The 220,952-nt window shown below is 61.2% G+C and carries 213 protein-coding genes and 9 pseudogenes; 106 read left to right on the forward strand and 116 right to left on the reverse strand.

Features of this window, described 5'->3' with window-relative positions:
- Positions 1-272 precede the first annotated feature (272 nt).
- The 3 genes from repA to repC all read left to right on the forward strand — a co-directional run bounded on the left by repA (position 273) and on the right by repC (position 3,732).
- Positions 273-1,472 (forward strand): plasmid partitioning protein RepA, encoded by a 1,200-nt coding sequence (repA, locus tag PAF12_RS15830; protein ID WP_027264275.1) that lies wholly within the window; start codon positions 273-275, stop codon positions 1,470-1,472.
- Positions 1,472-2,440 (forward strand): plasmid partitioning protein RepB, encoded by a 969-nt coding sequence (gene repB / locus PAF12_RS15835; RefSeq protein WP_271109736.1) that lies wholly within the window; start codon positions 1,472-1,474, stop codon positions 2,438-2,440. Before repA ends, repB begins: the two co-directional genes overlap by 1 nt.
- A gap of 236 nt (positions 2,441-2,676) precedes the next feature.
- Positions 2,677-3,732: a plasmid replication protein RepC gene (gene repC / locus PAF12_RS15840; protein ID WP_027264273.1), complete on the forward strand. Its 1,056-nt coding sequence runs from the start codon at positions 2,677-2,679 to the stop codon at positions 3,730-3,732.
- Positions 3,733-3,906: 174 nt separating this feature from the next.
- Here the strand turns inward: repC and PAF12_RS15845 are convergent, their stop codons facing one another.
- Complete coding sequence (locus tag PAF12_RS15845; protein ID WP_027264272.1) at positions 3,907-4,419, reverse strand: RES family NAD+ phosphorylase; 513 nt, start codon at positions 4,417-4,419, stop codon at positions 3,907-3,909.
- Positions 4,419-4,769 (reverse strand): MbcA/ParS/Xre antitoxin family protein, encoded by a 351-nt coding sequence (locus PAF12_RS15850; RefSeq protein ID WP_027264271.1) that lies wholly within the window; start codon positions 4,767-4,769, stop codon positions 4,419-4,421. Before PAF12_RS15850 ends, PAF12_RS15845 begins: the two co-directional genes overlap by 1 nt.
- A 432-nt stretch (positions 4,770-5,201) precedes the next feature.
- On the opposite strand from PAF12_RS15850, the pseudogene PAF12_RS15855 reads away from it, so the two are divergent.
- From PAF12_RS15855 to PAF12_RS15870, 4 genes and pseudogenes are all read left to right on the forward strand, one after another.
- Positions 5,202-5,429: pseudogene (locus tag PAF12_RS15855) on the forward strand (hypothetical protein); the annotation flags it as partial.
- A 28-nt stretch (positions 5,430-5,457) separates the two neighbouring features.
- A complete protein-coding gene (locus PAF12_RS15860; protein ID WP_100160910.1) occupies positions 5,458-6,216 on the forward strand; it encodes a hypothetical protein in 759 nt (252 codons plus the stop codon).
- Positions 6,217-6,340: 124 nt separating this feature from the next.
- Positions 6,341-6,667 carry a type II toxin-antitoxin system PrlF family antitoxin gene (locus tag PAF12_RS15865; RefSeq protein ID WP_027264269.1) on the forward strand — a complete coding sequence of 109 codons (327 nt, stop codon included), beginning with the start codon at positions 6,341-6,343 and terminating at the stop codon, positions 6,665-6,667.
- The gene (locus PAF12_RS15870) at positions 6,664-7,182 is read left to right on the forward strand and encodes a type II toxin-antitoxin system YhaV family toxin (protein WP_027264268.1); all 519 of its coding nucleotides are present in this window, start codon (positions 6,664-6,666) and stop codon (positions 7,180-7,182) included. The genes PAF12_RS15865 and PAF12_RS15870 overlap by 4 nt, the downstream gene beginning before the upstream one ends.
- Before the next feature lie 33 nt (positions 7,183-7,215).
- Here PAF12_RS15870 and PAF12_RS15875 read toward each other — a convergent pair.
- Positions 7,216-7,632: pseudogene (locus PAF12_RS15875) on the reverse strand (recombinase family protein); the annotation flags it as partial.
- A gap of 58 nt (positions 7,633-7,690) precedes the next feature.
- A complete protein-coding gene (locus PAF12_RS15880) occupies positions 7,691-8,806 on the reverse strand; it encodes a tyrosine-type recombinase/integrase (protein WP_027264267.1) in 1,116 nt (371 codons plus the stop codon).
- 156 nt (positions 8,807-8,962) lie between these two features.
- Between PAF12_RS15880 and PAF12_RS15885 the strand changes: the two genes are divergently transcribed.
- Together PAF12_RS15885 and PAF12_RS15890 are read left to right on the forward strand one after the other, a co-directional pair.
- The gene (locus tag PAF12_RS15885) at positions 8,963-9,916 is read left to right on the forward strand and encodes a DUF1403 family protein (protein WP_271109737.1); all 954 of its coding nucleotides are present in this window, start codon (positions 8,963-8,965) and stop codon (positions 9,914-9,916) included.
- Positions 9,913-10,536 (forward strand): SMC-Scp complex subunit ScpB, encoded by a 624-nt coding sequence (locus PAF12_RS15890; RefSeq protein WP_271109738.1) that lies wholly within the window; start codon positions 9,913-9,915, stop codon positions 10,534-10,536. The genes PAF12_RS15885 and PAF12_RS15890 overlap by 4 nt, the downstream gene beginning before the upstream one ends.
- Before the next feature lie 24 nt (positions 10,537-10,560).
- On the opposite strand, the gene PAF12_RS15895 is transcribed toward PAF12_RS15890, so the two are convergent.
- Genes PAF12_RS15895 through PAF12_RS15905 form a run of 3 tightly spaced genes read right to left on the reverse strand, consistent with a single transcriptional unit; the run spans position 10,561 to position 12,376 of the window.
- Complete coding sequence (locus PAF12_RS15895) at positions 10,561-11,370, reverse strand: ImmA/IrrE family metallo-endopeptidase (RefSeq protein ID WP_271109739.1); 810 nt, start codon at positions 11,368-11,370, stop codon at positions 10,561-10,563.
- Complete coding sequence (locus tag PAF12_RS15900; RefSeq protein WP_271109740.1) at positions 11,367-11,786, reverse strand: hypothetical protein; 420 nt, start codon at positions 11,784-11,786, stop codon at positions 11,367-11,369. The genes PAF12_RS15895 and PAF12_RS15900 overlap by 4 nt, the downstream gene beginning before the upstream one ends.
- Positions 11,783-12,376: a hypothetical protein gene (locus PAF12_RS15905; RefSeq protein WP_271109741.1), complete on the reverse strand. Its 594-nt coding sequence runs from the start codon at positions 12,374-12,376 to the stop codon at positions 11,783-11,785. The genes PAF12_RS15900 and PAF12_RS15905 overlap by 4 nt, the downstream gene beginning before the upstream one ends.
- Positions 12,377-12,499: 123 nt before the next feature.
- Between PAF12_RS15905 and PAF12_RS15910 the strand changes: the two genes are divergently transcribed.
- From PAF12_RS15910 to PAF12_RS19025, 3 genes are all read left to right on the forward strand, one after another.
- Positions 12,500-13,450 carry a multiubiquitin domain-containing protein gene (locus PAF12_RS15910; RefSeq protein WP_271109742.1) on the forward strand — a complete coding sequence of 317 codons (951 nt, stop codon included), beginning with the start codon at positions 12,500-12,502 and terminating at the stop codon, positions 13,448-13,450.
- Entirely contained in the window at positions 13,450-14,841 is a 1,392-nt protein-coding gene (locus PAF12_RS15915; RefSeq protein ID WP_271109743.1) for a ThiF family adenylyltransferase, read from the forward strand. Before PAF12_RS15910 ends, PAF12_RS15915 begins: the two co-directional genes overlap by 1 nt.
- 160 nt (positions 14,842-15,001) lie before the next feature.
- Positions 15,002-15,205, forward strand: coding sequence for a DUF6527 family protein (locus tag PAF12_RS19025; protein WP_368045174.1), 204 nt, complete (start codon positions 15,002-15,004; stop codon positions 15,203-15,205).
- An 87-nt stretch (positions 15,206-15,292) separates the two neighbouring features.
- Here the strand turns inward: PAF12_RS19025 and PAF12_RS15925 are convergent, their stop codons facing one another.
- Positions 15,293-17,905: a S8 family serine peptidase gene (locus tag PAF12_RS15925; RefSeq protein ID WP_271109745.1), complete on the reverse strand. Its 2,613-nt coding sequence runs from the start codon at positions 17,903-17,905 to the stop codon at positions 15,293-15,295.
- Positions 17,874-18,887, reverse strand: a complete 1,014-nt coding sequence (locus PAF12_RS15930) for an AAA family ATPase (protein ID WP_271109746.1) — start codon at positions 18,885-18,887, stop codon at positions 17,874-17,876. Before PAF12_RS15930 ends, PAF12_RS15925 begins: the two co-directional genes overlap by 32 nt.
- 231 nt (positions 18,888-19,118) lie before the next feature.
- Here PAF12_RS15930 and PAF12_RS15935 point away from each other — a divergent pair, with 231 nt between their 5' ends.
- Both PAF12_RS15935 and PAF12_RS15940 read left to right on the forward strand, forming a co-directional pair.
- Positions 19,119-19,781, forward strand: a complete 663-nt coding sequence (locus PAF12_RS15935) for a DUF6088 family protein (RefSeq protein ID WP_271109769.1) — start codon at positions 19,119-19,121, stop codon at positions 19,779-19,781.
- Positions 19,778-20,815, forward strand: coding sequence for a nucleotidyl transferase AbiEii/AbiGii toxin family protein (locus PAF12_RS15940; RefSeq protein WP_271109747.1), 1,038 nt, complete (start codon positions 19,778-19,780; stop codon positions 20,813-20,815). Before PAF12_RS15935 ends, PAF12_RS15940 begins: the two co-directional genes overlap by 4 nt.
- Before the next feature lie 199 nt (positions 20,816-21,014).
- Here PAF12_RS15940 and PAF12_RS15945 read toward each other — a convergent pair whose 3' ends face one another.
- From PAF12_RS15945 to PAF12_RS15955, 3 genes and pseudogenes are all read right to left on the reverse strand, one after another.
- Positions 21,015-22,148, reverse strand: a complete 1,134-nt coding sequence (locus PAF12_RS15945) for a hypothetical protein (protein ID WP_271109748.1) — start codon at positions 22,146-22,148, stop codon at positions 21,015-21,017.
- 80 nt (positions 22,149-22,228) lie between these two features.
- A pseudogene (locus tag PAF12_RS15950) lies at positions 22,229-22,453 on the reverse strand (integrase); the annotation flags it as partial.
- Complete coding sequence (locus tag PAF12_RS15955) at positions 22,450-23,679, reverse strand: site-specific integrase (protein ID WP_088626526.1); 1,230 nt, start codon at positions 23,677-23,679, stop codon at positions 22,450-22,452. The gene PAF12_RS15955 and the pseudogene PAF12_RS15950, both read right to left, overlap by 4 nt.
- A gap of 50 nt (positions 23,680-23,729) precedes the next feature.
- On the opposite strand from PAF12_RS15955, the gene PAF12_RS15960 reads away from it, so the two are divergent.
- Entirely contained in the window at positions 23,730-24,164 is a 435-nt protein-coding gene (locus PAF12_RS15960) for a hypothetical protein (protein ID WP_271109750.1), read from the forward strand.
- Between the two features lie 122 nt (positions 24,165-24,286).
- Positions 24,287-24,910: a hypothetical protein gene (locus PAF12_RS15965; RefSeq protein ID WP_271109751.1), complete on the forward strand. Its 624-nt coding sequence runs from the start codon at positions 24,287-24,289 to the stop codon at positions 24,908-24,910.
- Here PAF12_RS15965 and PAF12_RS15970 read toward each other — a convergent pair.
- Positions 24,900-26,263, reverse strand: a protein-coding gene (locus PAF12_RS15970) for an IS3 family transposase (RefSeq protein ID WP_271106531.1) whose coding sequence is annotated in 2 segments (ribosomal slippage) — positions 24,900-25,913 and positions 25,916-26,263 — 1,362 coding nt in all. Because the reading frame shifts where the segments join, the coding sequence is not laid out codon by codon here. The genes PAF12_RS15965 and PAF12_RS15970 overlap by 11 nt on opposite strands.
- 86 nt (positions 26,264-26,349) lie before the next feature.
- Here PAF12_RS15970 and PAF12_RS15975 point away from each other — a divergent pair.
- From PAF12_RS15975 to PAF12_RS15985, 3 genes are read left to right on the forward strand one after another with little or no spacing between them, the layout of a single operon-like run.
- Positions 26,350-27,339: a tyrosine-type recombinase/integrase gene (locus tag PAF12_RS15975; RefSeq protein ID WP_271109752.1), complete on the forward strand. Its 990-nt coding sequence runs from the start codon at positions 26,350-26,352 to the stop codon at positions 27,337-27,339.
- Complete coding sequence (locus PAF12_RS15980) at positions 27,336-28,247, forward strand: tyrosine-type recombinase/integrase (protein WP_271109753.1); 912 nt, start codon at positions 27,336-27,338, stop codon at positions 28,245-28,247. The genes PAF12_RS15975 and PAF12_RS15980 overlap by 4 nt, the downstream gene beginning before the upstream one ends.
- Entirely contained in the window at positions 28,244-29,248 is a 1,005-nt protein-coding gene (locus tag PAF12_RS15985; RefSeq protein WP_271109754.1) for a tyrosine-type recombinase/integrase, read from the forward strand. The genes PAF12_RS15980 and PAF12_RS15985 overlap by 4 nt, the downstream gene beginning before the upstream one ends.
- A 40-nt stretch (positions 29,249-29,288) precedes the next feature.
- Here the strand turns inward: PAF12_RS15985 and PAF12_RS15990 are convergent, their stop codons facing one another.
- The gene (locus PAF12_RS15990) at positions 29,289-31,730 is read right to left on the reverse strand and encodes a DEAD/DEAH box helicase family protein (RefSeq protein ID WP_271109755.1); all 2,442 of its coding nucleotides are present in this window, start codon (positions 31,728-31,730) and stop codon (positions 29,289-29,291) included.
- The gene (locus tag PAF12_RS15995) at positions 31,708-31,851 is read right to left on the reverse strand and encodes a hypothetical protein (protein WP_271109756.1); all 144 of its coding nucleotides are present in this window, start codon (positions 31,849-31,851) and stop codon (positions 31,708-31,710) included. Before PAF12_RS15995 ends, PAF12_RS15990 begins: the two co-directional genes overlap by 23 nt.
- A 123-nt stretch (positions 31,852-31,974) precedes the next feature.
- Between PAF12_RS15995 and PAF12_RS16000 the strand changes: the two are divergent.
- The 10 genes and pseudogenes from PAF12_RS16000 to PAF12_RS16045 form a co-directional block, all read left to right on the forward strand.
- Positions 31,975-33,759 (forward strand): annotated as a pseudogene (locus PAF12_RS16000) (strawberry notch C-terminal domain-containing protein); the annotation flags it as partial.
- A gap of 125 nt (positions 33,760-33,884) precedes the next feature.
- Entirely contained in the window at positions 33,885-34,271 is a 387-nt protein-coding gene (locus PAF12_RS16005; RefSeq protein ID WP_088653022.1) for a DUF6878 family protein, read from the forward strand.
- A gap of 1 nt (position 34,272) precedes the next feature.
- The gene (locus PAF12_RS16010) at positions 34,273-34,713 is read left to right on the forward strand and encodes a hypothetical protein (protein WP_271109757.1); all 441 of its coding nucleotides are present in this window, start codon (positions 34,273-34,275) and stop codon (positions 34,711-34,713) included.
- A complete protein-coding gene (locus tag PAF12_RS16015) occupies positions 34,713-34,991 on the forward strand; it encodes a hypothetical protein (RefSeq protein ID WP_088653020.1) in 279 nt (92 codons plus the stop codon). Before PAF12_RS16010 ends, PAF12_RS16015 begins: the two co-directional genes overlap by 1 nt.
- An 81-nt stretch (positions 34,992-35,072) precedes the next feature.
- Positions 35,073-35,351 carry a hypothetical protein gene (locus PAF12_RS16020; protein ID WP_088653023.1) on the forward strand — a complete coding sequence of 93 codons (279 nt, stop codon included), beginning with the start codon at positions 35,073-35,075 and terminating at the stop codon, positions 35,349-35,351.
- Between the two features lie 117 nt (positions 35,352-35,468).
- Entirely contained in the window at positions 35,469-36,197 is a 729-nt protein-coding gene (locus tag PAF12_RS16025; RefSeq protein ID WP_271109758.1) for a DUF736 family protein, read from the forward strand.
- A 217-nt stretch (positions 36,198-36,414) separates the two neighbouring features.
- Positions 36,415-36,645 carry a hypothetical protein gene (locus PAF12_RS16030; RefSeq protein WP_088653018.1) on the forward strand — a complete coding sequence of 77 codons (231 nt, stop codon included), beginning with the start codon at positions 36,415-36,417 and terminating at the stop codon, positions 36,643-36,645.
- Between the two features lie 23 nt (positions 36,646-36,668).
- Positions 36,669-37,052, forward strand: a complete 384-nt coding sequence (locus tag PAF12_RS16035) for a hypothetical protein (protein ID WP_088653017.1) — start codon at positions 36,669-36,671, stop codon at positions 37,050-37,052.
- Positions 37,036-37,788, forward strand: a complete 753-nt coding sequence (locus PAF12_RS16040; protein ID WP_088653016.1) for a phosphoadenosine phosphosulfate reductase family protein — start codon at positions 37,036-37,038, stop codon at positions 37,786-37,788. Before PAF12_RS16035 ends, PAF12_RS16040 begins: the two co-directional genes overlap by 17 nt.
- Entirely contained in the window at positions 37,785-38,243 is a 459-nt protein-coding gene (locus PAF12_RS16045) for a RadC family protein (protein WP_271109759.1), read from the forward strand. Before PAF12_RS16040 ends, PAF12_RS16045 begins: the two co-directional genes overlap by 4 nt.
- 35 nt (positions 38,244-38,278) lie before the next feature.
- Here the strand turns inward: PAF12_RS16045 and PAF12_RS16050 are convergent.
- From PAF12_RS16050 to PAF12_RS16060, 3 genes and pseudogenes are all read right to left on the reverse strand, one after another.
- Positions 38,279-39,646, reverse strand: a pseudogene (locus PAF12_RS16050) (IS3 family transposase).
- A 177-nt stretch (positions 39,647-39,823) separates the two neighbouring features.
- Positions 39,824-40,159 carry a type II toxin-antitoxin system RelE/ParE family toxin gene (locus PAF12_RS16055; protein ID WP_027264460.1) on the reverse strand — a complete coding sequence of 112 codons (336 nt, stop codon included), beginning with the start codon at positions 40,157-40,159 and terminating at the stop codon, positions 39,824-39,826.
- A complete protein-coding gene (locus PAF12_RS16060; protein ID WP_027264459.1) occupies positions 40,159-40,434 on the reverse strand; it encodes a hypothetical protein in 276 nt (91 codons plus the stop codon). The genes PAF12_RS16055 and PAF12_RS16060 overlap by 1 nt, the downstream gene beginning before the upstream one ends.
- A gap of 627 nt (positions 40,435-41,061) precedes the next feature.
- Here PAF12_RS16060 and PAF12_RS16065 point away from each other — a divergent pair.
- From PAF12_RS16065 to PAF12_RS16090, 6 genes are all read left to right on the forward strand, one after another.
- Complete coding sequence (locus PAF12_RS16065; protein WP_027264458.1) at positions 41,062-41,991, forward strand: DUF2493 domain-containing protein; 930 nt, start codon at positions 41,062-41,064, stop codon at positions 41,989-41,991.
- A gap of 592 nt (positions 41,992-42,583) precedes the next feature.
- Positions 42,584-42,829 (forward strand): hypothetical protein, encoded by a 246-nt coding sequence (locus tag PAF12_RS16070; RefSeq protein WP_027264457.1) that lies wholly within the window; start codon positions 42,584-42,586, stop codon positions 42,827-42,829.
- An 851-nt stretch (positions 42,830-43,680) separates the two neighbouring features.
- Positions 43,681-43,887 (forward strand): hypothetical protein, encoded by a 207-nt coding sequence (locus tag PAF12_RS16075; protein ID WP_027264456.1) that lies wholly within the window; start codon positions 43,681-43,683, stop codon positions 43,885-43,887.
- Positions 43,888-44,452: 565 nt separating this feature from the next.
- Positions 44,453-45,046, forward strand: a complete 594-nt coding sequence (locus tag PAF12_RS16080; RefSeq protein ID WP_027264455.1) for a helix-turn-helix domain-containing protein — start codon at positions 44,453-44,455, stop codon at positions 45,044-45,046.
- Positions 45,033-47,360: a relaxase/mobilization nuclease domain-containing protein gene (locus PAF12_RS16085; protein ID WP_027264454.1), complete on the forward strand. Its 2,328-nt coding sequence runs from the start codon at positions 45,033-45,035 to the stop codon at positions 47,358-47,360. Before PAF12_RS16080 ends, PAF12_RS16085 begins: the two co-directional genes overlap by 14 nt.
- Positions 47,360-49,384 carry a type IV secretory system conjugative DNA transfer family protein gene (locus PAF12_RS16090; protein WP_027264453.1) on the forward strand — a complete coding sequence of 675 codons (2,025 nt, stop codon included), beginning with the start codon at positions 47,360-47,362 and terminating at the stop codon, positions 49,382-49,384. The genes PAF12_RS16085 and PAF12_RS16090 overlap by 1 nt, the downstream gene beginning before the upstream one ends.
- 70 nt (positions 49,385-49,454) lie before the next feature.
- On the opposite strand, the gene PAF12_RS16095 is transcribed toward PAF12_RS16090, so the two are convergent.
- From PAF12_RS16095 to PAF12_RS16175, 17 genes are all read right to left on the reverse strand, one after another.
- Positions 49,455-50,018, reverse strand: coding sequence for a hypothetical protein (locus PAF12_RS16095; protein WP_017467933.1), 564 nt, complete (start codon positions 50,016-50,018; stop codon positions 49,455-49,457).
- Positions 50,011-50,280, reverse strand: coding sequence for a hypothetical protein (locus PAF12_RS16100; protein WP_036051617.1), 270 nt, complete (start codon positions 50,278-50,280; stop codon positions 50,011-50,013). Before PAF12_RS16100 ends, PAF12_RS16095 begins: the two co-directional genes overlap by 8 nt.
- 331 nt (positions 50,281-50,611) lie before the next feature.
- Entirely contained in the window at positions 50,612-51,691 is a 1,080-nt protein-coding gene (locus PAF12_RS16105; RefSeq protein ID WP_027264452.1) for a type IV secretion system protein, read from the reverse strand.
- 6 nt (positions 51,692-51,697) lie between these two features.
- Positions 51,698-52,102: a hypothetical protein gene (locus tag PAF12_RS16110; protein ID WP_027264451.1), complete on the reverse strand. Its 405-nt coding sequence runs from the start codon at positions 52,100-52,102 to the stop codon at positions 51,698-51,700.
- Positions 52,099-52,290: a hypothetical protein gene (locus PAF12_RS16115; RefSeq protein WP_027264450.1), complete on the reverse strand. Its 192-nt coding sequence runs from the start codon at positions 52,288-52,290 to the stop codon at positions 52,099-52,101. Before PAF12_RS16115 ends, PAF12_RS16110 begins: the two co-directional genes overlap by 4 nt.
- Positions 52,287-53,276 carry an ATPase, T2SS/T4P/T4SS family gene (locus PAF12_RS16120; protein WP_027264449.1) on the reverse strand — a complete coding sequence of 330 codons (990 nt, stop codon included), beginning with the start codon at positions 53,274-53,276 and terminating at the stop codon, positions 52,287-52,289. The genes PAF12_RS16115 and PAF12_RS16120 overlap by 4 nt, the downstream gene beginning before the upstream one ends.
- Position 53,277: 1 nt before the next feature.
- On the reverse strand, positions 53,278-54,660 hold the full coding sequence (locus tag PAF12_RS16125) for a TrbI/VirB10 family protein (protein WP_271109760.1): 1,383 nt from the start codon (positions 54,658-54,660) through the stop codon (positions 53,278-53,280).
- Complete coding sequence (locus PAF12_RS16130; RefSeq protein ID WP_271109770.1) at positions 54,657-55,328, reverse strand: TrbG/VirB9 family P-type conjugative transfer protein; 672 nt, start codon at positions 55,326-55,328, stop codon at positions 54,657-54,659. Before PAF12_RS16130 ends, PAF12_RS16125 begins: the two co-directional genes overlap by 4 nt.
- Positions 55,329-55,448: 120 nt before the next feature.
- Positions 55,449-56,105, reverse strand: a complete 657-nt coding sequence (locus PAF12_RS16135) for a virB8 family protein (RefSeq protein ID WP_088652949.1) — start codon at positions 56,103-56,105, stop codon at positions 55,449-55,451.
- A gap of 10 nt (positions 56,106-56,115) precedes the next feature.
- Entirely contained in the window at positions 56,116-56,931 is an 816-nt protein-coding gene (locus tag PAF12_RS16140; protein WP_271109761.1) for a type IV secretion system protein, read from the reverse strand.
- Positions 56,932-56,942: 11 nt separating this feature from the next.
- Positions 56,943-58,097: a lytic transglycosylase domain-containing protein gene (locus PAF12_RS16145; RefSeq protein ID WP_088652950.1), complete on the reverse strand. Its 1,155-nt coding sequence runs from the start codon at positions 58,095-58,097 to the stop codon at positions 56,943-56,945.
- Positions 58,087-58,254 carry a hypothetical protein gene (locus PAF12_RS16150; RefSeq protein ID WP_169726939.1) on the reverse strand — a complete coding sequence of 56 codons (168 nt, stop codon included), beginning with the start codon at positions 58,252-58,254 and terminating at the stop codon, positions 58,087-58,089. The genes PAF12_RS16145 and PAF12_RS16150 overlap by 11 nt, the downstream gene beginning before the upstream one ends.
- A complete protein-coding gene (locus PAF12_RS16155; RefSeq protein WP_271109762.1) occupies positions 58,251-60,626 on the reverse strand; it encodes a type IV secretion system protein B4 in 2,376 nt (791 codons plus the stop codon). The genes PAF12_RS16150 and PAF12_RS16155 overlap by 4 nt, the downstream gene beginning before the upstream one ends.
- Positions 60,616-60,894: a type IV secretion system protein VirB3 gene (locus PAF12_RS16160; protein WP_088652952.1), complete on the reverse strand. Its 279-nt coding sequence runs from the start codon at positions 60,892-60,894 to the stop codon at positions 60,616-60,618. The genes PAF12_RS16155 and PAF12_RS16160 overlap by 11 nt, the downstream gene beginning before the upstream one ends.
- Positions 60,895-60,906: 12 nt before the next feature.
- Complete coding sequence (locus tag PAF12_RS16165; RefSeq protein ID WP_009803468.1) at positions 60,907-61,197, reverse strand: TrbC/VirB2 family protein; 291 nt, start codon at positions 61,195-61,197, stop codon at positions 60,907-60,909.
- Positions 61,194-61,814 (reverse strand): lytic transglycosylase domain-containing protein, encoded by a 621-nt coding sequence (locus PAF12_RS16170; protein WP_088652953.1) that lies wholly within the window; start codon positions 61,812-61,814, stop codon positions 61,194-61,196. Before PAF12_RS16170 ends, PAF12_RS16165 begins: the two co-directional genes overlap by 4 nt.
- 43 nt (positions 61,815-61,857) lie before the next feature.
- Positions 61,858-62,214, reverse strand: coding sequence for a hypothetical protein (locus PAF12_RS16175; protein ID WP_028093938.1), 357 nt, complete (start codon positions 62,212-62,214; stop codon positions 61,858-61,860).
- Between the two features lie 144 nt (positions 62,215-62,358).
- On the opposite strand from PAF12_RS16175, the gene PAF12_RS16180 reads away from it, so the two are divergent.
- Both PAF12_RS16180 and PAF12_RS16185 read left to right on the forward strand, forming a co-directional pair.
- Positions 62,359-62,679, forward strand: coding sequence for a hypothetical protein (locus PAF12_RS16180; protein WP_223228095.1), 321 nt, complete (start codon positions 62,359-62,361; stop codon positions 62,677-62,679).
- 156 nt (positions 62,680-62,835) lie between these two features.
- Entirely contained in the window at positions 62,836-63,093 is a 258-nt protein-coding gene (locus PAF12_RS16185; RefSeq protein WP_271109763.1) for a helix-turn-helix transcriptional regulator, read from the forward strand.
- Positions 63,094-63,233: 140 nt separating this feature from the next.
- Here the strand turns inward: PAF12_RS16185 and PAF12_RS16190 are convergent, their stop codons facing one another.
- The 11 genes from PAF12_RS16190 to PAF12_RS16240 all read right to left on the reverse strand — a co-directional run bounded on the left by PAF12_RS16190 (position 63,234) and on the right by PAF12_RS16240 (position 74,599).
- Positions 63,234-63,980 (reverse strand): hypothetical protein, encoded by a 747-nt coding sequence (locus tag PAF12_RS16190; protein WP_271109764.1) that lies wholly within the window; start codon positions 63,978-63,980, stop codon positions 63,234-63,236.
- A gap of 125 nt (positions 63,981-64,105) precedes the next feature.
- Positions 64,106-64,342 (reverse strand): hypothetical protein, encoded by a 237-nt coding sequence (locus tag PAF12_RS16195; RefSeq protein ID WP_154664377.1) that lies wholly within the window; start codon positions 64,340-64,342, stop codon positions 64,106-64,108.
- A gap of 202 nt (positions 64,343-64,544) precedes the next feature.
- Entirely contained in the window at positions 64,545-65,363 is an 819-nt protein-coding gene (locus tag PAF12_RS16200; protein WP_028093934.1) for an MBL fold metallo-hydrolase, read from the reverse strand.
- Positions 65,364-65,564: 201 nt separating this feature from the next.
- Entirely contained in the window at positions 65,565-66,131 is a 567-nt protein-coding gene (locus PAF12_RS16205) for a biotin transporter BioY (protein WP_035366645.1), read from the reverse strand.
- A gap of 48 nt (positions 66,132-66,179) precedes the next feature.
- Positions 66,180-67,346 (reverse strand): acyl-CoA dehydrogenase family protein, encoded by a 1,167-nt coding sequence (locus PAF12_RS16210; protein ID WP_035366643.1) that lies wholly within the window; start codon positions 67,344-67,346, stop codon positions 66,180-66,182.
- A complete protein-coding gene (locus tag PAF12_RS16215; protein ID WP_271109765.1) occupies positions 67,343-69,346 on the reverse strand; it encodes a biotin carboxylase N-terminal domain-containing protein in 2,004 nt (667 codons plus the stop codon). Before PAF12_RS16215 ends, PAF12_RS16210 begins: the two co-directional genes overlap by 4 nt.
- Positions 69,343-70,137: a crotonase/enoyl-CoA hydratase family protein gene (locus PAF12_RS16220; protein WP_009803479.1), complete on the reverse strand. Its 795-nt coding sequence runs from the start codon at positions 70,135-70,137 to the stop codon at positions 69,343-69,345. The genes PAF12_RS16215 and PAF12_RS16220 overlap by 4 nt, the downstream gene beginning before the upstream one ends.
- A 9-nt stretch (positions 70,138-70,146) precedes the next feature.
- The gene (locus tag PAF12_RS16225; protein ID WP_027264431.1) at positions 70,147-71,745 is read right to left on the reverse strand and encodes an acyl-CoA carboxylase subunit beta; all 1,599 of its coding nucleotides are present in this window, start codon (positions 71,743-71,745) and stop codon (positions 70,147-70,149) included.
- A 4-nt stretch (positions 71,746-71,749) separates the two neighbouring features.
- The gene (locus tag PAF12_RS16230) at positions 71,750-72,316 is read right to left on the reverse strand and encodes a TetR/AcrR family transcriptional regulator (RefSeq protein WP_245601552.1); all 567 of its coding nucleotides are present in this window, start codon (positions 72,314-72,316) and stop codon (positions 71,750-71,752) included.
- A gap of 243 nt (positions 72,317-72,559) precedes the next feature.
- The gene (locus tag PAF12_RS16235; RefSeq protein WP_027264429.1) at positions 72,560-73,390 is read right to left on the reverse strand and encodes an SDR family NAD(P)-dependent oxidoreductase; all 831 of its coding nucleotides are present in this window, start codon (positions 73,388-73,390) and stop codon (positions 72,560-72,562) included.
- A 24-nt stretch (positions 73,391-73,414) separates the two neighbouring features.
- Positions 73,415-74,599, reverse strand: a complete 1,185-nt coding sequence (locus PAF12_RS16240; RefSeq protein ID WP_027264428.1) for a lipid-transfer protein — start codon at positions 74,597-74,599, stop codon at positions 73,415-73,417.
- Positions 74,600-74,852: 253 nt separating this feature from the next.
- Between PAF12_RS16240 and PAF12_RS16245 the strand changes: the two genes are divergently transcribed.
- Positions 74,853-75,464 (forward strand): transferase hexapeptide repeat family protein, encoded by a 612-nt coding sequence (locus PAF12_RS16245; RefSeq protein WP_027264427.1) that lies wholly within the window; start codon positions 74,853-74,855, stop codon positions 75,462-75,464.
- A gap of 111 nt (positions 75,465-75,575) precedes the next feature.
- Here the strand turns inward: PAF12_RS16245 and PAF12_RS16250 are convergent, their stop codons facing one another.
- Genes PAF12_RS16250 through PAF12_RS16270 form a run of 5 tightly spaced genes read right to left on the reverse strand, consistent with a single transcriptional unit; the run spans position 75,576 to position 81,777 of the window.
- Entirely contained in the window at positions 75,576-77,183 is a 1,608-nt protein-coding gene (locus PAF12_RS16250) for an acyl-CoA carboxylase subunit beta (protein ID WP_027264426.1), read from the reverse strand.
- Between the two features lie 2 nt (positions 77,184-77,185).
- The gene (locus PAF12_RS16255) at positions 77,186-77,701 is read right to left on the reverse strand and encodes an acetyl-CoA carboxylase biotin carboxyl carrier protein subunit (protein ID WP_027264425.1); all 516 of its coding nucleotides are present in this window, start codon (positions 77,699-77,701) and stop codon (positions 77,186-77,188) included.
- Positions 77,689-79,158: an acetyl/propionyl/methylcrotonyl-CoA carboxylase subunit alpha gene (locus PAF12_RS16260; RefSeq protein WP_027264424.1), complete on the reverse strand. Its 1,470-nt coding sequence runs from the start codon at positions 79,156-79,158 to the stop codon at positions 77,689-77,691. The genes PAF12_RS16255 and PAF12_RS16260 overlap by 13 nt, the downstream gene beginning before the upstream one ends.
- A 12-nt stretch (positions 79,159-79,170) precedes the next feature.
- Positions 79,171-80,970, reverse strand: a complete 1,800-nt coding sequence (locus PAF12_RS16265) for an acyclic terpene utilization AtuA family protein (RefSeq protein ID WP_027264423.1) — start codon at positions 80,968-80,970, stop codon at positions 79,171-79,173.
- A 21-nt stretch (positions 80,971-80,991) separates the two neighbouring features.
- Positions 80,992-81,777 carry an enoyl-CoA hydratase-related protein gene (locus PAF12_RS16270; RefSeq protein WP_027264422.1) on the reverse strand — a complete coding sequence of 262 codons (786 nt, stop codon included), beginning with the start codon at positions 81,775-81,777 and terminating at the stop codon, positions 80,992-80,994.
- A 133-nt stretch (positions 81,778-81,910) separates the two neighbouring features.
- Here PAF12_RS16270 and PAF12_RS16275 point away from each other — a divergent pair, with 133 nt between their 5' ends.
- From PAF12_RS16275 to PAF12_RS16300, 6 genes are read left to right on the forward strand one after another with little or no spacing between them, the layout of a single operon-like run.
- Positions 81,911-83,125 (forward strand): acyl-CoA dehydrogenase family protein, encoded by a 1,215-nt coding sequence (locus PAF12_RS16275; RefSeq protein ID WP_051372710.1) that lies wholly within the window; start codon positions 81,911-81,913, stop codon positions 83,123-83,125.
- A 13-nt stretch (positions 83,126-83,138) separates the two neighbouring features.
- The gene (locus PAF12_RS16280; protein ID WP_027264420.1) at positions 83,139-84,338 is read left to right on the forward strand and encodes an acyl-CoA dehydrogenase family protein; all 1,200 of its coding nucleotides are present in this window, start codon (positions 83,139-83,141) and stop codon (positions 84,336-84,338) included.
- An 11-nt stretch (positions 84,339-84,349) separates the two neighbouring features.
- On the forward strand, positions 84,350-85,204 hold the full coding sequence (locus PAF12_RS16285) for an SDR family NAD(P)-dependent oxidoreductase (RefSeq protein ID WP_027264419.1): 855 nt from the start codon (positions 84,350-84,352) through the stop codon (positions 85,202-85,204).
- Positions 85,197-86,000 carry an enoyl-CoA hydratase-related protein gene (locus PAF12_RS16290; protein ID WP_027264418.1) on the forward strand — a complete coding sequence of 268 codons (804 nt, stop codon included), beginning with the start codon at positions 85,197-85,199 and terminating at the stop codon, positions 85,998-86,000. The genes PAF12_RS16285 and PAF12_RS16290 overlap by 8 nt, the downstream gene beginning before the upstream one ends.
- Before the next feature lie 12 nt (positions 86,001-86,012).
- Complete coding sequence (locus tag PAF12_RS16295; RefSeq protein ID WP_027264417.1) at positions 86,013-86,495, forward strand: PaaI family thioesterase; 483 nt, start codon at positions 86,013-86,015, stop codon at positions 86,493-86,495.
- Positions 86,495-86,896, forward strand: a complete 402-nt coding sequence (locus PAF12_RS16300; RefSeq protein WP_028093915.1) for a PaaI family thioesterase — start codon at positions 86,495-86,497, stop codon at positions 86,894-86,896. Before PAF12_RS16295 ends, PAF12_RS16300 begins: the two co-directional genes overlap by 1 nt.
- On the opposite strand, the gene PAF12_RS16305 is transcribed toward PAF12_RS16300, so the two are convergent.
- On the reverse strand, positions 86,878-88,242 hold the full coding sequence (locus PAF12_RS16305; RefSeq protein ID WP_100931405.1) for a TetR/AcrR family transcriptional regulator: 1,365 nt from the start codon (positions 88,240-88,242) through the stop codon (positions 86,878-86,880). The genes PAF12_RS16300 and PAF12_RS16305 overlap by 19 nt on opposite strands.
- A gap of 124 nt (positions 88,243-88,366) precedes the next feature.
- Here PAF12_RS16305 and PAF12_RS16310 point away from each other — a divergent pair, with 124 nt between their 5' ends.
- The 6 genes from PAF12_RS16310 (at position 88,367) to PAF12_RS16335 (ending at position 94,020) form a co-directional block, all read left to right on the forward strand.
- Positions 88,367-89,128 carry a glucose 1-dehydrogenase gene (locus PAF12_RS16310; RefSeq protein WP_088652151.1) on the forward strand — a complete coding sequence of 254 codons (762 nt, stop codon included), beginning with the start codon at positions 88,367-88,369 and terminating at the stop codon, positions 89,126-89,128.
- A gap of 112 nt (positions 89,129-89,240) precedes the next feature.
- Complete coding sequence (locus PAF12_RS16315) at positions 89,241-91,178, forward strand: AMP-binding protein (RefSeq protein ID WP_100931406.1); 1,938 nt, start codon at positions 89,241-89,243, stop codon at positions 91,176-91,178.
- A complete protein-coding gene (locus PAF12_RS16320) occupies positions 91,175-92,029 on the forward strand; it encodes an SDR family oxidoreductase (protein WP_088652153.1) in 855 nt (284 codons plus the stop codon). Before PAF12_RS16315 ends, PAF12_RS16320 begins: the two co-directional genes overlap by 4 nt.
- Positions 92,030-92,033: 4 nt before the next feature.
- Complete coding sequence (locus PAF12_RS16325; protein WP_254698509.1) at positions 92,034-92,738, forward strand: AraC family transcriptional regulator; 705 nt, start codon at positions 92,034-92,036, stop codon at positions 92,736-92,738.
- Between the two features lie 21 nt (positions 92,739-92,759).
- Positions 92,760-93,215: a PaaI family thioesterase gene (locus tag PAF12_RS16330; protein ID WP_088652155.1), complete on the forward strand. Its 456-nt coding sequence runs from the start codon at positions 92,760-92,762 to the stop codon at positions 93,213-93,215.
- A 364-nt stretch (positions 93,216-93,579) separates the two neighbouring features.
- The gene (locus PAF12_RS16335) at positions 93,580-94,020 is read left to right on the forward strand and encodes a DNA-3-methyladenine glycosylase I (RefSeq protein ID WP_368045175.1); all 441 of its coding nucleotides are present in this window, start codon (positions 93,580-93,582) and stop codon (positions 94,018-94,020) included.
- An 87-nt stretch (positions 94,021-94,107) separates the two neighbouring features.
- On the opposite strand, the gene PAF12_RS16340 is transcribed toward PAF12_RS16335, so the two are convergent.
- Positions 94,108-94,536: a MarR family winged helix-turn-helix transcriptional regulator gene (locus tag PAF12_RS16340; RefSeq protein WP_084658444.1), complete on the reverse strand. Its 429-nt coding sequence runs from the start codon at positions 94,534-94,536 to the stop codon at positions 94,108-94,110.
- Between the two features lie 98 nt (positions 94,537-94,634).
- Here PAF12_RS16340 and PAF12_RS16345 point away from each other — a divergent pair, with 98 nt between their 5' ends.
- Positions 94,635-95,069: a DoxX family protein gene (locus tag PAF12_RS16345; protein ID WP_040608736.1), complete on the forward strand. Its 435-nt coding sequence runs from the start codon at positions 94,635-94,637 to the stop codon at positions 95,067-95,069.
- Positions 95,066-95,818, forward strand: a complete 753-nt coding sequence (locus PAF12_RS16350) for a glutathione S-transferase family protein (protein WP_088652156.1) — start codon at positions 95,066-95,068, stop codon at positions 95,816-95,818. The genes PAF12_RS16345 and PAF12_RS16350 overlap by 4 nt, the downstream gene beginning before the upstream one ends.
- 415 nt (positions 95,819-96,233) lie before the next feature.
- Here the strand turns inward: PAF12_RS16350 and PAF12_RS16355 are convergent, their stop codons facing one another.
- Together PAF12_RS16355 and PAF12_RS16360 are read right to left on the reverse strand one after the other, a co-directional pair.
- Positions 96,234-97,754 carry a class I adenylate-forming enzyme family protein gene (locus PAF12_RS16355; protein ID WP_088652157.1) on the reverse strand — a complete coding sequence of 507 codons (1,521 nt, stop codon included), beginning with the start codon at positions 97,752-97,754 and terminating at the stop codon, positions 96,234-96,236.
- Between the two features lie 26 nt (positions 97,755-97,780).
- A complete protein-coding gene (locus PAF12_RS16360) occupies positions 97,781-99,781 on the reverse strand; it encodes an FAD-dependent oxidoreductase (protein WP_271109771.1) in 2,001 nt (666 codons plus the stop codon).
- Positions 99,782-99,909: 128 nt separating this feature from the next.
- Here PAF12_RS16360 and PAF12_RS16365 point away from each other — a divergent pair, with 128 nt between their 5' ends.
- The 18 genes from PAF12_RS16365 to PAF12_RS16450 all read left to right on the forward strand — a co-directional run bounded on the left by PAF12_RS16365 (position 99,910) and on the right by PAF12_RS16450 (position 120,660).
- Positions 99,910-101,091 (forward strand): acyl-CoA dehydrogenase family protein, encoded by a 1,182-nt coding sequence (locus tag PAF12_RS16365; RefSeq protein ID WP_028093906.1) that lies wholly within the window; start codon positions 99,910-99,912, stop codon positions 101,089-101,091.
- Positions 101,088-101,867: an enoyl-CoA hydratase/isomerase family protein gene (locus tag PAF12_RS16370; protein ID WP_271109766.1), complete on the forward strand. Its 780-nt coding sequence runs from the start codon at positions 101,088-101,090 to the stop codon at positions 101,865-101,867. The genes PAF12_RS16365 and PAF12_RS16370 overlap by 4 nt, the downstream gene beginning before the upstream one ends.
- Before the next feature lie 9 nt (positions 101,868-101,876).
- A complete protein-coding gene (locus PAF12_RS16375; protein WP_271109767.1) occupies positions 101,877-103,037 on the forward strand; it encodes an acyl-CoA dehydrogenase family protein in 1,161 nt (386 codons plus the stop codon).
- A 26-nt stretch (positions 103,038-103,063) separates the two neighbouring features.
- On the forward strand, positions 103,064-104,455 hold the full coding sequence (locus PAF12_RS16380) for a phenylacetate--CoA ligase family protein (RefSeq protein WP_271109768.1): 1,392 nt from the start codon (positions 103,064-103,066) through the stop codon (positions 104,453-104,455).
- A complete protein-coding gene (locus tag PAF12_RS16385) occupies positions 104,452-106,059 on the forward strand; it encodes an acyl-CoA carboxylase subunit beta (RefSeq protein ID WP_088652161.1) in 1,608 nt (535 codons plus the stop codon). The genes PAF12_RS16380 and PAF12_RS16385 overlap by 4 nt, the downstream gene beginning before the upstream one ends.
- Positions 106,060-106,069: 10 nt before the next feature.
- Positions 106,070-108,076 carry a biotin carboxylase N-terminal domain-containing protein gene (locus PAF12_RS16390; protein WP_009803515.1) on the forward strand — a complete coding sequence of 669 codons (2,007 nt, stop codon included), beginning with the start codon at positions 106,070-106,072 and terminating at the stop codon, positions 108,074-108,076.
- Between the two features lie 4 nt (positions 108,077-108,080).
- Positions 108,081-109,040 (forward strand): hydroxymethylglutaryl-CoA lyase, encoded by a 960-nt coding sequence (locus tag PAF12_RS16395; RefSeq protein ID WP_027264398.1) that lies wholly within the window; start codon positions 108,081-108,083, stop codon positions 109,038-109,040.
- A gap of 12 nt (positions 109,041-109,052) precedes the next feature.
- Entirely contained in the window at positions 109,053-109,967 is a 915-nt protein-coding gene (locus PAF12_RS16400) for an SDR family NAD(P)-dependent oxidoreductase (RefSeq protein WP_027264397.1), read from the forward strand.
- The gene (locus PAF12_RS16405; RefSeq protein WP_027264396.1) at positions 109,967-110,761 is read left to right on the forward strand and encodes a citryl-CoA lyase; all 795 of its coding nucleotides are present in this window, start codon (positions 109,967-109,969) and stop codon (positions 110,759-110,761) included. Before PAF12_RS16400 ends, PAF12_RS16405 begins: the two co-directional genes overlap by 1 nt.
- A gap of 3 nt (positions 110,762-110,764) precedes the next feature.
- Positions 110,765-111,928: an acyl-CoA dehydrogenase family protein gene (locus PAF12_RS16410; protein WP_027264395.1), complete on the forward strand. Its 1,164-nt coding sequence runs from the start codon at positions 110,765-110,767 to the stop codon at positions 111,926-111,928.
- Between the two features lie 11 nt (positions 111,929-111,939).
- On the forward strand, positions 111,940-112,779 hold the full coding sequence (locus tag PAF12_RS16415) for a MaoC family dehydratase N-terminal domain-containing protein (RefSeq protein ID WP_027264394.1): 840 nt from the start codon (positions 111,940-111,942) through the stop codon (positions 112,777-112,779).
- A gap of 216 nt (positions 112,780-112,995) precedes the next feature.
- Positions 112,996-113,775, forward strand: coding sequence for an ABC transporter ATP-binding protein (locus PAF12_RS16420; protein ID WP_028288584.1), 780 nt, complete (start codon positions 112,996-112,998; stop codon positions 113,773-113,775).
- A gap of 4 nt (positions 113,776-113,779) precedes the next feature.
- Positions 113,780-115,777 carry an AMP-binding protein gene (locus tag PAF12_RS16425; RefSeq protein WP_223228100.1) on the forward strand — a complete coding sequence of 666 codons (1,998 nt, stop codon included), beginning with the start codon at positions 113,780-113,782 and terminating at the stop codon, positions 115,775-115,777.
- Between the two features lie 15 nt (positions 115,778-115,792).
- Positions 115,793-116,677: a branched-chain amino acid ABC transporter permease gene (locus PAF12_RS16430; RefSeq protein WP_027264391.1), complete on the forward strand. Its 885-nt coding sequence runs from the start codon at positions 115,793-115,795 to the stop codon at positions 116,675-116,677.
- A gap of 123 nt (positions 116,678-116,800) precedes the next feature.
- Complete coding sequence (locus tag PAF12_RS16435; RefSeq protein WP_271109724.1) at positions 116,801-117,733, forward strand: branched-chain amino acid ABC transporter permease; 933 nt, start codon at positions 116,801-116,803, stop codon at positions 117,731-117,733.
- 103 nt (positions 117,734-117,836) lie between these two features.
- Positions 117,837-119,006 carry an ABC transporter substrate-binding protein gene (locus PAF12_RS16440; RefSeq protein WP_271109725.1) on the forward strand — a complete coding sequence of 390 codons (1,170 nt, stop codon included), beginning with the start codon at positions 117,837-117,839 and terminating at the stop codon, positions 119,004-119,006.
- A 61-nt stretch (positions 119,007-119,067) separates the two neighbouring features.
- Entirely contained in the window at positions 119,068-119,859 is a 792-nt protein-coding gene (locus PAF12_RS16445) for an ABC transporter ATP-binding protein (RefSeq protein WP_027264388.1), read from the forward strand.
- A 12-nt stretch (positions 119,860-119,871) separates the two neighbouring features.
- The gene (locus PAF12_RS16450) at positions 119,872-120,660 is read left to right on the forward strand and encodes an SDR family NAD(P)-dependent oxidoreductase (protein ID WP_027264387.1); all 789 of its coding nucleotides are present in this window, start codon (positions 119,872-119,874) and stop codon (positions 120,658-120,660) included.
- Between the two features lie 25 nt (positions 120,661-120,685).
- On the opposite strand, the gene PAF12_RS16455 is transcribed toward PAF12_RS16450, so the two are convergent.
- Complete coding sequence (locus tag PAF12_RS16455; RefSeq protein ID WP_036051655.1) at positions 120,686-121,789, reverse strand: CaiB/BaiF CoA-transferase family protein; 1,104 nt, start codon at positions 121,787-121,789, stop codon at positions 120,686-120,688.
- Between the two features lie 113 nt (positions 121,790-121,902).
- On the opposite strand from PAF12_RS16455, the gene PAF12_RS16460 reads away from it, so the two are divergent.
- From PAF12_RS16460 to PAF12_RS16470, 3 genes are read left to right on the forward strand one after another with little or no spacing between them, the layout of a single operon-like run.
- Positions 121,903-122,691, forward strand: coding sequence for an enoyl-CoA hydratase/isomerase family protein (locus PAF12_RS16460; RefSeq protein ID WP_027264385.1), 789 nt, complete (start codon positions 121,903-121,905; stop codon positions 122,689-122,691).
- Between the two features lie 16 nt (positions 122,692-122,707).
- Complete coding sequence (locus tag PAF12_RS16465) at positions 122,708-123,946, forward strand: thiolase family protein (RefSeq protein WP_027264384.1); 1,239 nt, start codon at positions 122,708-122,710, stop codon at positions 123,944-123,946.
- A 16-nt stretch (positions 123,947-123,962) separates the two neighbouring features.
- On the forward strand, positions 123,963-125,129 hold the full coding sequence (locus PAF12_RS16470; protein ID WP_036051588.1) for an acyl-CoA dehydrogenase family protein: 1,167 nt from the start codon (positions 123,963-123,965) through the stop codon (positions 125,127-125,129).
- A gap of 84 nt (positions 125,130-125,213) precedes the next feature.
- Here PAF12_RS16470 and PAF12_RS16475 read toward each other — a convergent pair whose 3' ends face one another.
- The 3 genes from PAF12_RS16475 to PAF12_RS16485 are packed head-to-tail and all read right to left on the reverse strand — an operon-like array spanning position 125,214 to position 128,513.
- Entirely contained in the window at positions 125,214-126,377 is a 1,164-nt protein-coding gene (locus PAF12_RS16475) for an acyl-CoA dehydrogenase family protein (protein ID WP_027264382.1), read from the reverse strand.
- Between the two features lie 4 nt (positions 126,378-126,381).
- Positions 126,382-127,257 (reverse strand): GntR family transcriptional regulator, encoded by an 876-nt coding sequence (locus tag PAF12_RS16480; RefSeq protein ID WP_027264381.1) that lies wholly within the window; start codon positions 127,255-127,257, stop codon positions 126,382-126,384.
- Positions 127,254-128,513 (reverse strand): CaiB/BaiF CoA-transferase family protein, encoded by a 1,260-nt coding sequence (locus tag PAF12_RS16485; protein WP_071974357.1) that lies wholly within the window; start codon positions 128,511-128,513, stop codon positions 127,254-127,256. Before PAF12_RS16485 ends, PAF12_RS16480 begins: the two co-directional genes overlap by 4 nt.
- A 218-nt stretch (positions 128,514-128,731) precedes the next feature.
- On the opposite strand from PAF12_RS16485, the gene PAF12_RS16490 reads away from it, so the two are divergent.
- From PAF12_RS16490 to PAF12_RS16505, 4 genes and pseudogenes are all read left to right on the forward strand, one after another.
- Positions 128,732-129,325 carry a TRAP transporter small permease gene (locus PAF12_RS16490; protein ID WP_083545805.1) on the forward strand — a complete coding sequence of 198 codons (594 nt, stop codon included), beginning with the start codon at positions 128,732-128,734 and terminating at the stop codon, positions 129,323-129,325.
- The gene (locus PAF12_RS16495) at positions 129,322-130,608 is read left to right on the forward strand and encodes a TRAP transporter large permease (protein ID WP_027264380.1); all 1,287 of its coding nucleotides are present in this window, start codon (positions 129,322-129,324) and stop codon (positions 130,606-130,608) included. Before PAF12_RS16490 ends, PAF12_RS16495 begins: the two co-directional genes overlap by 4 nt.
- A gap of 62 nt (positions 130,609-130,670) precedes the next feature.
- Positions 130,671-131,717, forward strand: coding sequence for a TRAP transporter substrate-binding protein DctP (gene dctP / locus PAF12_RS16500; RefSeq protein ID WP_036051585.1), 1,047 nt, complete (start codon positions 130,671-130,673; stop codon positions 131,715-131,717).
- Between the two features lie 410 nt (positions 131,718-132,127).
- Positions 132,128-132,292, forward strand: a pseudogene (locus tag PAF12_RS16505) (SDR family oxidoreductase); the annotation flags it as partial.
- Between the two features lie 96 nt (positions 132,293-132,388).
- On the opposite strand, the pseudogene PAF12_RS16510 reads toward PAF12_RS16505, so the two are convergent.
- A pseudogene (locus PAF12_RS16510) lies at positions 132,389-133,075 on the reverse strand (CoA transferase).
- Positions 133,050-133,574, reverse strand: coding sequence for a CoA transferase (locus PAF12_RS16515; RefSeq protein ID WP_250637868.1), 525 nt, complete (start codon positions 133,572-133,574; stop codon positions 133,050-133,052). The pseudogene PAF12_RS16510 and the gene PAF12_RS16515 overlap by 26 nt, the downstream one beginning before the upstream one ends.
- Positions 133,575-133,823: 249 nt before the next feature.
- On the opposite strand from PAF12_RS16515, the gene PAF12_RS16520 reads away from it, so the two are divergent.
- From PAF12_RS16520 to PAF12_RS19035, 4 genes are all read left to right on the forward strand, one after another.
- Positions 133,824-134,630 (forward strand): ABC transporter substrate-binding protein, encoded by an 807-nt coding sequence (locus PAF12_RS16520; RefSeq protein ID WP_071974356.1) that lies wholly within the window; start codon positions 133,824-133,826, stop codon positions 134,628-134,630.
- A 33-nt stretch (positions 134,631-134,663) separates the two neighbouring features.
- The gene (locus PAF12_RS16525) at positions 134,664-134,939 is read left to right on the forward strand and encodes a hypothetical protein (protein ID WP_027264375.1); all 276 of its coding nucleotides are present in this window, start codon (positions 134,664-134,666) and stop codon (positions 134,937-134,939) included.
- 117 nt (positions 134,940-135,056) lie between these two features.
- Positions 135,057-135,413: an ATP-binding cassette domain-containing protein gene (locus tag PAF12_RS19030; RefSeq protein WP_198952313.1), complete on the forward strand. Its 357-nt coding sequence runs from the start codon at positions 135,057-135,059 to the stop codon at positions 135,411-135,413.
- Positions 135,410-135,652, forward strand: coding sequence for a hypothetical protein (locus PAF12_RS19035; RefSeq protein ID WP_205964847.1), 243 nt, complete (start codon positions 135,410-135,412; stop codon positions 135,650-135,652). The genes PAF12_RS19030 and PAF12_RS19035 overlap by 4 nt, the downstream gene beginning before the upstream one ends.
- 74 nt (positions 135,653-135,726) lie before the next feature.
- Here the strand turns inward: PAF12_RS19035 and PAF12_RS16535 are convergent, their stop codons facing one another.
- The 11 genes from PAF12_RS16535 to dctP (PAF12_RS16585) are packed head-to-tail and all read right to left on the reverse strand — an operon-like array spanning position 135,727 to position 147,848.
- On the reverse strand, positions 135,727-136,881 hold the full coding sequence (locus tag PAF12_RS16535; RefSeq protein ID WP_027264374.1) for an acyl-CoA dehydrogenase family protein: 1,155 nt from the start codon (positions 136,879-136,881) through the stop codon (positions 135,727-135,729).
- A 6-nt stretch (positions 136,882-136,887) separates the two neighbouring features.
- Complete coding sequence (locus tag PAF12_RS16540; RefSeq protein WP_027264373.1) at positions 136,888-138,009, reverse strand: CaiB/BaiF CoA-transferase family protein; 1,122 nt, start codon at positions 138,007-138,009, stop codon at positions 136,888-136,890.
- A complete protein-coding gene (locus PAF12_RS16545) occupies positions 138,006-138,824 on the reverse strand; it encodes a citryl-CoA lyase (RefSeq protein ID WP_036051583.1) in 819 nt (272 codons plus the stop codon). The genes PAF12_RS16540 and PAF12_RS16545 overlap by 4 nt, the downstream gene beginning before the upstream one ends.
- On the reverse strand, positions 138,821-140,932 hold the full coding sequence (locus tag PAF12_RS16550) for an acetate--CoA ligase family protein (RefSeq protein WP_198952314.1): 2,112 nt from the start codon (positions 140,930-140,932) through the stop codon (positions 138,821-138,823). Before PAF12_RS16550 ends, PAF12_RS16545 begins: the two co-directional genes overlap by 4 nt.
- Positions 140,925-141,416 (reverse strand): MaoC/PaaZ C-terminal domain-containing protein, encoded by a 492-nt coding sequence (locus PAF12_RS16555; RefSeq protein WP_027264371.1) that lies wholly within the window; start codon positions 141,414-141,416, stop codon positions 140,925-140,927. The genes PAF12_RS16550 and PAF12_RS16555 overlap by 8 nt, the downstream gene beginning before the upstream one ends.
- On the reverse strand, positions 141,413-142,927 hold the full coding sequence (locus tag PAF12_RS16560; protein WP_027264370.1) for a class I adenylate-forming enzyme family protein: 1,515 nt from the start codon (positions 142,925-142,927) through the stop codon (positions 141,413-141,415). Before PAF12_RS16560 ends, PAF12_RS16555 begins: the two co-directional genes overlap by 4 nt.
- Before the next feature lie 10 nt (positions 142,928-142,937).
- Entirely contained in the window at positions 142,938-144,059 is a 1,122-nt protein-coding gene (locus PAF12_RS16565) for an acyl-CoA dehydrogenase family protein (protein ID WP_027264369.1), read from the reverse strand.
- Positions 144,060-144,102: 43 nt separating this feature from the next.
- Positions 144,103-144,852: an SDR family NAD(P)-dependent oxidoreductase gene (locus PAF12_RS16570; protein WP_027264368.1), complete on the reverse strand. Its 750-nt coding sequence runs from the start codon at positions 144,850-144,852 to the stop codon at positions 144,103-144,105.
- Between the two features lie 19 nt (positions 144,853-144,871).
- Positions 144,872-146,161 (reverse strand): TRAP transporter large permease, encoded by a 1,290-nt coding sequence (locus tag PAF12_RS16575; protein ID WP_027264367.1) that lies wholly within the window; start codon positions 146,159-146,161, stop codon positions 144,872-144,874.
- A gap of 2 nt (positions 146,162-146,163) precedes the next feature.
- Positions 146,164-146,733: a TRAP transporter small permease gene (locus PAF12_RS16580; protein WP_139236335.1), complete on the reverse strand. Its 570-nt coding sequence runs from the start codon at positions 146,731-146,733 to the stop codon at positions 146,164-146,166.
- Between the two features lie 11 nt (positions 146,734-146,744).
- On the reverse strand, positions 146,745-147,848 hold the full coding sequence (dctP, locus tag PAF12_RS16585) for a TRAP transporter substrate-binding protein DctP (RefSeq protein WP_156127914.1): 1,104 nt from the start codon (positions 147,846-147,848) through the stop codon (positions 146,745-146,747).
- A 252-nt stretch (positions 147,849-148,100) separates the two neighbouring features.
- Here dctP (PAF12_RS16585) and PAF12_RS16590 point away from each other — a divergent pair, with 252 nt between their 5' ends.
- The 3 genes from PAF12_RS16590 to PAF12_RS16600 are packed head-to-tail and all read left to right on the forward strand — an operon-like array spanning position 148,101 to position 150,466.
- On the forward strand, positions 148,101-148,508 hold the full coding sequence (locus PAF12_RS16590; protein WP_027264364.1) for a transposase: 408 nt from the start codon (positions 148,101-148,103) through the stop codon (positions 148,506-148,508).
- Positions 148,502-148,855 carry an IS66 family insertion sequence element accessory protein TnpB gene (tnpB, locus tag PAF12_RS16595; protein ID WP_027264363.1) on the forward strand — a complete coding sequence of 118 codons (354 nt, stop codon included), beginning with the start codon at positions 148,502-148,504 and terminating at the stop codon, positions 148,853-148,855. Before PAF12_RS16590 ends, tnpB begins: the two co-directional genes overlap by 7 nt.
- A gap of 54 nt (positions 148,856-148,909) precedes the next feature.
- The gene (locus PAF12_RS16600) at positions 148,910-150,466 is read left to right on the forward strand and encodes an IS66 family transposase (protein ID WP_027264362.1); all 1,557 of its coding nucleotides are present in this window, start codon (positions 148,910-148,912) and stop codon (positions 150,464-150,466) included.
- 331 nt (positions 150,467-150,797) lie between these two features.
- Here the strand turns inward: PAF12_RS16600 and PAF12_RS16605 are convergent, their stop codons facing one another.
- From PAF12_RS16605 to PAF12_RS16620, 4 genes are all read right to left on the reverse strand, one after another.
- Positions 150,798-151,601: an IclR family transcriptional regulator gene (locus tag PAF12_RS16605; RefSeq protein ID WP_027264361.1), complete on the reverse strand. Its 804-nt coding sequence runs from the start codon at positions 151,599-151,601 to the stop codon at positions 150,798-150,800.
- Between the two features lie 144 nt (positions 151,602-151,745).
- Positions 151,746-153,860 carry an acetate--CoA ligase family protein gene (locus tag PAF12_RS16610; protein WP_027264360.1) on the reverse strand — a complete coding sequence of 705 codons (2,115 nt, stop codon included), beginning with the start codon at positions 153,858-153,860 and terminating at the stop codon, positions 151,746-151,748.
- Positions 153,861-153,883: 23 nt separating this feature from the next.
- Complete coding sequence (locus PAF12_RS16615) at positions 153,884-155,050, reverse strand: acyl-CoA dehydrogenase family protein (protein ID WP_027264359.1); 1,167 nt, start codon at positions 155,048-155,050, stop codon at positions 153,884-153,886.
- A 30-nt stretch (positions 155,051-155,080) separates the two neighbouring features.
- Positions 155,081-156,289: a CaiB/BaiF CoA-transferase family protein gene (locus tag PAF12_RS16620; protein ID WP_027264358.1), complete on the reverse strand. Its 1,209-nt coding sequence runs from the start codon at positions 156,287-156,289 to the stop codon at positions 155,081-155,083.
- 162 nt (positions 156,290-156,451) lie between these two features.
- On the opposite strand from PAF12_RS16620, the gene PAF12_RS16625 reads away from it, so the two are divergent.
- The 6 genes from PAF12_RS16625 to PAF12_RS16650 are packed head-to-tail and all read left to right on the forward strand — an operon-like array spanning position 156,452 to position 161,800.
- Positions 156,452-157,867: an acetate--CoA ligase family protein gene (locus PAF12_RS16625; RefSeq protein WP_223228102.1), complete on the forward strand. Its 1,416-nt coding sequence runs from the start codon at positions 156,452-156,454 to the stop codon at positions 157,865-157,867.
- On the forward strand, positions 157,864-158,535 hold the full coding sequence (locus tag PAF12_RS16630) for an acetate--CoA ligase family protein (RefSeq protein ID WP_027264356.1): 672 nt from the start codon (positions 157,864-157,866) through the stop codon (positions 158,533-158,535). Before PAF12_RS16625 ends, PAF12_RS16630 begins: the two co-directional genes overlap by 4 nt.
- A gap of 59 nt (positions 158,536-158,594) precedes the next feature.
- Positions 158,595-159,032 carry a MaoC/PaaZ C-terminal domain-containing protein gene (locus tag PAF12_RS16635; RefSeq protein ID WP_051372686.1) on the forward strand — a complete coding sequence of 146 codons (438 nt, stop codon included), beginning with the start codon at positions 158,595-158,597 and terminating at the stop codon, positions 159,030-159,032.
- On the forward strand, positions 159,029-160,171 hold the full coding sequence (locus PAF12_RS16640) for an acyl-CoA dehydrogenase family protein (RefSeq protein WP_027264354.1): 1,143 nt from the start codon (positions 159,029-159,031) through the stop codon (positions 160,169-160,171). The genes PAF12_RS16635 and PAF12_RS16640 overlap by 4 nt, the downstream gene beginning before the upstream one ends.
- 47 nt (positions 160,172-160,218) lie before the next feature.
- Complete coding sequence (locus PAF12_RS16645; RefSeq protein WP_027264353.1) at positions 160,219-161,391, forward strand: acetyl-CoA acetyltransferase; 1,173 nt, start codon at positions 160,219-160,221, stop codon at positions 161,389-161,391.
- Between the two features lie 4 nt (positions 161,392-161,395).
- Entirely contained in the window at positions 161,396-161,800 is a 405-nt protein-coding gene (locus PAF12_RS16650; RefSeq protein ID WP_027264352.1) for a Zn-ribbon domain-containing OB-fold protein, read from the forward strand.
- Positions 161,801-161,883: 83 nt separating this feature from the next.
- Here the strand turns inward: PAF12_RS16650 and PAF12_RS16655 are convergent, their stop codons facing one another.
- The 5 genes from PAF12_RS16655 to PAF12_RS16675 all read right to left on the reverse strand — a co-directional run bounded on the left by PAF12_RS16655 (position 161,884) and on the right by PAF12_RS16675 (position 168,210).
- On the reverse strand, positions 161,884-163,827 hold the full coding sequence (locus PAF12_RS16655; protein ID WP_223228103.1) for a TRAP transporter fused permease subunit: 1,944 nt from the start codon (positions 163,825-163,827) through the stop codon (positions 161,884-161,886).
- An 89-nt stretch (positions 163,828-163,916) separates the two neighbouring features.
- Entirely contained in the window at positions 163,917-164,888 is a 972-nt protein-coding gene (locus PAF12_RS16660) for a TAXI family TRAP transporter solute-binding subunit (protein ID WP_027264350.1), read from the reverse strand.
- A 45-nt stretch (positions 164,889-164,933) separates the two neighbouring features.
- Entirely contained in the window at positions 164,934-165,662 is a 729-nt protein-coding gene (locus PAF12_RS16665) for a CoA-transferase (RefSeq protein WP_271109726.1), read from the reverse strand.
- A gap of 35 nt (positions 165,663-165,697) precedes the next feature.
- Positions 165,698-166,636 (reverse strand): CoA transferase subunit A, encoded by a 939-nt coding sequence (locus tag PAF12_RS16670; RefSeq protein WP_027264348.1) that lies wholly within the window; start codon positions 166,634-166,636, stop codon positions 165,698-165,700.
- A 146-nt stretch (positions 166,637-166,782) separates the two neighbouring features.
- Complete coding sequence (locus PAF12_RS16675) at positions 166,783-168,210, reverse strand: hypothetical protein (protein WP_027264347.1); 1,428 nt, start codon at positions 168,208-168,210, stop codon at positions 166,783-166,785.
- A 509-nt stretch (positions 168,211-168,719) separates the two neighbouring features.
- Here PAF12_RS16675 and PAF12_RS16680 point away from each other — a divergent pair.
- The 3 genes from PAF12_RS16680 to PAF12_RS16690 are packed head-to-tail and all read left to right on the forward strand — an operon-like array spanning position 168,720 to position 172,353.
- The gene (locus tag PAF12_RS16680; protein ID WP_027264346.1) at positions 168,720-170,150 is read left to right on the forward strand and encodes an MmgE/PrpD family protein; all 1,431 of its coding nucleotides are present in this window, start codon (positions 168,720-168,722) and stop codon (positions 170,148-170,150) included.
- Positions 170,150-171,208 (forward strand): acyl-CoA dehydrogenase family protein, encoded by a 1,059-nt coding sequence (locus tag PAF12_RS16685; protein ID WP_027264345.1) that lies wholly within the window; start codon positions 170,150-170,152, stop codon positions 171,206-171,208. The genes PAF12_RS16680 and PAF12_RS16685 overlap by 1 nt, the downstream gene beginning before the upstream one ends.
- Positions 171,205-172,353: an acyl-CoA dehydrogenase family protein gene (locus tag PAF12_RS16690; RefSeq protein ID WP_027264344.1), complete on the forward strand. Its 1,149-nt coding sequence runs from the start codon at positions 171,205-171,207 to the stop codon at positions 172,351-172,353. Before PAF12_RS16685 ends, PAF12_RS16690 begins: the two co-directional genes overlap by 4 nt.
- Positions 172,354-172,393: 40 nt before the next feature.
- Here PAF12_RS16690 and PAF12_RS16695 read toward each other — a convergent pair whose 3' ends face one another.
- A complete protein-coding gene (locus PAF12_RS16695) occupies positions 172,394-173,212 on the reverse strand; it encodes an IclR family transcriptional regulator (RefSeq protein WP_071974435.1) in 819 nt (272 codons plus the stop codon).
- Positions 173,213-173,246: 34 nt separating this feature from the next.
- Complete coding sequence (locus PAF12_RS16700; protein ID WP_036051571.1) at positions 173,247-173,729, reverse strand: MaoC family dehydratase; 483 nt, start codon at positions 173,727-173,729, stop codon at positions 173,247-173,249.
- A 320-nt stretch (positions 173,730-174,049) separates the two neighbouring features.
- On the opposite strand from PAF12_RS16700, the gene PAF12_RS16705 reads away from it, so the two are divergent.
- From PAF12_RS16705 to PAF12_RS16740, 8 genes are all read left to right on the forward strand, one after another.
- Complete coding sequence (locus PAF12_RS16705; RefSeq protein WP_027264341.1) at positions 174,050-175,162, forward strand: acyl-CoA dehydrogenase family protein; 1,113 nt, start codon at positions 174,050-174,052, stop codon at positions 175,160-175,162.
- Between the two features lie 16 nt (positions 175,163-175,178).
- The gene (locus tag PAF12_RS16710; protein WP_027264340.1) at positions 175,179-176,405 is read left to right on the forward strand and encodes an acyl-CoA dehydrogenase family protein; all 1,227 of its coding nucleotides are present in this window, start codon (positions 175,179-175,181) and stop codon (positions 176,403-176,405) included.
- 49 nt (positions 176,406-176,454) lie between these two features.
- Positions 176,455-177,600, forward strand: coding sequence for a TAXI family TRAP transporter solute-binding subunit (locus tag PAF12_RS16715; protein WP_027264339.1), 1,146 nt, complete (start codon positions 176,455-176,457; stop codon positions 177,598-177,600).
- Between the two features lie 68 nt (positions 177,601-177,668).
- A complete protein-coding gene (locus PAF12_RS16720) occupies positions 177,669-179,636 on the forward strand; it encodes a TRAP transporter fused permease subunit (RefSeq protein WP_027264338.1) in 1,968 nt (655 codons plus the stop codon).
- 1 nt (position 179,637) lies between these two features.
- On the forward strand, positions 179,638-180,051 hold the full coding sequence (locus PAF12_RS16725) for a PaaI family thioesterase (protein WP_036051569.1): 414 nt from the start codon (positions 179,638-179,640) through the stop codon (positions 180,049-180,051).
- 60 nt (positions 180,052-180,111) lie between these two features.
- Positions 180,112-180,888: an SDR family NAD(P)-dependent oxidoreductase gene (locus tag PAF12_RS16730; protein WP_027264336.1), complete on the forward strand. Its 777-nt coding sequence runs from the start codon at positions 180,112-180,114 to the stop codon at positions 180,886-180,888.
- Position 180,889: 1 nt separating this feature from the next.
- Positions 180,890-181,285: a Zn-ribbon domain-containing OB-fold protein gene (locus tag PAF12_RS16735; RefSeq protein WP_027264335.1), complete on the forward strand. Its 396-nt coding sequence runs from the start codon at positions 180,890-180,892 to the stop codon at positions 181,283-181,285.
- Positions 181,282-182,427 carry a thiolase gene (locus PAF12_RS16740; protein WP_271109727.1) on the forward strand — a complete coding sequence of 382 codons (1,146 nt, stop codon included), beginning with the start codon at positions 181,282-181,284 and terminating at the stop codon, positions 182,425-182,427. Before PAF12_RS16735 ends, PAF12_RS16740 begins: the two co-directional genes overlap by 4 nt.
- Positions 182,428-182,495: 68 nt before the next feature.
- Here PAF12_RS16740 and PAF12_RS16745 read toward each other — a convergent pair whose 3' ends face one another.
- The 8 genes from PAF12_RS16745 to PAF12_RS16780 form a co-directional block, all read right to left on the reverse strand.
- Complete coding sequence (locus tag PAF12_RS16745; protein WP_027264333.1) at positions 182,496-183,629, reverse strand: C4-dicarboxylate TRAP transporter substrate-binding protein; 1,134 nt, start codon at positions 183,627-183,629, stop codon at positions 182,496-182,498.
- Between the two features lie 66 nt (positions 183,630-183,695).
- Positions 183,696-185,003 carry a TRAP transporter large permease gene (locus tag PAF12_RS16750; protein ID WP_027264332.1) on the reverse strand — a complete coding sequence of 436 codons (1,308 nt, stop codon included), beginning with the start codon at positions 185,001-185,003 and terminating at the stop codon, positions 183,696-183,698.
- A gap of 10 nt (positions 185,004-185,013) precedes the next feature.
- Positions 185,014-185,580, reverse strand: a complete 567-nt coding sequence (locus tag PAF12_RS16755; RefSeq protein WP_271109728.1) for a TRAP transporter small permease subunit — start codon at positions 185,578-185,580, stop codon at positions 185,014-185,016.
- Entirely contained in the window at positions 185,577-186,353 is a 777-nt protein-coding gene (locus PAF12_RS16760) for an enoyl-CoA hydratase/isomerase family protein (RefSeq protein WP_027264330.1), read from the reverse strand. The genes PAF12_RS16755 and PAF12_RS16760 overlap by 4 nt, the downstream gene beginning before the upstream one ends.
- Before the next feature lie 28 nt (positions 186,354-186,381).
- Positions 186,382-187,536 (reverse strand): acyl-CoA dehydrogenase family protein, encoded by a 1,155-nt coding sequence (locus PAF12_RS16765; RefSeq protein WP_036051565.1) that lies wholly within the window; start codon positions 187,534-187,536, stop codon positions 186,382-186,384.
- Positions 187,537-187,541: 5 nt separating this feature from the next.
- Positions 187,542-188,717: an acyl-CoA dehydrogenase family protein gene (locus PAF12_RS16770; protein ID WP_027264328.1), complete on the reverse strand. Its 1,176-nt coding sequence runs from the start codon at positions 188,715-188,717 to the stop codon at positions 187,542-187,544.
- A gap of 1 nt (position 188,718) precedes the next feature.
- Positions 188,719-189,909, reverse strand: coding sequence for a CaiB/BaiF CoA-transferase family protein (locus PAF12_RS16775; RefSeq protein WP_027264327.1), 1,191 nt, complete (start codon positions 189,907-189,909; stop codon positions 188,719-188,721).
- The gene (locus tag PAF12_RS16780; protein ID WP_036051562.1) at positions 189,906-190,706 is read right to left on the reverse strand and encodes an enoyl-CoA hydratase/isomerase family protein; all 801 of its coding nucleotides are present in this window, start codon (positions 190,704-190,706) and stop codon (positions 189,906-189,908) included. The genes PAF12_RS16775 and PAF12_RS16780 overlap by 4 nt, the downstream gene beginning before the upstream one ends.
- 193 nt (positions 190,707-190,899) lie before the next feature.
- On the opposite strand from PAF12_RS16780, the gene PAF12_RS16785 reads away from it, so the two are divergent.
- On the forward strand, positions 190,900-191,865 hold the full coding sequence (locus PAF12_RS16785) for a nitronate monooxygenase family protein (RefSeq protein ID WP_027264325.1): 966 nt from the start codon (positions 190,900-190,902) through the stop codon (positions 191,863-191,865).
- 71 nt (positions 191,866-191,936) lie between these two features.
- Here PAF12_RS16785 and PAF12_RS16790 read toward each other — a convergent pair whose 3' ends face one another.
- The 10 genes from PAF12_RS16790 to PAF12_RS16835 form a co-directional block, all read right to left on the reverse strand.
- On the reverse strand, positions 191,937-193,133 hold the full coding sequence (locus PAF12_RS16790) for a phenylacetate--CoA ligase family protein (protein ID WP_223228105.1): 1,197 nt from the start codon (positions 193,131-193,133) through the stop codon (positions 191,937-191,939).
- Positions 193,134-193,160: 27 nt separating this feature from the next.
- Complete coding sequence (locus tag PAF12_RS16795; protein ID WP_271109729.1) at positions 193,161-193,970, reverse strand: enoyl-CoA hydratase/isomerase family protein; 810 nt, start codon at positions 193,968-193,970, stop codon at positions 193,161-193,163.
- A gap of 27 nt (positions 193,971-193,997) precedes the next feature.
- Positions 193,998-195,149 (reverse strand): acyl-CoA dehydrogenase family protein, encoded by a 1,152-nt coding sequence (locus PAF12_RS16800; protein ID WP_271109730.1) that lies wholly within the window; start codon positions 195,147-195,149, stop codon positions 193,998-194,000.
- Entirely contained in the window at positions 195,146-196,270 is a 1,125-nt protein-coding gene (locus tag PAF12_RS16805; protein ID WP_271109731.1) for an acyl-CoA dehydrogenase family protein, read from the reverse strand. The genes PAF12_RS16800 and PAF12_RS16805 overlap by 4 nt, the downstream gene beginning before the upstream one ends.
- Positions 196,257-196,706: a MaoC family dehydratase gene (locus PAF12_RS16810; RefSeq protein ID WP_088652416.1), complete on the reverse strand. Its 450-nt coding sequence runs from the start codon at positions 196,704-196,706 to the stop codon at positions 196,257-196,259. Before PAF12_RS16810 ends, PAF12_RS16805 begins: the two co-directional genes overlap by 14 nt.
- On the reverse strand, positions 196,703-197,422 hold the full coding sequence (locus tag PAF12_RS16815) for a transglutaminase family protein (protein ID WP_088652417.1): 720 nt from the start codon (positions 197,420-197,422) through the stop codon (positions 196,703-196,705). Before PAF12_RS16815 ends, PAF12_RS16810 begins: the two co-directional genes overlap by 4 nt.
- A 63-nt stretch (positions 197,423-197,485) precedes the next feature.
- Complete coding sequence (locus PAF12_RS16820) at positions 197,486-198,622, reverse strand: CaiB/BaiF CoA-transferase family protein (protein WP_271109732.1); 1,137 nt, start codon at positions 198,620-198,622, stop codon at positions 197,486-197,488.
- A gap of 10 nt (positions 198,623-198,632) precedes the next feature.
- Complete coding sequence (locus PAF12_RS16825) at positions 198,633-199,490, reverse strand: MaoC/PaaZ C-terminal domain-containing protein (protein ID WP_027264317.1); 858 nt, start codon at positions 199,488-199,490, stop codon at positions 198,633-198,635.
- 23 nt (positions 199,491-199,513) lie between these two features.
- Positions 199,514-200,665, reverse strand: coding sequence for a thiolase (locus PAF12_RS16830; RefSeq protein WP_271109733.1), 1,152 nt, complete (start codon positions 200,663-200,665; stop codon positions 199,514-199,516).
- A 3-nt stretch (positions 200,666-200,668) separates the two neighbouring features.
- On the reverse strand, positions 200,669-201,046 hold the full coding sequence (locus tag PAF12_RS16835; protein ID WP_088652421.1) for a Zn-ribbon domain-containing OB-fold protein: 378 nt from the start codon (positions 201,044-201,046) through the stop codon (positions 200,669-200,671).
- Between the two features lie 104 nt (positions 201,047-201,150).
- Here PAF12_RS16835 and PAF12_RS16840 point away from each other — a divergent pair, with 104 nt between their 5' ends.
- Positions 201,151-202,296 (forward strand): CaiB/BaiF CoA-transferase family protein, encoded by a 1,146-nt coding sequence (locus PAF12_RS16840; RefSeq protein WP_027264314.1) that lies wholly within the window; start codon positions 201,151-201,153, stop codon positions 202,294-202,296.
- A 16-nt stretch (positions 202,297-202,312) separates the two neighbouring features.
- Positions 202,313-203,479: a CaiB/BaiF CoA-transferase family protein gene (locus tag PAF12_RS16845; RefSeq protein WP_027264313.1), complete on the forward strand. Its 1,167-nt coding sequence runs from the start codon at positions 202,313-202,315 to the stop codon at positions 203,477-203,479.
- Between the two features lie 23 nt (positions 203,480-203,502).
- On the opposite strand, the gene PAF12_RS16850 is transcribed toward PAF12_RS16845, so the two are convergent.
- The 14 genes and pseudogenes from PAF12_RS16850 to PAF12_RS16915 all read right to left on the reverse strand — a co-directional run.
- A complete protein-coding gene (locus tag PAF12_RS16850) occupies positions 203,503-204,660 on the reverse strand; it encodes an acyl-CoA dehydrogenase family protein (protein WP_088652424.1) in 1,158 nt (385 codons plus the stop codon).
- Between the two features lie 204 nt (positions 204,661-204,864).
- Positions 204,865-205,791: an electron transfer flavoprotein subunit alpha/FixB family protein gene (locus PAF12_RS16855; protein ID WP_088652425.1), complete on the reverse strand. Its 927-nt coding sequence runs from the start codon at positions 205,789-205,791 to the stop codon at positions 204,865-204,867.
- The gene (locus tag PAF12_RS16860) at positions 205,791-206,549 is read right to left on the reverse strand and encodes an electron transfer flavoprotein subunit beta/FixA family protein (RefSeq protein WP_258095911.1); all 759 of its coding nucleotides are present in this window, start codon (positions 206,547-206,549) and stop codon (positions 205,791-205,793) included. Before PAF12_RS16860 ends, PAF12_RS16855 begins: the two co-directional genes overlap by 1 nt.
- A gap of 42 nt (positions 206,550-206,591) precedes the next feature.
- Positions 206,592-207,374 (reverse strand): enoyl-CoA hydratase/isomerase family protein, encoded by a 783-nt coding sequence (locus PAF12_RS16865; RefSeq protein ID WP_028095212.1) that lies wholly within the window; start codon positions 207,372-207,374, stop codon positions 206,592-206,594.
- Positions 207,375-207,385: 11 nt separating this feature from the next.
- Complete coding sequence (locus PAF12_RS16870) at positions 207,386-208,162, reverse strand: enoyl-CoA hydratase/isomerase family protein (protein WP_088652427.1); 777 nt, start codon at positions 208,160-208,162, stop codon at positions 207,386-207,388.
- 78 nt (positions 208,163-208,240) lie between these two features.
- A complete protein-coding gene (locus tag PAF12_RS16875; RefSeq protein WP_271109734.1) occupies positions 208,241-209,491 on the reverse strand; it encodes an ABC transporter substrate-binding protein in 1,251 nt (416 codons plus the stop codon).
- Positions 209,492-209,588: 97 nt separating this feature from the next.
- A complete protein-coding gene (locus PAF12_RS16880) occupies positions 209,589-210,791 on the reverse strand; it encodes an ABC transporter substrate-binding protein (RefSeq protein ID WP_100931414.1) in 1,203 nt (400 codons plus the stop codon).
- Between the two features lie 69 nt (positions 210,792-210,860).
- Positions 210,861-211,670: an ABC transporter ATP-binding protein gene (locus tag PAF12_RS16885; RefSeq protein WP_100931425.1), complete on the reverse strand. Its 810-nt coding sequence runs from the start codon at positions 211,668-211,670 to the stop codon at positions 210,861-210,863.
- Positions 211,671-211,680: 10 nt separating this feature from the next.
- Positions 211,681-212,754, reverse strand: a complete 1,074-nt coding sequence (locus PAF12_RS16890) for a branched-chain amino acid ABC transporter permease (RefSeq protein WP_100931415.1) — start codon at positions 212,752-212,754, stop codon at positions 211,681-211,683.
- A gap of 3 nt (positions 212,755-212,757) precedes the next feature.
- On the reverse strand, positions 212,758-213,645 hold the full coding sequence (locus tag PAF12_RS16895; protein WP_271109735.1) for a branched-chain amino acid ABC transporter permease: 888 nt from the start codon (positions 213,643-213,645) through the stop codon (positions 212,758-212,760).
- Entirely contained in the window at positions 213,646-215,565 is a 1,920-nt protein-coding gene (locus PAF12_RS16900; protein ID WP_088652431.1) for a long-chain fatty acid--CoA ligase, read from the reverse strand. It lies immediately after the preceding gene.
- Positions 215,558-216,364 (reverse strand): ABC transporter ATP-binding protein, encoded by an 807-nt coding sequence (locus PAF12_RS16905; RefSeq protein ID WP_258095910.1) that lies wholly within the window; start codon positions 216,362-216,364, stop codon positions 215,558-215,560. The genes PAF12_RS16900 and PAF12_RS16905 overlap by 8 nt, the downstream gene beginning before the upstream one ends.
- Positions 216,365-216,401: 37 nt before the next feature.
- On the reverse strand, positions 216,402-217,256 hold the full coding sequence (locus PAF12_RS16910) for an SDR family oxidoreductase (RefSeq protein WP_027264300.1): 855 nt from the start codon (positions 217,254-217,256) through the stop codon (positions 216,402-216,404).
- A gap of 105 nt (positions 217,257-217,361) precedes the next feature.
- Positions 217,362-218,096, reverse strand: a pseudogene (locus PAF12_RS16915) (acyl-CoA dehydrogenase family protein); the annotation flags it as partial.
- A gap of 108 nt (positions 218,097-218,204) precedes the next feature.
- On the opposite strand from PAF12_RS16915, the gene PAF12_RS16920 reads away from it, so the two are divergent.
- Positions 218,205-219,470, forward strand: coding sequence for an IS256 family transposase (locus PAF12_RS16920; protein WP_027264277.1), 1,266 nt, complete (start codon positions 218,205-218,207; stop codon positions 219,468-219,470).
- Between the two features lie 172 nt (positions 219,471-219,642).
- Here PAF12_RS16920 and PAF12_RS16925 read toward each other — a convergent pair whose 3' ends face one another.
- A complete protein-coding gene (locus PAF12_RS16925) occupies positions 219,643-219,888 on the reverse strand; it encodes a type II toxin-antitoxin system ParD family antitoxin (protein ID WP_027264276.1) in 246 nt (81 codons plus the stop codon).
- A gap of 121 nt (positions 219,889-220,009) precedes the next feature.
- Here PAF12_RS16925 and PAF12_RS16930 point away from each other — a divergent pair.
- Positions 220,010-220,883, forward strand: a pseudogene (locus PAF12_RS16930) (recombinase family protein).
- Positions 220,884-220,952: the final 69 nt, after the last annotated feature.

Raw genomic sequence — 220,952 nt, forward strand, 5'->3', positions numbered from 1 at the left:
GCATGGGTTTAGCCAATACCGTCCAAAAAATGCTCATGAGTGGCCTGAAGCACGGTCTTGTGGATTTATTACCATAAAATCAAAAACTTGCGGGTATCTTTATGTGACTTACGTATTGGTGCTGTGGATAACTTTCACACTACATCTAGATTCTTCTTGCCGGACTCACTTGATCGTGGCATTCCCGTTCTGACGGCAAAACGCGTCAGACGCGCTGTACACCGTCAGAATGACCAAGAGCCTCAACAGAGGCCGAGAGTGGGCGGCAGGACATGGATGATCGTAACGTTGGATACGCGCAAGGCATAGGCTCTTCCGACATCGGAGCATTTGCCGACAATCTGGCTGAATCTTTGGATCGCCAGATGAAGATCGCTTTCGAGCCCGAAGAACGAAAGTCCCTGCGCCGTTTCAGTTCAACCGAGGTCGCCAGCCTCCTGCGCGTAAGCACATCTAACCTGCGCAACCGGCACAAGGACGGCAGCTTCCCGGAAGTGCATACAGACAACCGCGGACACCGGTTCTACACAGCCCAAGAGATTGATGAGTTGCGTGATATTCTAGGGCGCACTGGAAAGAACGTAGAAAGTTACCGCCCTGGTCGACGAGAGGGCGATCGTCTCCAGGTAATATCGGTCGTCAATTTCAAAGGCGGATCGTCAAAAACGACAGCAACGATACATCTTGCACAACGGTATGCCTTGCGAGGCTACCGAGTGTTGGTCTTGGATCTCGATCCGCAGGCAAGTTTGACCACCTTTTTCGGCTTTCGGCCTGAGCTCGAGTTCGCCGAAGGCGGCACAATCTATGATGCCCTGAGATATGAGGAGCAAGTTCCGCTCTCAGCCGTCATCCAAAAAACCTACTTCCATAAGCTCGATATGGTCCCAGCGGGCTTGATGCTCTCGGAATACGAAACTGAGACGGCAAATGCCCTCGCCCGCCGGGTGCAGCCCATATTTGCGGAGCGTCTCGCCTTAGCGCTTGAGGAAGTAGAGGCGAATTACGACATCGTTCTGATCGACTGCCCACCTCAACTTGGTTTCTTGACCCTTACGGCGTTGGCAGCCTCAACGGGACTTTTGGTAACCGTGGTACCTGGCATGCTCGACATCGCTTCCATGAGCCAGTTTCTGAAACTTGCTTCGGAAACGGTCAAGGCCGTGGAAGAAGCCATTGGCCGGCGCGTGACCTGGGACTTCGTAAAGTTCTTGATCACGAGATACGAACCGTCGGACGGGCCTCAGACGCAGATGGCGGGCTACCTAAGATCGATCTTGGCCGGACAGGTCATGACTGAACCAATGCTGAAATCTACGGCGATCTCAGACGCTGGTATGACCCAGCAAACCGTCTACGAAGTTGATCCGAGCCAATTCATCAGAAAAACGATTGATCGCGCTCTGACCAGCGTGAACGGCGTTGGAGATGAGTTGGAACAGACAATCCAAATGGCATGGGGGCGCCGCTGATGGCCCGAAACATCTTCAATCAGCCACCAAAGGACGAGAAGGAGAGCGCGGCCCCCTCCCCTACCGCGCCAAAAGCGGCAAAATTGCCAGGATCTGTTGGCGGATTGCGCGACTCTTTGCGCGAGATCACCGCGAATTCCATTCGGGACATCGAGCCCGATCAGATTGAGATGGATGGTCTGCGCGATCGGTTAGTGCTGGAGGATTCCAGTATTGATGAGTTGGCCGAAAGCATTCGCAAGCATGGGCAACAAGTGCCAATTATGGTCCGTCCATCGGCCCAACCGGACAGATACCGTATCATCTACGGCCGACGCAGGCTTGCAGCGATCCGCATGATCGGTGGAACGGTCAAGGCGATCGTCCGAACTTTGGATGACGACGCATCTCTGATCGCACAGGGCCAAGAGAACAATCTCCGACTAGACCCGTCTTTCATTGAGAAATCTCTTTTTATCAAAGAGATGCAGGAATCAGGCTACAAGCCAAACGTCATCCAGGATGCTCTCGGTTTGACACGGCAGGGCGTGTCCAACCATCGCGTCGTCATAGAGCAACTGCCAGAAGGGCTTGTACAGTTGATAGGGCCGGCACATGGCATCGGACGACGGCAATGGGGTGATCTGGCTGCTTTCTCGAAAAAGATAGATCTGGTGAACACGGCCAGAAAAGTGATTGCCGCCCTGCCCGACGACACTCCAAGCGCGGAAAAGTTTCAGGCAGTCTACTCGGCTTGCTCGAACAAGGCACGTAGCGACAAGAAGCAAGCCAACGGCAGCCTAAAGTCCGTCGTCAAAGATGCGGACGGTAGCTCTGTGGGAACGCTGACGGTCGATCAGAAAACGATCGCCATCAAGATCGCCAAGAAGGACAACCCAGAATTCGGCCAATGGCTCGAAGAGCGCGCAGAGGCAGCGCTTTTGCAGATCTTCGAACAGTGGCGGAATGAGAGCGGCTCTGGGTCCTAACCCAAGCCACACAGAGTAACGCGAGCAGAGGAGAAAAGCGAAGACCAGAAGAAAAGAGCCCCCCAAAGTTTCCCCTGGAGAGCCCTCATCATTCGATTAGCACTCATGATGTAGCAACCTCCAACAAACCGGTCAAGAGTCACCGATTCGGTGGACGGTTTTTTTTGCCTTTTCCTGAGCAAAATCTCGGGAAAAGACTGGGAAGCTGTGGGCCGAACGGTCGTCGTGAACAAACCATGGCATTTACAAAACTATCGATCAAAACCGCTGGTGCTGTTGCATCAAGCGGCTCAATTTCTGCGGCTGAAACCGACATTTGGACCATCTTCAGGGCACTGAGAGATGCACGGAGCGTATTCGGTCTGCGTCCTGGCCATATCCAAACACTTCAAGCCATGCTCAGTTTCTTGAAGCCCGGCCACGGCGAAACGGTTTTCGCGTCCAACGACTCGATTTGCCAGCGCGTCGGCGGTATCGACGAACGGACACTCCGCAGACACATCAACCGCTTCGTCGAACTCGGTTTCATCAAACGCAATGATAGCTCGAACCGGAAGCGATACCGCGTTCGCTCGTCCAGCGGGGAATGCATCAGCTATGGACTGTCTCTAACCCCCCTCATCCAACGTGCAAGCGAGCTTATCGCCATCGCACATGAGATGGAAAATAACCGGCGGGATCGGATATTTATCCGCAAACAGATCCTTACAAAGCTCGCCAATTTGGAAAAGCATGATCCCTGCAACACATTCATCACCCACGCACGGAGAGCTCTACGCAGGAAGCTGAGCCTGCCCGAATACCACGCGCTGCTCGCTGACACGGACAAAGAATGCCGGAATTTGAGTACACCAGATGACCCACCAGAAACTGTGGAATTGCCCGCCAATGACGGACAAACTGTCCGGCACCAATCTAAGTCTGAAGAAGAAAAAAAAGATTTAGATAGCAACATAGGCAATGAAGCTCTGAAACCAGACTTGCTAACCTCAGTTTGCGATCAAGCGACGTCGTTCTCCACAGAGAGACTTAGAAACTGGTTGGACATTGAAAACCATGCTCGAACACTTGCACCCATGATGGGGGTTCACCCAGATACATTCGAAAAAGCCAAGAATGCAGTAGGAGCTCAGAAAGCGTCATGCGCCATCTTCATCATGCTACAACTTGGAAGACGCATCAGGGACTTTGGAGCGTATTTTCACAGTATTACCTTGGGCCAACGTCAAGACCAGTTTGATCCAGTGGCTTTGATCAATCGTCTATCCAAAACTGCTATGCAACCCGCCTAGTGTCCACCGCGGTGGACGTCTGACTGGCAACTAGTCCAATTACGCGTGGTCTCTCCACATGCATCAAAGCCACCGAGCCAAATTCCAATAGGGCGATACTGCGCGGTCATTCCATGTTCCTCCGTCCGGTCGATGTCCACCGCGGTGGACAGATCCGGCACCAAGTCTCACACCTCACATTCGTGACAGCCGTTCTTCGTCATCCACGACGTCAAGTGAACCGCCCTTGCCATCCCAAGCCCACAGGACGATGTCGAAGTCCGATGACGACGCACCCTTCGCAAAACTCTTGATCAGGAACCCCGCAAACCCATCCGCTATAAGGGCGCTTGCTAAATCCTGTGTCGGCACAGGTTGACCGTCGAGCATCTTCATGCGCCATGCAGGGTCGGCAAGTATTGACGCTGTCACACCATACCGTTCGAGCCTGTCCTGATCGCGGGTATCGAAAATTGGCCCCAGGTCGGCATTGTACGACACCAGGATCGTGGGTTGCAGGCTGCCTACCTGGTTGGCTTCTCTAAGAGCGGTCGCGGGATCCAGCGAGGTGTAGAGGGCAGGGGTGCCCTTGGCATTAAAGCGCCCTCCATAGAGTTCGGCGCCCCGTCCGGACAAAGGTTCACGCGCATAGACGGCGTTCAGGGCGCGGTAGAGCGGCCCTGAGTAGCGTCCATCTTTCAGCGGCATCAGGCAAAGACGCCCGCATCGACCGCATCGATGTATTCCAGAACTTGCTGAGCTTTGCCTTCCTGCACCAGCTGCATGGCTGTCCGGCCATCAAAGCCGGGCAGGGGCTCTGACCGGTACCATGCATAGGCCATCAGTTCCGAGCCGAAGCGGGGTTCGACTTTGTTCAGCACCTCTACCAATTCGCGCAGGCGGCGCTGCGTCTTGTCCGAACCAATGCGGGCTCGCCTCTGCAACGCGTCTTTGCCCAAGCCGACGGTCAATGCGATCTCTTCTGCTGATGTGCGTAGCACAGCGGCGATCTTGCGCGGTTCGAATTGCCCAGCTTCAGCAAAGTTCGTGATATGCATGATCTATGCTCCTACAGTGATACTGACGGTATATAGCGACAATATTGCTGAATTTCAAGTTGATAGGAGATACTGCGCCTTCGTTTCCCGTGCTAATCCGTAACGCTGCATTGCTCTGAACGAAGCAAATCCTGATTTTTGGGCTTGAGAAGTCGCCGTTAGAGCGCTTTTGCCGATCGAGAACGTCAGATAAGTTATTGATAATATGAGAAAGGCTGCAGCAGTCGGACCGGAGTTGCCGATCTTGGATCGGAACCGCCACTTACTGCATCCAGTCACGGGGGTCCGCGGTGGTGTCGGACCCTCGGCAGTTACCCCGGACCAGTTGGCTAGTGAAAAGGGAAAGTGGACTTCGGGTTTTTGTGACCGACGGATGAGGGCCTTTGGGGTGCCTCTGACGAGTTCGGGCCGGGTTCCGGTCTGCCGTTACGGATGAAGGGCATTCCCATGCAATCAGGTGTCTTGCGCGTGTTACGCGCGACCGCTGCCTCTTGGTGGCGGCATATAGAGCTGCGCCGAGCCGGTCAGACAGGGCTGGCACGGCAGCTCGAGCGGAAGGCCGTTCTCCGCGATCTCGCCTATCTCAGGCAGGCGGCGACGCTGCCGAATGCCCATGTCATCTTCGGAGAAGGCGGAACGTTCCTTCAACTCGGTTGGACCTTCCCACACTCAACCGAAAGACATCCCCATGGCTATTCTCAAGTTCTCCACCTCCGCTGTCGCGGCGCAGATCGCCCACGCGCGTGCCTGCAAGACCTTCCTGCCCAACTGGAACGGACCCGTTGACCGGCCCGCCCTGATCCTCATCGTCGGCAATGGCGTGCATCTGCGCTCGAACGGCATTGATGGCACGACCACCCGGCTCTGCAACTTCGAGAGCGACAGGCGCAGAACCGAACTGGTCAAGGCTTGCAAGGTTGGCTCCACCTGGTATGCGGCGGCAAAGGTCACAAGTCTTGACGGCACCCCTGTCGAGGATGCGACCTATGTGACCGATGCGAATGGCTCGATCACTTTCGGGGCTGTCTTCCTCACCCGATACGATGACGGCTGCTGGGGCTACAAGGATATGGAGGAAAGCGCGGGCCCGAACGCGTCGCGCGCGCCCCTTGCGCTGATCGAACTTCTCTCCGATCTGAAAGACCCGGACAGCTACGCCCGGGACTGGCGCCAGCGCTGCCGGGATTGGGCCGCGATCCCTGACTACGCCGAAGGCGACAAGATCAAGCTCGCAAAACCGGTGACGCTCACCGACGGCAGCACCTGCCAGATCGTCACCGCGACCCACTACAAGCGGGGGCGGCAAAAACGCCGCTGCTACCGGATCGAGGAAACCGGTGGGCTCGTACGCCTCTCGAAGGCCACGCTTGCGGGTTCGGAGCTGCTCAGCTCCGCGAAAGGTGCTGCCAGCCCGGTGCTGGCGGAGTATCTCGCGGGGCGAGAATAGGTGCTGCGCCGGACGGTTCATCGACCTGCGGGCGACAGCAGATCCTGCGGCTTGTCTTGACAAGACAATGCAAGTGCATTACCTATTGCGGTCAGCAAAGCCCCTTTTCTTTCAGGAGACTGCCATGACAGCGCTCGCACAAGACGTCTCGAAACTCACGGACCGGTATCAGACGACCGTGCCGGCGGGTGTGCGCAAGCAGCTCAAGCTGGGCAAGGGCGACCAGATTCGCTACTGCACCGAGCCGAGTGGCAGGGTCTATATCGAGCCCGTGCGCGCCGAAGAGGATGATCCCGCGCTCGGCGCGTTTCTCGATTTTGTCGAGGCCGATATCAAGGCGCATCCGGACCGCATTCGGGCGTTCGATGGGGCTTTGCATGATCGTCTTGCAGCACTGGTCGGAGACGTTGACGTCGATCTCGATGCGCCCCTATCGCTCGAGGATGAATAAGCGGCGATAGCGTGCCCGCCCAAGCGCCCCTTGTCGTAAACGGATGGTCGATTTATGCGCATCCGCTCTTTCTGGACCAGCTCGAAGGGCTGATCGAGGAAGTCGAGGCGCGTAAGGCACGCGATCCAAAGACCTGGCGCAAGAAAAACCCGACGAAACGGCTGGCCGCCATCTTCAAGCTGGTCACCGAGGCCATACCGGCAGATCCGAGTGCCGCAGCCTACCGGCAAGGCAGCACGCTCGGGGATCACCGCAAGCACTGGTTCCGGGCGAAATTCTTCCAGCAGTATCGGTTGTTCTACCGGTTCAACAGCGATGCGAAGGTCATCGTGGTGGCCTGGGTGAACGACGATAAGACCCTGCGCGCCTACGGCAGCAAGACGGATGCCTATGCGACGTTCAAAGGGATGCTGGAAGATGGAAATCCACCTGACGATTTCGACGCGCTCTTGAAAGAAGCGGCGACGGCGGACAAGCGGTTCGAGACGTCTCTTGAAGCGGCGCCCGATCGGTAACCCCTACATCTCCATGCAGATCGATGTCGGCTTGCCACCAACGCGCCCTTTGGCGCGCGCAGAGGCAAGACCCGCCTTGGTACGCTCGCGGATTAGCGCGCGTTCGAACTCGGCCGCGGCACCGAGGACCTGTAGTGTGAACTTGCCTTGCGGCGATGCAGTGTCGATCGGGTCCTGCAGGGACCGGAAGTAGGCACCTTTGGCCTCCAGCCGCTCGATCACCTCCAGCAGGTGCGACAAAGACCGCGCGAGGCGGTCGATCCGGACGACGACCAGCGTGTCGCCCTTGCCGATCCGCTCCAGCACACGTGCAAGCACCGGACGCGCACGATTGCCGCCTGAGGCGTGCTCTTCAAAGATCTCGGCGCATCCCGCCGATTGCAGCGCCTCGGACTGGGGCAGGGGGGTCTGATCCTCTGTGGATACGCGCGCATAGCCTATCAGGGGCATGAAAACGGGCCATTTGCAATTTTAGATAACACTAATAAACGACCGAATGACCGCGCGATCAGAGACCGGCTGCCTTGGTCAGGTTCACCCGGAACCGGTCGCGGCGGCGCTGATAGCGGCGGGTCATCTCGGCCGAGGCGTGTCCGAGCTGCTTCTGGACATAGCGCTCGTCGACCTCGGCCGAACTGGCGAGACCGGCGCGCAGAGAGTGGCCAGAGAAGAGGGCGAGGCGATCCTTTTCGGGCAGCTCTGATCGGATGCCGGCGTCGAGGACCGTGCGCTTGATCAGTCGAGCCACATGTTTGTTGTTGAGCCGCGTTTCGGATGCCCGTGTGCCATCACGCGAGGTTCCGACGAAGACCGGGCCGAAGTCGATCTTCGCGAAGTGCAGCCATTGCTCAAGGGCACGAACAGGGCAGGTCTGATCCTTGGAGCCGCGGCCGATCTCGACTTCGCGCCAACCGGTTTTGGCGTTGAGGGTCAGGAGGGCGCCTTTCTCCAGGATTTCGATCCAGCCGCCGGAATCCGGTGTATCGTCTTTGTGCACGTCCAGGCTGACAATTTCGGATCGGCGGAGGCCTCCGGCGTATCCAAGCAGAAGGATTGCCCGATCGCGTAGCCCGCGCAGGTCATAGGGCAGGGTGGCCACCATCGCGAGGATGTCCTCGGCCAGGATCGCTTCCTTCTGGACTGGCGGCCGCGCGTGCTTGCGCTTGATGCCCGCCAGAACTGTCGCGATGTGCCGGTTCCTGCGATCGAGAATGAACCCGCGCTGCGCGTAGTTCCAGGTGAGACCGGACAGGCGGCGGTCGATCGTGCTGACCGACAGGGGTCGGGACGCCGACTGCGAAGGGGAGGAGCCTGACCCGGAGGCCAGATCGGCGAGGTAAAGCCCGATCATCTCAGGAGAGGGGGGCAATGGCTCCGCGCCCTTCATTCGGCACCATCGCGCGAAATGCGCCCAGTCTTTCGCATAGGCCCTCAGCGTGTTCTCTGAAGCCGCGGCGCGGGCGTAATCTCGGGCGGTGTCCACCAGTCGATCGAGCGTGCCGGAACCCGCGACATGGGAGGGCAGGGCGATGTCATCGTTTTCCTCTTGATCGCTAGCGTCGACGCGATCGTCATCAGGCTCACCAGAGGGCGTTGGCGTCGATTTCTCGGTCTCTGAGGGCATATTTTCACTGAATCCGGCAATGAAATTGAACTGCTTCCCAGCATATCTTTTCACATCCGATAATGCAAACTTATTGGACATAGCGGAGAGCAGTAGAGTGGGGCGGTTTCTACATCATATTGTGGACGAAAGCGCCGCGAGAGTGTAGCTTTGGGCATGACATACCTGCCCGCCACGATCTCGGACGACCTGGCCACCCTATCGCAGCTTCCCGCGTGGGTCACCTCCGGGCGTGCGGAAACCCTTGAAACTGTGGCCTTTCGGTCGGGAGCCGCGCTGACAGTGCTCGACCAGCTGATCAGCGATCCCAGGCATTGTGTGCCTGTGAAACTGCTCGCCAACCGGCTGGCACTGAGTGCGGCGACGGCCACCTCGAAACTGGAAGGACGGATGGCGCGGGAGGCGGACATCCGCGACGCCTACCATCTGACGCCACCGGGCGAGGCGCGGGGCCCGGATGGCGATCTGTTGGCGTTCTGGCGCGAGGCCGTGCGGCTTCGGCTGAACGGACCCGGCGAGATCGCAGACCTGATCGGCGCGCACCTCGCAGGCGAGGAGGGTGTCTGGCTGGACGCCGGACAGGAACGCGCCCGGACCCACGGACCCTTGGCTGGCTGTGTGACCACCCTGCAAGCCGTGCTCAAGGCAGACGACCGGGCGGAACGGATCGCTTGTCTGCTCTCGGACATCGTCCTGGCGCGGGCGCTGAATTGGAAGACCTTGCTGCCGGTGTCGGCGCAGCGGTTGACAAAGGCGGCTCTGCGCGACCTTACCGCAGAAGGGCAGGGGGCCGATCTGGCAGTCGAGATGCGGATCCTTGAGGCCATCGAAGAGTCGATCCGCTTGGCGCGGGATCTGGCCCGTCGGGCGGAAGCGCTTCGCGCCATCGCGCCGAAGCTGCGTGCGAAGGGATCGACAGCGGCAGTGGACCTGTTCCTGACCGAGGATGCCGTGGCGCCGGCGTCGATGCTGTCGCCGCGCATTCGCGGCACCTCGATCCCGATGACCGACCGCGCCGCGCGGCGGTTCTGCGATCGGTTGGTCGAGCTGGGCGTGGCACGGGAACTGACCGGGCGGCCGACCTTCCGGCTCTACGGGATCGCATCATGACGGTCGCGACAAGGAAACGGAAACCGGCGGAGGAGGGCGGCGCCGTCTTCGACCGGGAGCTTGACGATCGGCCACAGGAGCTGCGCTGGCGCGAATGGATGGGGCGGATCGAGGCGGTGCTCTTCGCCAGTGCCGCGCCGGTCGGCCGCGAGGATCTTGCGTGCGTGGTGGGGCAGGGGGCCTCGGTCGAGATGCTCATCGACGACATCCAGGCCGAACTCACCGGCCGTCCCTATGAGCTGGCACAGGTTGCCGGCGGATGGATGTTCCGAACGAAGACCCAGTTCGCGGATGCCATCAAGGCCGCTGCCGATCTGGGCGAGCAGTCGCTTGGCTTCACCGAGATGGAGATGGGGGTGCTCTGCGCCATCGCCTATCATCAGCCGATCGACCGGGCCGGTCTCGCAGACATCTTCGGCAAGGAGGTGAGCCGCGATCTGCTGGCCCGGTTGCGCTACAAAGAACTAATCGCCAGCGGCCCGCGGTCTCCGCGGCCGGGGGCACCGCATACGTTCGTGACGACCGAGACGTTCCTGGTGACGTTCGATCTGCAGAGCCTGCGAGATCTGCCGGAGCTGGAGCTGCCATCCGCAAGGGAGGAAGTCCAAACGACAAGATAGCGTGACTGGCCCACGTCGAAACGCCTACCAGCGTGTCGAAAGGGTGCCTGACGTGAACATGTCGACGGTCTCTGGGATCAAAAGTGTGAGTACTTCCTTGTGTTCCGAATGCGTTCGGGATCCCGATATCACCGAGTGAGCATAGACATTGAACTCCGCGGCCTTGTAGTGACCGAAGAACCCGCTTGCGGGATGTAGATGTGCGCGAGTGGTTTCGTTCTCACCAGCAAACAGCAAGTCCATGACGCCCGTATCGGGATCGTGGTCCTTCCGCGGCATCCAGCTGTCTGGCCAGGACGACGATTTCCGGAACCATTTCCGACCATTTGGCCCATAGCAGATGAGCATCGTTTCCGCCGCGCTCAGGTCAACAAAGCGCAATGCGGTTGCCTTGCGGCTGACATCAAAAGCCTCAGCGAGCTCATCGATTGCGTTGAAGGAGGTCCTTCCAATGCCCCTCATGCGCGGTAGGAACAAAAATCGAGGCATGATCAATTCCGCGGCGTAGCGATCCGCTTCGCGCTCTTTGACCTTGGCCTTACCATTTGCCGAGCCGATATCCTGTTTGGCACAGGCTAAGATCTGATTGCGATGTCTTTTCCAATGGCCGATTTCATGGGCGAGTGAGAACCGTGCGCGCCGGACCCCAAAACGGTCATCCACGGTGATGATCGCCTTGTCCTGGACCCCTGTGATTTTCGCCTCGCAGCTCTCCAATTGGCGGTACCGGACCTTCGCACCCATGGTCCAGGCGATCGTTTCCAGGTCGATTTGGCCGGGCTCGGTGACCCCGTATCGTACGAGATGTTGTTCGGCATCCGATAGCGCTTTCACGGGTCGCCCTCTCCTGGTAATGCGACGCCAAGCTCTCGAAAATCTGCCAAAAGATCGAGAACCTCGCGATCAGACATCGGACCAGCGCAGGCATTTCGTGCGGCCTGTGTCAGGCTTGGCACGTCACGCGCGATCCGTGCAACGATGACGCGCGCATCGTCAGCAGTGACTTTCCAGGACTGAGAAGATGCTAGGCGATCCGCATTCATCTCGGCGCGCGCGCGGGCAAGCGCTTTTCGTCCCGCTTTCATCTGTGCACTGTCAAGCAGACTGTCGAATGCGCGTCCTGCATCTTCAGCAGCGATCCCATCATCTTCGAGATCTGCGAGAATCTCCTCGTCGCTCATGCTGAGAATTGCATCGACGACATTATCCGTCAGATCAAACAGCTCTTCACGCTTGGACTTGGTCGTCATGATTGACTCCGTTCTTTCTTGAAACGATCCATCATTCGGGCAATGCGCCGGTGGATCGTGGCTAGCTCCTCTTTTGTCACGCCAGCGAAGTCACAAAGCTCCTGACCTCGCAGGCCATCAAACCCACCGAGCAAAACAAGGTGGGTTCTTTCACACCCTTTGCACTGCTCTTCGAGAAAGGCATGGAACGCCGCCTCATGTTCGGCATGCAGCAACTCCTGTTCGCCGGTCCGGGTCGTTTCATCTGCGGTAAGGGCAGTCAGAAGATCGTATTCCGGGTGCGATACCTCGGCGGCGAGTGCGTCTTTGCGCCGTTTACGCCATTCGATGCGATTGTCGGCAAGCGAGCGCATGGCATTCGCCAGAAAGGTCACCAGCTCGACTCCCTTGGGACAGCGCCGGCGATATCGGGGGTTCTCTTCAATTGCCTTCATCATGGCTTCATGCAGCAGATCCTCGGGCTCGATGTCGCCGGAGACTGCGGCCCATTTCTTTGCGATCTTCAACAAACGAGCCTTATCGGTGAGGCATAGCGCGCCAAGCTCGTCCCGGAGTTCTTCCGTCTCCTTGATGTCAACAGGCTTAATCACGCCCAACGTTCCGTCCTCCTCATTGATGGTGGGACACTCCTATAGGCGCATGACCAGCGCCGATTCGGACACCTACAGCATATATTTTTGCTGTGTCGGAATCGAATGTGAGCACAAGCCTTTGTGGATGTGAGCGGCAATCGCCACAACATCTTAAGAGGACTTAGACCCATGACTGACGAAAACACTTTTCTTGACCTTGAAGCTTGCGCCCGCGAAGGGCGCCATGATCCCACTGCGACGCGCTTTCGCATCCGCATCGATGACGTGCGCTATCGCATCGACGATCCCAAACCCACCGGTCGTCAGCTCTTGGCGCTGACCGAGCAGAAACCGCTCGATGAGTATCTTATCTTCCTCGTGCTTCGGGGCGGTGGCTTCGAAGAGATCAGGCTGGATGAGACCGTGGATCTGACCCGGCCGGGTGCCGAGCGGTTCCTCACCTTCGAGAGCTCCGCTTCGTATCGGTTTGAGATTGACGGTCAGCGGATCGAATGGGGAACCAAGCTCATCACCGGTCTCAGGCTGAAGGAGATCGCTGGCGTTGATCCCGCAACCTATGCGCTTTGGCGTGAGGTTCGAGGTGGCGAAGACCTTCCGATCTCCAACGACCAGTTGGTGGATTTGAGCGCAGACGGACTTGAGCGGTTCTTCACGGTCATCGAGCAGACCACGGCGGGCGATGCGCAGAGTGGCGGGGCGTTGCCCCGCCGCGACCAGATCTATCTGTCAGCCGCGGCACCGGGATTTCAGGTGATCAACGACAAGCATCAGGTCGGGATCGTCCTGAAGGATTTTGTTCTGCCGGACGGCGGCTTCGATGTCGGACGGACGGACATCCTGATCATTCTGCCCGCCGGTTATCCCGACGCGCCGCCCGACATGTTCTATTGCCACCCCTGGCTCCGTAGGGCTTCCAACGGAGCCTATCCGAAATGCGCCGATATTCCACAGCCCTTTTCCGGCATCACCTGGCAGCGTTGGTCTCGGCACAATTCCCAATGGCGCCCTGGCAAAGACGGCATCTGGACGATGATCAAGCGCGTCGAGCATGCCCTGCGGGAGGCGGTCTAATGGACTATGACGTCATTGTCCCGCAGCGGTTCCTGGAGCCGTTGCGACAGGCCGCATTCAACGGCGCCAAAGAAGGTGGCGCCTGGGCCTTGTTCAGTTCCGCGCGGGTGACCCGGGATCCGGTCAATACCAAGCCGCGTCACCGCTACATCCTCCGGCATATCCAGCCCTTCGCCGTGACAGATACCGTGTCGTCTTCGCCGAAACACATTACGGTGAAGACCGACACCTTCATGCCGATCCTGCGCCAAGCCCAGTGTGAAGGTCTCACACCTGGTTTCCTGCACGGCCATCCGAGCGGGTACTCCGCATTCTCAATGCAAGATGACATGAACGATAAGGCACTAACGCAGGCAACCCGGAACCGGAACGGTCCGGAGGCGGGTTTTGTCAGCCTCTTGGTGTTGCCGGACGACACCCTGAAAGCACGGGTTTGGCACGGGGACTGCATGACTCAAGCCGCGACAGTATTGATCGCCGGATCGCAGGTGCGCATCATGGATCGACACCCCATTGTTGCGGCGCACGGCAGCGATCTCGATCGCCAGGCCCGGGTCTTTGGTGATCTCTTCAACGATCAAATTCGGGCGTTGCGCGTCTTGATCGTTGGAGCAGGAGGGACCGGCTCGCCCTTGGCGGTGATGCTGGCGCGTGCCGGGGTGCGCTGTCCCGTCATTATCGATCCCGATATCGTCGAGGACACCAATCTGCACCGTCTTCACGGTGCACGGGTTTGCGATATAGGCCGGGCCAAGGCCGAGGTTATCGTCGATCACATCAATGGGATGGGGCTTGAAACGGGAGCCATCGGCATTCAGGGAAATATTTTAGATGCCGCACATCGCGATCTTCTAGTCTCTGCTGATCTGATTTTCTGCTGTACGGACGATCACGCTGGACGGCTCCTGCTCAACCGTTTTGCCTATTTCTATGAGATCCCCGTCGTCGATATCGGGCTTGCCATCGAAAGAACCGACATGGGCATTCGTGACATGACCGGACGCGTCACGACGCTCCATCCAGGCGCCGCATGCCTGTTGTGCCGAAACATTGTCGACCCTTCCCGTGCCCGCGCAGAGGAACTCCGGCGCCGTGATCCCGAGGCTTTCCTTCAACAGGCTGACGACGGCTACATTCTGGGCGGCGGCAATCCGGAACCGGCCTTCATTTCGATGACGACTTCGGTGGCGACCATGGCCATGGAAGAGATGCTACAGCTCATGACCGGTTTTCGCGGTGCAGGCGGGTCGGCAACTCAGCGGCTGCGGCGGTTTCAGGTTCCCGAAGACCGGCGCACCGGTGCTAAGATCGATCCGGACTGTCCGATCTGCGGCGAAAGCGAAATCTGGGGGATCGGCGATATCACCCCGTTCCTAGACCGGGTGGCCTAAGATGATCAGAGACATCCTTCGTACCTGTTTGGTCACACTGCGCCTTGTCGATCGACCGGCCGTCCTGCTTAGATATTTGGAACAGCAGCCGTCACCTGAGGAAATTGCGCCTGGCGACGTCATCCTTGTCGGCGACCGAGACAAGCTGAAATGGGCGGTCATGGCCTGCCCTGGTGGGTGTGGTAACATCATGCGCTTGCCACTTGTGTCCAATCGGCGGCCGCACTGGTCCGTCAACCGTGATTGGCTCGGGCGACCTTCCCTCTCCCCTTCGGTGCATCAACGCAACGCCTGCAGGGCGCACTTCTGGATCCGAAAAGGGGCAGTCACTTGGTGCCGGAACAGCGGATGCGGTCACCCATAGTACAGGGGAGGAATATGTAAAAAAAAATCTCAAGACTCAGGTAGGCTCCCGGTCCGCCTGGGTCCCGGTTTGTAGTGAGCACATGCGCTACCCGGCCTCGCGTAGCCGCACCCGGATAAGGTCCTCGATTTCGCTGCGGATATCAAACTGGGTTTCCACTTCCAATTCGAGGGTCACTGCGATCGCGAAGCGTATCTCTTCGTCTGGACTGAGACCTCCGCCGGAGTTGTCCCGGCATTGAACACGTATGGGAAGCACCGCACCCTGACCGTAGTTTGGCACAATCGGACCATCTTGAATCAGGCGTCGAGACCAGACAGTACCCCTCTTGATGATATTCGCGTCCAGTTCGCGGGCCCGCATGTCGAGGTTCCAGCCCTGATCCTCGATCAAATTCCCCAAGAGATCGGTTCCATGCGGCACCGCTTCCAGAAGCGCCAGACGGTATCTAGCTCTGGTTGCAAGGACCGGAGAGAACCAGGCAATCGTTACCCACATGGAACGGCCCAAGCGCTCACCGGCAAGCGAGGGTGGCAGAGGAACATCGAACAAAGCCGCACGGTCTTTGCGAATGGTTGCAGTGCCAATCAACGTGACGCCATAGTCCGGCGCTTCCCGCATGAAGACTTCATTCAGCACCCCGTGACCAAAATGCCGACACACCTCCTCGCGTGCGTTCGAATGGTTGCCATTGAGCCGCGCCCGTTCCGACTCATAGTAGGCAATCGCATTCTCCGGCCATCGAGCTGCGTTCACGGCCAATGCTTTGGTAATCAGGGCAAGATCGCGTCTGCCGAGATTCTGTCCTTCGAAGGGTCCGTCGTCGCCCATGAGTTCGGTAGCGGCATTGACATGTGCGCGTGTTGCCAAAGCATTGCTGCAGCTCGTCCCTCTGACACGATATTGAGAGGCTGCACCCCGCTGCACGGTTGCCGCATAAAGACCCGACCTTTGATACTGGTTGGGGACGGTTAGCCGCAGATGGGCGCCGATCGGAGACATGCGTAGATCGTGCTCGCCACCCGTGTGGACATAGTCGGGTTTGATCGACCGAAAGGCGCCGAGGCCCAGCCCTGACGAGACGGCAGTTAGAACACCCTCACCGCCGTCCAGAGAAATCATGCCTGCCGGCAGCGGCATCGTCGGGTCGGTGAGGTCCCGAGAGGCCGCGCCAACAGTGACCACGTTCACCGCTTCGCCGGGTGCAAGAAGCGTTCGAGTATGTCGCGCGACGCGCAAGGCCGCATCGATATGGGCTTTTTGCGCTTCAAGACCAGCATCCTCGAAGTCAATGGACCTCATATTGGGGACGACCAAGCCGTCCGGAACGTTGCCTGCGGAGACTGTAAAAAGGATACCTTGGTTCTCCGCCCACCAATCAAGTAGCCGTGCAAGCGAACTGATCCGACCTGCAAAATGCGATCCACGCACGCCGATCGAGAAATTGACGATGAATGCTTCCGGTGCCAGTGGATCGTCACCCAAGAACGCGCGCGTTAGTGCGATGTGGACGAGGTCGACAAACAACTGATCGTCTGGCGAGGAGGCGCCATCCGCCCCGTCGACAAGCACTGGTATGGCGAGCAGACGAGCGCCATTTAGAGGGGCGCCATCAGCAACAAGGTCGCCTCTTAGGATCAGCGATGCCATGGAGGTCGCGTGGCGTCGGTGCTGCACCTGCGAGAGGCGTACCAGATCGTGAACGTCCTCGATATCGACGCCACCGTCCAGGGCAGGATGACCGGCGATCGGTGTGCCATCAAGTAGCACGGCTCGTACGGGCGCGTTGGGATCAAAGGGTGTAAGATCGCCGAAATCGGTATCGGGTTCGTCGTCCGAGAGATCGGGAAGAGACTGACCTACGGTCTGGGGGAGCACGAACTGCAGCCCGTCTATGGTCGCAAGACCGTCGGGAGCGAACGGATTTTCAAGCATCGCCCGAACAGCACCTGACGGCATGTCGATGAGCGCCGCTTCATAGATGAACCCATTGAGATTGATCGAGCTGGTTCGCACAACCTCTCCGCCCAGTGCCTCAACCCGCGCCCGCGTATCCGTTTGCCATCTGTTCCGTTGCGCGCGGTTTGCTGTCGGCCAGATCTCCAGCTCGAGACGCATTGGCACAGCGTCATCGTCGGCAAGTTGCTTGAGCAGCTCCGCTTGGGCCTGGGGCGTCAACCGGTCCTGCGGTCCCCAAGGGCGGATGTCCGCGAGCAAATCGAATAGCTGCCACCATGGAGCCAGCCCGTATGGTTTTTCCTCGTCGTTTTGGTAGGCGCGCCAAAGCTGCAGCATGCGTTGAAGGTCTGCTGCTGAGGGCATTGTCGCATAGAGCGTTGGTGCGGCAGCAGCAACATATTCATCAACGAGCTCGTCCGGGATTTCGTAATTATCGTCGAGCCGGTCCTCGATGAGCAACTCGAAGCCGATGCGCGCGGTGGCCTTCTGAAAGTTCTGGATGGGCAGCAGTGTCTCAAAAACAAGCGCTCGTTCTGGCGCAATGCCGGAAGGATCCTGGCGAAGAAGCACATCCGGCGCTTCACCCTGGAAGGCTTCTTCCAGACGCCTGAATGCTTCGCCAAATCGCGCGTCCTGACCTTGGCGACCGGCGCCGCGCGGGCGTCGGCGCCGGTCTGGCGAACCTTTCAGACGAACGGTGAGTTCGGGATTAGGCAGTCGAAGGATCGGTCGATCTGTCATCCCCGGTCACACTTCCATGCTGTGAGGCCCATGCGCCTATACGGTCCTTGACCAAAGTACGGAAGGTGACGTTTCCCTGTGCCAGTGCACGACGCCTGTGAATATCCATAAAAAAGTCTTCGGCCTCGGAAAAGTTCTTTGGGCAAATCGCGGCACGTAGGCGTTTGGCGGTATACCCGAAGTTATCGTGGAACTCCTTCATCCGGAGAGCAAAGTAATCTGTCATCTGATCATCTGTTGGTTTCCCGAGTTCCAGTTTGATTTCGAACCTTCGCCAGGTTGCGCGGTCAAGTAATTCGGGGTGGTTCGTCGCGCCGACAAGGACACAATATGACGGAAGATCATCAAGTTGTAGCAGCAACGTCGTCACAACGCGTTTGATTTCTCCTGTTTCGTGGAGGTCTCCTCTTTCCTTTCCCAAGGCGTCGAACTCGTCGAAAAATAGAATGCATGGTTCCGTGCGTACGAAATCAAACATGCGCCGAAGTCGCGTCGCTGTGTCGCCGAGGTAGCTTGTGATGATTGCATCGTAACGCACCACGAACAGAGGCAAGGCTAACTCGTAAGCAAGACTCTCGGCCAAAGAGGTCTTGCCGTTTCCTGGCGGCCCAACGAGTAGCAACCTGTGCCGTGGTTCCAGCCCATGCGCTCTAAGAACATCGGCCCGATGCTGTTCTTCTATGAGTTCACCGCAGGCAGTTTGAACCTTCTTGTCCAGAAACAAGCTCGACATCGGGCGCTCGGGCTCACGTCGCTGTATTCCGCCAGAACCGTCTCGGAGCCGCATAGCCGGCTGCGATGAGCGCCCGTTAACTCCTGGTTTTGGCGGTACGGTCAGTGCCTTTGAAATCCGATCCGCGACTCCAGTATGCTTCTTCGATCGCTCGTCAGCGGCAATTGCTTCAGCTGTAACGCGAACGGAGTCTGTATCCCCGGACACCCCGGCCTTAACCAAATCGATGATGAGGTCGCTTCTCGCCATGACCCGCCTTAAAAATGTTCAACATGCTTCCCATCTGAATCATAGACGGATCGGGCGGAAAGTCACCCGATACTTAGGTTTTCACGCGGATTCAGAGGAAAAGGCGCTGATAATGAGACACATGCAATTTGCTGAATTCTTCGTACCATGCTGTCAGGCTTTGGATGTCCGAAATATGTAGCAAACTTCGGACTCGCGTATGTCCGAAATATGCGGTAATCTTCGGACATGATGGATGCTAGATCACCTGCTGCTTTGCCCACTCAGATCCTTGATCGGATCAGTGCCGAACCTGCCAAGGTTTGGACGCCGGGAGATTTTGCGGATGCCGGTTCGCGCGAGGCCGTCGACAAGGCCCTCCAACGGCTTGCCAAGTCCGGCGAGCTCCGTCGTATCGAACGCGGCCTCTACGACAAGCCGCGACTCAACAAACTGACCGGGAAACCGTCGGCACCGGACTATCGCGCTGTCATAGAAGCTGTCGCACGGCGGGACAAGGCGCGCTTTGTCGTAGACGGAATGACCGCGGCCAACACTCTCGGACTGACAAACGCCGTTCCAGCCAAGATTGAGGTCCTGGTCGATGCCCGCCTGAAACCCATCGAACTGGGCAACCAAAAGATTGTCTTCAAGCATGCTGCGCCCAGTCGTTTGTATTGGGCGGGACGCCCTGGAATGTATCTTGTTCAGGCACTGCATTGGGTCCACGATACCATGAGGGCTGAGACCGAGCGCTCGAAAGTCGATCGGACCATTCGAAAGCTCCTTACCGATAGTGACGGGGGGCCAAAACTAACCGAGGACCTTCGTATCGGTCTCTCGGCCATGCCGATATGGATGCAGGACATCCTGCGCAAACCGATCATGTCGGCAGGTGCGGAGAGAAACACATGACGACAGAGGCGTTCTTGGAAGTCATCCGCGCGGAGCCCGCTGACCGCGCTGACCTCTTCCTCACGACGGCCCGGCGGCTCGGTTCACCCCTGATCAACATCGAGAAAGACTTCTGGGTGTGCTGGACACTCAACACCCTCTACCATCGGCTGCCGAAGGGCGGCCCGCGCCTTCTCTTCAAAGGCGGCACGTCGCTTTCAAAGGCCTATGGTCTGATCAACCGGTTCTCGGAAGACATTGACGTCACCGTCTTCAGAGATGACCTCGGTCACCCTGGGAGCACTGCTGAGATCGCGGCACTTTCCAACAAGAAGCGGAAGGCTGCTCTTGACGCGATTGCAGCGGATTGCAGCCGCTATATCACCACAGAGCTTCTGGAGGCCGTCGCTGAAATTCTGGTAGCCGACACGGGGGGGACGGGTCGCGTCGAGATCGACGATAGCGATCCAAGTTCTCAAACGCTGCTGGTCTGGTATCCGCGGGTGGATGCATCTGAGACCGGATATGTGCAGGCCGCAGTCAAGATCGAGTCAGGCGCGAAATCCGCACTTGATCCGAACCGTCCCGTTACCATTGGTCCTTATATCGATGCTGATCTCGAAGCACTGGATCTTAGCGTGCCGGATGTCACGACGATTCATGCCGAGCGAACCTTCTGGGACAAGATCGTGATTGTTCACGGCTTGCGCAACTGGTTCGAGCGGCGCGGCGAACTTCGCCAGGACGGGCAGCGGATTTCCCGACATTACTACGATCTGCATTCGCTCCTGCTCTCGGATGTTGGCGCCTCGGCCGTCGCCGATCTGGCTCTCGGTGCGGATTGCATTGAGCATGCCCGAACGTTCTTCAGTAGACCGGATTACGACCTCGCAGCCGCCGCACCCGGTACGTACGCCCTTCGGCCCGTAGGCCACATGATTGATCGATTGGCCCGGGACTACGACAACACTAGGGCGATGATCTTTGGTGACGCCCCCGATTTCGGGGATATCCTATCGTCGATCGACGAGATCGAGGACAGGTTGAACGGCTGATGGTGGACTTGCGTCAGGTTTGACGAGGAGTTGCCTCTGTGTCAGATCGCGTGACATTGATAGGCTGCCTTGGTCCATGTCGGGTTATGTCCGAGGTATCAACGTCTAATTAGGGCTACGCCTCGAAACATATAAGGGACACAATCTCCAAAAAATGGTCTGCATAAAGGGGATGGTGGAGGAAGAATCTCGTTGTAGGTCACGCGCCCTTGGCTCCTCGGCAGCGGGCATCTTGAGCGGGGTCCACCCAGCCCTCGAGCGCTATACCGACGCTGTAGTCCTTCTCGGCTCGCCTGAGCTCGTGGTGGCGCTCGACCGCCGCCAAGCGTTGGACCTCGATCCGATTCTTCATCTCTGCGCTCGCGTTGAATTCCTTCGCAAATCCCCCGATGCGACTCCAAGTTCCGTGCAGCCTCGGCGGGTTTGCAAGAATCTGCTTCATCTCTTCGTCGAATAGCATCGTTAGAGCCAGCGTGACGTTCTCCTCCGCCCTCCTCTCGGCTTGCGGCGCAGTCCTGAACCTCGCCGCAACATCTGCAATTCGGTGGAGCTCAGTAAGCGCGATGATATCGGCGCGCACCAATTCATCAACATGCTTTGCGAAGCGACTCGATGCGAGCCATCGTTTGGAATCGAGAACGTCTTCCAGAATTCCGTCCAGCTTCTGATCGATGCGCACGAACCAATCCTCGAGCAGACCGTCAAGCTCGCCTCGCTCCAACAACGACACCCAAGCCTCGCAATGCCAGTCCCCCACCGTCCGGACTTTGGCCGCCAGCATGTTGGAAAATGCCTGCGGCAGGCCTTCTGACGGCATCCGTCCGACGATCTTTTCGATCGTCGCCTCATCTGCAAACGAAAGAGTATCGTCGAAGGCTGCCTCGAATAGCCGATGTCCCGGGTCAGCTGCGATCGCGTGGATAATCGGTGTCCAGAGTTTCTTGGCGCTGTGGTGCTTGCCATATGCCCATAGTGGTTGCGGCACACCGACGAACATCCGGATGCAAGCCTCAAACCTTCCAGGACCGACAAGTGCCTCCATTTGCGCCGCATCGCGACCCGCAAGATCTTGGCAACCGGTGATCGCTTCGATGATCGCAGGATTGACGTCGCGCCGCGTCAGGAGGGTGGCGTCCACCCAACGACGGTCGCTCCGCGGCTCGCCGACCCAAGCGATGAATCGGTTGTGCTCATCTTGGGTCAGTAGATTCCAATCGTCGGCGATATCGGCCGCTATCACGACCCGGGCGCCGGTGTCGACAAGGCCGTAGAGCTGCTCGAACACCTCGGCGCGCGCCTCTGGTCGCGCTACGCGCAGTAGCGGTTCGATCATCCCGAGTTCATAATCGTCGACGAAATATTCCCGCACTCGCTCGACCAACCGCCGACTCCAAGCGACCACGATCGGCGACTGTCAACGATGCAGACCTGGTTCAATAGCGTCGACAATTTCCAGCGCGGTGCCATTTCGCCCAACCAGTCTTCGATCATCTGGCGATCCACTGCAGGGTGCCGGAGCGCAACATCTTCGAAGCTGCGAAGGAACCAGCGATACGTGGGTCTGCTTCCCGGCCGGAACTGCGACTTCTCCAGAAAGGCGTCGATGATGGTGCGATCGGGATCGTGCCAGGCGCTCATGACAGCACCTCCGATCCGGGCACGTCGAGCGCTACCGCCCGCAAATCTTCGGTGGCAAGTTTGAGATAGGTGTTGGTGGACTCGGTTGATCGGTGCCCGAGCACGTCGCCGATGATCTTTTGCGGAACCGACGCCCGCAGCAGTTCAACCGCACGCGCGTGGCGGAAGATATGCGGTCCACGTTTTCCCACCGGGGTGACGCCCGCTGCCGCCAGACGTCTTTTGACCATGCCGTGCAAGTTCGTCATCCGGGTATAGGGTGCAAGAGAGCGGATGAAGATTTCCCGGCATTCGACCTGCGGGCGCCCGGCACGCAGATAGTCAAGCAGCGCATCGCCGACCGGCGTCAGAAGCGGCATGGTGGAACAGGCATTGGTTTTGGTGTGCCGGATCCGCAGCGAATCCGCGCGCCAGTCGATGTCGTCGAGCCGGAGATTGCAGATCTCGCCTTGCCGCAACCCGTAGGTGGCAAGCATCAGCAAAATGGCATGGTCGCGCAGGCCCCTCGGCGACCTGTCTCTGCCGGTGGCCTCCAGAACCAGATCGATCTGGCTGCGGCTCAGGATCGAGGGAACATCCTCGTAGGCATAGAGCATGGGGCCGATGACCTGTGGGCTCAGATCGGTCGGAACCCGCCCCGACTGATGGAGATAGCGTAGCAGCGAACGGAGCCATGCGGCAGAACCCGAGAGCGATATCCGGCGCAGACCGATGGCGCGCATGTCCATGTAGTGATCGATATCGCGCACGGCCATTGCCGAGAGATCGTCGGCGCCGCTGCGGCAGAAGTACCAATCCAGAAAGCGCCGCGCCTCCCGTGAGCGCGCGTCGATCGTCGCATCTGACAGACCGCGTTCGTCACGCATCCAGTTCCCGTAATCATGGCAAATGGCGTGCCGGAGCATCGCACCCGATTCGATTTCTGTTTCAGGCGGCCACGTGCCTTGGGCGAGGCGGAGCAACCTGCCGATCGCTGTTTGCGGCAGCCTGTGCCAGCGTGAGCTGGGCGGACGACCGTAGCGATCCTGAAAGCAAAGGACTGCGTGGCGGAAATACTGATCGACCTGCGCTGGCGTCACCATCGTCACCGGCATGCCACGCTCAGCCAGGTAGTCCAGGAACCGGCGGGCGTAGAGCCGATGGTTGGTCACGACCACCGGATTGTAGTTCTGCTCCATGAGCGATTTCGCAAGCTCTTCGATCAGCTCGTCGTGCAATTTCAACATGAATGTCTCCTCAGACGGTTGGAAAGCCGCCGAGGTTTGCAATCAAAATAATGCGCAGCAAAGCCCGCGCTGATATCCAGAAGCCAAGGAAAACAAAAATGAATCCCGGACACCTTCGCATTATCGCGTCCTCGCGATTACGGACCATCCATCACAATCTCGAGGCGGCGTTGACCGCGACCGGGGTCAATGATGTCTCCGGTCAGACCAACGCGTCGGCCGCCAAGGCCTCGGCCAAATCCCGGTTCGAGAGCACCAAGCAGCGGTTCTTTAACCACCTGCTGATGGGCATGAAGGCCCGGACCGTCATCCGTGCCATTGAAAATGATTTGGCCGAGGGATTTGCCTGCGTGATCCAGGTGGTCTCCACGGGCGAGAGCTTGTTGAAGCGTCGGCTTGAAGCGATGGACCCCGAAGACGAGCTGGTCGAGGGCGCGTTGACGCCTCGGGATTACGTTTTATCCCAAGCTCGGGATAAGACGTAATATGCCGCGTCACCGTTATGCGGAGTTCTGGATTTCAAGTTGTTGTTCTGGTGATTCATTTTCGGGTTTCCGCTTTGGATAATCATGATGCCTCTGCTCTCAATCGCAGAAGGACATCCCCCATGAACTCCCCCTCGAACTCTCAACGCCGTGCGCGCGATGGCGCCGACAACGTCGCTTTGGTCGCCGCGTACCACGCCGACAATCCCGGGCTTTCCCCGGGCGCGTTGAGCGCTGCCCGTCACTTTCTGAAGTGGGCGCAGGCGCGGAAAGTCCCTGTCCGTGACCTCGACGCGTCGGCTATTGGCAGGTTTCTTCGACACCGCTGCCGCTGCGGTCGCTACAGCCCCAATCAATTGCGAAGCCCGATGTACGCCACCTATACCCGGCGGTTTCTTCGATATCTCGAAGAGACCGGCATGATTGCGATTCCTAGTGACACGGCGCGGTTCGGCGCGCATTTGGAGGCATTTGGGAAGAAGCTCGACATCGCAGGCTACAGCAAGGTGTCATGCACAACACTGCTCAGCCACGCCAGCCACTTTGCCGAATGGGTCCTCCAGCAGCGAGTCCCGGTGACGGCAATCGGTGACGGAACCATCGATCAGTTTGCGCGGCACGAATGCCGATGCGGGGAGATGACCAAGCATGGCGACAGGGTTGTCCGTCGTCAGAACATTTGGCGCAGATTGGGGCGTAGACTAGCGGAGAGCGGGCCTCGTCTGGGATTTGATGTTAGGCTGTGAGCTTGCGGTGCTGCAAGCGCCGATATTCGATGGTTTTTCGTTTGATCCTTTCGCGCTGTTTGATGATGGCCTGTGCCCTGCCGAAGTAGACATCGGCAGGCGTCACGTTGGCCAGGCTCTCGTGGTAACGCTGGTTGTTGTAGTGCTCGACGAAGGCCTCGATCTGGGACTCGAGGTCGCCGGGCAGGAAGTAGTTCTCCAACAGGATGCGGTTCTTCAGGGTCTGGTGCCAGCGCTCGATCTTGCCCTGGGTCTGCGGGTGGCACGGCGCGCCGCGCACATGGCTCATCTTGTTGGACTCGATGTATTCGGCCAGCTCGCCCGCGATGTAGCTGGGGCCATTGTCCGATAGCAGCCTGGGTTTGTGTAGAACGGTGGCGCTGTCGCAGCCCGAGGCGGCGAGCGCGAGGTCCAGCGTGTCGGTCACGTCCTCGGCCCGCATGTTGGTGCATAGCTTCCAGGCGATGATGTAGCGCGAGAAGTCGTCAAGCACCGTCGAGAGGTACATCCAGCCCCACCCGATGATCTTGAAGTAGGTGAAGTCGGTCTGCCACATCTCATTCGGCCGCGTGGTCTTGGTGTGGAACTGATCGGCCGCCTTGATTACCGTATAGGCTGGGCTGGTGATCAGGTCATGGGCCTTGAGCAACCGGTAGACCGTGGCTTCCGACACGAAGTAGTGTTTCTCGTCGGTGAAGCGCACGGCCAGTTCGCGTGGGCTGAGGTCGGTCGCCTCCAACGCCATCTCGACGATCTGGTCCTGGATGTCCTCGCCAATGCGGTTCCACACCCGGTTCGGTGCCGAAGGGCGATCCTCCAGCGCTTCCGGCCCACCTTCCCGGTAGCGGTCATACCAGCGGTAGAAGGTCCGGCGGGCAATGCCGAGCTGGTCCAGCGTCCGCCTGGCCGGCAGGTGCGACTGCTCGACGATACGGATGATCTCCAGCTTCTCGGATGCGGGATACCTCATTCGTCGTCGCCCCCATCCGCGATCATGCTTTTTTTAAGCAAGCGGTTTTCCAGCGTCAGGTCCGCCACGCACTCCTTCAGCGCACGGGCTTCGCGGCGCAAGTCCTGCACGTCACCGGAGGTCGCCGCACGGGCGGTGTCCCCGGCCAGGCGGCGTTTGCCGGCTTCCATGAACTCCTTGGACCAGCTGTAGTACAGACTCTGCGCGATGCCCTCTTTGCGGCACAACTCGGCGATACTGTCGTCACCGCGAAGACCTTCAAGCACGATGCGGATCTTGTCTTCGGCCGAGAAGTGGCGGCGGGTCTGACGCCGGATGTCCTTGACCACCCGATCTGCAGGGGGCTTGGTCGGCGATTTTGAATTGGAGGATTTGGGCTTCATCTTCGTTCCTTCGTCACTACGACGAAGCCCAAATCCTCCTTAAATCACAACCTCAAATCTGTGCCATAGCCGCTGACGGGGGACAGGTGCTGGCGTCTCACTACAAAAACCGCAAGCGAGGTGCCCGTGCGCTTGTTCGACACCTGATTGACGAAGGCCTGATCCCGCCCGAAGCACCTGGCCGCGCCTCTGCAAAAGACCCACGTCTGACCGGCTTTGAGGAGTGGTTACGCCGCGAGCGCGGGGTGACGTCCGAGACCGTACGGCGCTATTTGAACGAAGCTGGTCGCTGGCTGGATCGCCTTGGTGCAACACCAAAAGATTACAATGCGGCGGCCATCCGTTCGATCGTCTTGGACCAGGGCGAAGAACGGTCCCGGTCATCCGTGCGCATGACGGTCACCGTGCTGCGCGCCTATCTACGCTTTACAATCCTCCAGGGTGCATGCGCCCCGTCGCTGCTCCATGCTGTGCCCCCGGCAGTTCGACGCAAACTATCGACCCTCCCGCGCACGATCCCCACGGCGAAGATCGAAGAGATCATTGCTTCTTGTCGTGCCGATAGAACTGTCGAGATCCGCGACCGCGCTATATTGCTCCTCCTCGCTCGGCTGGCCCTGCGTGCGGGAGACATCTGGCAGTTGCGGCTGGCCGATATCGACTGGCGTGCGAGCCGGTTACGATTGCACGGAAAGGGCAGACGTGGCGTGATGATGCCTTTGCCGCAGGATGCCGGTGATGCACTGCTGTCCTATATCGAGGATGCGCGTCCTGTTGTCGCCACAGACCGGGTCTTTCTCCGAACCCAGGCTCCTTTCACCCCGTTGCGATCCTCTGCCGAGATCGCGGGGATCATCGCCCGTATCCTGAACCGTGGAGGTTTTACTGGTTTGCCCACCGGTTCCCATGTTTTTCGCCATTCGCTGGCATCCGCTTGGTTGCGGGGAGGTGCGGATCTTGACCAGATCGGTGTCGCTCTGCGCCACAACTCGCGTGACACCACCGCGATCTATGCCAAGGTCGACATCGAGATGTTGGCAGACGTGGCGCAACCATGGCCGGGGTACGTGTCATGATACATCACCACGTTGATCGCTTCGTCCAATTCAATCGAGCTCTTGGAAAGAAGTTCACTGCGCAGGAGGTATCCTTGCGCGCCTTCGCGGATTTTGCCGCGGAACGATCCATCACGCATCTGACAGTAGCACTGATCCTCGAATGGGCCGGCGGAGCCGCAACGCCGGACGCCGCGCAGGCCCGATTCGATCGCGCCCGCGCACTGGCGGTGTTCCTGCATGCGGAGGATGCGCAGCACGAGATGCCGGCGATAGGGCTTCTGGGTCGATCACGGCGGAGGCGGCCCGCTCCGCATATTCTGACGCGAGATCAGATCAGTCGGATCATGCAGGAAGCGCTTCTGGTGCCCGGCTTGTCGCCAATCAGCCCGCTGACGTACCATAACCTGTTCGGGCTGCTCGCTTCGACGGGCTTGCGGATTTCCGAGGCACTGTCCCTGCAATGCGACGATCTTTCGGCGGAGGGCCTCATGGTCCGGAGCGGCAAATTTGGTAAGAGTCGTCTCGTGCCAATACATACTTCGACACGTGCCGCGTTGGAACGATATCTCGAAGCCCGCGCGGCCGTGCGTAACGCGAACGACGATCTCTTCGTTCTTGGTCATGGTCATGCCCCGACAAAAACACGGGCCCATGTGGTCTTCGTTCGGATCGTCCGGCAGCTTGGGTACCGCAATCCGACAGGGCCCGGACCCCGGCTGCATGATCTGCGCCACACCTTCGCCGTGCGATCCCTGGAGTCCTGCGGGCACAACCCGCAGGCAGTGTTGCGGCACATGAAGGCTCTGAGCACCTATCTCGGACATGCCGATATCGCCAACACCTACTGGTACCTTGAGGCTACGCCGGTTCTTCTGAAGATGATTGCGGCGACCGCCGAGGAGACCTGGATCGGAGGTGCGGCATGACACCGCTCGCCCCCAACCTTTCAGCCTTCCTGCAAACCCATCTTCCCGATGAATGCGGCGCAAGCCGACATACCATCGCGGCCTATGCCCGTGCTTTCACCCTCTTGCTGCGGTTTGTCGCCGGGCGGCTCCGGCGAACCCCATCGGAACTTTTCATCGAAGACCTCGACATTCAGACGATCAGGGCATTCCTCGAACACATCGAAGAAGGACGTGCCAATTCCGTCCGGTCCCGCAATGCGCGACTGGCGGCGATCAAATCGTTTTTCCGTTTCGTCGAACATCGCCATCCGGCCTGCCTTGAACAGGCGATGATGATCCGGGCCATGCCGACCAAGCGAACAGACGCCAAGTTGATCGATTATCTTACCAAGGAAGAAGTCCGCGCCTTGCTTGCCGCGCCAAACTGCCACACTCAGGGCGGATTGCGGGACCGCGCCATGCTGCATCTAGCCTATGCAGCGGGGTTGAGGGCATCCGAATTACTCGCGGTGCGGATGGACGATTTTCCCGACCGGTCGTTTTCCAGCGTGCGGATATTGGGCAAAGGGCGGCGCGAGCGTGTGCTGCCGCTCTGGAAGGAGACCCAAAACGCCATTCGCGCATGGCTGGCTATCCGGCCCGGTCAAGTCGGCCCGGAACTGTTTCTGAACCGCGACGGGCGACGAATGACGCGGGACGGATTTGCGTACCGGCTGAGGCAGCATGTGGCGACGTCCGCACGCTCGACACCGTCGATTGCCGCAAAACATGTGACCCCGCATGTGCTGCGGCACAGCTGCGCGATGCATACTCTGCAGGCCACCGGTGATATCCGCAAGGTCGCGCTCTGGCTTGGCCATGCCAGCATCCAGACGACCGAGATGTATCTGCGTGCGGACCCGACCGAGAAGCTCGCGCTTCTCGAGGCGCATCACGCACCGCTGATTAAGCCCGGCAAGTTCCGCGAGCCTTCGGACAAGCTGATGCAGATCCTGGCCGTCGCTGCGCAACGTTCCTGAACGCTCAGGCAATAAATGGCGTCCCGCTTTCTGCGGGGCGCTATTCCATGACATAGCCGAGAGCCCGGTAACCTGTTCGTCGCTTCGCCGCCATCCTGGCGAGAACCGGGACGGAACTGTCGACATAGTCGACCACCAGCACGTCTTTCTTGTCGTCATGCCGCCGGTGCAATCTGCCGACATACTGCGCCAGCGTGCCCTTCCAGGCGATCGGCATTGTCAGGAACAGGGTGTCGAGCCGCGCATCATCGAAGCCCTCGCCGATATACCGCCCTGTCGCGAGGATCAGCCGTTCTTCATCATCGGCAACGCTCAACGCCGCATGCGCCGCCTTCCGGTCTTTTGCCGACATGCCGCCCCGAAGAACGACGATATTCCTGGCGAACCTGGAGAACCGCTGCTGGAGATAGTCGAGATGGTCCTTCCGTTCGGTCAGAACAATCGGCGAGCGCTTGGCCTCCAGCGATTTCAGCACGTCATCGAAGATCAGATCATTTCGGGCCTCATTCTCCGCCAGGGCCGCATAGATTGCAGGCATGGACGGGCGCTCGGCCATGGCGAGTGCCTCCGGCAATCGGAATCTCGTGTGACGTTCCCGCACCCGATGGCGAAGGCCACTTTCTGCGGCCTGCGATTTGGCACTCACGTGATGACGCACTGGGCCACATTGCATGAAGATGATCGGGTGATGCCCGTCCTTGCGGGCGACAGTCGCCGACAATCCGGTGACATACCGCGCCTTCGATCTGCGCGCGACGAGTTCGAAGCTTGAAGCGGACAGGTGATGGCATTCATCGACGACAAGATGGCCGTAATCGGCAACCACGTCGTCAACTTCACCCTTGCGAACGAGGCTCTGGATTAGTGCCACGTCGATCACACCGGTAGGTTTGCGTTTTCCGGCGCCGATGGTGCCGATCAGCTTGGGATCGATCTGCAAAAACGAGCCAAGCCGTTCGACCCATTGGCTCAGCAATTCCCGACGATGAACCAGAACCAGCGTGTTGCGGGCGCGATGCGCGATCAGCGCCGAGGCCACGACCGTCTTGCCGAAGGCGGTGGTGGCTGCCAGCACGCCGGTATCGTGTTCGGCCAATGCATCAAACGCCCGCGACTGCTGCTGGCGGAGATCACCGCGGAACCGCACAGTCTCCGGTATTGCGGTGCCTTCCTCACGCAAATCCTCCAGGCCGACCTTCGCACCGTGATCGGAGAGGAACCCGGCCACCTCGTCAAAGCAGCCACGCGGCAACGCGACGTGCCGGGGATGCAATTCGGCGCAGGACACGATGCGCGGCTTTCCGAATGTCGGCAGCCGCATCGCTTGTGCCCGGTAAAATTCGGGATTCTGGAACGCGGCCAAACGCACCAGTTGGGCAATCATGGCCGATGGAAGGCCGGACCGGTCGATGTAAATCTGATCAGCAACTGTCACCTTGATGGTCAGCGGGATGGGCACTTCCAGCCGACGCGGCGGGCTGCGGCGTGACGGAGGCATTTTCCACGGTTCATCTGCCTGCTCGTCTTCTACCGGCATGCGCACACCCAGCATTCGCCCGGAAAGCTCCGCCGCTTCAACCAATTCTGTCAGCGCAGCCATCGTCAATCTCGGCAAGGAAGACAAATAGGCCCACTGATCATCATATGGCCGCATTTCCGCATCGACAAAGACGCTGTTGCCCACCTTGCGCGCGGTGTTCTGAAGCGGCAGCGCGATCAGGTTGCCAAAGCCGCCAAGTGGCATGGTGTCCTGGTTCGGAAACAGCCGGTCATAGGAGGCGAAGCCGATCTCTGGCCGCCTTTCCATCGTTTCCGTGATCAGGACCGATCCGAGTTGGCGCGCGAGACGGGCCGAGACCGGTTCGGAGAAGAAGATCCAGACGTGGCCTCCGTTGCCCGACCTCGAACGTTCCAGCGCTGCGGGCACACCTTTCACCCGGCAGGTTTCGAGCAGCGCATTGGCGTCTTCAGCCCAGGACGCCTTGTCAAAATCTGCCGCCAGGAACCAGCATGTATCGCCGGGCAGCAACGGATAGACGCCGGCGACAAAATCCCCGCCCCGACCATCGTCGCCGCGCAGGTGTTTTTCTATGGCGCTTTCGTTCGGCGGGATGAACTTCTGATGGGGGCATTCGCCGCATTTGACCTTCGGCTTGCCGCAGATCCCTTTCACCCATTCGTTGGCGCAGGCGGGCGAATACCCTGAGCGACCAGTCTTTCTGTTTTCCCATCGCACTGGGAACACGTCAGGCCGACCGGCAAACAGCCGTCGGAACAGCTTGACCTTGTCGAGCGATGGCGATGAATTAGTGACAGGGGCGTTCTCGAATGAGGATTGTCTTACTGCTGGCACGTGCTCTGCAGCGAGACGAGCCTCTAGCGCTGCAACGTCGCATTGAAGCTGCGCTCGTTCGACATCCAGATCAGCCAGACGGGCTCGAACCCGCGCCAACTCCGCCTCAATGTTGCTTCTGTCCGCCACCTGCGATTTCCACCCAGACCTTTCCGCCCCGTCCAGCATAAAGCGCGAAAGCGACAGGCGTAAGCAGATCCGGCCGCTCTTCGGCCGGACCGCCGAGCGGAGAGTTCGAGGGGGAGTTCATGGGGGATGTCCTTCTGCGATTGAGAGCAGAGGCATCATGATTATCCAAAGCGGAAACCCGAAAATGAATCACCAGAACAACAACTTGAAATCCAGAACTCCGCATAACGGTGACGCGGCATATTATGTGCTTTCCTATCTCGAACAGGCCTTCCCGATCCATGCCCAGAAGCTCGTGGAAATCGACGGGAATGTCGTGGCCGAACCGCTCCGGGATGCGAATGGCGCCCTGGTCGTCTCGCGCGAGGCGCTGGCCTTGCGCGATGCTGCCATGATGGAACTGATGGCCCTGGCGCCGATCCCCGCCGCGCTCGACCAGATCCTCTGGGCCTTCGGGGATGAGGTCGTGGCCGAGGTGACCGGGCGCTCCGTCCGTCCGCTGAAATCCAGCGACGGTGCCCTCTTCATCGAGAAGCGGTCCGCCAGCAGCAATTCCGCGGAAACCCGCGCCTTTATGGATGGCGAGAAGGACATCCTGATCTTCTCCGATGCCGGCGGAACCGGCCGGTCCTATCACGCCGCTCAGACGGCGAAGAACCAGAAGCGGCGGCGGCACTATCTGCTCGAACCCGGCTGGCGGGCCGATGCCGCGATCCAGGGGCTCGGGCGCACGCATCGCTCCGCCCAGGTCAGCGCGCCCTTCTTCCGGGTCTGCACCTCGGACGTGCATGGCGAGAAACGCTTCACCTCCACCATCGCCCGGCGGCTCGATCAGCTGGGGGCGCTCACCAAGGGGCAGCGCGAGACCGGCTCGCAGGGCATGTTCCGGGAGGAGGACAATCTCGAAAGCCCGATCGCCCGGGGCGCGCTCCGGGGTTATTACGCCGATCTCGCCGCCGGGCGTGCCGGGGCGATGAGCTATGAGCAGTTTACGGATTGGACCGCGCTCCGGCTGATCGATCAGGACGGAGTGCTGCTCGAAGAGCTTCCGCCAATCCAGCGCTTCCTCAACCGGGTGCTGGCCCTGCCGATCCACATGCAGAACGCGCTCTTTGCCGAGTTCATGACCCGGATTGCCGACCAGACCGAGCGGGCGCGGGCCGCAGGCACGCTCGATCTCGGCGTCGAAACGTTGCGTGGCGAGAAGATCGAACAGGTCTCGGGGGAGGATCTCTGGACCTGTCCGCGTTCCGGCGCGGTGACGCGGATCATCGGGCTCGAAGTGACCGACCCCGTCCATGTCCTCCCGGCCGAAGAGGCTTTGGACCGGAACCCCGACAAGCTGCCGATGATCAACCGCGCTTCCGGACGCGCGGCGCTGATCTCGTCGCGTCCGATGCAGATGTATGACGAGGAGATCGTCACGCTCATGCGCAAGGTCACGCGGCCGAGCGGGTCGAATTATGTCGAAGAAGGGAGGTTCGCCAACTCTGCCTGGGAGGAGATCAAGCCGCCGGAGTTCCTGCGCCTCTGGGACGAGGAGGCCGACAGCCTCCCCAAAACCACCACGACGAAGCTCTATCTGCTGACGGGGCTGCTGCTGCCGATCTGGAAGGACATCCCGTCAGGCAATGAGCGCATCTACCGAGTCACGCCCGAGGGGCGGGGGAGCATGATCGGCCGGACCGTCAGCGAGGACGGCGCCGCGGCCTTGCGTGCGCGGTTCATGGTCGGCACACCGAAAACCTCGCAGGACATGCTGACGGCCGCGCTCGGATCCACCGCGCCGGTCGATCTGGGCCGGGGTCTCACGCTCACCCGCCGCCGCGTCGCGGGCGCGGCCCGCCTCGAGATCGACGGGGCCGATAAGGGTGCCATCGAGGGTCTGAAGGCGGTCGGGTGTTTCACCGAGATCATCGCCTTCCAGCTTCGGGTCTTCGTGCCGCACGGGGAGGGCGTCGATACCGTCGCCATCCTCGCTCGGATCGTGGGGGAAGGGTCTCCAACCGCGGCGGAGCGAGCCGCCTGAAAGGGAAAGTGGGCCTTGGGTCGAGGGAACGCGGAAGGGTGCTTTGCCCCGTCGCGTTCCGCCGCCGTGGCGTGTCTCCAGACCCCTCGGCGCCTTCCCCAATCCCAGACAAGAGGACAAAACCCATGACCAACTCCGAGACCACTTTCGCCGAGACGATGGCAAAATGGCATGCCGACCGCGAAGCCGCCAACAAGGCCACCCGAAACGAGCTGCTCCCGCAATTGCGAGGCTTCGGCATCACCGAGGTCACCGCCGAATACGAAGGCTACGGCGATTCCGGCAATATCGAAGACGTAACGGTGCAGCCCGCAGGCATTGCGCTCCCTGACGAACTCTCCACGAAGCTCGGCGACTTCGCCTGGTCCGTCGCCTATCACCAGCATCCGGGGTTCGAGAACAACGAGGGCGGCTATGGCACGCTGACCTGGGATGTCACCGCCGACAGCATCGCGCTGGATCATGCCGACCGATATGTCGAGTGCTCCCACAGCCGTGACGAGGGTCTCTGACATGGCCCATCCCCTCCATCATGCCGAAAGCTCGGCCCGGAAGTTCGGCGGAACGCCATCCGACTATCAGGCCGTTCACGACTGGTTCGATGCCTCCAAGGAGCATCTCGCCATCTTCACTCACCTTGCTCTGCGCCATCACACGCAAGGTATCTTCGAGGCCGAACGGGTCTTCGGGCTTTCGCTCACCAACGAGGCGGGGCGTGAGATTCCCATCCGCTGGATCGGCGAGCAGCATGTCCGCGAAGACTGTCAGGGCCGCATCCCGAGCCTCGCCGACTGGCTCGGACGGATCCAGCCCGAGCCCTGGATGGCCAACGGGCATATCGACCGGCAAGCGCATGAACCCGTCGGCGATCCACGGACGACATGGCTGGGCGAGGTGGCTGGGGGCAAGACGATCCTCGGCCTCAAGGACTGGATGGAGGCGAGGGGATCTTGATGCGCAACGTTCGCAGGTTCTACGATTGCAGCACCGCACATCTGCCTGAACAAACCGTCCAGGCTATCGAGAACGGGCTCTTTGCCAAACCGCCGAGCATGCAGAATGAGTATGGCTGGCTGTTCTCCGTCCCTGAAACCCTCGCCGACATGCCTGAAGGCGTCGACTGCGACGCCTTCAGGGCGGTCATGGCGTTGGCGATGGATGCCGGGTGCGACTACGTCCTGTTCGATCGGGACGTCCCGCCAGCCCCCTATCTCGAGGTCTTCGACTGGTAGGTCAATCGCGGTTGCACAGAGGCCCGATCCACGGATCGGGCCTCTCTTGTTTCCAACACCAATACTGAAATGGAGATCCAGATGAACGTCGCGGAGATCAAGGCCGCCGTGGATGCCGGCAAATCCGTCCACTGGGCGAACGAGGGCTACCGGGTGCATCGGGACGGCCTCGGCCAATACCTCATCACCTTTGTGCCGAACGGCAGCACGATCGGGTTGACCGACCGGAGCGGCCGTAGGCTGAACGGAGCCGAGGCCGACTTCTTCATATCGGAACCGCGCCATGGTGCCGCGGCGGAGAAGGGGAGGGAAGTGCGCGGGGCAACGCCAGACACCTCTTCCAGCGCCGGGCCGTGCTGAGGGTCAGGAGAGAAAGGAAAGAGGGCTTTGTGGTTTTGCGATCCCATGAGGGGTCGAAAAGCAATCCCGCGTGCTCTGGCCAAGTGTCGGGCAGCGGCAAACCCAAGGAGAAGACCCATGTTCGCAGGAACCCTAACCAAGAACGCCGAGACCGCAGCCACCGCCTATTCCGGCATAATCCATTCGACCCGGTTCGATGTTGCCATCCAACTCGAAACCCGGACGAAGATGTCCGAGCGGAGCCCGGACTTTGACGTGACCGCGGTGAACAAGTCGGGCCGCAAGGTGCGCATCGGCACGGCCTGGAACGAGACCGGCAACACCACCGGCAATCCGTACATCTCGATGCAGATCGATGTCGGCCTCGGGCCCTTCCGGGTCAACGCCGTGCAGACCAAGGAGGCCCGCGACGCGCAGAGCGGCGCGTACGAGATCATCCCGCTTGTGTCGAACGGCACAATGAAATCCGGCTCGATCTCGGGCGAACTGACAGCGATGGATGCCGACAACGCGTTCGCAGGCTACATCGCCAACATGATGTTCGACCTCGACTTCATGCTGATCGAGAACGAGTTCAAGACCGAGGAGACCCATCCCGACTACCGGATCGAGGTCAGCTCGCCGCGCGGCCACCCGATCCGTGTGGGTTCGGCCTGGATGGCGAAGAGCAACCGGACCGGGAACGACTATGTCTCGCTCCTCATCAATACGCCCGATGGCGATCTGCGGGTGAACGCCGTGCAGAACGAGGAGCAGCGGGGCGGTCAGACCTTCTCGATCATTCCCTTCGTCGAGAGTGCAGGCCAGGACCGGTCGGACAACGCCGGGCTCGCCCTGGTCGGCTGACAGGCAGCGACTGCTACAGAACCGGCGCTCCGGGCAACCGGGGCGCTTTCGCCCGTGCAGGCCTGATCCTCCTCCCATGAAACAGGCCTGACGGAGCGCTGTCGGCATGTCTCCAGTCGGCCAGCGTCCCCTGTCCGCAAGAGGCAGGTCCCGTGAGGGGAGCCGCGACAGCGCGGCTCCCCTCTTTTCGTATCACCCCATCAGTAGGACTAGACGCATGTTCAATCTCACCCGTCCCAAGCTGGTCACGCTCGCCGAGGCCGAAGGCTATGCCGATGTCGTGGACTTCCTGGAGGACTACGCGCAGTGCAGCGTCGTGCCCGCGATCTGCATTGCGCCCGATTGCGACCACACCGCCGAGCTCGAACCCGACCAGCGCGCGGGCTTTTGCGAGGTCTGCGGCCGCCCTTCCATGAAATCCGGCCTCGTCATCGCTGGCATGATCTGAGTGCCGAAGAAGGAGGGCTTCCCATGACACAGTATAGATACACCACGCCCGGCACGCGCCTTGTCTGGTCCGACGTCAGCCAGTGGGTCGATGCGGTTCACTGGATCGGCAGTCGCCAGTTGAGTGCGGCGCGTAACCGGGCCTACGCCGCCCATGCGGCGGCTCTGCCCCGCGAACTCATCGACCGCGAGACGCATGTCCCATCGCTCGAGACGGCGCTTCACCTCCTCAAATATGGACGTCCCAGTCTCGCCCGGCCGCAGAGAGGCCATCGCGCCGATCACCCGACCACGCCGGTCATCATGGATCTGATGAACCGTCTCGCCGTCCTGAAACGCCAGGACCAGATGCCCGCCGGGGACAACTGGACCGCCATGCTCGGAGGTTCCGATGCGCATTCCGACTGACATCACCGACATGATCGAGCGCGGCGCCCTCGTGGCGATCATCCATTCTGGCGGCAAGGACAGCCAGGCCATGACGATCAGGCTGGTCGAGGCCGGAATCCCGCGCGACCAGCTCCTCATCGTCCATGCCACCCTCGGCGACGTGGAATGGCCGGGAACCATCAGCCATATCAGGAAGACCACCTTCGGCCTGCCGCTGGTGATCGCACGACCCCGCCGGTCGTTCTTCGAGATGGTTCGGGCGCGGGGTATATTCCCCTCCCCGCGATATCGCCAATGTACCTCCGACCAGAAGCGCAGTCCGATCGAGCGCGAGCTGCGCCGCTATCTCGCGGCCAACCCCCGCTTCGCCGGGCGCATCGTCAGTGCGATGGGGATGCGCGGTGAGGAAAGCGCCGCACGCCGAAGCCGTCCTGTCGTCAGCTTGAACGCCCGGGGCAGCGTGGCGGGACGGACCTGGATCGACTGGCTGCCGATCCATGGCCTGACACGGCGGGAGGTGTTCGGCACCATCGCCGCGGCGGGGCAGAAGCCGCATTGGGCCTATGGCCGCGGCATGTCCCGTCTGTCCTGCAGCTTCTGCATCATGTCCTCCCTCGCCGATCTGCAATGCGCCGCGCGACTGAGGTCAGATCTCCTTTCCACCTACATCGCGCTCGAAGAGGAGATCGGCCACACCCTGCGTCCCGATGGGACGAGCCTCCGAGAAACGCTCAACCGATTGGAGGCCGCATGACCGTGCAAGACCCCAAAGAGATCGCCGAACGGACCGCACTCGGCTTTTCCGAAGCCGAGATCGCAACCATCGACGCCGCCCGCGCCATCCTGCGCAGGCACGCGCGCTCGACCGCAGCCTTGCAGTCCTGGACCATGCTGACTGACTTCCTGGCTCTGAACGCCGTCCACGAACGGGTCGAGGTGTTTCGGGTGCTGCTGTTGGACCGGAAGAACAAGCTGATCCGCGACAGGGTCATGACCCGCGGCAGCATCGATCACGTTCCGGTCTATGTCAGCGAGGTGCTCCGCTCGGCTCTCGTTCTTGATGCCTCAGCCATCATCATGTGCCACAACCATCCGTCCGGCGATCCGCATCCGAGCCAGGCCGACATCGATCTCACCCGGAAGATCGTTGAAGCCTGCAAGGTGATGGAGTGTCCGTCGTCAGAACATTTGGCGCAGATTGGGGCGTAGACTAGCGGAGAGCGGGCCTCGTCTGGGATTTGATGTTAGGCTGTGAGCTTGCGGTGCTGCAAGCGCCGATATTCGATGGTTTTTCGTTTGATCCTTTCGCGCTGTTTGATGATGGCCTGTGCCCTGCCGAAGTAGACATCGGCAGGCGTCACGTTGGCCAGGCTCTCGTGGTAACGCTGGTTGTTGTAGTGCTCGACGAAGGCCTCGATCTGGGACTCGAGGTCGCCGGGCAGGAAGTAGTTCTCCAACAGGATGCGGTTCTTCAGGGTCTGGTGCCAGCGCTCGATCTTGCCCTGGGTCTGCGGGTGGCACGGCGCGCCGCGCACATGGCTCATCTTGTTGGACTCGATGTATTCGGCCAGCTCGCCCGCGATGTAGCTGGGGCCATTGTCCGATAGCAGCCTGGGTTTGTGTAGAACGGTGGCGCTGTCGCAGCCCGAGGCGGCGAGCGCGAGGTCCAGCGTGTCGGTCACGTCCTCGGCCCGCATGTTGGTGCATAGCTTCCAGGCGATGATGTAGCGCGAGAAGTCGTCAAGCACCGTCGAGAGGTACATCCAGCCCCACCCGATGATCTTGAAGTAGGTAGGTGAAGTCGGTCTGCCACATCTCATTCGGCCGCGTGGTCTTGGTGTGGAACTGATCGGCCGCCTTGATTACCGTATAGGCTGGGCTGGTGATCAGGTCATGGGCCTTGAGCAACCGGTAGACCGTGGCTTCCGACACGAAGTAGTGTTTCTCGTCGGTGAAGCGCACGGCCAGTTCGCGTGGGCTGAGGTCGGTCGCCTCCAACGCCATCTCGACGATCTGGTCCTGGATGTCCTCGCCAATGCGGTTCCACACCCGGTTCGGTGCCGAAGGGCGATCCTCCAGCGCTTCCGGCCCACCTTCCCGGTAGCGGTCATACCAGCGGTAGAAGGTCCGGCGGGCAATGCCGAGCTGGTCCAGCGTCCGCCTGGCCGGCAGGTGCGACTGCTCGACGATACGGATGATCTCCAGCTTCTCGGATGCGGGATACCTCATTCGTCGTCGCCCCCATCCGCGATCATGCTTTTTTTAAGCAAGCGGTTTTCCAGCGTCAGGTCCGCCACGCACTCCTTCAGCGCACGGGCTTCGCGGCGCAAGTCCTGCACGTCACCGGAGGTCGCCGCACGGGCGGTGTCCCCGGCCAGGCGGCGTTTGCCGGCTTCCATGAACTCCTTGGACCAGCTGTAGTACAGACTCTGCGCGATGCCCTCTTTGCGGCACAACTCGGCGATACTGTCGTCACCGCGAAGACCTTCAAGCACGATGCGGATCTTGTCTTCGGCCGAGAAGTGGCGGCGGGTCTGACGCCGGATGTCCTTGACCACCCGATCTGCAGGGGGCTTGGTCGGCGATTTTGAATTGGAGGATTTGGGCTTCATCTTCGTTCCTTCGTCACTACGACGAAGCCCAAATCCTCCTTAAATCACAACCTCAAATCTGTGCCATAGCCGCTGACGGGGGACAGTGATGGAGATTGTCATCCACGATCACATCATCGTCGGTTTCGGACGGGAGAAGAACGCGTTCAGCATGCGGGCGGCCGGGATGATGGGTGACTAGAAATCCGGGAACATGTGCCGGGTGGACGCCAGCCTCATCCAGTTCCGTCCACCAAAGGCAACAAGTGTGAGGTAGATGATACCCGCCTCGACACCCGGCCTGAAGACGATGGTCAGACGATGGCCGGACCCGCCATGTCGCACGAGCCAGCCTTCGAGCTTTCCTTCAAGCCGCACGCCAGATGTCGGGTTGTCTGCAATGGATCGCAGCAAGGCATCGACCTCATCCAGGCGCCGAAGAGCTGCTCCCGAGTCGCCCTGGGTGACTTCGATGATGTGATCGACGATGCCGATGAGATCCCGCTCGAAGAACGGATGCCGGACGAACTGCATCAGGCCTTGCGGGTCATTGCGGTCAGATGCGCCCGCGCGCCAGCGGTGACGTCGGAGGCGTCGCCGACCGGTTCCCATTGGTCGAGCGGCAGAGCCAGACGCCGTTCAAGTTCTGCTTCTAGCACCGCCCGTTCGCGCTCACGTTCTGCCTTGGCCTTCGCCAGTTCCCCCGAAACCGCCGCGCTCACATTGGGATATTCTCCGGCTTCGACCAGCTCCCTGGCGAACGCGTAGGCGGTATCGGTAAAGCTGACGGATTGCTTTTGAACGCTCATGGCGGACTCCTTGGTGCTCCAATAGAGTACTGAAATCCGCGGCATCTGGCAAGCCGGTCAGCCCCGACCGAGGGAACCGACCCATGCCTGACGGCCTCCCCTGCTCGGCTGCGCGTGTCGCAGGGGAGATATCGGCCGTCGGCCGATCGCGCATTCGGCCATGCGGCCTCACCGCGGCGTTGCACCCAGGCCCCCGGTTTGCCCGTCTCGCGAGCACGTCGCTCCCCGGCCACTCCGCCGGATTGCACTCTGGTCTGTTTCGGCCAGAGGCCAAAACGATCCCGCCGCTCCATCCGTCTCCCGCGTCCGGTCGCGCCGTTTGCCTGCTCGCGTCGGGCAAACCTGCCGTCAAAACACACACACATGAGCGTGGAAGCATATCCTCCGGATGGCCCCCGAATCAGCCCGCCTCAAGGATCGCAAAACTTTTCGGCGAGGCCGGCGGGTGTGGAGAAGGCAGTCCAGTGCTCGATGACGCGCCTGTGGTGAGCGATGCGCCCGGAAAACTTTTGCGCCCGGCGCGCCGGCGGCTTCGCCGTCCCTGACCCGGACAGATTCGGTGAACCAGACGTACGGCCATGCCACCACACTCACGTGGTGGTTCCCCGAACATCTGGAGACACCAACATGACATACGAGAACGCGAATGCCTACGAGACCATCGAACTTTTCGGCCTGACGGAGAAAGACGCGGAGCTGCCCATCCCCGAGGATCACGTCCTGACCGATAGCATCGTCCGCGAGACTTTCGAGGCCCTGCTTGGCCAGCTGCGCGGCACCGGTCTCGAGACCGAGATCGAACCGCTCGCGCACGGGCTCGCCACGATTCTGCAGCGCCGCAAGATCGCTCTGGGCAAGGAGCTTGACCGCACCGCTGACAAGATCGGCGCCCTGGCAAAATCCCATGACGGGTCGGAGATCGCCGAGACCGCGCTCGAAGAGGCGCAGGCCCGCTTCCTGCAGGTCCGCGAGATCGTCGGGGCCATCGAGGTGATGAGCGAGGCGGCGGCGGAATGCTACGAGGTCGAGACCGGCCACGCCTTCATCCCGGCCGCGGGATCGCGCGCCAGTGCTCGCGCTCAGGAGACCGGAGCGGTCTTCGAGGCCCGGCAGCTGCTGGAACAGCACGATCGCGAGACAGCCGCGAAGTCGAAGGTCGAGGGGGTTCCCCTGATCGTCTCGGGGGCGACCGACTGGACCGATATCGACGTCATCTTCACGACACTCGACAAGGTTCGCGAGCGCATCCGGCAGAACCGCAACCAGGAGATCTTCCTCTGCCACAAGGGTGGCAAGCACGGGGCCGAGATGATCGCCGCCCGGTGGGCTCGGGCGCGTGGCGTCGCGCAGGCGCGCTTCGATCCGCGCTGGTCCGCGCATGGGCGGGCAGCACCCTTCAAATGCAACGACGAGATGCTGGACGACAAGTTCGCCGCGACCGGGGTCGTGCTCTTCGGCGGCAACGGGGTCGCACTGAACCTCGGGCAGAAGGCGGAAGCCAAAGGCCTGACGGTGATGCGGGTCGCCGATCCGGCGAAGAAGACGGCAGACGCGTGAATGAGAGAGGGTCGCCTTTGGGCGGCCCTTTCGTCGTTTTCATCTGCCTGCCCGTAAACTGGCGGTCTCCTCCGCACAGTAAGCCAAGTCGCGGTGGAGGTATCGGCCTGAGGCCGATCGCGCATTCGGCCATGCGGCCTCACCACGGCGCAGCACCCGGCGTCCCGGTTTGCCCGTCTCGCGAGCACGTCGCGCCCCGGCCGCTCCACCGGATTACGCTCCGGTCTGTTTTGCGGGGCAAAACGATCCCGCCGCTCCATTCGTGTCCCGCGTCCGGGCAGCACCCTTTGCCTGCTCGCGTCGGGCAAACCTGTCGTTAATCACACACACATGAGTGCGGAAGCATATCCTCCGGATGGCCCCCGAACCCGTCCGCGTCAAGGATCGCAAAACTTTTCGGCTAGGGGGGCCGGGGAGGAGAGGGCGGTCCAGTGTTCGATGACGCCCCCGTGGTGGGCGATGCGCCCGGAAAACTTTTGCGCCCGGCACGCCGGCGGCTGCGCCGTCCCTGACCCGGACAGTTTCGGCAACCAGGCATTCGGCCATGCCACCACACTCACGTGGTGGTCCACGAACATCTGGAGATGAGATCATGACCGACGAGAACAAGACCGAGGACGACCTTTGCCGACACTGCGACCGCACAGGCACGTCGCAGCGCGGAACTTCCACCGGGAAAGACCATCACGATATTGGCGGCCATGTCGTCCCCTGCGTCGCCTGCGGGAAAGACGCGTTGCGGACCGATTGGGAGACTATCGATGGCGGGAGCGTCAATTTCCACTGGCGGGAGGCCTGTGCGCATTGTTCGCACCTCAGCGAGTCTCTCTTCGCCTGAACAGTACCTTTCATCGGGCGGCCCCGTCGCCCGGTGATCCCTCTCTCTAACCCTTCCACGCTCTCGACGACTGCGACACCATCCATAAGTGCAGCCCCGCCCGGCTAAGGCCGGGCGGGGCTGCTGCGCTCCTCAACTGTCTGTGGCCCCTCAGTCAGACGCAAATAACATGAAGGTCGGTGGTGATCGATCGTCGGTCATGCCGGGCCCCTGCCGGCGGTTGCACCGCCGTCACCGCGCTCGCAGGTTCCGGCCGTGCCGGCCTCCACCCGGAACACGAGGCCCCTGGACGTGCTGAGTGGCATACCCCGGCGGCGGTCTCCTGACGGAGCCAGCCGGCGGGGTTGCCCTCATGCGCGCCAGAAACCCCGCGATCCGCCCGTCCGGGTGCAGATCGCTGGGGCGGGCGCAGCGCATCGACCGCGCCGCCCGATGACGGCGACCCGTCCGGGCCGACAACTCTGCTGCCAGACCTGCGGCTGTATCACCGCCCCGGATCGCCACACAGGCGACGGGGAAGCCGAGCTTGAGGCAGACGATCGCGGTCGTGCCGATCGGGCGCACGCGAACCATCGCGCCGACGCGTTGGAAGCGGGGGCGGACCTGGTCACGTCTGACATAACTCGACAGGACCGATGGCGGCTGAGGAGCGGGGTGCACATTTGGGTCTCCCCTCTTTGCTCATAGATGTGGATCGCACGGGGTCGGGCGGTCCGTGCCCTCCGCTCACGCTCCGGCAAACACAAATACGGTTTCCACGCGCGGGGCGCGCGGACCCTCCGCATTTGTGTTTGCGGACCTCCCTTGCCCCCCGTGCCGGGTGATCCCCATCGCAAAAAGGAGAGACCCAAATGACCAACCACTACGTCGCCACCGTTCCCGTCAAGTTCACCGACAACGAAGGTCAGGAGCGCACCCGCTTCCAACGCGTCGGCGCGATGTTCCGCAACACTCGCAACGGGGACGGCTCGGAGTTCTTCAGCCTCAAACTCGACTTCCCCGTCGCGGTCCAGGAGCTGGTGATGTTCCCGCCGAGCGCGAAGGAACCGCAGGAATAGTCCGCCTCAAAGATGGGCCGCCCTAGGGGCGGCCCTTTCCCTGTTTCAGGGAAGGCTGCGCTGTACCCGGGAACCCCTGCCTTCGGCCGGCGTCCCCGGGAAGGCGTCAGGACCGCAAGCGGTCCTGACGGGGGATATCAGAGATCGCCTGGAACAGGTCTGCCGGCCAGCCTCAAGGGGGCCATCCGGAATAACAGTCGGGCTACGCCCGCCGGTTTTTCCGGCAGAGATTTGGGCCGAGCCAAATCTGGCCGCCCTTGACCCTGTCCGTCAGCCCCGTCGGTGGAGGGATGCGCCGCCCCTCGCTTCCGTCCGAACACGGGTCCGTGTTCGGCCAGACCCTCGGGCGCGGGCATGACAACGGGCGGCCGAGGTGCGGTTGGAGATGGTCGGGTTTTCTGGGCCCTTCGGGCCGGGCCTCGCACCTGCGGTGCTCGGCTCGAAGCGGAATTCAAGGTCGCCTGGGGGCAATCTGCAATAATATTGTATTGACCGGTAAATATAGTTTCGTATGATGAAGGCGACCTTGAATGAAGGTGGCAGGAAATAGGGGGGCTTTCTTCGTATGAGCCGGACCAAGAGACTGACACAGACGGAGCGGGCGGAGATTATCCGTGAGGCCGCAGCAGGTGTGGGGACTTCCGCGCTCGCGGAGCGGTTCGGGGTCACGCCGCGGGCCATCCAGTACACGTTGAAGGCGGACGAAGAACGCCAGAAGGATGCGGCCGTGGCGACGGCCGCGGTGACGGTGAAGCTGACACCAGAAGAGCTTGCTGCGCTGGATGAGGTGCTGTCCGCGGCGGGGATCGAGACCCGCACGGAGGGGGTCCGGCGGCTGATCCAGGCGGCGGGGGGAACGTTCGTTCCGGACGCGAATCTGGCGGCTGAGATGGCGCGCTACCGGGCCTCCTTGCACGAGGTCGGCAACGGCGTCGTGCAGGTCGCCAAGCAGATGATGAAAGCCAGCCGGGAGGGGCAGGGGGAAGGCTCCGCGCCGAACGCAGAGTTGTCCGAACTGCGCCTCGTGCAGATGCGTGCGCTGGCGCGGTTCATCCTCGATTCCGCTGACGAGATCGACCTGCTTTTGCGCCGTCGTCGGGATGGGATGCGGCTCTCCGCCACTGCCGCTCTGAGGGAGTTCGCCCATGCGGCTGAATGATGCCGTCCATGACGTCACCGGAGAGATCTTCCGGGATGGCTGGAGCCGGATACGGGGCTCGATGCAAGGGCTGCAGGCGTCCCGGCAGAGGCAGCTCGTGCGCGCCGCTGCGGGGCATCGTGCGGCGGTCTTCAAGGCGATCCGGGGCGGGGGCACGCATTCCAAATCCCAGCTCATGAACCAGCTTGATTACCTCACCACCAAGTCCTCGCATATCGTGGACAGCAGCGGGTTCCTGGATGGGAAGACGAGGCTTGAGGGATCGGAGATCAAGGACCTGACGGAGCGGTTCGCCAAGCGCTGGAGTGCGGGGTTCAAGCCCAAGCTCGGACAGACGACGCATATGCTGATGTCCTATCCGATCGGCACCCGGGGCGAGGACGTGCGCGACATCACCGCCAATGTCGCCGAGCGGTTCTTTCAGTCCGAAGAGGGACATTTCGACTACATCATCGCGGTGCATGAGGATCGCGATCACCCCCACGCACATATAGTTTTGAATCGCCGGTCGCAGGAGGGTGAGTTCTTCTTCCTGGGTCGCGATCACCGGTTCAACTACGACGATTTCCGCCTCGCCATGGTGGAAGAGGCCGAGCGGTTCGGCGTGCGTCTGGAGGCCACGCGGCGGCTCGATCGGGGTGTCGTGCACTACCCGCCGCGCACCCGCGAGGTCTATGCGGCCAAGGTTGAGGGGCGGGCCGCGGAGCCACGGCCACGGGTCGGGGCCGATCTTGATCGCGCCCTCGAAGAGATCGCAAACACCCGGATCATCTATCACTCGCTTGCCGCTGAGGCCTCTGCGGACAACCGCGAGGACATCGCCGATGCCCTGTTCCGCTCGGGAGAGCTTCTGGCCAAGGGCGGCAAGCTGACTTTGGAAGGAGGCGTCTACATGGCAGAGGAGCAATCGTTCGAGGATCTGAGGACCCGTTATGCCGATCAGGTCGCGCGCGTCCAGGGCATGATCGATGCGAAGCCGGAGGCCGAACGGCCGCGGCTCGAGCGCAGCCTCAACGAGATCCAGTCGCGGCTCGCGCATATGCAGCCGCTAGGGCTCAGATCCGTGACATTGACCGAAAAGCCCTCGGAGGGCGGGGTCTATTCCGAGACCAATATCGATGCGGCCCGGCTCGACCGGTTGCGAGACCCCGAGGTGCGGGCGCAGGTCGACACCGCGCTGCGCGGGACCGGGATCAGTTCGTCCGTGGTGGTCGCCCGGATGGAAACCGGCGCGCAGAACGCCGCGCTCGAGCGGCAATGGATCGCTGACGATCTGGCGCGGGTGGCCGAGAGGGACGGTCTCAACCTCGAGCGCCGCGCGGATCTGGAGACGGCGCGCGAGACCCTCAACCGGGCCCATGTCCAGCTCGGCGTCGCGCTGGAGCGGGCAGGGGTCTTGCGTGAGGACGGTGTCGTGGAAGATCGCACCGTGACGGAGAGGGTCCATTATCATCGGGACGCCACTGAGGACATGGAGCGCGCCATCCGCCAGGACATGCGTTCGGAAGGTCTGACCGAAGACCAGATCGAGGCGCGGGAGTGGGAGATCGTCTCCCGCGCGGAGCGGCGTATCGAAGAAGAGCAACGCAGCTACCTCGATGCGCATCCCGAACTGCTCGCGCGCCCGGGCGACGTGATCGACCGGTCCGAGCCCTACCGGGAGCGCATCACCGACGAGGCCCGGGCCCGCGAGATCACCCGCGAAGTCGACCGGATCATGGAAGGTCGCGACGCGCGGACCCCCGTTGCGGATGCCGTCACGGACGAGTTCCGCGCGCGCTATCCCGATATGCCGTCGCATCTCGCCCGCGGGCTTGGCGCGACCTATGCTTCCGTCACCGATCTGCGCGACACCGAGGCCCTCAACCAGGTCCGCCGCGACAACGAGTTGCGGGAGGTGGCGCTCGACCTGCGCGACGGGCGGCTTTCGGACGCGCGCGAGGGGGACGCTGTCGAGGGGGCACCGATCGCCGATCCGGACATCCGGCGGGTCGTCGACCATGAACGGGCCGGCAATCTGCAGTCGCCGTTCCAGGACGACGGTCAGCGACTGACCTACCGCGACGCCGTCGAGCGCGAGCTCGACGCGGCGCAGATCGACCGGCTGCGGGACGGGGATGTCGACGTGCTGAAGACCCAGATCGAAGACCGTCTCGATCGGCTCTACGCCGCGAAGACCTACCTGCAGTCGGACGCGGCCACCGCCAACAGCGAGGCGACCCGCGCCGTGGTCGAGGAGATCGCCGACCGCGAGTTCGAGCTCCACCGCGCCGATCTTGTCGATGGCGAGACCGAGCGCGGGGAGACGCACTGATGGGAGGGGTAGGGAAGGGCCGCCTCGCCCTCGGCGTCGCGCTGGTCACACTGGTCGCTATCGCGATCGGCTATGTCATCGCCTCGGCCGTGATCAGTTTCCGGGACCTGGGTTTCCGGGCCGAGATCGACTTCTTCTATATCGTGCAGAACTACCGCGCCATCGGGGCCGCCCGTCCCGACGACTTCCGCCTGATCAACCTGATCATGGGCGGGGCCGGGGTGGCGGGCCTCATGATGAGCCTTGCGATGTCGGGCTCGGCGCTCACCCGGTTCGGCTATACCCATTGGCAGACCCGCCGCGAGATGAAGCGGAACGGCTTCTTCGGCGCGCCGGGCACGGGCTTTGTGATCGGCAAGCTTGGAAAGCCAAGCTCGCGTGCGCCGTTCCTGTGTTCCAAGACCTTTCCCCATGCGTTGATCGTAGCGCCGACCGGGCGCGGCAAGACCACCGGCTTCGTCATTCCGAACCTCCTGACCTGGCAGGGCTCAGCGGTGGTGCTCGACGTAAAGGGAGAATGCTTCGAGGCCTCGGCCCGCCACCGGGCGGCGCAGGGTGACGAAGTGTTCCGCTTCGCGCCCACGGATTGGGAGGACAGGCGGACGCATCGCTACAACCCACTTCTGCGCATCTATGAGCTCAAAGACCCGGCCCGCCAGCAGATGGAGTTGCAGCTCCTGGCCACACTCTTCCTGCAGAACGACAACGACCGTGTTCAGGGGCTTCTCAAAGGGGGGATCGATCTCTTCGTCGCGGCCGGGCTACTCGCGTTCCAACGCCGCAGGCCGACGCTCGGCGAGATATACCGCATCGCCGCCTCGGGCGGGCAGAAGCAGAAGGAATATCTCGCGCGCGCCCATGAGGTCCAAAACGCCGCGGCGCGGCTGATCTTCACACGGCTGGCGTCCACCAACAACGATACGCTGACATCCTATGTCTCGCTCCTGATGACCTCGGGCCTCGATCAATGGCAGAACCCGGCGATCGACGATGCGACGGCGACCTCGGACTTCGACTTCCGGACGATCCGCAAGAAACCCTTCAGCGTCTACCTCGTCGTCCAGCCCCTCATGGTGAAACCCCTCGCACCTCTGATCCGGCTCTTCTTCTCGGACCTGCTGTCGGCGCTTCAGGACAAGGAACCGGGTCCGGACGAGCCCTGGCCGGTTATGATCATGCTCGACGAGTTCAACCGGCTCGGAAAGATGCCGATCGTGGCCGAGAGCATCGAGGTGCTGCGCGCCTATCGCGGGCATCTCGCGGTGGTGACCCAGACCATCCCGGCCATCGACGAGATCTACGGCGAGAACACGCGGCGCGCCTTGCAGGGCAACGCCGGGATCAAGCTCTACCTGACGCCCTCCGACGAGAAGACCGTCGAGGAGCTGAGCAAGGCGGTCGGCAAGACCACGAAAACCGTCGTCACGCGGTCCCGCGCGGTCGGGAAGAACCCGTTCGAGGGCCGCAGCCAATCGGAGCGGACGGAGGAGGTGTCGCTCCTGCCCGAGGATGAGGCGCGGCGCCTGCCGCTCGACGAGATCGTCGTCGTCGTGGACGCCCAGATGCCGGTCCGGGCCAAGCGCGTGGTGTATTTCGAGGACCCATTCTTCAAGGGCATCCATGCCGCCCAGGAGGGGGAGCTACCCTTCCCGACGGGGCCGGTCCCTCCGATGGGGGAATTGCCCCTGAGCGTCAGGGCGATGCCCACGGCGCCGCGGGGGTCAGGTCTCACGGAACGTGATTTCGAGGCCAGGATGGGGCTAACAGAAGGCGGAGGGATTGCACCCCTTGAGTCCGGTCCGGCTCAAGCGCCTCGGCGCGGCCGCGCCGCTGTTCTTGCGGATGATCAGCGGCAGATGGAGATGGAGTTCGGGCGGCAGGCAGATCTGGAGGTGGAGGCTGCGTCCGAAAACGACGTCGCCCGAGTTCAGGACGCCGTGAGTGATCTCGAGCGGTTGGAGGCGGAGATGTCCGGTTCGGAAGCAAACGTCAGCGAGACGGGCGAGAAATTCGGGCTTGGCTGAGCCGCCATGCGGGCGACACGAAAGAATGTCGCGATGGTGTCTTGTGGCCACGGCCTTGAGCCGACCATTGTCACGGGTGAAGAAAGCCAGGGTCGTCGCGCTCTGGTCGAGGGGCTCGCTCAATCGTCGCAGGGTCGATCTCACGCATCGTCAACTGGGCGTTCACCCTGCGGGCCGCGGGGCCCGCACGAAACCACTTCGCGGCGGAAGCCAGGTTAAAGCGCGGACGACGCTGCCCCTTTGCCGGGTTTGCGGCCTCCATCAGAACCTCGATCATTTCATCGATGCGGTAGAGGCCACCCGCAACGGGGAGGGGCATCTTGCGCTGCTGGAGCGCCTGTCGCTTTATCTCGAGCTTCTCGGCGACATCCGCGAGAGACACCAGGTCGGGACGGACCTCGCGCAGGACTGTGCCTTGCGGCAGCGCCTTGATCAGAGCCCGCGCCGCTTCAAGGATCGCGCTCTCGGCCTCATCCCCTTCAAGTTCCAGTTCTACACCCAGAAGACCGGCGTGACCGGTGCCCACGAGCGCATCTTCAAAACCCGCCTCGAAGATCGCGTCAGAGAGCGAAAACGCATCGTGCTCTCCGTCGGGGAGTGCAAAGACCAGTTCGAATTCGAATTCTTCAGCCATTGGCATTACCTTCGTCGTTCTTCTGAAGCTTCACGCAGGCCAGGGCCTTCTGTCGGATCTTTTTCGCGAACTGCTGTGGATTCTTCGGGGTCGACCAGACAGACATCTGACAAAACTCGCCACAGCGGCAATCCTTATCGTTGGCCGGGCATCGGAGGATCCCCCACGCGTGCCCCTTGCCCTCAATAAGGTCCCATCCCAGCTCTTCGAGCTCCTGGATGACGGCCTCGATTTCCTTTGACGTGTGCTTCTTCCTTGGCACCCTAGATACCCCACTTTCTTAAATTGTCAAGTGACAAGTTAATAGCTCAGCAAAACGTCGCTGCAATTTACTGTCCGCTACCGGCAATTTCCCATAGGAAGCTTGCCGTCAAATGCTTTGATGTGAGAACGGGATACAGGACGGACGTCCCAGACAGAAACACCGGCGCGGATGCCGTTGCGTCTGATCCTGTAGCAGTGTGCCGTCCCCAGACGCGGCACGATGCCACCAACGCAAAACCATTCATGCTGTCTGTCATGATCCCAGCAGGCAGCAAAGGTTTGACCTGCGAACAGCCTGTTCCGGCTAGTCGTGCCACCTCCGGTCAACTCTACCGTCGGCCCAGCCTGTTCAGCCGTGCCAGTTGCGCAAGCATGCGGGCACCGGTGCTAGATGAGTCGCCTGAAGGTGCAGCCGGCGCACCACCCGCGGCATTAGGGCGGGTCGGGAGCGCCTGTACGCCGAGAAACTGCCTGGCCCGAAGCGCGGCATATTCGGCGCCTGTCGCGCCTCCGATGGCGTATCGGTTATAGACTTGCTGACTTCCTGCCAAGCCTCGGGCGAAGGCGTAGCTTCCGCCAAAGCCCGCCGAAAGCGCCGGCATCATGATGTTTCCGGAGACCGACCGGACGATGAAGGGCGTGGCGATGATGAACCCCTTGGCCATGAGGACCATCATGAAGAAGGGCAGGAGGGCGCCGATGTTCGAAGCCCCCTCCGGATCACCAAGTTCGGCGAGCAATGCGCGCGAGACCCCGGTGATGGTCGCGAAAACGCCGGCGATGACGATGGGGTAGATCGCGAAGGAAATCAGCGCCGAGAGCCATCGCGCGAAATAGTCCTTGGTCACCTCGAAGAGGGTCAGGAAGATCATCACCGGCGCGATCCCGATCAACAGCGTGATCATGAGCCTGGAGGCGACGACAATGAAGGCCGCCAGCCCTCCGAGGATCGAGAGCAGGAGAACGCCGAGCGTGTCGAGAAGCGCGCCGGCCATCCAGTTCAACTCGGAGCCTGCTGCGTTCAGGTAATCCCCAAGCGCCGCGATGAGCTGATCGAACTCCTCGGCGAAGGTTCCAGACGGACCTGGCATCCCGCCGCCGACCGACGCGACCAGCGATCCGGCGATGCTGTCTATCCCGTTCAGGATCGCGGATGCGAGTGCGTTGAACTGGACCCAGTTGGTCGCGAATATGCCAATCAGGCCGATCTTCACGGCGAGCCAGAAGGCGGTCCGGCCGTCCATGGAACGGTATTGGTAGATCATGTTGAGACAGACGAGGATGACCACGAGCGTCGTCCCGAGGACCAGCATCGTTCCGACCGTGGCGGCCACGGCCCCGAACTGGGTTTCCGCCGCTGAGTCCAGATAGCCTTCGGCCGTTTCCACGAAATACGCGACGACGCTCATGACCCGCTACCAGTTGCCGGCCGCGTCGCAGATCGGCATGGCCTGCTTTCGGAGATCGTTCGCCCGTCGGCGATAGTCTGACGTCGCCTCGACCACGCTCCAATAGTCAGTTGAGGAATAGAGATCAAAATAGACCGCCTCAGTTGCCTCCCAAGGCGGATACCGGGTGGCGCAGGTGCAGCTCTGCGCGTCGACGATGCGTTCCATGCTCTGAAACCGGTAGATTTGCTGGACCAGGAGCCGCTTGTAGGCGTCGCGCGCCTCTGTGTTTCGCATCCACTCCGGCTCGGGCGGCTGATCGGGGCAGACATCGGGTTGATTGTCGAGCGTCGGGACTAGGTCGCGCTCGGCCGATGCGATACTGCCCGAAAAAAGAAGGAATGAGCAGACGAGAATGGTGACGCGTGTCATGTCGCAGTCTCCGTCAGCCGGTCCGCGACCTCACGCTTGAGGAACGCGGTATAGCCGTAATCGCCCGCCTCGGCCGAGATCACCTCCCAGCCTTCGGCGCCCCGTTCGTTCAGGGCGCGCCGCATCTCTTCATAGTCCTTCTGCTTCTTCACCTTGCAGAACAGGATGTCGTACTCAAACTGCTTCATGCATTGTGCCTTTCCTGCAATTCGGTTCCAGGGAGATAGAATTCGGTGATGCCGCGTTCGCCGTCCTCGCGGCCGGCCTGGATAATCACGTCGATCGAGCTCTCGATGTATTGGATCATGTCCTGGTAGGTCATTGGGATCTCGGTCTTGAGCGCTGCGATGGCCAGCCGCTGGACGGCGAGTTGTGGGGTCTCGGCGTGGAGTGTTGTCATCGAGCCGCCATGGCCGGTGTTGATCGCCTCGAGGAAGGTCATGGCCTCTTTGCCGCGCACCTCGCCGAGGATGATGCGGTCGGGCCGCATGCGCAGCGTCGCGGTCAGGAGCACGTCGGCGGACTGGAACTCCGCGTCGCGGTTGGCGATGAGCGTTACGGCATTGGGCTGGGCGGGCAGCAGTTCCGCCGCCTCTTCGATGGTGACGATACGTTCCTCGTCGGGAACGTAGGAGAGGATCTTGCGCGCCGCGACGGTCTTGCCGGTCGAGGTGCCGCCGGAGACGATCATGTTGAGCTTGTTTTCGACGCAGAAGCGGATGGCCGCGTAGATGTCACCGGAGGCGACGACCTCGCGCAGCGCGCGGTTCTTCTCCTGGCGCAGTTCCTCGAGCTTGCGTTCTTCGCCGTAGAGGAAGCTGAGTTCGATCCGGTCGAGCGGCAGGTTGGAGAAGAATCGCAGCGAGATCGACATGCCCGCGAGGACGGCGGGCGGGGTCACGACCTGGGCACGGATCGGTCGGCCCCGATAGGTGATAGAGACCGAGACGATGGGCTTGTCCTTGCTCATCGTCGTATTGGCCGACGACGCGATCTGGTTGCCGAGATCGCGCAGCTCGGTGACGCTCAGGCGCTGGTCCAGCGCGCGCATGAAGTGATCCCCTTGGAACTCACCCCAGCAAGAGCCGTCGGGGTTGATGCATATCTCGATGACGTCGTCGCGACCGGCGTCCGCGAGCTTGTCGAGTGAGGTCTGCAGATAGGAGAGCGTCATCTCAGAAAATCTCCAGATCCCGGTCGACCATGACGGTGACGCGTGCGCCTTGGTCGACGTAGATGACGGGCCCGATGGCGAGATATTCGCCGATCACGGAATCGGTGGCGTCCGCCAGGTCATCGCCCACATCTTCAAGTACGTCTGCGGTGGTCTCATCCTCGACCTGGGCGGCGGCCACACTCGGGGCGGCCGAAATGATGGAAATCAGCGCGGCGGAGCCGAACCGCTCGTCAAAGCGGGTATCAACAAAACCGGTGACACCCGAACGGCCCAACGCGTCTCCCCCGAAGGAGCTGATCTGGACGGTCTGGTTGTTTGGTAGAATGATCCGGTCCCAGGCGATGGTGACGCGCTTCTGGGCTATCTCGATGCCGGAGCGGTAGCGTCCAATAAGGCGCGAGCCGCGCGGGATCAGGAGCCGTGAGCCGTCATAGCTGAAGACGTCTTCGGAGATGATGGCACGGGTCTGTCCGGGGAGCGAGCTGTCGAGTGCGGTCTCCATCACGGCCTGGATCATCGTGCCCTGGATGACCGTGTTCGAGGGATTTGCGATGACTTCGGCTTGTGTGATGGCGCTCGGCAACGCGCCGTTCAGCACGAAGTCTGTCACCTCGCCGAAGGTGCGTTCGGTGAGTTCTGTCTCGCCCGCATTGGCGCCGCCCGTTCCGCCGAAGGCGATAACGGGGGAGGAAATCCGCCGTTCCTGGAAGGCACGCTCCTCCTCGGCCCGGCGTTGCAGCTCGGCCAGCCGCCGCGCCTCTTCCTCACGTCGCATCCGCTCATCTTCGCGGGCGCGCAACTCTTCGTCGGTGGGTCCGAGCGGGGCGGGTGCCGGCTTGTTGGCCTCCAGCCGCGCGAGGTCCAGGTCCATACGCAGCTGTTGCAGCTCCCGATCTCGTGCGGCGAGTTCGGTCTGGAATTGTTCCTGAGCATTCTCGGAGGCGTCCTGTAGGGCTGCGATCCGTGCGGTCAGGGCATCGATCGCCTCCGCTGCCGCGCTGTCCGCCCCGGCGTCGGTGTCCGGCGCGTCGCGCAGTTCCTCGATCTGGGCCTGGAGTGCGGCGATCTGCGCCAGAAGTTCGGCGTTGGGTTCTGGTTCGACGAGAACGATCTCGGGTTCCGGGGCGGGCGGCGGCACGAAGGGTTCGATCTCTCCGAACCCGTCACCCTCGGTTTGGAACTCGTCCGGGGTGGCCGTCGGCAGGGCGACCTCTTGCCCCGGGCCCGAAAACAGCAAAAGGACCAAGCCGCCCGCCAGGATCAGTCCTGCGAGGAGGAGGGCGAGGAGCGGTGTGCGGCGTTTCGGAGCGGGTCCGTGGCGCGGGTTGCCCCGTTCGAGTGCGGCGAGGCGCTGTTCGAGATCCGGGTTGTTGTCACTCATGAGGCGGCCTCCGCGGGCGGCGTCGCCTCGATACAGACCACGTCCTCGCCCAGACGCAGCACCCATTGGTGCCCCACGCCCGAGACACGGATCACACCGTCTTCGACCGCGCCTGTGTTCACCGTGCGCTCGCGCCCGTTCGTGTAACGGAAGATCGCCGGGACGGGTGCGTTCCGTGGGAAGGCGAAATAGGTGAAGGTGCCGTCGTCCCAGACCCGGGTCGGCGTGAACTCCGTCCGTGCGCTGGCCCCGTAATTGGTGTTTGGCGCGGCGCGTGCGATGGCGTCGGCCGAGCGGCGATTGTCTTGCGGGTAGCGGAATTGCACGACATAGAAGGTTGGGCTCGAGACCTCGTTCACGTTGAAATAGTAACTCCGTCTGTTGGTGTAGACGGTCACGTTGGTATGGACGCCGCGGGCGACAGGTTTGATCGCAAAGGCGCGACCACCTGGGACGCCGTCGATCTCAAATCCTTCCGTGTCGCCGGCGATGATTGAGCGGATGCTCTCGCCTGTCCCGAACTCGATGGTCGTGACATGGGTCAGGGAAACGTTCAGCCTGTAGACCTGGCCTTCCTGGTAGGACGCGACCCGCACGCGGTGGTCGTTGGCTCCCCCGCGCGGGATCGCCTCGGCTGACGCGTGGGACGCAAACAGAGAGACCAGCAAAAAGGCCGCGACGAACGCCCGAGCGTGTCCGGCGTGTTTCGCATTGCCAATACCCTGGCGCGTCTCGCGCTTTTGGGACGCTGGCAAGGCGTTCCCTGATTTCTTGTTCCGGAAGCGCACTTACTGGTTCTCCAATCTGTCCGAGCGGATCGCGTATTCGACAACCGTGAAGCCAAACGGGTTGGTCCAGACCTGGTCGATGGAGCGGCTCTCCTCGGGGCGGAACTCGAAGAGGAGCGTCGCGGTGAAGAGCCCCGCCTGAACCCCCTGAATCGAGGTGAGGCGCTTGCGAAGCCGCACCGTGGCCCGGTTGTTGCCGATCAGGTTGATGCTGAGGATCTCGACGTCCAGACGAGCGTTGGGTCCATAGACGGTCGGGGGATAGTCGGCATTGGCCGAGTTCCAGATCTGGCGCAGTGAGGCCCCTGCTGCACGGTCTGAACGGCGCAACACGCTGCGGATGCGCACGTCATTGTCGAGCTGGTTGTAGACCTCGCGGTCGGTCACGTAGCGGAAGACTTCCGCCTCGATAATGGCGCGGTTCTCGGTGACGGTGGTGGCCCCGACGGTGGCTTCGGGGAGGGCGAAGCCGGTGGCGGGGTCGTAAGGTACCACTACAGGGGGCGGATCGACATCGAGGATGGCCACGGCGGCCGCGCTGAGGCAGCCCAGGATGCCAAAGCCAAGGCCGAAGAGTCCCAGGCGCTGCCAGAGCCGTTCCCGTCTCAGCGCGCCGTAGACCAGTTCCTCCTCGATGATGGCGGTTTCTTCGTCCAACAATCAGCCCTCAATCCGCGCTCAGTTCCGGGAGCGTGAACTCCATGAAGCGTTGTTCTTCGGCGATGGTGGCGGCATCGATCACGCCGCCGGTGCCATCTCCTACGGTCTGGATCGCTTCGAGCTGCCACATGGCGACGAGCGCAATGGCAAGCTCGGCCGTCACTCGCGTGTTGAGATCGACGCTCTCTTTGAGCTCATCCATGTCGTCGATGAGCCCGACGAGCCGGTCGACACGTTCCAGCGATTGCCCGGCATCCTCGTAGCTGTTCTGGGCCGCGGCCGAGACCAGCGCGCCGGTCGTGGCTTGCGTTGCCACGCGCTCGGCACCGGGATTGCCACTGCGGGCCATTTCCGAGAGCGTGTCCTCGTCGAAACCGAGATCGGCCAGCACTCTATCCATCTGGGTTTCGATTTCACTGGCGCCGGAACCGGTGAGCCCGGAAAAATCCCCTGTCTTGATCGCTTGAATCGTGGCGATGATGTCGCCGAACTCCTGGTCCAGCAGACCGTTCAGTTCGTCTTCCATCTGTGTCCGGATGATCTCGGGCAGTTCAGCGAGACGGGTCAGCGCCTCATATGTTCGTTGTAGCTCGGCGAGCTGCTCCGTGAGCGTTGCAAGCTGTTCGCGGAGCTGCACGAGTTGCTCGTTTTGCAGGATCTCGTCCTCGATCATCTGCCGGAGTTGCTGGATGTTTTGGGCGATGTTCTGGGTGTCCACGACCGGCACGCCCTGGGCCAGGACGGGGGCACTGGTCACGAAAGGTGAGCAAAGCGCCAAGACGCTGGCCAGGGTCAACGTGCGAAGTGGTGCTGAAATGAACATTCTGCGGGGCATCAATCCAGATCCTCCAATGTGAACTCCATGAATTCGTTTTCGGCAATGCGGGCCGCGGCCTGGGCCAATTGGGCGGCACTGAGCGGTTGGGTCCGTGCGGCTTTCAGGCGAATGCGCGCGGCCATCAGCCGGACCAGTTCGGCGCGGGCATAGGTGTTGAGTGCCATGCTCTCCTGGAGGTCCTCGGTGCCGCCGATCCGGGTGACGATGTCCTGGATGCGCAAGGCGGCTTGCCGGATGGCGGTGGGGGAATTGCTGCCGTAGAAGGCGGCCCCGAACCCGCTGAGCGAGAGATGGGCGTTGGCGAGAAGCGCGGGGTCGATCGTGCCGAGCGCCTCGATGCCACCGATCCGGGCAAGGTAAAGATTGTAGCGTTCGGGGATGACCGTGACGTAGTGCTGGGTCTCCTTGAAGGGCGGTACGCCGCCATATTCGAACACACGGCCAGGCCCGGCGTTATAGGCCGCTAGCGCGTTGACGACGTTGCCGTCGAAGGTGTTGAGCTGGGCCGCGAGGTAGCGCGCGCCACCCTCGACCTGCAAGTAGGGGCTGTCATAATATTCCGGGTTGATTCCGAGATCGCTCGCGGTGCCCGGCATGATCTGGGTGAGGCCGAAGGCGCCCACGGGCGAGCGTGCGCCGATGGAGAAGCGGCTCTCCTGCCAGATGAGCGCCTGCAGGAGGGCGCGCCATTGCACGACGGAAAGACCGGCCCGCCCGACCCCGGGCCGCCCGTGGGTTTCTTGGGCGACCCGGATGATCAGCTGCTCGATGTTTTCTGCCGCATCCCCGAACATACCCGCGCCGCCCGGATTGGGATCGACATCGCCGGAGCCATAGACCGCCGCCGCGGACCGGTCCGAAGCGCCGCTGCCGCTTTCCAGATCGGCGACCATGCCCGGAAGACCCTGGCCTCCGAAGCTCGTCTGAGCGTCGAGGATGGCGCGCAGCGTGGCGAGCTGTTCCCGTTCGATCTCGGTCAGCAACTCTTCGACGGTGAGTTTCTCACGCTGGACGGCGAGGTCGGCGTCCCGGTCGCCCGTCTCGACGATATCGCGGGCCGTCAGCCCGGAATCGTTGGTGGGAACGCCCTGGGCGAGCGCGGCCGCCGGTAGGAGAGCCGCCAGGAGGATATGTGCGACCCTAGACCTCAACGCCGTCTTCCGGGTTTCCGATGGGTGTGAAGATGCAATCCGGCTCGACCTGATCTAGCGAGGCGCGGAAGGCGAAGCAGTTGGCCTGGGGCTCGCGATATTCGGCGCAGGAAGAGAGAACGCCGAGTGCGGCGAGGAGGATGAGGGGTCGGATCATGAGAGCCTCCAGAAATCAGGTCTGTCGCGGTAGTCGGGGCCGGTGAGGGCCTCGCCCTTCTCCATGCCGCCGAGGATGGTGAGGAGGGGGCCGAGGGCGGAGAAGTCGGCATCGACCACCACGGAGCCGCTGTCGTCGCGGATGAGGGCGAGACGGCTGTCGCTGCCGGTGTTCAGGAGCACGTCGAGCTCTTTCTCGAAGAGGTTCAGCATCGCGTAGTCCGAGGCATGGGCCCGGATGTTGGGGAGCAGGATCTGCGTCGGCACCGCCTCGACGATGGTCTTGCCGGTCCGCGTGCGTTCGAGCTGGCTCGCATATTGCGTCATCATCACCGCGACGGTGTTCTGTTTTCGGGCGGTCACCAGCCAGTTCGAGAGCCGTTCGGCAAAGTATGGGTTGTCGAGCGCCTTCCATGCCTCGTCGATCACGATGATGGTGGGGCGACGGTCCTCGATCTCTCGCTCGATCCGGCGGAAGAGATAGGAGAGTACCGCCATGCGTTCCTTTTCGCTCTCGCTGTCAAGAATACCGGTCAGGTCAAACCCCACGACATCGCCATCAAGGGAGAAGGTGTCCTCGAGGCTCTGGCCGAAGATCCAGCCGTAGCGGCCATCCTCCGTCCATTCGAGGAGCCGTTGGTGCAGGTCGCCATTGTCGTCGGTCGAGACAAAGAGCGAGGCGAAGTCCTTCCAGTTCCGCAAGGCCGGGTTGGTGGCTGTGGCGTTCTGGCGGACCACCTCCTGGATGCGGTTGGTCTGGGCCGGGGTCAGGGGCTTGTCAGAGCGATAGAGGAGCGAGGCGAGCCAATCCGAGAGCCAGGCGGTGCCGCGCTCATCGATTTCGGTCCAGAGCGGGTTGAGACCGGTCGTCTGTCCCGCCTTGATCGAGGCGTAGCGCCCACCATTGGCGCGGACGGCCATCTCCATCCCGAGCCGGTAGTCAAAAACGAAGATGCGGGCGCCGACGCGCCGGGCCTGAGTCATCAGAAAGGCCGAGAGGACCGATTTACCAGAACCGGGACGGCCCAGGATCAGGGTATGCCCGCTGGTCGGTTCTTTCTCTGGCGAGCCCTGTTCGTGATAAGAGAAACGATATGCGCTCTGTTCCGGCGTCGGGAAGAGCGTGATCTCCTGGCCCCAGGGCAGCTGGTGTTTCTCCTTGCCGAGCTGGGTGCGATGAAGTGCTGCGAAATCCGCGAAGTTGCGGTTGGTAACGGCGCTGGCGCGCACCCGCTTCGGCTGGTTGCCCGGATGCTGGCTGAAGTAATGCGATTTCGCGGCCATCCGCTCGCCGATCATCTTCACGCCTTCGGCGGCCGCGGCGTTCACGATCTCGGCCCCGAGGGTTTGCAACTCGTCGAGGCTGTCGCAGAAGACGGTCACCACCATGTGGTGCTCACCGAAGCTCTGGCGTTTGGCCTCAAGATCATCATGCGCGATGTCGAGTGCCTCTAGGAGCGACAGAGCGGCGTCTTGCGAGGCTTGCATCTGGCGCTTCTGGCGTTTGATCCGGCCCGCCATCAGGTTCGAATTGATCGGTGTGAAGGAATGGGTGACGATCATGTCGACCGGCAGGTTCAGCATGTCGAACATGGTGCAGGTGGTACCTTCGGCATATTCGCCGATGGTGAAGCTCTTACCGAAGCGATGGCCGACCACGCCGTCAGAGAGCTCGAAATGATCTTCCAGAAACGTCACGCGAGTATTGGCAACGTTGTAGGCCAGAAACCCGTAGCGGTTTGCGGGATAGAGCGGCAGTTCGCGGCCGGTGTTGAGCGCACCGAGGAACCCGACCAACTCGCCAGAGGTCGCCGTGAGGATGCGGGGCTTGAGTTCCGCCAGGCCGGAGGTGAAGACCCCGACCGCCTCCTTGAGGCGTCTGAGCCGTTTCGCGGTCTCTTCCTTGAATCGCTCCGGTGCGGAACGGTTCACGAAGCCGAGGAAGCTTCTGGGCGGTGGGCGCTGGATGATTGTGAGTGTGAGGGTCTTGTCCCGGAGACCTGCCGAGGCCAGCTTTGCGCGCCAGGCATCATCCACCGCCGCCGCGAAGCCGTCCCCCTTGACCGGGAGCAGGTCCGGGGTGATCGACTTCGAGACCTTGTGCACGTAGTAGCTGAACTCGGGTCCCAGCTGCGCGATGATCCGGGCGAAGAGCGCCGTCACCTTGTCGAGATAGGCATCGTCCGTCGTGTAGCTGTTGACCCCGCTCAGCCGAACGCATTGTAAGAGTTCGTTGACCCGGGTCCGGACCGTATGGTCGTCGACCAGGCTGACATAGGGCAGCATATGCGCGAGGCGTTTCTCGCGGGCATACCAGTCTGGCATGAGGGTGCGTTCATCGACGGTCTCGTCCAGGGCTTCACTATGGCGCATAGCTGTCGCCCCCGTGGATGGACCGGTTCCGCGTCGGCGGCGTCTCCTGCAACGCCGTCATCATCACGTCGATGAAACGCGGATCCCAGTCAGCCGCTTTCCAGAGAACCGGATAGAGCACCGCCGCGATGCCCAGGACAACCAGGTGCTGCACCCAGACGAACAGCAGCACAGAGCCGAAGAGCCAGACCATGGCATACATGATCGGCAGGCCGAGGAGCTTCGGCGGGCGTACGAGGCCCAGAAAGAGCGGCGATCGTTCGGCCACGTTCGCCTCCTCTCACGACCCGAAGACGGCGGCAACGATGGTCGGCGCGGCCGCAACACCCGCGATGCCCACCAGCACCCAGAGGGCTTGGCGCAGATCGATGATGTTGAAGAACCAGCTGAGGAACACGCCGAGGACCGCGAGGGTGGCGATGACGACTCCAAGCGGTCCGGTCAGCGCGTCCACGATGCCCTGAAGCAAGCTCTGAATCGGTGAGAGGTCGATGCTCTGGGCCAGGGCCGGTTCTGCCGCAACGATGAGGAGAGCGGCAAGGGTGATCAGGGATTTCGTCAATGGCTTCATGGGGACGCTCCTTCCAGCCGGTTGAAGACGGCCAGCACCCGCTGGACGTGGTTTTGGGTTTCTCGGTAAGGGGGAATGCCGGAATGCTCGCGCACGGCGTCGGGCCCAGCATTGTAGGCGGCCAGCGCAAGACGAGCATCGCCGAACTCCGTCAACATCAGGGCGAGGTAGCGCGCGGAGCCATCGAGGTTCTGCCGCCAGTTGTTGGGATCAACGCCAAGCGCACGGGCGGTGTCAGGCATCAACTGCCCGAGACCGACCGCCCCGACATGGGAGACGGCGTTCGGATTGTACGCACTCTCGATCTCTATATTGGCGCGATAGAGGTGGAGCCAGTCCGTGACTGTGATATCGGCTGCACGGAGCCCAGGGTGGCTCGCGTAGCGCAGTCCGGTCTCCTCGATCGCGGCGAGGATATCCGGGCGTGGTGTGAGCGCGCGAGGGGCCAAGGCCGCGATGCGCACCCCTTCACGTCCCTCGGAGCGGCTTTCTTCGCCCAAGATGCGCAACCCGTCTGAGGTCGAGCCAACGCCGACCCCGTCATTGTAGTTGCGCGCGAACCGTTCCTGGGGGCGTGACGGCGAAAGAGAGCCGTCCCCCGCCATCACCAGGACCATGTCTGCCGATGCCGGGAAGCCCAGGGAGGAAAAGAAAAGGAGGCTAAGCCCGGCTGGCAGCCATCTCTTCGCTGGAGAGCTTGTGAACCGTCCGCTTGCCCTCTTCCAAGGGCACGTCGGCGTGTGAGAAACCGATTCCTTGCAGGAAGGAGATGACCCCGGTGACGGTCTTGATTTCGCGGATCTTGATGTCGTTGCGCGAGGTCCGGGTCCTGGCCGTAACCAGAAGTTTCTCGATTCCGTCGTCGCTGACGGCGCGCATGATCCAGACCCCATGCCAGTTGGGGCCTTTCTTGAAGGCGTCTTCCTTGCAGACAACTTCGACGCGATAGCCGCTGGCGACCAGATCGCGGAATCTGGGTTCGGTGACCACATTCGGGGCTTCTTTTTCTAGGTCCATCACCCGGATCACGTTCTCCAACAGGGCGAATGACCGGGCTTCAGGTGTTGAAACCAAGTCATACGATGATATATTATTGACGCACAAGATAAACTTTTGATGCGACAAGCGGATTCTTGCTCAATTAACGAATAGACGGTTCCCATGCATTTGATCAAGGAAATAGGGGGCTTGGACGCCCTCAGGTTGTGCACATCGACCGTGGCACAAGCTATACTTCTGGTCACGTGCCTGGTGGGTGAAGCCTCCGCCGCGTCCTGTTTGCCGCCGCCCAGGCCGTTCGTGCCAAGCGATTCCGAAGCCGCGCAAGCCTATGCCGATCTCATCCGCAGCGACTTTGAGCTCTACATCCGGGACATCCAAAGCTACTTTCGGTGCTTGGAGGAGGAGCGTGCCCGGGCGTTCGAAGAGGCGCGCGAGGTGAGCCAGGACTACGGACGCTTCCTGGAATTGATGGACGAGTGAATTGGCCGCGACCTTTTCGAAGGGCCGCCGTCTTGTGACATTCCGCCGTATCGGCGGCGTGCAATTCGGAGTCTCTATCATCATGTAAACGCTCATTATCCACTTTTTAGATAATCTATAAAGTAGATTAGCCCTGTCACAAGAGGTTTGTGACACGTGGCGAAAACGATCAGGAGTTCGGGACATGAAGCACTTCGCGACGCTTTGATTGCGGCGCGGAAGGTGGCTGGTTTAACGCAGGCGGAGCTCGCTTTGCGTCTGAGATGTCACCAGTCTTTTGTCGCCCGTCTGGAGAGCGGCGAGCGTAGGGTCGACGTGGTTGAGTTGATCGTACTCGCGCGTGCTCTGCAGATCGATCCGGTTACGCTATTGGCGGCAGCCGAGGCGGCGACGGATCTCGATCACCGGATTTAGGACGAGGCGATGGGATCGTCGCCTCTTATGGAGTGATGAGCTCAAGCCCCGGTGGGACCGAGGGGCAATGATAACAACGAATTGTTACGGGGCGCTGCGACGCACGGCCTCTGGTACAGGTTTGGTGCAGGGAAAACGTCTTAGTAGTTCACCTGCTCGAACCCGTAATTGCCCTCGTAGTCTCGCCAGTCGACGAAGACCGAGCGGTGATAGATTGAGGGACAATGATCGCCCCAACGTTCCAAGCCGACATGGGCCTCGGGCAACGCCGCGACGGAAGAACGAGACCACGAAAAATCGCCCTGGGTTCCATAGGTTCCGAGACGGATGTGTTCGTACCGGCTGCAATCACTGTCACGGGACTCGACTTGCTGCGCGTAGCGCACATCATAGACACGGATAGAGCGGACGAAATTGAATTCCGGCCCACTGATGTCGATATCGGCGCGGTTCTGGATCAAATGTAATGCGAACCCGTCAGGTTGGGGTAGGGGGTCGACACCTTTCGACCGCAGGACGGCTGGCAAGAGGGCGCCAGCGTTCTCGGGATCAGATTCTGCGAGGCTCTGGGGCAGGTGAGAAGCGTTGGAGAAGAGGATGTCAAAGACACGCGGAGTGCGACCGGGATCGTCTACAGGTTCGAAGGAGGCCCCCATGGGGCAACGCCAGATCTGCAGCGGGGGCTCGACAGGCCAGGGCGTGATCCGACGGATGAACTCTGCACGCGCCCGCGAGCAAGGTTCTGACGCCGGCCAGCCGCCGGAGAGGCAGAGCAGAATGGCGCAATCGATCGGGTAGGTCTGTGCCGAAGCCTTGGTCGAGGCGCCGAAGAGGGAAGCCGTGCTCACAATCGTTGCGAAGGCAAAATGACGAAGAAAACTGCGCATGACGAGGAACTCAGTCGGCTGACGGTCGAATCTGCACCCTGCAATAATATACTATTGTTTGGGGGTCAATTTGTCTGTCGCTATTATTCCGCCGATCGCACATGGAGCGACTATTATGAGATCGTTCACCCGCGCGACAGCTTTTCCAGGAAGCGTGTTACCTCATCCGAAGTAACGGCCTGTGCAGCTGCAAGCATGTCCGGGCGCAGAGGTGGATCGATGTGGTCTGCGGTGCGGGCGGCGCCGATCCAGAGGATCGACAGCTCGGACGTGTTCCACCGATAAACCCAGCCAACCGTCCGGTTGATGCGACTACAGATCAGTCGAGCGACCGGAGCCGCTTCTTCCTTGTTAACACTCACTGGTTCTTGTGTACCTTCATTTTTTCTTAAGGATTGATTGGCTGCAAGAGCGTCTCGCTACGCACCGGCCGTATCCGATCCTAGCCCGGTGAAAGAGGCGGCATCGGCAAAGCCGATGCCGCCAGAGGTTCGCCCACAGGGAGGAGGTAGAGGGCGAAATTCAAATGATTTCAATGTTTTGTTGCTAGTCGCATAACGCGTCTTATGTTAATTTCCAGACTCCGCCATCTTGTACCACCCGCGACTCAGACAACAGCTTCTCCAGATGCGCCGCAACGTTTCGTTCTGCGGCCATTGCGATATGTGGGTCGGTTTTCTGGTAGACGGAAGCGGCGATATTCTGGACCGAACCCGGGGTGTTTGAGAGGTGGGCGAGGATCTCCGCCTCGCGACGCATGCGGTTGGAAAGCAACCGTTTGACGTAAGGTTGCGGATCCCGGAGTATAGGTCCGTGCCCCGGACAGTAGATCCTATCGTCGCGCTCAATCAGCCGCTGTAGCTGCGCGCAGTAGTCGTGCATGTTTCCGTCAGGGGGGCTGACGATCGAACTGTTCCAGCTCATAACGTGGTCGCCCGTGAAGAGCACTCCGTCAGGTCTCGCGAAACAAAGGTGGTCGCTCGCGTGACCAGGTGTGTGCAGGACGGTAAGACCGGCAATGACCTGTCCGTCCTCCAGAAACCGGTCAGGTCGAAATGCATCGTCAGGGAATGCCCGTGAGGCATAAACAGGTGCGTCTGTCCGTGCTCGCAGGGCTGGGACGACTCCAAAATGATCAGAATGGTGGTGTGTGAGCAGAATCCCGGATGGTTTGGCCCCCAAATTTTCGATGATTGCCTCGAAATGTGTACTGTCTTCTGCTGGGCCGGGGTCGATTATGAACCGACCATCAGGCGTATCAATGATGTAGCTATTTGTCCCGTGGTAGGTCATCTTTCCGGGATTGTTCGCGACGATCCTCAGAATTCCAGGGGCCAATTCGACTCCCTTCGCGCGGCAAGGCTCCGGCTCTGAGAAAAACATGCTGCTTCTTTTCATTGTGTGCGACCAGTTATTGATTGCGAACAATCCGGTTCGCACAGTTTTGTGCGTTGCTCTCGCATGGCGCCGGAAACCTCAGGCTGGCGTCCGGTGCCTACCAAATCTGGCATCGGACCATTTCAACTTATATCGGACTAAGACCGTATGAGACTAAAACAGTCTGATACGGTCTTGGGCTGGCAGTCACACAGCGCGGCGATTATGGTAAGCAGAATACAGAACTACAGCAATTGTCGCCTTCGTCAGATCCCCGATCAGGAATGGGTAAAGCCCGGCGTTCAGCAATTCCTCGCCATAACCGACAAAGCCACCCAACCAGAACAGCCCTGCGCAATACATGAGTATCGAGCCCGAAAAGACCGCGACAGATGCTCTGAATGAAGGCCAAAGTCCTTGCAGTGCTTGAACAACCCAACCGGCAGCCGCCGCTGCAAGTGCGAAGCCTACCAGGTATCCGCCTGTGGGACCCGCGATATATGCCAGTCCTGCCGGAGCCGGAGGCGTGCCTGCGAAGACCGGCAGGCCAAGCAGACCTTCAAAAAGGTATGTCACAACAACAAGACTACTACGCACCGGCCCCAGGAAAAGACCCAGACCCAAGACAACCAAGGTCTGTGTAGACATAGGTACGGGGTAGAACGGCACCACGATTTTGGCGGATATTGTCAGAAGAATTGTGCCGACGAGTATTATCGAGATCTCTCGGGTCAGTCTTGCGACTGATCGGCTTTGAGTGGTTTCCAGATTCATCTTTTTCGTCCTTGTTTCTGTAGATTGTTACTTTTTTGGATAGTAAGCTCACATGCGCTTGGCGACTTCTTCCAACATGACTTCGCTCGCCCCGCCGCCGATGGCCTGCACACGGGCATCGCGTGACATGCGTTCCACCGGTGTTTCGCGCATATAGCCCATACCGCCATGAAACTGGACGCAGTCATAGAGCACGCTGTTCACCAGTTCGCCGCAATAGGCTTTGACCATCGAGACCTCTTTCACGCAGTCACGGCCCGCGGCATCCAAACCGGCGGCGTGATAGACCAGCTGACGCCCTGCCACGATCCGCGTCTGACAGTCGGCCAGTCGCTGGCGCACGGCCTGCTTGTCCCAAAGAGCGCCGCCAAAGGCCTTGCGCTGCTTGACGTAATCCACAGTTATGTCCAGCGCGGTTTGCGCCTCGGCACAGGCCATCGCACCCAGCACGATGCGTTCGTTCTGGAAGTTCTTCATTACCGAATAGAAGCCGTGGTTGACCTCGCCCAAAACGTTTTCGGTCGGGATGCGGACTTCTTCGAAGATCAGTTCGGCAGTGTCCGAGCACAGCCAGCCGGTCTTATTCAACGCCCGGCCCACCGAAAAGCCCGGCGTGCCCTTTTCGACCGCGAACATGGTGATCCCGCGCGACCCCTTGGCATCGGGATCGGTCTTGGCACCGACAAAGTAGAGATCGCCATGCACGCCGTTGGTGATGAACATCTTGGTGCCGTTCAGCACCCAGTCCGACCCGTCCCGCACCGCGCGGGTGCGCATGCCGGCCACGTCCGAGCCCGCGCCCGGTTCAGTCACAGCAACGGCGGTGATCATTTCGCCCGAGACGATCGACGGCATCCAGCGCGCCTTCTGTTCGGGCGTGCCGGCGTTTTCCAGATGCGGCGAGGCCATGTCGGTGTGGACCAGAACCGTGGCCGAGAACCCGCCGAAAGTGGATCGCCCGACCTCTTCGGCCAAAACCACGCTGGACATCACGTCCAGCCCCGCGCCGCCATACTGTTCGTCATAGCGCATCCCCAGCACGCCGAGATCACCCATCCGGCGCAGCACGTCGCGGGGTACCTTGCCCTCCTCCTCCCAAGGCTCGGCCTTGGCGATCACCTCGGCTTCAATGAACCGGCGCAACTGGTTGCGGATCAACTCGAGGTCTTCGTTGAACGGGCCGGTGACCTGAGTAATGCTGTCTTGTCTGGTCATGTGTTTTCCTCTGGATCGAGTTTGATAAGTGGGGCGTGCCCGGCGACCGTATCGCCGGGTGCACAATAGATTTCAGTCACCACGCCCGCGACCGGCGCGGGCAGGCTTTGCAACAGCTTCATGGCCTCAAGCACCACCAGGGTGTCACCGGCTTTGACGCGGTCGCCTAGTGCGACGCGCACCTCGGCCACGGCGCCGGGCATGGGTGCGGACAACAGGTCAGCGACGCCAGACCCGCCGGTGGCACGTTGCAGATGCTGGTCTTCCAGCGTACGCAGGTCTGTCGCGGTCATTCCAGCAGGGGTTTGCAGGTGCACTCGCCAGTGACTCGGCGCGCGCACGACGTAAGCGATGCGCGAAAACGGAACCCCATCGATGCGTCCGCTCAGTCGGCATCCTGTTAAAGCGGCACTCTCGACCGTGATGGTCTGGCCGTCCGGCTGAATGGCAGTCAACCCCGACCCGGAGCCGTTCATGCGGATCGGTTCGTCTTTGGTTGTGTCCCAATAGAAGGCCGCGCCGGACTGTCTCGCAGGGGCTGTGAGTCGCCATGACCCCAGGCTTTCCCAGGGCGACGCGCCCGCCGGCACGAGACGCAGATGCAGCGCCATCGCGGCAAAGGCCATGTCCCGGGGATCAGCGGACGGTTCAGTCCAGCCGCCTGGAAACATCTCGGGCAGGCCCGAGGTATGGTGACGGAACGCCTCAAAATCCGGGTGTGTCAGCAACGCGCGCTGATAGGCCAGGTTCAGACCGACGCCACCGACGGCAAAGGCATCCATTGCGACGACCGCCTGACGGATCGCACCGGCCCGGTCCGGCGCGTGGACGATCAGCTTGGCAATCATCGAATCGTAATGGTGGCTGACGACCGAGCCTGCCTCGACCCCGGTATCGAGCCGCACGCCGGCGGGCGGAGCCCAAAGGCTGATCTCGCCCGTTTCGGGGCGGAAATTCTCGGCCGGGTTTTCGGCGGCGATGCGGATTTCAATCGCGTGCCCGTCGAATTTCACATCCGATTGCGCCAGTGTCAGCGGCTCGCCCCGCGCGATGCGCAACTGCCATTCAACAAGGTCGATGCCGGTGATTGCCTCAGTCACGGGGTGTTCGACCTGCAAGCGGGTGTTCATTTCCAGAAAGTAGTATTCACCGCGCCCGGGGTCATAGAGGTATTCCACCGTCCCGGCGGAGCGATAGCCGATCGCCAGCGCCAACCGCACCGCTGCAGCACGCATGCGGTCGCGCACAGCCTCGGGAAGATCGGCGGCGGGGGCTTCTTCGATCAGCTTTTGGTGGTTGCGTTGCAGCGAACAATCGCGGTCGCCCAGATGCAGCACGGTGCCGTGAGTGTCGCCCAGAACCTGCACTTCGACGTGGCGGGCACGGGGCGCATAGCGTTCGAGGAACACCGCCGGATCGCCGAAGGCGCTCTGCGCTTCGGCCCGGGCAGATGCAATCGCTTCGGGTGCGTCGCCCAGATCGGAGACAAGCCGCATCCCGCGTCCGCCGCCGCCGGCGCTGGCCTTGACCAGAAAGGGGGTGCCAAGCGCCTCGGCCTCTTGCAGCAGGCGCGCGTCGGACTGATCCTCGCCGCGATAGCCGGGCAGGACGGGCACGCCTGCGGCTTCGGCGGCAGCCTTGGCCTCGATCTTGGAGCCCATCCGCGCGATAGCGTCGGGTTCCGGCCCGATGAACACAAGGCCCGCCGCCTCGACCGCCGCCGCGAAACCGGCATTCTCAGACAGAAAACCATAGCCCGGGTGTACCGCATCCGCGCCCGTCGCCCGCGCGGCCTCAAGGATGGCCGCGACGTTCAAATAGCTGTCCGACGGGGCGGCCCCGCCGATGCAGACGGCATGATCGGCCTCGGCCACGAAGGGCGCGTCGCGGTCCGCGTCCGAAAACACCGCTACGCTTTCCAGCCCCAGTTTGCGGCACCCGCGCTGGATGCGCCGGGCAATCTCGCCCCGGTTGGCGATCAGAACGCGGGTGAAGCTCATTTCACCCGCCATGACGGAACGCCCTTGTTGATGAAACTGTTGATGCCTTCGATACCTTCCTCCGTCTCCCACGCATCGGCCAGCCGGTCGGCGGTGTAGATCATGTTGGTCTCCAGATCGTGGGACGCGACATAGGCGATCAGCGCCTTGGTATCGGCCACCGCACCCGGCGCGGCCTGAAGGTGATCATGCACCACCCGGTTCACCGTGGCGTCCAGGTCGCCCGGCGCGACAACCTCGGTCAACAGACCGATCCGCTCGGCGCGGGCGGTGTCGAACAACGCCCCCGACAGCATGGTCTCACGCGAATGCACCTTGCCGATGCGGGCCACCACGTAAGGCGATATATTCGCGGGCAGAAGGCCCAGTTTGACCTCGGTCAGACCGAAGCGCGCGCCTTCGGCGCCGATGGTGTAGTCGCAGACGGAGATCATGCCGACACCGCCACCGTAAGCCGGGCCGTTGATCCTCCCGATCAAGGGTTTGGGCAGCGTGTCAAGACGGCGCAACAGCCGCGCCAGCGTGGCGCTTTGTGCGACCCTTTCACTACGGGTTTTCTCGACATTAGAGGCGAACCAGTTGAAATCGCCGCCCGCGCAGAAGCTCTTGCCCGCGCCGGTCAGGACCACAATACGCACATCGTCATCTGCAGCCAGCTTTTCGGCGGCATCGTATAGCTCTGCGATCAATTCGCCATTCAGCGCATTGTGTTTGTCGGGGCGGTTGAGCGTCAGCGTGGCGACGCCGCGCGCATCGGTTTCGACAAGGATCGTGTTGTAGGTATTGGTCAACTTGAAGCCTCACATTCTGAATACAGGCGTATGGCGACCGGCTTCGGGCACCGATGTCACGATGGCCAGGCACAGGCCAAGGATATCGCGGGTTTGCGCGGGTTCGATCAGCCCGTCATCCCAAAGCCGCGAGGTGGCATAATAGGGATCGGACTGTTCACCGTACTGGGCCCGAACCTGCTCCTCGATCAGCTTCATGTCGGCCTCCATCTTGCCCGGGTCGCCCCCTTTCTGGCGGCGCAGTTCCAGCATCACATTTGTGGCGATGTCGGCAGACATGGTGGCCAGTTCCGCAGTGGGCCAGGCAAAGAGAAAATTCGGGGCGAAGCCACGTCCGCACATGCCGTAGTTGCCCGCCCCGTAAGAGCCACCCAGCAGCACCGACAGGCGCGGCACCTTGGCCACCGACATGGCATAGACCAGCTTGGCGCTGTCCTTGGCTATGCCGCCGCGTTCAGCGTCGGTGCCAACCATGAAGCCCGAGATGTTGTGCAGGAACAAAAGCGGGATGTTGCGTTGATCGCACATCGACACGAATTGCGCGCCCTTCAGCGAACTTGCGGACAAAAGCGCACCGTTGTTGGCCAGAATGCCAACCCGGTATCCATGGATGCACGCTGTGCCACAGACCAGCGTCTCACCCCATCCGGGCTTGAATTCGCGGAATTCGCCGGCGTCGATCATGCGCAGCAGAACCTCGCGCATGTCATAGGGCTGTTTGCGATCGGCGCTGATGACGCCAAGCAGTTCCTGGGGATCATGCGCGGGCGGCTGTGGTACCTTGTCGGGCTGCATCGCGCGCGACTGGCCCAGCTCGGCCACGATGTCGCGCATGAGTGCCAATGCGTGGTACTCGTCCTCGGCCAGATGGTCGGACACCCCCGAAACACGCGAATGCATCTCGGCCCCGCCCAGCGTTTCGCCATCGACCTCTTCGTTGATCGCCACCTTGACGATCGACGGCCCGCCCAGATGGATGCGCGCGTTGCCGCGCACCATGATGACCTCGTCCGACAGGGCCGGGATATAGGCCCCACCGGCCGTGCAGCCTCCAAAGACCGCCGAGATCTGCGGCAGACCGCTCGCCGACATGTTGGTCTGGCGATAAAAGGAATTGCCGAAATGCCGGGCATCGGGGAAGACCCTGTCCTGCTCTGGCAGATAGGCACCGCCGCAATCCACCAGATAGAGGCAGGGCAGCCGGTTCTCGGCTGCGATTTCCTGGGCGCGGATGTGTTTCTGCACGGTTTCGTGATAGAAGGAACCACCCTTCACTGTCGCATCGTTGGCGATCACAACGCAGGGCAGCCCGTGGACGATCCCGATACCGGTCACGATCCCCGCACCGGGCACCTCGCCTCCATATTGACCGTAGGCGGCAAGCGACGACAACTCAAGAAATGCAGTGCCCGGATCCACCAGCAGGTCGATCCGTTCGCGGACCAGCAGCTTGCCGCGCTTGCGATGCCGCGCGACCATGTCGGGGCGGCCGCCAGCCGTTGCTTCGGCGATCCGCGCACGCAGCGTTTCGACGCGCTCGCTTTGTGCGGCGTGGTTGCGGGTGTAGGTCTCTGATGCGGTCAGCACCGCTGTTTCAAGACGTGCCATGTAGTCAGGTATCCTGTCTTTGGAGTATCCCGTTGAGGAACACATCGGCATAGGTGCGTGACAACGCATCGGCGCTACCGCGGTCCGGGTCGAACCAATCGAGCGTGGCGTTCAATGTACCGATCAGCATCAGGCGCAGGCGACGGATATCGACGTCTTGCTTCAGCGTGCCATCTTTCTTAAGCTGGGACAGAAGACTGTCCCACTCTGCCTCATAGGCCCTTCGCGTGGGCAAGTTGGCATCCCGGACGGATTGCGGCACCTGCCCGAAAATACGCACATTCGCCGATGTATAATCGCTCACATCAAGAAGCGCGCGCAGATGCGCCCGGATCGCGGCGCGCAGTACCGTTTCGCCGTCGGTATCGGCCCGCAGGTCGGTGATGGCGTCTCTCATGCTCGCGTGAACGACTCGAATCCCTGCATCAAGAACGGCCGCGACGATCTCGTCCTTGGAACCGAAATGATAGTATATGCTACCCGCCTTGATCCCGGCGGCCTCGGCAATTTTTCGGAGCGAAACGGACCCGTAGCCTTGTTCGCGGAAAAGCCGCGCGGCAATGTCCAGCACCCCGTCCCGTCCAACCGCGCTGCGCGATGTCTCGTTGGCTTTGATTGCCGTGTTCTGTGCCATAGACCTTCGTATCGCTCCAACGCCTAACTAACGCCTGTTAGGTTAACAACGCAAGTGAGTCAATCGTCGTGATCGTGCCAGACTAGAGTTTGCGGAAAATTCCGCATTGGCGACCGCCAAGAGGCCGTCCAGACATTAATGTGCTTGCCCGGACCCCGTCATCGGGTCCGGGCAAATGCCTTAGATCACGAAACCGCCACCGCAGATGACGTGCTGGCCTGAAATGAAGTTCGATTCCGGCGCACAGAACAGATAGACGGCACCGGCAGCTTCTTCCGGAGTGCCGACCCGGCCCAGCGGGATCATGCGCTCCATCTGGGACAGGAGATCGGGGTTCACGCCGACCTTGATCTCTTTTTCTTCGACCTTGATCGTGCTGTCGCCATCCGCGCTGCCTTCGGTCAGGCGGGTGCGGATCGGGCCGAAGGCGACGGCGTTGACGTTGACCTTGTAGCGGCCCCATTCCTTGGCCATCGTCCGGGTGACCCCTAGGATACCGGCCTTGGCGGCGGAATAGTTGATCTGGCCAGCATTGCCGCCGGTCCCTGCGATGGACGAGATGTTGACTACCTTGCGGAACACCTCTTGCCCGGCGGCGGCCTCTTCCTTGGCCTTGGCGCTGATCACCGGCTGGGCAGCGCGCAGGATCTTGAAAGGTGCCGTCAGGTGGACGTCGATGATCGCCTGCCACTGTTCGTCGGACATCTTCTGAACGACGCTATCCCAAGTGTAGCCTGCGTTGTTCACGATGATGTCTAACCCGCCAAAGCTGTCCACGCCGGTCTTGATGAACCGTTCGGCAAAACCGTCTTCGGTAACGCTGCCGGCACAGACCACGGCCTCAGCACCCATTGCGCGCACCGCCTCGGCGGTTTCATTGGCCGGATCGGCGTCCAGATCGTTGATCACCAGCCGGGCCCCTTCCGAGGCCAGTTTGAGAGCGATTTCGCGGCCAATGCCCCGGCCCGAGCCCGAGACCAGCGCCACGCGCCCGTCGAGTTTTCCAGTCATATTGATTCCTCCCGAAAGGCGCTATCAGGCTTTTTCATAAAGCGTGGTGACGCAGGCCCCGCCGAGGCCCAGATTGTGCTGAAGCGCCAGACGTGCGCCATCAACCTGGCGCGCATCTGCCTGGCCGCGAAGCTGCTGAACGAGCTCGGTACATTGCGCTAGGCCGGTCGCCCCAAGCGGATGGCCTTTGGACAAAAGACCGCCCGACGGGTTGGTCACGTATTTTCCGCCGTAGGTGTTGTCGCCATCATCAACGAATTTCGCCGCTTCGCCGCGACTGCAAAGGCCAAGCGCCTCATAGGTGATAAGCTCGTTGTGGGCGAAACAGTCGTGCAGTTCGACCACATCCACGTCCTCGGGCCCGATGCCCGCGTCCTCGTAAACCTGATCGGCGGCGCGCTTGGCCATCGAAAAGCCGACCACTTCGCGCATGTCATGGGCTTCGAAAGTTTCCGGGCCGTCCGTCGTCATGGCCTGCGCCGCGATCCGAACCGAACTGTCCAGTCCGTGCTTGTCGGCGAATTCCTTGGAACAAATGATCGCGGCGGCCGCGCCACAGGTTGGCGGACAGGCCATGAGCTTGGTCATGACGCCGGGCCAGACGACCTGGGCGGCCATGACGTCTTCCGCCGTCACCTCCTGCCGGAACAGGGCAACCGGATTCTTCGCAGCATGTCGGCTGGCCTTGGCGCGGATTTTTGCGAAGGTTTCCAGGGGGGTGCCGAACTCGTCCATATGCGCCTTGCCCGCACCGCCGAAGTACCGCAGCGCCAGCGGGATCTCGGCACTGCCAACCAGTTCGTCGGTTTCTCTGTCGAATGCCGCAAACGGGCTGACCCGGTCATGGAACATCGCACCGATTGCGCCGGGCTGCATCTGTTCGAACCCAAGTGCCAGAGCACATTCGACCGCGCCGCTTTCAACTGCCTGCCTGGCCAGGAACAGGGCGGACGATCCGGTCGAGCAGTTGTTGTTCACATTCAGAACCGGGATGCCTGTCATTCCGACATGGTACAGGGCGCGCTGACCGCAGGTGCTGTCGCCATAGACATAGCCAACATAGGCCTGTTGGACTTTATCATAATCCAACCCTGCGTCTGCCAGAGCGGACCGGGTCGCAGCGGTCGCCATCACATCGTAGCTTTCGGATTTTCCCGGCTTCTGGAACGGGACCATCCCAACGCCTGCAACATAGGCTTTGTCTGTCATTTCTCTCTCTCCCAAGTTCGGTCAGGCCACCCTAATCGGTCCGCCAGCCTATTTTCTACCATTTGTTAGATTTTAAATCCCAACCTTGGGAAGTGTCAATATTGCCAAGCTGTGACGTAGGGAGCTTGCGCTATTTTCTAACTTGTGTTTGTTTTCGGGCCACACGCCCTGATCGGCGGCACAATTGAGGGATTCTGGTCCCGGCGCAACCGCTGACAAGCGTTTAGCACTCAGCTTACGAAAGGTGGTCGGAATGGCATACTGTTATGAGTTCAAGGGTTTTATACCCGTCGTGCCCGAGGATACATATGTCCACCCCCAGGCCGTTCTGATCGGAAATGTCATCTTGGGTCATGGATGCTACATCGGCCCCGGAGCAAGCTTGCGGGGCGATTTCGGCAGGATCGTGATCGGGGATGGAGCCAATGTTCAGGACAATTGCATCATCCATTCCTTTCCCGGCCGCGACGCCGTGGTGGAAAGCGACGGCCACATCGGCCATGGCGCGATCCTGCACGGTTGCACAGTGGGCCGGAACGCTCTGGTCGGAATGAATTCCGTCATTATGGATGGTGTAGAGCTTGGGGCGGAATCGATTGTCGGCGCGCAGGCGTTTGTGCGTGGCGAAACCGTGATTCCGCCGCGTTCGATGGTGGTGGGATCGCCGGCAAAGGTGATCCGCGAGGTCAGCGAGAAAGAAGTCGCGTGGAAAACGCGCGGCACCGCGGAATACCAGCAACTTGCGCGCGACTGTCTGGCCGGATTGACGCCGGTCGAACCGCTGAAGGCGGTCGAGGCAGACCGGCCCGGCATGGCGGCCTCTGACGTCGTCTCCATTCAGGAGGCGCGGCGGACATCGTCCTGACCTGTCCGGGAACCGGACCGGTCAGGACTACTTCAGATTCCGAAAGCGCCAGATGGAAGCGCCTTGACGCGGAACGGCACTCCCCGACCCGGTGTGCCGTCCCTCAAGCCTTTACAGACGGAAGATCCCGTAGTGCGGATCGTCGATCGGTGCATTGAGCGAGGCAGAAATCGACATGCCAAGCGCGTTGCGTGTGTCCGCCGGATCGAGGATGCCGTCATCCCACAGTTCCGAGGTGGAGGTATAGGCTTCGACATCGCGCTTGTATTTTTCCAGCACCGGTTCGCGGATCGCGGCGATTTCTTCTTCGGTCAGCTCTTTGCCTTCGCGCTGAAGCTGCCGAATCTTGACGTCCGCCATGGTATTAGCGGCCTGATCCGCCCCCATCACGCCGATCTCGGCTTGCGGCCACATAAACAGCGTGCGCGCATCCCAGGCCCGCCCGCACATGCCGTAATTGCCTGCCCCGTACGAGGCATTGGCGATCACTGTGAACTTCGGCACGACCGAACCGCCCTGCGCCATCAGCATCTTGGCACCGTCCTTGGCGATGCCGCGTTCTTCGTATTCGCGGCCCACCATATAGCCAGTGATGTTCTGAAAGAAGACCAGAGGTGTGCGGTTCTGATTGCAAAGCTGCATGAAATGCGCCGCCTTCAGCGAGCTGTCGTTGAACAACACCCCGTTGTTGGCAAGGATGCCAACCTTGTAACCCCAGATATGGGCAAAGCCGCAAACCATCGTGGTGCCATAGTCGGGCTGGTATTCGTGAAAGCGCGAGCCATCGACGATCCGCGCCAGAACCTCGCGCATATCAAACTGGGTTTTCCGGTCCTTGGGGATGATCCCATAAAGCTCCTTGGGGTCGTAGTATGGCTCTTCAAAAGCGGCGGTTTCGATGATCGTTTTCGGGGTGCGCTTCCATTGGCTGACAATCTCGCGCGCCAGTGAAAAGGCGTGCTGTTCAGTGGCGGCTCGGTAGTCGCCGGTTCCCGAAACCGAGGTATGCATAACCGCCCCACCAAGTTCCTGAACACCGACCTCTTCGCCGGTGGCCGCCTTGACCAGCGGGGGACCGCCAAGGAAAATCGCGCCTGTGCCTTCGATGATGATGTTGTAGTCGCTCAGCGTCGGCACATAGGCACCGCCAGCCGTGCAGTGTCCGCCGACCACGGCAATCTGCGGGATATTGGCCTGGCTCAGCTTGACCTGGTTGCGGAACACCCGCCCGCCCAGATACCGGTCGGGAAACACCCCGTGCTGCAGCGGCAGGAAACCGCCCGCGCTGTCGCAGATATGGATGACCGGCAGGCGGTTTTCCAGCGCGACATCCAGAAGACGCACGACCTTTTTGACCGTATGTGGATACCAAGCCCCGCCCTTGACGCTAGCGTCGTTGGCGTGGATGGCGACCTCGCGACCCTGCACAATACCGATGCCCGTCACCACAGCGGCGCCAGGCACGGTGCCATCGTATTCGCGACAGGCGGCAAGTGTGGAAAACTCCAAAAACGGAGTGCCGGGGTCCAGCAGCAGTTTCAACCGCTCGCGCACGCCCAGTTTGTTCTGGCGGGCAAGGCGGTCGATATCGCGTTGCGGACGTTCGAAACGCGCCGCGTGCTGGCGGGCGTGGAATTCCTTCAGCCGTTCAGACATGGCGGCGAAATTTGCCTTGTAGTCGGCGGCATTGGTGTCGATCTGACTTTCAATCCTGCGCATTGTCACTCCTCCTCCGGGGCCAATTGGGCCAGGATGTCTTTCAGACCAAAACTGTCGCCTTCGGCGAATGGCATTTCGGCAACGACCCCGCCGCGCGGCGCCGTCAGTGTGGTTTCCAACTTCATGCTTTCGATCACCAGAAGCGGCTGGCCTTCTTCAACCGCATCGCCGGGTTTAACCGCAACCGACACCACGACACCCGGCATGGGCGCCACCAATCGGTCGTCGCTCGCGCCACCGTCGCTTCCGGCCAGGCGTTCGGCGGGATCAACCCGCCCGACTTCGTAGGTTCGCCCGTCCATGTGCACAAAAGTTGCTTCCGGCCCCACGGCCAGTCGCAATTCGCGCACAACACCCTTGGCCCGCAGCTTGTAACCGCCCGGCAGACCCGTCGGGTCCAATTGGCAGGTAACAGCGCCAGTGGGGGTATTGAGCACGAACCGGCTGCCATCATGACCCAACCAGCAATCAGTCTCTTCTCCGTCGATCTGAAAAATCCGTTGCATCAGTTTCTCCACCCGCCCATCTTGCGGTACATTTCCGGTATCTGCATTACGTCACTCACCAGGCGCTCGTCCGATAGGGCCGCCGCCGCTATCAGCAAGTCAGAGACATCTTCGCCCGGCGCGGTCAGCGTTTCGGATTGTTCAGCCAGGAAGCCAGTTGAAACGTCACCAGAGGCGAAATCCGGATGTGCAAGGATTGCATCCAGGTAACCAGTGTTGGTCGTTACCCCGAGAATCACATAGCTTTGCACCGCGCTCCGGGCACGGGCGATGGCCTGCGCGCGATCCGGGCCATGTACGATCAGCTTGGACAACATCGGGTCGAAGTCGGTTGTCACCTTGCCGCCATCCAGAATGCCGCTGTCCACGCGGATCCCCTCGCCCTGGGGTTCGTCCAGCAGCAGGATATCGCCGATCGCGGGCCGGAAATCGGCCGTCGCGTCCTCGGCGCAGATGCGCAGTTCGATCGAGTGTCCGGTTTGGGGAATATCCGCCTGCACGGCGCTCAGCCCGTCGCCCGCCGCGACACGCAGCTGCTCGGCAACCAGATCGAAGCCGGTCACCAGTTCGGTCACCGGATGTTCGACCTGAAGGCGGGTGTTCATTTCCAGGAAATAAAAGGCCCCGTCCTGCGCATAGATGAATTCAACGGTCCCTGCCCCGCGGTATTTGACGGCACGGGCAATTCCGGCAGCGGTCTCGCAGATCTCATCCCGTTGCTCGGGGGTCAGCGCCGGTGACGGCGTTTCCTCGATAATCTTCTGGAACCGGCGCTGGATCGAACATTCACGTTCCCAGAAATGGACCACGTTGCCCTGTCCGTCGCCCATCACCTGCACCTCGATATGGCGCGGGCGTTCGATATAGCGTTCGACGAAAAGCCGCCCGTCGCCGAAATATCGTTCGCCTTCGCGGCGCGCGGTTTCGATTTCGGTTTCCAGCGTGCTGTCCTCGCGCACAACGCGCATGCCCTTGCCGCCACCGCCGGCCGAGGGTTTGATCAGCAGCGGATAGCCCACGGCGCGGGCGCGTTCGACAAAGCTCGCCGGATCATCATCCTCGATCGCCGAGGGGGCGACGGGAAACCCGTGTTCCTCGACAAAGGCGCGGGCGCGGACCTTGTCCCCCATCAGGTCGATGACCTCGGACGTCGGGCCGACAAAGGTCACTCCGGCTTTTTCCAGCGCCGCGACAAAACCGGCATTCTCTGACAGAAAGCCATAGCCGGGATGCACCGCATCCGCGCCGATCTTTGTTGCCGCCGCGACGATCTGCGGAATATCGAGATAGGCGGCCACGGGCGTCGGGCCGTCGATCATCACGACCTCATCTGCGATCAGATGCGCCGGCCCCTCTTGCTCGGCGACATGACGCAACACGGCCGTCGCAAGCCCGCGGGCCTTGGCGGTGCGCAACACGCGCGCCGCGATCTCGCCCCGATTGGCGACCAGGAGTTTCGAAATGGTCATGGTGTCGTCCTCTTAGTTCCGGGCCGCGGCATTCAGTCCGTCACGTGCAGCCAGATCGGCTGGCACGGGAATTTCGATATCAAGCAGCATCTGCGCGAACCCTTTGCCCTGCGGGTCTATGCGAACCGAGGCGATGCCGCCACCGCCAAGCGATTCATGCAACAGGAAATTCAGCGAATGGCTTCCAGGCAAGTCGAACCGTTCTACCCTGCCGTCGCAGACATGGGCGAAATAGTCCTTCACCACCTCTTCGCTGAGAGCCGAGCGGATATATGGCAGGTAGTCCGGCTTGCGCGCGAGGATGCCGATATTGGCGATGTCCCCCTTGTCGCCCGAGCGGCCCCAGGCCAGATCGACGAGGCGGACCTTGACAGCGTCCGGGCCGGGCTCGCGGCTATCTGCGGGCGGTGCGGCAGGTGGATCAAGGTGGACTGGCGTAGTGGCCACGCTCACGGGCACATCCTTGCCGTCGACCTCGACCGCGACGGGGGTCTCGGCCTTGCTCTGAAGGAAGGAGAACAGGCGGACCACCGGTTGCACCTTGGGCCGTCCGGCGAAGAACCCGGTCAGACCCTGCGCGGTCGAAATCGCCATCGGTGCTATTTCGCCGGCAAAGATGTTCAGCGCGGCGCGATCGTCATGGACCGCGCCGATCTTGAGCACCACCTCGCGGGTTCGGGCGCGCGCATTTGCGCCATAGGCCGCCTCGGCCCCCAGCACCTCGACGCTGACCTGCCGAAAATCGCCCATGTTGCGGTCGCGGAAAATCCGGCGACAGCGGGTCAGGATCGCCTCGGCCACACGTTCGGCCTTGGCGGGTGCATCAATCGCGGCCAGTGTCAGGGTAGAGACCGCGCGCCAGCCATCGGCATGGGTCGCCGACACCTTGTAGCTGTCGGTGCGCCCAAGCCCCCTGCCGCCCTTGACCAGCACCTGATCGGGTCCGACCTGCTCCAGGGTGACCCCGGACCAGTCGCAGATCACGTCGGGCAACAGGTAGGCGCGCGGATCCCCGATTTCATAGAGCATCTGCTCTCCGACTGACCCGGGCACGACCAGCCCGCCGGTGTCAGGCGTCTTGGTCATGATGAAACTGCCGTCTTCGGACGCCTCGACGATGGGCATGCCCATATTGTCCCAACCCGGCACGTCCTGCCAGTCGGTGAAGTTGCCGCCGGTTCCCTGGGGGCCGCATTCGATCAGGTGGCCGGCCAGCGATCCCTGGCTGAGCTTGTCCCAGTCATCGTCGCCCCAGCCGTATTCATGCATCAGGGGACCAAGCGCGACCGCGCTGTCGGCGCAGCGTCCGGTGATCACGATGTCGGCCCCGGCATCCAGCGCGGCAGCGATGGGGCGGGCACCCAGATAGGCATTCATGCTCCAGATATCATCTGGAAATGCGACACCCGAGAACATTTCCGTCTGACCGTTTTTGCGAATTTCATCGGCCCTGGGCAACAGGTCATCGCCTAGCACGACTCCGATGGACAGATCGATCCCGGCCTGGGCGGCGGCTTTGGCAAGCGCATCGCTGCAGCCACGCGGGTTCACGCCCCCTGCATTGGCAACGACCTTGATCCCTTTTGCCTTGATATCCGGCAACCAGGGTGCCAGCGCCTTGACGAAGTCCGGCGCATAGCCCGTCTCGGGCGCTTTGGCGCGGGCCCGCGCCATCAGCGACATTGTCACCTCTGCCAGATAGTCAAACACCAGATAGTCGATCTCGCCCTTTGAGACCAGTTGACCGATCGCTTCCGGCGTATCGCCCCAGAAGCCCGACGCGCATCCGATGCGCAGCTTGCGTTCCGACATATTCCTCTCCTCCCCGTTTGATCAGCGGCCCGTCCATTCAGGTTTGCGCTTCGAGATGAAGGCATCAAAGCCTTCGCGCGCGTCTTCGGTCTGCGCCACACGCGGTAAAAGTGTTTCTGCAAACCGCATCTGCTGCGGATAGGTCATATCCTCCATCGCGTGACAGGCGTATTTTCCCAGCCGGATCGCGCTCGGCGACTGCGCGGCGATCTGGGCAACCAGTTCTGCAACCTTGTCGTCCAGCCCCGCGGCATCGGTCACATAGTTGACCAGATTGAACTGCAGGGCTTCCTCGGCCGTCAGAGGAACGCCGGTGATGAACATCTCCATCAGCCTCCGCCGGGGCAGCACGCGCATCATGGGTGGCACGATCGTCATGGGAAACAGACCCACCTTCACTTCCGGCGTTCCGACGCGGGCATGATCCGCCATCACAGCCAGATCGCAGGCACAGATGATGCCCGCTCCCGCCCCCATCGCGACGCCATTGATGCGCGCGATCGTTGGCTTTCGGCACGCCTGTATCGTCTCGAACAACCTTCCGGCAAAATGATCCGGGTCCGCCGGATCCTGAACAAACGGGCCGCCATCCGCCCCCGCCTTGATGTCGCCCCCGGCACAGAAGGCGCGCTCGCCCTCGCCGGTCAGAACGATCACGCGGCAATCGCTGTCCCTCTCGGCAGCACATATGGCGGCCATGATCCCGTCTGCGACCTCACGGTTGAGGGCATTTCGATTATCAGGACGTCGAATCGTGATACGCACTTCTTTGCCGAGCACCTGCGATTGAACAACGCTCTCAGTCATTTCCGAAGTTCCCCCCTGCATTCAGGACGCCGCGCTTTCTTACGTCAGGTCGTCAAAAGCTTGGCTTGATCTATTTTCTAACATGTGTTTGATTTTGGTCAACAACGCAAACAACATTTTTCGGGAGGACGATATGACCGCTCAAAGTGAGGCCATCTCGGCTGATCTGGAAGCCATCAGGGCGAACTATTCTTTGACTGATGAGCAACGCCAGATCGTCGATCACGTGGATCGGGTATCGCGCGAGGTGCTGCACCCGCTGCAGGCGCGCATGGATGACGAGGAATGGTGGCCCGATGATCTGTTCAAGCAGATGGGCGAGCTGGGCCTGCTGGGGATTACCGCGCCGGAGGAGCTGGGCGGATCGGGGCAGAACGAGTTCACCCAGGCGCTGGTGTCCGAGGTGATTTCGAAGTGGAATCCGGCTGTGGGCCTCTCGCACGGGGCGCATGACAACCTGTGCCTGAATAACCTGCTGCGCAATGGCTCCGAAGAGCAGGTGAAGAAATACGTGCCGGGCCTTTGCTCGGGCGAGCTCGTCGGTGCTTTGGGCCTGACCGAACCGGGTGCGGGATCCGATGCGCTCGGATCCATGGCCACCACTGCCCGCCGCGACGGTGATGATTATGTCATCAACGGCTCGAAGATTTACATCACCAACGGCCCCATTGCCGATGTGATCCTGCTTTATGCCAAAACCGACAAGTCGAAGGGCGCCAAGGGCATTTCTGCTTTCATCATCGAGACGGACAATCCCGGTTTCAAGGTGGCGCAAAAGCTTGACAAAATGGGCTTTCGCGGCTCGCCAACCGGAGAACTGGTGTTTGAGGATTGCCGCGTACCCGCATCCGCCATGGTTGGACCGGAAAACACCGGCGTTTCGGTGGTAATGAGCGGGTTGGATCTGGAGCGTGCTATGGTTGCCTCAGTCTGCGTTGGCATGGCCGAACGCGCCCTGGAACTGGGGCTGGAATACGCCAAGATTCGCGAACAGTTCGGCAAGCCGATTGCAAGTTTCCAGATGATGCAGTCGAAACTGGCCGAGATCTACACCGAGGTCGAAACCGCGCGCGCCTTCGGTTATCGCGCGCTGGCCGCCTGTACCGGGTTGCCGAAAGGGGCCGGGGGCCGCGGCGAAATCCACAAACTGACGGCGGCGGCCTGTCTTTACGCCGGCGAGGCATTCAACAAGGCGGTGACCGAAGCCTGCCATATTCATGGTGGCTCTGGCTACATGCAGGACACCGAGATCAACCGGCTGTTCCGCGCCAACAAGCTGCTGGAAATCGGCGCGGGTACAAGCGAAGTCCGCAAGATCATCATTGCCGAAGAACTTTTGCGCGCCTGAGGGGGACGAGACAATGAACAAGCAACTGCGCAACGACACCGCTCTGCCAACACATTTCATGACGGACGAACAGCAGGCCCTGGCCGATCAGGCCGGCAAGTTCTTCATGTCCGAATTCCACCATCTGAACGCGGAAATGGACGATACTGATGACCTGCCGCCTTCGGTTTTCCCCAAGCTGGGCGAGATGGGATATCTCGGCCTGAACGTGCCGCCGGAATTCGGCGGGGCCGGGCTCGACTTTACCTCGGCCTGTATCATCACCGAGGAAATGTCTAGGGCCTCGGCGGCCATCGGACTGACCCATGTGGCCCATGACAATTTGTGCGTCAACAACATCTATCGCAACGCCAATGACGAGTTGCGCCGAAAATACCTGCCGGGCCTGTGCAACGGCACGCTGGTGGGTGCTCTGGGCCTGACCGAACCCGGCGCGGGGTCCGATGCGCTTGGCTCGATGCGGACCACGGCCAAAAAGGATGGCGACGACTACATCCTGAACGGCGCCAAGATCTACATCACCAATGGGCCGATTGCCGATCTGGTGCTGGTCTATGCCAAGACATCGCCCGAAAAAGGGGCCAAGGGCATTTCCGCCTTTATCGTGGAAACCGACACGCCCGGTTTCAAGGTGGCGCAGAAGCTCAACAAGATGGGATTCCGCGGCTCGCCGACGGGCGAACTGGTATTCGAAGATTGCCGTGTTCCGGCCAGAAACATGGTCGGCAAGCTGGATGGCGGGGTTGCCGTTACCATGTCCGGACTTGATCTGGAACGTGCCATCGTCTGTTTCAACGCTCTGGGCATTGCGCAGCGGGCGCTGGATATTTCCATCGATTACGCCAAGACACGCCAGCAATTCGGCAAACCGATCGCCAGTTTCCAGATGGTTCAGGCGATGCTGGCCGACATGTATACGCAGATCGAGGCCGCGCGCAGCCTGTCCTTGCGCACCGCTGCCATGTGTGAAGGCCTCGAAGAGGGCGAAGGCGGGCGCGGCGAAATCCACAAGCTCACCGCTGCGGCGATCTACAAGGCCGCTGAGGCGACATCCTTCGTGCTGGACAAAGCTGTCCAGATTCACGGCGGCTCAGGCTACATGCGTGATACCGAAGTGAACCGGCTGTACCGGACCGGTCGCGTGCTTGAGGTCGGCGCGGGCACCCAGGAGGTTCGCAAACTCATCATCTCCGGCGAATTGCTGAAGAACTAAGGGGGCGGAACATGAGCGAAGCGAAATCAAGGCGTTACGCGTCGGATCTCATGGCGGGCCAGGTTGCCCTGGTCACGGGGTCTGGATCTGGAATGGGCCGGGCGACGGCGATCGAAATGGCCGCTTGCGGAGCCAGGCTTGCGCTGTTCGCGCGCCGGGAAGAGCCGCTGGAAGAGACCGCCGAAATGATCCGCGCGGCGGGGGGCGAGGCCTTCGTCGTGCCCGGAGACACCCGCGACGAAGACAGTATTGAAACTGCGATGGGGCGGATCAAGGACCACTATGGGCAGTTGGATGTCTTGGTGAACAATGCCGGCGGCCAGTATATCGCGGCCGCCCGCGATATCACCAACAAGGGCTTCGAAGCCGTGATCCGCAACAACCTGATCGGATCTTGGCAGATGACCCGGGCAGCGGCGGATCACTTCATGTACGACAATGGTGGATCGGTTGTGTTTGTCACCGCCATCTCTGCGCGCACCGCGCTTACCGGCTTTACACACACCGTCGCCGCCCGCGCCGGTGTGACGGGCATGATGAAAACGCTGGCCGCCGAATGGGGCGAGTACGGCATCCGGCTGAACTGTGTCGCGCCGGGCACGATCAAGACCGATGCGCTTGGCCGCTATCCGATTCCGCCGGAACAGTGGAAAAAGCTGAACCGCTCGGTGCTAAACCGGATGGGGGCGGCCGAGGACATCGCAGGCACGATCATTTTCCTGGCCTCGAAACTTGGCGGTTTCATCACCGGAGAAGACATTTATGTAGACGGCGGTGAGACCTTGCATATGGGTCATGACGCGCGGGACATGATCAACCCCGCGATGTTCGAAAAACGCGAACGGGGAGATGGCAAGAATGAATAAACAGCCCGTCCTTCTGGAGATTTCCGACAGGATCGCCACGGTTACGCTGAACGATCCCGAGCGGCGCAACCCGGTCACCGGAAACGACATGATCGCTGCCCTTCTGAAGACCTTCGCCAAGGTGCAGGCCGATCCTCAGGTCAGCGTGATGATCCTGACCGGCGCCGACCCGGCCTTTTGTGCCGGCGGCGACATCAAGGAAATGAACGATCCCGACAGCGTGTTCCGCAAGGAGCCGCTGGCGGCGGCGCAGAGCTATGTTGATGGGGTGCAGCGGCTGCCGCTTGCGCTCTACAACATGGATATTCCGACCATCGCCGCAGTCAACGGCCCGGCGGTGGGCGCGGGGTGCGACCTGACCATGATGTGCGACATGCGCATCGCGTCGGAAAAAGCAAGGTTCGGCGAGGTGTTTCTGAATCTCGGAATCATTCCGGGCGATGCGGGCAGCTGGTTCCTGTTGCGTCGTCTGGGCCACCAGAAGGCCGCCGATCTGACCTTCTCAGGGCGCATGGTCGAGGCCAAGGAAGCGCTGGAGCTTGGTATGGTGCTTGAACTTGTGCCTCATGAAAAATTGATGGAACGTGCCCGCGAACGGGCCGCTGTCATCGCCGCGAAACCGCCGCGTGCGGTGCGGGTCGCCAAGCGTCTGATGCGCAATGCCGAACGGATGGACCTGCCGGATTTCCTGAATTCCGCGGCGGCCTATCAGGCGCTCATGCATCAGACCGAAGACCACCACGAGGCGGTTGCTGCGTTCGTCGAAAAACGAAAACCCAATTTCACGGGGCGTTAAAGGAAAGATCGCATGTCAGACATCACCCAAAAGAAGATGGAGCAAATCGCGCAGATGTGGAATGCGCGCGGCAAGGGTCTGATAACGCATATGGCGCTTGAGATCGAAGAGGTCTCGACGGAAGGTGTTCGGGTTCGGATGCCGTTCAATCCGGACTTTTGCGTCGATGCGGAACAATCGCTGCTCCACGGTGGTATCCTGACGGCACTTCTGGACAGTGTCTTTGGACTGGCGAACTTTGTTGCCATCGAAGGCGTCAGTACCATGGCCACTCTTGACCTCAGAGTTGATTACCTGCGCCCGGCCCGTTCACGCGCGGATGTCATCGTTCAAGCGCATTGTTTTCGCAAGACCCGCCACATCGCCTTCAATTCCGGCAGCGTCTGGTTCGCGGGCCATGAGGATGCTGAAATAGCCAGGGGAACCGCCTCGTTTGCATTGACGCGCGGCGAAACCAGCCTGTTTGACGCAATGACAAAAGGAAAAACCTCGTGATGGACGTGCAAACTGTCAATGCCAATGTATCCCGGGTGCCGTTCTTCCGATTTCTCAACTTTGAGGTCAGAAGTCTAGACAGTCTCCATGCTGAGGCGGAAATGACCTTTGATGACCGCCATATCGGTAACCCGATCATGGAGTACTACCATGGCGGCATAATCGCGAGTTTTATGGAGGCCACTGCCGCCATCGCGGTACAGCCCGATTTCGCCGACGTTCCGGCCAAGCCGATCAACCTGACCGTCGATTACCTCAGACCCGGTGTGAAGGGACCGCTTTTTGCCCGCGCTAACGTCACGCGCAAAGGCAAGCGGATGGCAAGCGTCAGCGTGCTCAGCTGGCAGACGGATCGGGAAAAGGCGGTTGCCGAAGGGCTGTATCACTTCCTTCTGGTCTGACCGGGGCAACCGCTTTCAGGGCTACCTTGTCCTGTGGACGGGGCCGCTTCCCGGTTACAAATGCCTTCCAGTAACAGATTGATGAGCATGCTGGAGAATTCAGGCAGTGATAGATATCCTTCCACTCCTGCCTTGTTCGGGTCGAACCATTCCACCGTCCAGTTTAAGGCACCCAACATCACCTGGCGCAAGGGGACGATCTTGATATCCGACCGTATGGCACCGTCGTCCTGAGCTTCACGGAGTATCCAATCCCAGAGTTTTCCATACTCATGGCGAATACCCCTGTGCCTCTCCCTGAAATGATTGGGGAGCATTCCATAACTTCGGATGTTCGCCGAGGTAAATTCGCTTGCCTTGAAGAGGAAATCCAGGTGCGTCCAGATTGCGGTCGCTATCCTGGCGTGATGATCGTAGGGGGCATCGAATTGCCGAACGGCGGCTTCGACACCTGATAGCAGGTCCTTTAGTCCGGCGTTCAGCACTTCGTCAACGATCGCGTCCTTGGAATTGAAGTGGTAATAGACGCTGCCCGCTTTCAAGCCAGCATTGTCCGCGACCTTTCTCAGAGTCGTCGCCTTGTAGCCATTGTCCCTCAGAACGCGCGCTGCGGCCGTTAGTATTTCTGCACGGGTCTTAGCCGCCTTGCTGCCAGGGTCCGGAGTTTTGACGGGAGTGGCGGGACACAGCTTCAAGCCTTCTGTATCAGCACTGTCATGCAAACACATTCCGTCAAGTATCAGCTTACTCATTCGTTCCGCGAGGATGCGCACCGGATACTTGTCGACATCGTACCATTCCACGGTCCAGTTCATGGCACTCAGGATGAACTGGCGGATCACAGCAGTGGATATGTCACTTCGAAGGTGGCCGGCGCGTTTGGCGTCATTCAGGAATTTGCCCCAGGCACCTGCATATGATGCACGCAATTCGCGATGCGGGGCGCGTGTTTCGTCCGACAACATCGGATAGTTCCGAATATTAGCTGACGTAAAGTCACTGTCGGTCAACAGATAGGTAAGGTGTGTTTCAATCAGGGTTCCGAAAGTCTTGCGAAAATCCTCCGAACTTGTCGGTGCCGGCCGAACGATTTCACTGACCGTCTGATATAGTTGACGGACGCCAATTTCGAGAACTTCGCTCAGAATTTGGTCCTTGGATTGAAAATGGTAATAAATGCTGCCGGCCTCAATGCGGGCTTCCTGCGCGATGTCGCGCATCGTCGTTGCATGATAACCTTGATACCGAAAAAGTCGCGCGGCCGCAGCGAGTATGGCTTCGCGGGTCCTCTCCGACTTGCTTAGATCGTCATACACTATCTTGGTATCTTCACTCTGTCGTGCCATCCATTGTCGATACTTGTTGGCCCTGTGGCTGTCCATTGCAATAAATCTAACAGACGTTAGAATACATCCGAGAGAGTGTCGAATCAACTCTTTTCAAGGTGCAACGGAAGAGGAGGACCTCCACATGCGAGGATTGAGTGGAAAACGGGTCGTCGTGACCGGCGGTGGGAGCGGCATCGGCCGAGCGGTTTGCGAACGGTTCGGCGCAGAGGGCGCCGAAGTTGCCGTTTTCGATCTGAACAAGGATGGGGCGGATGAAACTGTCCGACTGATCATCGACGCGGGTGGAAAGGCCCAGGCCTTCAAAGCGGACATCACCGATCGTTCTCAGGTCGACATGGCAGTGGCCGCGTTCGAGGCCGGAGGCCCGATTGACGTGCTGGTGAACAACGCCGGCTGGGACGTGATCAAACCGTTCCTCGATACCGATGCCGATCTTTGGAAAAAGGTCATCGACATCAATCTTTATGGCCCGCTCAACATGCATCACGCGGTGCTTCCGGGCATGGTCAAGAACGGCAGCGGCCGCGTGGTCAATATCGCGTCCGACGCCGGACGCGTCGGATCATCCGGCGAGGCTGTGTATTCGGCCTGCAAAGGTGGCATCATCTCGTTTACCAAGACCGTGGCGCGCGAACTTGCACGCAATGGCATTCAATTGAACGCGGTCGCCCCCGGACCGACCGACACGCCTCTGTTCGCGCAGGTTGCCGAAGGCGAGGCCGGTCAAAAGATCGCTGAGGGTCTCAAGCGGGCGATTCCGATGAAGCGCCTGGCGCAGCCGTCAGATTACCCGGGCATCATCTGTTTTCTGTCGTCCGACGACGCGGGATTCATCACCGGTCAGGTGATTTCGGTTTCGGGCGGCTTGTCCATGCACGGTTGAAACGCTGACAGCTGCGACGGAGACAAGGCGCTGCTGCCAAACCGTGCCAAGAGTTACTCCTCGACTGGCCGCGCCTTATGTGCGGCCCCTTTTTATTGTAGAAAGGTTGCGAATGTTTCAGCCAAGCTCTGAAATCCAGCGAACAAGCACGCTGACCGCTTTTCTGAATGACTGTGAGATTGACAGCTACGAGGAGCTCGTCGGCCTATCGAACGAAGAGCCCGAATGGTTCTGGGGCCGGATCATCGACCATGCCGGCATGCGGTTCGCGCAGCCTTACACCCGGTTGCGAGATATCTCCACAGGGCCCGAATCGATCAGATGGGCCGTGGGAGGCACGTTGAATCTGACAGAAACCTGTCTTGACGCCCGAATTGCCGATGGCCTGGGCGACAAGACCGCAATCGACTGGGTCGGTGAAGACGGAAGCCGCCGTCGCTGGACCTACTTCGACCTTGCCGCCGAAGCCTCCCGCGTCGCCTCGGCCCTTGCCGCGCGCGGTGTAATGCCGGGTCAGGCGGTGGGCATTTATATGCCGATGATCCCCGAAATCGAGGCCGCGCTTCTGGGTATCGCGCGGCTGGGCGCGGTTGCGGTACCGCTGTTCTCCGGCTTTGCGCCCCATGCCATCGTATCGCGCCTGAGCGATGCGGATGCCGTAGCGGTGTTGACAGCGGATGCCACACCCCGACGAGGCAAGCCGGTCTGGATGGAGGCGACCCTTGCCCAGGCTTTGACCGACGTACCATCGGTTCATACCGTTATCAGCCTGCGACGGTTCGGCGGTGCAGTGGCCGATCCGGTCCGCGATCTGGACTGGAGCGAAACCATAGGCCGCGCCAGTCCGGAGTTTGCCGCCGTTCCGGTCAAGGCCGAAGACACCTTTCTGATCGCCTATACTTCGGGCACCACCGGGCGGCCCAAGGGCGTCGTGCATACCCATTTGGGCGTGCAGGCGAAGGCCACGGCCGATATCCTGCTTTGTCTCGACATGAAACGGGACGACCGGCACCTCTGGATGACCGACATGGGGTGGGTCATGGGACCGCTCACCCTATTGTCGGTGCTCTTGGCCGGTTCGACTCTGGTACTGGCCGAGGGCGCACCATCAATGTCCGGCGATCCCTTCAGGCTGCTGCGTCTTGCGTCCGAAATGGAGGTCACACATCTCGGCGTGGCCCCGACTCTGATACGGCAGTTCATGACGCAGGATACGGAAACTTTGTCGGGCTACGACCTGTCGCCCCTGCGGATTGTCGCCTCGACCGGTGAACCTTGGACCGACGACGCCTGGCTCTGGCAGCTCGATCATATCTGCCGCCGCCGCGCCGTGCCGCTGAACATCTCGGGCGGGACCGAGCTTTTTGGCGCGATCCTGACCTCGACCGTGCTACACGAGATCAAGCCCGGCGGATTTTCGGCCCAGGCACTTGGCGTCGGCGCCAAGGTGCTGCGGGAAAACGGCAGTGAAGCCGCGCCGGGCGAGGTGGGGGAACTGGTGGTGACTCAACCGCCTTTGGGTTTGACCCCGGCCATCCGGGGCGACCGCGAGCGCTACCTTGAAACCTATTGGTCCACCTTCCCGGGCATGTGGCGACACGGAGATTGGGTGCGCTGCGATCCGGACGGGACATGGTATATCCTGGGCCGGTCCGACGACACGCTGAACATCGCCGGCAAACGCATCGGCCCGCCCGAGATTGAGGCGGCCCTGACCGAAACCGGAGAGGTGGTGGACGCCGCTGCCATTGCTGCACCCGACGATATCAAAGGCGTGGCCGTCGTCTGCGTCTGTGTGGCAGCCCAGGGCGTCACGCCTGACGCAGAGCTTGTGGAGCGGCTCAAGGATCGGGTCGGAGAGATCGTCTCGAAACCCTTCCGCCCGCGCGAGATCCACTTTGTCGAGGCCCTGCCCAAGACCCGCAGCATGAAAACCATGCGCCGGATCGTGCGCGCGGCCTTTCTGGGCGAAGATCCGGGCGATCTGTCGTCGATCAGCAACCCGGAAACCATTCAACCCATCGCAGACCTGCAAAAGGAAAAGCCATGATCACTGTTTTCGGAGCCACGGGCACCACCGGCGCCCCTCTTGTCGATACGCTTATGGCAAAAGGCGCGACCGTGCGTGCTGTCACCAGCGACCCTTCCAGGCTCGATGCGCTAAAAGCCAAAGGATGCGAGGCGGTCGTTGCGAATTTCACGGACCCTGCCGCGCTGGCGCGGGCCTGTGACGGGGCAGAAAAGATATACCTGGTCACGCCTGCCCATCTGGACATGCGTCAGTGGAAGGCGAATGTGATCGCGGCGGCCAAGACCGCGGGGGTGCGCCATGTTGTCGTGGCCACCGGGCTTGGCGCCTCGCCCAAGGCGGGGCTGACATTTGGGAAATGGCATTCCGAAACCCAGGAACTGCTGAAGCAAAGCGGCCTTGACTGGACCTTCGTCCAGCCGACCTATTTCATGCAGAACCTGCTCTGGCAGGCCGGCAATATTGCAAAAGATGGGGTCTATTACGACGATCTGGGCGGCCCTGTGGCCTGGGTCGACGCCCGCGACATCGCGGATGTCGCCGCCGAGGCGCTGACCGCTCCGGGGTACGAAGGCAAGGCTCTTGGTCTGACCGGGCCCGAAGCTCTTACCGGAGAAGATATCGCCGCCCTCCTGTCCAGGGTGACCGGGCGCACTGTCACCTGCGCACCCCTGTCGGCCGAAAATGCCAAGGCGGGCATGGTGGCTGGCGGAATGCAGGACGAGGTCGCCAGAGCCATGGTCGAATTGGCTTCCATCGCGCCCAAGGGCTACCTTGCCGGCATCGAGACCACGGTCAGCGATGTGATGGGACGCCCGGCGCGCCGATTTGCCGATTTCGTCGCCGAGAACCGGGATGCTTTCGTCAAGTAACCTGATGGCGCCGCCGCTTTATCTCGAACTGGCGCCGACTGAGGAAGCGGCCAAACAGATCGACCATTTGTTCGTGTTCCGCGATACCGGTGTGCTGAGCGGTGGTGGACGCGGGCGGTTCGCAACCGACCTCTTTACCCTTTCGGTAACGCGCGACGACAGCGGCGGCGGGCGCGTATCGCTGGCAGAACCGCGCCCCTATTTTTCGCCCCGCCCAAGGCCATTCCAGGGTGTCGTGGCCGGGCTGCGACTGTCGTCACGACCGCAGCGATTTCCCGACTCCACAGGGCTGGACATGCTGGCCTCAGAACTGGCCCGGATTCAGACCGGGGACGATGACCTGCCTGCGCTCATCGCGGTGCTTGACGGCCTTGCGAGAGACCTGCGCTTTGCCGCACCAACCGGAGCTTACAGCGACCGGACCAAACGTCGAAAGGTGCGGGCGGAAACCGGCGTGTCGCGGCGGCGGCTTGCGACCTTGCGACGCTTTCGCCGGGCTCTCGGGCAGCTTGCGTCAAAGACCCTGCCGCTGAGCGATCTGGCGCTGGACGCCGGATATTACGATCAATCTCACTTGTCCGCCGCTTGCCGGATCTTCGCCGGCAAACCGCCCGGCGCGTTGCGCGCTCTGTCTATTCCGCGTCGTTTTGACCTTTTGCTACAAGATACGCGCCTCAAAGACCGCCTAAGATTGGTCATTGACGAATGAAATCGAAGAGGAAGACCCGCCATGACACAATTCAAACCGAAAAACCCCGACTATGACGCACGCGTGCGCAACAGTTTCGATCGCCAGAAGGCAATGAACACGTTGGGGATCAGCATTGCCGAGTTGTTACCCGGCCGCATCGTTCTGGAAATGGCACATCAGGTTGCACTGACCCAGCAGCATGGGTTTTTGCATGCCGGAATCGTGTCGACAGCGCTGGACAGCGCCTGCGGATACGCGGCCTTTTCGCTGATGCCAGCGGACGCGGCAGTGTTGACGGCCGAATTCAAGATCAACCTACTCAACCCGGCGGACGGCGCACGGTTTCGCTTCGTCGCTGACGTGGTGAAACCAGGCAGGACGCTGACCATATGCGAGGCGCGTGCCTATGCCGTGAAGGGCCAGGATGAAAAGCTCGTCGCAACGATGACCGGAACGCTCATGGCGCTGATCGGGCGGGCGGGGGTCGCGGACTGAGCGCAACCCGGCCGCAGCACATCCGATCCGGGCGGCCGGGCCGATTATTCAGACAGCTGGATCAGCTGTTCCAGCGGCTCGCGACCTCGGCCAACCGTTTCCCGTAGGCTCGCGCGGTATCCAGATCGCCGCCAGCAGGTTCAGACCTGCCAAGCGGTAATGTTAGCCTTTAGCAGTGCGGTCGCCGATTGTCCGTCGTCAGGGTTTTTCGGAGAGCTGAGACTGTATCGTAACGGAGGATCTGGTTCGGTTTCTGTTCAAGTTTATGCTGCAGCGGCCTGATGCTGCAACCGTAATTGGAACGGATGGACGCCCACGGTGCCGATGGGCTGCCGTCACGCCGGAGTTTCCAGTCAGGGCTGAGCTGGCGCACCATTCTGGCCAAGCGCGAGAATTTTCGTGCTGCCTTCGCCGGGTTCGACTTTCGGGAGTTGCGAACTTTGACGACAACGACATTGAGCGCCTACTTGCCGATGAAGGAATTGTTCGCTATCGAGGCAAGATCGAAGCCGTGATCAACAACGCTCGCCGTACTTTCGAGGTCGTCCAAGAGGAAGGCTCCTTCGCTGCATTCATCTGGCTATATGAACCTGCCAAGGACGACGCACTGCCACAAATGCGGTCCAAATCACCAGCGTCCGAGACCCTGTCCAAAGATCTACGAAAGCTTGGCTTCAAATTCGTGGGACCGACCACCGTATATGCATTCATGCAGGCCATGGGATTTATCAACGATCACGCAGAAGTCTGTTGGATGCGAAAGGACGTCGGAACAGCCCGAAACACCCTTCGCACACCGACATAGGCAACTGTCGGCCAATTAACGTGAAAAAAATCAGGGCCACTTAGCGTGGAAAGTCACAGACAGGTTTCGCGTCAGTCGACCGAGACTTCAGAGCCTTGAGAGTAGCGTGGCCAATTGAGCGGCGTCTTTGGGTTTCAGCTTTGCGCCGATCCTTTCCGACAGAACCCGTTCATAGATCGGCCACATCGCCCTCCTGACAGATTTACCCTTTTCAGAGATAGAAATGTTTTGACCTCGCCCATCTTCCGAGCAGTTCCGTCGGTCCACCAGCCCTGCTTTCACCATGCGGTCCAGCAACCGCGATGTACCGTATTGGGGTAACAAAATCCGGTCTTTGAGTTCGAATGGACGGAGTCCGTCCGGGCCTGCCTTCTCGAGTTCGAGAAGCGCGTCATACCATGCAAGTGGCGGGTATCCTGCCGATTTCAGAGACGATTCGACAGCCTCAAGCAAAACGCGGCTTTTAGTCATGAGGGCTGTCCAGGCGGCCTCAGTAGCATGGTCAATCTCGTTCATATCCAGCACATATCATATACATGTAAGTGCATCAACCTTGACGTCGCATGTGACGCGCTATATATAGATGCAAATGCATCGACATATGGGATCATATCATGTCACAATCGCACCTCACAGAATTTGGGATATTCCTGCTCCGTATAGCACTCGGTATCATGTTCCTGGCGCACAGCCTGTTTCTCAAGCTCTTCATTTTCACACTTCCCGGAACGGCGCAGTTCTTCGTTTCGATCGGGCTGCCCGGCTGGTTTGCCTATATGATCTTTGCAGTCGAGGCGATTGCCGGTGCCCTTTTGGTCCTCGGCGTACAGGCTCGGTGGGTCGCGTCGGCGACCGTGCCCATCTTGGCCGGAGCAACCTGGGCTCACTCAGGAAACGGCTGGATGTTCGGATACGAGAACGGCGGGTGGGAATACCCGGCCTATCTGACGCTGCTTGCCGTCGTGCAAGGACTTCTGGGCGACGGCCGTTTCGCCCTCAGCCCCTCCTTCGCGCCCGGCAACGTGCAGATGGAGGGAGAGACAACATGAGCCTCCACCTCATTAGCCATGCGCTCTGCCCATATGTGCAGCGCGCAGCGATCTCGCTCACTGAGAAAGGTGTCACGTTCGAGAGAACTCACATCGATCTTTCGAACAAGCCCGACTGGTTTCTTGCCATATCTCCGCTGGGCAAGACGCCTGTCCTGGTTGTGAACGGGACGCCGATTTTCGAATCTGCGGTTATCCTCGAATATCTTGAGGATACACAACCCCACGCACTTCATCCGCACGACGCTCTCGATCGCGCCCGCCACCGTGCCTGGATTGAATTTGGATCTGCTGTCTTGAACGACATTGCGGGGTTCTACTCGGCGCCGAACGATAAAGCGTTGGAAGCAAAAGTCGCGGCGCTCCGCGCAAAATTCCTTCGGCTGGACGCGGAGCTTGGGGAGGGACCATGGTTCGACGGCCACCAGTTCAGCCTCGTCGATGTCGTATTCGGCCCGGTCTTCCGCTATTTCGACGTTTTTGACGCCATCGGAGAGTTTGGCGTCTTCACAGGGCTTGCCCGTGTAAGGGCCTGGCGATATGAACTGGAGCGTCGGGTTTCTGTGAAGAGTGCCGTCAGTGAAGACTACCCGACTCTTCTGCGTGACTTCATCAGACGGCGCAATTCTTACCTGTCCCAGATCATGCAGACAGGAGGGCCGAAGAAGACTGTTACACAGGTGCAATCGGCTGATCGCCGATCACTTGATATCGTTCTGTCGGGCCGCAGTGCAGAACCGGACGTTTGAGTTCGCTTGGTGAATACCCGCTCTGTCCCGCACATCGGATAGTCGCCGACTTTCCCTTGAAGGCCCGCAGCAGCCCCAACCGGCACTTGCCGGCATTCCATGCCCGTCCGTGCGAAGCGCCGGGTGACCTGCTGCCCCCACAGCGCAACCGGGAACAAACCACCGATCGCGCTGATGAATGGCTCAGGGATCGAAGAATCCGCCTGAGCTCAAACCCCCGGGAAAACTCCAGCCGTGTGGTCCGACAGAGGGCAGCACGTCAATCGCGGGTCAATCTATCCCGGTTGGTGGACCACTTTCAGGGGGCTACTCCAAAGGGCGGGGATGAGAAGCTCGTCGCAACGATGACAGGAACGCTTATTTCGCTAGTGGGGCGAACGGGCGTGGCGGGGTGACGATCGGGTCGGAGCAAAAATTAATCTGCGAGCCGCGCTTCTAGGACATGCCGCTGGACCTTTCCGCTGGTCGATCTGGGAAAATCCTCGAACGCGATGAAGCGAATTTCGCGCGGCCGTTTGTAGCCTGCGAGGTTGTCGCGGCACAAATTCATCAGCGCTTCGGCATCCGGCCCGTCCTTGCCGCGGGCGACAAAGGCCACCGGACTTTCGCCCCATTTCACGTCAAATGCCCGTACGACTGCGGCATCGACCACCCCGGGATGAGATAGAAGAACACGCTCGATCTCCGCAGGATAGACGTTCTCGCCGCCGGTCTTGATCAAGTATTTGGCCCGGTCCACAAAGTCGATGGTTCCGTCCGCATTGCGCCGGAACAAGTCGCCCATGTGGAAAAAGCCGTTGCGAAAGTCATGGGCATTGGCGTCGTCCGCGTTCCAGTACCCTGAAAACAATGTCGGACCCCGCACAGCCATTTCGCCTGGCGTTCCATCCGTCACTTCTTGGTCGTCGGGATCGACGAGCCGAACCTCGCAAAGTGCGCTGATGCGCTTGGAAAGGCGGTCCGGAGTCACACCTGGCGCAATTAGATCGGCGGACCCCGGCGGCAGGCCGGTTTCGGTTGCGCCGAAGGAATTCAGATAGGGTGTGTGGAGAAGGGCTGTCAGTTCCGCGATCTGATGCGGCGGCACCAGATCGGCCATGGCGCCGCAAACTTTGATACCCTTCAGCGGCAAAGGGTTGGCGCGTCGTTCTGCGATAAAGGCGTCCAGCGCACCGGGCATCATCACGAACCAGCCGATCCGGTGGCGCGACAGAGCCTCGTTGATGACCGCAGGCTGCAAACCGTCAACCATCACCACGGTTCCGCCCCGCAGGACCGTCGCCAACCCATGATCGGTGGACGCCATGTGGAACATTGGCGCCCAGGCGATAAACCCGTCGCCGGGGTCCAGCGCCAGCTGCGCCGCAAAAGCCATGGATCTGGCGATATGCGCGCGGTGGCTGATGAGCGCGCCCTTGGGCAGGCCCGTGGTCCCTGAGGTATAAAGGATCGTCAGACCAGCCTCTGGATCGTCGACCATGGTTCCGATGCGCGGGTCCGGTCCGGCCGCGGCAATGGCCGTTTCCAAATCCGGCCCGATAATCAGACAGGGCGTTGCCGCGACGGCCCGGTAAGCTTCTGAAAGGTCCGGTTCGACGACCGCGAGAACCGGCGCGACCAGATCTATGCAGTGCCGCAGTTCATCGGAAGCAAGCCGCCAGTTCAGACAGGCGACGATCGCGCCGATTCCCGCTGCGGCGAGTTCGACCTCCAGGTATTCAGAGCGGTTGTGCGACAGGATCGCAATCCTGTCGCCCGGCGCAACGCCCCTGGCCAGAAACACGGCAGCCAGACGATCGACCCGCTCCAGCAGCTCGGCATAGGTCAATTTCCTGCTGCCGTCCTCGATGGCCAGGGCGCGGGCGCAGTCTTGCGCGCGGGTTCGAAAGATCGAATACAGATCAGCGCGCCCCGCGCGGATGACGTCGGTCAGCATGGTTTACCCCTTGCCCGGCCTTCGGTTCAGAGACCCTGCGCCAGGCGCACGCCCTCATCAATGGCGCGCAGCGCATCCAGTTCAGCGGCCTCTTTTGCCCCGCCGATCATCGTAACCGGGACGCCGCGCGCGGCAAGCTCTTGGGCCAGGGTCCGTTCCGGTTCCTGACCGGTGCATAGCACAATTGTATCGGCCGCAATGACCTTTGGCATTCCGTCCGCGACGATATGCAGTCCCGCATCGTCGATACGTTCATAGGTCACGCCGCCCATTGCCTCGACCCCATGTTTGCGCAGCGCGTTGCGCAGGATCCACCCTGTCGAAACACCAAGCCCCGCGCCCGGTTTGGCCGTCTTGCGTTGCAGCATAACGACCTTGCGGCGCGACGGTTTCGGTGCCAGAGGGTCGCCCGCCAGGGCACCCGACGATACAAATTCGGGGTCCACACCCCAGGTTTCGCAAAAGACGTCGGAGTTGGCAGTCTTGGCGGGTTCGGTCACCAAGAACTCGGCCACATCATGACCGATGCCCCCTGCCCCCATCACGACGACACGGTCGCCCGCCAGACGGTCGCCGGACAGAATTTCGGCGTAAGTCGCGACGCTGTGATGGTCGATACCCGGCAGGTCGGGAATGCGCGGCATGACCCCGGTGGCGATAACCACATGGTCGAAGCCTTCAAGATCGCTCACGTCAGCACGCTGCCGCAGACGCTGCGTGACCCCGTGTTTTTGCATCTGACCGGCATAATACCGAAGGGTTTCGTCGAATTCGTCCTTGCCCGGTGCGGCGCGGGCCAGATTCAGCTGACCGCCCAGCTTGTCCTGCGCCTCGAACAGCGTGACAGCATGGCCCAGCCGCGCCGCCTCGGCGGCTGTGGCCATGCCCGCGGCACCACCGCCAACGACGGCCACTTTCTTTGGCGTGTCGGCTGGCGTATCCCGGAATTCCGTTTCACGCCCGGCCTTTGGATTGACCAGACATCCGACCGGACGGTCAGAAAAGATGAAATCCAGACAGGCCTGGTTGCAGGCGATGCAGGTGTTGATCTCGTCCGCGCGGCCCTCTCGCGCCTTTTTCACGAAATGCGGATCGGCCAGAAACGGGCGCGCCATCGAGATCATGTCCGCATCGCCAGAGGCAAGTATGTCTTCGGCAAGCTGGGGTGTGTTGATCCGGTTCGAGGCGACCACCGGGATCGACACGGCCGCTTTCACGTTGGCTGCCGCCTTGCGCCAGGCACCGCGCGGCACCGGATAGGCGATCGTCGGCACGCGGGCCTCGTGCCAGCCGATGCCGGTGTTCAGAATATCCGCACCTGCGGCCTCGATCTTGCGGGCCAGTGCGGCAATTTCATCGGCGGGCGCGCCGCCCTCGATCAGATCGGCCGCCGAAATCCGGTAGATGACCAGAAAGTCGGGGCCGCAACGTTCGCGCACCGCGCGCACGATCTCGACCGGGAATCGGTGGCGGTTCGCGGCGCTGCCGCCCCAGTCGTCTTGGCGCTTGTTGGTATGGGTGACGGTGAATTCGTTGATCAGGTATCCCTCGGACCCCATGATCTCGACGCCATCAAAGCCTGCGGCCTGCGCATTGGCGGCCGCCACGGCAAAATCCTCGATGGTACGGAGAATGTCGGCTTCGGTCATTTCACGCGGGATGAAACGGTTGATCGGAGCGCGGATCGGCGACGGGGCGACACAGCCTTCGATCTTGGCATAGCGCCCGGCGTGGAGGAGTTGCGCGCAGATCAGGCTGCCTTCGGCCTGCACCGCCTCGCAGATCGGGCGCAGGTCAAGCGCTTCTTCCGGGTCATCGATTCTCGGACCTTCTGGATCGAATATGCCCTCGGCATTGGGCGAAAACCCGCCGGTGACCAGAATCGCCGCCTCCCCCCGCGCACGCTCGGCGTAAAATGCGATCTGTTTGGCTATGCCGTCGGGCTCGGTTTCCAACCGCGTGTGCATCGACCCCATGATGACACGATTTCGCAACGTATGCTGGCCTGCGCGGATGGGCGAGAGCATGGTTTCAAAGCTTCCATCTGGTCTATTTTTCACTTTGGTTCTCCTCCTCAAAACTGCACTTGATCTACATTCTAACATCTGTTAGATTTTTTTGGAAAGAAGATTTTCGCTCATGGGGAGGAGCACCGATGCAATTCCAGCCTACAGACGATCAGAAGGCGTTTCGCGAGACCGCAAAGCGCTTCGCAACTGAAAGGCTTGCGCCCACATATCAAGAACGCGCCAGCGGCCATACATTCGACCGTGCGCTGATCAAGGAGATGGGCGCACTGGGGCTGATCGGGGCCGATCTGCCCGAGGAATTCGGGGGACTCGGCGAAAGCTCTGTCACGTCAGGGCTGATCGTCGAAGAGATCGCCTATGCTGATTTCAACGCAAGTTACGTGCAGCTTCTGGGCTCTCTCATGGGCGGAATGGTTGCCAAACATGCCTCCAAGGACATCGCGTCGGAATGGGTGCCCAAGGTTGTTTCGGGTGATGCTGTCATTGGCCTGGGCCTGACAGAGCCGCGCGGCGGTTCGGATGCGGCGAACCTGATTCTGAGGGCCGAGAAATCCGGCAACGGCTGGCGGCTGAACGGTGAAAAGACATCCATGAGTTTTGCCAGTCAGGCGGATGCGGCGGTCGTCTTTGCCCGTACCGGCGATCCTGACGGCGGCTCACGCGGGGTCAGCGCCTTTTTCGTCGATCTGAACCAGGAAGGCATCAAGCGCACCCATTTTGACGACATCGGCACCAAGCCTGTCGGGCGCGGCTCGGTTTTCTTTGACGATGTTTTCGTGCCGGCTGAAAACATGATGGCGGAACAGGACCGTGCCTTTGGCACGATCATGGCGGGCTTCGACTATTCCCGCGCACTGATCGGGCTGGAGTGCCTGGGGGCCGCGCAAGCGTCGGTGGATGAAACCTGGGCCTACGTTCAGGAGCGCGAGGCATTCGGGGCCCCAATCGTGCAGTATCAGGGTGTCAGCTTTCCCTTGGCCGAGGCCGAGACCCAACTTACCATGATGCGCCAGCTTTGCTATTACACGCTGGACCTGCGCGACCGTGGCCTGCCCCACACCTCTCAGGCCGCCATGTGCAAATGGTACCTGCCCAAAACCGCCTGCGAGATCCTGCACCAGTGCCTGATCCTGCACGGACATTACGGCTACACCACCGACCTGCCCCACCACCAGCGCTACAACGATGTGCTCGGCTTGCAGATCGGTGACGGGACCGCGCAGATCCAGAAGCTGGTGATCGCCCGCGAGAAGGTCGGTCGCATGGCGCTGCAGTATGACAAGAAGGCGAAGGGAGCCGCCAAATGAGCGGCCCCATCCTCGTCACTTCCGAGGGCAACACCGGCATCATCGAACTGGCCCGCCCCGAGAAATTCAATTGCCTGTCACTTGACGTGCATGAGCGCATTTCTGCTGCGCGGTCGGAATTCGAGGCGAACCCGGATATTCGGGCGATCCTCATCCGGGCGCAAGGCAAGAACTTTTGCACCGGCGCCGATCTGGTGGAAGTGAAAGGTAAATTGAACGATCCCGCCGCGCTGGACCATTTCATCGCCTTTGGCATGAACAACCTGCGTGCGCTTGAAACCTCCTCCCTCCCTGTCGTGGTGGCAGTGCAGGGGTTGTGTCTGGCCGGCGGGATCGAACTGATGCTGGCATGCGATGTGTGTTTCGCGGCCGAAAGCGCCCAGTTTGGCGATCAGCACGCGCAATTCGGGCTGATTCCCGGTTGGGGTGGCTCGCAGCGGTTGACACGGTTGATGGGGCAGCGCAGGGCGCTCGACCTGATGTTCTCGGCCCGCTGGCTCAAGTCGGACGAGGCCAAAGAGGCCGGATTGGTCAACTACATCGTGCCGGATGCGGACCTGCACAAGTCTGCGCTGGAATACTGCGAGAAAATCGCCACCCGTTCACGTCCCGGCATCGCCGAGATGAAGCGGTTGGCGCGCGAAGGCGCGGACCTTGGTATCGACCAGCAGATGCGGCTTGAGCGCGATGCCGCCGTGCGCGCACTGCCCAGCGATGACGTGGCGGAGGGCCTCGATGCATTCGAGAACCGGCGCGCCCCCGAATTCAAGGCTTGAGGACGAAACATGGATTTCATTTTGAACGACGAACAACGCCAGATTTACGACTATGGCGGCCAGCTGGCGCAGACATATGACAATGCTTATTGGCTGGAACACGCGCGCAAGCACGAGTTTCCCCACGATATGTTCAAGCAGGTTGCCGACGACGGTTTTCTCGGCATCATGGTGCCTGAGGAATACGGCGGCGCGGGCCTCGGTATGACCGAAATGGCGCTGTTCATGGAAGGCACCGCCAATCACGGCATTCCGCTTTTGATGATGGTGGTCGGGCCGACCATGTCGCTGGCTCATATCGCCAGCCACGGGAGTGAATTCCACAAGAAAGAGCTGCTGCCGGCGGCCTGCCGCGGTGATATCCAGTTCTGTTTTGCGATCACGGAACCGGGCGCCGGGTCGAACACGATGAAGGCCACTACGCTGGCCAAACGTCGGGGCAACCGGTTCAGCCTGTCGGGCGAAAAGACCTTTATCACTGGCGCCGAGGTCTCGGACTATTGCCTAGTCGTGGCGCGAACCAAGCCGCATACCGAGGTCAGCCGCAAGACCGACGGCTTTACCCTGTTCGCAGTGGATCTGAAGAAAAAGGGCGTCGACAAGCAGCGGGTGAAGATCTCGATCCCCCTGCCCGAGGAACAGTGGACCCTGTTCTTCGACGAGGTGGATCTGGGCCCGGAGGATGTGGTCGGCGAGGTGGACGAAGGGTTCTCGATCCTGTTCGACAGTCTCAACCCCGAACGCATCATCCTGGCCGCCCTGTGCTGCGGCATCGGCCGGTTCGCCCTGAACAAGGGCGTGGCCTATGCCTCCGAACGCAATGTGTTCGGCCAACCCATCGGTGCGCATCAGGGCGTGCAGCACCCGATGGCCAAGGCGCACACAGCGGTCGAGATGGCCAGCCTGATGACCCGTCGCGCGGCCTGGGAGTTTGACAACAAACTGCCGGCAGGGGCGTCGTCAAACATGGCAAAATACGCCGCCGCCGAAGCCGGGATCGAAGCGGTGGACGCCGCGCTGCAGGCGCATGGCGGATCGGGCTTCACCGAGGATACGGGACTATACGAGATGTACCCGCTGGTGCGCTTGTTGCGCACGGCGCCCGTGAACCGCGAGCTGTGCCTCAGCTTCATCGGCGAAAAGGTCATGGGTCTGCCGCGGTCTTATTGATCGCTCTGCCCGACATGGAGAACGACATGCAATTTGGAATGCGCTTCAGGCGGCAGGATGCCGCCGACAAGGTAAATGATCGCTTCTGGCACACGATCGAGGGCACACCGCTCGACGAGGTGCGCCGTATTCAGGAAGAGCGGCTGCGCGATCAGATGGCGTATCTCAAGGCGAACTCGACCTTCTATCAGGAAAAGTTCGCCGAGGCCGGTGTGGACTTCGACGATATCCGCACCATCGCAGACCTGCAAAAACTGCCCTATACCTACAAGACCGAGATCCGCGAAAGCCTCGCTGCCGAGCCGCCCTTTGGCAAGCACCGTGCCGCGCCCATGTCGGACATCATCCAGATGCAGGCCTCGTCGGGCACGACCGGCAGCCCCTCATATGTGGCCCTGACAGAATCCGACGCCGAGATGTGGCACGAGATGACAGCGCGCTGCTTCTTTGCCAATGGCGTGCGCCCCGGCGATATGGTGTTGCACGCGTTTTCGCTGGCCAAGGGCTTTGTCGGCGGCATCCCCGTGATGCAGGGGTTGCAGTACATGGGCGCAATCGACGTGCCTGTGGGGGCGGATGGCGGTGCCGAACGGCTGCTGCGTGCCTGCGCGGATACGCGCCCGCGCTGCATCGTTGGTGCTCCGAATTTCGTTCTGCACCTGGCCGAAAAAGCGCCCGAAGTGCTGGGCTGCAAGGCTAGTGAGTTGGGCGTGGAACAGGTCATCGTCGGTGGCGAACCCGGCGGCGGCATCCCTGCTATCCGCGCCAAGATCGAAGCGGCCTGGGGCGCGAAATGCTGTGAGATGCTGGGCGGAACCGATCTGGGCGTGACTTACTGGGCCGAGTGCGACGAACAGTCGGGAATGCATATGGTCAACATGGACTATATCATCACCGAATTGCTCGATCCCGATAGCGGCAGGATCATTCCCTGGGAAAAGGGCGCCGAGGGCGAGATGATCTATACCGCGATCGGCCGCCAGGCGAGCCCGCTCGTGCGGTTCCGGTCAGGCGACTATATCGAGGTCATCGACACCGAATGCGCCTGCGGGCGCACCGGCCCCAAGATCCGCTGCACCGGTCGCACCGACGACATGCTGATCGTGCGCGGGGCCAATGTATTCCCGTCCGCCATCAACAGCGTAATCACCGAGATGGTGCCAGACACCAATGGCGTCATGCGGATCGTCGCTGATTTCGAGGGCCACACCACGCAGGGCGCGCTGACGGTGATTGTCGAACGCGGCCCCGGTCGTGATCCGGCCGATGACGCCGCCCTCAAGAAGAAGATCGAGCAACGCCTGCGCGACGCGCTTGTCTTCAAGGCCGACGTTCACCTGGTGGCGGCTGACACTTTCGAAAAACCCGGCGCCGCCAAGGTCGCCTTTGTTCTCAGGGAATATCCGAACCTGCCATGACCAAAATGAAATCCCTGCTTGATACCGGGTCCGACGACTTTCGGGCAAATGACGCACACTACCGTGAAAAACTCTCCGATCTGCACGCGCTGCGGCTGCTGCAACGTGTCGGCGGCCCCAAAAAGGCGCGCGACCGGCATGTGGAGAAGGGCAAGATCCTGCCGCGGGAACGGATTGAACGCCTGATCGACCCGGGCACACCATTTCTGGAACTCGGAGAACTTGCCGGGTTGAACAAATACAATGGCGTGCCGCCGGGCGCGGGCATCATCACCGGGATCGGTGTGATCGAGGGCCGTCAATGCATGATCATCGCCAATGATGCCACGGTAAAGGGCGGCACCTATTTCGGCATGACATCGCGCAAACATGTGCGGGCGCAGAAGATCGCATGGAAGAACCGTCTGCCCGTTATCACCCTCGTGGACTCCGGCGGCGCCTTCCTGCCGGATCAGGAAAACATCTTTCCCGACGAAGGCCAGTTCGGGTCCATCTTTCACCAACAGGTTGGCATGTCCGGCGATGGTGTGCCGCAAATCGCCGTGGTCATGGGGCCCTGCACTGCGGGTGGTGCCTATATCCCCGCGCTCTGTGACGAAGTGGTGATCGTGCGCGGTCAGGGCTTTATGTATCTGGGCGGACCGGAATTGACCTTTGCCGCAACCGGCGAAAAGGTCGAAGCCGAAGAACTGGGTGGCGGCAAGATGCATTCGTCCGTCTCCGGCGTGACCGACCATTTGGCTGAAGATGACGCCCATGCTCTGGCCATCACGCGCGAAATTGTCAGCCATCTTGGCGAAAAACCCCAACCCCGCAAGACGCCCGAAGCGCCCCGTGCGCCCGCCTACCCGGTCGAAGAGATTTATGGACTCATCAGCCGCGACCCCAAGGTACCGACCGACAACCGCGAAATCGTGGCTCGGTTGGTCGATGAGAGCGATTTTCACGAATTCAAACCGCTTTATGGCGACACGATCATGACCGGCTGGGGTCGCATCCACGGCCACGAGGTCGGTATTCTCGCCAATACAGGTGTGCTTTTCGTCGAAGCCGCGCTGAAGGCCACGCATTTCATCAATCTCTGCGTGCAGCGTGATATTCCGCTGCTGTTCCTGGCCGATGTGAACGGCTTCATGGTCGGGCGCGAGGTCGAGCAGATGGGCATCGCAAAAGCCGGTGCGAAGATGATCACGGCCATGTCTTCGGCCCGGGTGCCGAAATTCACAATCATCACCGGTGGCTCTTACGGGGCCGGATACCTGGCGATGCTGGGCCGCCCGTTCCAGCCGGACGCAATGTTCGCCTGGCCGACGGGACGGTCGGCGATCATGGGGCCGGAACAGGCCGCCAGCGTGCTAGCTCAGGTCCGCGCGCAGATCAACGAACGCGAAGGCAGAAACTGGACCGCCGAGGAGGAGGAGGCCTTCAAGGCACCGATCCGCGAGGAATACGAAGATTTTCAGGGAGCCTATAATTTTGCTTCCAACCTTTGGATCGACAGCGTGATCGAGCCCTGTGAGACCCGTGACGTCATGGCGCTGATGCTAGATGTGACATCGCGCAGACCCAAGGTCGAGACCAACTTCGGCGTGTTCAGGATGTGAGGAGCGAACCGTGAAAATCAAAACGCTTCTGATCGCCAACCGCGGCGAAATTGCCTGCCGGATCGCGCGCACTGCGCGGGCCAGCGGTATCACACCTGTCGGCATACATTCGCAGGCCGACGCCAATGCCCTGCATGTCCGCGAGATCGGCAAATCTGTCTGTATCGGCGGCGGACCGGCCTCCGAAAGTTACCTGAAGATCGACGCGGTGATTGCCGCCGCGCAATCGGTGGGCGCGGATGCGATCCATCCCGGTTACGGCTTTCTGGCCGAAAACCCCGATTTTGCCCGCGCGGTCGAAGCCGCCGGCATGATATTCATGGGGCCGACGCCGGAAACGCTGGAACGTTTCGGCGACAAGGCCAGCGCCAAAGAGGCCGCCGTGGCGGCCAGCGTCCCGGTGATTTCGGGCGCCGAAGGTGCGCGGTCCGATCCCGAGCAGATTGCCGAGGAGGTGCGCCAAATGGGCCTGCCGGTGCTGCTCAAGGCTGTCGGCGGCGGTGGTGGGCGAGGGCAACGGCTCGTCACCGACGAAACCACGCTGGTCGAGGACATCGAAGGCGCGCTGCGCGAAGCAAAATCCACCTTCGGTTCCGAAGGGCTGCTGTTGGAGCGTTTCCTGCCCGAGGCGCGCCATGTCGAAGTGCAGATCGCAGGTGACGGCAAGGGCCATGTGGTGCACCTGTTCGAACGCGATTGCACGCTTCAGCGCCGTCACCAGAAGGTCATCGAGGAAGCCCCGGCCTGGGGATTGCCGCGCACGCTTCTGGACGACATCGCGCGCGACGCGGTGCGCCTCGGTGAAACGCTGGACTATCGCGGGCTGGGCACGGTCGAATTTCTGGTCGCGGGGGACGAATATTTCTTTCTTGAGGTGAACCCGCGCATTCAGGTGGAACATCCCGTCACCGAAGCGATCACCGGGCTGGACCTTGTCGCGCTTCACCTGCGCATTGCCGAAGGCGCGGGCCTCGGGCTGGTGCAGGAGGATCTGGCGATCAACGGCCATGCGGTCGAGGCACGGCTATACGCCGAAGATCCGGCGATGCAATTCGCCCCGTCGACGGGTACGCTCACCACGCTCAGCCTGCCATCGGGCCTGCGTATCGACAGCGGCGTCGAGGAAGGCGATGCCGTCACGCCCTACTACGACCCGATGATCGCCAAGCTGATCGTGCACGCGCCCGACCGGGAAACCGCATTGGCACGTCTGGCCACGGCGCTTGATCATGTCGCGGTCGAAGGTGTCGAAACCAATCGCGCCTTTTTGACGGCGCTGGCGCGAAACCATGAATTCGAACGGATGCAGGTGCATACCCGCTGGATCGACGGCAGGCTGGATGAGCTGACACAGGCACCCGGCCTGACCCGCCCCGATCTGTGGAAAGCAACCGCTGCCATTCTCTTCGTGACCCAGTCGCGCAGCGACACAAACGCCAATCCCTGGACCAACCGTGATGCCTTTACCGGCTGGCGGCTTGGACTGGGCGGCGATGCGATGGAAGCGGGGCAGCGCGTGACGCTTACCGATTCTGACGAGGTATCCGAGGAATTGCGCGTCAGTCCTGTCAAACCGGGTGCCAGATACACCGTCTATTCGGAAAACGGCGAGGCGCTGACACTGTCGGCACGCGAAATCACGCCGGGCCGTTGGCGCCTGAACGAGGGCGACACTGTCCACCTGATCGAGGCACGTCTGCATGCCGGCGTGATCGAACTGGGCACGCCCGAAGGCCGCCTGGTTTTCCGCCCCGCCGCGCCCCTTGCCTTTGCCGGCGGCGATGCCGCGGCGGATCGCGCCGTGACCTCTCCGCTGACCGGCATGATTGTCGAAATCAAGGTCTCCGATGGTCAGAGCGTGGCCGAAGGCGACGTGGTTGCGGTCATGGAATCCATGAAACTCGAAATCTCGATCCGGGCGGCCGCGGCCGGGATCGCCAGCCACATATCCGTCTCGAATGGAGACATGGTCGACCGGGGCCAGGTCATCGCCGAGATTCTGCCATCCGAGGAGTGATGAAATGAGCGACTTTCCCAAATTCGTAGAATTTCGTGAAGAAGGCCCGCGTGAGGGTTTTCAGATCGAAAAGAAGATTTACCCGATCGAAGAGCGGATCGAACTGATCGACATGCTCAGCGAAACCGGCTTGAAACGCATTCAGGTCGGCAGCTTTGTCAGCCCGAAATACGTTCCTCAGATGGCGGACACCGGCGAGTTGTTCCAGCGTATCAAGCGCAAACCGGGCGTGAACTACACATCGCTGTGGCTGAACGACAAAGGGTTTCGCAAGGCCCTGACCGCGCATGAGGTCGATATCGACCCGCGTCTGCTGTTCTATCCTTCCGAAGCATTCGCCCAATCGAACAACAATTGTTCCTCGGCCGAGATGCGGGAAAAACAACGTGACTGGGTCCGTCTTTACAAGGAAGAGGGATATACCGTCGACGCGGCCTATGTGATGACCGCTTTCGGCTGCAACCTCGAGGGCCCCATCCCCCAAGAACGCATCTTGGACGATTTCCGCTTTATCCTTCAGCTATGCGAAGAAGAGAACATCCCCGTGCCGATCCTCGTGGTCGCCGACACCATGGGTTGGGGAAACCCCGAGGCGGTCAAACGGATGATCGGCGCCCTGCGCGAATTGGCGCCCGAGGCGCGCATCGGTATGCACATCCATGACACACGTGGGCTGGGGATCGCCAACGTTTATGCGGCCCTGTCGATGGGCGTGGACATGTTCGAAAGCTCCGTCGCCGGTCTTGGCGGCTGTCCTTTCGCGGGCCACGGCCACGCGCGCGCCGCAGGAAATGTCTGCACCGAGGATGCAGTGTTCCTGTGTCACGAGCTCGGCATCGAAACCGGCATTGATCTGGACAAGCTGATCGCAGCGGCGGTCAAAGCAGAAGAGATCATCGGTGTGCCGCTCATGGGCCGGGTCATGCACACCGGCGGGTTGGACAAATACCGCAAGTCACGCTGAGGGAGCAAGAAGATGACAAAAGCACTTGACGGAAAGGTCGTTCTGGTCACCGGGGCCGGCGGTGGGATCGGGCGTGATATCGCCTTGATGGCAGCTACCGAAGGCGCCGCCGTGGTGGTCAATGATCTGGGCGCATCCCTGAAAGGCACCGGTCAGACAGAAACTGCGGCGCAGAAAGTCGTCGAAGAGATCAGGGCCGCTGGGGGCGATGCCATTGCCGATGGCGGCTCTGTCACCGATCCCGATGCCGCGCGCGCGATGATCGAAGCCGGGGTCAAGGAATTCGGTCGCATCGACGCGGTGGTAAACAACGCCGGCATTCTGCGCGACGGTTACTTCCACAAGATGACCTATGAGGATTTCGACGCGGTGGTGAAGGTCCATCTTTATGGTGCCTTCAATACCAGCCGCGCGGCCGCCGACTATTTCCGCGAACAGGAAAGCGGCGCGCTCGTGCACATGACCTCGACCTCGGGGCTGATCGGCAATCTGGCGCAGGCGAATTATTCGGCGGCAAAGCTGGGCATCGCGGCCTTCTCGAAATCGGTAGCGCTCGACCTGAAACGCTGGAACGTGCGGTCAAACTGCATCGCGCCCTTCGCCTGGAGCCGGATGATATCGTCGATCAAGACCGACACGGAGGAACAGAAGGCGCGGGTCGAGAAGGTCAAGAAGATGACCCCCGCCAAGGTCGCGCCGATGGCCTGTTACCTGATGAGCGACCGCGCGGCGGATGTGTCGGGGCAAATCTTTGCAGTGCGGATGAACGAGATATTCCTGTTCAACCAGCCCCGCCCGCTCCGGTCCGTCCACTCCGGTGACGGCTGGACCGCCGATGAAATCGCCGAGCGCGCCATTCCCGCGCTCAAATCGCAATTCACACCGCTCGAAGTTTCGGCGGATGTCTTTTCGTGGGATCCGGTCTAATGGGAAAACGCAAAGAAAAAATCAGCTCCGACATTGCCTGGAGCACCCCCGACAAGATCTGCGTGCGCGGGCTCGACTTGCCGAACGAAATCCTCGGCCACATGAACCTGGGCGATCTGGCCTTTCTGCAATTGACGGGCCGCAAGGCCACGCTCGAGGAAAGCCGCGTCTTCAACGCCATCATCATCACCCTTGTCGAACATGGCATCACGCCATCGGCCCTGGCGGCGCGGATGACCTATATGGGGGCGCCGGAATCGCTTCAGGCGGCTGTGGCGGCTGGCTTGTGTGGGCTGGGCACCGTCTTTGTCGGTTCTATGGAAGGTGCCTCGAAAATGCTTTACGAGGCACTGCCACAGGACAAGTTGGGCACCGGTGTCGATCTGGATGCGCTGGCCGTCGAGACGGTGGAAAAATTCCGCGCCCGCAAGATGATCGTGCCGGGGCTCGGACATCCGGTGCACAAGCCGGTCGATCCGCGCACACCTCGCCTGTTCCAGATCGCTGCCGAGAACGGCAAGTCCGGTGAATACATCGAGTTGATCCAGAAAATTCAGGCCGTTGCCGAAGAAAAATCGGGTAAGATGCTGCCGATTAACGCCACCGGGGCGATCGGAGCAATCTGCTGTGAATTTGGCTTCCCCTGGAAGATCGTGCGGGGCTTTGGCGTCATGGCACGCGCCATCGGTCTGGTCGGTCATATCCTCGAAGAGAGCGAAAACCCGATTTCCTATGAGCTTTGGCAGCGTGCCGAGCAGGAAATTCTTGAAACGTCGGGTTCAGGAGCGAAGTAACCGATGCAGACGTCAGCCCCAGACACTCACACCGATCTGCGCGACGCCTTGCGCGCACTTTGCGCGCAGTTTCCGCCAGAATATCATCGCAAGTTCGGCGAGGATGAAACCTACCCCGAGGAATTCGTCGATGCGCTGACCCGCGAGGGCTGGCTCGCCGCGATGATCCCAGAAGAATACGGCGGCTCGGGTCTGGGCCTGACGGAAGCCTCGATCATCATGGAGGAGGTGAACCGCTGCGGCGGCAACGCGGGCCATTGCCACGGGCAGATGTACAATATGGGCACGCTGCTGCGGCATGGTTCGGAGGAGCAGAAACAGAAATATCTGCCCGGCATCGCCAGCGGCGAATTGCGCCTGCAATCCATGGCCGTGACCGAACCGACCACCGGCACCGACACCACCAAACTGAAGACCACGGCGGTGAAAAAGGGCGACCGGTATGAGATCAATGGCCAGAAGGTCTGGATCAGCCGTATCCAGCATTCCGACCTGATGATCCTGCTGGCACGCACCACGCCGCTGGCCGAGGTCAAGAAGAAATCGCAGGGCCTGTCGATCTTCATGGTCGATCTGAAAGAGGCGATCGGCAACGGCATGGAGGTCCGCCCCATCGCCAATATGCCCGGCCACGAAACCAATGAAGTGTTTTTCGACAACCTGGAAATCCCCGCCGAGAACCTGATCGGGACCGAGGGGCGCGGATTTTACCATATTCTTGACGGGCTGAACGCCGAACGTACCCTGATTGCGGCGGAATGTATCGGTGATGGATACTGGTTCGTCGACAAGGCCCGCACCTATGCCGGCGACCGCATGGTCTTTGACCGCCCCATCGGCCAGAACCAGGGCGTGCAATTCCCTATCGCCAGGTCCTATGTGAACATCGAGGCCGCCAATCTGATGCGCTTTGAAGCCTGCAGGCGGTTCGATGCTGGGCTGGATTGCGGAGCACAGGCGAATATGGCCAAGCTGCTGGCTTCGGAGGCCAGCTGGGAAGCGGCCAATGCCTGCATCCAGACCCATGGCGGCTTCGGTTTCGCACGGGAATACGATGTCGAGCGCAAGTTCCGCGAGGCGCGCCTCTATCAGGTCGCCCCGATCTCGACCAACCTGATCCTGTCATATGTCGGAGAACATATCCTCGGCATGCCAAGATCGTTCTGAAGGCCAGGATTATGGGTGAGATCGACCTTGACGCGCTGGCGCCCTGGCTGGGACGCACCGAGACTAAAGAAGACGTTCTGACGGAGGGGCTGATCGACAAATTCCGCGCCACGCTCGGTCCGCATCTTTGGGACGGATCAGGCGATGTCCCGCTGGGAATTCATTGGTGCATTTCCCTTGATACCGTGCCAGCGACCGCCCTGTCAGAAGACGGCCATGCCGCAAGGGGTGGATTCCTACCCCCTGTCCCGCTGCCCGCCCGGATGTGGGCCGGCGGCGATGTTAAACATATCGCGCCGCTGAAAATCGGCGAAACCATCACCCGGCGCTCTTCGATCAGGGATATTGTGGCCAAGCAGGGCCGTAGTGGACCATTGGTGTTTGTGACCGTCGAACATGAGTATCTGAGTGGCAACCGGCTTTGTATCCGGGAGCAGCAAACGATCGTTTATCGTGAGATTTCCACCCCCCGCACGGGCGAGAGCGCAGCTGACGCGGGTGACCCCACCACGCTTAGATCGACGCTGACACCGGATCCTGTTCTTCTGTTTCGCTATTCGGCGCTGACGTTCAATGCCCATCGCATTCACTATGATTACGTCTACGCCACCGAAACCGAAGCCTATTCCGGGCTTGTTGTGCATGGCCCATTGCAGGCCACGCTGCTTCTGAATCTGGCGGCGGATGCGTTGAAAACATCGCCCCACCGGTTTTCGTTCCGCGGCCTCGCGCCACTCACCCTGCCCTGCGAATTGCAACTGCACAATGAAGAGACCGGCACCTCCGGGACAGTCTGGTGTCAGGATCAAAACGGTCTTCGAAGCTTTTCCGCAGAGTACGCGGCTGTCTGATCGGTTTCCTTTGGTAGCGGATTCAGTTGTTGACCACTTTTTTTTTCTAACATCTGTTAGGCTGCGCGGAGAGACTTGGTAAAATAGACCAGGCAAACCTCTGAATTAAGAGGTGGGAGGAGGAACGATGCGAGGAAAACTCGTAACCAACGGAAAACCGTGCGGTCAGGCTATGCGTGCCTCCATGAGGTGTTGGGGAAAAGCACGGGTTGTAACATGACCACGAATAACGGGCACGTATCGTCACCGCTTGCGGTGCGTGGCGCAACTTTGAAATTTGGCGGTGTGACCGCGCTCGACGATGTGAGCATCTCCGTGGCCGACGATGAATTGCTTGCAATTATCGGTCCGAATGGTGCCGGAAAAACATCACTTCTGAACGTGACTGCGGGCTTCTACCGTCCGCAGAAGGGCCGTGTCGAATTGTCCGGGCAGGACGTGACCGGCCTGCGTGTTGACCAGATCGCCCGGCGCGGTCTGGCGCGGACGTTTCAGGGCACCCATCTTTTTGCCGGGCAGACGGTGGTGGAAAACATTATGATCGGCCGCCACATGCTGATGAAATCGAATGTAGTCCAGGCCTTTTTCCAGTTCGGTCCCGTGATGCGCGAGGAATCGGAACATCGTGAAGCCGCAGAGGAGATCATCGATTTTCTCGAGATCGAGGCAATCCGCAACCGGCCCGTGGGCACGTTGGGGTATGGGTTGCGCAAGCGTGTCGATCTGGGCCGTGCATTGGCGCAGGAACCGTCGATCCTGCTGATGGATGAACCGATGGCCGGCATGAACTCGGAGGAAAAAGAAGACCTGGCGCGCTTCATTCTCGATGTGCGCGAGGCGCGCAAGATTCCGGTAGTTCTGGTGGAGCACGACATGGGCGTCGTGATGGACCTTGCCGACCGGATCGTGGTGCTGGATTTCGGGCGGGTCATCGCCGAAGGCACCCCGGAAGAAATCCAGAAGGACCCGGCTGTCATAAAGGCATATCTGGGGTAGCGGCATGGTCAAACAACGGACAGCAATGGTCTTTTCGGACCCAGCAGTGACACATAGCGAAACCCTGCCGCAGGTTTTGCTCGCGCGAGCGACATCCACACCGACCAACCTCGCCGAACGGCACAAGCGCCTGGGCATCTGGCGTGAATTCACCTGGGCCGATGTTCTTGACAGGGTTCGCGCCCTGGCTCTCGGGTTGGAGAACCTGGGCTTGTCGGCTGGCGAATCCGTCATGATGATTGGCGAAAACGAACCCGAACATTTCTGGGCTGAATACGCCGTCCAGTCGTTAGGCGGCAAAGTCCTGTCTGTCTATCCGGATCAAAACGCTGAAGAGATTCTGTATCTGGCCGAAGACTCGCAAACGCGGGTTTTTCTGGCGCAGGATCAGGAGCAGGTCGATAAATGCATCGAGATTGCGGGCAAGTACTCGGGCGCCCTGGCGGTCGTTTACTGGGACGATTCCGGTCTGTGGGGCTATGATCATCCCCTGTTGCATTCGTTTGAAAGTGTGAGCGCGGCAGGGCGTCAGATCCACGCCAAGGAACCCGCCAGATTTGAAGAACACGTAAAACGTGGACGGGCGGACGATACCGCCTTGCTGTCCTATACTTCGGGGACCACGGGAAAACCCAAGGGCGTTGTCATCAGCCATCGCTACCTGTTCGACAATTGCTCGCGGGTGATGGGGGCAATCGAAATCGCGCCGGGCACCGAATACCTGACCTACATTTCGCCTGCCTGGGTCACGGAACAGATTTTCGGCCTGTCGATCGGTTTGATCGCGCCCATGGTCGTCAATTTTCCCGAAGGCCCTGAAGACGTACTGACCAACATTCGCGAACTGGCGGTTGATGCACTGGTGTTCAGTCCGCGCCAGTGGGAAAACCTCGCCTCCATCGTTCAGGCCCGGATGCTGGGCGCGGGCAAGTTCCGCAATGCGATGTACAATTGGGGCATGAAGGTTGGCCGCAACGTTTACGTCGAGCGGCTGGAAGGGCGTAGCCCCAGCCTTGCCGCACGCCTGCAGCTTCCCTTTGCCGAAGCTCTGGTGCTGCATCACCTGCGCGACAATCTTGGCCTTGGTAAGGCCAAAAACGCAATGAGCGGCGGCGCCCTGATGGCACCTGACGTCTTTCGTATGTTCCACGCGATGGGGGTTAAGCTGCGGAACGTGTATGGCGCGACCGAAATCGGCCTTCTGACCGCGCATGTCGGCGAAAGCTATCAGCTGGAAACCAGCGGCAGCTGGATGCAAAGCAACACGAACTACGGCGAACCGCTGGAATACAGGGTCTCGGACGAAGGGGAGCTTCAGGTGCGTGGCGGATCGGGCTTCGGCGGCTATCACGGCAAGCCCGAAAAGACCGCAGAGGTGCTGACCGAAGACGGTTGGTACAAGACCGGTGATGCGGTCTCGATGACCGACGACGGCGAGCTATTGTTCTTTGACCGTGTCAAGGACATGCGCCGCCTGGCAAACGGTCACAGCTATCCGCCGCAGTTCATCGAAACGCGGTTGCGGTATAGCCCCTTCATCAAGGACCTCATGACATTGGGCGACGAACGCCGGAATTTCGTCAGCGCGCTTATCAATATCGATATGGAAGTTCTCGGGCGTTGGGCGGAAGAGAACAAGATCAGCTTTTCGACCTACACCGATCTGTCGCAGAAACCCGAAGTTCTGGACCTTATCAAAGGCGAAGTGGCGCGCATCAATGCGCTCCTGCCCGAAGGCTCGCGCGTGGCACGTTTTGCGAATTTTCCCAAGGAACTCGACCCGGATGAAGGCGAGTTGACCCGCAGCCGAAAGCTTCGCCGGGCCTTTCTGGAGGAACGGTATGCCAAGCTCGTCGAGGCGATCTATGCTGGCGATGACGAGACAGATCTCGAAATCGCTGTGACCTATCAGGACGGTCGTCAAGGCGTTCTCAAGACCACGGTTCGCGTGTCGGATGTTGAAAACGCATCGAAGGCTGCCAAGCGGCAGTCCAAATCTTAAAGGAGGTCGGCGACAATGGTCTATTTCATCAATGACATCATTACCGGGGCTTTGATCGGCCTTCTGTATTCGCTGGTGGCCATGGGCTTTGTTGTGATTTATCGCGCCAGCAAGGTGTTCAACTTCGCGCAGGGCGAGCTTGTGATCATCGGCGGGTTCATCGTCTGGTTCACAACGATGCAAGCGGGGCTTAGCCTTTGGTTGTCGATACCCCTTTCGCTGGTTCTGGCCGGGCTGGTCGGGTACGCAATCGAACGGATTTTCCTGACAAAGCTGATCGGTGAATCGGTTTTCTCGATGGTCATGGTCACCGTCGGTCTTCTGATCCTGCTGCGCGGTCTGGTGCTGCTTGTGTTCGGTCCCGCCGTGCGGCCCTTCCCGATCATTTTCCCGCTGAAACCCTTGTTCCTCGGCGACATGTTGATCCCGATGAACCTCCTGATAGGCGGGATCATCACCATTGTCGCCGCCGTCGGCCTGTCGTGGTTCTTCAACCGGACCCGGTCCGGCCTGCGGATGACCGCCGTGGCGGAAGACCACGTCGTGGCCTCCTCGATGGGCATTTCGGTGAAAGGCTCGATTGCCTTTGCCTGGGTTCTCGGGGCAATCCTGTCCACAATTGGTGCGATGATCTTTCTCAGCGGCAAATCGCTGACCTTCCTGGCCTCGGATATCGGGTTCGCGGCCCTGCCGGTGGCGCTGTTTGCCGGGCTGGAATCCATCGGCGGGCTGATCCTTGCGGGCGTGATTATCGGCATCGTCCAGAGCCTGACAACCAACTATCTTGACCCGCTGATCGGAGGGTCACTGGGCAGCGTTGTCCCCTATATCATCATGCTTGCCATTCTGCTGATCCGACCGACCGGCCTGTTCGGCTGGCGCACAATTGAACGGGTGTAATCCATGGACCCTTCCGGCGTATTCCCGACAAGCTATCGCAGTGACAGACGTTTGATCCGAACGCGCTGGCAGTTTCTGGCCCTCGTCGTATTCATGGCTCTACTGCTGTTGGCGCCTTACCTGGTGAGCAGCCGTATCATCGCTATCCTGAATATGATGATGATCAGCGCCGTCATCGCCGTCGGGCTTCAGATCTGCACCGGCTATGCGGGCCAGATCAACCTGGGTCAGGCGGCTTTCATGGGGGTCGGGGCCTATACGGCCTCGATACTGGCCTCGAAGACCGGCCTTACGTTTCTGCTGACCATTCCTCTGGCCGGGCTCTCGGCTGCGCTGTTCGGCTTTCTCTTTGGCTTGACCGCGGCGCGGATCAAGGGGTTCTATCTGGCACTGACCACGATTGCAGCTCAGTTCCTGTTCCACTTTGCCGTATTGAACCTGCCGTCTACCTGGCTGGGTGGATCGAACGGTATCACCGTGCCCCCGGCCGAGCTTTTCGGGCTGCGATTTGTCAGCGAATCTTCGCAGTTCTATCTGAATTTCGCGGTCACCGCGATCATGGTGGCGGGCGCGTTCGGGATCGTTCGGTCACGCTTCGGCCGTGCCTTCGTGGCGGTCAGGGATGATGACGTGGCCGCGGGTATAATGGGGATCAATGTCGCGGCCACAAAGGCAAATGCCTTCCTGATCGGCGCTTTCTATGCGGGCGTCGGCGGGGCGCTTTGGGCCTATCTGATCCGCTTCGTGGGGGTAGACCAGTTCACCCTGTTTCACTCGATCTTCTTCGTCGCGATGATCATCGTCGGCGGGATGGGTTCAATCGTGGGGGCCCTGATCGGCGTCTTCATTATCCGCATCATCCAGGAAATTATCGCGACGGTCGGCCCCAATATCGCCGACTCGGTATCATTCCTTGGCGGTGACATCGTGTTCGCTGGCATGAATGTCGTTCTTGGCGGCGTGATCGCATTGTTTATGATCCTCGAACCCAAGGGGCTGATGCACCGCTGGAACATCCTGAAGTCGTCATACCGTATCTGGCCGTTTCCTTACTGAGAAATAGAGCGGCTCTAAACCTGGGAGGAAGAATATGACTTACCAATCGAATCGAGGTCTTCGCGGCTTTCTGGCTGCGGCTGCCTTGGCGGCCGCGGCGACCATGCCTTTGAAGGCGCAGGCCGAAGAGACCTATAATCTGGCCCTGCTGTCGGACTTTTCCGGCCCTTATGCTGACATCATGCCCATTCTGGCCGGCGGACGTGAGGCTGTGTTCACCTGGTGGAATGAAACCCGCGGCAAGGAACTTGGCGTCACGCTGAACTACAAAAACTACGAAACCCGCTATGACGCGGCACAGGTGGCAAGTCTCTGGCCCGGGATCAAATCGGAACTGGACCCGATTGCGGTTGTCGGCCTCGGCGGGCCCGACGTCGCGGCCCTTTCCGAACGCCTGCCGGAAGACAAAATCCCGATGTTCATGGCCACAGCGGCCTACGGTTTTGCCTGGCAACCGGATGCCTGGATTTTCAACCCACGCCCGACCTATTCGCACGAAAGTGTCGGCTTTCTGAACTGGATGCGTGAACAGCGCGGCGGAGACGAACCGCTCAAGGTTGCGATCCTCGCCTCAGAAGCATCGCCTGCCTATGTCGACATGGCAAAGGGCATTGAACTCTATGCCGAAGAGCACCCCGAGGAGATCGACCTCGTCGAGGTCATCTATACCGAAGTTCAACCCACCGATCTGACGGGGCAAATGCGCCGCGTTGTACGAGCCGGGGCCGAGGTGCTGGTAATCCAAACGAACACCTCTATCGTGGTTGCCGCGAAACGTGGGCTGCAGGCCAACGGGGCGAACATCCCGATCATGATGAGTTCGCATAACGGGCTTCCAGCCTCGGGTAGCGCGCTTGGCGGGCTTGAGCAAATGGAGGGGGACTTTGAAGCCTACGGCATGGTGATTGCGGCCGATGAGGACACTCCCGCGCGACAATTCTACGAGACATTGGTTGCCGATTACGGACTCGAAGCACCTTGGAACGTCGTGACCGCAATGGGCGTATCTCAGGGTCTCTATACCGTGACCGTGATCGATCACGCGATCGAGGCGAACGGCGCCGAGGGCCTGACCGGAGAGATGGTACGTGAGGCGCTTTTTGCCAAACCGATCACCACCGAAGAAACCCATGGGTTCCTGCCGACCTTGTCCTTTACGCCAGAAGCACCGTTCCCATTGGAAGGCCTCAAAGTGAATGTGGGCACCGTCAAAGATGGGAAAATCACCATCGCGGCAACGGGTGTCGACGTTCCGCAAGTTGAGAAATGGTGAATTAATCCGGGCGCCGCAGTCGCGGCGCCCGTTCTGATCCTTAGCCCCGGGCAATATGACCATGCTGGAACTCAACAACGTAGAGGTGACATATTCCGACGTCATCCTGGCGCTCAAAGGCGTGTCCATGACAGTCCGTGCGGGACAATGTGTTGCTCTGCTCGGTGGCAATGGCGCAGGAAAAAGCACGACGCTTAAAGCCATCTCGGGAACGCTCAAATCCGAGGATGGAACCGTTTCGGCGGGGTCCATCGTTCTGGACGGAACTCCCATTCAGAACATGGAAGCCTCGGAAGTCGTGAAGAACGGTCTCATCCATGTGATGGAAGGGCGGCGCGTTTTGCGGCATCTGACGTCAGAGCAAAACCTGATCGTCGGCGGGCACATGGTGCCCAACTCCGCCGAGCTGAAAAAGCGCCTGGACCATGTTTACACCTTGATGCCCCGGCTTGCGGACCTGCGCAACCGCACCTCTGGCTTCATGTCTGGTGGCGAACAACAACTGCTGCTGATCGGCCGGGCCATGATGGCCAGCCCCAAGATCATCGCGATCGACGAACCGTCGTTGGGATTGGCCCCGATGATGGTCCGGGATGTTTATGAAGTGCTCAAGCAGCTCAAGTCAGAAGGCACGACCTTCTTCCTGGTCGAACAAAACAGCGCCGCGGCGCTATCGATCGCCGACTATGCCTATGTGATGGAGAACGGCCGGATCGTGATGGACGGCCCTGCCGACAAGCTCGCTGACAACGAGGACATCAAGGAATTCTATCTCGGCGTAACCGCATCGGGCGAGCGCAAAAGCTATCGAGATATCAAACACTATCGCCGCCGGAAGAGATGGCTGGGATAGAAAGGAGCGAAGATGAGTAACCTGCTTTCCATCAAAGGTCGTACCGCATTTGTAACCGGAGCGGGGCAAGGCGTTGGTCGGCAAGTCGCGCTTTATCTGGCGGAACACGGAGCCGGTGCCATCGTTGTCAACGATTTTCACGCCGAACGGGCCGAAAGCGTTGCCGCGGAAGTGGAGGCAGCGGGTGCAAAGGCTCTGCCGCTCGCCTTCGACGTCTCGGATTTCGACGCGGTTGGCGCGGCGTTTGCCGAAACGCAGACCACATTTGGCGGCGTGGATATTCTGGTCAACAATGCGGGCAACGCCGGGCCGACATCGCGGCTCGACGATCTGGTCCCTTTTTGGGAATCCGATCCCGATGAATGGCGCCGCTGGATGGCCACCAATTTCGATGGGGTGCTGAACTGCACCCGTCACGCCATGCCGTTGATGGTTAACAGTGGCTATGGGCGCATTGTGACCGTCATTTCCGACGCCGGCCGTGTCGGTGAACCGCATCTGGCGGTTTATTCCGGGGCCAAGGCCGGTGCGGCCGGCTTCATGCGGGCAATTGCAAAGGCCGGCGGCCGGTTCGGGATCACCGCGAATTGCGTCGCCTTGGGGGGCACAAGAACTCCGGCTGTCGCCGACCTGATCCCGGATGCAGAGACCGAGAAGCGGGCATTGTCGCAATACGTGATCCGCCGTCTGGGCGAGCCGGAAGACCCCGCCGGAATGATCCTGTTCCTCTGCTCGGATGCTGCCAGCTGGATCACCGGACAGACCTATCCAGTGAATGGTGGGTATTCGTTTGCCTGCTAGAGTAGACATCGACCAACCGCCGCCTCTAGGTGGCGTCGTCCGAAAAAACGCTGTCATTATCTGCCCCGAGTTCAGGGGGCAGATTCGGTGTTGCGGTTTCGAAGCCATCAAATTTCAACGGCTGGACAATAAAAGTCTCGGCCTTGCCGCCGTCATGCGTAATCTTGCGCAGCAGCTGGCGCGCACGCACATGGGGGTCGTCCAACGTTTCGACCAGGGAATTGACCGGACCCCATGGCACCCCCGCCTTATCCAGAAGGTCGCCCCATTCGGCGCGCGTCTTGCCAACCAGAATCGCCGCGATTTCTTCGCGCAGCGCGGCCTTGCGGGCGACACGGTCGCGGCCTGTCAACGGCGCAAGATCCGCCCTGTCGATCACATCGCAGAACGGTTTCCAGAACCAGTCCTCATGCGCGATGGACAAGGTCAAGAGCTTGCCGTCTTTGCAGGTGAACACGCCATAGCCCGGCTCGGCGATAAATTCGCCCAGCGGTGTTCCATTGGCGGCGGGAACGAGGAATGCGGTCAACATCGAAACCACCGCATCCGACATGGACACGTCCACGTAACGCCCCTGCCCTGTGCGCTGGCTCGACACCACCGCCGACAGGATTGCGATCGCCGCGAACAACGCCGCGCCAACATCCGCAAGGGGGATCGGCGGCACAGGGCCGGGCTGCTTTGCATCGGCCTGATCGGCCAGCAAACCGCCAACCCCTTCATAGCTCAGGTCATGGCCAGCCCTGTCACGATAGGGGCCGTCCTGCCCGTAACCCGAAATCGATACATAAACCAGCCGCGAGTTGACACTACGCATGTCCTCGAAACCGGCACCCAAGGCCGCAAGCTTGCCAGGGCGGAACCCTTCGACGATGACATCCGATTCCTTGGCCAGTTCGCGAAACCGTGCCAGCCCCTCGGCCGATTTCAGATCCAACGCAACGCTGCGCTTGCCTCGGTTCAGTGCCCGGAACAAGGGCGGAAATTGCCGGGCCGGATCACCGATGCCCGGGCGTTCAATCATGATCACCTCGGCTCCCATGTCGGACAACAGCATTGTGGCATAGGGACCGGGAAACTGTTCGGCAAGGCTGAGGATTTTCAGGCCGGCCAGGGGTGCAGTGCTCATATCAATCTCCAGTTCTTTTGTTTTCCACGTGCGGGTCCGCCCGAGTGCAGCGTAAATCGCCGCAAAAGACAAGGCGAAAAACCAATAATATGTATAATTATCAGGAGCTTAGCATGAGTGAGGCAAAGCAGACGCTATTCGTTGAGCGGGTCGCAAAAACTGAATGGATTACCTTCCAGCGCACCGAACAGCTCAACGCAATGTCAACGCAGATGCTGCGCGAGATGGCGGCAGCACTGGAATCGGCGCTGGCCGACGATGGGGTGCGTACAATTGTCCTGACCGGCTCTGGCCGGGCATTCTGCGCCGGTGCCGATCTGAAAGAAGTTGCTGGCGCCAAACATGCACCAGGCGAGCCGGATCTTCTGGATCTTGTCGATCACACGTTTGGGCTTATGCGACATGGCCCGAAACCGGTGATCGCCGCAGTGAACGGGCTGGCGATGGCGGGCGGTTTGGAAATGGTGATGGCCTGCGATCTGGTCTTTGCCGCCGAAAGCGCGCAACTGGGCGACGCACATTCCAACTTTGGCGTCTTTCCCGGGGCCGGCGGTGCGGCGATCCTGCCGCGTAGGATTGGCCTGAACCGCGCGAAATACCTGCTGTTCTCGGGCGAGAACGTTTCGGCACGGGACATGATGGACTGGGGACTGGTGAACAAGGTCGTCGCGGACGAAGACCTGCGACAAGCGGTGCAGGCCTTTACCGACAGGCTGGCAGAAAAAAGCCCGGCGGTCTTACGCCGCATGAAGACGGTTTCCAATCGGTCGCTGGACGTGGACGAAACCGCCGCGCTTTCCGAAGAGATGCTGAACCTGCGCGCGCACATGCGATCCTGGGACATGCACGAGGGTCTGTCGGCGTTCAATGAAAAACGAAAACCGCAGTTTCGCGGATACTAGGTCAGGAGGACAAACGATGCAGGACATTTACATCGTTGGCATCGGGATGACGCCGTTCGGAAAGTTCCGGGACAAAACCATCAAGGACATGACCGGCGAGGCCGTCGCCGCCGCGCTTTCCGATGCCCGAGTGACGGCAGATCGTATCGACGGCGCATTCTTCTCGAACGCGGTGCAGGGCCACATGGAGGGCCAGCACATGATCCGCGGCGAAATCGCGCTGCGTGAAATGGGCATTCAGGGCATTCCGGTGGTGAATGTCGAAAACGCCTGCGCCAGCGCCTCGACCGGGTTCAAACTGGCAGTCGATTTCCTCAAGGCCGGCAATGGCGACTGCTGTCTCGCCGTGGGCGCCGAAAAGATGTATTCTGACGACCGTGCGTTGATGTTTTCGGCCTTCGACAGCGGCTGGGACGTCAGCAACAGCGAAGAGGTCGCGCAACGGCTGGCCGATCTGGGTGCAGGGGTCGAGGAACCCGAAGGATCGAAATCGCCCAAGCCCTACAGCGTGTTCATGGATGTCTACGCAGGCTTCGCCCGGCTGCACATGAAGACCTTTGGCACAACTCAGGAACAGTTCGCCGCCGTCGCCGCCAAGAACCATGCGCATTCCGTGCATAATCCACTGGCGCAATACCGAGAAGCCATGAGCGTCGATCGGGTATTGGCCGCGCCGCCGATCACCTATCCGCTGACCCTGCCGATGTGCGCCCCGATCTCGGACGGGGCCGCTGCGGCCGTTTTATGCACCGGCGAGGGGATAAAACGTCTGGGCCTAGATCCCGCGCGCGCGATCAAGGTCAAGGCCGCGATCCTGCGCTCGGGCACCGATCGTCCGCCGGAAGATTACAAGAACCACCTGACCCGGCTTGCCGCGCTTGAGGCCTATGAACAGGCCGGGATCGGCCCCGAGGATATATCGGTGGCCGAAGTGCATGACGCCACGGCCGTGGGCGAAGTGATCCAGATCGAGAACCTCGGATTTGTCGAATTCGGCGAGGGCGGTCCCGCCAGTCTGCGCGGCGAGACAAAGATCGGTGGACGCATTCCGGTGAACCCCTCGGGCGGGTTGGAATCCAAGGGCCACCCGGTCGGTGCCACAGGGATAGGGCAGGTTTTCGAACTGGTCACGCAACTACGCGGCGAAGCTGGCGCGCGTCAGGTCGAAGGGGCAAAGAACGCCATCGCCGAAAACGGCGGGGGGTTGCACGGGGTAGAAGAAGCGGCCGCCTGCGTCACCATTCTGGGCCGTTGAAACAAGGAGACGAACCATGGAAAACGTGATCGCCGCCGCTCAGGCAATCTATACAGATGAGCAACGCATGTTGCTGGAAAACTTCCGCAAGATGGCCGAGGCAGAGTTCGCGCCGCTGGCCGAGAAATACGAGAACCTCGGCCACCCCCCCGATGCGAAAACCCTGAAGTCCCTGTTCGCCAAGGTCGAGGAATTCGGGCTGATCAGCGGCCTGATCCCCGAAGAGGACGGCGGTGCCGGAATCGACCGCATGACCTATGGCATCCTATACGAGGAACTGGCCCGGATATGGGCCGATCTGGCAATCGCGGTGCTGATTCAGGGTCATGCCGTGTTCGCGGTCAACCTCTTGGGAAATGTGGCGCAGAAAGAGGCCTATCTGAAGCCGCTCCTGCGCAGCGAACGGATCTGTGCCACCTGTATTTCCGAACCAGAGGTCGGTTCGAACGTACGCGAGGTCAAGACACGTGCGGACCGCGAGGGCGATAAGATTTTCGTCACTGGCCAGAAGCTCTGGATTTCCAATGGGGCCCAGTCGGATTTCGCCATCGTTGTCTGCAATCTGGACGACGGTATTTCCATGGTCATCGTCGACCGCGATACCGGCAACTACGAGAGCCGCGAATTGCGCAAGCTGGGGCTTGTCGGTGCATCGACCTGCGAATTGTTTTTCGACCGTGCCGAAACCAGCGCTGACCATGTTCTGGGTAATGCAGGCGGCGGCCTGTTCCAGACATTGAAACTGTTTGAGAGCGCTCGCGTGTTTGTCGGCCTGACGAGCATTGGCATAGCGCAGGCGGCGTTGGAATGTGCCGTCAAATATGCGCAGGATCGCCAACAACATGGTAAGCCGATCGGCGGGCACCAGTTGATTCAAGGCTACCTGGCCGACATGGCCACGCACCTGGATGCCGCGCGCCTGTTGTGCCAGCGCGGGCTGCAACTTCTGGACCTGGGCGTGCGCTGTGACACCCAGACCTCGATGGCGAAATGGTATGCAACCGAAATGGCCGTCGAAATCGCCGGCAAAGCGGTGCAGATCCACGGCGGCAACGGCATCACCAAAGAGTTCCCCGTTGAACGGCACTTCCGCAATGCAAAGGTCATGCCGATTCCCGATGGCACCACCGAAATCCAAAAACTGGTCATCGGGCGCAACCTGACCGGGCTTAACGCGTTCTGAAAAGGGCCTTGGCCGCCCCACCGTCGGCGCTCGTCAGCGTCGAGGGTGGGCACGACCCGGAGTGATCGCGATACGGGCGAAGAGTCAGTAGGACTTGGGCATCCCCAATGCCTTCTCGGCCACGTAGGAGAGGATCAACTCCTCGCTGACCGGCGCGATGAAGTTCAGTACGCTTTCGCGAAAGTAACGCTCGACGTGGTATTCCTGCGCGAAGCCAAAGCCGCCGTGGGTGCGCACCGCGCGGAATGCCGCTTCGTAGGCCGCCGAGCCGGCGAGGTTGCGCGCGGTATTGGCCTCCAGCCCGCAGGGCTTGCCCTGATCGTAAAGCGTGGCGGCTTTGTAGGTCATCAGTTCCGCCGCCTGAAGGCGCATCCACACCGAGGCCAGCGGATGCTGGATCGCCTGGTTCTGGCCGATTGGACGGTCGAAGACGACGCGTTCGCGCGCATAGGCGGCCGCCTTTTCCAGTACGTACATCCCAAACCCGACCGCAGCCGCGGCGACAATGATCCGCTCGGCATTCAGCCCGTGGAGCAGGACCTTGAAACCCTCACCTTCCGCGCCGATGCGGTCCTCTTCGGGCACCTCCAGCCCATCAATGAAGATAGCGTTGGAGTCGACCGCCTTGCGGCCCATCTTGGCAATTTCATGCACGTCGATCTTGCTGCGGTCGAAATCGGTGTAGAACACTGACATGCCGTCGGTCGGTCGCTCGCAGTCCTCGATGGGCGTGGTCCGGGTCACCAGCAGGATGTGATCTGCGCGCTGTGCGGTCGAGGTCCAGACCTTGCGCCCGTTGACCACATACCCACCGTCTTCGCGTCGGCGCGCAAAGGTCGAGATATGCGTGGTATCAAGGCCGGCGTCCGGTTCGGTTACGCCGAAGCAGGAGCGGTGCTCTCCGCGGATCAGAGGCGGCAGCATTCGAGCCTTCTGTTCGTCGGTGCCGAAGCCGACCACCGGTTGCAGCCCAAAGATATTGATATGCACCGCGGAACTGGCCGCCGCGCCGTAACGCCCGATCTCCTGCATGACCAGCGATGCCTCTGTGATACCCAGGCCCGATCCGCCATACTGCTCTTCCATCGTGACGCCATAGAAACCGCCCTTTGCGATCTCGGCCGCAAAATCTTCGGGGAAGGTCCCGGTTCGTTCGCGTTCCAGCCAGTAGGCATCGTCGAAACGCGAGCAGATCCTGGCCACCGCGTCGCGGATGGCCCGTTGCTCTTCGGTGAGATCGAAATCCATGCGATCACTCCTTCTTCTGACGTGGGTGTGGTTCGCCCGAATGCTCGGGCGGGGCGGGTTCCGCCATATGCGGGCGCCAGGAGCCGGGATCTCCTGTGGCGAGATTGCCGAACTGGCGCTCGGCGGAAAAGACGTCGCTGCGGATCTGCACGAGGTGAGCCATGACCGGGCGGCCTTCGGGATCGAACAAGCGCGAGACCACATGGGCCACCGGCTCGCTGAGGGTGATGCCCAACAGGTGCGCGGTGGCGATGTCGGCCCGAACGATGGTGATGATCTGGTCGCCCGACAGATCCGTCATGCCGGTGTGGTCGCGCAGCAGTTGCGAATATAGCTGCGTTTCGTCAGCGCCCTCGGGCAGCATCTCGAAATAGCGTTGCGGCAGCCACAGATCGACCAGCGAATACGGCTGCTGCCCGGCGTGATGGCGCTTGCGCACATGAACCAGCGGCGTTTCCATCCCCGTCAGGTCGCGGCCAAGATCGGGAAGCTCCTTACAGGGCGCACGCGACAATATATCTATACGCACCTGTGCCCCGAGCGTCAGCGGATCGTAGGCGGGCGCACGTGGCTCGCTCTCCTCGGCCGCCGCAGTCACGAAGGTGCCCAGTCCGCGCGTGCTGTCGATCATGCCCTCATTGCGCAGAACCCCAAGAGCCTGGCGGACGGTTTCGCGCGCCAGGCCGTATTCGTCGCGCAGGGCCGGAAGGGTTGGCAACTGGCTGTGTATGGGCCAATCGCCGCAGCGAATCTTTTCGCGAAATAGGCTTGCGAGCTTGAGATACAAGGGGATGCCGTCACGCTGCCGAAGCAGTTCCCTGGCCGAGCCTTCCTCCGGGCGGGGACAGTGGCCGACGCCGGTGGTCCGGGTGCCGCTCAAGGCTGGTCGCCGGACCGAGGCACCGCTCCTGTCAGACCGTCGTTTACCGACGAGTCCTGCTCGGGTTGCACAACGACACCGGCCTTTATCAGTTGAGCAACCCTTTCCGGTGAGAAGCCGAACTCTTCCAGGATCGCCGTGCCCTGTGCGCCAAGGGCAGGTGCCGGAAGATCGGGGCCCATCTCGACGCCGCGCATCGTATAAGGGCTTCGGACCCGGCGCATCGGCCCCTGCTGGGGATGGTCATAATCTTCTATCAGGCCAACGGCGCGGACATGCGGATCGTCGGGCAGGTCCTCCATCGCCATCACTGGGGCATTGGGAATATCGAGGGCATCGAACAGCGCCTGCCACTCTGCGGTGGTCCGCTGCGGCAGGATATGCGTTACAACAAGTTCATAGAGTTCGGGAAAATGCCGCTGTGCGGTCGCCGCGTCGGTCATCATGGGGCCGTCGGCCACGTCGTCGCGACCCACAGCACGCAGAAACCGCTGCCATTGATCGAATTTGTAGATCCCGTGCGCGATGAAACCGTCGCTGGTTTGCGCTGGTTTGCGGAATGGACTCATGACCCGCGCATAGCCGAACCCGCCTTCCGGAGGCCGGAAGGCCGCCCCGTTGAAATGCTGGCTCAACATCACCGATATCATCGTTTCGAACATCGGCGTTTCGATGTAGCACCCTTCGCCGGTGGTGCGCTGCCGGAACAGGCCGGCCAGCATCGCCTGACCCAGCGCCAGCCCGGTGATCTTGTCGGCGGCCACCATCGGCACAAAGGCGGGGGCACCTGCGTTGCGCCCGTTGGCCTCGGCCAGACCCGACCGGGCCTGAATCAGGTCATCGAAGGCGGGCAAGTCGGCATAGGGCCCGTCCTGCCCGAACCCGATCGCGGCGCAGTAGACGATGCGCGGATTGACCTCCCGCACGGCGTCATATCCAAGACCCAGCCGCTCGATCGCAGGCACTCGCATATTGTGAACCACGATGTCCGCCTGACTCAGCATCTCCAGCAGCGCCGCACGCCCTTCGGGGGATTTGAGATCAAGCGCAATGCTGCGTTTGTTCCGGTTCACCGCCATCCACTGAGCGGTCATACCCGGCACGCGCGAGGCGCCGAGGCGCCGATAATAGTCGCCTTCCGGCGCTTCGACCTTGATCACATCAGCGCCGAAATCGCCCAGGAACTGGGTGGCGTAGGGGGCCAGGAGAATATGGCCCAGCTCTACCACGCGCACCCCGTCGAGCATTTGAAACATGATTCCCCCCCCCGGCACCGGATCGGCTGCACCGACCGCACGCTACAAAAGACTAAAAGACTGTATTGCTAGTTTTTTTGCACGGGGAGCGTTGACATGCAAGGGGGCCTTGCTAAGTTTGGCGCCACAATGAGGCTAAGGCGGCTCGTTTCCGGCGTGGAAATCGCCGATGGAAATGGCCCGAAATAGCGCCAAAAAAAAGGGGGGGGGTGGCCGCAATGGAACCGCCGAAGAAAAGGGGGGGCGCGCGCGGCCTGTTGGCCGTTTCGCGGGGGCTGGCCGTGCTAGAGACCGGGTTTGCGGCGCTGGCCTGTGTCGCACTGGCGGTGATCATGCTGATCGTGGTCGTGGATGTTGCGATGCGCTACGCGCTTTCGATGCCACTGGGCTGGTCCTACGACCTGATCGGTCTCTACCTTGTGGTCACGGTATTCTTCCTGATGCTGCCCGACACACTCCATCATCACGGGCACGTGGCAATCGATCTGTTCCAAAACATACTTCCGCGACGGGTTCGCCATCTGGGGCAGGCGGTGGGCTATGCTGCAGGGGCAGTTGTCATGGCGCTGATCGCGTTCGAGGCCTGGGGCCGCTTCCAGAGCGCCTATGCCGGGCAGGACCGGATCGCCGCGCTGGTCCCATGGCTGACCTGGCCGGCCTATCTGGTCGTCCTGATTGGCACCGCGCTGCTGACGCTGCGCCTGATCTACCGGGTGGTCGGGCACGCGTTTTCCATCTTCTCGCGCCACGATCTGGTTGAAATGCCGCCCCCGCCCGAGACCACCGCGCTCCAAGGGGAGGACGTCCTGTGACGGTGGCTCTGGTAATTGCGCTTCTGGCCGGGCTGCTTGTGATCGGGCTGCCGGTGGCCTTGGCAATGGCGATTTCGGGGTCTGTAGGGCTCTATCTGTTCGGCGGCATGGCGGTACTGGGCGGCATCCTGAAGACTGCACCCCTAAGTACCGCGAATTCCTACGAAATCATCACCATCCCGATGTTCATCCTGATGGCCGAATTCGTGATCATCTCGGGCGTGGCGCAAGATCTCTTTCGCGCTGCAACCATTTGGGTCGGCCGTCTCCGCGGCGGCCTGGCCATGGCTACCGCGGTAGCCGGGGCGGGCTTTGGCGCGATCTCGGGGTCGAGCACGGCAGCGGCGGCAACGCTGGCATCCACTTCGATCCCGGCGATGATCGACGAAGGCTACGACCCCAAGCTGGCCAGCGGCGTCGTGGCGATTTCGGGCACACTGGCGATGTTGATTCCGCCATCTGTGGCGCTGATTCTCTATGGGATCATTGCCGATGTCTCGGTCGGACAGCTGCTGGTGGCGGGGGTGATACCGGGGATTCTGGTCGCTCTGACCATCATGGCCACGGTCGCGGTTCTGGTGCGGATTGATCCCTCGGTCGCGCCTGCCGGCCAGCCTTACAGCTTTCGCGATAAATTTGCGTCGCTGTCGCGTGTCGGGCCAATGCTGCTGCTGTTCCTGGCCGTCACCGGCACGATCTACTCGGGCATTGCCACGCCGACCGAGGCATCGGGGATCGGCGCCTTCGGCGCGATGCTGCTGGCGCTGCACGAGCGCAAACTGGGATTCAGCCAAGCCTGGGGTTGCCTGAGACGGGCGGCGCAGACCACCTGCATGATCCTTTTCGTGATCCTCGGCGCGCATATCTTTGGCTATTTCTTCACCCTCACGCGGGTGACCAACGATTTGACCCAATGGATCGGCGGCCTTGGTATTTCGCCGATGGGGGTGATGGTGGTGATCCTGATCATCTACGTCTTTCTGGGTGCCTTCATGGACCAGATCGCCATCCTCATCCTGACGGTGCCGGTGCTTTTGCCGCTGGTCCTGTCGCTGGGCTTCGACCCGATCTGGTTCGGGGTGATCGTCGTGGTGACGGCCGAGGTCGGCATGGTCACTCCGCCGCTGGGCATGAATGTCTTTGTGGTGGCCCGATATACCCGGCGACCCTTGGGCGAAATCTTTCGCGGGACGTTTCCGCATGTTCTGGCGCATTTGCTGGTGATCGCGTTGCTCACTGCATTTCCCGTGCTGGTGCTGTGGCTGCCCTCGACAATGAACTGACGACGTCGGCCTGCGCAATAGCGCCAGTCCATAACCCTAAAAGACAGGAGGAGAATGAAATCATGACCAGAATATCCAAATTCCCATCGCCCTTACGGACAGCGGGCTGGGCCCTGAGCGTTGCCTTGCTACCGCTCGCCGTGCAGCCGGTTGCAGCGCAGGAGATCGAACTGCGCGCGGCCGACAGCCTGCCCACCGGCCATTACATTGCCCAGAGCCTGATCGAACCTTTCATGGAACGGGTGAGCGAGCGGACCGGGAAAACCGAGTTCGCGTACTTCCCGGCTCAGCAACTCGGCAAGGCCAAGGACCTGCTCTCGCTGACCCAGACCGGCGTGACCGATATCGGCTATGTCGGCCCCTCCTATGTCAGCGACAAGATGCCCCTTTCGGCGGTCGGGCAGTTGCCCGAGGCGTTTTCGACGTCGTGTGAGGGCACGATGGCCTATTGGGAGATCGCCAAGCCCGGCGGCGCGCTAGACCAGGCCGAATTCGCGCCGAACGGCGTGCGCCTGCTGATGGCGATGGTGCTGCCGCCCTACAACCTGCTGACGTCGAGCCGTGAGATCACCGGTTTGGACAGCATGGACGGCCTGAAGATCCGCAGCACTGGCGGCGCGCTTGACCTGACCGTCCAGAAAATCGGCGGCGTGCCGGTGCAGATGCCGGCGCCCGAAGTGCGCGAGGCGCTGTCGCGCGGGACGATCGACGCCGGGCTCTTCCCCTATCCCAGTGTCACCCCTTACGGAATGGAAACATTCCTTGACTGGGGTACGCAGGGGATGAACTTTGGTTCCTTTGTCGCGACCTACGTGATCAGGCAGGAAAAGTGGGACAGTCTGCCCGAAGACGTCCAGCAGGCGATCACCGAGATCGGCGAAGATTTGACTAGGGAAGGATGCGAAACTGCCGACCGCCAGAACCTTGAAGTCAAGCAGCAGATCGCCGAGGCGGGCGTGACCTTCGTTGACCTGCCCGCCGGAGATGTCGAAAAGCTGAACCAGATCCTGTCGACGGTTGGGTCCGAATGGGCCGAGCAACTCGATGCCCAAGGCAAGCCCGGAACCGAGATCCTGGAAGCCTTCCGGTCCGCGCTGAAAAGGAACTGATACCAGATCGTGGTCGGCCCGGCTCCTGTGTCGGGCCAGGCCACCAAAAACGCGCAGAAGTCAGCCGGTGGGTGCATCTGAATCCTGCCCTTCGACACTCAGCCTGGTCGTCCGTTATGCAGCTGAAGTCCGGGCGAGCCGTGCATACGTTCGGCCACATTGATCTGGCGTAGATGCGCCTCGCCGGTCCCGATCTCGGCGACGAGTTGATGCGCGAACGGCGCGGGCGAATTGGGTTTCGGCGATATGGCGCAGATGGGCGGCAGCGAGAGTGTCCGACCTTTTGTGTATGACTGATCCGGTCCATGCTTCATCGAAAGGACGCATGAATGACCATCTCGAAAGAAATCCTGGATGGATAACGTACAGGATCTTCCGCACATTTGATTCCGGCGATGGTTCCTTTCAGACTGGCTGACCCGGACGGTCAGAAGGATATACTTGGGACAACGATCATGCAGCGCCCGGCCCAACCGGAAGAAGTAGCCGGGGCGGTGCCGTTTCTGGCGTCCGACGAGGCATCCTATATGACCGGATCCGAAATGGTGGTCGATGGCGGCTATACCGCGCAGTAAAATGGGCGGAGCCGGAAGCTTGGGACAGGCGGGTCCGGTTGGCCGCGAACCGATCCTGGCCAGCCGGGCACCGGCTGCCCGCCTGGCCTGGTTCCGTCAGGCGTCGGCGCGCGGAAGGCGGATTTCGGACAGAACCTCCTCCGTGTGCTCGCCCAGCCGCGGTGGCAGCCGGCGCACCCGGCCGGGGCTGTCCGAGAACTGGACCGGTATCCGGAGCGTCACGACGGCGCCCTCTGTCGGGTGCTCGTGGCGCTCGAAATACCCGGTTTGAACCAGATAGGGATCAACCAGCAGATCCTCCAGGCTGTTGGCCGGTCCATTCGGCACGTCGGCCGCGTCGAACCGGCGGCGCCACTCGGCGGTTGTATTCCCCGCGATTGCCTCGGCGAGGAACCAATATAACTAGTCAATGTGATCGGTGCGCAACTCTGCTGTGGCAAATCGTGGATCGTCGCGCAGCTCGGGCCGGCCTATGGCGTCGAAGAGACGCAGCCACTGGTTGTCCATCGCCGCCATCACACAGATGTGCCCGTCCTGCGTTGGATAAGGCCGATGATGGGGCGAGAATACCCGGCTGTAACCCATGCCCAGATCGGGCCGGTCGAGCGTTGCGCCCCAGAGATGCTCGATCAGATTGAAGTTGACCATCGCATCCATCATCGGCACGTTTACCTGCTGCCCGTGGCCGGTGCGCTCGCGCCAGACGAAGGCCATCGCGATGGACGATGCCTGGATGTAACCGCATAGTTGTCGGCGATTACCGTGGGTAATAGCGCGGCTCATCGGTGGCCCGGGCCATCATCCCGGCTACGCCGCTGGCGCCCTGGATCACATCGTCGAAAGCAAGCCAGTCGCGGCGCTCACCATCCAGCCGGAAGCCAGAAGACGAGGCATGAATGATGCGGGAATTGACCGCGCGGATCGCCTCGTAGTCGACGCCCAGCCGTTCGGCGGCGCCGGGGCGTATCGAATGCACCAGCACGTCCGCGGAACGCACCAGATCAAGGAGCGCGGCCCGCGCGTCGGGTTTCTTCAGGTCGAGCACGACCGAGCGTTTGTTGCGGTTTGTATTGAGGAACAGTGCCCCCATCTTCGGGTTGCGCGACGGTCCCACCTGGCGTGTGTAGTTGCCGTCGGGTGACTCGATCTTGATGACGTCGGCCCCCATGTCGCCGAGGATCTGGATCGCCACCGGTCCAAGCACGTTGACCGAAAGATCAAGCACCCTGTAACCCGCAAGCGGTCCGTCCCCCTCGGCTGGCTGCTGCGGCTGACTGTCCATTTTCTTTTCCCTTTGCGGTATCGCACCCTTCGAGTCAGCAATGCGCGCCGTAGTCTGGCGGTCAGTCGACCCGCGACCCAAGGGCGCAGCGCCGCGAGCGAAGCTTGCGATCGCTGTATTGCTGTTCTGACGGCGTGCGTGGTCGTGGCGCTTCCGTGACGAACTTGTCCCATAGGGCCTCCTTCCATTCCTGCGAAAGGATCACACCATTAAACCGTGGGATCAAACACCTAAGCCGAAGAAATCGTGATGCCGGCGATCGTCGCCATGTCGGGAGCGATCGCCGTGACCGGACAGGATGCGCAAAAGGGGATCGCAGTTGCCCTTGAGCACATCAACGCCGATGGCGGCGTCGCCGGTCGGCCGCTGAAGATCCAACTTTACGACACACAGGGCAATCCCGGGGTGGTGCGCCAGGTGATGGAGCGGTTGACCCGCCTCGAGCGGGCTCCGGTCATCCTTGGCTGCGAGATCAGCGCAGGCACATCGGCTGCGGCGCAGTTCGCCGAGCAGGCGCGGGTTCCTCACCTGAACTCGCCGGCGGTGTCGGCCGAGCTCCTCGAGCGCGGTTACAAATGGTATTTCTCCGATCAGATCACAGCCGATACCGAGGCGGCCACGGTCGTGGAATTCTTCGAACACCTGATGACGCAAGGCGACGTCGTCCCGGCGTTGCTTTATGAAGACAGCCCGCGCGGCGCCGGAACCATCGAGCGGATCGAAGTTCTGCTGGAGGAGCGGGGCATCGAGATCGCCGCTAGCGCGCCGTATTCGCGCAGCGATCGCAACCTTCTGCCGCCGGTCAAGCGGGTGCAGACATCGAGTGCCAACATGGTGATCTGGGCCGGCTACACCGAAGATGTGGTGACCAAGCTCCAGGCAATGCAGCAGCATGACTTCAAGCCCTACATTGTCGGAATCAGTGGCGGTCCGGTTGATGTGCGCACCCCGCAACTGGTGGACAGGGGCTTCGTCGAGGACGTCAATCTCAGCACGGTGGACTACTTAAATCCCGACATGGACCGCGCCCAGCGTTTTGTGAAGGCTTACGAGTAACGGCACGGCATCGTGCCGTCAAGCTATGCGTCGATGTGCAACCGCGGTGTCTACACGCTGAAGGCCGTGCTGGAGAAGACGCTTGAGTCCGGCCAGAAACTGACGACCGAGAACCTTCGCGCCGCCATCCTTAAGATCGACATCCCCGGCGATCAGCTGATCTCGCCGTTCTCGCGGATCAAATTCGACGAACACGGCAGGAACGTCGGATCGCAGAACCTGATCGCGCAATGGAAGAACGGCGGCACGAAAAAGGTCACGATCTGGCCGCCAGAGGTGGCTGTGGAAGAGCCCAATCCTCTGAACTGATGCGAAAACTATAACCGGGGCCCAAGATGAAGCTGTCGATCGAGTCTCTCGTCTCCGGTTACGGTCTGCTCGACGCGCTCCACGGCGTCAGCATCGAGATCGGCCGAGGGCGAGGTCGTGGCTGTGATCGGACCGAACGGCGCGGGCAAATCCACCCTTCTGCGCACGATTTCGGGCCTTGTGGCCGCCCGTTCCAGAGCGATCCGCCACGATGGCAAGGAAATCGGCGGTTTTGCCGCCAGCGAGATTCCGCGCCTCGGCCTCGTCCATGTTCCTGAGGCGCGGCACGTCTTCGGGTCACTCACGGTCGAGCAAAATCTGATCGTGGGTGCGAGCGCCGCACTCGACGCGAAAGACCGAAAGGACGCCCTTTCCGATGCTGAGCCAGAAGGCCCGCGAACTTGCCGGAGGGCTCTCAGGCGGTCAGCAGCAGATGCTGGCGATCGGGCGCGCTTATGGCCCGGCCCAGCATGATCATGCTCGACGAGCCGTCGCTCGGCCCCGCGCCTCTGATGGTCGAGCAGATGTACGAGGCCCTCGACGGTCGGCGCCGCACCGGCCTGAGCATTCTTCTGGTGGAACAGGATGTCTACATGGCGCTGGATTTCGCCAGCCGCGCCTATGTTCTGGAAAACGGGACAATCGCCCTCGCCGCAGCCTCTGACGTCTTGCGCCACGACGATCACGTGCGCCGTTCGTATTTGGGAATCTGACCCGCCCTGTGCCCGCATTCCGCCTGCCATTCAGACCGGCAGCGGCGACAGACCGTGCGCAAACTGCGGACCGATCAGCCCCGTAGCGCCGAGATGCCCAGGGCCCCCTGTGCCAGAAGCAGCGCCTGAAGCTGGTTGGTGCCTTCAGCGATCGTGAGATGTCGCACATCGCGATAATAGCGCTCGACGGGGAAATCACGGGTGTATCCGGCCCCGCCGTGCACTTGCAGGGCAGTCTCGCAAACCCGCAGAGCCGTATCGGAGTTGTGACGCTTGGCCATGGAACAGGCCCGGCCGCGATCCGGTGCCCCGCGATCCAGCGCGTCAGCGGCCCGGCACGCCAGCAACCGCGAGGTTTCCACGCCAGTCAACATATCTGCGATCATCTGCTGGACCAGTTGAAACCCGCCGATCTTGCGTCCGAACTGTTCTCGCGCGCCCGCATATCGCAGCGCCGCCTCATAGGCGGCAATTGACAGGCCCAGGCAGGTGAAAGAAACGAAACAGCGCCCCACGTTCAGATAATGCTTGGCGATGGCGAACGCCTCGCCCTCGGCGCCGATCAGGTGGTCTGCGGGCAGCAATACGTCCTCAAACAGCAGCTCGCCTAGCGGGCATGAATTCATGCCCATGCTGCGGACCTCTCGGGTTGAAAACCCTGCTGTTCCCGCCTCGACCACGAAGGCCGATACCTCCGCGCGTTCGCCGTCGCCCGACCGCGCGAAAACCACCCCGAGATCGGCCCCGGTCCCGTTGGAGATATACAGTTTGCGTCCGTTCAGCCGCCAGCCATCACCGTCGCGCCGGGCCCGTGTTTCCACGTTGCTGGCGTCCGAGCCGACGTTCGGCTCGGTCAGCGCAAAAAAGGCTGTCTTGCGACCCGAAACCAGATCGCCCAGCCACCTTGCCTGTTGCTCCGGCGTTCCATGCTGCGCGACGATCATCAGGACAAGGTTCGACGTGCTGACGATGCTGCGCAGCGACGGCCATACCTGAGACAGCTCGCACAGCAGCGCGCAATATGTCAGATAATCAAGCCCGGCACCGCCTTGCGCCTCTGGCAAAAGACCGCCCAGCAGGCCGAACTCGCCCATCTTCTGCAACACTTCGGGCGGCGGCGGACGGTGGGCATCCTCGTGCGCCTCGACCAGGGGCGCCACCTCGGCGTCAAGGTATTTGCGGAAGCTGCGCCGCGCCGTTTCCTGCCAGTCGTCCAGCTCAAACTGCATCGGTCCTCACTCCAGCTTTTCGGCTTGGTCCAGAATTTCGGCCTGATGCTCGCCCACTGCCGGGACGTGGCCCGCCGGATCACTCATCCCAGCCATCGGCACCGGGAAGGCCATCACCTGGGCCGCGCCGGCTGAGCGCACCATCCCGCGCGCCTTGAGCTGCGGGTCCCGGGCCAGATCCTCCAGCCCGTTGACCGGGGCGAAGGGAACATCCTCGGCCTCGAAGATCTCCGCCCAATGCGCATAGGGACGCGCGGCGATCAGCGGGGTCAGGGCGGCGCGGATATCATCCGTGCGGTCGGTGCGTGCGGCGAAGTCGTCAAGCGCAGGATCGTCGAAGCCCGTCATCCCGGTGGCACGGATCAGGCGGCGGAAGAAATGCGTCTCGATCGCGCCGATGGTGATGTATTTACCGTCGGCGGTCGCGAAGATACCATAGGCGGCGCGGCGCAGGATATCGGCCTTTGTGATCTCGCGCCCGGCCTGGCGTCCGGCGTCCCACACACCGTAGCGCGGGGCGACCCAGCTGGCCAGCGCGTCGGTGATCGCCACGTCCAGATACTGGCCCCGCCCCGTGGCGTCGCGTCCGTGCAACGCAGCAAGAATGGTGATGATGGCATACATGGCTGCCGAGAGATCCCCGATCGGCACGCCCGTCGTGTATTCAGGCGGTCCGTCGGGCGCGCCCGAGATCGCCACCGCGCCCGCCATCGCCGCGTAGTTCAGATCATGCCCCGGCCAGTCGCGCGCCGGCCCGGTCTGACCATAGCCGCTGACCGAACAGTAGACGAGGCCGGGATTGAGCGCCGAAAGCGTCTCATAGTCGATGCCCAGCCGCGCGGTCACGCCCGGGCGATAACCCTCGATCACGACGTCCGCCCGTTTGGCCAGCCGCAGGAAAGCCGCGCGGTCTGTGTCATCCTTTAGGTTCAGGGCGATGCTTTTCTTGCCGCGGTTCACGGCGGCAAAGAGGCCGGGGAACATGGCGCGCGCGGCGTCGCCCGCAGGACGTTCGACCTTGATGACCTCGGCCCCCATCTCGGCCAGTTGCTGCGTTGCATAGGGCCCAGGCAGAAGCTCGGTCAGATCGAGAACGCGAAGCCCCGAAAGCGGTGCAGTGCCGGTCATTTTTGCTCTCCTGTGCTGTCTGCGCGGTCCGGGTCGGCAATCCCGGCGCATTCCGCCGAGTCGTCCTGTTCCAGGATCATGTCCCAGATCTTCTGACCCTGCGGATTTTCGAGCTCTTCCATCAGATGCGCCAGAAGCCCGGCGGATCGGCCAATCAGGGCGAAGGCCCGCGCCCAGATCGGCGCAAGCCCCATGTCCGAAACGGTGGCCCCGACCGCGCCGGCGGCGTTGATGGGCAGCAGACGTCCATATTCCTCGCGGGCGGCGGCCTCGACGGCCGCCATGAAGCGCCAGTGCCGCCCGTCGAACCCATTCTCGCCGGCGATCCGGCGCAGGACCGGCGTGCGGGGGTCGCCGTCGACATGGATCGGATGACCGAGGCCTGGCACGATCCGGCGCGCCGCGCGAAAGGCGCGCACGGCCTCTTGCGCGCGGGCGGCATAGGCTGCGTCGTCGTCGCTGTCGGACAGCTCGCCGATCTCGTCGCGGGTAAAGGCCGCGGCGTTCTGCATGGTGCCGAGAAAATGGTTCCCCGCGCCCAGCAAGCCCGCGGCCACCGCACCCTGAAGCGATTCCGGCGCGCCGAGAATGGTCATCCGCGCGGCGATGGCGCTGGGGGTAAGGCCGTGATCGGTGGCGGTGACGATGATCGCGTTGGTCATCGCGCGGGTGCGGGCATCCGGCTCTTTCCCCGTGGCGGTGAAATAGATCATGTCGACGAAATCCATCTTGCCCAGGATCTCATCGGCCAGATCGCGCCCGCGCACATAGATGCGGTCGCGGGTGGTGAAACCGATGTCCGTCTTTACCGTCATTGCCTTGCCTTTCCTTCTATCTCGGTCGGAGCGCGCAGGATCACCGCGTCAAGCACCGTCGCACCCGCCGGACCGGCGCGCACCGGATTGAGATCCATCTCCGCGATGTCGCCGCGCGCACCCAGGGCGGCCAGGATCACGAGAAGATCGGCCAGCGCGCCCAGATCGGCGCCGGGGCGGCCGCGCAGCGGACCCAGCAGTGCGCGTCCGCGGATCTCGTCGATCATCGCCAGCGCCTCGTCCCGCCCAAAGGGCGCGGCGCGGTGCGTGACGTCAGAAAGCGCCTCGACCATCACGCCGCCGAGGCCGAAGCTCACCACCGGGCCGAACACCGGATCGCGGTGCAGTCCCGCCATCACCTCGACGCCCGGCCCCTGTTCCATGCGCTCAACCAGAGCGCGCTCCAGCCTGTGCCCCTGTGCTGAAAGCGATGTCATCATCGCGCCCCAGGCCGCCGCCAGCGCCTGCTCATCCATCAGCCCGACGGCCACGGCCCCGGCTTCGGTCTTGTGCAGAAGACCGGGCACCAGCGCCTTGAGCACCACCGGAAAGCCGATCCCGCGCGCCGCCTCGCCTGCCTGTCTGGCACTGGTCACGACCCGTCCTTCGGGCACGGTCAGACCCAGGTCGGCCAGCACCGCCTTGGCGGCAGCCTCGTCAAGCTCGCCGGGCGGAAATGCGGGTAGAGCAAGCGTGGAGGTCCCCGAGGGGCTCCAGTCGCCGCGCCAGATCAGCCGCTTCAACGCCGTCACTGCCTTGCCGAGGCTGCGAAAAGGCGCCAGCCCTGCCGCGTTCAGCGTGGCATAGCCAGCGGCGCGATGCCCGCTCATCCAGACCGGCAGGAGCAGAGCCGGGCTGTCCGGCGCCAGCGCGACCATGTCGTCGGCGGACCGGTCGGTGATCGGGCCGTAGTCGGCGGGAATCGGCAGAAGCACAACATCGGTGGCCGGGTCCCGCGCCACCAGCGACAGGCAATCGCGGTTGAGCTTGTCTTGGGTGAAGACCTGGGTGGTCAGGTCCACCGGGTTATCGACCGCCGCATAAGACGGGGCCAGCGCACGCAACCCCGCGCGGGTGCCGGGGGCCAGTTCGGACAGGATCAGCCCGGCGCTGCCCACCATATCGGCGGCCAGCGCCGCTGTGCCACCCGAGAAGGAATAGACGCAGATCCCCCGCCGCGGGGCGATGCCGACGCGCTCGAACAGCGCCACCGTATCGATCAATTCGTCCAGATCCTCCACCTCGACGATGCCATGCTGGCGAAACAGTGCCGAGGTGACCGCCGCCGATCCGGCAAGCGCGGCGGTGTGCGAACGGGTGGCAGCAACGCCATAGTCCGACTTGCCCACCTTCATCGCCACCACCGGCTTGCCGGCGCGAGCAGCGGCGCGGGCAGCTGCCAGAAAGCGCGGCCCGTCGCGGAAGCCTTCGGCGAGAAGGGCGATTACCTTTATGTCGGGATCGCCCACCATGTGGTACACGACATCGGCCATGGTCAGGTCGGCTTCGTTGCCGGTAGAGCACCACAGGCCAACGCCGATACCCCGTTCGCTTGCCTGGATGAAGGCGCGGCCAAGTCCGCCGCCCTGGGTGACAAGCCCAATGCCGCCGCCCAGCGTGTCGTTCTTGAATACCGGTGAAAAGGTCAGCCCAAGGCGGCGGTTGATGTTGCTCAGCCCTGGCGAGTTCGGCCCGTAGATGCGCATCCCGCTTTGCCGGGCGATTTCAGCCATCTCGGCTTCGACGGCACGGCCCTCATCCCCGGTTTCGCCAAAGCCAGAGGTGAAGACCACCGCAAACCCCGTTCCTGCTGCCGCGCAATCGCGCAAGGCGCCCACCACCGCATCGGCTGGAAGGCACACCACCGCCACATCGACGGGGCCAGGCAAGGCCGACATTGCAGAATAGGCGCGCAAACCATGCACCCTTTCACGCCCGGGGTTGACCGGAAAGATCTGCCCATCGAAGTCGGAATGCTCGGCAAGGTTCAGCAAGGTGTCGCTGCCCACGCTACGGGGCCTTTCACTGGCGCCCAGGATCGCCACGCTGCGTGGCGACAAGAGCCGCGAAAGATCGGGAAAGTCGCGGGCGACCACCGGCTCAGCCACCTTGCGGCGCCCGCCGGACGAGCAGTTTCCAGACCCCTTCCACCACGGTTTCGCCACGCTGGTTGATGACCTCGCGCCGGAACGACAGGATGCCGCGTTCGGGTTTCGAAGTCTCGCGCTTCTCGGCTACGGTAACGCGCACGCCAATCGTGTCGCCGATGAAGGTGGGGTTGGGAAAGCTGCACTGCATGTCGAGCAACCCCAGAAGCGAGGGTTCCAGGAACGTGTTCATCAGCATCCGCGTGGTCAGCCCGGACATCACCGACACCACCAGAAGCCCGTGCGCGATACGCTGGCCAAAGGCCGAATCGGCGGCATATTCGGCATCGACGTGCAGCCGGTTGAAGTCGCCTGACAGGCAGGCGAAATTAGCCACGTCGGCCTCGGTGATGGTACGGGTGGGGCTATCGAACTGGTCGCCTTCGTTCAGGTCCTCCCAGTAGAGTTGCTGGCCCTTGAGGGCCGAAAGATCGGGCCGTGTCATTGGGTTTCCTCCTCTGGCAGCGCTAGCACTGCCTCTTTCAGTTCAGCCTTGAGAACGCGGCCGGTCAGGTTGCGCGGCACCGCCGTCATAAAGACCACGCGCCGCGGGCGCTTGTATCGGTCAAGCCGGGTTTCGGCATGGGCGATCACATCGGCCGCTGTCAGCTGCGCGCCCGGCGCGGGCACGATCACTGCGCAGATCGCCTCGGTCCAGTGCGGATCGGGCAGGCCGATGCAATGCGCCTCGGCAATCGCCGGGTGGCCGGCCAGCGCCTCCTCGATCTCGGGGGCGTAGACATTGATGCCGCCGCTCTTGATGATGTCGCGCTTGCGACCCGTGAACCAGAGCAGCCCTTCGTCGTCGATCCGGCCCAGATCGCCCACGGTCAGATAGTCGCCGCGCCGGGTTTCAGCGGTCAGCGCCTCATCCTTGTAATACCCGTCGTAGCGGCTTTCGCTGCGGGTGCAGATCTCGCCGACCTCGCCCTGCGGCACCTCGTTTCCATCGTCGTCCAGCAGTTTGAGTTCCACCCCGAAGAAGGGGCGGCCGACGCAGTTGCCCGCAAGGTTGCGGCGCAGATCCCGAGCGGTCAGGTTGGCATAGGGTCCTGCTTCGCTGGAGGCGGCATAGATCATCAGCGCATCGCCGAACTTGTCGAGCGCGGCACGCTTGAGGTCGAGATACATCTCGCCGCCGCCAGATTGCAAAGTCCCCAGCGACGACAGATCGGCGCTCGCGAACCCCTCGGCCTCGACCATCCGCTGGAGCATGGCGGGCAGCAGCATGGTGGCGGTCAGCCGCTCGTCTTCGATCAGCCGTAGCGCGGCGGCCCCGTCGAAGCGGCGCATCAGATAGACGCTGGCACCCAGATAAAGCGGCAGCAGCGTATAGGTGCAGCCGGCCGACAGGCAGATCGGCAGCGCCGACAGCGCCCGGTCGTCGGGGCGGAAACGCTGCTCGATGGCGCGTTCCTCCATGCCGAAGAGACTGCGCAGCGCGCCCTTGGGCTTGCCGGTGGTCCCCGACGTGTGCAGCATGATCGTGGTGCCGTCCTGCCCTTGCGGCGGATCGGGCGGTGTGTCTGCCAGAAGGTCCGACAGGCGCGGCAGTCCTTGCGGGGCCCCGTCGCCGATGGTGACGATGTCGTCCACCACGGTCCGGAACAGATCGGCATGATCCAGCGCCGCATCGCCCAGCAGCAGGGTTTTGCTGTCCGAGCGGGCAACCACATCGGCCATGACTTCGGGCGCGATGCGATAGTTGATCGGTGCGGGAATTGCGCCTAGCCCCGTCACCGCCACATAGGCGGCAAGGAAATCGGGATGATTTTCCGAGATCACCGCCACCTTGTCGCCCGGTCCGATGCCGCGCCGCGCCAGCACCGTCATCATCCGTTCCACCCGGTCAAGGAAATCCGTATAGGTCTGGCTCCTCCCCTCGAACACCACCGAGGGTTTCGTGGGGAACCGCCGCGCGTTCAACCTCAGGGCCTGGAGAAAGGTCATCGGCATGGCCGCCTCCTCAGGTGAAGGCCGAGATCCCGAGAACCTCGCGCCCTATGATCAATGTCTGGATTTCCGATGTGCCTTCGGGGATCAGCCCGCCGCGCGTGTCGCGGAACAACCGTTCGACGGGGTAGTCGGTCGAATAGCCCAGCCCGCCGTGCGCCTGCAGCGCCATCGAGGCCACCTCATGCGCCGCCTCGCTGGCATAGAGCTTGGCAATCGAGCATTCCTTGCGCCCAGGCAGACCCGCGTCCAGCGCTTGGGCGGCACGGTCAGTCAACGCGCGCGCCGCTTCGGTGCGGATGGTCATGTCGACGATCAGCTTCTGCACCAGCTGATAGCTTCCGATCACGTTGCCGAACTGCTTGCGCGTCTTGACGTAATCGGTGGACAGGTCCAACGACCGCTGCGCCGCGCCCACCGCGCCCGCCGCCACGTTGAGCCGGCCATAATTCAACCCCGTAAGGATCGCCTTGAGGCCCTTTCCCGCAGGACCCAACAGGTTTTCCTTTGGCACCTTTGCGTCTTGAAAGGCCAGCTGCGATGTCGCGGTGGCCTTGATGAACATCGTGCCCACCCGCGAAGCTTCGAAATCGGTCTCCTCGAGGTCCACGATGAACAGACTCAGATCGCCATCACAGCCTTCCGTGAATGTCCGTGCCACCAGGATTCCGACCCGGCCGTTGACGCCGTTCGTCGTCCACAGCTTGCCGCCATTGATCAGCCAGTGGTCGCCCTTGTCCTCGGCGCGGGTCTGCACCGAGGCAACATCAGAGCCGTGGTCGGGTTCGGTGATCCCCACCCAGACCGGCATCTGGCCAGCCATGACGGGTTTCAGCCACTTTTCCTTCTGGCGCGCATCGCCCAGGTGGTGGAACAGTGCGATCACGATGTTCACGGTGTTGAGCAGAACCCGGAGTGAAAGCCAGCGGTATCCTGCTTCCTCCATCATCATCGCCCAGGTGCGATAGCTGAGGCCGTAGCCACCGGCCTCTTCCGAGAGAAGCCCGCCAAGATAGCCGAACTGGCGTAGCTCGCCCATTATCGCCCAGGGCAGATCGCCCGTCGCCTCGCATTGCGAGATGCGCTCTTCGGTCAGCTCGCGCGCCATGAAGCCCCGGATGCTGTCTCGCAGCATCCGCGTCTCTTGATCCTCGACACAGGCGGAGGCCGGGACATGTTTAGCCATATCGCCCCCCGGTGATGTGAAGCGTCTCGCCCGAGATGTATTCCGCCGCATCCGAGGCGAGGAACACCACGCCGTTGGCGATGTCGCGTTCGTTGCCAAGGCGCTGCACGGTATTCATTGCCAGAGCGCGCGACTTTATCCGGTCGTAGTTTGGAAGCGCCTCGATCATCTCGGTGGCGATGAACCCCGGCGCGATGGCATTTACGGTGACATTGAAGCGCCCCTGTTCCATCCCCAGCGCCCGGGTGAAGCCGATGATGCCGGCCTTGGCGGCGGCATAGTTGGTCTGTCCCGGATTGCCGAGATAGGCGCGAGAGGAGATGTTGATCACCCGGCCCCACTTCTGTTCCATGAAGTACGGCACCACGGCGCGCGAGCAGGTATAGGCACCCTTCAGGATCACGCCCACAACAGCGTCCCAGTCCTGTTCGGGCATCTTGGTGATGTAGTTGTCGCGCGGAAATCCGGCATTGTTGACCAGGATGTGGACGGCGCCAAATGCTTCGATCGTGCGCGAGACGAGGGCTTCGACCTGTGCCTCGTTCGTGACATCGCAGACCACGCCGATCGCGTCGTATCCGTCGGCCTCAAGAGCGGCGCGGGTGGCTTCTGTGGTTTCGGGGTCGATATCGGTGATCACCACCTTCGCCCCCTCTTCGGCCAGCGCGCGGGCGGTCACTGCGCCGATCCCGCGACCCGATCCGGTGACGATAGCCACCTTGTCCTTTAGTCCCAGTTCCAAGTTACGCTCCTTCAGGTTGTCAGTATTCGCCCGAGAACACGGTTACGATCTCGGGAAAGAATGCGATCAGGGCCAAGACCGCGAACTCGGCCAGCACGAAAGGCAGCACCCCGACAAAGACCCGTTTAAGAGGTACGCCGGTGATCGAGCTGGCGACGAAAACGTTCATTCCGATTGGGGGGGTAATCAGCCCGATTTCGACCGTTTTGGTCACCAGGATGCCGAACCAGATCGGCGAATAGCCAAGCTCCATGACCATTGGAAAGACGATCGGCATGGTCAGGATCAGGATCGCCAGCTGATCCATCACGCAGCCCAGCAGGATGTAGATCAGGATCAGGATTAAAATCACCACGCCCGGCCCGATCTCAAGCCCTTGCACGTACGAAACCAGCGCCTGCGGTGCCATGGTCAGGGTGACAAAATAGCCGAAAATGTGCGCCCCGATAATAATGGTGAAGATCATTGCAGTCGGGCGCGTTGTACGTTCGAGCGCCCCCATGAATTCGCGCCAGCCCATACGTCTGAGCAACACGGCGGCAATCATGATCGCGCCAAAGCAGCCGACCGCGGCGGCTTCGGTCACGGTGACAGCGCCAGAATAAATCCCGGCCACGACAAAGACGAACAGCAGAACCACCGGCCAGATGTCGCGCAGTGACGCGAAGCGCTCACGCCACCCATGGCTTTGCACTGGTGGCGCCAGATCGCGGTTCAGCGTCGCCCAGACCATCGTGATCCCGGCAAAGCTGAGCGCGGTAATGAGACCCGGCAGAATGCCGGCAATGAACAGCCCGCCGATCGAGGTTTCGGTGATGATACCGTAAACCATCAGCACAACCGAAGGCGGGATCATGATCGACAACGTCCCGGCGGCCGCAACCGTGCCTACGATCATGCCGCGGTCATAGCCATATTTCTCAGCCTCGGGCGCGACGGTGCGCGCCATCGTGGCCGTCGCCGCGGTGGACGAGCCCGAAACCGCCCCGAAGCCTGCGCTGGTAAAGACCGTGGCCACGGCCAGTCCGCCGGGCAAATGGCCCACCCACCTGTTGGCGGCGCGGAACATGTCCGACGAAATCCGACTGGCCGACAGGATCTCGGCCATCAAGATGAACAAGGGAATGGCGGTCAACAGCCAAGAGGCGGTGTTGCGATACGGGGCCACCGACAGGATGCCGAGCGCCAGATTGAGCCCGCCGATCAGATACAGGCCGACGGTGCCGGCGATGCCCATCGCGAAGCCTATCGGCATCCCGACGACGAGAAGCCCCGCCAGCAATAGCGACACAGGTGCAAGAAATTCCATACTCAGCCAATCCGATCCGAAGCGCCGCGAAGGTGCTGAACGTCACCCGCCGCATTTACGAGAAGGCGCAGAACGATCAGCACGCAGCCAATCGGCGCAATCACAAGCGTGGTGACGAGAGGCGCGTCGATGTCGCCGGATGTGCGATATCCGAAGTCCCACGCCTTAAGCGCCTCGCGCGAGGCACCGTAACAGATCAGCGCAAAAAACGCGGCCGCTGCCAATCGCAAGACGACATTGAAACCGGCCCGCAGCCCTTCGGGCAGAGCATCAAACACTATCCCCACTCGCACGTGGCCATCATACATTTCCAGATAGCTCAGGCTTCCGAACACGATGATGGGCATCAGATATAGCTCTGTAGCGCCAATGACCCCTTCGATCGGGTCATTCAGGATATAGCGCGTAAAGACCTGTATGAGGATCAGCACCAGCATGACCATCATCGCAGCGCGCGACAGCCAGTTCATCCCGGTATCCACCCGGTCCATCGCTCGGCCCAGAGGACCGTGCAATCCAACTCTCGGCGACGGCACGGCGTCCTCTCGGGGATCAAGATCGTGACGGGACACGGTTGCGCGCCTTACTGCGTCTGGTGCTTTTCGATGTTCGCACGAAACATCTCCAGCACTTCGCCCGCAGGCAGTCCGCGCTCTTGCAGACCAGAGACCCAGGCATCGAACACCGGCGCTGTGGCCGATTTGACCTTTTCGCGCTGCGCTTCATCCAGAACGATGACCTCGATACCGCTGTCCCGCATCTTGTCCTCAAGCTCGGCGGCCGATCGGTCGGTTTCTTCGGCAACTCGCTGCATCGCCTCCTGCGACGCCTGTTGAATGGCCTGTTGATGCTCTGGCGACAGATCCTGCCAGACCTCCTCGCGGATCGCGTAGGGCGCCCAATACACAAAAACATCCAGACCCAGAACGGCGGTATCGATTACCTCGTCCAGCTTGTAGGAATAGATGCTGGTGGTGGGAAAGATCGTGCCGTCGACGGTGCCGGTGCGGATGGCCTGATAGGTTTCCGGGCTGGGAATATCAACCGGCGCGCCCCCTAGGGCCTTGACCGACTCCGCCATGTTCCCGGCAATGGTTTTCAGTTTCAGCCCTTTGATGTCATCAATGCCGCTAACATCCTGGTCGCGGGTGAACAGGTTGTAGGTCGAGGTCATTACACCCCAGACTGGGCGCATCCCGTTGGCCAGGAAGTCGTTTTGCAGGATCGGATCCGACGTCACCGTTTCAAAAAAAGCGGGCGTCCCGACAACGCTCTGCGAGAAAAGGCCAGGAAGCGTGTGCACGCCCGCCAGCGGCATCGTGCCCCCGTTATAGGCCGGCGGAACATAGCCGATGTCCACCACGCCTGTCTGCACCATCGAGAACATATCGCGCAGCGAACCCAACTGACCGGCACCGAAATACTGAAACTTGACCTCGCCATCGGTCAGCTCGGTTACGCGGTCCATCCAGTAGGTGGTGCCGGTCTCGACGATGTAGTGGCCGGGCGGAAAGGTATCTGCAACCTTGAGTGTCACTTCGGCCGCCGCAATTTGCGGCATCGTTCCGACCGCGATCACCAGCGCCGCCCCTGCGGCAAACCGATCGAGTTTTGTGTTTCTTGTCATGGCAGTCTTCCTCCCTGTGGCGTTGTCGATCAGCGCACCATGGTGCGGTGAACCGGTCAATGTTTATGGGTGGCCGGGAGCGCAACTGTCGCGAGATCACACATATATGCGAATACGCGAACTGAATCCGCGGCGACGCAACAGAGAAGATCGAACGCCAATCGTGGGTGGGAATCTCCAGCGCTTTCACGGCCGAAAGAAAGGATTCCGTGGCCTGCCGATCAACAGTAAGCGGCGGCTGCGCCCCACGTTGTAGATGAGCTCCGGCACTGCGAGGTGATATCCATCTCATGATGGGGAGTGTGTTTCGCAATGTGCGCGACAAATTCGTTTCTCAGATCTCTGGGCGTCGAGATCTACGGGTCAGGTCATCGGCGCTGGCCGGACGACGTGAAGGCTCGCGCTGTGGCAGAGACTTTGGAGCCGGGAGCGACCGTGAATGCGATTGCCGAGCGATATGACATCCGCCCAAACCAGCTCTCGGCTTGGCGGCGTCTGGCAAAGCAGGGCCAGCTGGTTCTTCCTCCGGCGGAACTCGGAGAGCCGGTCTTCGCGCCTCTGGTCATTTGCGATCCGACTGAGACGCCCGAGCTTTCCGACGCGAAGCCCCAGCAGGTGATCCGGATCGTCAAGGGAACAACCCGGATCGAGCTGTCTTCTGACACGTCGGCAGGTCAGATCGCCGCGATCGTGCGCACTCTGGAAGCGCCTGCATGCTGATGCCGTCTCAAGGGGTCCGCATCCTGGTGGCGACGAAGCCGGTAGACTTCCGCAAGGGGCATGATGGACTGGCAGCCTTGGTGCAGTCGACCTTGACCGAAGATCCGTTCACCGGGACGGTCTTTATCTTTCGGGCGAAGCGCGCAGACCGGATGAAGATCCTGTTCTGGGACGGCAGCGGTCTCGTCATGGCCTACAAACGGCTGGAGGAGAGCACCTTCACCTGGCCCGCGATCCGGGATGGTGCGATGACCCTGAATCGCGCCCAGTTCGAGGCGCTGTTCGCCGGGCTGGACTGGCGGCGGGTGCGGTCTCTGGAGACGCGCGCCCCCGCTGTGGCAGAGTGACTCAGGGCGGGGAAAGCCGGCCTGACAAACGCAGGAGCGGGATATGATGCCGCCATGTCCAGCGCCCTATCCCTCGACCTGTCGGCCATTCCGGAAGACCAGCGTGACGCTGTTCTGGCCGTCCTGCGCGAGCGTGATGCACTCAGGGAAGCCAACAAGCGCCTCGAGCACCTCGTCGCCGAACTGAACCAGGTCGTGCATGGCAAAAGGTCCGAGAAACTGAGTGAGGACGAGCGGCAGCTGGCCTTCGAAGATCTGGAAACTGCCGTCGTCGAGGCAGAGGCCCAGCAGGATGAAGACGCCACGGCCTCGTCCGGTCCGCGGCGATCCAAGGTCGCCCGCCGCAATCGGGGCAATCTGCCTGAGAGCCTCCCCCGGATCGAGCAGATGATCGAGCCGGCCAGCCTGGAGTGTCCCTGCGGCTGCGGCACGATGCACCGGATCGGCGAGGACCGCAGCGAGCGGCTGGACATCGTGCCGGCCCAGCTCCGCGTCATCGTGACGGTTCGACCCAAGTATGCCTGCCGTGCCTACGCCGAAGGGGTCACCCAGGCGCCAGCCCCTGCCTTCCTGATCGAGGGCGGGCTGCCGACCGAGGGCGCCATTGCGTATGTGCTCGTCGCCAAGTTCGCCGACCATTTGCCTCTCTATCGCCAGAGCCAGATCCTCGCGCGTTCCGGGATCGACCTTCGGCGCAGCACGCCCGCCGATTGGGTCGGCACCGCGGCCTTCCACCTTGCCCCGGTGGTCGACCGGCTCGCCGAGCACCTGAAGGGCTCGGGCAAACTCTTCATGGACGAAACGACGGCGCCGGTTCTGGAGCCCGGGCGAGGCAGGACGAAGACTGGCTTCCTCTGGGCGCTGGCCCGAGATGATCGGGGCTGGGGCGGCGATGACCCGCCCGGCGTGGTCTTCACTTACCGCCCGAGCCGCGCCGGCGTGAACGCGGAGCAGATCCTGCAGGGCTTCGACGGCATCCTGCAGCTGGACGGCTATCCCGGCTACGATCGGCTGACGCGCCCCTCGCGCAAGGGCGGCGCGCCGATCACGGTTGCGCACTGCTGGGCACATGCCCGCCGGAAGCTGAAGGAAGTCTTCGACCGTGATGGATCGGAGATCGCCGCCGAGGGGCTGCGCCGGATCGCCGAGTTCTACCGGATCGAAACCGAGATCCGCGGCATGGGACCGGGACAGCGCCTGTCGGCGAGACAGACACGCACCGCGCCGCTGGTGGCCCAGTTCGGCGAATGGTTGCAGAGCCAGCGCCGCCGGATCTCCGCCAAGTCCCGCCTCGGAGAGAAACTCGCCTATATCCACCGGCAGTGGGACGGGCTACAGACCTTCCTGCAGGACGGACGCGTCGAGATCGACTCCAATGCCGTGGAGAATCTCATCAGGCCGATCGCCCTGACGCGGAAGAACGCACTCTTCGCCGGCCACGACGAAGGTGGTCGGACCTGGGGCCGCATCGCCTCGCTCATCGCCACAGCAAAGATCAACGAAATCGTACCCTTTGTCTATCTCAAGGCGACGCTCGAGGCGATCGCGGCAGGGCATCCCGCGAACCGGATCGACGAGTTGCTACCCTGGAACTTCAAGCCGTCGAGCTGAACTCCGGTGGGGCGTAGACGCCGCTTACGATCAACACGATGATGGTCGGCCTCTTTCGCGGCGCCTCTCTTCAAGCCGGTATTCTTGGGGCGGGCCGAAACCGTGGTCGCACTGCTCTGGGCAGCGCATCCTACACCGCCCGGCCTTCGGGGATGCCGGTGCTAACGACGCCCCGCCGGTCAGGCTCAACCTTGAGCCTGACGCGAAGAGGCTATTTCCGCCGCCTGAAAACGGACCCTGACATTGGCAAGTGGCGCGTTTCGTCCGCGCCCCCCAAGTCCCGTCTTCGTCAAGCCGGGCCATTTTTTACGGCGCTGGCTGATCCAGGCGGTCAGGCGGTCAGGGACTGTTGACCCATCTTCTTCAGATTTCGAACGATTTCTTCGTGCATGATCCCTACGATCTCTTTTTCGGATCTCAAGATAACATCAGTTGGAGCGCCAACCCCGACAGCGAAAAGCCGCGAGTTCAGATGGTTAGGAAACGGCATGGAAATCAAGCCGCTCCCTTGAACCACCTGATCGGTTGAGAGGTAATAGCCCTTGGCACGGGTTTCTGCCAACGAGGCCACGAAAGCTTTCACATCCACTGCCGGTTTGTCGGGCGCGCGATAGGCGTTGATCCTGCGGAACAGACTGCGCACTTCGTCGTCACTGAAACGACTCATCAGAACGCGCCCGACACCTGAGTTACCCAGCGGACGACGTGTCCCGAGCGATATGTGGTGGATCGGCGAATCTTTCGGGCGGACAACTTGCACGTACTCGGCTTCGTCCCCATTCTTGGTTGCCAGAACCACCACATGCCGTGTGCGTTCCGAAATTGCCTTGAGCAGCCGGTGGATGGTGCCTTCGCCGAACAGATCTGGATTCATCCACGACCCTAAAAGCGGAACGCGCTCGGTGGGAAAATAACTCTTCTTTCGGGCATCGTGGGTCAGAAATCCAAGCTTCACCAAGCTTTTGAGCAGCGCCGAGGTACTTGACTGCGGGTACCCCAGTTCCTTGGACACTTCCACGACCGAAAGCGGTCGCTGAACTTCATCGAAATACACCAAAGTCTGACAGGTGCGCGCCACCGATTTCACAATTTGATCGCCGCCTGTTCTTGCTGAAGTCTGATGCGCGGTTTCCATGATCTCCTCCCTTCGTGTGCAGTTATATGCACAGCGTTCCATACGGAAGGATGGCCGCGCTTGTAAATTCTGTCAACTGTTAGAAAACTGCCGGGGGCACGCCGCAAGCGGCTTGGGGATCAGGAAAGATTTCGGGTTCGGTTGTCAGTGGCCTCCTCGATTGGCGGGTATGATCACACCGTCAGCGGCGACGGCTCCCTGCCCGCTTGCTCCGACGATCAATGGATTGACATCAATGGTCTCAAGCGCGGCCCCGTGATGGGCGGCAAAAGCAGACAGTCGGGCAAGGGCGCCGGCGAGGGCGTCGATGTCGCGTTCGGGCGCGCCCCGGAATGCGTCCAGCAGTTTGCGGCTGCGGATTTCGTCAATCATACGGCGCGCTTCGACAGGTCCGAATGGTGCGACGCGGAAAGACACGTCTTCGAGGGCCTCGACAAACACCCCGCCCAGACCGAACATGACCACCGGGCCGAAAGCCGGGTCCTGGGTCACGCCGAGTATAGCCTCCAGTCCAGGTGCTGCCTGTTCCGCCACGACCAGCCCGTCGATCCGCGCACCGGGCATCTTCTCGGACGCCAATTCCAAGATTCGTGCCCCGGCAGAGCGGACATCTTCGGCCGAACGCAGATCAAGCGCGACGCCCCCGATGTCGGATTTGTGCAAGATGTCGGGCGAGGCAATCTTCAGCACGACCGGGAATCCCATTTCTTGCGCTGCCTGAGCTGCCGCTTCGGGGGTGGTGGCCAGGGTTTCGCGCACGATCCCGATTCCGGCCTCTGCAAGCAGGGCCTTGGCCTCGATCTCGTTCACAATTCCGTCCGGCAACGGCGACAGGTTGGAGAGTTCGGGTATCGGGTCCTTTTCGCCTGCCCGCGCGAAGGAACGGGCAAAATAGCGCAATGCGGCCATCGCCCGGACTGCACGGGTCGGTTCCTCGAACACGATGAACCCCGACTTTTCGTACGCGGCGCGCCCCTCTGGCTCTGTCAGCGAACAGAACAGCATTGGCCGATCGGGATATTTCTCGCGAATGCGCTCCAGTCCGCGCCGAATGGCTTCGTTCAGGTCGGCGACAAGTCCGACCGTCGACATGAAGATGATGGCCCCATCGATCTCGCCGTCACCAAACAACACATCCATGTTGGTTTCCAGAAGATCGATCTGGTTGACCAGCTGCGCCGTCACATCGACCGGGTTTCGGACACCGGCAAATGGCAGCACCTCTTTCAGCTTTTTCTGTGCATGATCGGGAAGCGCAGGCACGTCCAGTTTCAGCTTTTCGGCTTCGTCGGCCATCAGCACCCCGACCCCGCCCGAGACTGTCACAAGGCCCAGCCGGTCGCCCTGCATCATCGACGCGGATTCGGCACAGGCATAAGTCACATCGAACATTTCATCGACCGATTGCGCCCGGTAAACGCCGTACTGCCGGAACGCCGCGTCATAAACCGCGTCTGCCCCAGCCAATGAGGCGGTATGCGACTGCGCGGCCTCTGCTCCGACCGCGCTGCGCCCGACCTTCATCATGACCACCGGCTTTCCCCGGGCCCGCGCCAGCTCAAGTGCCTCGACCAGCCTGTCGCGATCGGTTGCCCCTTCGAGATATCCCATGATGACGCGGGTATCGTCATCCTGCGCGCAATAGGCCACGGCATCGGCAAAATCGACATCGCAGGAATTGCCCGTCGTCGCCCAGATATTGACCCCAAGTCCGCGCATTCGAACGAGCGTCATGCAATACGAGCCGAACGCGCCGCTTTGACTGACGATCGACACGCCGCCGGGTTTTGGCAGGTGTTTTTCGACCCCGGGCGTGAATGTCGCATAGAGGTTGTGGCGCACATTCGCGATGCCAAGGCAGTTCGGCCCCACAAGCCGCATGCCGCCCTCGCGCGCGATGTCGACCATGCGCGCCTGAAGGGCGGCCCCGTCGGCATCGACCTCCGAGAACCCCGAACTGAAGATCACCGCCCCCCGCACACCTTGGGCCGCGCACTGTTCGACCGCCTGAACGGCCAGCGGCGCGGGCAGCGCGATCACGGCCAGGTCCGGTGTCGTGGGTGCCTCCGAGATCGACGGATACGCCGTCAGGCCCTGCACCTCTGGCGATTTCGGGTTGATAGGCAGGATCGGGCCGTCGAAACCGTGCCGCTTGAGAAAATCCACCGGCCTTCCGCCGATGCGCTTGGGATCGCTTGAGGCGCCAATCACCGCTACCGAGCGAGGGTTGAAAATGGCATCCATTCCATGAATTCGCATGGGACTTCCTTTGATGTTCGTAACTAGTAGGATTTTGGCAGGCCGAGGGCATGTTCCGCGATAAACGAAAGCACCAGCTGCGGGGTGACCGGCGCGATGCGGAACAGGATGGCCTCGCGAACAAGACGCTCGACATGGTATTCCTTGGCGTATCCGAACCCCCCGAAGGTCAGCTGCGCGGTCTGTGTCGCCTTCACCGCCGCTTCGGCGGCCAGATATTTTCCTGCGTTGGCTTCATTTCCGCAGGGCTTGCCCGCGTCGTAGAGCGCGCCGGCGTGCATCGCCATCAGGTTGGCCGCCTCCAGTTCCGCCCAGCTGGCGGCCAGGGGGTGCTGTACACCCTGATTCTGACCGATTGGTCTGCCAAAAACGACGCGCTCATTGGCGTAATCCGCGGCGCGCCGAAGCGCATTCCGCCCGATTCCGACTGCTTCAGCGGCAATTAGAACCCGTTCGGGGTTCAGCCCGTGCAGGATCTGACGAAAGCCCTGGCCTTCTTCGCCGATCAGATCCCCGGCGGGGATCGGAAGCCCGTCGATGAACAGTTCGTTCGAGTCGACACATTTGCGGCCCATCTTTTCGATCTCGCGCACGGTGACGAAAGATCGGTCCAGATCGGTGTAAAAAAGGCTTAATCCTTCTGTCGGTTTCTTGACGTCCTCAAGCGGGGTCGTGCGCGCCAGCAACAGGATCTTGTCGGCCTCCTGGGCGGTTGAAATCCAGACCTTCTGGCCGTGCACCACATATCGGTCACCCTGTCGCACGGCGCGTGTTTTCAGTTTGGTGGTGTCCAGACCGGTTGTCGGCTCGGTCACCCCGAAACACGCACGTTCATCGCCTGCCACCAAAGGCGGAAGGTATTTCTTTTTCTGGTCATCGGTGCCGAATTTCACGACTGGGTTCAGACCGAAGATATTCATGTGAATCGCCGATGCGGCGCTGTTGCCGCCGCCGGATTCCGCAATGGCCTGCATCATGATCGCGGCATCGACGATGCCAAGACCGGCACCTCCGTACTCTTCGGGGATTGCAATCCCCAGCCAGCCATCGCGGGCCAGCTTTTGATGCAGCTCTCGCGGGAAACCGCCTACGCGATCGCGTGTCAGCCAGAATTCGTCGTCGAATTCTTCGCAGATCCGCAGGATCGCATCGCGGATTCCCTGCTGTTCGGATGTCATCTGATAGGTCATGATTTTCTCCTCACGTCTTGCAGACCCGGCTCAGCGGCCCGGTTCGGCCACAGTGCCTTGTTCGATTAGGGTGTCGATTTGCCCGGTGTCGTACGCGAGCTCTTGTAAAATCGCCCGGGTGTCAGCACCCAGTTCGCGGCGCCCAAGCCAGCGCAGCCGTCCCGGCGTCTTGTCCAGCTTTGGCACGGGTCCGACGACCTTGGTGTCGTCGCCCTCCACCCCAACAATGTCCCTTCGCGCGGCGATCTGCGGATCGGCCAGGATGTCATCGACGTCATAGACCATCGCAGCCACGGCATCGTGGGCCTGGAAGATGTCAATCGCCTTCTGCGCGTCATGCTGTGCCACAAATGCGCCGAGACGGTCCACAATCTCGTCCATGTGCTCCGCGAAGCCATCGAGGCTTTGGAATTGCGGCTGTTCCGCCCATTCCTTTCCGCCCGCGGCTTCCAGAAGCCGCCGCCCGGTCGCGGCACTGCCTGCGCTGATTGTGACCCATTTCCCGTCGCGGGCGCGAAACACCCCCGCCGGGGCGTAGGAATTGGGCGCCTGGAGCCCGTTTCGGTCAACCGGCAGCCCCGCGCCGGTTCGCGTCGGAACGTGATAGTCGATCAGGCGCAACAGCGGCTCGAAAATAGCCAGGTCCACCACTTGCCCCCGGGCGCGGCCGTTCTGCACCGCATGCAGCGCCATCATCGCGCCGTAGGCCGCCATCAGGCCTGTGGTCGAATCCGCAGCGGGAAAGCCGGGGTGCATCGGCGCGTTGTCGGCAAAGCCGGTGATGTGCGCCAGTCCGCTCATGGCCTCGCCGGCCCGACCGAAACCCGGCCACGAGGCGCGCGGCCCCGTCTGGCCATAGCCCGAGATCCGCACGATCACCAGATCGGGGTTCCACTCATGCAGGACCTCTGGGGCCAACCCTGCCCGTTCCAGAACACCGGGTCGAAAGTTCTCGATAAGCACATGGGCGTTTTCGACCAGCCGGCGCAGAATGGCGCGGCCGTCTTCACTCTTCCAATCCAGCGCCATCAGACGCTTGTTTCGTGCCAGGGTCTTCCACCAGGCGCCAACGCCATCACTGGCCCGCGCGCTCAGTACCCGCAGCATGTCACCCTGCCCCGGACGCTCGATCTTGACCACGTCGGCGCCAAAATCGGACAGCAATGCGCCGCACATCGGTGCTGCGATCACATGCCCCAGTTCAATCACCCTGACATCGCTCAGTGGCCCATTTTCCATTTTCACGTGTCTGCCTCGTTCTGCGAATTTTCCGACGTCAAGCCCTAGTTTGCGGCTCTGAAAGCCTCATTCTGCTCGGAACTAGAATCCATTGCGAGAACAATCGAACAACCGTTAGATCGCCGAAACGAGCCGATGTTTTTTCACTTGACGGAGGAAAGAATGGCAGAGCCAAACACGAATCGAATGACGGCATGCCGGCCCACGGTAGCCGACGCACTGGACGGGTTGTTCGACCCTCGCACCATTGCGGTGGTCGGCGCGTCCCGCACCAAGGGCAAGTTGGGGCAGGCCGTCATGGCCCTGCTGAAGAGCAACGGTTACAGCGGCACGATTATCCCCGTGAACCCTTCGGGCGGCGAGATCGAAGGCCTTCCGGCTGTGCGCAGTCTGGACGAGATTGACAGCCCGATCGACGTGGTTGTGCTGGCAACGCCGGTCGGGGTCGCGCTGGACGCTCTGGAGACCTGCACCAGGCTCGATGTAAAGGTCGTGGTCGGGGTCACCTCGGGCTTTTCCGAAGCCGGGGAAGAAGGGCATGACAACGAAGAGCGCTTGCGCCGGATCATGCAAGACGCGCCCTTCAGACTGGTCGGACCGAACTGCGAAGGCGTGGTGCGCCCCGCGGCGGACCTGCAACTGACCTTCAGCCCGATGTTCAACGATCTTCGGCCTGGTCCCGTGGCCATGATTTCCCAGTCCGGCGCGCTTGCGGGCCTTATGGCGTTGCGCCTGGGCGAACGCGGCGTGGGCATCAACGCCATCGTTTCCAGCGGCAACGAAACCGACCTGACCGCAGCGGACCTGCTGGATTATCTGGGCAACGACCCCCAGACGCGGGTGGTTCTTTGCTACGTCGAGGAACTGCGCGACGGACGCCGTTTTTCCGAAGCGGCCCAGCGGCTGACACAGGCGGGGAAGCATATTGTCGCGGTCAAGGGTGGGCGCAGCCGCGCCGGGTCACGCGCGGTCCAGTCGCATACCGGCGCCATGGCCGGGGACGACCGGGTGATCAGCGCGGTCTTTCGCGAAACCGGTGTCATCCGCGCCCGTGAATCCGTCGCCGCCGTCGATGCCGTGACGGCGCTCGCCGCGGGTCGACGACCTGCCGGAAACAGGGTCGGGATCATTTCTGTCACCGGCGGGCTTGGCGTCGAAATGACCGACTTGGCCGAAAGCGCCGGCTTCGAGGTTCCGGTGCTGGATGAAACGACGCAGACGGCGCTGTCGCGCTATGTGCCCTTTTATGGGTCGGTGACAAACCCGGTCGATCTGACCGGTGTGGTTTTGGCGAATCCCACATATGTCGGACGCTGTCTGGAGGCCGTTGCCGCCGATCCGGGCGTGGATATTGCCATCGCAATTATCACATTTGTGCCAGATCAGCAGTTCATCGAGGCCTTGGCCGAGGCGTTCGACAGCACAGACAAGCCGATTCTGATCGTCTGGACCGGTTCGGCACGCAGCAATGCCTCGGGCGAGGCGCTGCGCGAACGAGCCGTTCCTGTCTATGATTCGCCCGCTCGGGCGGCATCGGGCCTCGCCGCACTCGCGGTCGCGACAGGAGAAGTGGCATGACCCAAAGAGAAACGCTGGAAAACTGGCAGCGTGCCGGGCGCACGGTTATCCACGAGGCCGATGCGAAGGATCTGCTGCAACGGATTGGAATCCCGGTGCCCCGACGTGACCCCGACCACGGGCGCTGTGTCGCCAAGCTGTGTCACGATGACTATCCGCATAAGTCCGATCACGGGCTCGTCCGTTTGGGTCTTTCCCCCGACGAGGCGAAACAGGCCGCCGCGGAAATGGCGGAACGTTTTGCGGGCGGCACGGCGCTGATCGAGGAAATGGAAGAAGGGTCCGTGGCCGAATGGATTATCGGCTGCAAACGCGACGACACCTTTGGTCCGATCGTTCTGGCCGGTCCTGGCGGCATCCTTGTAGAACTGATTGATGCCGCCGAAATCAGGCTTGCGCCCGCCACCCCGCAAACTGCCGCGGCCATGCTGCGATCGGGTCCGGGGGCGCGGTTGCTGACTGGACTACGCGGCGCAGAACCGGCCGACAAAGATGCCCTGGCAGACCTGATTTCACGCATATCTGTTTTCTTTGCCGAGAACGCCGATCTGATCTCGGAAATTGAAATCAACCCTGTGATGGTTCGGGCCGACGGGAAGGGATTGGTCGCCGCCGATGCCTTGATCGTTTTGTCATCAAAGGCGGACGGACAGGAGAAATCAACGTGATACGTCACCCTTTTGGAGAGTTGTCACTTGGCCAGACCGGCATTTCGAGCGGTCGGACGATGACCGAAACCGATGTCGTCAATTTCTGCATGTTGACCGGGAACTGGCTGGAACTTCACTCCAACGTCGAGCACGCCAAATCGTCTCTGTATGGCCAGCGCCTCGTGCAGGGCAGCCTCGTGTTCTCGATCGTCAATGCGATGATCCCCTTCGACAGTTCCGTGCTGGCCGCTTTCTATGGCTGTGACAAGCTACGCTTTTTGCGGCCCACTTTTATCAACGACACCCTTTGGGCCCGCACCGAAATCATCGACCTGAAGGACCATGACGAAAGGCACGGCGTCGTGACCAGCAAACTGGAAGGCATCAACCAGCGGGACGAAACGGTCCTGCGCTGCGAGTTCAGCCTGCTGATCCGCAAGTCGCGTCTGGATCGCCCCGGAGAACCGGCCAAAATCCGTGCGGCGCACGACAAGACACAAGGACAGAGCGCATGAACTTTCTGACACCCGAGCAAGAGATGTGGCGCGCCACCGTCGAGCGTTTCGTCGACGAAGAGATCGGCCGCGATTATATCCGCAATTGCGACCGCGAGCGCAAATACCCCTACGAAGCCTATGAAAAAGTGGCCAAGCAGGGCTGGCTCGGCATCCTGTTTTCAGAAGAGAGCGGCGGTCTTGGCGGTGACATCATGGATTATGCCCTGATGTGCGAAGGGTTGGCCAAATACGGCTTTGACTTCTCGACCGGGTTGATGGTGGCGACGTTCACCGCGATGAATGTCGAGAAATTCGGCACGCCCGAGCAAAAAGAGCGGTACATCCAGCCCTTCCTCAATGGCGACATCCGCTTTTCGATCTCGATTTCCGAACCGGGCGCGGGGTCGGATGCGGCATCGACAAAGACCCGCGCGCGGCGCGACGGCAACGGCTGGGTCGTCAACGGGCAGAAACTGTGGTGCTCGGGCGCTGCGGCCGATAACGCAATCCTTGCAATGCTGACCCGGACCGACCCCGACGCGCCCAAACACAAGGGGCTGTCGGTTTTCCTGATCCCCAATGACACCGAAGGTCTGGACATCCGCAAGCTGCCGACCATGGCGCGCCGCGCAACCGGCACCACCGAGATTTTCGTGGACGACGTGAAACTGCCGGCCGATGCGCTGCTGGGCACGGAAAACGATGGCTGGAAGATCATCACCGACCATCTGGAACTGGAACGCGTGGCCGTGGCCGCCGCCTATGTGGGCAATGCCCAGACAGCCGTAGACGATGCTCTGCGCTACGCCCACGAACGGATTCAGTTCGACAAGCCGATCTTCGACTTTCAGGTGATCCGCCACATGCTGGCCGACATGCAGACCCAGGTCGATGCCGCCCGGCTGTTGGTTTATCGCGCCGCCAGCCTGGCCGCAGCCAAGACGCCCTGCACGCGAGAGGTCTCGATGGCAAAGCTCTATGCCTCCGAGACGCTGCAGACGGTGACGCGCAACGGAATGCAGATCCTGGGTGGCCACTCGATGCTGCCCGAAGCAGATATGGAGCGGTATTTCCGCGAAGGGATGCAAAGCACCATCGGCGGCGGAACCTCGCAGATTCAGCGTACGCTCATCGCCAAGACCATGCGCCCGGGCTAACAGTTCGGGGCGCACCGGGACAGCCCGACAAGAAGGAGAAAGAGCATATGAAGAACGGACGAGAACCGGTGGTCGTCGGCATCGCCGACGCGCCGCTGAAGGACGGCAAGTTCGTCACCAAGGCTTCGGTCCTTGGTCATGCCGCATTTGTGGCAAAAGCCGCCGTCGAAGAAGCAGGACTGAAGTTGAGCGATGTCGACGGTCTTCTGACGGCCGGCATGTGGGGGGTCCCCGGCCCCGGCCAACTGGCCACGGTGACGCTGGGCGAATATCTGGGCATCATGCCGACATTCGTCGATGGCACGAATATTGGCGGTTCGGCATTCGAGGCCCATATCGCACATGCCGCCATGGCTCTTCGCGAAGGCTATTGCGAGGTTGCGCTGATTGTCTACAGCTCGGACCAGAAATCCCTGCGCAGCCGCAATCTAGGGGGTCGGCCTTCAGTCCTGTCCATGCAGCATGAAACGCCTTACGGAATGCCCACGCCTGTGGGCGGCTATGCGATGGCCGCACAGCGCCATATGCATGAATTTGGCACCACGTCCGAGAATCTGGCCGAAATCGCCGTCGCGACGCGGAAATGGGCACAGTTGAACCCCGAGGCGACGCGTCGCGATCCGCTGTCCATTGACGACGTGCTGTCCAGCACGATGATCTCGGAGCCGCTGCATCTGCTCGATTGCTGTCTCGTCACCGACGGGGCCGGCGCCCTCGTCATGACCACCGCCGAGCGGGCCAAGGACCTCAACACCCGTCCCGTCGCGGTCAAGGGCTATGGCGAGGCGCATACCCACTGGGCCATCGGCGAAATGCCGGACCTCGCCCGCCTGCTTCCCGCGCAAAAGGCCGGGGAACGCGCAATAAAAATGGCCGGGGTGAGCCATTCGGATATCGACCTGGTCGAGATCTATGACAGCTTTACCATCACCGTGCTGCTCTCGCTCGAGGCTCTCGGCTTCTGCAAGATCGGCGAAGGCGGGGATTTCGTGTCGGGCCAGCGCACGGCACCAGGCGGGGCGTTCCCAATGAACACCAGCGGCGGCGGCCTCTCGGCGCTGCATCCGGGCATGTTCGGAATGTTCCTGCTGATCGAGGCCGTCCGGCAGCTTCGCGGCGAAGGCGGCGAGCGCCAGGTCAAGGGCGCCGAGACCGCTCTGGTGCATGGTACCGGGGGTACGCTTTCCTCAGGTGCGACCGTGATTTTGCAGAAGGGCTAAGACGATGAGCATTGAAAAACCGCTTCCGGTGATCGACCATGACAGTGCCCCCTATTGGGAGGCCACGCGCGAGGGCCGCCTCGACATCCCGCTTTGCGGCGATTGCGGCAAACATCATTTCTATCCCCGCTCTATTTGCCCGTATTGCCATTCCGACAATCTGCGCTTCAACACCGTGAGCGGACGCGGCAAGGTGCATACCTTCACCATCGCGCGCCGTCCGGCAGGGCCGACTTTCGCGGATGACGTGCCATATGTCGTGGCATTGATCGAGCTGGAGGAAGGCCCCCGGATGATGAGCCGGATCCAGACCGGCGACCCCGAGAAGGTTCATATCGGGGCCAAGGTGGAAGTGACGTTCGTCAAGGCAACCGACGAAGTGACTTTTCCCTACTTCAAAATGACCTGAGGCCAGAGGCACCGCCACTTCGGGGCCGAATGTGGAAGAGCCGTCGCAGAGGTTGTCTGCGGTGGCTCTTCGCTTTTCGGAGGTCACCCGGCGCGGCCGGGCTGCGGTGCTCCGCGCAAAAACCGCCACGCCAAGAGCCCGGCCAGCGCCAGCCCACCAACGATGTCGGCCGCAGGCGCGGCGTAAAACAGCAAGCCGGCAGCCGACAGGAACAGCAACCGGCCGATGACCGGCACCTTTCCACGAAACCAGCCGCTTGTGCCGACGCTGACGGCAAAAACCGCGGCGCAGGCCACGCCCATATCCAGTAGGATTTGCACCGTGCCGCCCTGGGCCAGTATGCCCGGCCGGAACACAAAGAGAAACGGCACCACATAGATCGCTCCGGCCAACATCAGCGCGCGACCCGCCACCCGCCAGAAATTGGCCCCTGCCAGGGCGGCGGCGGCATAGACACTGGCGCAGACCGGTGGCGTGATGGCCGACAGGATCGCATAGTAGAAGACAAAAAGATGAGCCGTCAGTTCGGGTAGGCCAAGCCGCACGAGACTGGGCGCGGCGATTGCCGCCGCCAGCACATAGGAGGCCGTCGTCGGCACGTCCATACCCAGCAAGATCGCCAGCACCGCCGCCAGCAACAGGGCCACGATCAACCCCTGACCGGACACAGAGAACAACAGGTTCGAGACTTTGACCCCGGCACCCGTCGCCGTCAGAACCTTGACGACGATGGCGGCGCAGGCTAGCAGCGCGGCGATCATCACCAACGCCCGCCCTGCTTCGATCATCCCCTCATAGAGGTCGCGCGCCAGCTTGGCCCAAGAGGCCAGCACGCCCTGCTCTCTTCCGTCACGCGCGAACGGGCGCACCACCACACAGGCCAAAACCAGTATGATAACAGCACCGGCACCTGCAAAGCTCGGCGTGTAGCCGTTGAACAGGAAGTAGACCATCGCCGCGATGGGAAGAAACAAGGGAATTGACTTGTCCGGTGCGAGGAATTCCGCCGGTTCGGGCATTTCGCTCCTCGGTGTCGGTTGCAACCCTGTGCGACGCGCATAGAGATCCACCCCGAGCCATACCGCCAGGTAGTAGAGAAATGCCGGACCGATCGCCGCAACGACAATGTCGGTATAGGGAATGTTCAGGAACTCAGCCATGATGAAGGCCGCTGCCCCCATCACCGGCGGCGTAAGCTGGCCGGCGGAGGAGGCAACGGCCTCGACCGCCCCGGCAAAGGCCGGTGGATAGCGCAGCCGCTTCATCGTGGGAATGGTGATCGAGCCGGTCGCCATGACGTTGGCCACTGCCGAACCGGTCACCGTCCCGAACATCGCCGAAGACAGGGCACAGACCTTTGCCGGGCCGCCATACGTTCGACCGGCGATCCACGTTGCCATTTTCATGAAAGCATCCGTTGCCCCGGTCGACAGCAGGAGCGCCCCCAGAAGCACATAGATCACGATGACCCGTGCCCCGATATCCGCAAGGTAGCCGAACAGGCCGGTGGTCGAGCTGTAAAATGTCTCGACAGCGGTACGTGCCGAAACGCGCGGCGGGCGCCAGGCGCCGTCGATCAGGTCATAGCCGAAATAGAAATAGATCACGGTGCAAAGGGCCAGCAGCGGCAGGAACCATCCGATCACCCGGCGCGCGGCCTCGAGGGTCAGCAGAACAGCTATCAGACCTGCCGCCTTGTCGATCGGCCCATAGCGCACCATGATATCCGAAAAGCGATCCCGGTTCAGGATCACGTAGAGGCAAACCGCGAACGCCAGTAGTCCCAGCATGATGTCCACAGCCCGTTCAATCCCGCTTCGCGCACCGGTCCGCGAGGCGCGTGCCGCATAAAGAAAGAACGCGCCGCCGATACCGAAACCGATAAAGATCGGCCGCTGAACCAGCGGTTCGAACTGCCCGAATAAGGCATTGTAGAAATGCAGAGCGACGAATGCCGCCAACAATACTCCAAGCGCCTGCCCTCCGCGCCGTTCCCAATTGGGTATTGCGGTCGATGTCTGCGTCATGTTCTCTCCGAGAGCGGTAACGGCGGGGTGCCCGCAGCACCCCGTCTGGATCAGCCTATGGCCGCCGTCGTGACGGCCCGCGATTCCGGTCAGCTTCCGGCCGCCTCTCTCCAGTAACGTTCCGCACCTGGATGATAGGGTATACCGGTCTCGATTGTGGCGACGGCATCGGCGGCGATGTCGTAATCCGCAAGCTGCGGCCAGGCTTCGACCAGCAGGTCCATGTTCTGGTGGATGCTGCGAGCGATGTCATAGGCGCTCTGGTCATCCATGACGCCGGTGCGGGTCAGGAAGAAGACGTTGAGCTTGGGTACCCGCATTTCCTCGGATCCCGGAATAAGCCCTGCGGGAAGAGTCGTGAAACCGACGCCCTCCATGGCTTCTGTCGCCGCTTTCTCCTGCTCTTCGGTGAAGCCGATCAACCGCATCTTGGTGCTTGTCATCAACTCTTGCAGGGTTGCATCGACAGAGTTTGCGGCCCCGTATTTGCTATAACCGATGATCTGGCGGTTCTTGATGCCTTCCACCGCGTCGCCAACGGCGCCATGCACCAGGTCCGCGTTGATATCGAACATGGACAGGACACCGGTCGTCAACGTCTCGGCCGCCGATCCGCGGATGCCGGGATTGAACTTCTTTCCGTCCAGTTCGTCCAGCGTCGTCACACCAGACTCTTCGGTGACCGCGATCAGCAGGATCGAGGCGCTGTAAGGATAAAGCGCAACCGTATCTGGGATTGCGTTACCTTCGAACTTGCCGGTCCCGTTTCTGGCGGAGATCAGAATGTCGGTGGTGGCAAGCCCAAGGTCGATCTCGTCGCGCGCCAGCCGCAGCACATTGTCCACGCTGGCCCCGGTTTCGATCACGCTGACATTGGTGCCTTCCATGCCGGTCTCGATCGCCTTGCTCATCGCAACCGAAATGGTGAAATGGCTCGACGTCGGGCTGGTCGTGCCCATCGTGAGATCCTTGGCAGATGCCGCGCCGCCAAGGGCTATCGCGCCCATGGCCGCGATAGCACCCACCGCCGCCCGGTATCCGGTCAACTTGCGTTGGATCATTTTATCCTCCCGTTTTTGCCTTTAAAGTAACGTCAGCCCGGTCGCTTAAGCACGCAGGGCCCCCGATGTATCGATCCGCTCTCTCAGAACGCGCAATTCTTCCTCCGTTGGTGGCCGCGTTTGCGGCACCTCGCCTCTGATCGCCAGATCGAACCCCGTATGACGCTGGACCTCTTCGGGCGTATTTCCCGCATGCACCGATTTCAGTCGCATTCGCAGCGTCGTCTTGTCGAAATCCATAACCGCTCGCGGTGTCACCACCAGGCGCGGTCCTTCATTGACCAGCCCGGCGTCGCGTTTCGCGGCAGGCCCGGACAGATGTCCGGGTATTGTGATGAAATCGACCGTTTCCACAAAGTTTCGCGCCGTATGCACGGTGGGGCAAATGTAATACCGCGACGAGGTGTGGCAGTATGACAGGTTTGCTGCCCCCGGCCCGCGCATCTTTGGTGCGTGCAGCGTGCCGCCGACGTGGTGCAGGTTGATGTTGCCGTACACATCGTGCTGCAAGCCACTGTGAAAGAAAAAATCCAGCCCGTGATGGCTGTGGCCGAACAACTCGATAAAGGTCTCGGCGGCCTCGCAGCGGCCGAGCGCACGATCGTCCAGCATCGACGGATACAAACGCCCCGGCTCGGGGTTGAAGAACATCTCGCCGCCGACCGTCAGGTTCGGTGCATGCAGCTCGCGGGCTAGCGCAATGGCCGCCATCGGCACCAACGCGGCTGCACCCGCCGCACCCAGTTCTCCGTCGGCCAGATCGCGGGCCAACACGACGACCATCTGTTCAATTGGGGAAACCGCTGCACTCATTCGTTCCGTGCCTCGGCTTCGAGCACGGCGAAATACCCGGCTCCCCCGACCGCTTCGATGTAGTCGCTCTGGTTTTTCGGTCCGGTCACATGGCGGGCGATATAGGTGTCCAGCCCCGTGCTGTCGCCGGTCCGGGCGGCATCCCCCAGATCGGCGTAGGCGTCGATATGGTCCTCGTCCATCGCATAGTTGGGAAAGCTCGCGGTTGGGTGCGCGCCATAGGGCACCTCGACCACGGCATCGACATAATAAGACGGCACGGTAACCCGCGAGGGATCGTCCAGAACGACCTCGTCCGGCACGATCCGGTCCACGCTGGCAATGACCATGTCAGACGCGCGTGCCATCAGCTGATCGGCGTAGACCATCGTGCTGAGATGGCGCAGGTTTCCCCAACGGTCGGCTTCCTGCGCGTGCAAGAACGTCACTCTGGGGCGGATCGGCCCGACGGCGTGAATACGGCGGCCGGAGAACGGGCAGTCGATTTCGTGCAAAAGCGGGTTGTGCTTCAGAACGTCCGATCCGCGCAGCGCGTCGATTGGCTGGAACGGCACGCCATGAGCCGACGCCATCAGCCCGCCCACCACGGTCAGCGCATCCAGCGCGTGCGCGGTCACCTGCCCTGCCTCGACCGCGCGGCGGAAATTGGGGCAAAGCCGGTTTTCCAGCGTAACGCCGGGAATAAAGACCTGTGCGACCGCGCCTGCCGCAATCATCAGGTCGACATCATACCCCGCGCCCGGCGAGGAATACACATGCAGACCATCTGCGCCCGCGGCCAGCAACGCGCGCACCAGTGCGACAGGGCGGCTTTGCTTGAACAGACCACCGAGACAAAGCTCGGGGCGTTCTTCCAAAGCGCCTCGTGCCAGCCGGGCTGCGTCTTGCAGGCCTGTGACCTTGCTGCGACGTGTGGGTTTCGCTTGGCCTTCCATCGTTGGGCGTGCCACTCCGATAGTGATTGCGCTGACCCATCCTAGTTGACGCTATGGGGTCCATCACCTTCCGACTAGCGCAAAGCCTGATCGAACACATATGTGGAAATGCTTGCGCCCGGTTCCTGACAGGCAATTGAGACCGGTCAGAACCACCCTGCCGCGACACCGCCGCCAACGATGAGCGTGATGAGGAGGATGCTCGCAACACCGAAGATCCCGTTCCACCGCAAGCCGATGGTCAGCGGCCGCTCGCCCACGATGGAGGAGGCGTAGACCACCGCCGTGATGGCCGGTCCCATGCAGATGATGCTGCTCCAGCCACCAGCCAGTGCAAGGCCCAGAGCAAGCGGCGACAAACCTTCCACGCCGACGCGGTTGACCACCTCTGCCAGCAGGACCACCGAGATCATCGGATGCACGCCCAGCAGCCCCGTCAGAAACACCGTCATGATCAACAGCACGACGGTCAGCACAGGCCGCGTTGCGATCCAGCCAAGATGGTCGGCAATCCATTCGACCGGAACGACCTCCAGCGCGACGAGGCCGATGAACCCCGCCGACGCGATGACGCTCATTTCGGTCGCGAAACCCGGTGCCTGGGTCACAAACCGGCGCGATATACCGGCAAGGCTGCCACTGCCGCTGCGCATAACCGACCAGAGCAGCGCATAGATCGGCACGATGGTGATCAGGACGGTCTGGAAACTGTACTGGGTCAACCGGTCCAGCGTGACCACGGCGGCGCCCAAAAAAAGCACATGCCCGGACACGATCAGGACGGCCCAGGGGCTCCAGTCCGGCAAGTCACCGCTCAGGGCCGGTGCCCGGCCGCGCGCCGAGGGCGGGCGCCACCATTCCACCGTGTCGAACAGCCATCCCAGAAGAAACAGAATCCCGGCCAGAGCAATCCCGTAAGGCGCCAGGGTCGTCCATTCGAGCCCCGGTATTGTGAGAATCATCAGATTGAGAGCGATTCCGAACGGCGTCCAGAACGCGATCGAGGAAAACCCCCGCATACAGGCGCTCACCATCCTGCGCTTGCGAGCCTGGAACACGAATTCGTCCATCTCGTGCCGATGCGCCGCCAGCCCTTTCATTATGATCTCCAGCATCACCCCAAGCCCGCCGAGATTTAGAAGCACCCCGAACAGATGCCCGCCCGCACCCAGAGAGGCGTAGCGACGGGTCGGCGGCTGCAGTGTCAGGAATTCACCGGCAACCTCGACAATCGGGTCTTGGGTGGCCGCGATGCGCAGGAAGGCGACAGCCGTCAGCAGAGCGGACAGGAACACGACGCGCCCCGCCGCCTGGACGAAGATGCCGGGGTCGATTCCATTGGCCAGCGCCAGAAGGGCGATCGCGAGCGAGAAGAAAAGCAGCACCCATCCGACACGGGCGATGTAGCGGGACGAAATGGCAAGATAGATGCAGAAAAACGGCGCGGCAGCGATGGACGCGACGGCGGAGGGCAAGACACCCTGAATGATGGCAGCGCCAAGACAAATCAGCAGACAAATGGCCGTAAACCTGTTGCGCTTGCCGGAACGTTTCAGGCGCTCGACAGGCGACATCTGCCCCCCCTTTTCCGAAGGCGCTCGTTGTGTCTGTGACGCAACGGCAGATGCGGTCTTTCATGGCACGACGGCGGAAATGCGATGCCGACAATTTCCCATTCACAGGCAAGGACACACAAGGTGCTCATCTTGTCGGCGCAGGGCGGACTAGCCCGGATTTGTGGTGGCACTGACCGCCTTGGTTCCGGGCCTCCGAGGATACATCGTCTGGCGGTCAATGACACAACGATGCCTCGAAATGTCTCTCCGCACATGCGTGCTTGTCTGCCCGACTTTTCACGCCGATACCCTCAACCACGTCTGTTCTTCTTTCCGAAGTTCTACGGTCACGTCCAACGCCCGATCCTGCACGGAAACAGAGGAAGGATGAGCACCCAGAATATCCAACGGCAGCAAGGATCACAACGCAAGCATCCCGCTCCAACACATATGTGCGAAAGAGTGGGGCCGAGAGTTGATAGCGCCCGCCTTGATGAGGCAATATGCAGTGTCAGAGAAAGAAGTGGATGATCAGCGATTTCACCATCCGTTTGTCGCGGTTCGTCGCCGCGCCGCACCGGCTGAGCGTTGCAGACGCCGAGCAGGCCGCGCTTTGCGTTGAGGATACCATAGCCGCCATCTATGGCGGGTGGCATGAACCGGTGGTTCGCCGGCTGGCGGCGCTTGACGCGGGCGGACCGGCAGTCCCGGCAGGAGCTGCTGAAGGTGGCAGTCCCGAACAGGCCGCGTTCCTGAACGCGGTTGCCGGTCATGCGCTCGATTTCGACGATGTCCATACGGTCAGCGTCACCCATCCCAGTGTTGTAATCGTGTCGGCGCTGCTGGCCACCGTGGATGTCCGGCCGGACACGGCCGGCCGCATTGCCCCCGCGCTTGCGGTCGGAACAGCCGTCAATGTCGCGCTCGGTCAGATCCTGGGTTTTGGCCACTACAACAAGGGCTGGCACGCAACGTCGACCATCGGGGTTCTGGCATCGGCGGCAGCGGTCGCGCATCAGCTTGGGCTCGACGACGACGCAGTCCGCAACGCCCTGTCCCTGGCCGCGTCGCTGGCCGGGGGAATGCAGATCAATTTCGGCGCCATGGCGAAACCGATCCAGGCCGGAAACGCCGCCCTTGTCGGATTGCGGGCCACCCGGATGGCCGAGGCCGGCATCACGGGCGCCCCGGACATCTTCGCGGCGCGCGGCTTCTTCGACCTTTATGCCGGCCCGGACGGGATTGCGGCCGACCCCGCAGCGGTGGAACCGCGGATCGATCTGGGCACGGTGTCCCGCAAGCTGTATCCCTGCTGCTACCTCACCCACAGGATGATCGCCGCCGGGCGGCACCTTCACGCCGAACGCGGCGGCGAGGCGGTGCCCGAAGGATCGGTGATTGAAATGACAGTGCCCGAAAGCGTCATGGTCCCGTTGCATGTCACCGACCCCAAAGATGGAATGCAGGCCAAGTTCTGTGCCGCCTATACGCTCGCCGTGGCCCTGCAGCAGGGCCAGGTCGGGCTGGTGGATTTCGAAGGGGACAGCCCCCATCGCCCCGCGGTGCGCCGGCTTATGGACATGGTGCATATCCAAACCATGCCGGAAGCGGGGCGGGATCACGCTGGCGTGGACCATGGGACGGTCCATGTCCGCCTGCGCAAAGGGAACGTAACCCTGGCCGAAACCTCGGTCGCGGCGCACCCCGGCTCTCCCTCGGATCCGGCAACCCCTGCCGCGATCGGCGACAAAATCGCCGATTGCCTCGGAAAATATCGCAGGGACGGGGGCGCGGCGCCCTCTGCCAGTGCGTTCCGCCGGGATCTGCGCACGCGGCTGCATCTGCCGCCACTGCGAGAGGCGTCGGCCCCCGACGGGCAAAAAAACCATGCGCGGCAGGACAAGCCCGTGAAGGAAATGTCCAGCGCCGATCAAACACCGTCTGAAAGGACCGTCTGATGGAATCGATGATTCATGACATGGCAGAGCGACTGTTCCGCGACCATGTCACCCACCGCATGCGCGAAGACGCCGCCTCGGGACAATGCCCCGAGGCGCTCTGGACGCAGATCGAGGAGGCAGGGTTAACCATGGCGCTGGTGCCAGAGGACGCAGGCGGTTTCGGCGTGCCACCGGCCGAGGCGCTCGGTCTTGTGCGTATTGTCGGGGCGCATGGCCTGCCCTTGCCTCTGGCTGAAACCCTGATCGCAAACGCCGTTCTGGCGGCCGCGAATATGGCCCTTCCCGGTGGCAGGCTGACCATCGCCGAAGGCGAAGCGCTGCGGTTGGAACGGCGCGGCAAGAAGATCCATGCGAGCGGGCATCTGACACTGGTGCCCTTTGCCCGCTGGGCGAACCGGATCGTGACCATTGGCGTCCTGGACGGTGTCGATCACGTCCTGTCCCTGCCGGTGAAGGATCTGATCGTTGACCCGGCGCAGGATTTTGCCGGGATGCCACGCGACGACATCGAACTCGATTATACCCTGACAGAGACCGATGTCACCCCCTTGCCACGACCCGTGGGAGGGATGCGCGGGCTTGGTGCACTTATCCGCAGTCTTGCCACCACCGGGGCGATGGAGACCATCCTGAAGATGAGCGTTCAATACGCCAACGACCGGGTGCAGTTCGGACGGCCAATCGGCAGGTTCCAGGCGATCCAGCACAATCTTGCGACAATGGCCGGAGAAACCGCAGCCTCGCGCACGGCCGCCGAGATGGCGGCCGGCAGCTATGACACACCGGCCTTTGCGCTGGCCGTTGCCGCCGCCAAGGCCCGCGCCGGAGAAGCGGCCGAGAAGGTCGGGGCCCTGGCCCACCAGATTCACGGGGCCATCGGTTATACCCAGGAACACGCGCTTCACCATTTCACCAAACGGATTTGGGGCTGGCGTGACGAGTTCGGCACCGAGCTTGACTGGACCAGGGAACTTGGGCGGGCCGCCCTGTCGAGCCCCCACGACACCTTCTGGCATTTCATCACAGACAGCGCTGCAAAAGGGACCCAGGCATGACCCTCACCGCTTTTTCTCCCCCCCCGCCCGGCGCCGACTATGACGACCTCCGGCAAGAGGTCCGCGCGTTCCTGGCCGACGAACTGGCCGATTTCCCGCCCATAAAACGCGCGCAGTCGTGGAATGGGTTCAGCCGTGATTTTTCACGAAAGCTGGCGCAGCGCGGCTGGGTCGGCATGACCTTCCCAAAGGAATACGGCGGCCACGCGCGCAGCGCGCTTGAGCGGTATGTCGTGTCCGAAGAGCTACTGGCCGCCGGTGCCCCGGTGATTTCGCACTGGATCGCAGATCGGCAGAGCGGTCCGCTCATACTTGCCAAGGGCACCGACGATCAGAAACGCCGGATCGTGCCGCGCATCGCCGCGGGCGAACTGTGTTTCTGCATCGGGATGAGCGAGCCGGATTCCGGCTCGGACCTGGCGGCGACGCGCACGATGGCCACCGAGGTCGACGGGGGGTTCCGGATCAACGGCACGAAGGTCTGGACGACCTATGCGCATGTCGCCGATTACATGATCCTGTTCTGCCGCACCGGCAAGAGCGACGACCGCCACGGCGGGATGAGCCAATTTCTGGTCGATCTCAAGGCCACCGACAACATTCAGATCACCCCGATCATCGACTTGGGCGGTGAGCATCATTTCAACCAGGTGGTATTCGACGATACCTTTTTGCCCTCCGATGCGCTGCTGGGCGAAAAGGGCGAGGGCTGGTCGCAGGTCATGAGCGAACTGGCGTTCGAGCGCAGCGGCCCCGAGCGGTTCCTGTCGTCGTTTGCCCTGATCGAGGAACTGATCCGATTGCTGCGCGACGACGCAACCGAAGCGCAGCAGGCCGAGATTGGCCGTTTGTCCGCGCATCTGATGGTGCTGCGGCAGATGTCACGATCGGTGGCCGGAATGTTGAACGAAGGAGAGAACCCGTCACTTCAGGCTGCCATTGTCAAGGATCTGGGAGCGCTTTTCGAACAGGACATTCCGCGCCTGGCCCGAAGTCTTGTGTCGCGCCCGGCGGTGCCTGGCGGGAGCGATAGCTATGCGGCTGTTCTGGCGTATACCGAACTCGCCGTTCCGTCGTTTTCGTTGCGCGGCGGCACACGCGAAATTCTTCGCGGTATCATTGCGCGGGGACTCGGACTGAGATGATCCCGCCTGCGGAATGACAACAACGGCGGGCGGCACACGTCTAGTGCCGGCCGGTTTCCCCAACCTCCGAACGATAGCCGAGTGCTCGGGAGAGCTGTTCAGCGGCCGTTTTGGCAGCGGCAACATATCGCTTCTTGTTACGCTTGGCGCGCTCCAGAGGAGCACCAATCACCAATGCTCCTGCCAAGTGTCCGTCGGCGCGAAAGACCGGAACCCCGAACCCCGCTGCATCTACATGCGCGGTTCCAGCTGTACTGGAATACCCGGTTTTGCGAATCTCCGAAATTAACCCGCGCAGTTCATTTTCATCGGTGATCGAATTAGGCGTCAGCGGCTTTAATTCAGTGCGCCGAAAATAATCGTCCAGTTCCTGCTGCGTGTCAAAGGCCAGCATGACCAGCCCCGATGCCGAACAGAACAATGGCCGGTTGATCCCCTGTTGGGCGACATACCGAACGGGCTGGGGGCTTTCGATGACCGACGAATAAATGACTTTCTCGCCGTCCCGGACAGCAAACAGGATGGTTTCACCGGTCTGGTTAACCACATCATTCATCACCCCGCGCAGGACCGATTCGAACGGGTGGTTGGTCAGAATTGACTGGGCGAACTGAAAAATCCTCGGACCCAGAAAGTAATTGTCTTCCTCGCGCATCAGATACCCCTTCTCGGTGAGGGGCCGAAGCAGCACCAGCAAACTGCTCTTGGGGCAATCAATCGCGATGCTGAGTTCCGAAAGAGACATGTGACGTTTGCAGCGCGCCAAAAGATCGAACAACGCAAGGATACGCGTCAAGGACCGGGGCCCTTCCGATGTGCGCCCGGCGGCTTCGGCTGGGCCAGATTGCGCGGTTTTCATAGTCATGTCTCCAGTGCCGCTATCCGGAACAGGCCTATGCCTTTCCTGGCTCTTTATCCGTCATGCGGGCCTTGATCATCCGCAACGGCGTATACTCCAATACCTGTTCTCCGGTTTGCTTGAACACCTTGTTTCGCGTCCGCACCAATCCGCGGTTCGGACGGCTCTTCGACCGGCGCGATTCTGTTACCTCGACCTCACAATGGATGGTGTCCCCGGCAAATGTGGGCCCCATGACCTTCAGTTCCATGTCCAGAAAGGCAAAGCCGGTATGTTGCATTGTGGATTGGGTCAAGAGCCCTTCCATAAAGGTATAGACCAGCGCACCGGGCGCGGCGAAACCGGGGATATTGGATTCCTTCTCTCGGAAGTCACGATTGATGAACAAGACCTCAAGCATGCCGGTAACACTTACAAAATTCGTGATATCGGTTTCGGTGACGGTGCGGCCAATGGTCCGAAACCTGCGCCCCACTGGCAAATCTTCATAACAAAACCCGAGTCCTACAGTTTCCATTTCGCACAATTCCCTTGATCAGTTCCATTTTCTGAGAGGGTTCGGCCACATCTGTCCTGCGCCCGGAACACGCCCCGGTTCCTTCACGTTAGGCGGCAAGCTCCGCAGCAATCAATCGACTGCCTCGTTTTTGCGGCTTTCACGTCGATTGAGCACATTCTTGATGAATCGCATTCTTCGCTCCAGTGGCCCCTTTTTCCACGCCACAGCACATATGTGGTTTTACGCGGCTGGTGCCGGATAGCGTTTGGGACATACCGAACGCGTACCTTACCTTTTTGTGAACAGGCGCCAAATGCCATGACCCGAAGAGGACCAGCATGAATTTCGGCTTTTCCGACGAACACGATGCCATACGCGACACGCTGGCACGAATGCTGAGCGATCACGCCACTCTCGCGGTGGCGCATGACTGTCTTGAGGCTGCCGACGGGTTCGATTCCGCAACCTGGACCGCCTTGGCGGACGGCGGATGGCTGGGCCTTGCAATTGCCGAAGACTACGGGGGGGCGGCGATGGGGGCGATCGAACTGGCCATTGTCGCCGAAGAGATCGGCCGTAGCCTGGCCGCCATACCTTTTGGCCCGGTTCTTGGCCTGGCGATCCCCGCGATTCAGGACTTGGGCACGCAAAGCCAAAGGGAAAATCTGCTTCCCCGGATCGCCGAAGGCCGCATGATCGTTACCGTCGCGCTTGCCGAGGATGGAGGGTCTGCACCGGAACGGGTCTCGGCAAAAGTGCTGCAGGATCGCCTTTCGGGACGGAAATCGCCAGTTTCGTTCGCATCCGATGCGTCATTCGCGATCGTCGCCGCCCTGGACGAAGGCGGCACCGCGCGCCTTTATCTGGCGGATCTTTCGGACCCCTCGGTGTCGATCAGCGCGCTGGATGCGATCGACCGCACCCGTCCGACGTCCGAGATCGTCTTTCACGACACGCCGGTTGAACTGCTTCCCGGGTCCGATCCCGCAGCGATCCGGACTCTTCTGGACGGCGCCGCAGTGTTGGCCGCCTTCGAACAGATCGGCCTGGCCGAGCGGGCGCTTTTCCTGACCAGAGACTATGCCTGCGAGCGGCAGGCGTTCGGACGCCAGATCGGCAGTTTTCAGGCGGTCAAGCACCGGCTCGCGGACATGTTCGCCAAGATCGAGCTGGCACGGTCCAATGCTTTTTTCGGCGCCTGGGCGCTGGCGAGCGGGGATGAACGGCTGTCCGAAGCGGCGGCGGTAGCACGCCTCGCGGCTCTCGATGCAGTGCAATTCACCACTGAGGAATCGGTGCAGCTTCACGGTGGGATCGGGTTCACCTGGGCGGCCGACCCGCATTTGTTTCTGCGGCGAGGATGGCAGTTGAAGGCCGAACTCGGCCTGGCCGATTTGTGGCGCGAGCGGCTGCTTTGCAATCTGGCGGACGGCCAAAGGGCCGCGAACTGACAAGGACAAAGTGCAGATGGATTTCAGCGACAGCCCGGAAGAAGCCGCGTTCCGCGCCAAGGCGCGCGACTGGCTTGATGCCACCGCGACCCGCCGCAATGGAAGCGAAAAGGCCCAGGACCATTTCATGGCCCGCGACGCCGACGAAGTTGCCCGTGCGCGCGACTGGCAGGCACGAAAGGCCGACGCAGGCTGGGCGGGGCTGACATGGCCCCGTGCTTTCGGTGGGCGTGACGCCACTCCGATCGAGCAAGTGATCTGGAATCAAGAGGAAGGGCGCTACGCCGTCCCGCCCAACGTCTTTCTGATCGGGATCGGGCTGGTCGGGCCTACGGTCATGATCCACGGCACCGAAGACCAGAAAACAAGATTCCTGCCCCGGGCTCTCACGGGCGAAGACATCTGGTGCCAACTTTTTTCCGAACCCGCCGCCGGGTCCGATTTGGCCGGTATCCGCACCCGTGCACGCCGCGAAGACGACGAATGGGTGATCTCCGGTCAGAAGGTTTGGACCTCGGGGGCGCATTATTCCACTCACGGCATCCTGCTGGCGCGCACCGATCCACAGGTGCCCAAGCACAAGGGAATGACCATGTTCCTTGTGGACATGTCCGACCCGGCCATCGAAACCCGTCCTATTCGCCAGATTTCGGGCAGCTCCAGTTTCAACGAAGTGTTCATCGACAACCTGCGCGTGCCAGACAGCGCCCGCTTGGGCGGTGTATCCGAAGGGTGGAAAGTGGCGCTGACCACACTCATGAACGAACGGTTCAGTATTTCCGTCGGCCGGGCCAGTGGCGGTGCGCGGGCCGAGGAATTGATTGATCTGGCTACCCGTGTCGAACGGAACGGTCGCCCGGCCATCGAGGACGACGAGGTGCGCGCGCGCATTGCCGATTTCATCGCGCGTCAACGCGGACTGGAATTCACCTCTTACCGGGTCATGACGTCGCTTTCGCGCGGCCAGGCACCGGGTGAAGAGGGCTCGATCGGCAAGCTGTTGCTGGGCAAGCTGCGGCAGGAAATGGGCGCTTTCGGGATGGATCTGGCGGGAACTTCGGCGGGCATATCAGCCAAGGTCGGGGATGACGTGGCGCGCTGGCGAAACGAATACCTGACCGCGCCGGGCAACCGGATCGCGGGGGGATCGGACGAGATCCAGCGCACGATCATTGGCGAACGCATTCTCGGGCTGCCGCCTGAAATACGCGTCGACAAGGATGTCGCGTTTTCAGAGCTTTGATCTGAATGGGCGCCACCCGGGACCAACGACCAACAAGGAGGAGAATATCATGAAGTTCAAGATAACCGGGATCGCTGCCGCATGCCTGGCAATGGCCACCTCGGCTGGCGCGCAAGACATCGATCTGCCTGACGTGATCGCTTGGTCGGCCTATGACACGGGATCGGCCGGTCATGCGCATTCCATAGCCATCGGCAACATGATGCGCAGCAAATACGGATCGACGGTCCGCGTGCTTCCGGGGCGAAACGACGTCTCGCGGATGACGCCGCTCAAAAACGGGACGGTCGATTATTGCCTGTGCGGCATCGCCTCCTATTTCGCTGCCGAAGGGGTTTTCCTTTTTGCTGCGCCTGAATGGGGCCCGCAGCCGATCCGCGCGGTGCTTCAGGCTGTCGGCGACTACGGTCTGGGTGTCGCCGTCGCGGCCGATGCCGGCATCGAGACGATTACGGACCTCAAGGGCAAACGGGTCGGTCGCGCCGTCAGTTCGCCGGCGATCGATGTCAACATGGAGGGGCTGCTGGCCTTTGCGGACCTGACATGGGACGACGTGGAGGCAGTGGAATTCTCGGGCTATGTGAACACGCTCCAGGGCATTCTCGAAGACCGTGTGGATGCCGCCTTTGCACTGACGACGACCACCGTAAACTACCAGATCGAGTCAAGCCCGCGCGGCCTGAAATGGCTTGAAACACCCGCGGACCAGACAGAAGCATGGGAACGCTACACCAGCGTAACGCCCTTCGTGACACCGCATATGGTGTCTGTGGGGCCGGGCATCGACCCTGCCTCCCCACTGCCCATGGCGCAGTACCCCTATCCGATCCTGGTCACTAACTCCGATCAGGATTCCACCGAGGTGCGCAACATCGTAGCCGCGCTTGACGCAGGGTTCGACGATTACAAGGATGCCGCCCCCGGTGCCAATGCGTATGCGATTGATCGCCAGATCCTGTCTTGGGTGATGCCATGGAGCGATGGCAGCGTTGCCTACTTCAAGGAAAAGGGTCTGTGGACACCGGAAGCCCAGGCAAACCAGGACAAATTGGTGGAACGGCAAGAGGTGCTCTTGCGGGCCTGGGGCACATTTGTCGGGGACGCTCCAGAGGGTGAAGAAGAATTTGCCGCTGCATGGATGAAAGCCCGTGCCGACGCACTGGAAGCGGCCGGCCACGAAGTCTTTTTCCGCTGATGCGACACAGCGCGGCGCCCCACAGGCGCCTTGCACAAAGCAACGCAGCACAAAACTGGAATACGGGCATGGCACAGGAAACACAGGAAGCGCCGGCGCAACCGACCGGTATGGGCACCCTGCCCGCGTTTGTTCGCTGGTCGCTCGTCGTCTCGGCGCTGCTTTTGACCGCGGCGTCGGTCAACCATCTGTTCAATCTGGGCTTCTTCATGAACGTCCGGTTGCTTGAAATTCACTACCTCTACGTGATGCTTCTGCTGACGCTGCCACTGGTGTTCCTTGTCTTTCCCTGTTCAAAGTCAGATCCTTACGGATCGACGCGATGGTGGGATTACTTTCTGGCCCTGCTGGCCCTGATCACCTGCGCCTTCTTTGCCTACTACGGGCGCAGCGTGGTGAACAAAGGGTGGGATTTCGCCGCTCCTCTTAATGCCGTGATCGCCAGCTTCGCCTTCTGGTTCCTGCTGCTCGTGGCCGCGCGCCGCACCGGCGGCTGGACGCTGTTCGCGGTAATCCTGGTATTTTCCATCTACCCCATGATCGCCAACTATGCGCCCGGCCCGATCCAGGGCTTCCAGCGCTCGCCCGTCGAAACGGCGATCTTCCACGCGATGAGCGGCGAAAGTGTGCTGGGCATACCGATGCGCAGCTTTGTCAATCTTGTCGTGGGGTTCATGATCTTCGGCGTTGCGATGCAACATACCGGCGCAGGTCCGTTTTTTATCGACATCGCCTTTGCCGCGCTCGGAAATGTCCGGGGCGGGCCGGCCAAGGTAGGAGTTCTGACCAGCGGGCTGACCGGTTCGATGAGCGGCAGCGTGATCACCAATGTGCTGACGACCGGATCAATTACCATTCCAGCGATGAAAAAGGTGGGGTTCAGGCCCACTTATGCGGCGGGGATCGAAGCGGCGGCGTCGACGGGGGCGGTGCTGATGCCCCCTATCATGGGCGCCACGGCCTTTGTCATGGCGACATTCCTGGCGACCGACTACACCAACATCGTTGTGGCGGCGGTGCTTCCTTCGCTGTTCTACTTTTTCGGCCTGTTCGCACAAATCGACGCATACTCGGCGCGCAACGGACTGAAAGGCGTTCCGCGCGCCGACCTTCCCAGGATCGGCAAGGTGCTGCGCGAAGGCTGGTACTTTCTCGCCGTCTTCGGGCTGCTGATCTGGATGTTGCTCTACCTCAAGCGGGAGGCGATCGCTCCATTCTATGCGACCGCGCTGCTTCTTGTCCTGAACCAGCTGCTCTCAAAATCACGCTGGGGGCGAAAGGAGCTGATGAATTTTCTGATCGCCACGGGACAGTTGTTCGTCGAACTTGTTGCCATTCTTGCGGCGGTCGGGCTGATCGTCGGCGGACTGGCGGTGACCGGGATGTCCGGGACGATCTCGAACGATCTGCTGTTCATCGCGGGCGGCAACATCTTTCTGCTTCTGCTGCTGGGGGCTTTGACCAGTTTCATTCTTGGAATGGGCATGACCGTGACCGCCGCCTATGTGATTCTGGCGGTGTCGCTGGCACCCGCCCTGGTCGCCGGCGGGCTCGATCCGATCGGCGTCCATTTATTTATCCTTTACTGGAGCATGCTGAGCTATATCACCCCCCCCGTCGCGCTCGCGGCTTTCGCCGCGGCGGCCATCGCCCAGGCCAAACCCTTTGCGACGGCCTTCGAAGCGATGAAGCTTGGAAGCATCGTCTATATAATTCCCTTCTTCTTCGTCCTTGATCCGGCGTTCATCCTGCAAGCCGGTCCACTCGAAAGCCTGCTTACGGTTCTGCGCGCCGGTCTCGGCATTCTGCTGATCTGCGCCGGTATTCAGGGGTATCTGTTTGGCGTCGGGCGGATCGAAACCGGACTGCCAGGAACAATCGCCCGCGTCCTTCTTGGTATTGCCGGTCTGGCCTTCGCCTTTCCCTCGAACGCGGGTCTGGCGGTTCCGATCCTCGGCGCGGTGGGCGCAGGTGCCGCTATGGCGGCAGTGGCTGTCGCTTTGGTGATGGTCTCGGCCAAGCAGGAGACAGCGTAATATGAGCGCACAAGACGGCAGACCGGACATCCCCGCCCCGTTCAACGCATTGCTCGGCGTGCGCTTCGTCTCGTGGTCCGATGGCAAAGCCGAGCTGCGGTTGGCCATCGGACGCGATCACCTGAACGGCGCTTTTTCGGTGCATGGCGGTGTCTACGCGACCATGCTGGACAACGCGGTCACCTTTTGCGCGGCCTACGCGGGGGATGGCCGCCCAGGTCATCGCTGCCTTACGCTTTCGCTTACCACCAGTTTCGTCGCCCCGGCGACCGAAGGAGACACGCTGACGGCCCGCGCGCGCATTGTCGGGGGCGGACGCAAACTGGTTTTTGTACAGGGCGAGATCTTCAATCAGGACGGGCACCATCTGGCCCATGGCGATGCCGTGATCAAGCGGCTCGCACCACCGTCGTGACCACCTGAGTGAACCGATGGTGAGCGAGACCAAACAAACGAAGGACAAAAGGAGACAGAAATGATCAACCCGATGGCATTGGACAATCAAGTGGTTATCGTCACAGGCGCCGGACAGGGTATCGGCCGCGGTGTGGCGGCGCTGTCGGCAGAGCTGGGCGCCAAGGTCGTGGTGAACGATCTGAACGAGGACGGCGTCAAGGAAACCGCCGAACAGATCGGTGGCAATGCCCGCGCCATCGTGGGGAATGTGGCCGACCCGGACTTTCCCGGGAAGCTCGTGAAATTCGCCTTCGACGAATTCGGCGACATCAACGGGCTTGTGAACAACGCCGGGATCGTGCGCGCCGCGATGATCCACAAGATGGACCGGGCCACCTGGCAACAGGTCATCGACGTGAACCTCACCGGTGTCTTCGCCTGCCTTCAGGCCGTGGGGACCTATTACAAGGACCGGGTCGAAAAAGACCCCGAAAGCGCCGCGCGCCGTGCCATCGTGAATATCTCATCCGATGCCGGGCGTCGCGGCACCATCGGTCAGATCAATTATGGCGCGGCAAAATCCGGGGTTCTGGGCCTGACAATGAGCGCCGCGCGTGAATGGGGCCGTTACCGCATCAACGTCAATTCAGTCTGTTTCGGAATGGTCGAGACACCAATGACTGAGACCATCCGCTCTGAAAAATTCGCCGACAGGTATATGGCGCAGATTCCGATGGGACGGATGAGCACCCCTGAAGAAGTCGCGCAGCCCGTCTGTTTCCTGTTGTCCAACGCGGCATCCTATATCACCGGCCAGCACCTGAGCGTGAACGGTGGCTTCCACATCGGGTTCTGAGATGGCCGGCATTGGACAAGGCCCAGGGCCGGACGCCGTCTTCGCCGCGAAGCTGGCCGAGGGCGTCTTCGAGATTCAGAAATGTGGCGGCTGCGGCACCCATGTATTCCATCCGCGCGTGATCTGTCCGGCCTGCGGCAGCGCGGATCTGGGATGGTTCGCGCCAACCGGGAGGGGCACCGTCTATGCGCGAACGGTCGTGCGCCGAAAACCGGAACGAGGCGGCGATTACAACGTGGTTCTGGTGGACCTGGAGGAAGGGGTACGAATGATGTCGCGCATCGACGGTATCGCGCATGACCAGATTGTCGCCGGGCTGAAAGTAACCGCGTCGATCGGCGAAGGCGCCGAAGGTGACCCCGCCGTGGTTTTCCGGCCAGAAGGAGAAGCAAATTGAGTTTACGGGGAAAAGCCGCCATCGTCGGTGCAGCGCTGGCAGGCTGCGGCGAGGCCCATGGCAAAAGCTCGATGGAGATCACAATCGAGGGGGTGCACGGCGCGCTTGCCGATGCGGGGATCGCACTTGGCGAGGTCGATGCCGTTGCCACCTGCCAGCCGCTGGATATGCTGTCGGGTCTTACACTGGCGCAGGAATTGGGCTTGAACCCCAGGTTCACGATGAACAACCGCATGGGCGGCTCGTCGTTCCTGTCGCACACGCTCTGGGCCGCGATGCTGCTCGAATTGCGGCTCGCTGATACCGTGTTGATCTGCTACGGATCGAACCAGCGCACCGCCTCGGGCAAGCTGATGACTGCGCTTGGCCTGCCGACCTACGAGGCCCCCTACCGACCGTTGTTCCCGCTGTCGTCCTATGCGCTGGCCACAGACCGTCACATGACGCAATTCGGCACAACGCGCGAACAGCTGGCCGACGTGGCGGTGGCGGCCCGGGCCTGGGCCCAAAAGAACCCCGACGCTTTCATGCGCGATCCTCTGACGCGCGAGGATGTCATCGCCTCGCGGCCGGTTTCCGACCCTCTGCGGGTGCGCGACTGCTGCCTTGTGACCGATGGCGGTGGCGCGATTGTGATGCGCCGGGCCGAGACGGCCAAGGATCACCCCAGACCTCCGGTGTATTTGCTGGGCGGCGGCGAGGGCACGACGCACCGCGACATCTCCGAAATGGCGGACCTGACCGTGACCGGCGCTGCGCAATCAGGGCGAACGGCCATGGACATGGCGGGTGTCAAACCCGCGGACATCGACGTGGTCCAGCTCTACGACGCGTTCACCATCGATGTGATCCTTTTTCTAGAAGATCTGGGCTTTTGCAAGAAAGGCGAAGGCGGTGCGTTTGTGGCGAACGGCGGCATCGCGCCTGGCGGCCACCTGCCGGTCAATACCAATGGTGGCGGCCTGTCATGCGTGCATCCCGGGATGTACGGCATCTTCACGCTGGTCGAGGCGGTGCGGCAACTGCGCGGCGATGCTGGCGATCGCCAGATCGGCAGTGCCGAACTGGCCCTGGCCCACGGCAACGGCGGTGTCCTGTCCAGCCAGGTGACGAATATCCTGGGCACCGAAGCCACCCTCTGAACAGACGAAGGAAGCAATGAAGCGGCCCTTCTTGCGAAGGGCCGCTGTGTATTCAGGCCTGAAACGGCTCAGTTCGGGTAGGTTGCGAAGTCGATCTTGGAATAAATCTCCTGACGCAGAAGGTCTGCATAAGGCTGATGATTGTCCCGGATCGGTTGCAGCGGCTCAACCAGACCGTGCCATTTCTCGATCAGCTCGCGATAGGTTGCGATCAGCGGTTCCGGATCTTCGATGCCGCGTTCCTCGCGCGAGATGCGGGCGATCTCTTCAAGATCGGCGGTGCGGAAATCAATGAGATCCTGAAGAAACTCAGGCGACGGCTGGTGTACCTGCAGGCCAAGCCCACCCGCCTCTTTCAGCACGTCGAGATCGTCGGTTTCGTAGTACACCTCGGTCTGCGCCACGGCCTCGGGTATGTTCTTGACGAATTGCTCGCGTTGCTCCGGCGAAAGTGAGATCCAGAATTTCGGGCCGGCGGCAAAGATCGAACCGGAATGATAGGTGCCCAACGGCAACTCCGTCAGGTGCTTGGCAACCTCGATCAGACTGTGCCCCTTGAGCGCACCGACCGGCTGCACCGCAGCGGTGACGACACCGTGGCTCATCGTGTCGTACATCTCGCTCGACGGCACGTTTACCGGCTCTGCCCCAAGGCGTGTCGCCCAGCGGTCCCAGACCGACCCGCCCGTGCGCAGCTTGACCCCTTGCATATCGCTGATTTCGACGATCGGCTTGGTGGTCAGCAATACATAAGGCGCAGTGCTGATCCCGCTCAGCGCCACCATGCCGTTCTTTGCGAACTCGTCCTTGCACGGCTGGCAGTGCAGCATCACGAATTCGCTGGTCGCGCCGGCCATGGCATAGTGGTCCTCGCCCAAAAGAGCGAGATCGGCGACGAGCTGCGCATAGGGCATTTCCGACCTGAAATAGGTCAACGCCAGCAGACCTACATCGGCGACGCCGTCGCGCAGGCCGGACAGTGTTGGCTTGGGGCCAAGCAAGGCGCCGCCGGCAAACAGCTTGAAGTCGAAGGCATCCGGAAATTCAGATTCGGTCATTTCGGCAAAGGCGGCATGGCCACGCGATGTCGCGTGATTGGGTGACGTCCAGTTGGATATAGTCACCCGCTTTTCGGCCAGGGCCGGTGTCGCCGCTAGAACGGTCGTCGCCGCCAGCGCGGCAAACGCATTGGTCAGTTTCATGTGGTCTCCTCCTCTTTTTCAAGACCCCGCTATTGCGCGGGGTTCGTCACGGCCGGGATGGCCAAATCAGTTGCCGAGCTCTGGCAGGAACATGATCAGTTCGGGAAAGGCGACCATGATGATCAGGACCACCACATCCGCAGCCAAAAACCACAAAACACCCTTGAAAATCAGTGAAATCGGGACCGCATCACCGACGATGCCCTTGATCACGAACACGTTCAGCCCCACCGGTGGGGTGATCAGAGCCATCTCGACCAGCTTGGTTGCAAGCACGCCCAGCCAGATCAGGCTGATATGGTTCGCCTCGTAGATCGGCAGAAGGATCGGCAGCGTCAGCAGCAGGATGCCCAGCGGATCGAGGATCATGCCCAGCAGACAAAAGATCACGGCCGTGCCGAAAACCAGCATCACATAGCTGGCCCCCATATCAATCACCAGGTCGGTCATCGCTTCGGGGATACCGCTGATCGCCAGAAACCTCGAAAACAGGTTGGCACCGACCGCGATGATGAAGATCGCCGCAGTCATTTTTGCAGTGTCCATCAGCGCGATCCTGGAAACTTTCCAGTTCAGGGTGCCGCGCGCCGCCGCAATCACGAAGGACAACGCCGCCCCGACAGCCCCGGCCTGCGTGGGTGTGAATATCCCGGTGAACAGACCGCCGAAAACGCCCACCACCAGCAAGATCACGGGCCATGTCTCGCTCAGGGCCTCCAGCCGTTCGGACCATGTCGCGCTTTCGTCGAGCGACGGCGCGAGCGCGGGATTGATCCACACACGAACGATGATCACGGCCCAGTACCCCAGCATCGTCAGTACGCCCGGCACGATCGCGGCCAGAAACAGCTTGCTGATCGCGACCTCGGCAAAAATACCGTAGATGATCAGAAGGATGCTCGGCGGGATGAGCGACCCCATGGTGCCGGCTGCGGCAACCACGGCGGTACTCAGCCCGGGATCGTAGTCGCGCTTCAGCATTTCCGGCACCGCGATCCGGCCCATTGCCGCGGCGCAGGCCAGGCTGGAGCCGGCCGCCGCCGAAAACAGCGCCGCGCCGCCCACGCTGGCGACCGCCAGCCCGCCCGGCAGGAATGACAGCCAGACCCGGGCGGCCTTGAAGATCCCGCGCGTGATGTCGGTCTGGTAACAGACGTATCCCATCAACAGGAACATCGGGATCGAACTGAGGGTCCAGTGCGCGGCAAAATCATAGGGCACCGCCGTCAGCAGGCCGAAAGCCGCGCCGCTTCCCAGCATCGCCCAGAACCCGAAGAAGGACACGATACCCAGCGCGACCGCGATCGGAACGCGCAGCAAGACCAGCAGGATGACAGAAACGATGCCGCAAAGGCCGATCTGGAAAAAGCTCACCGTTCCACTCCTATTCGTACATGTCGTGATTGGGGCCGGCCATGCCAGCGTCGGTGAAAGGCCTCTGGATCAGCTTGGCCAGCAAGAGCAGAACCATCAGCCCCGCACCAAGAGGCAGACAGAAGCGACCGGGCCAGACGGTCACCGCCGCCATGCCCATGGATTGCTCGCCGATGAGGTATTTTTCGACGGCATCGATCCAGGTCTGCCAGGTGAGCAGCCCGTAGAACACCGCAGACAGCGCCAGAGCCAGCATGTCGAGAGCGGTCCTCGCCCCCGTCGGGAGCAGATCGTGGATCAGGTCGACCTTGATGTGCTCGTTGGTGTATTCGACGAAGGGAAGCGGCAGAAAGACCAGCCCGACCATGTAATAATACGACACGTAATCCACCGTGCCCGGCAGGGGCTCGGCGATGAACTGGCTCAGGATGACATCGAGCGTGACGTGGACCATCATCAGGGCCGCCAGGGCAGTCGCAATATAGGTGATAATCCGCGACACCCTGCCAAGTCGTGCAATGACTGTTTCCATCACTATCTCTTCCCTGTCGTAAAAAGGGCCAATCCGCTTGGTCATACGCCACGGAAAACCGGTTTTCTCTTGCTCAGAAAGGCGTCGATGCCTTCGGCGTGATCCGCGCTCTTGATGATTTGCCCCTGAATGATGGCTTCTGTTTCAAGAAAGCTCTCCAGAGACGGTTGCATCGCGGCGCGCATCAGCCGCTTGGTACCGGCCAGGGCAAAGGTTGGCCCCGCGGCCAGGTCTGTCGCATAGTCCAGGGCCGCCCGGTCGAGGGCATCATCGGGATGAACCTGGCTTGCCAATCCCAGGCTCAGGGCTTCATCCGCCGGCACCATCCGCGCTGAGAAGGCAAGGTCCGTCGCACGTTGCCGACCGATCAGATTCTGAAGGAAAAACGCCGCGCCGCCATCGGGGGCCAGCCCGATCTTGCGAAAAACCTGACCGAATCTTGCCGTCTCGGAGAGCAGGATAACGTCGCAGGCGAGCGCCATGCTCAGACCGATCCCGACCGCCGGACCGCGCACCGCGGCAACCACAGGCTTCTCGCAATTGAATATGGAAAGGATCATCTGGTGCGCCCTGTACAAGCGCGCCCGATCACCCCAGACATCGTCCTTGCCCATGGTCGAAATATCCGCACCCGCACAAAAAGCGCGGCCCTCGGCCCGCAGTAATACGGCGCGAATCCGCGGGTCAGTTTGGATATCGCGAAACGCGTCCAGGAGTTCGACGCGCATGTCGAGGGTCAGCGCATTCAGCTTGTCGGGCCGGTTCAACGACACGACGGCCAGACCTTCTGAGTGTTCCACAGTGATATCGCTTGTCATGACCACCCCTCCCTTTGGCGAAGATTCGTCAGTCAGTGAACAGCGCCCGAGCAATCCCGTTCTTATGTATCTGGGTCGTTCCCCCGGTGATCGTCAGCATCCGCACATCCCTCACCATCCGCTCCAACGGAAGCGAACCGAAATAGCCGTAGCCACCGAACATCTGCATGGCGTCATGGGTGACGCGCTGTGCCATTTCGGTGGCCTGAACCTTGGCGATCGAAGACAATGTTGGATCGGGCTGGCCGCGGTCGATCAGCGACAGCGCCGTATAACACAACGACCGCGCGGCCTCGATCTGCACCTTCATGTCCGACATCATCCATTGCAGCCCCTGCATCTCGGACAGCGCCTTGCCGAATTGCCGGCGGGTCTTCATGTAGTCGCGTGCAAGGTCGAACGCCCCCTCGGCGACACCAAGCGCCAGTATCCCCATGCCGACGCGCGTGGCGTTATAGACACCCAGCGGGCGGACAAAGCCGCTGGAGTTGCCGGCCAGCCCTTCGGTCACGACGTTTTCGGACGGCACCCGCACATCGTCGAAATGGATCTCGCATTCGTTGCAGCCGCGCGCGCCCATCTTCTGTTCAAGAATATGGACCGAAACGCCGGGGCTTTTGCGGTGCACCAAAACGGTTCCGATGCCTCGCGCGCCTTTGCTTTCGCAGAACCGAGCATAGACCAGAAGGTAATCGGCCCTGTCGCCGAAAGTGGTAAAGATCTTGCCGCCGTTCAGCACAAACCCGTCCCCGTCCGGGCGCAGCGATGTCGTCACCGCGGTGGCGTCCGACCCGGCCTCGGGCTCGGACCAGGAGATCGCGCATTCGATCTCGCCCGCGGCGAAGCGGGGCAGGAAAGCCTGCTTCAACGCCTCGCTGCCGCAGGTGGCGATGATCCGGGGCGAGACGTTCTGATCGTGAACGATCAGCGCGGTATTGAAATCCACCTTGGCCAGTTCTTCGATCACGAGATAGCAATCCACCAGCGGCGTACCGCCACCGCCGTATTCTTCGGGAATGGTCATGCCCAGATAGCCAAGCGCGCCCAGGCGATGGTGGTTTTCCTCGGGGTAGATGCCGTCGCGGTCCCAGCGTGCGGCGCGGTCCCGGAATTCCCCGAGCGCCAGTTTGCGCGCGGCATCCTTGAGAGCGACCTGTTCTGTCGTTAGCAACGAGGGATGCATCCGCCCTACCCCCGCCGCTGGTCGAAGCTGTGGCCGTAGACCATGGCGGCGATCGTATTGCGCAGGATTTCGACGGTGCCACCGCCAAGCGCGAAGCCGCGCGCGTCACGCACCATACGTTCCAGCGGGTATTCGCGCGTGTAACCATTGTGACCGTGGATCTGCAGCGCTTCGTTCGTGACCCTCTGCGCCATTTCGTTGGCGTAAAGCTTGGCCATGGTCGCATCCATCGGATCGGGAAAGCCGTTCGGCGCGGGGTTGGTCGCGGCCCGATAGACCATCAGACGCGCAGCATGGATCTGTGTGGCCATGTCGGCGATTTTCCATTGCAGGCCCTGGAATTCCTTGATCGGGCGCCCGAACTGATGGCGAATCTCGGAATACGACTTTGCAGCATCGAAAGCGCCCTGCGCCAGCCCCACGCACATCGCTGCGTTGCCCACCCGCTCGGGTCCGAAACTGCTCATCAACAGCGCGAAGGAGCGCGAGCTTTCCGGGTCCCCTTCGACCAGCACATCCTCGGGACCGGCCTTGTAGTTTTCAAGGATAATCTCGGCCTCGGTCAGCCCCCGGCCACCCATCTTCAGCGATATGTGGCCGATCCGCGCGCCCGGCTTCTTCAGATCGACGACAAAGGCACCAATCCCCTTCGCCCCGCTGGCCTTGCCGAAACGGCAGAAGACCAGCGCATAATCGGCCACATGGGCGCCCGTGGACCAGCATTTGTTGCCATTCAGCACCCATCCGTCGCCGTCCCTTGTGGCCGTGGTGCGCAGGTCTGTCACCGCCGACCCCGCCTCTGGCTCGCTGATGGCGATTGCGATGAATTTCTTGCCGGCCGCCATGTCTGGCAGGAACCGCTTTTTCTGCTCGTCGCTGCCCAGAACGCTGATTGCCCGGGATGGGCCGTTCAGGTAGAGTTGCGAGACCAGCGCCGTGTTGAAACAGACCCGCGCCATTTCTTCCAGAAACACCGTGCCCTGGATCACTGGCGCGCCGGAGCCGCCGTATTCTTCAGGGATGAACATTCCCAGATAGCCAAGTTCGGCCAGCTTGTCGCGGTTCGCGGCTGGAAACTCTTCGGCTTCGTCCCAATGGGCGGCCCTGGGAGCAAACTCGCGCTCAGCCAGCTTGCGTGCCTCGTTGCGAAAATCCTCCAATTCCGGATCGAGCTTGAACATGTCAGTAGGTGTCCTTTGATTGAGCAGAGGGCAGGTCCTGTTCCAGCGCGGCCAGGATGCGCGCCGTATCGGCGCCTACGGTTGGTGCGGGGATAGGGGCGACCTGTGGGTGAGCCGCGAAACGCATCGGCAGCCCTGGAACAGGGACCGTGCCCAGGTCTGGATGCGGAAGGTCATGGATCATGCCGCGGGCGCGCATGTCATCGTCCGACACCACCTCAGCGAGCGTGCGCACCGGGGCGCCCGGCACATGTGCGCTGCTCAGGGCCGCGAAAATCTCGGCGCGGGTCTGACTTGAGGTCCACGCCGTCACCCAGCCATCGACTTGGGCACGCCGCGCGCAGCGCGCGGGTCCCGCGGCCAGTTCGGGATCTTCGGCCAGATCAGGGCGACCCATGGCCCGGGTCAGCTGCTGCCAGTGGCGATCATTCAGGCACATGATGGCCACCTGCCCGTCGCGCGCCGGAAACAGGTCGTAGGGTGCGACCTTGAGCACGGCCTGACTGTTGCCGGCCCGGTCGGCGAACCCGTCAGGCGCCAGCAGATAGCTTGCGATATTCGACGCCAGCGCGTGGTGCGTGACGTCCTGCATCGCGATCTGGACAAAGTCCCCGCGCCCTGTCGCGCCGCGCGCATGCAACGCCGCCATAATGCCACCAAAAAGGTGGATACCGCCCAGAAAATCGGTGATCGCTGCGCCGCATTTCACCGGCGGACCATCGGGAAACCCGGTCACCGACATCAGCCCGGTCAGGGCCTGAATAGGAAAATCCATCGCCGGCGCATCGCGATAGACGGAATCGGCCGCGTAACCCTTTCCTGACCCCATGACCAGGCGCGGATTGCGGGCACAGAGTGTTTCCCACCCCAGCCCCAGTTTCTCCATCGTACCGGGACGGAAATTCTCGATTAGAACATCGGCCGAATCTGCCAGCGCCAGCAGGGCGCTGCGCCCGCCCTCGGACCCCAGATCAAGCGTCACGCTCTGTTTGCTGGAATTGAGCATCATCGCTGCGGGGTTCTCGCGCCCGCCCGCGATGCCGCGGATACTGTCGCCGCCGGGCGGCTCGACCTTGATGACCTCGGCCCCCATGAGCGCGAACATCAGACCGCAATAGGGCCCAAGGTAGACCTGCCCGAGGTCGATCACCCGAAGACCGGCCAGCGGGCCACAATCGGGCGCCGCGTTCATGATCCGACAAAGCCCGGCGGGCGCTTTTCCTTGAAAGAGGCGACCGCCTCGCGGTGATCTGCGGTCTGCATGATATGGGCTTCGGCGGTTGCCTCGATCTCGAGATAGGTCGCGAAATCGCAATCCATGCCACGGTTCAGCATCGACTTGCCCAGCCCAAAGGCTCGGGTCGGCCCTTCGGCCAGACGCACGGCCAGCGCATCGGCCTCTGCGTCGAGCGCGTCTTCTTCGTGGATTGCGTGGACGATCCCAAGGTCGTGCGCCTCTTGGGCATCGATCACCTGGGCCGTCAGGAACATCGCCTTCGCCCGCTGCGTCCCGACCGTCCGCGCCAGCAAGTAAAGCCCGCCACCGTCGGGCACGATCGCCACGCGCGCATAGGCCTGGCAAAAGCGGGCCGAGGGCGCGGCCAGGATCACGTCAGCCAGAAGCGCAATGTTGAACCCCACGCCAAAGGCCGGCCCGGCAACCGCCGCGACGACCGGCTTTTCAAGATCATATAGCATCCGGGTTACGCGGTGCTGTTGTTTCATGCGGTCCCGCATGGCCACAGGCGAAGAACCGGCGAAGGTGCTGATATCGCCTCCGGCGCAAAACGCGCCCCCGGCACCCGTGATCAACAGCGCGCGCACGCGGTCATCGTCGCGCACCTGGGTGACGATGCGTTCCATCTCTTTGCGTGCGTCTTGATCAAGGGCATTCTTCTTCTCGGGAAAATCGAAAGTCATCCGACCAACGCTTTCCGAGCGGCTGTAGAGCAATGGCACCGCTTCCTCCTCCCAGGAATGGGCTAGCATGGAACACGATAGGAGTGGCATTGAGCGACGGGCAATAGTCCGGTGCGGAAAATCAGACATGTGTAAAATTCACCCGTTCTGTGTATTTCCTTGCGGTCTGCTGGCACGTTTTTTCGGCTTCCCTTCCCATGCGCGCCCGTCACGGCTACGGGCCTCGGCACCCCCTGTTGAAACAGCAAAGAAGAAATAGACAATGTACTCCGACACCCCTCTCGGCCGCTTGCGCCTGCCTGTGATCTGCTCGCCCATGTTCCTGGTGTCCGGGCCGGATCTTGTCGTCGCCCAGTGCAAAGCCGGCGTCATCGGCAGCTTTCCGGCGCTGAACGCACGCGAGTCCGAAGGTGAACCGCCGCTGCTTGAAGCCTGGCTCAAGCGCATCACTGAAGAGCTTGACGCGCACAATCAGGCCAATCCCGATCGGCCCGCCGCGCCATTCGCGGTCAACCAGATCGTCCATCGATCGAATGATCGGATTGAGCGGGACGTCGAAATATGTGCGCGCTGGAAAGTGCCTGTCTGGATCACATCAATGGGCGCACGGGAAGACGTCAACCAGGCGGCACATGAGTGCGGCGGCACTGTACTGCACGATGTAATCAACAACAAATACGCCAGGAAAGCGATCGACAAGGGCGCCGACGGCCTGATCGCGGTCTGCGCCGGCGCTGGCGGCCACGCCGGGGCCTTGTCACCCTTTGCGCTGGTTCAGGAAATCCGGGAATGGTTCGATGGTCCGCTTGCCCTGTCCGGGTCCATCGCGACCGGGCGCTCAATTCTGGCGGCGCAGGCCATGGGTGCGGATTTTGGGTATATCGGATCCCCCTTCATTGCCATGACCGAGGCGGTCGCGTCGGAGGAGTACAAGCAAATGATCGTCGAAGGCGGGGCCGATGATATTGTCTATACCGACTATTTCAGCGGCGTGCATGCCAACTATCTGAAACCGTCGGTGCGGGCGGTCGGTCTCGATCCGGACAACCTGGCCGGGATCGGCAACAAACTCGATCTGGCCACCGGCGACATTCGCCCCAAGGCCTGGCGTGACATCTGGGGCAGCGGTCAGGGGATCGGAGCGGTGAAAGAGGTGATGACCACGGCGGACTACGTCGACCGTCTCGACCGGGAATACCAGGTCGCCAAAGATGCGCTCTGTTCCTGACGAAAGAGGGCGGCCGGTTGCCCGGCCGCCCATCTGTTTCTGCGGTTGTCGCGAATGATCGAGACCCGATCTTAGCGGTCCTTTTGGTTGACGATCAGTTCTGCATTTTCGGGTAGTTCCGAAACAATGTTCACTTCGTCGACACGAATTCGTGTATGCAGTTTGAAGTTTTTGGCGGCGGCTGCTTCCGCAGCAGAAGCGTCGGCACCGTCTTCCAGCACAAGCGAGAGGCGGATCATGTCGCGATCGTTCTCGCGCGTTACCACGGCCTGCGCGGCCTTTGCGCCCGGCGTGCCGATGACAACTTCTTCAACCACGCGCGGATAAACGAAAATCTCGCGCACTTTGACCGCTGCCCCGACCCGTCCCTGCAATGCTGAAATCCGGCTGACGGTGCCATCCGCGTTGCTTTCCAGGGCAAAGGCGCTGTCGCCGGTGCCGAACCGGATCATCGGCCAGGTGGCATCGCGCGCGGTCACGACAACCTCGCCCGGTTCGCCATGGGCGACCTGTTCGCCGCTGACCGGATCGCAGATCTGCACCACGCGGTCGGGATGAACCAGATAGCCTTCGCCGCCATCCTCATAGGCGACAAGGCCTAGATCGGCGGTGGCATAGGCGGCCCAGGTGGACACGCCGTATTCGGCCTCGATCCGGCGGCGCTTGGCCATCCAGTCGCCCATCTCACCGCCGAGGAAGGCTGTCTTCACCTTCCATGCGTCGCGGCCATAGGTTTCGATCACCTTGTCCGCCAGCGTCAGGAAAAACGCGGTCGAGGCGCAGATCGAAGTCACGCCGGTTTCGACGATGATCTGCGCCTGAAGCTCGGTATTGCCCACGCCGCCGGGAATCACCGTGGCACCTGCGGCCTGTGCCGCTTCGTCGAACAGCAAGCCTGCGGGCACAAGATGATACATCCAGGTGTTCAGGATGATATCCCCCGGCCCCACGCCTGCCGCCTTGAAAAGCAGGTCCAGGCCATGACCTCCCTCGCCCGAAAGGGCCGGCTCGAAAATTGGGCCAGGGGACACGTAGATCCGTCCAATATCCTTCAGATCCGAGGCAAGGAATCCGCCGAAAGGCGGGTTCTCGCGCTGGATCTTCAGAAGCTCTTCTTTTTTCATCACTGGAAGTCGCGAGAGGTCCGCCACCGATGTGACGGCTGCCGGATCGAATCCGGCAGCCGTAAATCGCGATTTCAGGCCAGGAGCTTTTTCGGCCGCAGCGGCATAGGCTTGCGCTATATCTTTGTAGATATCATCAGACATTTCCATGCCTCCTCGTCCAATCGGGCGTTAAAGCGGGCAGTCCTTGCGGAAGTTTGGCGCGCGCTTCTCGCGGTGCGACAACACACCTTCCTTGACGTCCTCGCTCATAAAACCAAGCATCTCCAGCGCGGTCGACGCATCAAAGATCGGCCCGGCCTGGCGCAGCCAGTTGTTCAGCGAATACTTGGTCCAGCGGATCGCGCTTTGCGAGCCGTTGGCCAGTTCGACAGCCGTGTCCAAAGCGATCTGCTGAAGCTCGTCATCCTCGACGCACATTGACACCAGACCGATGCGCTCGGCCTCTTCGCCCGACACCGGCTTGCAGGTCATCAGATAGTATTTCGCCTTGGCCATCGAGGTCAGCAGCGGCCAGATAATCGCCGCGACATCGCCAGCGGCAACGCCCAGACGCGGATGACCATCGACAATCTTTGCCCGTTTCCCGGCGATCGAGATGTCGGCCAGGATGGCAACCACAAGGCCCGCGCCTGCCGCAGGGCCATTGATCGCGGAAATGATCGGCTTGTTGCAGTTGATGATGTTGTAGACGAGATCCTTGGCTTCTTTCCACGTCTTCATGATCTCGTGCGAGTCGCCGATCATCTTCTCAATCAGGCTGAAATCGCCGCCCGCCGAAAACGCCTTGCCCGCGCCGGTCACGATGACCGCGTTGATGTCGGGGTCGCGGTCGATGTCGATCCACATGTCCGTCATCTGGGTGTGGGTTTCGGCATCCACCGAGTTGAAGCTCTCGGGCCGGTCGAACGTGATGCGCAGCACGCGATCCGCGGGATAGTCAAATTTCAGTTTGTCGTATTTTGCATAACGCTCCGACATGGGTCTTTTCCTCCGTAGGGTATGGGTTCAGCCCGGCAGTCCGAGAACGGCCTTGGACAGGATGTTTCGCTGGATTTCGTTCGATCCGCCGTAGATCGTGGTCGGCCTGGCCTTGTAGAAGCTCGCAAGGACATCGACACTTACGTTGCCGACCTGAAGCGGGCCGACGGTGGCGCCATCGGGTCCGGCGGCCTCGATCATCAATTCGGTGATGCGCTGAAAGCACTCGGTCACCCAGATCTTGAGCATCGAGACATCCGCGCCCAGCGTTTCGCCGCGCTTCAACTGGTCGGCAAAGCGGGCATAAAGCGCCGCGTGATCCTCGACATCAAGCGCGGCCTGGGCAAAACGGTCGCGGAACACCGGATCGTCAAAGGCGCCACGGCCCCGGGCAAAGCTCTCAAGCTGACCCAGGGCGTTCTGGGCCAGGCTGGGCGAGCCGATGAAGATGCGCTCAAAACTCAAGAGAGCCTTGGCCATGCTCCAGCCCTTGTTCAGCTCGCCCACGAGGTTTTCGCGCGGCGTGCGGGCATTGTCGAAGAAGACCTCGCAAAACTCGGTTTCCCCGGAAAGCGTGGTGATCGTGCGCACCTCGACACCGCTCTGATCCATCGGCGCCAGGACAAAGCTGATGCCCTGTTGTTTCCTGGGCGTGTCCGGGTCGGTGCGCACCAGCATGAAGATATGGGTGGCGTCATGCGCCATCGTGGTCCAGATCTTCTGCCCATTGATGACGAAGTCACCGCCGTCAATATCCGCGCGGGTGCGCAGATTGGCCAGATCGGACCCAGCGCCCGGCTCTGAGTAGCCCTGGCACCAGATGTCTTCGCAACTCAGGATGCGCGGCAGCCAATAGTCTTTCTGCTCCTGTGTGCCGAACTTGATGATCAGCGGGCCGACCATCTGCACACCCATATCGCGCCCGCGATTGACGCCCCAGCGTTGCTGTTCTTCGTAAAAGATCAAGAGTTTGGCGGCGTTCAGCCCCATGCCGCCATATTCCGCAGGCCAGGCCGGTGCGACCCAGCCTCTGGCGTGCAGCTTGCGGTGCCAGTGCTTGATCTCGGCAAATTTGGGACGGTGCGGCAGGTGGCGCAGCTCCTCGGGATACTCGGCCTCAAAAAAACCGCGCACTTCCTTGCGGAACTCCGCATCGCTCATTGCGTTCCAGTCGGTCATTGTGCGGCCCCCTCTTCTTCGCGCGCGTCGAACCAGGCCCGGCGGTGATAGGCGTCGTCGCCCAGCCAGGCCGACAGCACCAGCGCCCGGTTCAGATAAAGCCCGATATCGAATTCATCGGTGTAGCCGACCGCCCCGTGCAGCTGGATGGCGTCGCGGGTGACGTTCCTGGCGGCCGTGACCGCCCGTGCTTTGGCCCGGCTGGCCAGACGTGCGCGGATATTTGCGTCCGTTTCGCCGTCCATGCGCGTCAGAACTTCGCGCACCGCGGCCTGCGCGACCTCGCACATCACGTTCAGGTCGACGGCGCGGTGCTGGATGACCTGGAAGGATCCGATCGGCTTGTCGAACTGCTCACGCGTCTTGATGTAGTCGAGCGTAATCTCGAAGGCGCGCTGGCTCAGGCCGACAAGCTCGGCCGCGGCAAGCGCCGTGGCATCGGCCACAGCCTCGGACAGTGCTTCCTGAACCGCTGCACCGCTGGCCAGCTCCGCAGCCGGTGTTCCCGAAAAGGAAAGCTCGCCCAGAGAACTGCCATCGGCCTGCGCACGCCCGGTCGTAACAAGCCCGTCCGCGCCGACCTCGGCCAGCACCAGAACCGGGCCATCATCGCCTTCGGCCACGACAAGGAAACCCTGCGATCCGGCCGCGCCGACCACCCAGGCCTTGCCGCCGAACAACTTTCCATCCGCATACCGGCAGGTCGCATCGGCAGGCGCACCGCCCGGACCACGTTCCTGCCAGGCAACCGCCAGCGAAGCCTCGCCGCCGATGAGTTGTGGCACCTTCGGATGATCCGGGCAAAGGCGGCGCAGAAGACCGAGGCTCAGACCGATCGTCAACACGACCGGTTCCGGGGCAATCACGCGACCGACCTCTTCGGCGATGATGCCGGCAGCGGCCAGGCCCATGCCAAGCCCGCCCTGATCTTCGGGCACCGCCACCCCGAAAACGCCGGCCTCGGCGAGTTCCCGGACCATCTCCGCATCGAAACCGCCCCCGGCATCACGAAGTTTTCGGGCTCTGTCACTTCCGCCCGCCCGTTCAAACAACGTGCGCGCGCTCTCGCGCAACAGGCGAAGGTCTTCTTGTTCGCTGGAAAGGATATCAGTCTGTGTCATTTTGTTTTCGCTGGATCATCACGGGGGTGTCGGTCGAAAAAACGACCTCGCCCGCAGGGTTTTTGGCGCTGAGCGTATAGTGCAAAACACCTCTGTCGGGCTTGCTTTTTGACGGCGTGACCGCGTTGACCGTCAGTTCGACATCAAGGGGTTCGTTCGGGCGCACCGGCCGCAGCCAGCGCAGATTGTCAAAGCCCATGCCACCGATATTGGCGACATCGACCATCATTTCAGACATGACCGGCCTAAACACTTCCAGCATCGTCTGAAAGCCCGAGGCGATCAGGCTGCCATGTATGGCGGTTGCATAGTTTTCGTCGGTGTGCAGCCGCTGCGGATCCCATTCCTCGGCAAACGCCTTTATCGAACCCGCGCTCATCGGAGCGCTGCGAAAGCGATAGACCTGGCCCGGCGAGAAGTCTTCCAGATACCTCAAGAGGCACCCTCCTTTGCGAAACCGTCATCGTATCCGCTCGCATCCTTGGATATCCGGATGCGGTTGAATTCTTCCAGCTTCGGATAGGTTTCCTTGAACGCCACCAGGAACTCACCCATCGGCGCGTCGAAATAGAGACCACGGTCGTTCACATATTCCATGTGTCGGTGATTCTGTTCGTCGAACTCATGAAAGAGCGCGTCGTGATAGCCGTCGAAGACCAGGGGTTTGACCCCGAATCTTTCACACAGTTCCATGTTGAATGCAGGTGTCACCTTGTAGGCCTCATTCCCCAACCACAGTTGAACGTAGCCGTGGTAGATAAAGAGATCGGTCCCCATCAACTCCTGCAACTTGGGTGTATTCAGGTGGTTGCGCACATCCGCGAACCCCAGTGCGGCTGGGATACCCACAGCACGCAGACAAGCCGCCAGCAGAATTGCCTTGGGAACGCAAAACGCCGCTTCCGCCCCAGCGATACGGCTGGCACGGTAAGAGTCCTCATCCAGCGCGAAACAATAGGGATCATAGCGAATATCGTCGCGCACCGCTTCGAACAGGCGGACCGCCTTGTCTCGATTGGTTGCGTCCAAAGGAAGATCACGCAAAGCCGATGTCACGAAACCCTGCACTTCCAAGCTATCGCTTTCCACAAAGCGCGATGGCATGACATAACGCTCAGCATCAGTCGGCAGGTCATCGTCAGACTTGTCCATTGGCCCCTCCCCTTTTCTAACAAGTGTTAGATTACCGATTCAAAACCTGCCCGTCAACGGGATTTACTCTGTCATCGGTTGGTCCACGCCATAACGCGCATTGTCTTTGCCCAAGGTGGCTGCAACTCCGACCGAATTTCCCGAAGAACGGAACTCCGGCGCAATTGGCAGCGGCAAAGCGGGCGTGTTCCGGTCAGAGATTTTTACGGTCCGCCCGAACACGTCACGCGCTTTGAAATGCGGGTCGCGCGCCGCCTCGGCGGGCGTTTTCACGACCGAACAGCAGCAATCGGCCGCAGCCAGCAGAGGCTCCCAATGGGTCGAGGGGTGTTTCCTCAGACGACGCGCAACCTCCGCGGCACTGGCATCGGGATCGGACCAGTCATCGCGAAGTGCCACCGGCAAACCAATGACATCGCAGAACGACTGCCAGAACTTTTCTTCCAACGCGCCGACGGCGATCTGACGCCCGTCCGCAGCCGTATAAAGCCTATACCGGGCCAGGCCACCCGTCAGGCGGCTGCTACCGTTTTTAATGTTCTGCCCGGCAATCACACCTTCGGCATGGGCCCAATAGGCAAAGGCGAACGCCCCCTCGGACATTGCGATATCCAGATGCGTCCCCTGCCCGCTTGCCTGCCGCGCAATCAGGGCCAGCAGGATATTCATCACTGCAGGATAGGTTCCGCCTCCGATATCGGCGACCAGTCCGAACGGTGCCGTTGGCTGGTCATCCGGTCCGCGACTGAGCGACAGGATACCCGCATCACCGACGTAGTTGAGATCGTGGCCGGCTGCGCTGGCCTTTGGTCCGGTCTGGCCATAGCCGGTGATCGAACAATAGATGAGACCGGGATTGATCTCGCGCAGAGCATCATAACCAAGCCCGAGCCGGTCCATCACGCCGGGACGGAACTGCTCTACCAGAACATCGGCCTTCTCGATCAAGGGGCGCAGCCATTCCACTGCACCCCTCGACTTGAGGTCGATGGCAACCGATCGCTTGCCGTGGTTCAACACGGCAAATCCGATGCTCTCTCCGTCGATCTTGGGCTCCGTGTGGCGCGCGTCCTCGCCGACTCCGGGCCGTTCGAACTTGATTACTTCGGCCCCGACCTCGGACAGCATGAGCGTCGCCATCGGACCGGGAAGAAGTGTGCTGAAATCCAGCACCAGGATATCCTTGAGCGGTTGAGCCATCTTCACTGCCTCAGGCAAAGCGCGCCGCGCCGTTGTTCAGAACAACCACGTCGCGTGCAGGAATAGACGCTCGAAACCGGGCCTCGCCGTCCTCTTCCCAGATTTCGAACCGCACGGTTTCGCCGGGATAGACCGGAGCCGAGAACCGAACATCCAGACCGACAAGCCGGGCAGAATCATAGTCCAGCAACGTCTTGAGAATCGCCCGGGCGGCCAGACCATAGGTCGCCAAACCGTGCAGGATCGGGCGGTCGAACCCGACCGACCGCGCGACATCGGGGTCGGCATGCAGCGGGTTCATGTCGCCGCTGAGCCGGTAGATCAGCGCCTGGCGCGGAAGCGTCTCGATATCACATATGTGATCGGGCACCCGGTCCGGCAGCACCGCCGGCGTCGGGCCGGGCCTGTTCTCGCCGCCGAATCCGCCGTCGCCCCGGGCGAAGGCCGACATCGCGACGCGTGCCAGCTTGTCGCCGCTGTCCGCGTCGATGATCTCGCGGCTTTGATAGATCACAGCGCCCTTGCCCTCGCCCTTGTCCGAGATGAAGTCGATCTGGCTGCGGCCGACAATCCGGCCATGTGTCGGCAGCGGCTTGTAGATGTCGAGCCACTGTTCTCCGTGCAGCACTTTTTGCCAGTTTACGCCGGTCTTGGGATCGCGCAGCCAGAAGCCGGGATACCCCAAAATGACCGCCATCGAGGGAACCGCCTTCAGACCGTCCTCATAGACAAAGGCCAGTTCTTTCTTGTCTGTCGGATCTTCGCCGAACCCCAGCCCGAGTGCGTAAAGGATGGTATCCCGCTCGGTCAGAGTCTGCTTGATCTCTTCGAAATCCCAATTCGAAAGTGCTTCGAAATCCAGTGGCATGATCTTTCCTCCCTTAGTTGCCGTCAGAGCGTGTTTTGCGATCCAAGTATGGCCGTGACCTGACTGGACAGCACACCGCCGTTGCCATGCGCCAGCGCCAGATCAATATCCTTCAACTGAATGCCCGGCGCGTCGCCACGGATCTGACGAGCAGCCTCGATCACTGTGAAGATACCGTACATCCCGGGGTGCACACAGGACAGGCCTCCGCCATTCGTGTTCACCGGCAAGGCCCCGCCAGGCGCGATGCGCCCGCCCTGGACAAAGGCCCCGCCATCGCCCTTGGCGCAGAACCCCAGATCTTCAAGAAACAGGATGGTATTGATGGTGAAGGCATCATAGAGCTCGACCGCCTGGATATCCGCAGGGGTCACGCCGGCCGTCGCAAAGGCGCGCGCGCCCGAGTCGCGGGCTGCGGTCACGGTGAAATCCTTCATCTGCGAAATCTGCCGGTGCGAGCTCTCCGCCGCACTGCCCAGCACATAGACAGGCGCCTTCGGGAAATCCCGGGCGCGGTCCGCGCGGACCATTACGATCGCGCCGCCACCGTCGGTGACAAGACAACAGTCGCGCACGGTCAATGGATCGCCCACCATGCGCGCACCCAGCACGTCCTCGCGGGTCAGCGGGCCGCGCTCGAACGCTTCGGGGTTGCGCTGCGCCCAGGCCCGCGCGGCGACGGCCACGTCGGCCAGCTGTTCGCGGGTGGTGCCATATTCATGCATGTGCCGCGCCGCCGCCATCGCATAGGCCGAGATCGGATAGCGCGGATTATACGGCGCCTCGTAGGCCGGCGGACGTGAAGCGGTCACCAGTCTGCCCGACGCGGTGCGCTGGTTGGAGCCATAAACAATCAGCGCGACATCACACAGACCGGCGTCCAGCGCCATGGTCGCGGACGTCAGGTAGTTTACGAAGGACGAACCGCCCGACATCGTGCCATCAATGAAACGGGGCTGGATGCCCAGATACTCCGCCGCCATAAGCGCCGGCATGCTGTCTTCCATCATGGTGCAAAACAGCCCGTCGACGTCGGACAGTTTCAGCCCGGCATCGCCAAGCGCCGCAAGCGCAGATTGCGCCATGACATCATAGGCCGTCAGGCCATGGGCTTCTCCGAAACCGGCATGACCAGTTCCCACGATGGCGGATTTCCCCCGAAGTTCAATGGTCATGGCTTATCTCTCCGACGGCTTGAAAAGCACGGCCGGAGCGCCCTCGGCCTCGCCCACGAAAGCGGTTACAGGCATGTCGATAGCGACCTCACCCGGGGCGATGCCCTCGACCCGGCTCATCATCCGGACACCCTCGTCCAGCTCGACGACACATACGTTGTAGTCACCGCCCCGTTCGGGTTTTCGGCGCACGACCGTTGTGGTGTGGACCCGTCCCTTGCCCCTCGCCTTCATCCAAGAAATCGCGCTGCCATGACAATGGGGACACAAGACTCTCGGGAAAAAGTGATAGGCCCCGCAGTCGTCGCACTTTGGCAGCAGGATCTCTCCCTCTGCCAGCGCGCGTTGGAAAAATTGGTCTGGTCCTATGGCGTCCTGCACCAGCGTTCTCCTTCAAGCGATCCAGTCTTCGTCCAACCGTATTGATTATGTTTCTAACAATTGTTAGATTTAGTCAACCTTTCAGGATCAATTGAGAGAAACTCATGCCAGGTTCAGATTTAGCCCCCCTTTCCGGCAAACTCGTCGTTGCGCTGGAACAGGCAGTCGCCGCGCCTTTTTGCTCCTCGCGGCTGGCCGATGCCGGCGCGCGTGTGATCAAGATCGAACGCAAGGGAGCCGGCGATTTCGCCCGCGCCTACGATACCGCCGCCAACGGTGAAAGCGCCTATTTCACATGGCTGAACCGAGGCAAAGAATCGGTCGCCTTGGACATTAAAGCCGACGAAGACCGTGAAATCCTGCTCAGGATGCTGGAAAACGCGGATGTGTTTATTCAGAACCTGCTGCCCGGCGCGCTGGCCAAGCTCGGGCTCGATTCCGCAAGTCTGCGAGAGAGGTTTCCGCGTCTGGTGACCTGCGACATCACCGGCTACGGAGAGGACGGCCCGATGCGCAACGCCAAGGCCTATGATCTTCTGGTGCAATGCGAAAGCGGCCTGGCATCGGTGACCGGCACGCCGGATGGACCGGGGCGGGTCGGCGTGTCGGTCTGCGATATCGCCACCGGCATGACAGCCCATGCCGGGATCTGCGAAGCGCTGGTCGGGCGTGATCGAACCGGCAAGGGCAGCGGCCTCTCGGTGGCCATGTTCGACGTCATGGCGGACTGGATGGCGGTTCCGCTTCTTTTTCACGACTATGCCAATCAGCCCACGCCCAGAACCGGGCTTGGTCACTCTGTCATATGCCCCTACGGCGCATTCCACTGCCGAGGCGGTGAACAGGTCGTCATCTCGGTCCAGAACAGCCGCGAATGGAACCGGTTCTGCGTACAGATTCTCGGCGACCCGGCCTTGGCCGATGATCCGCGATTCCATGATAATTCAGCCAGGATCGCGCACAAATCGGAACTCGAAGAGCTTATCAAGACCGTGTTCGGCGCGCACGAACGTGCCGAATTGTTGAAGCTGCTCGATGGCGCGGGCATTGCATCGGCGGCGGTGAACGACGTTGCCGCGCTGTCGGATCACCCGCAACTTGATCGGGCGACCATCGGCACGCCCTCGGGACCTGTCAGCATCGCAATGCCCCCGATACGACGCGGCAGCACCGAAGCCGCGATCGGACCGTCCCCCGCATTGGACGCCGATGGAGCGGCCATTCGCGCGGAATTCGGTTCTCGTTCCTAGAACAGGAAATCAACCCATGACCAATGCAAAGAACACCGCAATCCTGCAAAGCGTCAGGATCATCGACCTGACGTCGATCATCTTCGGTCCTCTGGCCACGCAGATGCTGGGAGATCTGGGAGCGGATGTGATCAAGGTGGAAGCGCCCGAGGGCGATCTTCTGCGCCAGGTTCAGCCATCGCGGCACAGGTTGATGGGCGCTGCGTTTCTAGGGGCCAACCGCAACAAGCGCAGCGTCGTACTCGACCTGAAAACGCAAGCCGATCGCGACCGTCTGCGCAAGTTGCTGGTCGATGCCGATGTGATGATTTCAAGCATCCGGCCCGCGGCGCTTGCCAGATTGTCTTTGGATCCGGAAACCTTACGGAACGAGAACCCGAGCCTGATCACGGTTTCTGCAACCGGATACGGGCAGGACGGGCCTTACGCTTCGAAACCGGCCTTTGATGACATCGTCCAGGCGGTTTCGGGTTTGGCCAGCCTGCCCACCCTTCGCGATCCAGAGGCAAAACCCGATTATTCCCCGACCATTCTTGCCGACAAGCTTGGCGGTGTTACCACGGCTTATGCCGTCATGGCAGCCCTGTTTCATCGGGAACGCACGGGCCAGGCACAGCATGTCGAGGTGCCGATGTTCGAAACGCTGACGGCGTTTCTGCTGGCCGAACACATGGACGGCGCGACATTCGACGAGGTGCCGAGGAATTTCGGATATGCCCGCATGTTGGTGCCGCACCGCCGCCCGCTCCAGACGGCGGACGGGTTCATCACGATCCTGCCCTATACCAACGCCCAATGGGCGCGGTTTTTCAAGACGGTCGGGCGCGACGACATGATCAACCACGTCTGGGTCACCGACATGGACACCCGCAGCCGTAACATCGGCGCCCTTTACGACATGGTTGCTCGGATTGCGCTGACGCGGACAACCGCCGACTGGCTGGCCCTGATGGAGCAGGCCGACATTCCCGCCATGCCGGTGAACACCCTGTCGGATCTGCCGAACGATCCGCACCTTTCCGTAACCGGTTTCTTTCAGAAGGTCGAACACCCCACCGAAGGTACGATCTGGATGACACGCCCGCCCATTCGATTCTCGGCGACACCGGCGCGGCATGACCTGCGCCCCGCCCCCGGACTGGGCGAACACAACGACGAGATCATCGGTCCGGGGGGCGACTAGTCTCCGACCCGGCACCCGACGGATCAAACATCCAGCGAACGTGCGATCAGTTCCTTCATGATCTCGTTGGTGCCGCCATAGATCATCTGGACCCGGCTGTCGGCATAAAGACGCGCGATGGGGTATTCCATCATGAAACCGTAACCGCCGTGCAGTTGCAGGCATTCATGCATGACCTCGTTCTGCGTCTGGCTGCCCCACCACTTCGCCATCGAAGCCGTGGCCGCATCAAGTTCGCCCGCTTCAAGACGCGCGAGCCCGTCATTTACGAAGGAACGTAGCAATTCGGCCTTGGTTTTGCATTCCGCCAGTTTGAAGCGTGTATTCTGGAAGTCCATGATCCGGCTTCCAAATGCCTTGCGGTCCTGAACATATTTCACCGTTTCATCGATCGCAAAATCAATAAAACCGAGGGCGGTAATGCCGATCATCAGCCGCTCCCAAGGCAGCTGCTTCATCAGCTGGTAGAACCCCTGCCCCTCTTCCGGACCAAGCAGGTTCGCCGTAGGCACGCGCACATCCTCGAAGAACAGCTCAGCAGTATCCGAACCTTTCATACCCAGTTTCTTCAGGTTCCGTCCCCGGCGAAAGCCCTCGGCGCCCTCGGTTTCCAGAACGATCAACGAAACGCCCTTAGCGCCGGCGTTGCGGTCGGTCTTTGCCACGATAACAACGAGATCCGCCGTGTGCCCGTTTGTGATAAAGATCTTCGAACCGTTGATCTTGTAGTGGTTGCCATCCTTTTCCGCATAGGTTTGTACGTTCTGGAGGTCAGAGCCCGTTCCAGGCTCGGTCATGGCAATCGCCGCAACGCTGTCGCCGATGACCAGTTTCGGCAACCACTTTTTCTTCTGTTCCTCACTGCCATATGCGTTGAGATAATGGATTACGATGGACTGGATCCCATAGCCCCAACCCGTATCACCGGTGCGCCCCTGCTCGTAGACGGTAATCGCGTCGAACCCGATGCCGCCACCGAACCCACCATATTCTTCGGCAATCGAGCCACCCATGACACCCTGCTGACCGACTGTTTTCCAGAAGTCGCGGTCAACAATTCCCTGCTCCGCCCATTTTTCAATCTTCGGAGCCATCTCTGCATCGAAAAGCCTGCGTGTACTATCGGCGAACATCTTGTGTTCATCCACTGCCCAACTCGGGGAGTTCTTGATCAGAGACATGTTTTATTCCTATCGAGTCATGCTTGCATTGAAAAAATCTAACAAGTGTTTTTTTCTCACAATGAACCCGAGCCGTTCTGACGGGGCGTCACACGGCTTCGGACCGTGCGCATCCGGATTTATCCAATCAACGCGCCGCCCATTCGGCTCGTATAAAAAGGCCCGACAAAACAGGCGGGCCTTTTTATACTTTTTTGCAATGGCTTACAGCTTGTCGGTCAGTTCGGGCACGGCCTCGAACAGGTCGGCGACCAGACCGTAATCGGCAACCTGGAAGATCGGGGCCTCTTCGTCCTTGTTGATCGCGACGATGATCTTGCTGTCCTTCATGCCCGCAAGGTGCTGAATCGCACCCGAGATGCCGACGGCGATATACAGGTCAGGCGCGACCACCTTGCCGGTCTGGCCGACCTGCCAGTCGTTCGGTGCAAAGCCCGAGTCGACGGCGGCGCGGGATGCGCCAACGGCGGCGCCCAGCTTGTCGGCCAGTTTCTCGATCAGCGCAAAATCGTCTTCCGAGCCGACGCCACGGCCGCCCGAAACCACGATACCGGCCGAGGTCAGTTCGGGACGGTCGCTTTCGGCGACCTTGTCTTCGACCCATTCCGACAGGCCCGAAACGGATGCGCCGCCCACGGTTTCCACGGCGGCCGAGCCACCGGTGCCGGCCGCGTCGAAGCTGGCGGTGCGGAAGGACACGACCTTTTTTGCGTCGCCCGATTTCACCGTCTGGATCGCGTTACCTGCATAGATCGGGCGCTCGAACGTGTCGGCATCGACCACGCCGGAGACATCGGTCAGCATCATCACGTCCAGCAGCGCGGCCACGCGGGGCAGCACGTTCTTGGCGTCGGTGGTGGCGGGTGCCACGATGTGATCGTAGTCGCCTGCCAGCGACACGATCAGGTCGGCGGTCGATTCCGCCAGGCGATGACCCAGCGCGGGGTCTTCGGCGACCAGCACCTTGGCCGCGCCGTCGATTGTCGCGGCTTCTTTCGCGGCGTCGGCGGCAGACGCGCCGGCGCACAGAACCGTCACGTCGCCCAGGGCCTTGGACGCGGTGACCGCCTTTGCGGTCGCGTCCATCGATAGTTCACCATTGTTGACTTCGGCAAGAAGAAGAACAGCCATCACACCGCCCCCTTTTCCTTGAGTTTCGCAACCAGCTCGTCGACCGAGCCAACCATTTCACCGGCGGCGCGTTCGGCCGGCTCGGACGTCTTGACCACGGTCAGGCGCGGGGTGACGTCGACGCCATAGTCGGCGGCCGTCTTTTCATCCAGCGGCTTTTTCTTGGCCTTCATGATGTTGGGCAGCGACGCATAGCGCGGTTCGTTCAGGCGCAGGTCGACGGAAACGACGGTCGGCATCTTGACCTTGATGGTCTGCAGGCCGCCATCGACCTCGCGGGTGACGACGGCGCTGTCGCCATCGATGCCCACTTCCGAGGCAAAGGTCGCCTGGCTCCAACCGAGGATCGCCGACAGCATCTGGCCGGTGGCATTCATGTCGTTGTCGATCGCCTGCTTGCCGCAGAGAACCAGACCGGGCTGTTCCTCTTCCACGACCTTGGCAAGGATCTTGGCCACTGCCAGCGGCTCGATATCCTGGTGCACGTCATCCGCTGCGACGACCAGGATGGCGCGGTCGGCGCCCATGGCCAGTGCGGTGCGCAGGGTTTCCTGCGCCTGTTTGACGCCGATGGATACCGCGACGACCTCTTCGGCCTTGCCGGCCTCTTTTAGGCGGATCGCCTCTTCGACGGCGATTTCGTCGAACGGGTTCATCGACATCTTAACGTTGGCGAGATCGACACCGCTGCCATCCGCCTTGACGCTGACCTTCACGTTGTAGTCGATCACCCGTTTCACAGGCACGAGTACCTTCATTGGCGTGGTCTCCTTGAGTTTTGCGATAAGGTTTCAACCGAGCTAACGGTCTTTGAATTCTGGAGTTCTTTTTTCCGAAAACGCTTTCATCGCTTCGGGAAAGTCATGCGCGCACAGCAAAACGCTTTGGGCATCGCGCTCGATATCCAGCGCCTCGAGATAGCTGCACTCGGCTGCGGCGCGCATCACACGCTTGGCGGTCTGAACGCCAAACATCGGGTGCGTTGCAATCTCGCGGGCAATTTCCAACGCCCGTACTTCGACCTGGTTGGCCGGCACACATTCTTCGACAACGCGCAGGTCCCTAGCGGTGCGCCCGTCGATTTCACGGCCCGTGAGCACAAGCATCCGGGCCACGCCCGCACCGGCGCGCTGCTGAAGCAGCCAGCTTGATCCCGTGTCGGGACAACCGCCGACGCGTGCAAATACTTCGCACAGCCGGGCATCTTCGGCGGCAACGACAATGTCCGCCGACAAGGCCAGGCTGAGGCCCGCGCCAAAAGCCACGCCGCATACCGCAGAAATCAGAGGTTTGCGAAACAGATAGGCCGCGCGTCCGCCATCGTGAACCAGGTCCACCATTTCCGACGTCGCCCGCGCGCCTTTGGCGATCTCGGACTGAAACCCGACAAGATCGCCGCCGCTGCTGAAATGATCGCCGCCGGTCATGACAACGGCACGGATCGTAGCGTCCCGTTCGGCTTCGCGCAGGAGCGCCACCAGTTCTTCGACGAACCCGATGCTGTAAGGGTTGCGTTTTGTCGGCTGAAGAAAACGCAGGATTCCGACAGGGCCTTCCCTGTCCAGGCGAATAAGCTCAGTCATTCAAGTCTCCATCAGGTCCCGGTCCAGACGGGTGCTCGCTTTTCAGCAAAGGCCTTTGGGCCTTCAATCGCGTCGTTGCTGGCGTAAACCACCTCGTGCAGGCGCTTGCCCTCTTTCAGGCCACCCGCACAGCCCAGGTCCATGGTCGCGCGAACGCCGCCTTTGGCCGCAATCACCGAAAGCGGGGCCGCGCTGGCAATGCGTTTGGCAAGGTCGAAGGCCCGTGCGCGGACAGCATCGGGAGTGTCTTCGATATAGTTGGTGAACCCGTATTCGTGCAGGCGCTCGATCGGCATCAAATCGCCGGTCAGAACAATTTCCATAAGGATGGGCTGCGGCAGCATGGACAATGCTGGCGATGCCCAAGGCGATCCACGACCGATCTTTACTTCGGTAATGCCGACCTTGGTTCCCTTGAGACCGACCCTCAGATCGCAATTCAGCGTCAGCATCATTCCGCCCGCCATCAGCGACCCCGTCATCGCCGCGATGATCGGTTTTTTGCAGGCGCGCATGGTCTCGTGAAACGGGTCGCGCATCTTGGTCAGAATATCGACGCCCTCGTCGCGTGCGATTTGTGTAGCTTCCTTCAGATCCAATCCGGCGCTGAAAACGCCGCAATCGGCCGACGTCAGAATGGCCACGCGAACGCTGTCGTCCGCCTCGATCTTCTCCCAGGCGTCGGTCAGCCCGTTCGTCGCCGCCACAGAAAGCGCGTTCTTGCGTTCTGGCCGGTTGATACAGACGGTCGCAATGCCATCTTCAATCTTCACGTTAATGGGACTCATGATACCTGCTTCGTTTCTCTGAACAACTTGGGTGCGTAAAGCTTCCCCGCGATATGTTTACCGCGGGGAAGCTGTGTCCTACTCGACTTTGAAAGTCGCGGAGCTGTGCTTGATGACATCCCACACAACGTCGAGATAGTCGGCGCTCCAGTCGGTCTGCGGAACCCAGGTTTCGCCATTCCACTGCTCGACCCGAGTCTTGCCACCACCACCATGATCTTTGTCGGTCACTGTAACCGGGGCCATGGTGCCGTTTCCATCGAAGTTCTCGATCGATTCATAGGCATTCTTCATGCTTTCCGGTGTGATCGGCCAACCGTTTTCGGCAATCGCGATACGCGCGGCTTCAAAACCGACCGAATAAATCGCCATACCCATGTTATAGTACACGTCTCGCACCAGATTCTCGGGTCCGCTGCCCTTGCCATTGGCATAGTAGGTTTCCAGCATCGTCTTGACGATCGGAACTTCCTGGCCACCGGCCACGTTGGTTCCGCGCAAAATGCCTTTTGCCTCTTGTGCGCCAATGTTGGCGATATCGACCTCGTTGAGCCAGTTGACCGACAGGTAACGGTCGATCGGGAACCGGTTGCGGCGCATTTCCTTCGAGGCAACCACATGCCCGCCAGCCAGAAGCCAGCTGATCACGTAATCTGGCTTATCACGGCGGATATTGCTCCAGGCACCGGCCTGATCCGAACCGGGAAGCGGCACGGGATAAAGCTCCAGTTCGAACCCTTCCTTCTCGGAAAGCGTTTTCAGGATCTCGATTGGTTCCTGACCGAAGGGATAATCCAGATAGATGAACCCGATCTTCGCCTTGCTCAGGTCACCGCCCATCTGGCCCTTGATGAAGGCAACGTTATTTGCCGCCTGCTGCCAGTACGTCGGACCGACCGGGAAAACCCATTCGAACACTTCCCCGTCAACTGCATCGCCACGGCCAACGAAGGACTGCATCAGAACGTTGCCGTCCTTCATGGCACGCGGCAGAACCGCGTTCGTGACCGGCGTGGACAGAAAATTGAATAGGAACACACCTTCGCGCTTGAGCTGCTCATAGCATTCCACACCGCGCTGCGGTTCGTTGCCGTGATCGCGAACGATGATTTCTACCGGATGCCCTTCGATACCGCCATTTTCGTTGGTGTACATCGCCAGATCCTGGGCGGCCTGAGCCACCTGCGGCGAAATGAAAGTGTAGGATTTGCTAAGGTCGAAGCAGAGTCCGAAGCGGATCGGCTCCTTGTCCTGCGCTGCGGCCACAGTCGCGCTTGCTGCCAGCGCAGTAGCAAGGACTACTGCCTTAATTTGCTGTGTGACTTTCATGTTTTCTCTCTCCCGTTGGTTTGGTTTGGGGCGGTGATACCGTTTCGTAAACGCCGCTGCCGCCCCGCGTAGCGTCGCCCTTCCTGCTACCAGTCTTTCACTGCTCGTATTGTGACGAACTTTCTTTCACCACGTCCCACACGACGTCCGTGTACTCAGAGATCCAGTCGGTTTGCGGCACCCAAGTCTCCCCGTCCCACATCTCGATCCGGGTCTTGCCACCGCCGCCATGATCTTCGGCCGTCACCGTAATGGGGGCCATCAGCCCGTTCGCGTCGAATCCCTCAAGCGACTCCAGTCCCGCTTTGTAGGACTTTGCGGTAATCGGAAGGCCTTCGAGTTCTGCCGCCTTGCGCGCGGCTTCGAACATGATTGAATACATGGCCAGACCGGTGTTGTAGAAAACGTCCTGGGTCTTCTCAATCGGGCCCGAACCCTCGCCCTTGTCGTAGAGCTCGGTCATGATCTCCTGATACAGCGCGACGTCCTGACCGCCCACAACATTGGTACCGCGCTTGATACCCTTGGCGGCCTCGTCGCCAATATTGGCGATATCGACTTCGTTCAGCCAGTTGACGGAAATGTATTTGTCCATCGGGATGCGATTGCGCTGCATTTCCTTCGACGCAACCACATGCGCACCGCCAAGCATCCAGACAATCACATGATCTGGGTTGTCCCGGCGCACCTTGGACCACACACCGGCCTGGTCACTGCCAGGCAGTGGCACAGGGTAAAGCTCAAGCTTGAAACCCTCTTTTTCGGACAAGGTTTTGAGAATCTCGATCGGCTCCTGTCCGAAAGGATAATCGAAATACACAAACCCCACCTTCACGTCCGACAAGTCGCCATCATGCAATTGCTTTATGTAGGCAACATCATTGGCCGCCTGTCCCCAATAGGTCGGTCCGATCGGATAGACCCATTCGAAAACGGTGCCGTCGACGGCATCGCCTCGGCCGACAAGCGACTGCATCAGGATACGCCCGTCTTCCATGGCCCGCGGCAGGATAGCCAGAGAGACCGGAGTGGACAGGGTATCGAAAACAAAGACGCCCTCGCGGCTGAGTTTCGAGTAGCACTCGATTCCGCGCTGCGGTTCGTTCCCGTGGTCACGCACGATGACTTCGACCGGTTCCCCACCGATGCCGCCCTTCATGTTGATGAGCTTGGCAAGGTCCATCGCGGCCTGCGAAACCTGCGGCGTGGCAAAGGTATAGGCCTTGCTGAGATCGTAGCAGATGCCGATCTTGAATGGCTCGGCCAGCGCCTGGGTGCCGAACAGCGCCCCGCCAACCATTGAAAATACTGCCAGCGCTTTGGTAAGTCTCTTCATTTTTTCCTCCCTGAACAGTTTTCGAATAGTACGTTAGCTCAGCCAACGTTTGCGTCGGCTGTAGTGCTTGACGTTGTGAAAATCGGTCTCTCCGCCGCCTAGATAGAACTCCTGAATGTCGGAGTTGGATTTGAGCGCCTCGGCCGTGCCGTGCATAACGACGCGGCCGTTTTCGATAAGATACCCTTGCGAAACGATCTCCAGAGCTGCCAGGGCGTTCTGTTCCACCAGCAGGACGGACAGGCCCTCATCCTTATTGATCTTTTGCAGGATGCCGAAGATTTCCTCGACCAGGAACGGAGCAAGCCCGAGGCTTGGTTCATCAAGCATCAAAAGCTTCGGCTGGGTCACGAGGGCCCGCCCAATGGCAAGCATCTGTTGCTCACCACCCGACAAATAGCCTGCTTGGGAATTTTTGCGTTCGGCAAGCCGTGGAAAATAGGCGTAAATCTTGTCCTTTTCCGCATTCAGCGTCGATCGGGACATTCCGCGCGGCGCGGCGGCGGTCAGGTTCTCGTCGGGGGTCAGATGTTCAAAGACCCGCCGCCCTTCGATGACATGACAGATGCCCATCTCGACGCGTTTTTGCGCGGGCGCTTCGGTAATGTCCGTTCCCTGGAACGTTATCTCACCTCGGCTGATGCGTCCGCGCTCGGCCTTCAAAAGACCGCTGATCGCTTTCAACGTGGTACTTTTTCCAGCTCCGTTCGATCCCAAGAGTGCGATCATCTCGCCCTTTGGGACTTGGACCGAAACACCTTTGATCGCCAGTATTACATTGTCGTACAGTACTTCGACGCTGTTCATGGATAGAATGTTCTGGGCTTCAACTTTTTCTTGCATCGGCATTCCCCTATTTCTTGAACTGATCGAAGGGCCAAACCATCAGATAGTCTCTGATGTTGCCGTAGAGTTTTCCCAAACCGAGTGGTTCGATCAGAAGGATAATGACGATCAGTGCGCCATAGACTGCGTTCGGGATGTGAGCGAGTGTTTCAACATCGATCTGCATGCCAAGCCCGTCACTCAGCGTGACGACGAGACCATTCACGATACCCGGAACAAGAAGGATCAGGGCAACACCGAAATAGGAACCGATAATGCTGCCAAGGCCGCCAACAATCACCATCGCAAGAACCTGGATCGAAACGGCAACCGAGAATTGCTCGGGTGCGGCGAGAAAGAAAAAGGTGGCAACAAGCAACGCACCGCTGACGCCTGCGATGAACGAAGAAGTCGCGAATGCGAGGATTTTGTAGTAGAAACTGTTCACACCCAGGATCGCGGCCGCAAAGTCTTTTTCCCGGACAGCGACCAAGGCGCGACCGAGTCCAGTACGCTTGAGATTAAGCATGAAGATCGTCACCAACACACACCAGCCGAAGGCGACATAGTAGAAGCCAGTATCAGTGGTAATCTCTTGCCCGAGCAGCGCCAATGTCGGTGACTGGAGCGACGCGTGTGAGCCCCCCGAGATCGCCGGAGAGTGGGTCAGAACCCAGTCCATCACGAATTGCATCGCAAGAGTGGTAAGGGCGAGATACAGTCCCTTGACCCGCAAAGCGGCAAAAGCAAACAGGCTGCCGATCACGGATGACGTCAACCCGCCGATGATCAGGGCGAATTCCCACGGCACCCCGAAACGCGCGGCATGGATCGCCGAATAGGCGCCGACAGCCATGACCGCGGCATAGCCCAGGTGAAGCTGCCCCGCCCAACCTGTCACCAGGTTCAGCCCCAAAGCGGCGGCCGTCCAGATCAGCCAGGGAAGCAAGTAGCTGTTCAGGTAAAGCGACGGAATGATGAACGGCGCGGCAAGACCGATCAGAAAGATGAATGCTGTCAGATTTCTGTCGGCAGGCACCTTGAAGATACGGCTGTCCGAAACGTAGTCGGCGTGATGGACGCCGGAAAGTCTGTAAAACATCCCTTACACCCTTTCGATGTCGTGACGACCGAATAGTCCGTGCGGACGGATCATGACCGTGAGAATGAGCACGGCAGCGACGATAAGCTCACGGCTTCCGCCTCCGACAAGCGGATCGAGGAAATCAGCGCCAATGTTTTCGACGACACCTAGGATGATGCCTGCGATTACGGCGCCAAGGATACTGTCGAGACCACCGAGAACGGCAACCGTCAGTCCTTTGAGAAGCAACAGCGACAGCGCCTGATCGACACCCTGAATCACACCCCAGATGACGCCAGCGGCGACAGCAACAACGGATGCCAATGCCCAGGACAACCCAACGCCGCGCTCAACCGAGATACCTACCGACCACGAAGCCATGTAATCATCCGCGATCGCCCGCAACTTGATCCCGGTCCGGGTTCGGAAAAACAGCATGAATGCGACAAACAAGGCGAGCGCAACACCGGCACCAACTAGATGGATGCGGCTGATGAAGATGTCGCCCAAAAACAGTGGATCGTAGCTGACGCCCAACTCCATCGAACGTGACGTCCCGCCCCAAATCGCAAGCGTTGTACCCCGCAGGAAAATGTCGAGGCCGAGTGTCAGCATCAAGATCATGACGACCGGCCGACCTGCGAGACGGCGCAGAGCAACACGCTCAATGCCGAACCCAAGGCCGAACATGACAACCGCAGCCAGAGGGATGGCCAGCCACAAGGGTAAACCCACATCGCGCGCCAGCGCCAAGACCACATAGGCCCCGACCATGGTCAACCCGCCCTGCGCCAGATTGGGCACCGAAGATGCCTTGTAAATCAGCACAAGGCCGATGGCGAATAGCGAATACAGCAGACCCGTCAAGGCTCCGTTGATCGCAAGCTCTGATAGAAAGACCCAGTCCATTTATACCTCCCTGATGGGAAGGCTTCTTTCGACCTTCCCTACTTCCCCGGTCTCGTAAGTCACCTGCGCGCTTACATGGACCTCTTTTGAACCGTCGTAGAGCGCCGCGATCACGTCGGCATAGCGTTCCTGAACGACCTTCCTCCGCAGTTTTCGTGTCCGTGTGATTTCACCATCGTCCGGGTCGAATTCTTTCGGCAGACTGACAAAGCGTTGCAGGCGCAATGGCTCGGTGACGGCCTTGTTGACCCGTTGGAACGCCTCGCGAAGCAACGTCGCGACCTCTTCACGCTGAGAAAGATCGGCATATGACACGTAAGGTACGCCGTTCACTTCGGCCCAGTGCCCCACGGCCTCGAAATCCACGCAGACCATCGCCGTCAGTTCCTTCAGCCCGGCGCCAATCACGGCCGCATCCTTGATATACGGGCTGAATTTCAACCGGTTCTCGATGTAGTTTGGAACGTAACGTTCACCGTCGGCGGTGTGCATGACCTCGGAGACACGGCCCAGAACAACCAGGTGTCCGTCGTCTTCCAGATAGCCGGCATCGCCGGTATGCAGCCACCCGCCCTCAAGCGCTTCGGCGGTCGCTTCGGGTTTGTTGAAATACCCTTCGAACACGCTGTCCGAGCGCACCAGGATCTCACCGTCTTCGGCAATGCTGACCTCGACGCCAGGCGCCGGTTTGCCAACCGTATGAAGACGGACCTCGCCCGGAGCCTGAATCGCGTTGATCGCGCTGTTCTCGGTCTGGCCGTAGAGCTGACGCAACTTGATCCCCAGGGCGCGGTAGAACACAAAGGTGTCTTCCCCGATCGCTTCACCGCCGGTGAACGCATTCTTTAGGCGGCTCATCCCGAACTGGTCCTTGATCGGTCCGAAAACCATCACCTCGCCCAGAAGCCGGCCCAATGGCTCAAGTACACCGCCGCTTTTGCCATTCAGCTTGTTCATTTCAGCTGCGATGGCCCGATCCATGAAGAAATGGTACAACCATTTCTTGACCGGGGTCGAATTCTCGATACCGACCTGGATCGTCGTCAGCATCTGGTCCCAGCTTCTTGGCGCCGCCAGATAGAATGTCGGAGCGATTTCGCGCATGTCGCGCACAACCGTTTCCTGACGTTCCGGCACGTTCACGGTGAACCGCCAAAGCAGGGCCGCCGCGACGGTAATGGCAAAATCGCCCACCCAGGCCATCGGCAGATAGGCCAGGATTTCCTCGTTTTCGTCGAATGCGCCCGCTGCATGCCCGTTCTTAGCGGCAGCAAGAACATTTTTCTGACTTAGAACGATACCTTTCGGCTCGCCCGTGGTCCCTGACGAATGCATGAAGATGGCCGGATCTTCGGGTTTTGCACGACCGTAAAGCTCTTCGCGCAGGCCGGGGGCTTCATTCAGATCGTGCTGACCGACTTCGATCAGGTGATCCCAGGACATCAGCCCTTCGACCTCATAGAAACCAAGGCCCCGCGCTTCGTCATAAATGATGTGGTCGATCCCCTCGGCGCCCGCGTCCTTCAGCTCCAGGATCTTGTCAACCTGTTCCTGATCTTCGGCGATGGCCGCGACGATTTCGACTTCGCCAAGAAAGTGCCGGAGTTCTTCGAGCGTCGCGCCGGGATAGGCAGGCATTGCATAGGCACCCAGCAACGAAATAGCCAGCATTCCGCCATACAGCCGCGCCCGGTTGTCGCCCAGGATAAGCACCGCCTTGCCCGGTGTTACGCCGATTTTCTCAAGCCCGGCCGCGCAGGCCAGCACCTCTTCGGCGTATTCCGCCCATGTGGTTTCCTTCCAGATCCCACGCTCTTTTTCGCGAAGCGCGATTTCCGAACCGTGTTTCGAGGCGTTCCGCGCCAGAATTGCGCCGATCGTGTCGCTGCCCGAAGACTGTTTCTTCGTCAAATCAGTCATGCGACCCTCCGATATATGCCTCGATGACCCGCGGGTCCTTCACAACCTCCTTGGGGATGCCACTGGCGATCATTTCACCATAATTCAGGGCCAGCATCCGATCACAAATGCCGGTGATGACATCCATATGATGTTCGATCAGCAGAACGCTGACGCCGCGTTCGGCACGGGCATCCAGAATGAAACGGGACATATACCCTTTCTCTTCCTGGTTCATGCCGGCCATCGGTTCATCGAGAATCAGCATCTGTGGCTCGGCCACCAATGCCCGCGCCAGCTCGACCCGCTTTTTCAACCCGATCGGAAGACCATCGACCAACTCATGCCGAATGCTCTCGAGCTGTAGAAACTCGATCACCTCCTCGACGATTTTACGGTTCTCGATTTCTTCACGCTGTGCTGCCAACCAATATAGCGCCGTACGCAAAACGCCTGGGCTCATGTGGATGTGCCGCCCGAGCAGGATGTTGTCCAGAACGCTCATCCCGTTGAACAGAGCAAGATTTTGGAACGTTCTTGCAACGCCGAGCTTGGCAACCTTGTGAGGCGCCGTACCCGTAATGTCGTTTCCTGCCAGCCGGACCCTGCCCTCGTTTGGCGGGTAAAATCCGGTAATTGCGTTTGTTAGCGTTGTCTTGCCGCTGCCATTCGGACCGACAAGTCCAAAGATTTCCCCTTGTCGAATAACGAGGTCAACACCGGTGACAGCGACGATGCCGCCGAACCGTCGCTCGATCCCGCTGCACTCCAGTATCGCCCCATCATCGGCTCCGATTGCTGTTTTAATCTTTGTCGTCATCTAGATCTCATTGTCCCCCTAAGGTTCACGGCCAACATCAGGTAATCCGGAAGTAGTCCGGCCGCCCCGTTGGCCATGGATCCCCCCACAATTGCTGCCCACCGTCGATGTTCAGAACTTCACCGGTTACGAATTTCCCTGAATTGGCCGCCATATAGACAACCCCTTCAGCGACATCCCATTCGTCCCCGGCGTGCCGCATCGGGTTGGAGTCCTGAAATGTCGCAGAACCCTCCGGAGGGTAGTTCCCGAAACCGTTGCTTTCGCAGCAACCCGGCGCCACGCAGTTCACTCGGATACCGTGCGGAGCCCACTCCACCGCAACCGACTTGGACAGGTAAACTACCCCTGCCCGGGCCGCACAGGTATGCGCGATGCCGGGCATGCCGCGCCAGATATCGGCCACGATGTTGACGATGGAGCCCGATTGCTTGTTGGCGACCCAGTGGCGCGCCGTGGATTGCATCATCCACCACGTGCCGTTCAGGTTGGTGTCTATGACCGCATTCCAGCCCTTTGGACTAAACTCCAACGCTGCTTGCGGAAACTGACCCCCAGCATTGTTCACCAATACGTCAATCGCCCCGAACTCCTGGTTCGTCTTGGCGACAAAATCCTCGACCTGCTCAGGCTCCCGGATGGTCATTGGCACAGCGAAGACTTTACCCCCGAAACTTTCGAGGAACTCCCTCGCCAAAGCCAGTTTCTCTTCGTTGCGTCCATTGATCGCCAGATTGGCCCCGAGCCTCGCGAACAGGGTCGCAATTGCCAGCCCCAATCCGCCTCCAGCGCCGGTCACCACAACGGTTTTGCCGCTGAATAAATCGCTCGCGTAAACGGTTGCACGTTTCGACAGGTCCTCCTTCGAAGACCCGAACTGCGTCTTATGCATGACGCCTCCTCCCATTCCCCTTAAGGGGCAGTTGTCACTAATCTAACGCGCGTTAGAAAATTGGTCAAGACACCTTTTCCCACCAGCCCCGCCCGTTATCTCAGATCAGTAAGACATTGGAAGTCCAAGGGCTTTTTCTGCTATGAACGACAAAAGCATCTGCGGTGTCACCGGTACGATGCGGAACAGCAGAGCTTCCCGTACCAGTCGCTCCACGTGATATTCCTTGGCGTATCCGAATCCGCCAAATGTAATTTGCGCGGCTTCGGTCGCCTCAACCGCGGCGTCGGCGGCCAAAAGCTTGGCAGCGTTCGCCTCGACGCCGCAGGGTTCTCCCGCATCGTAGAGGGCTGCAGCGTGCATCACCATGAGATTGGCAGATTCCACCCGCGCCCAGGCTTTGGCGAGTGGATGCTGAACACCCTGATTTTGGCCGATCGGGCGGTCAAAAATCACACGTTCGTTTGCATAATGCGCCGCTCGCGCCAGTGCGTTGCGCGCAATACCGATGCATTCACCGGCCACCAGGATGCGTTCGGGATTCAACCCGTGCAAAATTTGTCTAAAGCCTTTGCCCTCCTCCCCGATCAGGTCCTCAGCCGGAATCGGCAACCCATCGATGAAGACTTCGTTAGAATCGACAGCCTTTCGACCCATCTTTTCGATCTCTCGCACGTCAACGAAATTTCGGTCGAGATCTGTATAGAACAGGCTCAGCCCTTCGGTCGGGCTGCTCACATCCTCAAGCCGCGTTGTTCTGGCCAGAAGCAACATCTTGTCTGCCACCTGCGCGGTAGAAATCCAGACTTTTTGTCCGTGCACGACATATCTGTCCCCCCGCCACTTCGCAACGAGCTATGCTGGGAAATGGGTGACGGTGTTTGAGAAGGCGGCGTATCGTGGCGGGTGTCGAAGCCTGCCAGAACTTCCAGAAGGAACGATACGCCTATGACGAAGAATACCGACATCATCGCCCTGCGTCAGCCGGAATCTGTTGACGATCCGCTGACCGAGATTGCCCGGGATGGGGCGCGCCGGATGCTGGCCGCTGCACTTCGGGCAGAGGCTGACGCCTTCGTCGCTCAGCATGCCGAAGAGGTCCTGCCGGATGGCCGGCAGCGTATCGTCCGGCATGGGTATGGGCCGGAGCGAAGCATCCAGACCGGGATCGGCGCGCTTGATGTGCGCCGCCCGAAGGTGCGAGACCGCGCGGCCGGACCTGCTGACGAGAAGGTGCGGTTCAGCTCCGCCATCCTGCCGAAATGGGCGCGGCGGTCGCGCAGCCTCGATGCCCTGCTGCCAGTCCTCTACCTGCGCGGCATTTCCACCGGCGACTTCCGGGAGGCGCTCTCTGCGATCTTGGGGGCGGAGGCGCCAAACCTGTCGCCGGGCGTAATCTCGCGCCTGACCGGGGAATGGCAGCAGGAACATGACCGCTGGCAGCGCCGTGATCTTTCGGCGCGGCGGTATGTCTACATCTGGGCGGACGGCGTCTACCTCCAGGCCCGGATGGAGCCGCAGGCCGAGTGCATGCTGGTCATTCTGGGCGCCACGCCCGAAGGGAAGAAGGAACTGGTCGGCTTCCAGATCGGCGTTCGGGAAAGCGCGCAGAGTTGGCGCGAGTTGCCGGTCGACATCAAGGCCCGCGGCCTTGCCGTCCCGCCGGAGATCGCCGTGGGAGACGGGGCCATGGGGTTCTGGAAGGCGCTCGACGAGGTCTTCCCCGGCACGCGTCATCAGCGCTGTTGGGTCCACAAGATCGCCAACGTGCTGAACAAGTTCCCGAAATCGATGCAGCCGACGGTGAAGGCCGACCTGCGCGAGATATGGCAGGCCGAGACCCGCGCTAAGGCCAAGGCCGCCATGGACATCTTCGCCGAGAAATATGGGATCAAATACGAGAAGGCGGTAAACTGCCTGACAAAAGACCGCGACGCGCTGCTGGCGTTCTATGACTTCCCGGCCGACCATTGGGATCACCTGCGCACGGGCAACCCAATCGAAAGCGTCTTCGCCACCGTCCGGCACAGGACCGTCCGAACCAAGGGGGCGCTGTCGCAAACGACAGCGAAGCTGATGGTGTTCAAGCTCGTTCAGACCGCCGCCAAAACATGGCGCCGCCTGAAGGGCGCGAACCAGTTGCCTTTGGTCATCGAAGGCGTCACATTCACCGACGGTGTCGCCGAGAACGACACCGAAAACCGCGCCGCGTGATCAAGCCGCATCACCCAGATTTCAGCATAGCTCTGGATAAGCTGCAAGCAAGTCAAAGAGCGCGAACAGGCCATCTGCGTAGCGCTCGGCTTGACTCATGTCCCATTCCGCCGCGCCCTGGATCCAAATGTCCGCAAGATCGGCTTCCGCTGCAGGACGGATGGTCCATCTGCTATTTTCCGGCATGCTTCGCGTGCATCCGGGCCTTGAACGCGTTGCAGTCAAACGACTTTGCCGGGCCGCTGGCGATTCCGGCATCAACCGCTGCCTGGATTTCAGCGATTGCATCGTGCCGCATCCTGTCGCGCCGGATCAGGTCACGGACATAATCGCTCGAGTTGGCGTAGCGTCCCGACTTCGCCTGATCCTCGACCCAGGACTTCATCGGATCCGGCAGCGAGATGTTCATGGTGCCCATGGCTGTCTCCTTCGCGGCGAGGATATGGCAAGCTTTGCCATCAAGCAACCGTCTCCCCCTGCCCTGCTCGGCCAATCCGTCGTTTATTAGTGTTATCTAAAATTGCAAATGGCCCGTTTTCATGCCCCTGATAGGCTATGCGCGCGTATCCACAGAGGATCAGACCCCCCTGCCCCAGTCCGAGGCGCTGCAATCGGCGGGATGCGCCGAGATCTTTGAAGAGCACGCCTCAGGCGGCAATCGTGCGCGTCCGGTGCTTGCACGTGTGCTGGAGCGGATCGGCAAGGGCGACACGCTGGTCGTCGTCCGGATCGACCGCCTCGCGCGGTCTTTGTCGCACCTTCTCGAGGTGATTGAGCGTCTGGAGGCCAAGGGCGCCTTCTTCCGCTCCCTGCAGGACCCCATCGACACTGCATCGCCGCAAGGCAAGTTTAGGCTGCAGGTTCTGGACGCCGCGGCCGAGTTCGAACGCGCCCTAATCCGTGAGCGCACGAAGGCCGGGCTTGTCTCTGCGCGCGCCAAAGACCCCGCTGCGCTGCGCAAGGTGCGGCTGGCGCGACAGGACGGCTATATGGAGCGCTTGGACGAGACCGCGCAGGATTGGGTGCCCCACGTGCGCCGCTTGCGCCCCGATATTGCTTGGGAAGACGTGCTGCGGATTATCAATGGCCCCCCTGCCCCCAGATCGCCATTGGACCCAAAGCCGCCTGCTCCGCGCTGTGAAGGCCTATGTCAGAGACGGTTTCCTGCCTGCCGAGGTGCTTCGGCGCGCCGGACGCCGCGAAACCGATGACCGCCTGCCGGCCATCGTGGCGGCCATCAAAGGGTCGGACCCAGATATCACGCTACAAGCGATCTGCGACCGGTTGGAATCCATGCGTGAGCGCACCCCTCGAGGCCGCACCAGCTGGCAACCGTCCTCCGTCAGGATGCTGTTGGAACGGGCGGAGCGGCTTGGCCTAATTTCATCAGAATCGGCTCACCCCCAACCGTAACTAGCAGAGACCCAAACAGCTGAATCTATCGCTCCAGACACCGTCAGAAGGTCAATTGTGCCATTGGTT

Source organism: Paracoccus sp. SCSIO 75233 (genome assembly GCF_027912675.1).
GTDB lineage: Bacteria > Pseudomonadota > Alphaproteobacteria > Rhodobacterales > Rhodobacteraceae > Paracoccus.

Bases quoted from the DNA above. Each gene is read 5' to 3' on its own strand.
- repA (WP_027264275.1), top strand. From the start codon at position 273: ATGGATGATCGTAACGTTGGATACGCGCAAGGCATAGGCTCTTCCGAC.
- repB (WP_271109736.1), top strand. From the start codon at position 1,472: ATGGCCCGAAACATCTTCAATCAGCCACCAAAGGACGAGAAGGAGAGC.
- repC (WP_027264273.1), top strand. From the start codon at position 2,677: ATGGCATTTACAAAACTATCGATCAAAACCGCTGGTGCTGTTGCATCA.
- PAF12_RS15845 (WP_027264272.1), bottom strand. From the start codon at position 4,419: ATGCCGCTGAAAGATGGACGCTACTCAGGGCCGCTCTACCGCGCCCTG.
- PAF12_RS15850 (WP_027264271.1), bottom strand. From the start codon at position 4,769: ATGCATATCACGAACTTTGCTGAAGCTGGGCAATTCGAACCGCGCAAG.
- PAF12_RS15860 (WP_100160910.1), top strand. From the start codon at position 5,458: ATGGCTATTCTCAAGTTCTCCACCTCCGCTGTCGCGGCGCAGATCGCC.
- PAF12_RS15865 (WP_027264269.1), top strand. From the start codon at position 6,341: ATGACAGCGCTCGCACAAGACGTCTCGAAACTCACGGACCGGTATCAG.
- PAF12_RS15880 (WP_027264267.1), bottom strand. From the start codon at position 8,806: ATGCCCTCAGAGACCGAGAAATCGACGCCAACGCCCTCTGGTGAGCCT.
- PAF12_RS15885 (WP_271109737.1), top strand. From the start codon at position 8,963: ATGACATACCTGCCCGCCACGATCTCGGACGACCTGGCCACCCTATCG.
- PAF12_RS15890 (WP_271109738.1), top strand. From the start codon at position 9,913: ATGACGGTCGCGACAAGGAAACGGAAACCGGCGGAGGAGGGCGGCGCC.
- PAF12_RS15900 (WP_271109740.1), bottom strand. From the start codon at position 11,786: ATGACGACCAAGTCCAAGCGTGAAGAGCTGTTTGATCTGACGGATAAT.
- PAF12_RS15915 (WP_271109743.1), top strand. From the start codon at position 13,450: ATGGACTATGACGTCATTGTCCCGCAGCGGTTCCTGGAGCCGTTGCGA.
- PAF12_RS19025 (WP_368045174.1), top strand. From the start codon at position 15,002: ATGGCCTGCCCTGGTGGGTGTGGTAACATCATGCGCTTGCCACTTGTG.
- PAF12_RS15925 (WP_271109745.1), bottom strand. From the start codon at position 17,905: ATGACAGATCGACCGATCCTTCGACTGCCTAATCCCGAACTCACCGTT.
- PAF12_RS15930 (WP_271109746.1), bottom strand. From the start codon at position 18,887: ATGGCGAGAAGCGACCTCATCATCGATTTGGTTAAGGCCGGGGTGTCC.
- PAF12_RS15935 (WP_271109769.1), top strand. From the start codon at position 19,119: ATGGATGCTAGATCACCTGCTGCTTTGCCCACTCAGATCCTTGATCGG.
- PAF12_RS15940 (WP_271109747.1), top strand. From the start codon at position 19,778: ATGACGACAGAGGCGTTCTTGGAAGTCATCCGCGCGGAGCCCGCTGAC.
- PAF12_RS15945 (WP_271109748.1), bottom strand. From the start codon at position 22,148: ATGATCGAACCGCTACTGCGCGTAGCGCGACCAGAGGCGCGCGCCGAG.
- PAF12_RS15955 (WP_088626526.1), bottom strand. From the start codon at position 23,679: ATGTTGAAATTGCACGACGAGCTGATCGAAGAGCTTGCGAAATCGCTC.
- PAF12_RS15960 (WP_271109750.1), top strand. From the start codon at position 23,730: ATGCGCAGCAAAGCCCGCGCTGATATCCAGAAGCCAAGGAAAACAAAA.
- PAF12_RS15965 (WP_271109751.1), top strand. From the start codon at position 24,287: ATGAACTCCCCCTCGAACTCTCAACGCCGTGCGCGCGATGGCGCCGAC.
- PAF12_RS15980 (WP_271109753.1), top strand. From the start codon at position 27,336: ATGATACATCACCACGTTGATCGCTTCGTCCAATTCAATCGAGCTCTT.
- PAF12_RS15985 (WP_271109754.1), top strand. From the start codon at position 28,244: ATGACACCGCTCGCCCCCAACCTTTCAGCCTTCCTGCAAACCCATCTT.
- PAF12_RS15995 (WP_271109756.1), bottom strand. From the start codon at position 31,851: ATGAACTCCCCCTCGAACTCTCCGCTCGGCGGTCCGGCCGAAGAGCGG.
- PAF12_RS16005 (WP_088653022.1), top strand. From the start codon at position 33,885: ATGACCAACTCCGAGACCACTTTCGCCGAGACGATGGCAAAATGGCAT.
- PAF12_RS16010 (WP_271109757.1), top strand. From the start codon at position 34,273: ATGGCCCATCCCCTCCATCATGCCGAAAGCTCGGCCCGGAAGTTCGGC.
- PAF12_RS16015 (WP_088653020.1), top strand. From the start codon at position 34,713: ATGCGCAACGTTCGCAGGTTCTACGATTGCAGCACCGCACATCTGCCT.
- PAF12_RS16020 (WP_088653023.1), top strand. From the start codon at position 35,073: ATGAACGTCGCGGAGATCAAGGCCGCCGTGGATGCCGGCAAATCCGTC.
- PAF12_RS16025 (WP_271109758.1), top strand. From the start codon at position 35,469: ATGTTCGCAGGAACCCTAACCAAGAACGCCGAGACCGCAGCCACCGCC.
- PAF12_RS16030 (WP_088653018.1), top strand. From the start codon at position 36,415: ATGTTCAATCTCACCCGTCCCAAGCTGGTCACGCTCGCCGAGGCCGAA.
- PAF12_RS16035 (WP_088653017.1), top strand. From the start codon at position 36,669: ATGACACAGTATAGATACACCACGCCCGGCACGCGCCTTGTCTGGTCC.
- PAF12_RS16040 (WP_088653016.1), top strand. From the start codon at position 37,036: ATGCGCATTCCGACTGACATCACCGACATGATCGAGCGCGGCGCCCTC.
- PAF12_RS16045 (WP_271109759.1), top strand. From the start codon at position 37,785: ATGACCGTGCAAGACCCCAAAGAGATCGCCGAACGGACCGCACTCGGC.
- PAF12_RS16055 (WP_027264460.1), bottom strand. From the start codon at position 40,159: ATGCAGTTCGTCCGGCATCCGTTCTTCGAGCGGGATCTCATCGGCATC.
- PAF12_RS16060 (WP_027264459.1), bottom strand. From the start codon at position 40,434: ATGAGCGTTCAAAAGCAATCCGTCAGCTTTACCGATACCGCCTACGCG.
- PAF12_RS16065 (WP_027264458.1), top strand. From the start codon at position 41,062: ATGACATACGAGAACGCGAATGCCTACGAGACCATCGAACTTTTCGGC.
- PAF12_RS16070 (WP_027264457.1), top strand. From the start codon at position 42,584: ATGACCGACGAGAACAAGACCGAGGACGACCTTTGCCGACACTGCGAC.
- PAF12_RS16075 (WP_027264456.1), top strand. From the start codon at position 43,681: ATGACCAACCACTACGTCGCCACCGTTCCCGTCAAGTTCACCGACAAC.
- PAF12_RS16080 (WP_027264455.1), top strand. From the start codon at position 44,453: ATGAGCCGGACCAAGAGACTGACACAGACGGAGCGGGCGGAGATTATC.
- PAF12_RS16085 (WP_027264454.1), top strand. From the start codon at position 45,033: ATGCGGCTGAATGATGCCGTCCATGACGTCACCGGAGAGATCTTCCGG.
- PAF12_RS16090 (WP_027264453.1), top strand. From the start codon at position 47,360: ATGGGAGGGGTAGGGAAGGGCCGCCTCGCCCTCGGCGTCGCGCTGGTC.
- PAF12_RS16095 (WP_017467933.1), bottom strand. From the start codon at position 50,018: ATGGCTGAAGAATTCGAATTCGAACTGGTCTTTGCACTCCCCGACGGA.
- PAF12_RS16105 (WP_027264452.1), bottom strand. From the start codon at position 51,691: ATGAGCGTCGTCGCGTATTTCGTGGAAACGGCCGAAGGCTATCTGGAC.
- PAF12_RS16110 (WP_027264451.1), bottom strand. From the start codon at position 52,102: ATGACACGCGTCACCATTCTCGTCTGCTCATTCCTTCTTTTTTCGGGC.
- PAF12_RS16115 (WP_027264450.1), bottom strand. From the start codon at position 52,290: ATGAAGCAGTTTGAGTACGACATCCTGTTCTGCAAGGTGAAGAAGCAG.
- PAF12_RS16120 (WP_027264449.1), bottom strand. From the start codon at position 53,276: ATGACGCTCTCCTATCTGCAGACCTCACTCGACAAGCTCGCGGACGCC.
- PAF12_RS16125 (WP_271109760.1), bottom strand. From the start codon at position 54,660: ATGAGTGACAACAACCCGGATCTCGAACAGCGCCTCGCCGCACTCGAA.
- PAF12_RS16140 (WP_271109761.1), bottom strand. From the start codon at position 56,931: ATGTTCATTTCAGCACCACTTCGCACGTTGACCCTGGCCAGCGTCTTG.
- PAF12_RS16150 (WP_169726939.1), bottom strand. From the start codon at position 58,254: ATGATCCGACCCCTCATCCTCCTCGCCGCACTCGGCGTTCTCTCTTCC.
- PAF12_RS16155 (WP_271109762.1), bottom strand. From the start codon at position 60,626: ATGCGCCATAGTGAAGCCCTGGACGAGACCGTCGATGAACGCACCCTC.
- PAF12_RS16165 (WP_009803468.1), bottom strand. From the start codon at position 61,197: ATGAAGCCATTGACGAAATCCCTGATCACCCTTGCCGCTCTCCTCATC.
- PAF12_RS16170 (WP_088652953.1), bottom strand. From the start codon at position 61,814: ATGGTCCTGGTGATGGCGGGGGACGGCTCTCTTTCGCCGTCACGCCCC.
- PAF12_RS16175 (WP_028093938.1), bottom strand. From the start codon at position 62,214: ATGGACCTAGAAAAAGAAGCCCCGAATGTGGTCACCGAACCCAGATTC.
- PAF12_RS16180 (WP_223228095.1), top strand. From the start codon at position 62,359: ATGCATTTGATCAAGGAAATAGGGGGCTTGGACGCCCTCAGGTTGTGC.
- PAF12_RS16190 (WP_271109764.1), bottom strand. From the start codon at position 63,980: ATGCGCAGTTTTCTTCGTCATTTTGCCTTCGCAACGATTGTGAGCACG.
- PAF12_RS16200 (WP_028093934.1), bottom strand. From the start codon at position 65,363: ATGTTTTTCTCAGAGCCGGAGCCTTGCCGCGCGAAGGGAGTCGAATTG.
- PAF12_RS16205 (WP_035366645.1), bottom strand. From the start codon at position 66,131: ATGAATCTGGAAACCACTCAAAGCCGATCAGTCGCAAGACTGACCCGA.
- PAF12_RS16210 (WP_035366643.1), bottom strand. From the start codon at position 67,346: ATGACCAGACAAGACAGCATTACTCAGGTCACCGGCCCGTTCAACGAA.
- PAF12_RS16215 (WP_271109765.1), bottom strand. From the start codon at position 69,346: ATGAGCTTCACCCGCGTTCTGATCGCCAACCGGGGCGAGATTGCCCGG.
- PAF12_RS16225 (WP_027264431.1), bottom strand. From the start codon at position 71,745: ATGGCACGTCTTGAAACAGCGGTGCTGACCGCATCAGAGACCTACACC.
- PAF12_RS16235 (WP_027264429.1), bottom strand. From the start codon at position 73,390: ATGACTGGAAAACTCGACGGGCGCGTGGCGCTGGTCTCGGGCTCGGGC.
- PAF12_RS16240 (WP_027264428.1), bottom strand. From the start codon at position 74,599: ATGACAGACAAAGCCTATGTTGCAGGCGTTGGGATGGTCCCGTTCCAG.
- PAF12_RS16245 (WP_027264427.1), top strand. From the start codon at position 74,853: ATGGCATACTGTTATGAGTTCAAGGGTTTTATACCCGTCGTGCCCGAG.
- PAF12_RS16250 (WP_027264426.1), bottom strand. From the start codon at position 77,183: ATGCGCAGGATTGAAAGTCAGATCGACACCAATGCCGCCGACTACAAG.
- PAF12_RS16260 (WP_027264424.1), bottom strand. From the start codon at position 79,158: ATGACCATTTCGAAACTCCTGGTCGCCAATCGGGGCGAGATCGCGGCG.
- PAF12_RS16265 (WP_027264423.1), bottom strand. From the start codon at position 80,970: ATGTCGGAACGCAAGCTGCGCATCGGATGCGCGTCGGGCTTCTGGGGC.
- PAF12_RS16270 (WP_027264422.1), bottom strand. From the start codon at position 81,777: ATGACTGAGAGCGTTGTTCAATCGCAGGTGCTCGGCAAAGAAGTGCGT.
- PAF12_RS16275 (WP_051372710.1), top strand. From the start codon at position 81,911: ATGACCGCTCAAAGTGAGGCCATCTCGGCTGATCTGGAAGCCATCAGG.
- PAF12_RS16280 (WP_027264420.1), top strand. From the start codon at position 83,139: ATGAACAAGCAACTGCGCAACGACACCGCTCTGCCAACACATTTCATG.
- PAF12_RS16285 (WP_027264419.1), top strand. From the start codon at position 84,350: ATGAGCGAAGCGAAATCAAGGCGTTACGCGTCGGATCTCATGGCGGGC.
- PAF12_RS16290 (WP_027264418.1), top strand. From the start codon at position 85,197: ATGAATAAACAGCCCGTCCTTCTGGAGATTTCCGACAGGATCGCCACG.
- PAF12_RS16295 (WP_027264417.1), top strand. From the start codon at position 86,013: ATGTCAGACATCACCCAAAAGAAGATGGAGCAAATCGCGCAGATGTGG.
- PAF12_RS16300 (WP_028093915.1), top strand. From the start codon at position 86,495: ATGGACGTGCAAACTGTCAATGCCAATGTATCCCGGGTGCCGTTCTTC.
- PAF12_RS16305 (WP_100931405.1), bottom strand. From the start codon at position 88,242: ATGGCACGACAGAGTGAAGATACCAAGATAGTGTATGACGATCTAAGC.
- PAF12_RS16310 (WP_088652151.1), top strand. From the start codon at position 88,367: ATGCGAGGATTGAGTGGAAAACGGGTCGTCGTGACCGGCGGTGGGAGC.
- PAF12_RS16315 (WP_100931406.1), top strand. From the start codon at position 89,241: ATGTTTCAGCCAAGCTCTGAAATCCAGCGAACAAGCACGCTGACCGCT.
- PAF12_RS16320 (WP_088652153.1), top strand. From the start codon at position 91,175: ATGATCACTGTTTTCGGAGCCACGGGCACCACCGGCGCCCCTCTTGTC.
- PAF12_RS16325 (WP_254698509.1), top strand. From the start codon at position 92,034: ATGGCGCCGCCGCTTTATCTCGAACTGGCGCCGACTGAGGAAGCGGCC.
- PAF12_RS16330 (WP_088652155.1), top strand. From the start codon at position 92,760: ATGACACAATTCAAACCGAAAAACCCCGACTATGACGCACGCGTGCGC.
- PAF12_RS16340 (WP_084658444.1), bottom strand. From the start codon at position 94,536: ATGAACGAGATTGACCATGCTACTGAGGCCGCCTGGACAGCCCTCATG.
- PAF12_RS16345 (WP_040608736.1), top strand. From the start codon at position 94,635: ATGTCACAATCGCACCTCACAGAATTTGGGATATTCCTGCTCCGTATA.
- PAF12_RS16350 (WP_088652156.1), top strand. From the start codon at position 95,066: ATGAGCCTCCACCTCATTAGCCATGCGCTCTGCCCATATGTGCAGCGC.
- PAF12_RS16355 (WP_088652157.1), bottom strand. From the start codon at position 97,754: ATGCTGACCGACGTCATCCGCGCGGGGCGCGCTGATCTGTATTCGATC.
- PAF12_RS16360 (WP_271109771.1), bottom strand. From the start codon at position 99,781: ATGCTCTCGCCCATCCGCGCAGGCCAGCATACGTTGCGAAATCGTGTC.
- PAF12_RS16365 (WP_028093906.1), top strand. From the start codon at position 99,910: ATGCAATTCCAGCCTACAGACGATCAGAAGGCGTTTCGCGAGACCGCA.
- PAF12_RS16370 (WP_271109766.1), top strand. From the start codon at position 101,088: ATGAGCGGCCCCATCCTCGTCACTTCCGAGGGCAACACCGGCATCATC.
- PAF12_RS16375 (WP_271109767.1), top strand. From the start codon at position 101,877: ATGGATTTCATTTTGAACGACGAACAACGCCAGATTTACGACTATGGC.
- PAF12_RS16380 (WP_271109768.1), top strand. From the start codon at position 103,064: ATGCAATTTGGAATGCGCTTCAGGCGGCAGGATGCCGCCGACAAGGTA.
- PAF12_RS16385 (WP_088652161.1), top strand. From the start codon at position 104,452: ATGACCAAAATGAAATCCCTGCTTGATACCGGGTCCGACGACTTTCGG.
- PAF12_RS16395 (WP_027264398.1), top strand. From the start codon at position 108,081: ATGAGCGACTTTCCCAAATTCGTAGAATTTCGTGAAGAAGGCCCGCGT.
- PAF12_RS16400 (WP_027264397.1), top strand. From the start codon at position 109,053: ATGACAAAAGCACTTGACGGAAAGGTCGTTCTGGTCACCGGGGCCGGC.
- PAF12_RS16405 (WP_027264396.1), top strand. From the start codon at position 109,967: ATGGGAAAACGCAAAGAAAAAATCAGCTCCGACATTGCCTGGAGCACC.
- PAF12_RS16410 (WP_027264395.1), top strand. From the start codon at position 110,765: ATGCAGACGTCAGCCCCAGACACTCACACCGATCTGCGCGACGCCTTG.
- PAF12_RS16415 (WP_027264394.1), top strand. From the start codon at position 111,940: ATGGGTGAGATCGACCTTGACGCGCTGGCGCCCTGGCTGGGACGCACC.
- PAF12_RS16420 (WP_028288584.1), top strand. From the start codon at position 112,996: ATGACCACGAATAACGGGCACGTATCGTCACCGCTTGCGGTGCGTGGC.
- PAF12_RS16425 (WP_223228100.1), top strand. From the start codon at position 113,780: ATGGTCAAACAACGGACAGCAATGGTCTTTTCGGACCCAGCAGTGACA.
- PAF12_RS16430 (WP_027264391.1), top strand. From the start codon at position 115,793: ATGGTCTATTTCATCAATGACATCATTACCGGGGCTTTGATCGGCCTT.
- PAF12_RS16440 (WP_271109725.1), top strand. From the start codon at position 117,837: ATGCCTTTGAAGGCGCAGGCCGAAGAGACCTATAATCTGGCCCTGCTG.
- PAF12_RS16445 (WP_027264388.1), top strand. From the start codon at position 119,068: ATGCTGGAACTCAACAACGTAGAGGTGACATATTCCGACGTCATCCTG.
- PAF12_RS16450 (WP_027264387.1), top strand. From the start codon at position 119,872: ATGAGTAACCTGCTTTCCATCAAAGGTCGTACCGCATTTGTAACCGGA.
- PAF12_RS16455 (WP_036051655.1), bottom strand. From the start codon at position 121,789: ATGAGCACTGCACCCCTGGCCGGCCTGAAAATCCTCAGCCTTGCCGAA.
- PAF12_RS16460 (WP_027264385.1), top strand. From the start codon at position 121,903: ATGAGTGAGGCAAAGCAGACGCTATTCGTTGAGCGGGTCGCAAAAACT.
- PAF12_RS16465 (WP_027264384.1), top strand. From the start codon at position 122,708: ATGCAGGACATTTACATCGTTGGCATCGGGATGACGCCGTTCGGAAAG.
- PAF12_RS16470 (WP_036051588.1), top strand. From the start codon at position 123,963: ATGGAAAACGTGATCGCCGCCGCTCAGGCAATCTATACAGATGAGCAA.
- PAF12_RS16475 (WP_027264382.1), bottom strand. From the start codon at position 126,377: ATGGATTTCGATCTCACCGAAGAGCAACGGGCCATCCGCGACGCGGTG.
- PAF12_RS16485 (WP_071974357.1), bottom strand. From the start codon at position 128,513: ATGTTTCAAATGCTCGACGGGGTGCGCGTGGTAGAGCTGGGCCATATT.
- PAF12_RS16490 (WP_083545805.1), top strand. From the start codon at position 128,732: ATGGAACCGCCGAAGAAAAGGGGGGGCGCGCGCGGCCTGTTGGCCGTT.
- dctP (WP_036051585.1), top strand. From the start codon at position 130,671: ATGACCAGAATATCCAAATTCCCATCGCCCTTACGGACAGCGGGCTGG.
- PAF12_RS16515 (WP_250637868.1), bottom strand. From the start codon at position 133,574: ATGGACAGTCAGCCGCAGCAGCCAGCCGAGGGGGACGGACCGCTTGCG.
- PAF12_RS16520 (WP_071974356.1), top strand. From the start codon at position 133,824: ATGCCGGCGATCGTCGCCATGTCGGGAGCGATCGCCGTGACCGGACAG.
- PAF12_RS16525 (WP_027264375.1), top strand. From the start codon at position 134,664: ATGTGCAACCGCGGTGTCTACACGCTGAAGGCCGTGCTGGAGAAGACG.
- PAF12_RS19035 (WP_205964847.1), top strand. From the start codon at position 135,410: ATGATCATGCTCGACGAGCCGTCGCTCGGCCCCGCGCCTCTGATGGTC.
- PAF12_RS16535 (WP_027264374.1), bottom strand. From the start codon at position 136,881: ATGCAGTTTGAGCTGGACGACTGGCAGGAAACGGCGCGGCGCAGCTTC.
- PAF12_RS16540 (WP_027264373.1), bottom strand. From the start codon at position 138,009: ATGACCGGCACTGCACCGCTTTCGGGGCTTCGCGTTCTCGATCTGACC.
- PAF12_RS16545 (WP_036051583.1), bottom strand. From the start codon at position 138,824: ATGACGGTAAAGACGGACATCGGTTTCACCACCCGCGACCGCATCTAT.
- PAF12_RS16555 (WP_027264371.1), bottom strand. From the start codon at position 141,416: ATGACACGGCCCGATCTTTCGGCCCTCAAGGGCCAGCAACTCTACTGG.
- PAF12_RS16560 (WP_027264370.1), bottom strand. From the start codon at position 142,927: ATGCCGATGACCTTTCTCCAGGCCCTGAGGTTGAACGCGCGGCGGTTC.
- PAF12_RS16565 (WP_027264369.1), bottom strand. From the start codon at position 144,059: ATGCTGCGAGACAGCATCCGGGGCTTCATGGCGCGCGAGCTGACCGAA.
- PAF12_RS16575 (WP_027264367.1), bottom strand. From the start codon at position 146,161: ATGGAATTTCTTGCACCTGTGTCGCTATTGCTGGCGGGGCTTCTCGTC.
- PAF12_RS16590 (WP_027264364.1), top strand. From the start codon at position 148,101: ATGTGCGCGACAAATTCGTTTCTCAGATCTCTGGGCGTCGAGATCTAC.
- tnpB (WP_027264363.1), top strand. From the start codon at position 148,502: ATGCTGATGCCGTCTCAAGGGGTCCGCATCCTGGTGGCGACGAAGCCG.
- PAF12_RS16600 (WP_027264362.1), top strand. From the start codon at position 148,910: ATGTCCAGCGCCCTATCCCTCGACCTGTCGGCCATTCCGGAAGACCAG.
- PAF12_RS16605 (WP_027264361.1), bottom strand. From the start codon at position 151,601: ATGGAAACCGCGCATCAGACTTCAGCAAGAACAGGCGGCGATCAAATT.
- PAF12_RS16610 (WP_027264360.1), bottom strand. From the start codon at position 153,860: ATGCGAATTCATGGAATGGATGCCATTTTCAACCCTCGCTCGGTAGCG.
- PAF12_RS16615 (WP_027264359.1), bottom strand. From the start codon at position 155,050: ATGACCTATCAGATGACATCCGAACAGCAGGGAATCCGCGATGCGATC.
- PAF12_RS16620 (WP_027264358.1), bottom strand. From the start codon at position 156,289: ATGGAAAATGGGCCACTGAGCGATGTCAGGGTGATTGAACTGGGGCAT.
- PAF12_RS16625 (WP_223228102.1), top strand. From the start codon at position 156,452: ATGGCAGAGCCAAACACGAATCGAATGACGGCATGCCGGCCCACGGTA.
- PAF12_RS16630 (WP_027264356.1), top strand. From the start codon at position 157,864: ATGACCCAAAGAGAAACGCTGGAAAACTGGCAGCGTGCCGGGCGCACG.
- PAF12_RS16635 (WP_051372686.1), top strand. From the start codon at position 158,595: ATGACCGAAACCGATGTCGTCAATTTCTGCATGTTGACCGGGAACTGG.
- PAF12_RS16640 (WP_027264354.1), top strand. From the start codon at position 159,029: ATGAACTTTCTGACACCCGAGCAAGAGATGTGGCGCGCCACCGTCGAG.
- PAF12_RS16645 (WP_027264353.1), top strand. From the start codon at position 160,219: ATGAAGAACGGACGAGAACCGGTGGTCGTCGGCATCGCCGACGCGCCG.
- PAF12_RS16650 (WP_027264352.1), top strand. From the start codon at position 161,396: ATGAGCATTGAAAAACCGCTTCCGGTGATCGACCATGACAGTGCCCCC.
- PAF12_RS16655 (WP_223228103.1), bottom strand. From the start codon at position 163,827: ATGACGCAGACATCGACCGCAATACCCAATTGGGAACGGCGCGGAGGG.
- PAF12_RS16660 (WP_027264350.1), bottom strand. From the start codon at position 164,888: ATGATCCAACGCAAGTTGACCGGATACCGGGCGGCGGTGGGTGCTATC.
- PAF12_RS16670 (WP_027264348.1), bottom strand. From the start codon at position 166,636: ATGGAAGGCCAAGCGAAACCCACACGTCGCAGCAAGGTCACAGGCCTG.
- PAF12_RS16675 (WP_027264347.1), bottom strand. From the start codon at position 168,210: ATGTCGCCTGTCGAGCGCCTGAAACGTTCCGGCAAGCGCAACAGGTTT.
- PAF12_RS16680 (WP_027264346.1), top strand. From the start codon at position 168,720: ATGATCAGCGATTTCACCATCCGTTTGTCGCGGTTCGTCGCCGCGCCG.
- PAF12_RS16685 (WP_027264345.1), top strand. From the start codon at position 170,150: ATGGAATCGATGATTCATGACATGGCAGAGCGACTGTTCCGCGACCAT.
- PAF12_RS16690 (WP_027264344.1), top strand. From the start codon at position 171,205: ATGACCCTCACCGCTTTTTCTCCCCCCCCGCCCGGCGCCGACTATGAC.
- PAF12_RS16695 (WP_071974435.1), bottom strand. From the start codon at position 173,212: ATGAAAACCGCGCAATCTGGCCCAGCCGAAGCCGCCGGGCGCACATCG.
- PAF12_RS16700 (WP_036051571.1), bottom strand. From the start codon at position 173,729: ATGGAAACTGTAGGACTCGGGTTTTGTTATGAAGATTTGCCAGTGGGG.
- PAF12_RS16705 (WP_027264341.1), top strand. From the start codon at position 174,050: ATGAATTTCGGCTTTTCCGACGAACACGATGCCATACGCGACACGCTG.
- PAF12_RS16710 (WP_027264340.1), top strand. From the start codon at position 175,179: ATGGATTTCAGCGACAGCCCGGAAGAAGCCGCGTTCCGCGCCAAGGCG.
- PAF12_RS16715 (WP_027264339.1), top strand. From the start codon at position 176,455: ATGAAGTTCAAGATAACCGGGATCGCTGCCGCATGCCTGGCAATGGCC.
- PAF12_RS16720 (WP_027264338.1), top strand. From the start codon at position 177,669: ATGGCACAGGAAACACAGGAAGCGCCGGCGCAACCGACCGGTATGGGC.
- PAF12_RS16725 (WP_036051569.1), top strand. From the start codon at position 179,638: ATGAGCGCACAAGACGGCAGACCGGACATCCCCGCCCCGTTCAACGCA.
- PAF12_RS16730 (WP_027264336.1), top strand. From the start codon at position 180,112: ATGATCAACCCGATGGCATTGGACAATCAAGTGGTTATCGTCACAGGC.
- PAF12_RS16735 (WP_027264335.1), top strand. From the start codon at position 180,890: ATGGCCGGCATTGGACAAGGCCCAGGGCCGGACGCCGTCTTCGCCGCG.
- PAF12_RS16745 (WP_027264333.1), bottom strand. From the start codon at position 183,629: ATGAAACTGACCAATGCGTTTGCCGCGCTGGCGGCGACGACCGTTCTA.
- PAF12_RS16755 (WP_271109728.1), bottom strand. From the start codon at position 185,580: ATGACCAAGCGGATTGGCCCTTTTTACGACAGGGAAGAGATAGTGATG.
- PAF12_RS16760 (WP_027264330.1), bottom strand. From the start codon at position 186,353: ATGACAAGCGATATCACTGTGGAACACTCAGAAGGTCTGGCCGTCGTG.
- PAF12_RS16765 (WP_036051565.1), bottom strand. From the start codon at position 187,536: ATGCATCCCTCGTTGCTAACGACAGAACAGGTCGCTCTCAAGGATGCC.
- PAF12_RS16770 (WP_027264328.1), bottom strand. From the start codon at position 188,717: ATGTTCAAGCTCGATCCGGAATTGGAGGATTTTCGCAACGAGGCACGC.
- PAF12_RS16775 (WP_027264327.1), bottom strand. From the start codon at position 189,909: ATGAACGCGGCGCCCGATTGTGGCCCGCTGGCCGGTCTTCGGGTGATC.
- PAF12_RS16780 (WP_036051562.1), bottom strand. From the start codon at position 190,706: ATGCTAGCCCATTCCTGGGAGGAGGAAGCGGTGCCATTGCTCTACAGC.
- PAF12_RS16785 (WP_027264325.1), top strand. From the start codon at position 190,900: ATGTACTCCGACACCCCTCTCGGCCGCTTGCGCCTGCCTGTGATCTGC.
- PAF12_RS16790 (WP_223228105.1), bottom strand. From the start codon at position 193,133: ATGTCTGATGATATCTACAAAGATATAGCGCAAGCCTATGCCGCTGCG.
- PAF12_RS16795 (WP_271109729.1), bottom strand. From the start codon at position 193,970: ATGTCGGAGCGTTATGCAAAATACGACAAACTGAAATTTGACTATCCC.
- PAF12_RS16800 (WP_271109730.1), bottom strand. From the start codon at position 195,149: ATGACCGACTGGAACGCAATGAGCGATGCGGAGTTCCGCAAGGAAGTG.
- PAF12_RS16805 (WP_271109731.1), bottom strand. From the start codon at position 196,270: ATGACACAGACTGATATCCTTTCCAGCGAACAAGAAGACCTTCGCCTG.
- PAF12_RS16815 (WP_088652417.1), bottom strand. From the start codon at position 197,422: ATGGACAAGTCTGACGATGACCTGCCGACTGATGCTGAGCGTTATGTC.
- PAF12_RS16820 (WP_271109732.1), bottom strand. From the start codon at position 198,622: ATGGCTCAACCGCTCAAGGATATCCTGGTGCTGGATTTCAGCACACTT.
- PAF12_RS16825 (WP_027264317.1), bottom strand. From the start codon at position 199,490: ATGCCACTGGATTTCGAAGCACTTTCGAATTGGGATTTCGAAGAGATC.
- PAF12_RS16830 (WP_271109733.1), bottom strand. From the start codon at position 200,665: ATGACCATTGAACTTCGGGGGAAATCCGCCATCGTGGGAACTGGTCAT.
- PAF12_RS16840 (WP_027264314.1), top strand. From the start codon at position 201,151: ATGCCAGGTTCAGATTTAGCCCCCCTTTCCGGCAAACTCGTCGTTGCG.
- PAF12_RS16845 (WP_027264313.1), top strand. From the start codon at position 202,313: ATGACCAATGCAAAGAACACCGCAATCCTGCAAAGCGTCAGGATCATC.
- PAF12_RS16850 (WP_088652424.1), bottom strand. From the start codon at position 204,660: ATGTCTCTGATCAAGAACTCCCCGAGTTGGGCAGTGGATGAACACAAG.
- PAF12_RS16855 (WP_088652425.1), bottom strand. From the start codon at position 205,791: ATGGCTGTTCTTCTTCTTGCCGAAGTCAACAATGGTGAACTATCGATG.
- PAF12_RS16860 (WP_258095911.1), bottom strand. From the start codon at position 206,549: ATGAAGGTACTCGTGCCTGTGAAACGGGTGATCGACTACAACGTGAAG.
- PAF12_RS16865 (WP_028095212.1), bottom strand. From the start codon at position 207,374: ATGACTGAGCTTATTCGCCTGGACAGGGAAGGCCCTGTCGGAATCCTG.
- PAF12_RS16870 (WP_088652427.1), bottom strand. From the start codon at position 208,162: ATGAGTCCCATTAACGTGAAGATTGAAGATGGCATTGCGACCGTCTGT.
- PAF12_RS16875 (WP_271109734.1), bottom strand. From the start codon at position 209,491: ATGAAAGTCACACAGCAAATTAAGGCAGTAGTCCTTGCTACTGCGCTG.
- PAF12_RS16880 (WP_100931414.1), bottom strand. From the start codon at position 210,791: ATGGTTGGCGGGGCGCTGTTCGGCACCCAGGCGCTGGCCGAGCCATTC.
- PAF12_RS16885 (WP_100931425.1), bottom strand. From the start codon at position 211,670: ATGCAAGAAAAAGTTGAAGCCCAGAACATTCTATCCATGAACAGCGTC.
- PAF12_RS16890 (WP_100931415.1), bottom strand. From the start codon at position 212,754: ATGTTTTACAGACTTTCCGGCGTCCATCACGCCGACTACGTTTCGGAC.
- PAF12_RS16895 (WP_271109735.1), bottom strand. From the start codon at position 213,645: ATGGACTGGGTCTTTCTATCAGAGCTTGCGATCAACGGAGCCTTGACG.
- PAF12_RS16900 (WP_088652431.1), bottom strand. From the start codon at position 215,565: ATGACTGATTTGACGAAGAAACAGTCTTCGGGCAGCGACACGATCGGC.
- PAF12_RS16905 (WP_258095910.1), bottom strand. From the start codon at position 216,364: ATGACGACAAAGATTAAAACAGCAATCGGAGCCGATGATGGGGCGATA.
- PAF12_RS16910 (WP_027264300.1), bottom strand. From the start codon at position 217,256: ATGCATAAGACGCAGTTCGGGTCTTCGAAGGAGGACCTGTCGAAACGT.
- PAF12_RS16920 (WP_027264277.1), top strand. From the start codon at position 218,205: ATGACGAAGAATACCGACATCATCGCCCTGCGTCAGCCGGAATCTGTT.
- PAF12_RS16925 (WP_027264276.1), bottom strand. From the start codon at position 219,888: ATGGGCACCATGAACATCTCGCTGCCGGATCCGATGAAGTCCTGGGTC.